The organism is Kitasatospora sp. CMC57, assembly GCF_045866025.2.
Lineage (GTDB): Bacteria > Actinomycetota > Actinomycetes > Streptomycetales > Streptomycetaceae > Kitasatospora.
Genome location: NZ_AP035881.2, coordinates 964,041 through 1,194,147, shown reverse-complemented (window position 1 = coordinate 1,194,147; position 230,107 = coordinate 964,041). Strand labels below are relative to the sequence as shown.

General features: G+C 72.3%; 193 protein-coding genes, 3 tRNA genes and 1 riboswitch (1 of these 197 running past the window's edge). Of the genes, 119 read left to right on the top strand and 77 right to left on the bottom strand.

The annotated features are described in order from the left end of the window. Window positions 1–15: 15 nt before the first annotated feature. Genes egtD through egtA form a run of 4 tightly spaced genes read right to left on the bottom strand, consistent with a single transcriptional unit; the run spans window position 16 to window position 4,477 of the window. Window positions 16–984 carry an L-histidine N(alpha)-methyltransferase gene (gene egtD, locus ACKUU6_RS05465; RefSeq protein ID WP_407987304.1) on the bottom strand — a complete coding sequence of 323 codons (969 nt, stop codon included), beginning with the start codon at window positions 982–984 and terminating at the stop codon, window positions 16–18. 24 nt (window positions 985–1,008) lie between these two features. Then, entirely contained in the window at window positions 1,009–1,746 is a 738-nt protein-coding gene (gene egtC / locus ACKUU6_RS05460) for an ergothioneine biosynthesis protein EgtC (protein ID WP_407987303.1), read from the bottom strand. After that, window positions 1,746–3,104, bottom strand: a complete 1,359-nt coding sequence (egtB, locus tag ACKUU6_RS05455; RefSeq protein WP_407987302.1) for an ergothioneine biosynthesis protein EgtB — start codon at window positions 3,102–3,104, stop codon at window positions 1,746–1,748. The genes egtC and egtB overlap by 1 nt, the downstream gene beginning before the upstream one ends. Then, a complete protein-coding gene (egtA, locus tag ACKUU6_RS05450; RefSeq protein ID WP_407987301.1) occupies window positions 3,098–4,477 on the bottom strand; it encodes an ergothioneine biosynthesis glutamate--cysteine ligase EgtA in 1,380 nt (459 codons plus the stop codon). Before egtA ends, egtB begins: the two co-directional genes overlap by 7 nt. A gap of 202 nt (window positions 4,478–4,679) precedes the next feature. Here egtA and ACKUU6_RS05445 point away from each other — a divergent pair, with 202 nt between their 5' ends. Then, window positions 4,680–5,237: an antibiotic biosynthesis monooxygenase gene (locus ACKUU6_RS05445; protein WP_407987300.1), complete on the top strand. Its 558-nt coding sequence runs from the start codon at window positions 4,680–4,682 to the stop codon at window positions 5,235–5,237. Window positions 5,238–5,365: 128 nt separating this feature from the next. Here ACKUU6_RS05445 and ACKUU6_RS05440 read toward each other — a convergent pair whose 3' ends face one another. Next, entirely contained in the window at window positions 5,366–5,911 is a 546-nt protein-coding gene (locus ACKUU6_RS05440) for a hypothetical protein (RefSeq protein WP_407987299.1), read from the bottom strand. 139 nt (window positions 5,912–6,050) lie between these two features. Then, window positions 6,051–7,214, bottom strand: coding sequence for a winged helix DNA-binding domain-containing protein (locus tag ACKUU6_RS05435; RefSeq protein WP_407987298.1), 1,164 nt, complete (start codon window positions 7,212–7,214; stop codon window positions 6,051–6,053). Between the two features lie 414 nt (window positions 7,215–7,628). Between ACKUU6_RS05435 and ACKUU6_RS05430 the strand changes: the two genes are divergently transcribed. Beyond that, window positions 7,629–9,806 (top strand): glycoside hydrolase family 6 protein, encoded by a 2,178-nt coding sequence (locus ACKUU6_RS05430; protein ID WP_407987297.1) that lies wholly within the window; start codon window positions 7,629–7,631, stop codon window positions 9,804–9,806. 7 nt (window positions 9,807–9,813) lie between these two features. On the opposite strand, the gene ACKUU6_RS05425 is transcribed toward ACKUU6_RS05430, so the two are convergent. Beyond that, the gene (locus ACKUU6_RS05425; protein WP_407987296.1) at window positions 9,814–11,622 is read right to left on the bottom strand and encodes a glycoside hydrolase family 15 protein; all 1,809 of its coding nucleotides are present in this window, start codon (window positions 11,620–11,622) and stop codon (window positions 9,814–9,816) included. A gap of 265 nt (window positions 11,623–11,887) precedes the next feature. Between ACKUU6_RS05425 and ACKUU6_RS05420 the strand changes: the two genes are divergently transcribed. From ACKUU6_RS05420 to ACKUU6_RS05395, 6 genes are all read left to right on the top strand, one after another. Next, window positions 11,888–12,694 (top strand): SAM-dependent methyltransferase, encoded by an 807-nt coding sequence (locus ACKUU6_RS05420; RefSeq protein WP_407987295.1) that lies wholly within the window; start codon window positions 11,888–11,890, stop codon window positions 12,692–12,694. Continuing rightward, window positions 12,691–14,808, top strand: coding sequence for a putative bifunctional diguanylate cyclase/phosphodiesterase (locus ACKUU6_RS05415; protein WP_407987294.1), 2,118 nt, complete (start codon window positions 12,691–12,693; stop codon window positions 14,806–14,808). The genes ACKUU6_RS05420 and ACKUU6_RS05415 overlap by 4 nt, the downstream gene beginning before the upstream one ends. A 292-nt stretch (window positions 14,809–15,100) precedes the next feature. Beyond that, complete coding sequence (locus ACKUU6_RS05410) at window positions 15,101–15,568, top strand: hypothetical protein (RefSeq protein WP_407987293.1); 468 nt, start codon at window positions 15,101–15,103, stop codon at window positions 15,566–15,568. Next, window positions 15,568–16,863 (top strand): glycosyltransferase family 2 protein, encoded by a 1,296-nt coding sequence (locus ACKUU6_RS05405; protein ID WP_407987292.1) that lies wholly within the window; start codon window positions 15,568–15,570, stop codon window positions 16,861–16,863. The genes ACKUU6_RS05410 and ACKUU6_RS05405 overlap by 1 nt, the downstream gene beginning before the upstream one ends. Before the next feature lie 337 nt (window positions 16,864–17,200). Next, the gene (locus ACKUU6_RS05400; RefSeq protein ID WP_407987291.1) at window positions 17,201–18,223 is read left to right on the top strand and encodes a glycosyltransferase family 2 protein; all 1,023 of its coding nucleotides are present in this window, start codon (window positions 17,201–17,203) and stop codon (window positions 18,221–18,223) included. Beyond that, entirely contained in the window at window positions 18,220–19,032 is an 813-nt protein-coding gene (locus ACKUU6_RS05395; RefSeq protein ID WP_407987290.1) for a polysaccharide deacetylase family protein, read from the top strand. Before ACKUU6_RS05400 ends, ACKUU6_RS05395 begins: the two co-directional genes overlap by 4 nt. 170 nt (window positions 19,033–19,202) lie before the next feature. Here the strand turns inward: ACKUU6_RS05395 and ACKUU6_RS05390 are convergent, their stop codons facing one another. Both ACKUU6_RS05390 and ACKUU6_RS05385 read right to left on the bottom strand, forming a co-directional pair. Further along, window positions 19,203–19,508, bottom strand: a complete 306-nt coding sequence (locus ACKUU6_RS05390; protein ID WP_407987289.1) for a hypothetical protein — start codon at window positions 19,506–19,508, stop codon at window positions 19,203–19,205. A 543-nt stretch (window positions 19,509–20,051) separates the two neighbouring features. After that, on the bottom strand, window positions 20,052–20,681 hold the full coding sequence (locus tag ACKUU6_RS05385; RefSeq protein ID WP_407987288.1) for a GTP cyclohydrolase II: 630 nt from the start codon (window positions 20,679–20,681) through the stop codon (window positions 20,052–20,054). A 157-nt stretch (window positions 20,682–20,838) separates the two neighbouring features. Between ACKUU6_RS05385 and ACKUU6_RS05380 the strand changes: the two genes are divergently transcribed. Both ACKUU6_RS05380 and ACKUU6_RS05375 read left to right on the top strand, forming a co-directional pair. Further along, a complete protein-coding gene (locus ACKUU6_RS05380; RefSeq protein ID WP_407987287.1) occupies window positions 20,839–21,747 on the top strand; it encodes an NADP-dependent oxidoreductase in 909 nt (302 codons plus the stop codon). Window positions 21,748–21,760: 13 nt separating this feature from the next. After that, on the top strand, window positions 21,761–22,525 hold the full coding sequence (locus ACKUU6_RS05375) for a VOC family protein (RefSeq protein WP_407987286.1): 765 nt from the start codon (window positions 21,761–21,763) through the stop codon (window positions 22,523–22,525). Here ACKUU6_RS05375 and lnt read toward each other — a convergent pair. Next, a complete protein-coding gene (gene lnt, locus ACKUU6_RS05370) occupies window positions 22,501–24,042 on the bottom strand; it encodes an apolipoprotein N-acyltransferase (RefSeq protein ID WP_407987285.1) in 1,542 nt (513 codons plus the stop codon). The two genes, ACKUU6_RS05375 and lnt, sit on opposite strands and share 25 nt — an antisense overlap. 171 nt (window positions 24,043–24,213) lie before the next feature. Between lnt and ACKUU6_RS05365 the strand changes: the two genes are divergently transcribed. Continuing rightward, complete coding sequence (locus ACKUU6_RS05365) at window positions 24,214–24,345, top strand: hypothetical protein (protein ID WP_407987284.1); 132 nt, start codon at window positions 24,214–24,216, stop codon at window positions 24,343–24,345. Between the two features lie 242 nt (window positions 24,346–24,587). On the opposite strand, the gene cobN is transcribed toward ACKUU6_RS05365, so the two are convergent. Next, the gene (cobN, locus tag ACKUU6_RS05360; protein ID WP_407987283.1) at window positions 24,588–28,199 is read right to left on the bottom strand and encodes a cobaltochelatase subunit CobN; all 3,612 of its coding nucleotides are present in this window, start codon (window positions 28,197–28,199) and stop codon (window positions 24,588–24,590) included. Between the two features lie 114 nt (window positions 28,200–28,313). Next, window positions 28,314–28,386: riboswitch (cobalamin riboswitch) on the bottom strand. A gap of 320 nt (window positions 28,387–28,706) precedes the next feature. Here cobN and ACKUU6_RS05355 point away from each other — a divergent pair. From ACKUU6_RS05355 to ACKUU6_RS05340, 4 genes are read left to right on the top strand one after another with little or no spacing between them, the layout of a single operon-like run. Beyond that, complete coding sequence (locus ACKUU6_RS05355; protein ID WP_407987282.1) at window positions 28,707–29,891, top strand: cobalamin biosynthesis protein CobG; 1,185 nt, start codon at window positions 28,707–28,709, stop codon at window positions 29,889–29,891. Further along, window positions 29,888–30,514 (top strand): precorrin-8X methylmutase, encoded by a 627-nt coding sequence (locus ACKUU6_RS05350; protein ID WP_407987281.1) that lies wholly within the window; start codon window positions 29,888–29,890, stop codon window positions 30,512–30,514. The genes ACKUU6_RS05355 and ACKUU6_RS05350 overlap by 4 nt, the downstream gene beginning before the upstream one ends. Then, window positions 30,511–32,019: a precorrin-2 C(20)-methyltransferase gene (locus ACKUU6_RS05345; RefSeq protein WP_407987280.1), complete on the top strand. Its 1,509-nt coding sequence runs from the start codon at window positions 30,511–30,513 to the stop codon at window positions 32,017–32,019. The genes ACKUU6_RS05350 and ACKUU6_RS05345 overlap by 4 nt, the downstream gene beginning before the upstream one ends. A gap of 42 nt (window positions 32,020–32,061) precedes the next feature. Further along, entirely contained in the window at window positions 32,062–32,958 is an 897-nt protein-coding gene (locus ACKUU6_RS05340) for a S41 family peptidase (protein ID WP_407987279.1), read from the top strand. On the opposite strand, the gene ACKUU6_RS05335 is transcribed toward ACKUU6_RS05340, so the two are convergent. Further along, window positions 32,929–33,702, bottom strand: coding sequence for a cobalt-precorrin-6A reductase (locus ACKUU6_RS05335; protein WP_407987278.1), 774 nt, complete (start codon window positions 33,700–33,702; stop codon window positions 32,929–32,931). The two genes, ACKUU6_RS05340 and ACKUU6_RS05335, sit on opposite strands and share 30 nt — an antisense overlap. Before the next feature lie 20 nt (window positions 33,703–33,722). Between ACKUU6_RS05335 and ACKUU6_RS05330 the strand changes: the two genes are divergently transcribed. From ACKUU6_RS05330 to ACKUU6_RS05320, 3 genes are all read left to right on the top strand, one after another. After that, window positions 33,723–34,832 (top strand): cobalt-precorrin-5B (C(1))-methyltransferase, encoded by a 1,110-nt coding sequence (locus tag ACKUU6_RS05330; RefSeq protein WP_407987277.1) that lies wholly within the window; start codon window positions 33,723–33,725, stop codon window positions 34,830–34,832. Between the two features lie 89 nt (window positions 34,833–34,921). Continuing rightward, window positions 34,922–35,632 (top strand): molybdopterin-dependent oxidoreductase, encoded by a 711-nt coding sequence (locus ACKUU6_RS05325; protein ID WP_407987276.1) that lies wholly within the window; start codon window positions 34,922–34,924, stop codon window positions 35,630–35,632. Continuing rightward, a complete protein-coding gene (locus ACKUU6_RS05320) occupies window positions 35,616–36,209 on the top strand; it encodes a cytochrome b/b6 domain-containing protein (RefSeq protein ID WP_407987275.1) in 594 nt (197 codons plus the stop codon). The genes ACKUU6_RS05325 and ACKUU6_RS05320 overlap by 17 nt, the downstream gene beginning before the upstream one ends. A 48-nt stretch (window positions 36,210–36,257) precedes the next feature. Here ACKUU6_RS05320 and cobM read toward each other — a convergent pair whose 3' ends face one another. The 19 genes from cobM to ACKUU6_RS05225 all read right to left on the bottom strand — a co-directional run bounded on the left by cobM (window position 36,258) and on the right by ACKUU6_RS05225 (window position 74,323). Continuing rightward, window positions 36,258–37,013 carry a precorrin-4 C(11)-methyltransferase gene (cobM, locus tag ACKUU6_RS05315; protein WP_407987274.1) on the bottom strand — a complete coding sequence of 252 codons (756 nt, stop codon included), beginning with the start codon at window positions 37,011–37,013 and terminating at the stop codon, window positions 36,258–36,260. Continuing rightward, entirely contained in the window at window positions 37,010–38,260 is a 1,251-nt protein-coding gene (cbiE, locus tag ACKUU6_RS05310) for a precorrin-6y C5,15-methyltransferase (decarboxylating) subunit CbiE (protein WP_407987273.1), read from the bottom strand. Before cbiE (ACKUU6_RS05310) ends, cobM begins: the two co-directional genes overlap by 4 nt. A 257-nt stretch (window positions 38,261–38,517) precedes the next feature. After that, entirely contained in the window at window positions 38,518–39,279 is a 762-nt protein-coding gene (locus tag ACKUU6_RS05305) for a hypothetical protein (RefSeq protein WP_407987272.1), read from the bottom strand. Between the two features lie 68 nt (window positions 39,280–39,347). Further along, complete coding sequence (locus ACKUU6_RS05300) at window positions 39,348–40,040, bottom strand: hypothetical protein (protein ID WP_407987271.1); 693 nt, start codon at window positions 40,038–40,040, stop codon at window positions 39,348–39,350. 184 nt (window positions 40,041–40,224) lie between these two features. Beyond that, window positions 40,225–42,468, bottom strand: coding sequence for a family 2 encapsulin nanocompartment cargo protein terpene cyclase (locus ACKUU6_RS05295; RefSeq protein ID WP_407987270.1), 2,244 nt, complete (start codon window positions 42,466–42,468; stop codon window positions 40,225–40,227). 87 nt (window positions 42,469–42,555) lie between these two features. Then, window positions 42,556–43,968, bottom strand: coding sequence for a family 2B encapsulin nanocompartment shell protein (locus ACKUU6_RS05290; protein WP_407987269.1), 1,413 nt, complete (start codon window positions 43,966–43,968; stop codon window positions 42,556–42,558). A gap of 305 nt (window positions 43,969–44,273) precedes the next feature. Next, entirely contained in the window at window positions 44,274–45,335 is a 1,062-nt protein-coding gene (locus ACKUU6_RS05285) for a branched-chain amino acid aminotransferase (RefSeq protein WP_407987268.1), read from the bottom strand. Between the two features lie 47 nt (window positions 45,336–45,382). Further along, window positions 45,383–45,766, bottom strand: coding sequence for a nuclear transport factor 2 family protein (locus tag ACKUU6_RS05280; protein ID WP_407987267.1), 384 nt, complete (start codon window positions 45,764–45,766; stop codon window positions 45,383–45,385). Further along, window positions 45,763–55,962 carry a non-ribosomal peptide synthetase gene (locus ACKUU6_RS05275; RefSeq protein ID WP_407987266.1) on the bottom strand — a complete coding sequence of 3,400 codons (10,200 nt, stop codon included), beginning with the start codon at window positions 55,960–55,962 and terminating at the stop codon, window positions 45,763–45,765. The genes ACKUU6_RS05280 and ACKUU6_RS05275 overlap by 4 nt, the downstream gene beginning before the upstream one ends. Further along, window positions 55,959–65,420: a non-ribosomal peptide synthetase gene (locus ACKUU6_RS05270; protein WP_407987265.1), complete on the bottom strand. Its 9,462-nt coding sequence runs from the start codon at window positions 65,418–65,420 to the stop codon at window positions 55,959–55,961. Before ACKUU6_RS05270 ends, ACKUU6_RS05275 begins: the two co-directional genes overlap by 4 nt. Before the next feature lie 64 nt (window positions 65,421–65,484). Next, window positions 65,485–65,706, bottom strand: a complete 222-nt coding sequence (locus ACKUU6_RS05265) for an MbtH family protein (RefSeq protein WP_407987264.1) — start codon at window positions 65,704–65,706, stop codon at window positions 65,485–65,487. Window positions 65,707–65,818: 112 nt separating this feature from the next. Continuing rightward, window positions 65,819–67,252, bottom strand: a complete 1,434-nt coding sequence (locus ACKUU6_RS05260) for an amidase family protein (RefSeq protein WP_407987263.1) — start codon at window positions 67,250–67,252, stop codon at window positions 65,819–65,821. Next, window positions 67,245–68,504, bottom strand: coding sequence for an MFS transporter (locus ACKUU6_RS05255; protein ID WP_407987262.1), 1,260 nt, complete (start codon window positions 68,502–68,504; stop codon window positions 67,245–67,247). The genes ACKUU6_RS05260 and ACKUU6_RS05255 overlap by 8 nt, the downstream gene beginning before the upstream one ends. Then, complete coding sequence (locus ACKUU6_RS05250) at window positions 68,497–69,777, bottom strand: glutamate synthase-related protein (RefSeq protein ID WP_407987261.1); 1,281 nt, start codon at window positions 69,775–69,777, stop codon at window positions 68,497–68,499. Before ACKUU6_RS05250 ends, ACKUU6_RS05255 begins: the two co-directional genes overlap by 8 nt. Then, complete coding sequence (locus ACKUU6_RS05245; RefSeq protein WP_407987260.1) at window positions 69,774–70,790, bottom strand: asparagine synthetase A; 1,017 nt, start codon at window positions 70,788–70,790, stop codon at window positions 69,774–69,776. The genes ACKUU6_RS05250 and ACKUU6_RS05245 overlap by 4 nt, the downstream gene beginning before the upstream one ends. After that, complete coding sequence (locus ACKUU6_RS05240; protein ID WP_407987259.1) at window positions 70,787–72,097, bottom strand: methylaspartate mutase; 1,311 nt, start codon at window positions 72,095–72,097, stop codon at window positions 70,787–70,789. Before ACKUU6_RS05240 ends, ACKUU6_RS05245 begins: the two co-directional genes overlap by 4 nt. After that, window positions 72,094–72,582: a cobalamin B12-binding domain-containing protein gene (locus ACKUU6_RS05235; protein ID WP_407987258.1), complete on the bottom strand. Its 489-nt coding sequence runs from the start codon at window positions 72,580–72,582 to the stop codon at window positions 72,094–72,096. Before ACKUU6_RS05235 ends, ACKUU6_RS05240 begins: the two co-directional genes overlap by 4 nt. A gap of 200 nt (window positions 72,583–72,782) precedes the next feature. Further along, window positions 72,783–73,946, bottom strand: coding sequence for a helix-turn-helix domain-containing protein (locus ACKUU6_RS05230; RefSeq protein ID WP_407987257.1), 1,164 nt, complete (start codon window positions 73,944–73,946; stop codon window positions 72,783–72,785). Window positions 73,947–74,140: 194 nt separating this feature from the next. Next, a complete protein-coding gene (locus tag ACKUU6_RS05225; protein WP_407987255.1) occupies window positions 74,141–74,323 on the bottom strand; it encodes a hypothetical protein in 183 nt (60 codons plus the stop codon). A gap of 283 nt (window positions 74,324–74,606) precedes the next feature. Between ACKUU6_RS05225 and ACKUU6_RS05220 the strand changes: the two genes are divergently transcribed. From ACKUU6_RS05220 to ACKUU6_RS05210, 3 genes are all read left to right on the top strand, one after another. Beyond that, the gene (locus ACKUU6_RS05220) at window positions 74,607–75,644 is read left to right on the top strand and encodes a helix-turn-helix transcriptional regulator (RefSeq protein ID WP_407987253.1); all 1,038 of its coding nucleotides are present in this window, start codon (window positions 74,607–74,609) and stop codon (window positions 75,642–75,644) included. Window positions 75,645–75,927: 283 nt separating this feature from the next. Beyond that, window positions 75,928–76,485 carry a CchlQ gene (locus ACKUU6_RS05215; RefSeq protein WP_407987252.1) on the top strand — a complete coding sequence of 186 codons (558 nt, stop codon included), beginning with the start codon at window positions 75,928–75,930 and terminating at the stop codon, window positions 76,483–76,485. A 47-nt stretch (window positions 76,486–76,532) separates the two neighbouring features. Beyond that, complete coding sequence (locus ACKUU6_RS05210) at window positions 76,533–77,063, top strand: GNAT family N-acetyltransferase (RefSeq protein ID WP_407987251.1); 531 nt, start codon at window positions 76,533–76,535, stop codon at window positions 77,061–77,063. Window positions 77,064–77,096: 33 nt separating this feature from the next. Here ACKUU6_RS05210 and ACKUU6_RS05205 read toward each other — a convergent pair whose 3' ends face one another. The 4 genes from ACKUU6_RS05205 to ACKUU6_RS05190 all read right to left on the bottom strand — a co-directional run bounded on the left by ACKUU6_RS05205 (window position 77,097) and on the right by ACKUU6_RS05190 (window position 82,201). Further along, a complete protein-coding gene (locus tag ACKUU6_RS05205; RefSeq protein WP_407987250.1) occupies window positions 77,097–79,154 on the bottom strand; it encodes a beta-galactosidase in 2,058 nt (685 codons plus the stop codon). A gap of 48 nt (window positions 79,155–79,202) precedes the next feature. Beyond that, the gene (locus tag ACKUU6_RS05200; protein ID WP_407987249.1) at window positions 79,203–80,138 is read right to left on the bottom strand and encodes a carbohydrate ABC transporter permease; all 936 of its coding nucleotides are present in this window, start codon (window positions 80,136–80,138) and stop codon (window positions 79,203–79,205) included. Window positions 80,139–80,143: 5 nt separating this feature from the next. After that, the gene (locus ACKUU6_RS05195) at window positions 80,144–81,043 is read right to left on the bottom strand and encodes a carbohydrate ABC transporter permease (RefSeq protein WP_407987248.1); all 900 of its coding nucleotides are present in this window, start codon (window positions 81,041–81,043) and stop codon (window positions 80,144–80,146) included. A 168-nt stretch (window positions 81,044–81,211) separates the two neighbouring features. Further along, window positions 81,212–82,201 (bottom strand): LacI family DNA-binding transcriptional regulator, encoded by a 990-nt coding sequence (locus ACKUU6_RS05190; RefSeq protein ID WP_407992045.1) that lies wholly within the window; start codon window positions 82,199–82,201, stop codon window positions 81,212–81,214. Window positions 82,202–82,526: 325 nt separating this feature from the next. Here ACKUU6_RS05190 and ACKUU6_RS05185 point away from each other — a divergent pair, with 325 nt between their 5' ends. Continuing rightward, window positions 82,527–83,870, top strand: a complete 1,344-nt coding sequence (locus tag ACKUU6_RS05185; protein ID WP_407987247.1) for an ABC transporter substrate-binding protein — start codon at window positions 82,527–82,529, stop codon at window positions 83,868–83,870. A 120-nt stretch (window positions 83,871–83,990) separates the two neighbouring features. Further along, window positions 83,991–85,433, top strand: a complete 1,443-nt coding sequence (locus ACKUU6_RS05180; RefSeq protein WP_407987246.1) for a ricin-type beta-trefoil lectin domain protein — start codon at window positions 83,991–83,993, stop codon at window positions 85,431–85,433. Between the two features lie 256 nt (window positions 85,434–85,689). Here ACKUU6_RS05180 and ACKUU6_RS05175 read toward each other — a convergent pair whose 3' ends face one another. Both ACKUU6_RS05175 and ACKUU6_RS05170 read right to left on the bottom strand, forming a co-directional pair. Continuing rightward, a complete protein-coding gene (locus tag ACKUU6_RS05175; RefSeq protein ID WP_407987244.1) occupies window positions 85,690–86,157 on the bottom strand; it encodes an STAS domain-containing protein in 468 nt (155 codons plus the stop codon). A gap of 508 nt (window positions 86,158–86,665) precedes the next feature. Then, window positions 86,666–87,562: a SigB/SigF/SigG family RNA polymerase sigma factor gene (locus tag ACKUU6_RS05170; protein ID WP_407987243.1), complete on the bottom strand. Its 897-nt coding sequence runs from the start codon at window positions 87,560–87,562 to the stop codon at window positions 86,666–86,668. Window positions 87,563–88,014: 452 nt separating this feature from the next. On the opposite strand from ACKUU6_RS05170, the gene ACKUU6_RS05165 reads away from it, so the two are divergent. Further along, window positions 88,015–88,461, top strand: coding sequence for an ATP-binding protein (locus ACKUU6_RS05165; RefSeq protein ID WP_407987242.1), 447 nt, complete (start codon window positions 88,015–88,017; stop codon window positions 88,459–88,461). Between the two features lie 8 nt (window positions 88,462–88,469). Here the strand turns inward: ACKUU6_RS05165 and ACKUU6_RS05160 are convergent, their stop codons facing one another. From ACKUU6_RS05160 to ACKUU6_RS05145, 4 genes are all read right to left on the bottom strand, one after another. Beyond that, on the bottom strand, window positions 88,470–89,300 hold the full coding sequence (locus ACKUU6_RS05160) for an ANTAR domain-containing protein (protein WP_407987240.1): 831 nt from the start codon (window positions 89,298–89,300) through the stop codon (window positions 88,470–88,472). A gap of 5 nt (window positions 89,301–89,305) precedes the next feature. Further along, window positions 89,306–90,010 carry an ANTAR domain-containing protein gene (locus ACKUU6_RS05155; protein WP_407987239.1) on the bottom strand — a complete coding sequence of 235 codons (705 nt, stop codon included), beginning with the start codon at window positions 90,008–90,010 and terminating at the stop codon, window positions 89,306–89,308. Window positions 90,011–90,021: 11 nt separating this feature from the next. Beyond that, window positions 90,022–90,564, bottom strand: a complete 543-nt coding sequence (locus ACKUU6_RS05150) for an STAS domain-containing protein (RefSeq protein ID WP_407987238.1) — start codon at window positions 90,562–90,564, stop codon at window positions 90,022–90,024. Window positions 90,565–91,498: 934 nt separating this feature from the next. Beyond that, window positions 91,499–91,819: a hypothetical protein gene (locus ACKUU6_RS05145; RefSeq protein ID WP_407987237.1), complete on the bottom strand. Its 321-nt coding sequence runs from the start codon at window positions 91,817–91,819 to the stop codon at window positions 91,499–91,501. 396 nt (window positions 91,820–92,215) lie between these two features. On the opposite strand from ACKUU6_RS05145, the gene ACKUU6_RS05140 reads away from it, so the two are divergent. Continuing rightward, a complete protein-coding gene (locus ACKUU6_RS05140) occupies window positions 92,216–92,569 on the top strand; it encodes a PRC-barrel domain containing protein (RefSeq protein ID WP_407987236.1) in 354 nt (117 codons plus the stop codon). An 814-nt stretch (window positions 92,570–93,383) separates the two neighbouring features. Continuing rightward, window positions 93,384–93,830, top strand: a complete 447-nt coding sequence (locus ACKUU6_RS05135) for a hypothetical protein (RefSeq protein ID WP_407987235.1) — start codon at window positions 93,384–93,386, stop codon at window positions 93,828–93,830. Between the two features lie 610 nt (window positions 93,831–94,440). Here the strand turns inward: ACKUU6_RS05135 and ACKUU6_RS05130 are convergent. Further along, a tRNA-Leu gene (locus tag ACKUU6_RS05130) sits at window positions 94,441–94,528 on the bottom strand. Window positions 94,529–94,764: 236 nt separating this feature from the next. On the opposite strand from ACKUU6_RS05130, the gene ACKUU6_RS05125 reads away from it, so the two are divergent. From ACKUU6_RS05125 to ACKUU6_RS05115, 3 genes are all read left to right on the top strand, one after another. Then, window positions 94,765–96,078, top strand: coding sequence for a M20/M25/M40 family metallo-hydrolase (locus ACKUU6_RS05125; RefSeq protein WP_407987234.1), 1,314 nt, complete (start codon window positions 94,765–94,767; stop codon window positions 96,076–96,078). A 299-nt stretch (window positions 96,079–96,377) separates the two neighbouring features. Continuing rightward, on the top strand, window positions 96,378–96,620 hold the full coding sequence (locus tag ACKUU6_RS05120) for a chaplin (RefSeq protein WP_407987232.1): 243 nt from the start codon (window positions 96,378–96,380) through the stop codon (window positions 96,618–96,620). A 246-nt stretch (window positions 96,621–96,866) separates the two neighbouring features. Next, entirely contained in the window at window positions 96,867–97,655 is a 789-nt protein-coding gene (locus ACKUU6_RS05115; protein WP_407987231.1) for a chaplin family protein, read from the top strand. A gap of 58 nt (window positions 97,656–97,713) precedes the next feature. On the opposite strand, the gene ACKUU6_RS05110 is transcribed toward ACKUU6_RS05115, so the two are convergent. Then, complete coding sequence (locus ACKUU6_RS05110) at window positions 97,714–97,923, bottom strand: DUF5703 family protein (protein ID WP_376775655.1); 210 nt, start codon at window positions 97,921–97,923, stop codon at window positions 97,714–97,716. 319 nt (window positions 97,924–98,242) lie between these two features. Here ACKUU6_RS05110 and ACKUU6_RS05105 point away from each other — a divergent pair, with 319 nt between their 5' ends. Further along, window positions 98,243–98,860, top strand: a complete 618-nt coding sequence (locus ACKUU6_RS05105; RefSeq protein ID WP_407987230.1) for a hypothetical protein — start codon at window positions 98,243–98,245, stop codon at window positions 98,858–98,860. Between the two features lie 73 nt (window positions 98,861–98,933). Here ACKUU6_RS05105 and ACKUU6_RS05100 read toward each other — a convergent pair whose 3' ends face one another. Together ACKUU6_RS05100 and ACKUU6_RS05095 are read right to left on the bottom strand one after the other, a co-directional pair. Beyond that, on the bottom strand, window positions 98,934–101,015 hold the full coding sequence (locus ACKUU6_RS05100; RefSeq protein ID WP_407987229.1) for a helix-hairpin-helix domain-containing protein: 2,082 nt from the start codon (window positions 101,013–101,015) through the stop codon (window positions 98,934–98,936). A 10-nt stretch (window positions 101,016–101,025) separates the two neighbouring features. Beyond that, window positions 101,026–102,006 (bottom strand): aldo/keto reductase, encoded by a 981-nt coding sequence (locus ACKUU6_RS05095; protein WP_407987228.1) that lies wholly within the window; start codon window positions 102,004–102,006, stop codon window positions 101,026–101,028. Window positions 102,007–102,262: 256 nt separating this feature from the next. On the opposite strand from ACKUU6_RS05095, the gene ACKUU6_RS05090 reads away from it, so the two are divergent. Further along, window positions 102,263–103,309, top strand: a complete 1,047-nt coding sequence (locus tag ACKUU6_RS05090; RefSeq protein WP_407987227.1) for an LLM class F420-dependent oxidoreductase — start codon at window positions 102,263–102,265, stop codon at window positions 103,307–103,309. A 177-nt stretch (window positions 103,310–103,486) separates the two neighbouring features. Here ACKUU6_RS05090 and ACKUU6_RS05085 read toward each other — a convergent pair whose 3' ends face one another. After that, window positions 103,487–104,476: a magnesium and cobalt transport protein CorA gene (locus tag ACKUU6_RS05085; protein WP_407987226.1), complete on the bottom strand. Its 990-nt coding sequence runs from the start codon at window positions 104,474–104,476 to the stop codon at window positions 103,487–103,489. Window positions 104,477–104,547: 71 nt separating this feature from the next. On the opposite strand from ACKUU6_RS05085, the gene ACKUU6_RS05080 reads away from it, so the two are divergent. From ACKUU6_RS05080 to mshC, 4 genes are all read left to right on the top strand, one after another. Continuing rightward, on the top strand, window positions 104,548–105,243 hold the full coding sequence (locus ACKUU6_RS05080) for a histidine phosphatase family protein (RefSeq protein WP_407987225.1): 696 nt from the start codon (window positions 104,548–104,550) through the stop codon (window positions 105,241–105,243). A 154-nt stretch (window positions 105,244–105,397) separates the two neighbouring features. Continuing rightward, entirely contained in the window at window positions 105,398–105,967 is a 570-nt protein-coding gene (locus tag ACKUU6_RS05075) for a DUF3090 family protein (protein ID WP_407987224.1), read from the top strand. 29 nt (window positions 105,968–105,996) lie between these two features. After that, window positions 105,997–106,809 carry an SCO1664 family protein gene (locus ACKUU6_RS05070; protein WP_407987222.1) on the top strand — a complete coding sequence of 271 codons (813 nt, stop codon included), beginning with the start codon at window positions 105,997–105,999 and terminating at the stop codon, window positions 106,807–106,809. Window positions 106,810–107,070: 261 nt separating this feature from the next. Continuing rightward, complete coding sequence (gene mshC / locus ACKUU6_RS05065) at window positions 107,071–108,300, top strand: cysteine--1-D-myo-inosityl 2-amino-2-deoxy-alpha-D-glucopyranoside ligase (protein ID WP_407987221.1); 1,230 nt, start codon at window positions 107,071–107,073, stop codon at window positions 108,298–108,300. A gap of 66 nt (window positions 108,301–108,366) precedes the next feature. Here the strand turns inward: mshC and ACKUU6_RS05060 are convergent, their stop codons facing one another. Continuing rightward, complete coding sequence (locus ACKUU6_RS05060) at window positions 108,367–109,374, bottom strand: PAC2 family protein (protein ID WP_407987220.1); 1,008 nt, start codon at window positions 109,372–109,374, stop codon at window positions 108,367–108,369. A gap of 227 nt (window positions 109,375–109,601) precedes the next feature. Here ACKUU6_RS05060 and ACKUU6_RS05055 point away from each other — a divergent pair, with 227 nt between their 5' ends. The 3 genes from ACKUU6_RS05055 to ACKUU6_RS05045 all read left to right on the top strand — a co-directional run bounded on the left by ACKUU6_RS05055 (window position 109,602) and on the right by ACKUU6_RS05045 (window position 111,154). Then, window positions 109,602–109,964: a DUF1304 domain-containing protein gene (locus ACKUU6_RS05055; protein WP_407987219.1), complete on the top strand. Its 363-nt coding sequence runs from the start codon at window positions 109,602–109,604 to the stop codon at window positions 109,962–109,964. Between the two features lie 23 nt (window positions 109,965–109,987). Beyond that, window positions 109,988–110,599, top strand: coding sequence for a TetR/AcrR family transcriptional regulator (locus ACKUU6_RS05050; RefSeq protein ID WP_407992044.1), 612 nt, complete (start codon window positions 109,988–109,990; stop codon window positions 110,597–110,599). 183 nt (window positions 110,600–110,782) lie between these two features. Further along, window positions 110,783–111,154 (top strand): hypothetical protein, encoded by a 372-nt coding sequence (locus ACKUU6_RS05045; RefSeq protein ID WP_407987218.1) that lies wholly within the window; start codon window positions 110,783–110,785, stop codon window positions 111,152–111,154. A 55-nt stretch (window positions 111,155–111,209) separates the two neighbouring features. Here the strand turns inward: ACKUU6_RS05045 and ACKUU6_RS05040 are convergent, their stop codons facing one another. Both ACKUU6_RS05040 and ACKUU6_RS05035 read right to left on the bottom strand, forming a co-directional pair. Then, window positions 111,210–112,700, bottom strand: coding sequence for a serine/threonine-protein kinase (locus ACKUU6_RS05040; protein ID WP_407987217.1), 1,491 nt, complete (start codon window positions 112,698–112,700; stop codon window positions 111,210–111,212). 12 nt (window positions 112,701–112,712) lie between these two features. Next, window positions 112,713–113,528, bottom strand: coding sequence for a serine/threonine protein kinase (locus ACKUU6_RS05035; protein WP_407987216.1), 816 nt, complete (start codon window positions 113,526–113,528; stop codon window positions 112,713–112,715). A 410-nt stretch (window positions 113,529–113,938) separates the two neighbouring features. On the opposite strand from ACKUU6_RS05035, the gene metH reads away from it, so the two are divergent. The 3 genes from metH to ACKUU6_RS05020 all read left to right on the top strand — a co-directional run bounded on the left by metH (window position 113,939) and on the right by ACKUU6_RS05020 (window position 120,274). Further along, the gene (gene metH, locus ACKUU6_RS05030; protein WP_407987215.1) at window positions 113,939–117,460 is read left to right on the top strand and encodes a methionine synthase; all 3,522 of its coding nucleotides are present in this window, start codon (window positions 113,939–113,941) and stop codon (window positions 117,458–117,460) included. Between the two features lie 175 nt (window positions 117,461–117,635). Further along, window positions 117,636–118,343 (top strand): HAD family hydrolase, encoded by a 708-nt coding sequence (locus tag ACKUU6_RS05025; RefSeq protein ID WP_407987214.1) that lies wholly within the window; start codon window positions 117,636–117,638, stop codon window positions 118,341–118,343. A 332-nt stretch (window positions 118,344–118,675) separates the two neighbouring features. Beyond that, window positions 118,676–120,274: an ABC transporter substrate-binding protein gene (locus ACKUU6_RS05020; protein ID WP_407987213.1), complete on the top strand. Its 1,599-nt coding sequence runs from the start codon at window positions 118,676–118,678 to the stop codon at window positions 120,272–120,274. Window positions 120,275–120,340: 66 nt separating this feature from the next. Here ACKUU6_RS05020 and ACKUU6_RS05015 read toward each other — a convergent pair whose 3' ends face one another. Further along, window positions 120,341–121,012, bottom strand: a complete 672-nt coding sequence (locus ACKUU6_RS05015) for a response regulator (RefSeq protein ID WP_407987212.1) — start codon at window positions 121,010–121,012, stop codon at window positions 120,341–120,343. Continuing rightward, window positions 121,009–121,998 carry a PD-(D/E)XK nuclease family protein gene (locus ACKUU6_RS05010; protein ID WP_407987211.1) on the bottom strand — a complete coding sequence of 330 codons (990 nt, stop codon included), beginning with the start codon at window positions 121,996–121,998 and terminating at the stop codon, window positions 121,009–121,011. Before ACKUU6_RS05010 ends, ACKUU6_RS05015 begins: the two co-directional genes overlap by 4 nt. Before the next feature lie 294 nt (window positions 121,999–122,292). On the opposite strand from ACKUU6_RS05010, the gene ACKUU6_RS05005 reads away from it, so the two are divergent. The 3 genes from ACKUU6_RS05005 to ACKUU6_RS04995 all read left to right on the top strand — a co-directional run bounded on the left by ACKUU6_RS05005 (window position 122,293) and on the right by ACKUU6_RS04995 (window position 125,247). Then, complete coding sequence (locus tag ACKUU6_RS05005; protein WP_407987210.1) at window positions 122,293–123,456, top strand: site-2 protease family protein; 1,164 nt, start codon at window positions 122,293–122,295, stop codon at window positions 123,454–123,456. Window positions 123,457–123,549: 93 nt separating this feature from the next. Continuing rightward, window positions 123,550–124,494, top strand: coding sequence for a tRNA (adenine-N1)-methyltransferase (locus tag ACKUU6_RS05000; RefSeq protein WP_407987209.1), 945 nt, complete (start codon window positions 123,550–123,552; stop codon window positions 124,492–124,494). 96 nt (window positions 124,495–124,590) lie between these two features. Continuing rightward, entirely contained in the window at window positions 124,591–125,247 is a 657-nt protein-coding gene (locus ACKUU6_RS04995) for a hypothetical protein (RefSeq protein WP_407987208.1), read from the top strand. 22 nt (window positions 125,248–125,269) lie between these two features. Here the strand turns inward: ACKUU6_RS04995 and ACKUU6_RS04990 are convergent, their stop codons facing one another. Further along, window positions 125,270–125,572 (bottom strand): ferredoxin, encoded by a 303-nt coding sequence (locus ACKUU6_RS04990; protein WP_407992043.1) that lies wholly within the window; start codon window positions 125,570–125,572, stop codon window positions 125,270–125,272. A 286-nt stretch (window positions 125,573–125,858) separates the two neighbouring features. Here ACKUU6_RS04990 and arc point away from each other — a divergent pair, with 286 nt between their 5' ends. From arc to ACKUU6_RS04865, 25 genes are all read left to right on the top strand, one after another. Next, complete coding sequence (gene arc / locus ACKUU6_RS04985) at window positions 125,859–127,625, top strand: proteasome ATPase (protein WP_407987207.1); 1,767 nt, start codon at window positions 125,859–125,861, stop codon at window positions 127,623–127,625. A gap of 102 nt (window positions 127,626–127,727) precedes the next feature. Continuing rightward, complete coding sequence (dop, locus tag ACKUU6_RS04980; protein ID WP_407987206.1) at window positions 127,728–129,239, top strand: depupylase/deamidase Dop; 1,512 nt, start codon at window positions 127,728–127,730, stop codon at window positions 129,237–129,239. 135 nt (window positions 129,240–129,374) lie between these two features. Beyond that, on the top strand, window positions 129,375–129,593 hold the full coding sequence (locus ACKUU6_RS04975) for a ubiquitin-like protein Pup (protein ID WP_407987205.1): 219 nt from the start codon (window positions 129,375–129,377) through the stop codon (window positions 129,591–129,593). A 153-nt stretch (window positions 129,594–129,746) separates the two neighbouring features. Then, the gene (gene prcB / locus ACKUU6_RS04970; RefSeq protein WP_407987204.1) at window positions 129,747–130,589 is read left to right on the top strand and encodes a proteasome subunit beta; all 843 of its coding nucleotides are present in this window, start codon (window positions 129,747–129,749) and stop codon (window positions 130,587–130,589) included. A 36-nt stretch (window positions 130,590–130,625) separates the two neighbouring features. Further along, the gene (gene prcA / locus ACKUU6_RS04965; RefSeq protein WP_407987203.1) at window positions 130,626–131,369 is read left to right on the top strand and encodes a proteasome subunit alpha; all 744 of its coding nucleotides are present in this window, start codon (window positions 130,626–130,628) and stop codon (window positions 131,367–131,369) included. A gap of 111 nt (window positions 131,370–131,480) precedes the next feature. Next, the gene (pafA, locus tag ACKUU6_RS04960) at window positions 131,481–132,842 is read left to right on the top strand and encodes a Pup--protein ligase (protein ID WP_407987202.1); all 1,362 of its coding nucleotides are present in this window, start codon (window positions 131,481–131,483) and stop codon (window positions 132,840–132,842) included. A 95-nt stretch (window positions 132,843–132,937) separates the two neighbouring features. Further along, window positions 132,938–133,924: an FKBP-type peptidyl-prolyl cis-trans isomerase gene (locus ACKUU6_RS04955; protein ID WP_407987201.1), complete on the top strand. Its 987-nt coding sequence runs from the start codon at window positions 132,938–132,940 to the stop codon at window positions 133,922–133,924. Between the two features lie 122 nt (window positions 133,925–134,046). Beyond that, a complete protein-coding gene (locus ACKUU6_RS04950) occupies window positions 134,047–135,336 on the top strand; it encodes an FKBP-type peptidyl-prolyl cis-trans isomerase (RefSeq protein WP_407987200.1) in 1,290 nt (429 codons plus the stop codon). A gap of 50 nt (window positions 135,337–135,386) precedes the next feature. Then, complete coding sequence (locus tag ACKUU6_RS04945; RefSeq protein ID WP_407987199.1) at window positions 135,387–135,758, top strand: FKBP-type peptidyl-prolyl cis-trans isomerase; 372 nt, start codon at window positions 135,387–135,389, stop codon at window positions 135,756–135,758. A gap of 142 nt (window positions 135,759–135,900) precedes the next feature. Then, window positions 135,901–136,878, top strand: coding sequence for a helix-turn-helix transcriptional regulator (locus ACKUU6_RS04940; protein ID WP_407987198.1), 978 nt, complete (start codon window positions 135,901–135,903; stop codon window positions 136,876–136,878). A gap of 26 nt (window positions 136,879–136,904) precedes the next feature. Further along, on the top strand, window positions 136,905–137,822 hold the full coding sequence (locus tag ACKUU6_RS04935; protein ID WP_407992042.1) for a helix-turn-helix transcriptional regulator: 918 nt from the start codon (window positions 136,905–136,907) through the stop codon (window positions 137,820–137,822). A 3-nt stretch (window positions 137,823–137,825) separates the two neighbouring features. Further along, window positions 137,826–138,056, top strand: coding sequence for a hypothetical protein (locus ACKUU6_RS04930; protein WP_407987197.1), 231 nt, complete (start codon window positions 137,826–137,828; stop codon window positions 138,054–138,056). 40 nt (window positions 138,057–138,096) lie between these two features. Next, on the top strand, window positions 138,097–138,246 hold the full coding sequence (locus tag ACKUU6_RS04925; RefSeq protein WP_407987196.1) for a hypothetical protein: 150 nt from the start codon (window positions 138,097–138,099) through the stop codon (window positions 138,244–138,246). Between the two features lie 83 nt (window positions 138,247–138,329). Further along, a complete protein-coding gene (gene tatA / locus ACKUU6_RS04920) occupies window positions 138,330–138,569 on the top strand; it encodes a Sec-independent protein translocase subunit TatA (protein ID WP_407987195.1) in 240 nt (79 codons plus the stop codon). A gap of 47 nt (window positions 138,570–138,616) precedes the next feature. Then, window positions 138,617–139,510, top strand: a complete 894-nt coding sequence (gene tatC, locus ACKUU6_RS04915) for a twin-arginine translocase subunit TatC (RefSeq protein ID WP_407992041.1) — start codon at window positions 138,617–138,619, stop codon at window positions 139,508–139,510. A gap of 113 nt (window positions 139,511–139,623) precedes the next feature. Further along, complete coding sequence (locus tag ACKUU6_RS04910; protein ID WP_407987194.1) at window positions 139,624–140,769, top strand: NAD(P)/FAD-dependent oxidoreductase; 1,146 nt, start codon at window positions 139,624–139,626, stop codon at window positions 140,767–140,769. Window positions 140,770–140,789: 20 nt separating this feature from the next. Then, a complete protein-coding gene (locus tag ACKUU6_RS04905; protein WP_407987193.1) occupies window positions 140,790–141,104 on the top strand; it encodes a (2Fe-2S)-binding protein in 315 nt (104 codons plus the stop codon). Next, window positions 141,085–142,458, top strand: coding sequence for an NAD(P)/FAD-dependent oxidoreductase (locus ACKUU6_RS04900; RefSeq protein ID WP_407987192.1), 1,374 nt, complete (start codon window positions 141,085–141,087; stop codon window positions 142,456–142,458). The genes ACKUU6_RS04905 and ACKUU6_RS04900 overlap by 20 nt, the downstream gene beginning before the upstream one ends. A 136-nt stretch (window positions 142,459–142,594) precedes the next feature. Next, window positions 142,595–143,458 (top strand): dihydrodipicolinate synthase family protein, encoded by an 864-nt coding sequence (locus ACKUU6_RS04895; RefSeq protein WP_407992040.1) that lies wholly within the window; start codon window positions 142,595–142,597, stop codon window positions 143,456–143,458. Window positions 143,459–143,531: 73 nt separating this feature from the next. Beyond that, window positions 143,532–144,533 carry a proline racemase family protein gene (locus tag ACKUU6_RS04890; protein ID WP_407987191.1) on the top strand — a complete coding sequence of 334 codons (1,002 nt, stop codon included), beginning with the start codon at window positions 143,532–143,534 and terminating at the stop codon, window positions 144,531–144,533. Between the two features lie 235 nt (window positions 144,534–144,768). After that, entirely contained in the window at window positions 144,769–146,142 is a 1,374-nt protein-coding gene (locus ACKUU6_RS04885) for an aldehyde dehydrogenase family protein (protein WP_407987190.1), read from the top strand. After that, window positions 146,139–147,173, top strand: a complete 1,035-nt coding sequence (locus ACKUU6_RS04880; RefSeq protein ID WP_407987189.1) for a proline racemase family protein — start codon at window positions 146,139–146,141, stop codon at window positions 147,171–147,173. Before ACKUU6_RS04885 ends, ACKUU6_RS04880 begins: the two co-directional genes overlap by 4 nt. Further along, entirely contained in the window at window positions 147,170–148,069 is a 900-nt protein-coding gene (locus tag ACKUU6_RS04875) for an ornithine cyclodeaminase family protein (protein ID WP_407987188.1), read from the top strand. The genes ACKUU6_RS04880 and ACKUU6_RS04875 overlap by 4 nt, the downstream gene beginning before the upstream one ends. Before the next feature lie 68 nt (window positions 148,070–148,137). Continuing rightward, window positions 148,138–148,848 (top strand): GntR family transcriptional regulator, encoded by a 711-nt coding sequence (locus ACKUU6_RS04870; RefSeq protein WP_407987187.1) that lies wholly within the window; start codon window positions 148,138–148,140, stop codon window positions 148,846–148,848. Window positions 148,849–148,944: 96 nt separating this feature from the next. Continuing rightward, window positions 148,945–149,532, top strand: a complete 588-nt coding sequence (locus tag ACKUU6_RS04865; RefSeq protein WP_407987186.1) for a Uma2 family endonuclease — start codon at window positions 148,945–148,947, stop codon at window positions 149,530–149,532. Here the strand turns inward: ACKUU6_RS04865 and ACKUU6_RS04860 are convergent. After that, window positions 149,529–150,224, bottom strand: a complete 696-nt coding sequence (locus tag ACKUU6_RS04860; RefSeq protein WP_407987185.1) for an ABC transporter ATP-binding protein — start codon at window positions 150,222–150,224, stop codon at window positions 149,529–149,531. The two genes, ACKUU6_RS04865 and ACKUU6_RS04860, sit on opposite strands and share 4 nt — an antisense overlap. Then, window positions 150,221–151,291 carry an FtsX-like permease family protein gene (locus ACKUU6_RS04855; protein WP_407987184.1) on the bottom strand — a complete coding sequence of 357 codons (1,071 nt, stop codon included), beginning with the start codon at window positions 151,289–151,291 and terminating at the stop codon, window positions 150,221–150,223. The genes ACKUU6_RS04860 and ACKUU6_RS04855 overlap by 4 nt, the downstream gene beginning before the upstream one ends. Before the next feature lie 178 nt (window positions 151,292–151,469). Here ACKUU6_RS04855 and ACKUU6_RS04850 point away from each other — a divergent pair, with 178 nt between their 5' ends. The 4 genes from ACKUU6_RS04850 (at window position 151,470) to ACKUU6_RS04835 (ending at window position 155,063) form a co-directional block, all read left to right on the top strand. Then, window positions 151,470–152,687 (top strand): sensor histidine kinase, encoded by a 1,218-nt coding sequence (locus ACKUU6_RS04850; protein WP_407987183.1) that lies wholly within the window; start codon window positions 151,470–151,472, stop codon window positions 152,685–152,687. Further along, window positions 152,684–153,316 (top strand): response regulator, encoded by a 633-nt coding sequence (locus ACKUU6_RS04845; RefSeq protein ID WP_407987182.1) that lies wholly within the window; start codon window positions 152,684–152,686, stop codon window positions 153,314–153,316. The genes ACKUU6_RS04850 and ACKUU6_RS04845 overlap by 4 nt, the downstream gene beginning before the upstream one ends. 65 nt (window positions 153,317–153,381) lie before the next feature. Further along, the gene (locus ACKUU6_RS04840) at window positions 153,382–154,053 is read left to right on the top strand and encodes a TetR/AcrR family transcriptional regulator (RefSeq protein ID WP_407987181.1); all 672 of its coding nucleotides are present in this window, start codon (window positions 153,382–153,384) and stop codon (window positions 154,051–154,053) included. Continuing rightward, a complete protein-coding gene (locus ACKUU6_RS04835; RefSeq protein ID WP_407987180.1) occupies window positions 154,050–155,063 on the top strand; it encodes an NAD(P)H-dependent flavin oxidoreductase in 1,014 nt (337 codons plus the stop codon). The genes ACKUU6_RS04840 and ACKUU6_RS04835 overlap by 4 nt, the downstream gene beginning before the upstream one ends. Here ACKUU6_RS04835 and ACKUU6_RS04830 read toward each other — a convergent pair. Both ACKUU6_RS04830 and ACKUU6_RS04825 read right to left on the bottom strand, forming a co-directional pair. Further along, window positions 155,042–155,413 (bottom strand): MerR family transcriptional regulator, encoded by a 372-nt coding sequence (locus ACKUU6_RS04830; protein ID WP_407987179.1) that lies wholly within the window; start codon window positions 155,411–155,413, stop codon window positions 155,042–155,044. The genes ACKUU6_RS04835 and ACKUU6_RS04830 overlap by 22 nt on opposite strands. Before the next feature lie 28 nt (window positions 155,414–155,441). Beyond that, on the bottom strand, window positions 155,442–156,884 hold the full coding sequence (locus tag ACKUU6_RS04825) for an aminopeptidase P family protein (RefSeq protein WP_407987178.1): 1,443 nt from the start codon (window positions 156,882–156,884) through the stop codon (window positions 155,442–155,444). 258 nt (window positions 156,885–157,142) lie between these two features. Here ACKUU6_RS04825 and ACKUU6_RS04820 point away from each other — a divergent pair, with 258 nt between their 5' ends. From ACKUU6_RS04820 to ACKUU6_RS04795, 6 genes are all read left to right on the top strand, one after another. Next, complete coding sequence (locus ACKUU6_RS04820; RefSeq protein WP_407987177.1) at window positions 157,143–158,876, top strand: ABC transporter substrate-binding protein; 1,734 nt, start codon at window positions 157,143–157,145, stop codon at window positions 158,874–158,876. A 13-nt stretch (window positions 158,877–158,889) separates the two neighbouring features. Further along, window positions 158,890–159,888, top strand: coding sequence for an ABC transporter permease (locus tag ACKUU6_RS04815; protein WP_407987176.1), 999 nt, complete (start codon window positions 158,890–158,892; stop codon window positions 159,886–159,888). Then, window positions 159,885–160,874, top strand: a complete 990-nt coding sequence (locus ACKUU6_RS04810) for an ABC transporter permease (RefSeq protein ID WP_407987175.1) — start codon at window positions 159,885–159,887, stop codon at window positions 160,872–160,874. Before ACKUU6_RS04815 ends, ACKUU6_RS04810 begins: the two co-directional genes overlap by 4 nt. A 91-nt stretch (window positions 160,875–160,965) precedes the next feature. Further along, a complete protein-coding gene (locus ACKUU6_RS04805) occupies window positions 160,966–161,952 on the top strand; it encodes an ABC transporter ATP-binding protein (protein ID WP_407987174.1) in 987 nt (328 codons plus the stop codon). Beyond that, the gene (locus ACKUU6_RS04800) at window positions 161,949–162,929 is read left to right on the top strand and encodes an ABC transporter ATP-binding protein (RefSeq protein WP_407987173.1); all 981 of its coding nucleotides are present in this window, start codon (window positions 161,949–161,951) and stop codon (window positions 162,927–162,929) included. Before ACKUU6_RS04805 ends, ACKUU6_RS04800 begins: the two co-directional genes overlap by 4 nt. 319 nt (window positions 162,930–163,248) lie before the next feature. After that, complete coding sequence (locus ACKUU6_RS04795; RefSeq protein WP_407987172.1) at window positions 163,249–165,054, top strand: glycoside hydrolase family 36 protein; 1,806 nt, start codon at window positions 163,249–163,251, stop codon at window positions 165,052–165,054. Between the two features lie 147 nt (window positions 165,055–165,201). On the opposite strand, the gene ACKUU6_RS04790 is transcribed toward ACKUU6_RS04795, so the two are convergent. Together ACKUU6_RS04790 and ACKUU6_RS04785 are read right to left on the bottom strand one after the other, a co-directional pair. Next, window positions 165,202–167,583: an immune inhibitor A domain-containing protein gene (locus ACKUU6_RS04790; protein WP_407987171.1), complete on the bottom strand. Its 2,382-nt coding sequence runs from the start codon at window positions 167,581–167,583 to the stop codon at window positions 165,202–165,204. Between the two features lie 64 nt (window positions 167,584–167,647). Further along, complete coding sequence (locus ACKUU6_RS04785; RefSeq protein WP_407987170.1) at window positions 167,648–169,717, bottom strand: S9 family peptidase; 2,070 nt, start codon at window positions 169,715–169,717, stop codon at window positions 167,648–167,650. A 53-nt stretch (window positions 169,718–169,770) separates the two neighbouring features. Between ACKUU6_RS04785 and ACKUU6_RS04780 the strand changes: the two genes are divergently transcribed. Continuing rightward, window positions 169,771–170,982, top strand: coding sequence for an aminotransferase class V-fold PLP-dependent enzyme (locus ACKUU6_RS04780; RefSeq protein WP_407987169.1), 1,212 nt, complete (start codon window positions 169,771–169,773; stop codon window positions 170,980–170,982). A 34-nt stretch (window positions 170,983–171,016) separates the two neighbouring features. Here the strand turns inward: ACKUU6_RS04780 and ACKUU6_RS04775 are convergent, their stop codons facing one another. Beyond that, window positions 171,017–171,346 (bottom strand): ArsR/SmtB family transcription factor, encoded by a 330-nt coding sequence (locus ACKUU6_RS04775; RefSeq protein WP_407987168.1) that lies wholly within the window; start codon window positions 171,344–171,346, stop codon window positions 171,017–171,019. A gap of 59 nt (window positions 171,347–171,405) precedes the next feature. After that, complete coding sequence (locus ACKUU6_RS04770; RefSeq protein ID WP_407987167.1) at window positions 171,406–171,780, bottom strand: hypothetical protein; 375 nt, start codon at window positions 171,778–171,780, stop codon at window positions 171,406–171,408. A 496-nt stretch (window positions 171,781–172,276) separates the two neighbouring features. Between ACKUU6_RS04770 and ACKUU6_RS04765 the strand changes: the two genes are divergently transcribed. Continuing rightward, window positions 172,277–175,159 (top strand): DEAD/DEAH box helicase, encoded by a 2,883-nt coding sequence (locus tag ACKUU6_RS04765; RefSeq protein ID WP_407987166.1) that lies wholly within the window; start codon window positions 172,277–172,279, stop codon window positions 175,157–175,159. A gap of 176 nt (window positions 175,160–175,335) precedes the next feature. Here ACKUU6_RS04765 and ACKUU6_RS04760 read toward each other — a convergent pair. Continuing rightward, window positions 175,336–175,409: transfer RNA gene (locus ACKUU6_RS04760), tRNA-Trp, on the bottom strand. A gap of 4 nt (window positions 175,410–175,413) precedes the next feature. Further along, window positions 175,414–175,485: transfer RNA gene (locus ACKUU6_RS04755), tRNA-OTHER, on the bottom strand. Window positions 175,486–175,575: 90 nt separating this feature from the next. On the opposite strand from ACKUU6_RS04755, the gene ACKUU6_RS04750 reads away from it, so the two are divergent. Together ACKUU6_RS04750 and ACKUU6_RS04745 are read left to right on the top strand one after the other, a co-directional pair. Beyond that, a complete protein-coding gene (locus ACKUU6_RS04750; RefSeq protein WP_407987165.1) occupies window positions 175,576–176,916 on the top strand; it encodes a radical SAM protein in 1,341 nt (446 codons plus the stop codon). Continuing rightward, window positions 176,913–177,929: an aminotransferase class I/II-fold pyridoxal phosphate-dependent enzyme gene (locus tag ACKUU6_RS04745; RefSeq protein ID WP_407987164.1), complete on the top strand. Its 1,017-nt coding sequence runs from the start codon at window positions 176,913–176,915 to the stop codon at window positions 177,927–177,929. Before ACKUU6_RS04750 ends, ACKUU6_RS04745 begins: the two co-directional genes overlap by 4 nt. Before the next feature lie 15 nt (window positions 177,930–177,944). Here ACKUU6_RS04745 and ACKUU6_RS04740 read toward each other — a convergent pair whose 3' ends face one another. The 3 genes from ACKUU6_RS04740 to ACKUU6_RS04730 are packed head-to-tail and all read right to left on the bottom strand — an operon-like array spanning window position 177,945 to window position 180,583. Next, window positions 177,945–178,472, bottom strand: coding sequence for a GNAT family N-acetyltransferase (locus ACKUU6_RS04740; protein WP_407987163.1), 528 nt, complete (start codon window positions 178,470–178,472; stop codon window positions 177,945–177,947). 53 nt (window positions 178,473–178,525) lie between these two features. Next, a complete protein-coding gene (locus tag ACKUU6_RS04735; RefSeq protein WP_407987162.1) occupies window positions 178,526–179,461 on the bottom strand; it encodes a 5'-3' exonuclease in 936 nt (311 codons plus the stop codon). Window positions 179,462–179,512: 51 nt separating this feature from the next. Further along, entirely contained in the window at window positions 179,513–180,583 is a 1,071-nt protein-coding gene (locus tag ACKUU6_RS04730) for a cation diffusion facilitator family transporter (protein WP_407987161.1), read from the bottom strand. Window positions 180,584–180,789: 206 nt separating this feature from the next. Here ACKUU6_RS04730 and chrA point away from each other — a divergent pair, with 206 nt between their 5' ends. Further along, entirely contained in the window at window positions 180,790–181,911 is a 1,122-nt protein-coding gene (gene chrA, locus ACKUU6_RS04725) for a chromate efflux transporter (RefSeq protein WP_407987160.1), read from the top strand. Window positions 181,912–181,963: 52 nt separating this feature from the next. Here the strand turns inward: chrA and ACKUU6_RS04720 are convergent, their stop codons facing one another. After that, on the bottom strand, window positions 181,964–182,668 hold the full coding sequence (locus tag ACKUU6_RS04720) for a gamma-glutamyl-gamma-aminobutyrate hydrolase family protein (RefSeq protein WP_407987159.1): 705 nt from the start codon (window positions 182,666–182,668) through the stop codon (window positions 181,964–181,966). Between the two features lie 177 nt (window positions 182,669–182,845). Here ACKUU6_RS04720 and ACKUU6_RS04715 point away from each other — a divergent pair, with 177 nt between their 5' ends. Continuing rightward, entirely contained in the window at window positions 182,846–183,805 is a 960-nt protein-coding gene (locus ACKUU6_RS04715) for a DUF2510 domain-containing protein (RefSeq protein WP_407987158.1), read from the top strand. A 45-nt stretch (window positions 183,806–183,850) separates the two neighbouring features. On the opposite strand, the gene ACKUU6_RS04710 is transcribed toward ACKUU6_RS04715, so the two are convergent. Together ACKUU6_RS04710 and ACKUU6_RS04705 are read right to left on the bottom strand one after the other, a co-directional pair. Continuing rightward, complete coding sequence (locus ACKUU6_RS04710; RefSeq protein WP_407987157.1) at window positions 183,851–184,204, bottom strand: hypothetical protein; 354 nt, start codon at window positions 184,202–184,204, stop codon at window positions 183,851–183,853. Window positions 184,205–184,277: 73 nt separating this feature from the next. Next, window positions 184,278–185,489 carry an amino acid deaminase/aldolase gene (locus ACKUU6_RS04705; protein WP_407987156.1) on the bottom strand — a complete coding sequence of 404 codons (1,212 nt, stop codon included), beginning with the start codon at window positions 185,487–185,489 and terminating at the stop codon, window positions 184,278–184,280. 115 nt (window positions 185,490–185,604) lie between these two features. On the opposite strand from ACKUU6_RS04705, the gene ACKUU6_RS04700 reads away from it, so the two are divergent. After that, the gene (locus tag ACKUU6_RS04700) at window positions 185,605–186,300 is read left to right on the top strand and encodes an SseB family protein (RefSeq protein ID WP_407987155.1); all 696 of its coding nucleotides are present in this window, start codon (window positions 185,605–185,607) and stop codon (window positions 186,298–186,300) included. Window positions 186,301–186,580: 280 nt separating this feature from the next. On the opposite strand, the gene ACKUU6_RS04695 is transcribed toward ACKUU6_RS04700, so the two are convergent. Then, window positions 186,581–186,940, bottom strand: coding sequence for a DUF1844 domain-containing protein (locus ACKUU6_RS04695; RefSeq protein WP_407987154.1), 360 nt, complete (start codon window positions 186,938–186,940; stop codon window positions 186,581–186,583). A gap of 482 nt (window positions 186,941–187,422) precedes the next feature. On the opposite strand from ACKUU6_RS04695, the gene infC reads away from it, so the two are divergent. The 8 genes from infC (at window position 187,423) to ACKUU6_RS04655 (ending at window position 196,040) form a co-directional block, all read left to right on the top strand. Next, window positions 187,423–188,184 carry a translation initiation factor IF-3 gene (infC, locus tag ACKUU6_RS04690; protein WP_407992039.1) on the top strand — a complete coding sequence of 254 codons (762 nt, stop codon included), beginning with the start codon at window positions 187,423–187,425 and terminating at the stop codon, window positions 188,182–188,184. A gap of 113 nt (window positions 188,185–188,297) precedes the next feature. Continuing rightward, window positions 188,298–188,492 (top strand): 50S ribosomal protein L35, encoded by a 195-nt coding sequence (gene rpmI / locus ACKUU6_RS04685; RefSeq protein WP_329486877.1) that lies wholly within the window; start codon window positions 188,298–188,300, stop codon window positions 188,490–188,492. Window positions 188,493–188,596: 104 nt separating this feature from the next. Then, on the top strand, window positions 188,597–188,983 hold the full coding sequence (gene rplT, locus ACKUU6_RS04680) for a 50S ribosomal protein L20 (RefSeq protein WP_184911856.1): 387 nt from the start codon (window positions 188,597–188,599) through the stop codon (window positions 188,981–188,983). Between the two features lie 137 nt (window positions 188,984–189,120). Further along, on the top strand, window positions 189,121–189,987 hold the full coding sequence (locus ACKUU6_RS04675) for a TrmH family RNA methyltransferase (RefSeq protein WP_407987153.1): 867 nt from the start codon (window positions 189,121–189,123) through the stop codon (window positions 189,985–189,987). A gap of 148 nt (window positions 189,988–190,135) precedes the next feature. Next, entirely contained in the window at window positions 190,136–191,221 is a 1,086-nt protein-coding gene (locus ACKUU6_RS04670; protein ID WP_407987152.1) for a sensor histidine kinase, read from the top strand. A gap of 190 nt (window positions 191,222–191,411) precedes the next feature. Beyond that, a complete protein-coding gene (gene pheS, locus ACKUU6_RS04665; protein ID WP_407987151.1) occupies window positions 191,412–192,533 on the top strand; it encodes a phenylalanine--tRNA ligase subunit alpha in 1,122 nt (373 codons plus the stop codon). After that, entirely contained in the window at window positions 192,533–195,046 is a 2,514-nt protein-coding gene (gene pheT, locus ACKUU6_RS04660) for a phenylalanine--tRNA ligase subunit beta (RefSeq protein WP_407987150.1), read from the top strand. Before pheS ends, pheT begins: the two co-directional genes overlap by 1 nt. A gap of 190 nt (window positions 195,047–195,236) precedes the next feature. After that, window positions 195,237–196,040, top strand: a complete 804-nt coding sequence (locus ACKUU6_RS04655) for a chitosanase (protein WP_407987149.1) — start codon at window positions 195,237–195,239, stop codon at window positions 196,038–196,040. A gap of 322 nt (window positions 196,041–196,362) precedes the next feature. Here ACKUU6_RS04655 and ACKUU6_RS04650 read toward each other — a convergent pair whose 3' ends face one another. Then, entirely contained in the window at window positions 196,363–196,998 is a 636-nt protein-coding gene (locus ACKUU6_RS04650) for an HNH endonuclease family protein (RefSeq protein ID WP_407987148.1), read from the bottom strand. A gap of 212 nt (window positions 196,999–197,210) precedes the next feature. On the opposite strand from ACKUU6_RS04650, the gene ACKUU6_RS04645 reads away from it, so the two are divergent. Continuing rightward, the gene (locus ACKUU6_RS04645) at window positions 197,211–197,393 is read left to right on the top strand and encodes an antitoxin (RefSeq protein WP_407987147.1); all 183 of its coding nucleotides are present in this window, start codon (window positions 197,211–197,213) and stop codon (window positions 197,391–197,393) included. Between the two features lie 62 nt (window positions 197,394–197,455). Here the strand turns inward: ACKUU6_RS04645 and ACKUU6_RS04640 are convergent, their stop codons facing one another. Then, window positions 197,456–198,325, bottom strand: a complete 870-nt coding sequence (locus tag ACKUU6_RS04640; protein ID WP_407987146.1) for a 3-hydroxybutyryl-CoA dehydrogenase — start codon at window positions 198,323–198,325, stop codon at window positions 197,456–197,458. A 376-nt stretch (window positions 198,326–198,701) separates the two neighbouring features. On the opposite strand from ACKUU6_RS04640, the gene ACKUU6_RS04635 reads away from it, so the two are divergent. From ACKUU6_RS04635 to ACKUU6_RS04625, 3 genes are all read left to right on the top strand, one after another. Then, on the top strand, window positions 198,702–199,520 hold the full coding sequence (locus ACKUU6_RS04635) for an SDR family NAD(P)-dependent oxidoreductase (protein ID WP_407987145.1): 819 nt from the start codon (window positions 198,702–198,704) through the stop codon (window positions 199,518–199,520). Window positions 199,521–199,606: 86 nt separating this feature from the next. Continuing rightward, window positions 199,607–200,638, top strand: a complete 1,032-nt coding sequence (locus ACKUU6_RS04630) for an SPFH domain-containing protein (RefSeq protein WP_407987144.1) — start codon at window positions 199,607–199,609, stop codon at window positions 200,636–200,638. Next, a complete protein-coding gene (locus ACKUU6_RS04625) occupies window positions 200,635–201,534 on the top strand; it encodes a hypothetical protein (protein ID WP_407987143.1) in 900 nt (299 codons plus the stop codon). The genes ACKUU6_RS04630 and ACKUU6_RS04625 overlap by 4 nt, the downstream gene beginning before the upstream one ends. A 53-nt stretch (window positions 201,535–201,587) precedes the next feature. Here the strand turns inward: ACKUU6_RS04625 and ACKUU6_RS04620 are convergent, their stop codons facing one another. After that, on the bottom strand, window positions 201,588–202,943 hold the full coding sequence (locus tag ACKUU6_RS04620; protein WP_407987142.1) for a helix-turn-helix domain-containing protein: 1,356 nt from the start codon (window positions 202,941–202,943) through the stop codon (window positions 201,588–201,590). Window positions 202,944–203,082: 139 nt separating this feature from the next. On the opposite strand from ACKUU6_RS04620, the gene ACKUU6_RS04615 reads away from it, so the two are divergent. Next, a complete protein-coding gene (locus tag ACKUU6_RS04615) occupies window positions 203,083–204,387 on the top strand; it encodes a M64 family metallopeptidase (protein ID WP_407987141.1) in 1,305 nt (434 codons plus the stop codon). Here ACKUU6_RS04615 and ACKUU6_RS04610 read toward each other — a convergent pair. Further along, window positions 204,377–205,246, bottom strand: coding sequence for an arylamine N-acetyltransferase family protein (locus ACKUU6_RS04610; RefSeq protein ID WP_407987140.1), 870 nt, complete (start codon window positions 205,244–205,246; stop codon window positions 204,377–204,379). The two genes, ACKUU6_RS04615 and ACKUU6_RS04610, sit on opposite strands and share 11 nt — an antisense overlap. Window positions 205,247–205,264: 18 nt before the next feature. Here ACKUU6_RS04610 and ACKUU6_RS04605 point away from each other — a divergent pair, with 18 nt between their 5' ends. Next, window positions 205,265–205,417, top strand: coding sequence for a hypothetical protein (locus tag ACKUU6_RS04605; RefSeq protein ID WP_407987139.1), 153 nt, complete (start codon window positions 205,265–205,267; stop codon window positions 205,415–205,417). Between the two features lie 35 nt (window positions 205,418–205,452). Continuing rightward, window positions 205,453–206,022, top strand: coding sequence for a chloramphenicol phosphotransferase CPT family protein (locus ACKUU6_RS04600; RefSeq protein WP_407987138.1), 570 nt, complete (start codon window positions 205,453–205,455; stop codon window positions 206,020–206,022). A 2-nt stretch (window positions 206,023–206,024) separates the two neighbouring features. Here the strand turns inward: ACKUU6_RS04600 and ACKUU6_RS04595 are convergent, their stop codons facing one another. Continuing rightward, window positions 206,025–206,537 carry a GNAT family N-acetyltransferase gene (locus ACKUU6_RS04595; protein ID WP_407987137.1) on the bottom strand — a complete coding sequence of 171 codons (513 nt, stop codon included), beginning with the start codon at window positions 206,535–206,537 and terminating at the stop codon, window positions 206,025–206,027. A gap of 91 nt (window positions 206,538–206,628) precedes the next feature. Between ACKUU6_RS04595 and ACKUU6_RS04590 the strand changes: the two genes are divergently transcribed. Both ACKUU6_RS04590 and ACKUU6_RS04585 read left to right on the top strand, forming a co-directional pair. Beyond that, window positions 206,629–207,528 carry an endonuclease/exonuclease/phosphatase family protein gene (locus ACKUU6_RS04590; protein ID WP_407992038.1) on the top strand — a complete coding sequence of 300 codons (900 nt, stop codon included), beginning with the start codon at window positions 206,629–206,631 and terminating at the stop codon, window positions 207,526–207,528. A gap of 12 nt (window positions 207,529–207,540) precedes the next feature. After that, on the top strand, window positions 207,541–208,698 hold the full coding sequence (locus tag ACKUU6_RS04585; RefSeq protein WP_407987136.1) for a methyltransferase: 1,158 nt from the start codon (window positions 207,541–207,543) through the stop codon (window positions 208,696–208,698). 5 nt (window positions 208,699–208,703) lie between these two features. Here the strand turns inward: ACKUU6_RS04585 and ACKUU6_RS04580 are convergent, their stop codons facing one another. From ACKUU6_RS04580 to ACKUU6_RS04570, 3 genes are all read right to left on the bottom strand, one after another. Further along, entirely contained in the window at window positions 208,704–209,219 is a 516-nt protein-coding gene (locus tag ACKUU6_RS04580) for a hypothetical protein (RefSeq protein ID WP_407987135.1), read from the bottom strand. 23 nt (window positions 209,220–209,242) lie between these two features. Continuing rightward, window positions 209,243–210,628: a M6 family metalloprotease domain-containing protein gene (locus ACKUU6_RS04575; RefSeq protein ID WP_407987134.1), complete on the bottom strand. Its 1,386-nt coding sequence runs from the start codon at window positions 210,626–210,628 to the stop codon at window positions 209,243–209,245. 99 nt (window positions 210,629–210,727) lie between these two features. Then, window positions 210,728–211,420, bottom strand: a complete 693-nt coding sequence (locus tag ACKUU6_RS04570; protein ID WP_407987133.1) for a Clp protease N-terminal domain-containing protein — start codon at window positions 211,418–211,420, stop codon at window positions 210,728–210,730. Window positions 211,421–211,657: 237 nt separating this feature from the next. Here ACKUU6_RS04570 and argC point away from each other — a divergent pair, with 237 nt between their 5' ends. From argC to cobA, 16 genes are all read left to right on the top strand, one after another. Then, window positions 211,658–212,686 (top strand): N-acetyl-gamma-glutamyl-phosphate reductase, encoded by a 1,029-nt coding sequence (gene argC / locus ACKUU6_RS04565; RefSeq protein ID WP_407987132.1) that lies wholly within the window; start codon window positions 211,658–211,660, stop codon window positions 212,684–212,686. Between the two features lie 20 nt (window positions 212,687–212,706). Next, window positions 212,707–213,867 (top strand): bifunctional glutamate N-acetyltransferase/amino-acid acetyltransferase ArgJ, encoded by a 1,161-nt coding sequence (gene argJ, locus ACKUU6_RS04560; RefSeq protein WP_407992037.1) that lies wholly within the window; start codon window positions 212,707–212,709, stop codon window positions 213,865–213,867. A 14-nt stretch (window positions 213,868–213,881) separates the two neighbouring features. After that, window positions 213,882–214,814, top strand: a complete 933-nt coding sequence (gene argB / locus ACKUU6_RS04555) for an acetylglutamate kinase (protein WP_407987131.1) — start codon at window positions 213,882–213,884, stop codon at window positions 214,812–214,814. After that, the gene (locus ACKUU6_RS04550; RefSeq protein ID WP_407987130.1) at window positions 214,811–216,004 is read left to right on the top strand and encodes an acetylornithine transaminase; all 1,194 of its coding nucleotides are present in this window, start codon (window positions 214,811–214,813) and stop codon (window positions 216,002–216,004) included. Before argB ends, ACKUU6_RS04550 begins: the two co-directional genes overlap by 4 nt. Before the next feature lie 24 nt (window positions 216,005–216,028). Then, window positions 216,029–216,577 (top strand): arginine repressor, encoded by a 549-nt coding sequence (locus tag ACKUU6_RS04545; RefSeq protein WP_407987129.1) that lies wholly within the window; start codon window positions 216,029–216,031, stop codon window positions 216,575–216,577. A gap of 186 nt (window positions 216,578–216,763) precedes the next feature. After that, entirely contained in the window at window positions 216,764–217,957 is a 1,194-nt protein-coding gene (locus tag ACKUU6_RS04540; protein ID WP_407987128.1) for an argininosuccinate synthase, read from the top strand. Window positions 217,958–218,037: 80 nt separating this feature from the next. Beyond that, the gene (argH, locus tag ACKUU6_RS04535; protein ID WP_407987127.1) at window positions 218,038–219,462 is read left to right on the top strand and encodes an argininosuccinate lyase; all 1,425 of its coding nucleotides are present in this window, start codon (window positions 218,038–218,040) and stop codon (window positions 219,460–219,462) included. Window positions 219,463–219,515: 53 nt separating this feature from the next. Then, complete coding sequence (locus ACKUU6_RS04530) at window positions 219,516–219,803, top strand: hypothetical protein (RefSeq protein ID WP_407987126.1); 288 nt, start codon at window positions 219,516–219,518, stop codon at window positions 219,801–219,803. A 251-nt stretch (window positions 219,804–220,054) separates the two neighbouring features. Then, the gene (locus ACKUU6_RS04525; protein WP_407987125.1) at window positions 220,055–220,549 is read left to right on the top strand and encodes a GNAT family N-acetyltransferase; all 495 of its coding nucleotides are present in this window, start codon (window positions 220,055–220,057) and stop codon (window positions 220,547–220,549) included. Between the two features lie 399 nt (window positions 220,550–220,948). Beyond that, a complete protein-coding gene (locus ACKUU6_RS04520; protein ID WP_407987124.1) occupies window positions 220,949–221,974 on the top strand; it encodes a methionine ABC transporter ATP-binding protein in 1,026 nt (341 codons plus the stop codon). Beyond that, a complete protein-coding gene (locus ACKUU6_RS04515; RefSeq protein WP_407987123.1) occupies window positions 221,971–222,708 on the top strand; it encodes a methionine ABC transporter permease in 738 nt (245 codons plus the stop codon). Before ACKUU6_RS04520 ends, ACKUU6_RS04515 begins: the two co-directional genes overlap by 4 nt. Window positions 222,709–222,753: 45 nt before the next feature. Beyond that, window positions 222,754–223,581, top strand: coding sequence for a MetQ/NlpA family ABC transporter substrate-binding protein (locus ACKUU6_RS04510; protein ID WP_407987121.1), 828 nt, complete (start codon window positions 222,754–222,756; stop codon window positions 223,579–223,581). Between the two features lie 135 nt (window positions 223,582–223,716). Continuing rightward, window positions 223,717–224,319 (top strand): GNAT family N-acetyltransferase, encoded by a 603-nt coding sequence (locus ACKUU6_RS04505; protein ID WP_407987120.1) that lies wholly within the window; start codon window positions 223,717–223,719, stop codon window positions 224,317–224,319. 127 nt (window positions 224,320–224,446) lie between these two features. Next, on the top strand, window positions 224,447–225,706 hold the full coding sequence (cbiE, locus tag ACKUU6_RS04500) for a precorrin-6y C5,15-methyltransferase (decarboxylating) subunit CbiE (protein ID WP_407987119.1): 1,260 nt from the start codon (window positions 224,447–224,449) through the stop codon (window positions 225,704–225,706). Between the two features lie 487 nt (window positions 225,707–226,193). Then, the gene (gene cobT / locus ACKUU6_RS04495) at window positions 226,194–229,442 is read left to right on the top strand and encodes a nicotinate-nucleotide--dimethylbenzimidazole phosphoribosyltransferase (RefSeq protein ID WP_407987118.1); all 3,249 of its coding nucleotides are present in this window, start codon (window positions 226,194–226,196) and stop codon (window positions 229,440–229,442) included. Between the two features lie 94 nt (window positions 229,443–229,536). Next, on the top strand, window positions 229,537–230,107 hold the start of the coding sequence (cobA, locus tag ACKUU6_RS04490; RefSeq protein WP_407987117.1) for a uroporphyrinogen-III C-methyltransferase. 662 nt of this gene lie beyond the right edge of the window; only the first 571 of its 1,233 coding nucleotides appear in the window; it begins with the start codon at window positions 229,537–229,539; its stop codon lies beyond the right edge, outside the window.

Genomic DNA, 230,107 nt, shown 5'->3' with positions numbered 1-230,107 from the left:
CCCCAGTGGCGCCGTTCAGCAGGTCGAGAGCGAGAGCCCGAACCGACCCTCCCGGTCCGTCCACCAGGCCGACATCCCCAGCCCGGCGGCGGCCAGCTCGGCCGCGACCCGCTCGCGGCGGAACTTCGCCGAGACCTCGGTCCGCAGCTCCTCACCGCGCTCGAAGTGCACCGCCAGACCCAGTTCGTGGATCTTGACGGTCTGGGCCACCCGGGAGCGCAGCCGCATCTCGATCCACTCCTGCTCCGTGTCCCAGAGCGCCACGTGGTCGAAGAGCTCCGGGTCGAAGTCGCCGCCCAGCTCCCGGTTCAGCACGCTGAGCACGTTCTTGTTGAAGGCCGCCGTCACCCCGGCCGCGTCGTCGTACGCGGCGACCAGGGTGTCCGGATCCTTCACCAGGTCGGTGCCGAGCAGCAGGGTGTCGCCCGGCTCCATCGCCTCGCGCAGCTCACGCAGGAACACGGCCCGCTCGGCCGGCAGCAGGTTGCCGAGCGTGCCACCCAGGAAGACCACCAGGCGGGGGCCCTGGCCCGGCGGCAGGCCGAGCCGCTGCGTGAAGTCGGAGACCACCGCGTGCGTGGTCAGCTCCGGGTAGTCGACGGTGAGCGCCTCGGCGGCGGCCGCCAGCGCGCTCTCGCTGACGTCCACCGGGACGTACGTCCGCAGCGTGCCCAGGTCGCGCAGCGCGTCCAGCAGCAGCCGGGTCTTCTCCGAGGAGCCCGAGCCCAGTTCGACCAGGGTGCGGGCCCCGGTCGCGGCCGCGATCTCGGCGGCCCGGTCGGTCAGGATCTCCCGCTCGGCCCGGGTCGGGTAGTACTCCGGCAGCCGGGTGATCTCCTCGAACAGCTCGCTGCCCCGGGCGTCGTAGAACCACTTCGGCGGCAGCGACTTCGGACTCGCCGTCAGACCGCTCCGGACGTCGTGCCGTAGCGCGTGGCTGAAGTGGTCGGCGGCCAGCAGGCGGGTCAGCTCGTAGGTCTTCACAGCGGTGTTCCCTTGCTCGGTCGGTCAGTTGAGGGTGGAGACGGTCACGCCGCCGGGGTCGGCGGACAGCAGCGACCGGTCCGGCAGGTGCTGCCAGCCGGGCAGGTCGTCGGAGGGCTCGGAGGCGACCAGCACCGAGCCGGGCTCCGTGCGGTAGCAGAGCGTGTCGCCCCAGCTGGTGGCGGCGATCGAGGTGCCGTCGGTGAGCAGCAGGTTGATCCGCCCGTCGGAGTGCTTCGCCGCCTCCTGCACGGTGGTGGACAGCGCCTCGCCCAGCCCGGCGCCGTCCCGCAGGTGGTGCAGGGTCAGCGCCCAGAGCAGGGCGGAGTCGGTGCGCGCGGTCAGCCGCAGCAACTCGGCGGGCGGCAGCAGGGCAGCCAGCTCCGCCAGCCCGTCCGGCCAGCCGGGCAGGGCGCCGTTGTGGCTGAACAGCCACCGGTCGGCGGCGAACGGCGCGGCCGCCGCCTCACCCGCCGCGCACCCGGCGGTCGCGGAGCGGACGGCCGCCAGCACCGCGCCCGAACGCACCACCCGCGCCAGGTCGGTGAAGCCCTCGTCGGCCCAGATCGGCCCGCTCCTGCGGTACCGGGCCGGGACGGGATCGCCCTCCGCGTACCAGCCGACTCCGAAACCGTCCGCGTTGACCGTGCCGTACTGCTGCGACCGGGGCGCCCAGGACTGCCGGTACAGCCCGGACGGCGGTGCCACCAGCAGCTCGTCCAGCAACAAGGGCGGTCCGAGGTACGCGAGATGACGGCACATCAGCTGACCTCGCCATCGCGGGCGGTCCGGAAGCCGGCGAAGATCTGCCGCCGGACCGGGTAGTCCCAGTTCCGGAAGGTACCCCGGCTGGCCACCGGCGCGGCGGCGAAGCAGCCGCCCCGCAGCACCTTGTACTCGGGGCCGAAGAAGACCTCCGAGTACTCCCTGTACGGCCAGGCCCGGAAGCCCGGGTAGGCGGTGAAGTCGCTCGCCGTCCACTCCCACACGTCACCCATCAACTGCCCTACCCCGTAAGCCGACCGGCCCTCGGGGTAGCTGCCGACCGGGGCGGGCCTTAGGTGCCGCTGACCCAGGTTGGCCCGCTCGGCGGTGGGCTCCTGGTCACCCCAGGGGTAGCGGCGGGAGCGGCCGGCCGCCGGGTCGTGGCGGGCCGCCTTCTCCCACTCGGCCTCGGTCGGCAGCCGCCGGCCGGCCCAGCGGGCGTACGCGTCCGCTTCGTACCAACTCACGTGCAGCACCGGCTCGTCCGTCGGAACGGGCTCCACCGTGCCGAACCGACGGCGCAGCCACTGCCCGCCGTCCCGGCTCCAGAACAGCGGCGCGAACAGGCCCGCCCGCTGCCGGTGCTCCCAGCCCTCGGCCGTCCACCAGCGCGGGTCGTCGTAGCCGCTGTCGGCGATGAACTGCTGGTACGCGCCATTGCTCACCGGCGCGGTGTCCAGGTGGAACGCGGGCACCTCGACCTGGTGGGCCGGGCGCTCGTTGTCCAGTGACCACGGCTCGGTGTCGGTGCCCATGGTGAACGGGCCGCCGGGGATCAGCACTTCGGCCGGCAGTGGTCCGGTCGCGGTGACCGGCGGCGGCGGGGCGGTCAGGACGCCGGGACCCTTGCGGAGCTGATGGGTGATCAGCATGGTCTCGTCGTGCTGCTGCTCGTGCTGGACGATCATTCCGAAGGCGAAACCGTCCCGGAGCAGCGGGAGTTCGTCGTCCAGCGGGGTCGCGGCGAGCAGGTCGAGCACCCGGCCGCGTACCTCGTGGGCGTACGCGCGGGCCTCGTCCGGCGGCAGCAGCGGCAGCTTGGGGCGCTCGGCGCGGGGGTGCTCGAAGGCGTCGTAGAGCGGATCGATCTCGGGCCGCATCGGCTCCCGGCCGCCGATGTTGCGGAGCAGCCAGAGCTCCTCCTGGTTGCCGATGTGGGCGAGGTCCCAGACCAGCGGCGACATCAGCGGGGAGTGCTGGGCGGTCAGGTCGTGGTCGTCCAGCGCGGTGAGCCCGGCGGTGCGCTCGCGGGCGCCGAGCAGCTCGGCGGCGATCCGCTCGCGGACCGCCTCCGCCTGCCGGTGGTCGGTGCCGGGTATCCCCGGGTCGGGCCGGGTGGGGTCGGCGTTCAGCATGCTGCGGCCTCCAGGGCACGGGGAAGGGCGCCGGCACGTACAGCGTCCAGCTGGTCGTCGGCGGGGCAGCGGCCACGGGCCGGGTAGCGGTCGGCGAAGTCGGCCAGCAGGGACCGCAGCCGGGACCGGCCGCCGCGCGCCTGCTCCCGGCGGCCGAGCGCCTGGTCGGCGGCGCCGAAGCAGGCCAGTGCGGCGCGGCGCAGCTGCGGGTCGGCGAGCGCCAGGGTGGCTGCCCGGTGCCACAGCTCGGTGCGCGGCGGGTGGCGGTCGCGGTATGCCGGGGTGCCCAGCGGTTCGAGCGCCTCCTCGGCGGCCTCGGCCGCCACCGGGTCGTCCAGCAGCGCGCCGACCAGGGCCAGCGGCACCTGCCAGCCCTCGCCCGGCTGGGCGTCGATCATGCGCAGCTCCAGGTGCCCGCGCGGCCGTACGGGTGGGAAGAGGGTGGTGCGGTGGTACTCCAGGTCGGCCAGGGTGGGCGGCCGCTCGCCGGCGCCGCGCAGCCAGCCACGGAAGGTCAGCCCGGCCGGAGAGGTCCACGGCAGGCCGTCCGGGCGGCGGACGCAGAGCACCTCGGCGTCGAGCACGTACTCGGCCCAGCGCTCGCGCGGATCACCGGCGAAGCCGGGGGCCAGGGTGCGGCTCGGGTCCATCCGGGACCACACCAGTTGACGGGTCGACCGGTAACCGGTCGGTCGGCCGTCCAGTAACGGCGAATTCGCGAAGGCCGCGACCAGGACCGGGCCGAGCCGGTGGGCCAGCTGCCAGCGCCGGGCGAAGCCGTACGCCCCGGTCGCGGTGCCCGCGTCCACGCAGACCTGGGCGGAGGCGGTGCCGGTCATCATCACCCGGCCCCAGGGGCCGATCCGGTCGAAGTGCTGTTCCATCGCCCGGTAGCGCGGGTGGTCGAGCCGCATCAGCCGTTCGCGGCCGAGCGGGTCGGTGCCGCTGCCGGTGAGCCGCAGACGGTCGGCGGCGAGGGCGGCGCGGAGGGCTGCCTGATCCCGCAGCATGGTGTCGGCACACTCTTCGGGGTCGGCGGCGGGCGGGGAGCTGAGCTCGACCTGTCCGCCCGGTTCGTACGTGAGCCCGGTGCCGGAGGGAAGCAGCGGGGCGGGGTCACCCGGGTCCTGGTTGGTGGGAAGTGCGGAGAGTGCGTCGGCGAGGCGACCCGGGTCGACCGGTTTCTCCGGACAGTCGCCGTCGTGGACGAACCACTCGGCCTCCACCCCGATCAGCCTGGGAGGCCCGATCTTGAAGCAGATTCCGGCCAGATGACTGAGCGCGGCCGATTCGGTCAGTGGGAGCGGAGTCTCCACCGCCTGCTGCTGCGGTGCGGACTGCGCGGGCGCGGGGTTGGGACGTAGGGGTATCACCGGACTCACCATTCCTTGGTCGAGATTCGAGGCCCGGAGTTTCCTGCTCAGTCTGCAATGGAACAAACCTCGGTGCCGAGCAGAACACGCCAAATCAGGTCATGATCCGGTCGACGGCGGTCGGCCGGGCGGGATCCGACCGGGGGTTCACCTTCGCGCCACCTCCGCCTAGGCTGCGGGTCGATCAAGGGGGCGGAGAACCATGAGCGCGGACGGACGCAGCGGGGAAGAGGTCACCCTCTTCGTGGCCCGACGGGTGGACCCGGGGCACGAGGAGCAGTTCGAGGGCTGGGCCGGGTCCATCCTGCGGGCCGCCGCCGACCACCCCGGCAACCTGGGCACCGGCCTGCTGCGCCCGGCGGGCCCGAACGACCCGTGGCACCTGCTGCTGTCGTTCCAGGACGCCGACGCCTTCCGTGCCTGGCAGGACTCCCCGGCCAGGGCCGCCTGCTTCGCCGAGGCCGACGGGCACCACGTCGAGGTGGCCCGGCGCGAGCTGCTCGGCATGGAGGGCTGGTTCGCCACCACAGCGGCCGGCGCCCGTCGCACCCCGGCCCCGCGCTGGAAGATGGCGGTCGCCTCCACCCTGGCGATCGCCCCGCTCACCACCACCGCCAACTTCTACCTCACCCCGCACCTGGCCGGCCTCCCGGTGCTGGCCCGCTCACTGATCCTGGCCCCGGTGATCAGCACCCTGATGACCTACCTCGCCCTCCCCGTCGCCACCCGGGTGCTGCGCCGCTGGCTCTTCCCGGGCTAGGGGCCGTCTGACCATTAGCGTCGGATCAGGGCGGGTCGGCCGTGCTGCGAGTGCGCGTGTCGAGGGACCCCGGCCGGCGGCTCGGCGAGGCCCGGACCCGGCTCCCTGCTCTGCCGACGCCGCTGCGCTCAGTCGGCGGCCCGGCCCGATCTGGCGATCCGTACGAGGCCGTCGGCGAGGCGGCGGACCAGGTCGGCGGCGACGGCGAGGAACTCCCTGCGCTCCGGCAGGCCCTCCTGGGCGTCGAAGGTCGGGGCGAAGTGGTAGCCGACCAGCGCGGAGGCGCAGGCGGCCGCGTCCCGGGCGGTGGCCAGCGTCTCGACGTCCGGGTGCTCCTCGTCGGGGCCGGCGGCCCGGCCGAGGTCGCTGACCAGCATGCTGCTGCGCAGCATCAGCACCAGCCGCTGGTGGTGGAGGGCGGTCGGTGCGGCGGCCGCCACCACCTCGTCCCGCACCGGGCCGTACGCCTGCCGCAGGGCCTCCAGGTCGTCACCGGCTCGCTCCGCCTCCGTCTCCGCGCTCACCAGGTGGGCCTCGGCCGCGCCCAGCAGTGCGGTGGCGAGCATCACCGCGCGCACTTCGTCACTGGCCACCTGGTCTGGGCGCCAGTCGATCCCGAGCACGGCGAGTGCCTCGTTCAGCTGGTCGGCGTGCTCGCGTGCGGGGTCGGCCATCCTGGTCCTCTCCTCGGTGGCAGTGTGGGGTGCAGTGACCAGAGTGCCGGGTGGGAGCACCCGGTGCTCACTCCTGACGCGGGACGTCACCCGTGTGCGGGGAGCAGTCGGCTTGCTGCGTACAGAACTTGACGACACGTCAGCTCCCGAGCCGGCGTTCCAGCGGGGTTCGGAAGCGCGGCGTGACGCGGGTCCCACCGAGCCAGCCGGTCAGGCGGTCGGCCTCGGCGTCGATGGCGGCGGCGGCTTCACCGGGGAGCGGTTCCAGAGCCTCCCAGCGGAGGTGGCCGTCGGGGTGCTGGGCCCAGCCGCCGACCACCCGGCCGTTCCACCAGACGGTCGGCCCGATGTTGCCTGAGCGGTCGACCAGCTCGGCGCGGTGAGCGGCGGGCAGGTACCAGTCGCGCTGCTGCCAGCCCATCGGGGTGGGGTCTAGGGAGGGGAGCAGCGCGGCCCACGGGGCCGGTTCGGGGAGCGGCGCGAGGTCGTCCGGGAGGGCGTGGCCCGGGCCGCAGTCGAGGTCGACGGCCACCGCCGCGCAGCCGGCGACGGCGGCCCTGACCTCGCGGACGCCCCAGCCCGTCCACCAGCGGATGTCCTCGGTGGTGGCGGGGCCGAAGGCGGTCAGCCAGCGGCGGACCAGCTCGGCCTGGGCCTCGGCCTGCGGGACGTCGGGCAGCGGGGCCCTGACCTCCCAGCGGTGCTGTCCGCTGGTCCAGCCGCCGACCGGCCGGCCCCGGACGATCTCGTTCTCCATCCCGAGCACTCGGAGCAGCCGCACCCCGACGGCTTGCCTGGCCTCGTACGGTTTGCCCACCGCGACCGTGATCGACTCGCGCAACTCGGGCACCAGGTTACCGAGTTGGCTGCCGGTGGCCTGGCCGGCCGTGGCCAGGGCGGCCAGCGTGCGGCGCTGCACCTCGGCCAGCCAGTCGGCGTCGAAGCCGCCCTCGGCGGCGAAGGCGAGCAGACCGCGCCGCTCCTTCTCGGCGACCTTGCGGGTGGTGGAGGCGTACAGCGCGGGCGCGAGTTCGGCCGGGACCACGAACAGGGTGTGCCGCATGCCGTGCATCCGCAGCAGGGTCCGGTCCTGGTACAACGCCCGGTCCAGCTCGGCCGGTTCGGGGCTGGCCAGCCGGGCGGTGGTGGACAGGAAGACGGTGGCGGGGTCGGTGGCGTGCAGGGCCACCAGGGCCTCGACGACCTGCTCGGGGGAGTCGGCCCGGTGGGCGGGCGCGAGCAGGTGGCGGGTGGCCAGGCGGGCGCGTCGCTGCTGGTCGTCGATCCTGGGACGGGCGGTCATCGGGCGGCCTCCGGGGGTGGTGAGAACCCGAGGTTCTCATGAGACACCGTCAACTCCGTTTCGGGAGCGCTCCCATGGGAAGCGCCGTGTTCAGTTACTGAAGTCGGTCAGAATGCTTGACGCCCCAGCGCCTTCATGGGTTGATATGCCGTGAGCTCAGGGGCCGCCCTGAGATGCGGGGAGTTATCCACCCGCCGAGTCGGCCAGGCACCACCGCACCCCACCTGTCCTTCCCTGTGATGTCAGCCGCATCACGCAAGGTGGGAGCGCTCCCACGGTTGACCAGCGTCCCCGCTACTCCGCCCCACCGGATTTCCCCCACCCGAAAGGAATCCGCACGTGTCAGGACAGCTCCTCCGTCGCCTCCGAACGGCCGTCTTCGCGACCGCTCTCGGCGCGGCAACCCTGCTTCCGATGGCGAGCACAGCGCACGCCGCCACCCCCAAGGTCGACAATCCCTATGCCGGTGCCGGCGTCTACGTGAACCCCGAGTGGGCCGCCAACGCCGCTGCCGAGCCGGGTGGTTCGGCCGTCGCCAACCAGCCGACCTACGTCTGGCTGGACCGGATCGCCGCGATCAACGGTTCGAGCAGCTCGATGGGCCTGCGGGCGCACCTGAACTCCGCCGTCAGCCAGGCCAACGCCGCAGGCAAGCCGTTCGTCTTCCAGGTGGTCATCTACGACCTGCCCGGCCGCGACTGCGCCGCCCTGTCGTCCAACGGTGAGCTCGGCCCGACCGAGATCGGCCGCTACAAGACCGAGTTCATCGACCCGATCGCCGCGATCCTGGCCGACCCGGCCTACGCCAACCTGCGGATCGTCACCACGATCGAGCTCGACTCGCTGCCGAACCTGATCACCAACGCGGGCGGAACGGCCACGGCCACCCCCACCTGTGACGTGATGAAGGCGAACGGCAACTACGTGACCGGCGTCGGCTACGCGCTGAACAAGCTGGGCGCGATCTCCAACGTCTACAACTACATCGACGCCGGGCACCACGGCTGGCTGGGCTGGGACTCCAACTTCGGCCCGACCGCGAACCTGCTCCTCCAGGCCGCCAACGCCTCCGGCTCGACCCCGGCGAACGTGCACGGCTTCGTCGTGAACACCGCCAACTACTCGGCGTTGAAGGAGCCTTACTTCACCATCAACGACACCGTCGGCGGCCAGTCGATCCGGGGCACCTCCAAGTGGGTGGACTGGAACCGCTACGTCGACGAGCTGTCGTACGCCCAGGCGTTCCGCGCCAAGGCGGTCGAGGTCGGCTTCCCGTCGAACGTCGGCATGCTGATCGACACCTCCCGCAACGGCTGGGGCGGCCCCAACCGTCCGACCGGTCCCGGCCCGCAGACCAGCGGTGACGCGTACGTGGACGGCGGCCGGATCGACCGCCGGTTCCAGACCGGCAACTGGTGCAACCAGGCCGGTGCCGGCCTCGGCGAGCGCCCGACCGCCGCGCCCGAGCCGGGCATCGACGCCTACGTCTGGGTGAAGCCTCCGGGCGAGTCGGACGGCGCCAGCAAGATGATCCCGAACGACCAGGGCAAGGGCTTCGACGGGATGTGCGACCCGACCTACACCGGGAACGCGCGCAACAACTTCCAGATGTCCGGCGCCCTGCCGGACTCGCCGCTGGCCGGTACCTGGTTCTCCGCGCAGTTCCGCCAGCTGCTCGCCAACGCCTACCCGCCGGTCGGTGGTGGCACCAGCGACACCGTCGCCCCGACCGCCCCGACCGCGCTCGCCGCGAGCGGCGTCACCGCCTCCGGCGCGACCCTGAGCTGGACCGCCTCGACCGACAACGTCGGCGTGACGGGCTACCAGGTCTTCCGCAACGGTGTGCAGGTCGGCACCTCGGCCACCACCTCGTACACCGACAGTGGCCTGACGGCGGCGACGGCGTACAGCTACACGGTCAAGGCCCGCGATGCGGCCGGTAACGTCTCGGCGGCCTCCGCCGCGCTGAGCGTCACCACCTCCGCCGGGACCGGCGACACCACCGCGCCGACCGTCCCGACCGGGCTGGTCGCGAGCGGCGTCACCACCACGGGTCTGACCCTGGGCTGGACCGCCTCCACCGACAACGTCGGCGTGACGGGCTACCAGGTCTTCCGCAACGGTGTGCAGGTCGGCACCTCGGCCACCACCTCGTACACCGACAGCGGCCTGACGGCGGCGACGGCGTACAGCTACACGGTCAAGGCCCGCGATGCGGCCGGTAACGTCTCGGCGGCCTCCGCCGCGCTGAGCGTCACCACCACGACCAGTGGTGGCAACGGCAACGCCGGCTGCGCCGCGACCTACAAGGTGAGCAACGACTGGGGCTCCGGCTTCAACGCCGACGTCACGGTCACCAACACCGGCACCGTGCCCACCAAGTCCTGGAAGGTCACCTGGACCTGGGGCGGCACCCAGCAGATCACCAACCTCTGGAACGGCAGCCTCGCCCAGAGCGGTACGTCGGTCGCGGTCACCAACCTCGGCTACAACGGCACCGTCGGGGCCGGTGGCAACACCAGCTTCGGCTTCGGCGCCAACTACTCGGGCAGCAACACCGCCCCGACCCTGACCTGCACCGCCACCAGCTGACGGCGGTTCAGTGAGCGGCGGCCGATCCCACGGCGGTGGGGTCGGCCGCTTCGTCGTCGGCCAGCCCGAACGCGGTGTTCACCAGCGCGACGTGCGTGAACGCCTGGGGGGAGTTCCCCAGTTGGCGGCCGGTGGCGGGGTCGTACTCCTCGGCCAGCAGGCCCAGGTCGTTGGCCACCGCCAGCGAACGTTCGAACAGCTCCCTGGCCTCGGGCCGCCGCCCGGTCAGCGCCAGCGCGTCGGCCAGCCAGAACGAGCAGGCCAGGAAAGCCCCTTCGGAGCCGGGCAGCCCGTCGGTGTCGGGAGCGGCCCGGTAGCGGCGGACGAAGCCGTCCTGGTCCAGCTCGGTCCGGACGGCGTCCACGGTGCGCACCACCCGGGGATCGTCGGGCGGCAGGAAGCCGGACTTGGCGATGAACAGCGTGGCGGCGTCCAACTCCTCGGTGTCGTAAGCCTGGACGAAGACGCCCCGGCGGGCGTGGTAGCCGTACTCGCAGACCTCGGCGTGCACGGTGTCGCGCAGGGTGCGCCAGCGCTCGACCGGTGCGGGCAGTCCGGTGGCCTCCGCGAGTCGGACGGCGCGGTCGGCGGCCACCCAGACCATCACCTTGGAGTGCACGAACTGCCGCCGGTGACCCCGGACTTCCCAGAGTCCCTCGTCCGGTTCGCGCCAGTGCAGGGCGAGGAAGTCCATCAGGCTGCGGAGCAGTCCCCAGACCTTGCGCTCCATCGGGATGCCCGCCCGGTAGGCCAGTTCGAGAGTGTCCAACACCTCGCCGTAGACGTCCAGTTGGAGCTGGTGGACGGCCGCGTTGCCGAACCTGACCGGGGTGGAGCCCTGGTAGCCGGGCAGCCAGTCGGCCGAGGTCTCCGGCAGGGTGCGCTCGCCGGCCACCCCGTACACCGCCTGGAGGTCGCCCGGATCGCCCGCGATCGCCCGCAGCAGCCACTTCCGCCAGGCCGCCGCCTCGTCCCGGAAGCCACCGCGCAGCAGGGCGGCCAGCGTCATGCTGGAGTCCCGCAGCCAACAGAACCGGTAGTCCCAGTTGCGCATCCCACCCGGGAGTTCGGGCAGCGAGGCGGTCGGGGCGGCGACGATCCCGCCGGTCGGGTCGTAGGTGAGCGCCTTGAGGGTGATCAGCGAGCGCAGCACCTGCTCCCGGTACGGGCCCTGGTAGCGCAGGCCGTCGGCCCAGGACTGCCAGCCGGTCAGGGTCCGGGCCAGCAGTTCGGCCGGATCGACCCGGGGGGTGTCGGAGCGGTGCGAGGGCTGCCAGGTGAGCACGAACGGGACCTGCTCACCCGCGGCGACGGTGAACTCGGAGACGGTCGCGCCGTCCTCGCCCCAGGTGTGCACGCCGGTGGGTACCCGGAGCCAGGCGGAGTCGGGGCCCGCCACCGCGATCCGGTGGTGGTCGGTGCGGCGCACCCAGGGCTCTATCCGGCCGTGGTTGAACCGCAGCCGCAGTTCGCCGCGCATCCGGACGGTGCCCGTGAGGCCCTCGACGATCCGCACCAGCCGGGGGAGCCGCTCCCGCCGGGGCATGAAGTCGGTGACCCGGACGGTGCCGGTGGCGGTCCGCCAGACCGACTCCAGCACCAGGCCCGCCGGGTGGTAGCGGCGTTCGGTGCACGGGCCGCCGGTGGCGGGGCCGAGTCGCCAGGCGCCGTGCCGGTCGGTGCCGAGCAGCCCGGCGAAGCAGCTGGGCGAGTCGAACCGGGGCAGGCAGAGCCAGTCGACCGATCCGTCCCGGCCGACCAGGGCGGCGGTCTGCAGGTCTCCGAGGAGGGCGTAGTCCTCGATGGGTCCGGCCATGACCGTCCCATTCTCGCCCGGCCGGTCCGGAACGGCGCCTCGTCCGCCAGGCTTGCCTTCCGGGTCACACCGGGTCAGCGGGCGGCATGGGGGGTACGTCCCTCGCTGATCCGGCATCGGCCGCCCGGCGTGATCCGAGAGGCAGGCCTGAGGACAGCCCCTTCAGCCACATCCGTCTCAGCGGTTTCACTGCTTGCAGGGGAGAGGCGATGATAGGAAGATCCTCATGTTTTGTCGTTCACTCCACCTCCGGTAGGGATGCCTCATGCAGCAAGCGAACTGGGTCCCCGCCGGCACCGACACCGAGAAGCCGAACGCCGCCCGGGTGTACGACTACTACCTCGGCGGCTCGCACAACTTCGAGGTGGACCGGGCGATGGCCCGCAAGGCGATCGAGTTCTGGCCTGAGCTGCCCGCCATCATGCGGGCCAACCGGGCATTCCTCCGCCGGGCCGTGGAGCACCTCGCCGAGCAGGGCGTCACCCGCTTCCTGGACATCGGCTCCGGCATACCCACCTTCGGCCCGGTGCACGAGATCGCCAGGGCGATCCAGCCGGACAGCCGGGTGGTGTACGTGGACCACGACCCGATCGCGGTCGCGCACAGCCGGCTGCTGCTCAAGGACGACCCGCAGAGTGTGGTGGTCGAGGCGGACCTGCGCCAGGTCGAGGACCTGCTCGCCCGGCCCGAGGTGGCCGAGCTGCTGGCGGCGGGCGAGCCGGTCGGGCTGCTGCTGGTCGCGGTGCTGCACTTCATCACCGACGAGGACGACCCGTACCGGCTGGTCCGGGTGCTCAGGGACGCGCTGCCGCCGGGCAGCGCGCTGGTCATCTGCCACGCCTCGCTGGAGGGCAGGCCGGACCAGGCCGGTGCGCACCAGGACCTGTACCGGCGCACGCCGACCCCCATCACGATGCGCAACCGGGCGGCGATCGAGGCTTTCTTCGACGGCTTCGAGCTGCTCGAACCCGGGCTGGTCTACCTGCCCGAGTGGCGCCCCGAGGACCCGGAGTCGGTCGGCCCGCACCCGGAGCGGATGACCGGCCTGTCGGGCGTCGGACTGCTGCCGTGACCGCAGGGTCGGACGGGCCGGACCGGGTGGACGCACCCACCTGGTTCCACCAGGAGTGGGAGCGGCTGCTCCGCAGTGGTCACGGCATGGCCGTGCACCCGGGCATCCTCCGCCGCCTGGTGTCCCGGACGGCCGTGCTGCTGCACCGGGCCCAGCACGAGGAGCCGTTCCAGCCCGCGCTGGCCGGGCAGGCCGGGGCCCAGCTGGTGGACGCGCACTTCACCGACCCCGCCGTGCTGGCCAGGGCGGTCGAGCTGCTCCAGCTCGGCCCGGTCGGCGACGGCCGCGGACCGGCGCTGAGCGGGGCCTTCGCGGCGGGCTGGGCGGAGGCGCTGCGGGAGCGGACCCTGCGCGAGCAGGAGGCGATCCGGCTGGCCGCCGACACCGCGCGGCGCGAGGTGGAGAAGGCGCTGCGGGAGTCGGAGAACAAGTTCCGCGCCCTGTTCGAGAGCGCCGCGATCGGTATCGGCATCGGCGACACCGACGGCAACATCATTTCGGTCAACCGCGCGCTCGGGGAGATCTTCGGCACCGGTTCGCTGGACATGACGGGCCGTCGGGTGGAGGAGCTGGTGCACCCCGAGGACACGCCGGGGGTCTGGGAGGCGTACGAGGACCTGATCTCCGGGCGCCGGGAGTACTTCCAGTTCGACAAGCCGTACTACCGGCAGGACGGCGAGGTGGTCTGGACCCATCTGACCGTCTCGCTGATCCGGGACGACGAGGGCCTGCCGCTCTACCAGGTGGCCATGCTGGAGGACATCACCGACCGTTACCGACTGCAGGAGCGGCTGCGGCACCAGGCCACCCACGACCCGCTGACCGGGCTGCCGAACCGGGTGGCCTTCTTCGAGCGGCTGGAGAAGCTGTTCGAGGAGCCGGAGCCCGGGGCCAGGTTCGGCCTCTGCTACGTGGACCTGGACGGCTTCAAGGTGGTCAACGACAGCCTCGGCCACGACACGGGGGACCAGCTGCTGGCCGCCGTTGCGCAGCGGCTGGAGACCGCGCTGACCCCGCTGGGCCACCTGGTGGCCAGGCTCGGCGGCGACGAGTTCGTGGTGCTGCTGGAGGACTGCCGGGGTGAGCAGGAGGCGGTGGCGGCCGCCAAGACCGTGCTGGCCGCGCTGGCCAGACCGGTGCAGGTCGGCGACCACTCGCTGGCGGTCGGGGCCAGCGTCGGCGTGCTGGAGCGTCGGGTGGCCACCACCACGCCGGGCGCGGCGGTCCGGGCGGCCGACCTCACGCTGTACCGGGCCAAGGAGGCGGGCCGCGGCCGCTGGACGCTGTTCGACCCGACCGAGAACGCCCGCGCGGTCAGCCGGTACGCGGTCTCGGTGCGGATGCCCGCCGCGCTGGACCGGGGCGAGTTCTTCATCGACTACCAGCCGCTCTGCTCGCTGGCCGACGGCTCGCTGGTCGCGGTGGAGGCCCTGGTGCGCTGGCGGCACCCGCAGCTCGGGGTGCTCGGCCCGGACGAGTTCATCGGGGTGGCCGAGGAGACCGGCCTGATCATGCCGCTCGGCCGCTGGGTGCTGGAGCAGGCCTGCCGCCAGGCGACCGACTGGGTACGGGAGTTCGGCGAGGACGCACCGCAGGTGAACGTCAACCTGGCGGTGCGGCAGGCCCGCAACGCCGGTCTGGTCACCGACGTCGAGCGGATCCTGCGCAAGACCGGGCTGCCGCCCGCCAAGCTCCAGTTGGAGATCACCGAGTCCACCGTGGTCGGCCCGGAGGACGAGGCGCTGAAGGCGCTGCACGGGGTGCGCGACCTGGGCGTCTCGCTGGCGGTGGACGACTTCGGCACCGGCTGGTCCAACCTGGCCTACCTGCGCGACCTGCCGGTCTCCTGCCTCAAGATCGCCGGCTCCTTCGTCGGCGACCTGCACGACCCGACCAAGGACGCGCACACCGGCTGGCGGATCGTCAGCGGGCTGGTCTCGCTCGCGCACACGCTCGGCCTGACCGTGACCGCCGAGGGCGTGGAGACCGGCGCGGACGCCGAGCGGCTGCGGCAGATGGGCTGTGACTGGGCGCAGGGCTGGCACTTCGGCCGTCCGGTCCGTCCGGACGAGATCTCCCGCCGGATCGCGGACGAGCGCCGCCGGGCGGAATGAATCGGGGCACAACCGCCCAAAGGGTTGACGCAGGACCTGCTCCGGGCGGACGATGAGGCCCTGGCACCAGTACATACCAGCTGCCAGCGATGGTCGGCGCTCAGCCGACCGGGAGCGCCGGCGCAGTCCGGAGGGGCTCCGGGGGAGTACGTGCCAGCCCGCCGCGCCGCAGTCCGCTCCCGTCCCAGCCGGGGTCCACCCCGCGCCCTTCGGCGTGGCGGTCCGCCCCGTGTCATCGGGTCACGCCGTGGGGGGTCCGCGTGCCCGCAGCTCTCGGAGAAGGCCGTGCGTGATGAGCACTCCGCTGCCCGCCAACGTCCTGCGCCACCCCACCCGTGACGGGGACCCGCCGCTGCGCCGGGCCACCGACCGGCCGACCGCCGCCCGGCCGAGGCGCCGGCTCGGTGACGGGACCAGGACCAGGCACTCGGTCAGCGTGGTCGTGCCGGCCAGGAGCGAGGCCAGGAACATCCCCTGGGGGTTCACGGAGATCCCGCACTGCGTCGACAAGGTCATCTGCCGCAGCTTCCTGGGCCAACTCGACCTGCGCTCGGCCGGGTTCGAGATCGAGGCCGAGATGATCGCGCACGCGCTGCGGTCCGGCCTGCGGATCGCCGAGGTGCCGAGCCTCGAACTTCCCCGCCGTGGTGGCCGTTCGCACCTGCACGCCGTCCCGGACGGCCGCCGGGTGCTCCGGACGTTGATCTCCGAACGTCCCGGCGGCAGCGGAACGGCCCGCCGCGTCACGGGGGAGTGGTGATGAACGGCATCGACCGGCGCACCGCAACGGCCTGCCCCTGCCCCGCCGCCCGGGACTCGCTCTACACCTCCGTCCACGTGGTCGAACTGGACCTGGCCGAACCCGGTGAGCTGCGCTCGCCCGGTGGCATCGGGTCGGCCGCTCCGGACGGCCGCGTGTTGGCGTTGGTGCGGCTGCACGGACACCCGCTCGGACTGGTCACCGCCACCGGCCGCGCCGACGACCAGGTCGGTCTGCGCCGGGCGCTGGTCGAAGCCGCCTTCACCGAAATCCCGATCACCGCAGCTCAGTTGACCACCGCGAGGATCGGGGTGCCGCGTCGGCGGGCCGGTGTTGGCTCGTCGGCGGCACCGCCCCTGATCAGCGTCGTGATCGGCACCCGGAACCGGCCGGAGCTGCTCCGCGGGTGCCTGGACTCGGTGCTGCGGATCGAGGGCCCGCAGTACGAGGTGCTGGTGGTCGACAACGCCCCGGCCGGCGACGAGGCGAGGAGGCTGATCCGCGAGCGGTACGCCGACCGGGTCCGCTACCTGCGGGAGCCGGTGCCGGGTCTGGCCCGGGCGCACAACCTCGGACTGGCAGCCGCCCGGGGCGAGTTGATCGCCTTCACCGACGACGACACCCTGGTCGACCGGCACTGGCTCGCCGCCCTGGCCACGGCCTTCGCCGACGACCCGGCCGTCGGCTGCGTGACCGGCCTGATCCTGCCCGCCGAGCTGGAGACCGCCGGCCAGGCCGCGCTGGAGCGGCACGGCGGCTCCCGGAAGGGCTTCACGCCACGCCGCTGGTCCCTCGACCTGCCGTCCGGCGACCCGCTGTTCCCTTTCACGGCAAGGCAGTTCGGCTCCGGGGCCAACATGGCCTTCAGGACCGGAGTGCTGCGCGCGTTCGGGGGCTTCGACCCGGCCACCGGCGTCGGCACCCCCGCCCACGGCGGCGACGACCTGCTGGCCTTCTTCCGGATCGTCACCGGCGGTCACGTGCTCAGCTACCAGCCCGACGCGCTGGTCTGGCACCGGCACCGCGGGGCCCCCGACGCGCTACCCGCCCGGCTCTACGGCTACGGCGCCGGCCTCGGCGCGTACCTGACCGCCGCCGTCACCGCCGAACCCCGCCTGTTGCCCGCGCTGTTGCGCCGAGTGCCCCGCGGGCTGCGGCACGCCGCCGCGCAGGCCGGGGGACGCACCACGCCGCCCGGCCGACGGTCCGCCCGGCTGGCCGCGTGGGAGCTGCGCGGGATGCTGTACGGGCCGCTCGGCTACCTCCGCTCGCTGCACCTGAGCCGGACGGGGTGAGGGCGATGGCCGCCACCGGGGCCGACACGGCCGGCTGCGGTTGTCCGGTGGCGCTGCCCTGCCAGTGCTCGTACCCGACGCTGCTCAGGGCCAGGCTCAGGGCCGCCGTCCCGACCGGGCCGCTGCTGCACAACGGCCCTGTACTGTCGGCCGGTTCACTGATGTCGGCCAAGCTCGGCGCGCTCTTCCGGCTGCTCGCGACCGCCTGGTACAGCCCGGCCGCTCGGGCTGACCGGGGTCGGCCTGACCTGGCTGATCGCGGAGTGCCTGCCGGCGGTGCCGCTGCTCATCACCCTGCCGCGCCGGGTGCCCCGGCGACGAAGGGAAGGCGAGAGAGATGACCGACCTACCCGGCCGGGCCCGGCAGGAGACCGGCGGCCGGCTGACGGAGCACCGGCTCACGCTGACCGTGGTGATCTGCTCCTACACGATGGCCCGCTGGCCCGATCTGGTCGCCGCGGTGGCCTCGCTGCAGCGTCAGTACAGCCCCGCCGACGAAGTGCTGCTGGTGGTCGACCACTGCCCCGAACTGGCCGTCCGGGCGGCCGGGGTGCTGGCCGGTGTCCGGGTGGTGGCGAACGAGGCACAGGCCGGACTGTCCGGCGCCCGGAACACCGGGGCGGCGCTGGCCGAGGGCGACGTCGTCGCCTTCCTGGACGACGACGCCACCGCCGACCCGGGCTGGACCGAGCGCCTGCTGGCCGGCTACCGGGACGACCGGGTGCTCGGAGTCGGCGGCCTGGTCCGGCCGCGCTGGGAGACCGGCCGCCCGGCCTGGTTCCCGCCCGAGTTCGACTGGGTGGTCGGCTGCTCCTACCTCGGCATGCCCGAACACACCGCCCGGGTAAGAAACTTCATCAGCGCGAACATGTCCTTCCGGCGGGCCGAACTGATCGCGGCGGGCGGCTTCCGCCCGGACCTCGGCCGGATCGGCAGCCGGCCGCTCGGCTGCGAGGAGACCGAGCTGTGCATCCGGCTGGCGGCCGGCCGGCCGGAGGCCGAACTGCGCTACGAGCCGACCGCCCGGGTCAGTCACCGGGTTCCCGAAGGGCGTACCAACTGGTCCTACTTCCAGTCGCGTTGCTATGCTGAGGGGCTGTCCAAGGCGATTGTCGCCCGGTGCGCCGGGCGCGGGCCCGCGCTGGCCAGTGAACGCCGCTACCTGCGCAGCACGGTGCCGCGCGGGATGGCCCGGGCGATCCGTCCCGGCGGGGGCGGGCCGCGCGAACTCGGCGCCCTGGCCGTGGGGGTGGTGGTCACGCTGACCGGCTACACCGTCGGACGGCTCCGGCGGCCCGGAGGCACCGGCCGGCTGGTCGGCCCGGCCCATCGGGCCCGGGCGCCGGGGGGTGCGCGATGACGGCCGTCCCGGTGTTCCTCTACCACTCGGTGTCGGACGACCCGCCGCCCTGGATCGCGCCGTACACCGTCACCCCGCGCACCTTCGCCGAACAGCTGGACCGGATCGCCGACGCCGGGCGCACCGTCATCCCGCTGCACCGCCTGGTGGCGGCGCTCCGCGGCGGCCCGGCGCTGCCCGCCGCCCCGGCGGTGCTCACCTTCGACGACGGCTTCGCCGACGCCTACTGGACGGTGGCCCAGCTGCTGACCGAACGCGGCCTGCCCGCCACGCTGTTCGTCACCACCGGTGCGGTCCACCCGCCGGGTGGCGAGGCGGCGGGCAGCCTGCTGCCGCCCGCTCGGATGCTGAACTGGCGTCAGGTCGTCACGCTGGACGCCTGCGGTGTGGAGATCGGCGCGCACACCCGGACCCACCCGCAGCTGGACACCCTGCCGAGCCGCTGGCTGGCCAGCGAGACCGTCGGCTGTCGGCAGGAGCTGGAGGACGTGCTCGGCCACCGGGTGACCTCGTTCGCCTACCCGCACGGCTACTCCAGCGCCGCCGTCCGCCGCCAGGTCGGCCTGGCCGGGTTCAGCTCCGCCTGCGCGGTGGTGAACGCCTTCAGCACGGCCGAGGACGAGCCGCTGCGGATCGCCAGGCTGATGGTGCGGGCCGACACCACGGCCGAGCGGTTCCGGAGCTGGACGCGGGGCGAGGGCGCACCCGTGGCGCCGCTGCCGGAGCGGATGCGGACCAAGGGCTGGCGGCTCTACCGCCGCGCCAGGGCGGCAGTCGGCAGTCCGGTCGGCGGGCCCCCGGAGCTGTGACGGTCCCTTCCACCCGCAGGTCGGCGGGTGGTTCGGTGCTGCCGGGGCCGTTCCAGTCGTAGCGAGGTGCCACCGGTGCACCTCGGCCAAGGCGCCCGGTTCACCGGCCGGCCTCGGCGACGGCGGCGCAGATCCGCCGGGTGGCGAAGCCGGTGCCGCAGACGAACGCATCAGGGGGCCGAAGGTGGCCGCCGCCGGGAGCCCGGTGAAGTAGAGGCCGGGCACCGAGGACTGGAAGGCTGCCGGGCGAGGTCGGCGAGGTCGGCGAGGTCGGCGAGGTCGGCGAGGTCGGCGACAGAGGAGGCCGAGGGCGTGGACCTGGGGTACTTCCCGGTCGGCATCCGGTTGCGCCAACTCTCCATCGGCTCGCCGAACACCCGCAGTGGCACCCGGTGTTCGCGCAGGTGGGCGGCGGTGGCCAGGCCGTACGGGCCCGCTCCGACCACGGTGACCGGGGTCGTCCCAGCGGCACTCACGGCGACCCGGTCAGGCAGGTGGTCAACAGACGGTTGGTCAACATCCGGCGCCCTCCTCGAACGGAGCACCCCTCAGCCAGGGGTGCGCCGTGCGGCCGACCGGCAACACCCCCATTCGGGTCACCGGAGGTGGCCGCTCCGTGCTCGGGTGGCCCGCTCCGGGCGCGGAGGCCGAGAGTCGCCCTGACCGGCGCGCGAAGCGGGGGCACCGCGTCCGGGGACCGGACCGCGCCCGCGATGAGGGTCTGACATGCCGCAAGCCCGGACCGAGCCGGACCGTGCGACCCACGCCCTGCTGCTTGCCGAGCGCGCCGGGCCTTCCTGCTCCCGCCAGTACGGCGTGCCGAGTCCGGCGGCCTGGGCGCCGCAGGGGTACCGGGAGCTGTCGGCGGTGGGTCGCGAGCACGGCGCAGGCCGAGGACGTCCTGCCCAGGTCCGCCACCGAACGGGGCCGGCTCTGTCGGGACGACCCGCTGCCCGCGCTCGGCGAGGTGGTCCGCTTCACCGGCAAGGTGGCGGAGCGGCTGCGCCGGGCGGTGGGGCTCAGCCGACCAGCTCGGTGAGGGCGATGGCGTGGTTGGTGTGCTCGACCTTGGCACGCAGGTAGCGGACGTTGCTGGCGGAGACGTGCACACCGGTGGGGACCCGCTCGGTCACCTCGATGCCGAGGGCGGCCAGTTGGGCGGCCTTGTCGGGGTTGTTGCTGAGCAGCCGGATGCCGGTGCTGCCGAGGGTGCGGAGCATCTGGGCGGCGGCGGTGTAGTCGCGGCCGTCCTCGGGGAGGCCGAGGGCGGTGTTGGCGGCGTAGGTGTCCAGGCCCTGGTCCTGCAGCATGTAGGCGTCGAGCTTGTTGTAGAGGCCGATGCCGCGGCCCTCCTGGCGGAGGTAGAGCAGGTAGCCGCCGGCCTCGGCGATCCGCTCGACGGCCTCGCGCAGCTGGGGGCCGCAGTCGCAGCGGGCCGAGCCGAACACGTCGCCGGTGAGGCATTCGGAGTGCAGTCGGACCAGCGGTGCTCCGGCCCCGGGGTCGCCCAGCCGGAGGGCCAGGTGTTCGGCGCCGTCGCTCAGGCCGTGGAAGGTGGAGACCTCGGCCACGACCCGGTAGCCGTCGGGGAATACCAGCGGGATCTGGACGTTCGACCGTACCGTCGCCGGGCTCAGCTGATCCGTCATGCCGGACCTCCTTCGGGCTGTTTCGGATGACCGTACACTGTTGTTCCAATTTGAACAACATGCTTCCCGGGAGGCTCGTTCGGCGCAGCATTCCCTCCCGTCCCGGGGCCGCCGCCCGCAAGCTGGTGGAGGCAGGAGCCCCGAGCGAAGGAAGAACATGTCCAAGGCATTCGGATTCGTGGCGTACGGCGGTCCTGACACCCAGGAGTTCCTGGACCGGCCGGTGCCCGTGCCGGGCCCGGGCCAGCTGCTGATCGCCGTGCACGCGGCCGGGGTCAACCCGGCCGACTGGAAGGTCCGGCAGGGGCTGCTCGGCACCGGGCAGCCGACGCCCCGGGTGCTCGGCCTGGAGGCGGCGGGCGTGGTCCAGGTGCTGGGGGAGGGGGTGACCGGGCTGGCGGTCGGCGACCCGGTCTTCGGGCCCACGCCGGGCGGGGCCTTCGCCGAGCACGCACTGCTGGAGTCGGACCAGACCGCCAAAGTGCCCGACGACGTCTCCTTCACCCAGGCCGCCACCCTCTCCGTCGCCACCGCCACGGCGTACGACGCGGTCACCCAGCTGGACCTGAAGCCCGGTCAGGTGCTGCTGGTGCTCGGCGTCGCGGGCGGGGTCGGCAGCGCGGCCGCGCAGATCGCGGCGGGCCGGGGCGTCCGGGTGCTCGGCACCGCGAGCGACCAGAACCGCGAGTACGTGGCCGGCCTCGGGGCGACCCAGGTCCCGTACGGCGAGGGAGTGGCCGACCGGGTGCGGGCGCTCGCGCCGGACGGTGTGGACGGCGTCCTCGACCTGGTGGGCGGCGAGGACGCCCGGGCCGCCTCGGCCGCGCTGCGCACCGGCGGCCGGCTGGTCTCCACGCTCGACCCGGGGACCGCCGCCGCGCTGGGAGGCGAGTTCGTCAGGCGCCGGCACAGCGGGGAGGTGCTGACCGCGCTGGCGGCCCTGGTCGCCAACGGCGGCCTGGACCCGCTCATCTCCGAGACGTTCACGCTGGACCGCGCCCCCGAGGCGATGGCCGCGGTCGAGTCGGGACACGCGCGCGGCAAGTGCGTCATCGAGATCCGCTGAGAGGACGACCGGGATGAGGATCAGCAAGAACACGCCGGGCGCCCCCTGCTGGGTCGAGCACGGCAGCACCGATCCGCAGGCGGCGCGGGCGTTCTACGGCGAGCTGTTCGGCTGGCGGGCCGCGCCGGACCCGGGGGTGGAGGCGGGCGGCTACACCCCGATGCTGCTGGGGGAGGATCCGGTGGCCGCGATCTCTCCGCCGGCCGACAGCGGGCGGCCCCCGGCCTGGACGGTGATGGTCGCCACCGCCGACGCCGATGCCACGGTGACCGCCGCCGCAGCCGCCGGCGGGCGGGCGCTGACCGGTCCTGACGACGTCTTCGAGCTGGGCCGGTTCGCGGTGCTGGCCGACCCGGCGGGCGCGGTCCTCTCCGTCTGGCAGGCCCGTGGTTTCCCGGGCACCGCGCTGTTCGACGAGCCGGGCGCGCTGGGCTGGATCGAACTGGCCACCCGGGACGTGCCCGGCGCACTGACCTTCTACCCGGCGCTGTTCGGATGGAGCGTCAGCCCCGGCGAGTCGTACAGCCAGTGGGGTCTGGACGGCCGGGACTTCGGCGGCGTGCTGGACATGGGCGAGCAGTTCCCGGCCGATCTGCCGCCGTACTGGATGCCGTACTTCGCGGTCGCCGACGTGGACCTGTCGGCGGAGCGCGCGGTGGCGCTGGGTGCCGAGGCGGTGCTGCCGCCCACCGACGTGCCGGACGGGCCACGGCTCGCGGTGCTCAGGGACCCGGTGGGCGCGGTGTTCGGGATCTACCTGGCCGGCACCTCGGGCTGACGCCCGGTCGGCTGCCCCTGCGGTGCCCGGCGGCGGCGCAGCTCCGCGACGGCGGCGGCCAGCGTGACGGCCGCCGCCGTGTACGGCACCCAGTCGCCGAGCCGCACGTACCAGGTCCGGGCGCCCGGATCGGCCAGCGGCAGCGCGACGGTCAGCGCCCCGCTGTCGCCGGTGCCGAGCGAGGCCAGCCGGCGGCCCTGCCGGTCGTACGCCACCGACTCGCCGGTCAGCGCCGCCTGCACCACCGGGCGGCCGGTCTCGGCGGCCCGCAGCGCGCCCAGCGAGGCGTGCTGCTGCGGCGCCCAGGAGGACTGGAAGGTCGAGGTCGCGGACTGGTAGACGATCATCCGGGCGCCGTCGGCCGCCGCGACCCTGGACATGTCGGGGAAGGTCGACTCGAAGCAGATCAGGGCGCCGAACGGCAGCGGGCGGCCCGCCCGGTCGGCGGTGTGCAGGAGGTGGAAGGCGGCGCCGGGCGCCCGGTTCTCGCCCGCGGCCTTGCTCACCCCGGTCAGCCAGCCGAGCACCGGCCTGAACGGCACGTACTCGCCGAACGGGACCAGCCTGATCTTGCGGTACCGCTCCGTCACGCCGTCCGGGGTGACCAGGACGGCGTCCTTGGAGATCTTGCCGTCGGCCTTGCGGGCGTCCTCGCCGACCAGCAGCGGGGAGCGGGTGGAGGCGGACAGCCGCCGCAGCCGGGCCAGCGTCTCCCGGTCGCGGTCCAGGTCGGCGGTGGTGCTGCTCTCGCCCCAGACGACCAGGTCGAGCGGACGCCCGGTGAGCGCGGTGGTGATCCGCTCGCCCGCGGCCAGCCGCTCCTCGGGCCCCGGGGTCTGGCCCGGCTGGACCAGCGCCACGGTCGCGATGTCGCCCGGGGCAGGGGCCCGCTGGGCGGCGAACAGCAGCGGTCCGGCCAGCAGCGTCGCGGTCACCGCGAAGGCGGCGAGCACCCGGAGCTGGAGCCGGCGCTCCGTCAGCAGGATCAGCACCCCCACGTTGGCGGTCACGACCGCGGCACTCACCAGCCACGCCCCGCCCACCGAGGCCAGGCCCAGGACCGCCGGGTGCTGCCACTGGCTGGCACCGAGCAGGGCCCAGGGGCCGCCCAGCGCGTGCCAGGACCGGACGAACTCGGTACTCACCCAGACGGACGGGATGACGAGAAGGGCCAGTACCGTCCTGCGGGTGGTGAGCGGCGGGTGCAGCAGCCGGTGGGTGGCCAGGCCGACCAACCCTTGGAGGGCGCCGAAGACCACCGCGAGCGCGAGCAGGCCGGGCCCGATCGACGGCACCAGCCAGTACATCGCCGTCAGGATGAAACCCGCCCCGAACCACCACCCTCGGACCGCGGCCTCCCGCCCGCCGGCCGCCCGCCGCATCAACTCGAGCCCGGGCACCAGCGCCACCCACGCCAGCCACCCCAACCCCGCCGCCGGAAAGGTCAGCACGGGCAGCGCCCCGGCGGCCGACGAGGCGTACCGGGCGGGTTGGCGGAGCGACGCGGGCAGGTGCATGGCTCAAAGCTAGCGCTCGACCGCCGACAGCCCAGCGCACATTTCTCGCGCGCGCCGGTGGATGCGCTCGTGCTCCAGGTCAGTGGGGCGAAACCGGCCGAAATCGGCTGAGGAGCGGAGGTGGTGGACAAGGCTCCAGGAGCACACTTGCACTCGACCCGAGGAACACCGATGGACGGCGTCACGGCCAAGCTGCTCATCTTCACCATCGAGTACCTGGCCGCGATCCGCGCCCACATCAGCGGCGAGGACTCCCCGATGGGCGAGGCCCTCTACAGCCCGGGTGCCGCCGAGGCGCACTGACCACCGGGACACCGTGCCCCCGCCCGGCAGCTGCCGGGCGGGGGCAGCCGTGACTAGGCCCTGTCCGGGCGCTTTTGCCGGGCGTGCGACGTCGGACCCGCCGCGTCGGCGGCTGATGTCACAGCCCGGCTGGACGCACGGCCGGAACGGCCAAGTACGACCCGGTACTTGGCCGTTCCGGCCGCACGCCCAGCCGGGCGCCCGACGCCGCACGCTGTCCGACAAGATCGCCCGGACCGGGCCTAGCTGTCGCCTTCGAGGTCACCCTCGGTCTCGAGGAAGGCGGTGCGGAGGGCGTCGATCAGGGCCGGGTCGGGCTCGGCCCAGAGGCCGCGGTCGGCGGCTTCGAGGAGGCGCTCGCTGATGCCGTGCAGGGCCCAGGGGTTGGCGCCGCTGAGGAACTCGCGGTTGGTCGGGTCGAGCACGTACTCCTGGGTGAGCTTCTCGTACATCCAGTCGGCGACCACGCCGGTGGTGGCGTCGTAGCCGAACAGGTAGTCCACCGTCGCGGCCATCTCGAAGGCGCCCTTGTAGCCGTGGCGGCGCATCGCCTCCATCCAGCGCGGGTTGACCACCCGGGCGCGGAAGACCCGGGCCGCCTCCTCGGTGAGGGTGCGGGTGCGGACCGTCTCCGGGCGGGTCGAGTCGCCGATGTAGGCGGTCGGGGCCTTGCCGGTGAGAGCGCGCACGGTGGCCACCATGCCGCCGTGGTACTGGAAGTAGTCGTCCGAGTCGGCGATGTCGTGCTCGCGGGTGTCGGTGTTCTTGGCCGCGATGGTGATCCGCTTGTACGCGGTCTCCATCTCAACCCGGGCCGGGCGGCCGTTCAGCTCGCGGCCGTAGGCGTAGCCGCCCCAGACGGTGTAGACCTCGGCCAGGTCGGCGTCGGTGCGCCAGTCCCGGCTGTCGATCAGCTGGAGCAGGCCCGCGCCGTAGGTGCCGGGGCGGGAGCCGAAGATCCGGGTGGTGGCGCGGCGTTCGTCGCCGTGCTCGGCCAGGTCGGCCTGGACGTGGGCGCGGACGAAGTTCTCGTCCTCGGCCTCCTCCTGGGCGGCCGCCAGCCGGACCGCGTCGTCGAGCAGCGCGACCACGTGCGGGAAGGCGTCCCGGAAGAAGCCGGAGATCCGCAGCGTCACGTCGATCCTGGGACGGCCCAACTCGGCCGGCGGGATGGCTTCCAGGCCGGTGACCCGGCGGGAGGCGTCGTCCCAGACCGGGCGGACGCCGAGCAGCGCGAACGCCTCGGCGATGTCGTCGCCGGCGGTCCGCATCGCGCTGGTGCCCCAGAGCGAGAGGCCGACCGAGGGCGGGAACTGGCCGTCGTTGTCGGCCTGGTAGCGGTCCACCAGGGACTGCGCCAGCGCCTGCCCGGTCTCCCAGGCGAGCTTGGAGGGGACGGCCTTCGGGTCGACCGAGTAGAAGTTGCGACCGGTGGGCAGCACGTTCACCAGACCGCGCAGCGGCGAACCGGAGGGCCCGGCCGGGACGAAGCCGCCGCCCAGCGCGTGCAGCACGGCGTCCAACTCGTCGGTGGTGGCGGCCAGTCGGGGCACCACCTCGTGGGCGGCGAAGTCCAGTACGTCGCGGACCGCGTCGGGCAGACCGGCCGAGACCTTCTCGACGGCGGACGGGGCCCAGTCCTCGGCCTCCATCGCCTCGACCAGCGACCGGGCCTGTGCCTCGGCCGCGTCGGTGGCGCCCAGCGCGAGCGCCGCCTCGTCCAGGCCGAGCGCCTCGCGCAGGCCGGGCAGCGCGCTGACGCCGCCCCAGATCTGCCGGGCGCGCAGGATGGCGAGCACGATGTTGACCCGGTCCACCCCGGCCGGGGCCTGGCCGAGCACGTGCAGGCCGTCCCTGATCTGGGCGTCCTTGATCTCGCACAGCCAGCCGTCGACGTGCAGCAGGAAGTCGTCGAAGCCGTCGTCCTCGGGGCGCTCCTCCAGACCGAGGTCGTGGTCCAGCTTGGCGGCCTGGATCAGGGTCCAGATCTGCGCCCGGATCGCGGGCAGCTTGGCCGGGTCCATCGCGGCGATGTTGGCGTGCTCGTCGAGCAGCTGCTCCAGGCGGGCGATGTCGCCGTACGACTCGGCGCGGGCCATCGGCGGCACCAGGTGGTCGACCAGGGTGGCGTGGGCGCGGCGCTTGGCCTGGGTGCCCTCGCCCGGGTCGTTCACCAGGAAGGGGTAGACCAGCGGGAGGTCACCGAGCACGGCGTCGGGGCCGCACTCGGCGGAGAGCGCGGCGGTCTTGCCGGGCAGCCACTCCAGGTTGCCGTGCTTGCCCAGGTGCACCACGGCGTGCGCGCCGAAGCCGCCGTCGGCCTGCGCGGCCTCGATCCAGCGGTAGGCGGCCAGGTAGTGGTGGCTCGGCGGGAGGTCGGGGTCGTGGTAGATCGCCACCGGGTTCTCGCCGAAGCCGCGCGGCGGCTGGATCAGGACCAGCAGGTTGCCCGAGCGGATGCCGGCCAGCACGATGTCGCCGTCCGGGTTCTGCGAGCGGTCCACGTACAGCTCGCCGGGGGCCGGGCCCCAGTGCTCCTCGACCTTGGTGCGCAGGCCCTCCGGGAGGTCCGCGTACCAGCGGCGGTAGTCGGCGGCCGGGATGCGGACCGGGTTGCGGGCGAGCTGGTCCTCCGTCAGCCAGTCCTGGTCGTAGCCACCGGCCGCGATCAGGGCGTGGATCAGCGCGTCGCCCTCGTGGCCGTCCTCGGTGTCGAGGTCCAGACCGGGCACGGCGGTGCCGATGTCCATGCCCTCGGCCCGCAGCCGGGCCAGCAGGCGCATCGCGCTGGCAGGGGTGTCCAGGCCGACCGCGTTGCCGACCCGGGCGTGCTTGGTCGGGTACGCGGACAGGACCAGGGCCAACCGCCTCTCGGCGGCCGGGACATGGCGCAGCCGGGCGTGCTTGACCGCGATGCCCGCGACCCGGGCGGCGCGCTCGGGGTCGGCGGCGTAGACCGTCAGGCCGTCCGCATCCAGCTCCTTGAAGGAGAACGGGACGGTGATCAGCCGGCCGTCGAACTCCGGCACCGCGATCTGGGTGGCGGTGTCCAGCGGGGAGAGGCCGTCGTCGCTGGCCTCCCACTGCGCGCGGGACCAGGTCAGGCAGAGCGCCTGGAGGATCGGGCGGTCCAGCGCGGCCAGCGCACCTGCGTCCCACGCCTCCTCGTCGCCGCCGGCCTGGGCGTCGGCCGGGCGGGTGCCGCCGGCCGCCAGCACGGTGGTGACCAGCGCGTCGGCCTGGCCCAGCTCGGCCAGCAGCTCGGGCTCGGCGCCGCGCAGCGAGGCGCAGTAGAAGGCGCGGGCCCGGGCGCCCTGGTCCTCGATCGCCCGGCAGAGCGTCTCGACGAAGGCGGTGTTCCCGCTCATGTGGTGGGCGCGGTAGTACAGCACCGTGACCAGCGGGCCGTCGTTCTCGGCGGCCTGACGCTCCAGCGGGCCCCAGGCCGGGGCGGAGGCGGGCGGCTCGAAGCCGTGGCCGGTGAGCAGCACGGTGTCGGAGAGGAAGGCGCCGAGCTCGGCCAGGTTGGCCGGGCCGCCGTGCGCGAGGTAGGCGTGCGCCTCGGCGGCCAATCCGGCCGGGACGGTTGAGAGCTCCATCAGCTGGGCGTCCGGGGCCTGTTCACCCGTCAGGACGATCACCGGGCGCGGGCCGGCCAGCAGCGCGTCCAGGCCCTCCTGCCAGGCTCGGCGGCCGCCGAGCAGGCGGACCACCACCAGGTCGGTGCCGTCCAGCAGTTCGGGCAGGTCCTCGACGCCGAGCCGGGCCGGGTTTCCCAGCCGGTACGGGACCGGACCGGCCGACGCGCGCGCGCTCAGCAGGTCGGTGTCGGAGGTGGAGAGGAGCAGGATCATGCGGAGGCCCTCCCGGCCGTGACGACGCCCCGGGACGGAGGCAGGAACCGCGAGGAACAGCGCATGGTGGGGCCTTCCTCGAGGTCCGCGCCCCGGGCAGTGTGAGGACGGCAGGAGTTCCTGGCTCCCACGGCTGAGCCGTGGTCACAGTGGCGGGACCGCACCGGGTTCGCACCGGTTTCCTCCTGGCGGGGGCCGCACGGGCCAGGCTGGGCCTGCGGCGTTGGGGCACGCACCTCGCCGGTTTGTCGTCGGGCGCCGATGCTCCGCATGGACTCCCTCCTCCGCACCGCCGAGGCACGCACCCCAACGCCGCAGGCTTATCCAGCCTGACCCGCGCGGCCCCCCTTATGCCGTCGCTGGCATGGCCGAGCCGCGAGGCCCGTCCGGTGAGCATCGTACGGGGTGGCGGTCCGGTGCGGACCATGGCCTGACATCGTCGGTAGCTGCGGGGACGTGATGCACCGGACACCGGCGAACCGGTTGATCGTCGGTATGCTCGCCGCCATGCCGCCCACGCCTGCCGCTGCCGAACCACGCCCCGGTCCGTCCGACCGGACGCGCGGTGACGCCTGCCCCGGAGCGCTCCGTCTGCATACGGCCGACGACGGCGCACTGGCCCGGGTCCGGCTTCCGGGCGGACTGCTGACGGACCGTCAGGCCGTGCTGCTGGCCGAGCTGGCCGAGCGGCTGGGCGACGGCGCGCTGGAGCTGACCTCGCGCGGCAACGTCCAACTGCGCGGTCTGCCCGCCGACTCGGGTGCCGAGCTGGGGGCCGTGCTGCGGGAGGCGGGACTGCTGCCCTCCGAGACCCACGAACGGGTCCGCAACATCGTCGCCTCGCCGCTGGCCGGGCTGGACGGGGCCCGGCGCGCCGACGTCCGGTCCTGGGTCGGGGAGTTGGACCGGCTGCTGTGCGCGAGCCCGGTGGCGGCGGGCCTGGCCGGCCTCTTCCTGTTCGCGCTGGACGACGGACGCGGTGACGTCGCGGCGCTGGACGCCGATGTGACATTGATCGCAACCCCCGGCGGCGGTGCCCTGCTGCGGCTCGGGCGGGCCGTCACCGCCCGCCGGGTGGCGCCGGGTGACGAGGCGTCGGCCGCACTCGCCGCCGCCGAGGAGTTCCTCGCCGCGGCCGGCGGCACGGCCTGGTTCGTACGGGACGCGCCCCACCTCCTCGATGCCGGCGCCGAGCCGCTCCCCGCCCTGACCGGCAGGCCGCCCGCGCCCGGACCGTTCCCCGGCGGGTTGGTGGTCGGCACCCGGTTCGGCCGGGTCACCGCCGACCAGTGGCGGGAGCTCGCCGCCGCCGCGTCCGAGCTGCGGATCACCCCCTGGCGCAGCGTGGTGCTCCCCGGCGCCACCGGCCCCGCCCCGGACGGGCTGCTCGCCACCCCGGGCACGGCCTGGGAGCGGGCCACCGCCTGCACCGGGGCGCCGGGCTGCGCCAAGTCGCTCGCCGACGTACGGGCGGACGCGGCGCGGGCGCTGACCCGCGGCGTACCCGGGCTGCCGGTGCACTGGTCCGGCTGCGAGCGGCGGTGCGGGCACCCGGCGGGCGAGTGGGTGGACGTGCTCGCCACCGGGCAGGGCTACCGGGTGACGGCGCACCGGAACGACGGACAGACCTCGCAGGACCTGACAACGGAGCAGATGGCCGAGGCGGTAGCCGAGGCCCGGAGGACCACGTGATCGAGTACGAGAAGGACGGTGCGGCCATCTACCGCGAGTCCTTTGCCACCATTCGGGCCGAGGCCGAGCTGGCCCACCTGCCGGCCGACGTCTCCCAGGTCGTGGTGCGGATGATCCACGCCTGCGGGATGACCGACCTGGTGCGGGACGTGCTGTACTCGCCCGGTGTGGTCGCCGACGCCCGGGCCGCGCTGCGGGCCGGGGCGCCGATCCTGTGCGACGTCTCGATGGTCGCCAGCGGCGTCACCCGCAAGCGGCTGCCCGCCGACAACCAGGTGATCTGCACGCTCTCCGACCCGTCCGTCCCCGGGCTGGCCAAGGAGCTGGGCAACACCCGCAGCGCCGCCGCGATGGAGCTCTGGCTGCCGCACCTGGAGGGTGCGGTGGTCGCCGTCGGCAACGCGCCGACCTCGCTGTTCCGGCTGCTGGAGATGATCGAGGCCGGGGCTCCCCGCCCGGCCGCCGTGATCGGCGTGCCGGTCGGCTTCATCGGCGCGGCCGAGTCCAAGGAGGCGCTGGCCGCGCACCCGTCCGGCCTGGAGCACCTGGTGGTCCGAGGCCGCCGTGGCGGCAGCGCGATAGCGGCTGCCGCGATCAACGCGATTGCGAGCGAAGTCGAATGACGGAACGTACGACCGGCCGGCTGTACGGCGTCGGGCTCGGCCCCGGCGACCCGGAGCTCGTGACCGTCAAGACCGCCCGGCTGATCGGCGAGGCGGACGTGGTGGCGTACCACAGCGCCCGGCACGGCCGGTCGATCGCCCGCTCGATCGCGGCGCCGTACTTCCGCGAGGGCGTGGTCGAGGAGAAGCTGGTCTACCCGATCACGGTCGAGACCACCGACCACCCCGGCGGCTACCGGGGCGCGCTGGACGAGTTCTACGAGCAGGCCGCCGACCGGCTGGCCGCGCACCTGGACGCGGGCCGCACCGTGGTGGTGCTGGCCGAGGGCGACCCGCTGTTCTACGGCTCGTACCAGCACATGCACAAGCGGCTGGCGCACCGCTACCCGACCGAGGTGGTGCCCGGCGTGACCTCGGTCAGCGCCGCCGCCGCCCGGCTCGGCAAGGCGCTGGTGGAGGCCGAGGAGGTGCTCACCATCCTGCCCGGCACGCTGCCGGAGGAGGAGCTGACGGCCCGGCTGGCCTCGGCCGACTCGGCCGTGGTGATGAAGCTCGGCCGGACCTTCCCCACCGTACGGCGGGCGCTGGAGCGGTCCGGACGCCTGGCGGAGGCGCAGTACGTCGAGCGGGCCACCATGCCCGGCGAGCGGACCCTGCCGCTGGCGGAGGTGGACCCCGCCTCCGTGCCGTACTTCTCGGTGGCCGTGCTGCCGAGCCGGGTCGCGGCCGGTGCCTCGGCGCCGGCGTACGACGGCCCCGGCGAGGTGGTCGTGATCGGCACCGGACCGGCCGGACCGCTCTGGCTCACCCCCGAGGCGCGCGGTGAACTCGCCGCCGCCACCGACCTGGTGGGCTACACCACGTACCTCGACCGGGTGCCGGTGCGGGCGGGGCAGCAGCGGCACGGTTCGGACAACAAGGTGGAGGCCGAACGCGCCGAGTTCGCCCTCGACCTGGCCCGGCGTGGCCGCCGGGTCGCGGTGGTCTCCTCCGGCGACCCGGGCGTCTTCGCGATGGCCACCGCCGTGCTGGAGGCGGCCTGCGCCGACCCGTACCGCTCGGTGCCGGTGCGGATCGTCCCCGGGATGACGGCCGCGCACGCCGCCGCCTCCCGGGCCGGTGCCCCGCTCGGCCACGACTACGCGGTGGTCTCGCTCTCCGACCGGCTCAAGCCCTGGGAGGTGGTGGCGGCCCGGCTGCGCGCCGCCGCCGAGGCCGACCTGGTGCTGGCGCTGTACAACCCGGGCTCGCAGTCCCGCACCACCCAGGTCGGCCTGGCCCGTGACCTGCTGCTCGAACACCGCGCCGCCGACACCCCGGTGGTGATGGCCCGTGACGTCGGCGGGCCGACCGAGCGGGTCCGGACCGTCCGGCTCGGCGAGCTGGACCCGGGGCAGGTGGACATGCGGACCATCCTGCTGATCGGCTCCTCGCAGACCCAGGCGGTGGTCAGGGACAACGGCACCGAGGTGGTCTGGACGCCCCGGCGGTACCCGGAGGTTTAACTGATGGTGGCTCAGGGGCGATGGCTCGTACCATCGCCCCTCGTGACCTCAAACCTCGAGATTCTCGACGCTGCCCTGGCCAAGATCAACGACCGGTACGTCTTTCCGGAACTGACCGCCGGGATCGACGCGGCGCTGCGCGGGCGCGCGGCCCGTGGTGAGTACGACGGGCTGGCCGGCCCCGAGCTGTGCGCGGCCGTGACCGGGCACCTCCAGGAGGTGCGACCGGACAAGCACCTGCGGCTGCTCTGGAGCGACGAGGCGGTACCGGTCGAGGAGGAGGACTCGCCGGAGGAGGAGAAGGAGCGCTGGGCGGAGTACTACCGCAGGGGCAACTTCGGTATCGCCAGGGCGGAGCACCTCGACGGCAACCTCGGCTACCTCGACCTGCGGTTCATCCCGGACGCCGATGCCGGGTACCAGGCGTTCGGCGCCGCCATGCAGCTGGTGGCGCACACCGACGGCCTGGTGATCGACCTGCGGAACTGCCGGGGCGGCTCGCCGAACGGCGTCGCGCTCTGGTGCAGTTTCCTCTTCGCCGACGACGAGGTGCACCTGAACGACATCTACGACCGGGAGACCGACTCCACCCGGCAGTTCTGGACCTACCCGCACCTGCCGGCGCCGCGCTATCTGGACCGCCCGGTGACCGTGCTGACCGCCGCGTTCACCTTCTCCGGCGGTGAGGAGCTGGCCTACAACCTGCAGGCGCTGAAGCGCGCCACGCTGATCGGCGAGACCACCCGGGGCGGCGCCCACCCGACCGACCGCTTCGCGCTCACCCCGCACATCGCGGTGACGGTGCCGACCGCCCGCTCGATCAACCCGGTCACCGGGACCAACTGGGAAGGCGTCGGCGTGGTCCCGGACATCGCGGTCAAGGCCGAGGACGCCCTGGAGACCGCGCTCTCACAGCTGCGCGAGCCAGCCCAGGGCTGACGGTACATTCGGGACCGTCGGTACACCCACCGGCGGTTCCGGACGGCGGACCACCACGACCGGCAGGCCGAGTTCGCGGGCTGCGGTGAGCTTGGGGGCGGTGGCCGCGCCGCCGCTGTCCTTGGTGACCAGCACGTCGATCCGGTGCTCGCGCAGCACCGCCCGCTCGCCGTCCAGGGTGAACGGGCCCCGGTCGAGCAGCACCTCGGTCTGCCGGGGCAGCGGCGGCTCGGGCGCGTCCACCGAGCGGGCCAGGAAGAAGAGCCCGTCCAGGACGGCGAAGGCGGCCAGCCCCTGGCGTCCCGTGGTCAGGAAGATCCGGCTGCCGAGCGTCGGGAGCAGCGCGGCCGCCGCGTCCAGGGAGCCGACCGGGTGCCAGCGGTCGCCGGGAACCGGCACCCAACTGGGACGACGCAGGGCCAGCAGGGGAACATGGACCTCGGCGGCCGCCTCGGCCGCGTTCCGACTGATGGTGCCGGCGAAGGGATGGGTGGCATCGATGACCGCGTCCACCGCCTCGTCCCGCAGCCACGCCGCCAGTCCGGCCGCCCCGCCGAAACCGCCGACCCGCACGTCGCCCTCGGGCAGCCGGGGCTGCGCCACCCGCCCGGCCAGCGAACTGGTCACCCGGAGCTGCGCCACCCGCCCGGCCGTCGCACCGGTCACCCGGGGCCCGGTACGGTCGGCGAGCGCGGCGGCCAGTTCGCGGGCTTCGGTGGTGCCGCCGAGGATCAGGATGTGCAACGGAACTCCAGGGGACGTACGTGGCTGGTGAGACTACGGGAGGCCGGGCCGGACAGCTGAAGAGCAGCGGCCTGCGGCCCGGCTGGACGACCGGGGCCTGCGCGACCGCCGCCACCACGGCGGCGTACACCGCCCTGCTGACCGGCGAGTTCCCCGACCCGGTGACCATCACCCTGCCCAAGGGCCAGCGGCCCGCCTTCGCGTTGGCTGCCGAACTGCTGGCCGACGGCCGGGCGATGGCCGCTGTGGTCAAGGATGCCGGGGACGATCCGGACGTCACGCACGGGGCCCTGATCCGCTCCACCGTACGGCTCGGCCCGCCCGGCAGCGGCGTGGTCTTCCGGGCCGGTCCCGGCGTCGGTACGGTCACCAAGGCGGGGCTCCCGATCCCGGTCGGCGAGCCCGCCATCAACCCGGTGCCCCGGCAGCTGATGCGGGATCACCTGGCGGAGGTCGCGTCCCGGCACGGCGGCGCCGGTGACGTCGAGGTGGAGATCTCGGTCGACCACGGCGAGGAGATCGCCCGCTCCACCTGGAACCCCCGGCTGGGCATCCTCGGGGGCCTCTCCATTCTGGGCACCACCGGCATCGTGGTGCCGTACTCCTGCTCGGCCTGGATCGACAGCATCCGGCGCGGGGTGGACGTGGCCAGGGCGGCGGGGCGTACGCACGTGGCCGGGTGCACCGGTTCCACCTCGGAGAAGGTCGCCGTCGCGGTGCACGGGCTGCCCGAGGACGCCCTGCTCGACATGGGCGACTTCGCGGGCGCCGTGCTCAAGTACGTCAAGCGCCACCCGGTCGACCGGCTCACCATCGCGGGCGGCTTCGCCAAGCTCTCCAAGCTCGCCGCCGGGCACCTCGACCTGCACTCGGCGCGCTCCCAGGTCGACAAGGGCTACCTCGCCTCGCTCGCCCGGCAGGGCGGCGCGTCCGTCGAGCTGACGGCGTCGGTGGCGGCGGCCAACACCGCGCTGGAGGCGATCCAGCTCTGCTCGGCCGCCGGTGTGCCGCTCGGCGACCTGGTCGCGGCGGGTGCCCGGGCCACCGCACTCGACGTGCTGCGCGGTGCGCCGGTCGCGGTGGACGTGATCTGCATCGACCGGGCGGGGACGATCGTCGGCCGGGCCTGAGGGCCGGGGACGGACGTCAAAGATGACGAGAGTCTGACGTCCGGCCGCAGGCACTGGCCAGGGGCGGCCCGGGCTGATCCAATCGGGGTGTGACGGAAGACGGTGGGACCTCGGGTGTGCCGGTCGGGCGGCGGGTGGTGCTCGCCATGCTCGGGCTGGGCGCGGCGGGCGTCGCGGCCGGGCCGTTCCTGCAGCGCGGCGTGGAGGCGGTCACCAGCAAGGACCCGACCGGGCTGACCGGTCTGCTGCCCGGGGGCGGCGGCTTCCGGTACTACTCCGTGGTCAGCTCGGTGACGCCCCGGACGGCCGCCGACTACACCCTGACCGTGGACGGCCTGGTCGACCGCCCGGCGAGCTACCGGCTGCCCGAGCTGGAGGCACTGCCGCAGCACCGGATCGTCCGCGACGTGCAGTGCGTCACCGGCTGGCGGGTGCCCGCCACCCCCTTCGAGGGCGTCCGGCTCGCGGACCTGCTGGATGCGGCCGGGGTCCGGGCCGGCGCCACGGCGGTGCGGCTGAGCTGCTTCGACGGCGCCTACACCGAGAGCCTGACGCTCGACCAGGCCAGGCGGGACGACGTCCTGGTGGCGCTCAAGATGCGGGACGCCCCGGTGAGCCACGAGCACGGCGGTCCGGTCCGGCTGTACGTGGCACCGATGTACTTCTACAAGTCCGCCAAGTGGCTCTCGGGCATCACCGTGACCTCCGCCGTCGAGCCCGGCTACTGGGAGCGGCTCGGCTACGACGTCGACGCCTGGGTCGGAAAGTCGAACGGACGTGACGATGTCCCCACTGCCTGAGCGGGTGCCGAGGTTCAGTCCTGCCGAGCGGTGGGTGCACCGGGCCACCGCCGCACTGATGCTGAGCTGCCTGGTCACGGCGGCTTTCCTGTACTACCCGCCGCTGTCCCAACTGGTCGGCCGGCGGCGGCTGGTGGTTCTGGTGCACGAGTGGTCCGGGCTGCTGCTGCCGGTGCCGCTGCTGCTCGGCCTGGTCTCCCGCGCGCTGCGCGCCGACCTGACCCGGCTGAACCGCTTCACCGCGGCCGACCGGGCCTGGCTCCGGGCGGTGCGGCAGCGCTCGTACCGTCGGCCTGCGGGCAAGTTCAACGCGGGCCAGAAGCTGTACGCGGCCTGGACGGCCGGCGCGGTCCTGGTGATGCTCGGGACCGGGCTGCTGATGTGGTTCACCCACCTCGCCCCGCTGATCTGGCGCACCGGCGCCACCTTCGTCCACGACTGGCTCGCGTTGGCCGTGGCGATCGCCGTGGTCGGCCACGTCTGGCTGGCCGTCAAGGACCCGGAGGCCCGGCGCGGCATGCGCACCGGCAGCGTGGACCGGGCCTGGGCCACGCGGGAGCACCCGGACTGGGAGTGAGCTCGGGCCTTTCGCAGGGCCCGAGCGCCGGTCGTCCGCGCTGTCCGGTCAGTCGCAGGCGTGGTCGCGGTCGCGGTCGGCCGAGTAGAGGTGGCTGTCGCGGAACTGGGAGGCGCCCAGGGTGCGGCCGACCAGGATGACGGCGGTGCGGAGGACGCCCGCCTCCTTGACCTGGGTGGCGATGTCGCCGAGGGTGCCGCGGAGGACCAGTTCGTCGGGGCGGCTGGCCATGGCGACCACGGCGGCGGGGCAGTCGGCGCCGTAGTGCGGGAGCAGCTCCTCGACCACGCTCTCCACGTAGCGGGTCGCCAGGTGCAGCACCAGCAGGGCGCCGCTGCGGCCCAGGGTGGCGAGGTCCTCGCCCTCGGGCATGGGGGTGGCCTGGCGGGAGACCCGGGTCAGGATGACGGTCTGACCCACCGTCGGGACGGTCAGCTCGCGCTTGAGGGCGGCCGCGGCGGCGGCGAAGGCGGGCACGCCGGGGACCACCTCGTACGGGACGCCCGCCGCGTCGAGGCGCCGCATCTGCTCGGCGACCGCGCTGAACACGGACGGGTCGCCGGAGTGCAGCCGGGCCACGTCCTGGCCGGCCTCGTGGGCGCGGACCAGTTCGGCGACGATCTGGTCGAGGTTCAGGTCGGCGGTGTCGATCAGCCGGGCGTCGGGCGGGCACTCGGCGAGCAACTCGCGCGGCACCAGGCTGCCCGCGTACAGGCAGACCGGGCTGGCGGCGATCCGGCGCTGGCCGCGCAGGGTGATCAGGTCGGCGGCGCCGGGGCCCGCGCCGATGAAGTAGACGGTCATGCCGTGTCCTCTCGTAGGTCCTTGACCACCGACCACTGGGTGACCGGCATGGCCTGGCGCCAGCCGGTGAAGCCGCCGACCGGGACGGCGTGGGCCACCGCCAGCCGGAGCAGTTCGCCGCCGTGCCGCCGGTACCACCCGGTGAGCAGCGCCTCGGACTCCAGCGTCACGGTGTTGGCGACCAGCCGTCCGCCGGGCGGCAGCGCCGCCCAGCAGGCGTCGAGCAGCCCCGGCGCGGTGAGGCCGCCGCCGACGAAGATCGCGTCGGGGGTCGGCATGCCCTCCAGGGCGGCGGGCGCGGGGCCGGTCACCACCCGCAGGCGGGGTACGCCGAGGGCGGCCGCGTTCCGGCCGATCCGCTCGGCCCGGACCGGGGAGCGTTCGACGCTGACGGCCTGGCAGTCGCGGTGCGCGCGGAGCCACTCGATCGCGATCGAGCCCGAGCCGCCACCGATGTCCCAGAGCAGTTCGCCGGGGTTGGGGGCGAGCGTGGCGAGGGTGGCGGCCCGGACGTGACGCTTGGTCAGCTGGCCGTCCGACTCGTACGCGTCGTCGGGCAGACCTGGGACCACCGAGCTGCGGGGGCCGTCCTCGGCGCAGTCGAGGGCGATCACGTTCAGCGGGTCGCCGGGCGGGTGCGGCCAGTCGGCAGCGGTGCCTTCCCGCCGCTGCTCGGCCGGGCCGCCGAGTTGTTCGAGTACGCGGAGCCTGGTGGCGCCCCAGCCCTGACGGGTCAGCAGGTCGGCCACGGCGGCGGGGGTGGTGGCGTCCGCACTCAGGACCAGCAGGCGACGGCCCGGGTGCAGTGCGAGGTTCAGCGTCTCCAGCGGCCGGCCGACCAGGCTGACCACCTCCGTCGACTCCAGCGGCCAGCCCAGCCGGGCGCAGGCGTACGACAGCGAGGAGGGGTGCGGCAGCACGTGCAGCCGCTCGGTCCCCGCCACCTCGGCGAGCGCCCGGCCGATCCCGAAGAACATCGGGTCTCCACTGGCCAGCACCGCCAGGCCCTGACCCGCGTACTCGGCCAGCAGGGCGGGGACGGCGGGCCGCAGCGGCGTCGGCCAGGCGATCCGGACCGCCGTCACCTCGGTGGGGAGCAGGTTCAGCTGCCGCGGTCCCCCGAGCACCACCGCGGCCGCCCGCAGCGCAGCCCTGGCCGACCCGCCGAGCCCGGCCCAGCCGTCGGCACCGATCCCGGCCACCACGATCTGCGGCCCGGGAGGCAGTACGGGCGGGACGCTGCTCAACACGGACTCCTCGGCACGGAACACGCAGGTCGGAAGGGGCACCCGGCAGCCTACCGGGGCGCTGCGGAGGCACCGGCAGCACCCGGCGGTGCCGTCGGGACCTGGCTCAGCGCCGTGGCGCAGTGGAGGATCCGCCGGGGCCACCGCGTCCGCGAACCCGTAGGCGTTGTTCACGAACCTGGCGGCAGCCCGCACCGTCGCACCGACAGCGAGGGCCCCGGCGGGATGATCCGCCGGGGCCCTCGCTGCCGGAGGGGTCAGCCGAGGCCGGGGAAGAGGTCGATGAAGGGCTGGGCGGTGACGGAGAGGCCGCGGCCGAAGGGATTGTCGAAGTCCCAGATCAGGAAGAGCAGGAAGCCGATCAGGGCGGAGAAGGCGGCGGCGAGCAGCAACTCGCGCGGGGAGCGGCGGATCTGGAGGGCGAAGAGCATGGCCACGGTGACCGCGGCGCCGACCACCAGGCCGAACCAGACCACGCCCGGCATGGTCGGACCGACGCTCTGGCCACGGGAGTTGCGGGCCTCGTCGGCGGTGGCGATGCGCTCGACCATGGGCTGGTAGGCCTGGTTCTCGAGCTCGCTCTGCGGGGTCCGCTCGCTCACCGTGCGGCGCAGCTGGTCGAGCAGCTCGGTGCCCTCGGGGGAGATCTCCTCCTTCTGCTCCATGTACGACCACTCGGTGTGGATCACGTACGAGACGTAGGCATCGACCTGGCTGCGGACCTTGTCGCGGGCGTCCGGCGGGAGCACCTCGGCGCGGGCGCTCACCTCGTGCAGCGCCTGGGCCTCGCGCAGGGTGTCGGCCTGGGCCGATCCCATGCCCTCCCAGACACCGGCGATGGCGAGGCCGAGGACGATCGCGTAGACCACGCCGATCATCATCGTCATGTACTCGATGACGTCCGGGGTCTCCGACGGGTCGTCGTCCTCACCGACCCGACGTTGCCGCAGTACGACGACCGCCAGCACCACGGCGCAGACGGCGCCCATGGCGATGAGGAGTGCCACCCACTCAGACATGAGAGAGCTCCAATTCGGTGTTCCGGGGAAGGTGGGGTTCGTTCAGGCGGCGTGCCGGGAACGGGGGTTCAGGAGCGGCCACGACCACCGCCGGAGGAACGGCCGCGGGGCCGCAGGGCCCCGGCCGCCAGGACCGCCGGGACGGTCACCAGCAGGATGGTCCTGGTCGGCGGCATCCCGGTCCGCTTGGGCGGCTCGGTGGCCGCCACGGGGGCGGGGCGGCGGAACGTTACGGCAGGGGCCGGAACGGGCGCGGGAGGCTGCGGCGCCACGGTGGGTGTCGGGGTGACGGCCGGCGGGGGAACCACCGCGCGGGGCGGCGTCGGCGTTGGGGTCGGACGCGGCGTCACCCTGGGCGTGGGGGAGGCCGGCGGCGGTGGGGTCGGCGACGGCGGTGCCGGGGTCGGCGAAGTCTTCGGGGTCGGTGTCGGGGAGGGGGACGGCTTGGGCGTCGGCGAGGGGGAAGGCGTGGGCGTGGGCTTCGGCGGGCACGGGTGGTGCGGCGGCGGCCAGGGCCACGGCGGCCAGTGGTCATGCCCCTGGCCGTTGCCGGCGTCGCTGCCGAACTCGAACTCGAACGAGGTCGTGACATCGACCGCGACCGGTGCGAGGCCCAACTCGACCCGCACGCACCAGCCGTAGCCGTTCCCACGGCCGGGGTTGCCGTGGTCCTGCGGTGCGCCGGGAGCGGCCCCCGCCAGGGCGGAGCAGAGCGCGGTCGCACCTGCGACCGTGACGGCTCGCCAGAGCCATCGGCGCACTGTCGAAGGGGAGTTGTCGCTCACATGGAAGATCACCGAGCGAACGGGTGGATAGGTTCTCCAGTTGGACACTGAATACCTCGAAAGGGCTAACGGATCGTCAGCCAGTCTGATTGTTCAGCGAATTGGACGGTGCGCCGAAGGGGCCCGGGTGCGCGCACACCCGGACCCCTCCTGCGCGGGATCAGCTCCCGCCGATCAGCTCCAGCACCCGGGCCGCCGACGTGCCCAGGCCGGTCGGGCCGCCGAGTGGCTGCCGGACCGGAGTGGTGGCCGGGGCGAAGTGCCGCAGCAGCGCGGCCTCGTTGTAGCGGTTGCAGCCGGCGTGCCAGACCAGGATTCCGTACATCCAGTGCCGGATCTCCTGGACGTAGCCCTCCAGCTCCCGGCGGGCCTCCGCCTCGAGCCCGAACTCGTCGAGCAGTGCCGGGAGTTCGATCTCGGTGAGGTGCTCGAACTGCTTCATCCTGCTGGTCATCAGGTCGCTCACGATGCCCAGCGCCTGGTGCCGGTCGCAGTCGAGGAAGTTCTGCACCACCAGCACGATGTTGTGCAGCTCGCCCTCGAACTGGATCTCCTTCTGGTAGGAGAACACGTCGTTCATCATGCAGGAGTAGTCGGCGGCGGCCGCCTCCAGCTCGACGACCGGGGTGGAGGTGAACACCTCCGCCGGGATGCTGTTGCCCCGGGCCAGCCGGGCCAGTGCCCGGGTGAGGTCCGAGCCGAAGGTCTGCCGCCGCATCTCGATGTAGTCCACCGGGTCCGGGATGTGGTTCTGGATCTGGTTCGCCAGCTCCCAGAGCCAGCTCTCCAGCATCCGTTCGACCGCGCCCCGGAAGGCCCGGCGGGACTCGACCGGCATCGGGCCCGCCGTACGTTGCCACAGGTCGGCCAGTGAGATCTCGATCGGGTGGACCGGCGTGATCGCGGAAGGCCCCTCGACCGGCATCAGTTCGAGCAGCCGGCTGTGCAGGTGCTTCGCTCCGAGCAGGTCGCCGGTGCGGCCGTAGACCAGCGGGTAGAGGTCGTCGCCCCAAGTGCCCCAGGTCAGCCAGGACGTGGTGAGGTCCAGCTGCTCCGCGGTGGCGTCCGGGTGGATGCCGGCCGAGCAGAGCGCGAAGTCGTACGCTCGCAGTTTCTCCTCGGTCCACAGCCCGGAGCCGGGCACGCCGGGGACCAGGTCCAGCAGGCCCATCCGGTGCGCCCACTCGACCACGTGCTCCCTGGCCTGGTCCAGGTGCGGGCTCAGGTCGTTGCTGAACGGCAGGTAGAAGTCCGGCAGTTCGAGCGGGCCGACCTGCTCGAACGGGGTCCGGGTGAAGCTGCGCAGCCGGGTGGGCATGGTCCGGGCGACCGAGCCGAACAGCCGCGCGGCCGAGGTGCCGAGCCCGGACGGGCCGGCCAGGAAGCCGGGAAGGGCGGAGCCGGTGTCCGCGGACGCGTTCATGTAGCGGCTGGAGCGCAGGTGCCACTCGTGGCCGCCGGACTGCCAGTCCTGCAGCCCCTTGACGTAGGCGAACACGTCGGCGGCGGCCTTGGCGTCCAGCCCGTGCTCGACCAGCAGCATCGGCACCTCGGTCAGCGCGGTGTGCTCGAACTGCTGGAGCCTGGAGGTCAGCAGGTCGTTGACCCGCTCGGCGGCCTCCTGGGTGGAGCAGTTCAGGAAGCGCTCCAACACCAGTACACCGTTGGAGAGTTCGCCCTCGCCCTCGACCTCGCGCTGGTAGGAGAACAGGTCGTTGCGCAGGTGCACCCCGTCCGAGAAGGTGTCCCGCAGCACCTCCATCGGACGGCTGGCGGCGATCACGGCCGGCACCTCGGCGCCCGCCGCGTGCTCCACAAGACCGGCCGACCACGGCGCGCCGCCGACCTTGCGGCGCATCGCGATGTACTCGATCGGATTGGAGACCCGGCCCTCGTTGATGTTGGCGAGCTCCCACATGGACTCGTCCAGCAGCGCCTTGGTGGCCACCGCGAACCGCGCCCGCCAGTCCATCGACATGGCCGGTACCGACCGGGCCCACAGGTCGGCCAGCCCGGCCTCGACCGCGTTGGTCGGCTCCGGGTAGCCCCGGCTGTCGTCCAGCGGCATGTAGGCGGGCAGTCGGTCCAGGTACGCCTTGCCGCCGACCAGGTCGCCGCTGCGTTTGAAGATGTCCAGGAAGTGGTCGTCGAAGAAGAACACCCAGACGTACCAGTCGGTGATCAGTGCCAACTCGGCGGCGTCACAGTCCGGATGGGTGTACGCACAGAGCAGCGCGTAGTCGTGCCGGTCGAAGTCGTCCTCGTCCCAGATCCCGGACCCCTCGATCATCACCATCTCGCGGGCCCATGCCTTGGAGTGTTCGCGGGCGCTCTCCAGATGGGGGTTCAGCCGGGCCGGGTACGGCATGTAGAAGTCCGGCAGTTGGAAGGGTTGCGGCGCCATCGGTGTGCCAAGCCTTTCGTGGGTCTCCCCTGACATGGCGTCGGGCGGCCCGGCCACGGACCGCCCGACGCAAGCCCAACCGGTGGACTAGTCGCGCCCGTTGGCGATCTGGACGTTCTCCAGCACACCCAGCGCGTCCGGCACCAGGACGGCGGCGGAGTAGTAGGCGGTGACCAGGTAGGAGATGATCGCCTTCTCGTCGATGCCCATGAAGCGGACCGACAGGCTCGGCTGGTACTCGTCCGGGATGCCGGTCTGGTGCAGACCGATCACGCCCTGGTTCTCCTCGCCGGTGCGCATGGCGATGATCGAGCTTGTGCGGTCCTTGCTGACCGGGATCTTGTTGCACGGCAGGATCGGAACGCCGCGCCAGGACGGCACCTTGGAGCCGTGCAGGTCCACGTGGTCCGGGTACAGGCCACGGGAGTTGAACTCACGGCCGATGGCGGCGATGGTGCGCGGGTGGGCCAGCAGGAAGTCGGTGTCCCGGCGGCGGCTGAGCAGCTCGTCCAGGTCGTCCGGGGTGGGCGGGCCGGAGTGGGTCTGCAGGCGCTGCTTGAAGTCGGTGTTGTTGAGCAGGCCGAACTCACTGTTGTTGATCAGCTCGAACTCCTGGCGCTCGCGCAGCGCCTCGATGGTCAGCCGGAGCTGGTGCTCGGTCTGGTTCATCGGCTGGTTGTACAGGTCGGCGACCCGGGTGTGCACCCGGAGCACGGTCTGCGCGACGCTCAGCTCGTACTCGCGCGGGGAGGCGTCGTAGTCGACGAAGGTACCGGGGAGCTCGACCTCACCCCAGTGGCCGGCCGAGAGGGCGATCTCTGCCTCGCCCAGCTCGTTCTGCCGCTGCTGGGGGAGGGTCAGGAACTCCTCGATGTGCGCCTGGAGCGCGGGGGAGGCGTCCAGGACGGCCTGGAAGTCGGCGCGGGAGAGCGAGAGAACGGTACCGCTGGTGACGGCCTTGACGGTGTAGTCCCACAACGCGGTGTCGTCGGTCAGGCTCTGCTCGCCGAACCGGTCGCCGTCGGCCAGCACGCCGAGCTGGGTGGGCGCGTCGTACGCGTCCAGGCCGGACCGGCTGACCTTGCCGTGCGCCAGCAGGTGCAGCTGGTCGATCGGCTCGCCGAGTTCGGCCAGCACCTCGCCGGCCCGGAACTCGCGCTGGACGCACCGGGCGGCCAGCGCCGTCAGCACGTCCTGGTCCTCGAAGCCGCGCAGCAGTGCGAGTTCACCGAGCTCGGCCGGGATGACCCGGACCTCGGAGCCGGTCTTGATGAAGTCGATCCGGCCGTCCCCGACCGTGTACGTCAGACGGCGGTTGACCCGGTAGGCCCCACCGGCGGTCTGCACCCAGGGGAGCACCTTGAGCAGCCAGCGGGAGGTGATCTCCTGCATCTGCGGGGCGGACTTGGTCGTGGTGGCGAGATTGCGCGCAGCGGCTGTGCCGAGGCTCAGCTGCTTCTCCTGTGCCTGCGTGGTCTCCAGGCTTGCGTCCACGGACATCTGCCGGGTCTCCTTCATATGGTTCACGGCGGACCGCCTATTGTGCTGACTGGCAGTCACATATGCCTAAGGAGACCGGGGTTGATATGGTCAGCGGCCGTGCCGATCCTTCTCCCCGGTCGTGACGACACTAGATCGTCGGTATGCCCGGCAGCACCGGACCACCCGTCCGCTCGCCCGATCAGGTGAAGAATGTGGATAAGTTGTTCAGAACTTGAGTTTTCTGCTCAAGGGCGTATCCGAACTAAAACGGGTGGGTCCCGGCGAGCCGGGACCCACCCGTTCGTGCCGTCAGCGGGATGCCGTCAGCGGGTGGGGTGCAGCCAGCCCTCGGGGTCGGCGGCGAGGCCGTGGTGCAGGTCGGTCAGCGCGGTGCGGAGGGAGTGGGTGACCGGGCCGGGCGCGCCGTTGCCTATGGTCCAGTCGCCGTCCCGGTCGCGGACCCGGCCCACCGGGGTGACGACGGCCGCGGTGCCGCAGGCGAAGACCTCGGAGATGGTGCCGTCGGCGCACTCCCGGCGCCACTGCTCCAGGGTGATCCGCTCCTCGCCGACCCGGTGACCGAGCCGCTCGGCCAGGGTGAGGATGGTGTTGCGGGTGACACCGGGCAGCAGGGTGCCGGTGAGCTGCGGGGTGATCACCTGGGCGTCCGCGCCCTGCCCGCGGACCAGGAACATGTTCATCCCGCCCATCTCCTCCAGGTAGCGCCGCTCCACCGCGTCCAGCCAGACCACCTGCTGGCAGCCGGCCGCCTCCGCCTCGCGCTGGGCCAGGAAGGACGGGGCGTAGTTGCCCGCGATCTTCACGTTGCCGGTACCGCCGGGGAAAGCCCGTACGTAGTCGTGGCTGACGAAGACCGAGACCGACTCGGTGTTCTCGCCGAAGAAGCCCCCCGCGACGAAGGCCATCAGCAGGAAGCGGTAGGTCCGGGACGGCCGCAGCATCAGCGAGGTGTCGGTGCCGAACATCATCGGCCGCAGGTAGATGCTGTGGGACGGGTCGTCGGAGAGGCTGCCCTGGTCGGCGTTGATCAGCTGGTCGACCACCGAGACGAAGACGTCCGCCGGGAGCTCCGGCATGGCGAGCCGGGCGCAGGAGCGCTGGAACCGCAGGGCGTGGTCGGCGGAGCGCCAGACGCCCATCGCGCCGTCGGCCCTGCGGTGCGCCTTGAGGCCCTCGAAGGCGACCTGGCCGTAGTGCAGGCCGATCATGCCGGGGTGGATGGAGAGGTTCTGCAGCGAGGTCAGCTCGGGGGCCGACCAGCCGTCCTGCTCGTTCCACTCCATGCTGATCATGTGCTCGGTGAAGGACTCGCCGTGGCCGGGGTTGGCGACGACCTGGGCGGTGGGCTCGAGGGTGGTGGTCATGTTCTGGCTCCTTGACGGGTGATCGGACGGATGATCGGGCGAGTGATTCAGACGAGGGGGGCGAAGAAGTAGGTGTCGCGGGTGGCGAACAGCCCGTCGGGACGGACGGTGAAGCTGTCGGCGAAGCGCAGGTCGACCGGCTCGCCGGAGTGCAGCACGCCGTGGAACTCGCCGAAGACGCCGACCGTCGGGCCGTCCGCGAGCACGGTGGTCAGGGTGTGGTTGCCCGCGCGGATCGTGCGGTCCCGCCCGTAGAAGCCGAGCAGACCCTCGGGGCCCGTCATCAGCCCGTAGCCGGGGCGGCGGTACTCGGCGTCCGGTGCGAACAGCGCGGCCAGGCCGGGGGCGTCGCCACGGTCGACCAACTCGTAGAAGCGGCGGACCACCCGGACGGCGAAGGCGCTCTCGGTGGTGGGCGGGGCGGTGGTCATCGGGGGTCTCCTAGGGCGGCGGTCAGGGTCGGACGGATCGCGGCGAGCGGCGCGGGGCCGGTCATCCGGGCGTGGGCGCAGTCGATCGGGTGCACGGTGAGTCCGCCGCCGACGTACGGCTGCCAGACGGCGGGGTCGGGAGCGTCGGCCGGGCGGTCGGCGGTGGCCAGATAGAACAGCAACTCGCCGTCGAAGTGGCCGGGTTGGTGGTCGGCCAGCAGGTTGAGGTTGCCCGCGAACACCCGGGGCAGGGCGGACAGCAGCTCGGGGGGGAGCCCGGCCAGCGGCCCGTCGGCCCGCTGCACCGCCGCCCGGTACTCGGCCGGGGTCGGCCGGCCGTCGCGGTAGCCGTCCAGCGGATAGCCGAGGGTGCTGAGCAGGGCGGCCAGCGTCTCGCCGTCCTCCGGGGCCCAGTCCCGGAGTTGGGCCGGGATCGGCGGGTAGCCGTCCAGCATCGCCAGCAGGGCCACCTCCTCACCCGCCGCCCGCAGCTGGACCGCCATCGAGTGCGCGACAGCGCCGCCGTACGACCAACCGAGCAGCTGGTACGGGCCGGTGGGCTGGACCTGGCGGATCTGCTCCAGGTAGTCCTTGGCCATCTCCTCGATGCTCGCGGGGGCCGCCTCCGGGTCGGCGAAGCCTTGGGACTGGAGCCCGTACACGGGCTGCTCGGGGTCGAGGGTGCTGAGCAGGCCGGAGAACACCCAGCTCAACCCGGCGGCGGGGTGGACGCAGAACAGCGGGGTCCGCGCACCGCGCGGGCGGAGCGGCAGCAGGACGGTCAGGGCGTCCGACTCCTCCCCGAAATCCAGACGTCCGGCCAGTTCGGCCACGGTCGGCGCCTCGAACAGGGCCCGCAGGCTGATTCGGACGCCGAGTGCGGAGCGGATCCGGCTGATCAGGCGGGTGGCCAGCAGGGAGTGGCCGCCGAGGTCGAAGAAGTCGTCGTCGATGCCCACCTCCGGTTGCCCGAGTACCTGGGCGAAGATCCCGCAGAGGGTCCGGTCCCGTTCGTCGCGAGGGGCCCGGCTCGGCCGGCGGACGGAAAGTTCGGGGGCGGGCAGGGCGCGGCGGTCGAGCTTGCCGTTCGGGGTCAGCGGCAGTGCGTCGAGCTGGACGAAGGCGGCCGGGACCATGTAGTCGGGCAACTGCTCGGCGGCGAAGGCGCGCAGCTCGGCCGGGTCGAGCGGGTGACCGGCGGTCAGGTAGGCGACCAGGCGCCGGCTGCCCGGCTGGTCCTCCCGGACGTCCAGGGCGACCTGGCCGACCTCCGGGTGACGGGCCAACTGCGCCTCGATCTCGCCGAGTTCGATCCGCAGGCCACGGATCTTGACCTGCTGGTCGGCCCGTCCGGCAAAGGCGAGCTGCCCGTCGGGGCGGCGGCGGACCAGGTCGCCGGTGCGGTACATCCGCTCGCCCGGCGTGCCGTACGGGTTGGCAGTGAAGCGCTCGGCGGTCAGCCCCGGCCGGTTCAGGTACCCCCGGGTCAGGCCCGCGCCGGCGAGGTAGAGCTCGCCGGTGGCGCCGACCGGGACGGGGGCCAGGTGCCGGTCGAGCACGTAGACCCGGGTGTTGTGGACCGGGCCGCCGATCGGCGGCAGGGCGCCGGGGCTCGGCTCGGGACCGAGGTCGGCGGCGGTGGCCGCGACGGTGAACTCGGTCGGACCGTACATGTTGACCATCCGGAACGGGACGCCCGCCGCAGGCCAGCGGTGCAGCGTGTCACCGCCCAGGTAGACCAGGCGGAGGACGCCAGGATCGGCCGTCAGGTCGTCAAGGGCCGCCTCCAGACGGGGAGTCGGCATGAAGCAGGCGGTGATGCCGGCTTCGGTCACCCAGCGGGTCAGCGCCTCGGCGTCGTCCAGCAGTGTGGTGTCCGGCAGGACAGCGGTACCCCCGGCGGTGAGCACCGGCCAGAGCTCCATCACCGAGGCGTCGAAGCCCGGAGCGGCGAGCTGGCTGGCGCGGTCCGTGGCGATCAGCCCGTACTCGCCGGTGATCCAGGCGCACAGGTCGGTCAGGCCCGCGTGTTCGCCGACCACGCCCTTGGGTCGGCCGGTGGAGCCGGAGGTGTGGATGACGTAGGCGGCGTCCCGGGGGTGGATCACGACCGGGGGTGCGGTGTCGGGCCCGGCCGGGTGACCGGGCAGAACGAGCGGCACGTCCGGCAGGCGGTCGGCCAGTTCGGGGCGGGTGATCACCAGGGTCAGGGCGGCGTCCTCGACCAGGAAGGCGAGCCGTTCGGCGGGGTGGGAGGCGTCCAGCGGGACGTACGCGGCGCCCGCCTTGAGGATCGCGAGCAGGGCGGTGATCAGCTCGGTGCCCCGGTCGAGGCAGACGCCCACCAGGGCGCCGGGGGTGACGCCGCGGTCGATCAGGTGGTGGGCCAACCGGTTGGCGTTGGAATCGAGTTCGCCGTACGTGATGCGCTGGTCCTGGTGTTCCAGGGCGATCGCCGTCGGGGTGCGCCGGGCGTGTTCGGCGATCCGTTCGGGCACCGGCCGGTCGGTGGCGGCCGGGACGGCGGTGTCGTTCCAGTCCACCAGCGCGGTCTGCCGTTCGGCCTCGGAGAGCAGGTCCAGCCGGCTGACCGGCAGCTCGGGGGCGGCCAAGGCGGAGTCCAGCAACCGGAGGAACTGGTCGAGCAACCGGGTCGCGGTCTCGTGGTCGAACAGGTCGGTGGCGTAGTCGGCGTTCAAGCGCAGCCCGGCCGGTGCGCCGTCCTGCTCGGTCTCGGCGACGGCCAGGGTGAGGTCGAACTTGGCGGCGCCGGTGCCGATCGCCAGTGGGCCGGTGGTCAGCCCGTGGAAGACCGGGCCGGTACCCTCGCCGGGCGGCTGGGCGAGAAGCATGATCTGGAACAGCGGGTGCCTGGAGAGGCTGCGGGTCGGGTTGAGTTCCTCGACGATCCGCTCGAACGGGATGTCCTGGTTGGCGTACGCGGCCAGATCCGACTCCCGCACCCGGTCGACCAGTTCGCGGAAGGTCGGGTCGCCCGAGACGTCGGTGCGCAGGACCAGCGTGTTGACGAAGAAGCCGACCAGGTCGTCCAGCGCTTCGTCGGTGCGGCCCGCCGTTGCGGAGCCGACCGGGATGTCCGTGCCCGCCCCGAGCCGGGCCAGCAGCGCGCCGAGAGCGGCCTGCGCGACCATGTAGAGGGTGGCGTGCTGCTCGCGGGTGAAGGCCAGCAGCCGAGCGTGCAACTCGGGGCTGCTGGTGACGGTGGCGGCCGCGCCCCGGAAGGACGGCTTGGCCGGGCGGGGGCGGTCCAGCGGCAGCGGGACCTCCTCCGGGAGCCCGGCCAGTGCCTGGCGCCAGTGGGCGAGTTGACGGCTCAGCAGGCTCTCCGGGTCGTCGTCGGTGCCGAGCAGTTCGTGCTGCCAGAGCCGGTAGTCGGCGTACTGCACCGGCAGCGGGCGCCAGTCGGGGGTGCCGCCCGTGCAGCGGGCCCGGTAGGCGGTGGCCAGGTCGCGGACCAGTGGGCCGAGCGACCAGCCGTCGGTGGCGATGTGGTGCATCACCAGCAGGAGCACGTGCTCCTGGTCGCCGAGCCGGTACAGGAACGGTTGGATCGGCAGATCGGTGGTCAGGTCGAAGACGTGGCCGCAGGCAGCGGCCAGTACGGCGTTCAGCTCCGACTCGGTGCAGTCCGCGTGGCTCCAGTCCGGGACGGCCCCGACGGGCTGCACCAACTGCTGTGGCTCGCCGTCGAGTTCGCCGTAGGTGGTGCGCAGCGCCTCGTGCCGCTCCAGTACGTCGGCCAGCGCGAGGCGCAGCGCCGCGGTGTCCAACTCCCCGGTCAGCCGTAGGGCGTGCGGCAGGTTGTAGGCCGGGCCCGGCCCCTGGATCTGCTCGTGGAACCAGAGCCGTAGCTGCGCGTGCGACAGCGGGACGACCGCGCCGCGTTCGGTCGGGCGCAGGGCCGGCCGGGTCTCGCCGGTCAGCCGGGCGGCCAGTTCGGCGATGGTGGGTGCCTCGAAGACGGCCTGGATGGTGAGTTCGGCGCCCAGCGCGGTCCGCACCCGGCTGATGAGGCGGGTGACCAGCAGGGAGTGGCCGCCGAGGTCGAAGAAGCTGTCGTCGATCGTGACGGCGGGCTGCCTCAGCACCTCGGCGAAGATCGCGCAGAGCACCCGTTCCCGCTCGTCCCGGGGCGCCCGGCCGGTCTCACCGCTTGGAAGTTCGGGGGCAGGCAGGGCGCGGCGGTCGAGTTTGCCGTTCGGGGTGAGCGGCAACCGGTCGAGCTGCACGAAGGCGGACGGGACCATGTACTGGGGCAGCCACCGCGCGGCGTACCGGCTCAGCTCGGCCGGGTCGAGCCGCCGGTTGCCGGTCAGGTAGGCGACCAGTCGCCGGTCGCCGGGGCGGTCCTCGCGGACCAGTAGGGCGACCTGGGTGACCTCGGGGTGGCGGGTGAGCAGGGCCTCGATCTCGCCGAGTTCGATCCGCAGGCCACGGATCTTGACCTGCTGGTCGGCCCTTCCACCGAAGGCGAGTTGACCGTCGGACCGGAGCCGGACCAGGTCGCCGGTGCGGTACATCCGCTCGCCCGGCGCGCCGTACGGGCAGGCGACGAACCGCTCGGCGGTCAGGCCGGGCCGGTTGAGGTAGCCCCGGGTCAGGCCCGTCCCGGCGAGGTAGAGCTCGCCGACCGCACCGACCGGAACGGGGTTGAGGCGGTCGTCCAGCACGTAGACCCGGGTGTTCGCGGCCGGGCGGCCGATCGGCGGCAGCGCCCCCGGGCTGGGTTCGGGTCCGAGGTCGGCCGCGGTGGTGGTGACGGTGAACTCGGTCGGCCCGTACTGGTTCGACATCCGGAACGGGACGCCGGGGGCGGGCCAGCGCCGGAGCGTGTCGCCGCCGAGGTAGATCAGGCGCAGCGCACCGGGGTTGGCGGTCAGGTCGTCGAGCGCGGCCTCCATCCGGGGGGTCGGCATGTAGCAGGCGGTGATCCCGCTGTCGGCCACCCACTGGGTCAACGCCTCGGCGTCGTCCAGCAGATGAGGTGTCGGCAGGCAGGCCGTACCACCCGCGCAGAGGATCGACCAGAGCTCCATCACCGAGGAGTCGAAGCCCGGGGTGGCCAGCTGGCTGGAGCGGTCGGCGGCGGTGAGCCCGTACTCGTGGATCATCCAGTCGGCCAGGTTGCTCAGTCCTGCGTGTTCGCAGACCACGCCCTTGGGGCGGCCGGTGGAACCCGAGGTGTAGATGACGTACGCGGCGTCCCTGGGGTGGACGGGCACCTGCGGTGCGGTGTCCGGGCCGCTCTGGGCGCCGAACAGGACGGCCGTCGTGGTGGGCAGCCGGTCGGCCAGTTCGGCCTGGGTGACCACCAGGGTCAGGCCGGCGTCCTCGGCGATGAAGGCGAGCCGCTCGGCGGGGTAGGAGGCGTCCAGCGGGACGTACGCCGCACCGGCCTTGAGGATCGCCAGCATGGTGACCACCTGGGCGGTGCCACGCTCCAGGCAGACCCCTACCAGCGCGCCGGGCGTCACGCGCCGGTCGATCAGGTGATGGGCCAACCGGTTCGCGGCGGCGTCGAGTTCTGCGTAGCTGAGCCGCTCGGTACCGCACTCCAGGGCGGTGGCGGTCGGCGTCAGCCGGGCGTGCCGGGCGATCACCTCGTGCACCCGGCGGTCGGTGGGGAAGGCCACGGCGGTGTCGTTCCACTCCACCAGCACGGTCTGCCGCTCGGCCTCGGAGAGCAGGTCGAGGGCGCTCACCGGCAGGGTCGGGGCGTCGAGCCCGGACTCCAGAAGTCGGAGGAACTGGCCGAGCAGTCTGGTGACGCTGTCCTGGTCGAGCAGCTCGGTGGCGTAGTCGGCGTTCAGCCGCAGGCCGGCCGGGGCGCCGTCCTGCCGGGTCTCGGTCACCGCCAGGGTGAGGTCGAACTTGACCGCGTCGGTGCCCACCGGGACGGGCTCGGTGGTGAGACCGGTGAACTCCGGGCCCTGGCCATCGCTGCCGGGCGGCTGGGCGAGCAGCATGATCTGGAACAGCGGATGTCTGGCCAGGCTGCGGGCGGGGTTGAGCTCCTCCACCAGGCGTTCGAAGGGGACGTCCTGGTTGGCGAGGGCGGCGAGGTCGGACTCCCTCACCCGGCCCACCAGTTCGCCGAAGCCGGGATCGCCGGAGATGTCGGTGCGCAGGACCAGGGTGTTGACGAAGAAGCCGACCAGGTCGTCAAGCGCTTCGTCGGTGCGGCCCGCCGTGGCGGAGCCCAGCGGGATGTCGGTCCCCGCGCCGAGGCGGGAGAGCAGGGCGGCCAGCGCTGCCTGCGCGACCATGTAGAGGGTGGCGTGCTGTTCACGGGTGAAGGCCAGCAGCCGGGCGTGCAGCTCGGGTGAGCTGGTCAGGGTGACCGCCGCGCCCTGGTGGGTCGGCGTGGCGGGGCGGGGGCGGTCGAGCGGCAGTGTGACCTCGTCCGGCAGCCCGGCCAGGGCCTCGCGCCAGTGCGCGAGTTGGCGGGAGAGCAGGGTCCCGGGGTCCTCGTCGGTGCCGAGCAGTTCGTGCTGCCAGCGGGTGTAGTCGGCGTACTGGACGGGCAGGGGCTGCCAGTCCGGCGCGGCCCCGTCCCGGCGGGCCCGGTAGGCGGTGGCCAGGTCCCGGGTGAACGGGCCGAGGGACCAGCCGTCGGTGGCGATGTGGTGCAGGACCAGCAGCAGCACGTGCTGATCGTCGGCCAGTTGGAGCAGGTACGGCCGGATCGGCAGGTCGGTGGCGAGGTCGAAGGGCACGTTGCAGGCCCGGGCCAGCTCGGCGCTCAGATCCGGTTCGGCGCAGCGGCCGAAGGTCCAGCCGGGGTGTGCCGCCTCGGCGGGTACGATCCGCTGGCGTGGCTCGCCGTCGACCTCCTGGTAGGTGGTGCGCAGCGTCTCGTGCCGGGCGATCACGTCGTCCAGCGCCAACTGGAGTGCGGAGATGTCCAGTTCACCCCGGAGGCGAATGGCGTACGGGAAGTTGTACGCGGTGCTGTCGGCACCGCGCTGGGCCTGCTCGTAGAACCAGAGCCTGGCCTGCGCGGGTGACAGCGGAATGGCCGCGTCCCGGTCGGTGCGGCGCAGCCCGGGGCGACGATCGCCCTCGGTGACCAGCTGGTTGACCAGATCGGCGATGGTGGGCGCCTCGAAGACGGCCTTGACGGTGAGTTCGGCCCCGATCACCGCGCGGACTCGGCTGATCAGGCGCGTGACCAGCAGGGAGTGGCCGCCGAGGTCGAAGAAGCTCTCGTCGATGCCGACCGACTCCAGGCCGAGCAGGTCCGCGAAGATGCCGCAGAGCAGCTCCTCCCGCGCGTTCCGGGGCCCCCGGCCGGCCTGGCGGGCCGGGAGTTCGGGGGTGGGCAGGGCGCGGCGGTCGAGTTTGCCGTTCGGGGTCAGCGGCAGCGCGTCGAGCTGCACGAACACGGTCGGGACCATGTAATCGGGCAGCCACTGCGCCGCGTGGCGGCGCAGCTCCGCCGGATCGAGCCGCCGGTTGCCGGTCAGGTAGGCGACCAGATCCTTGCGGTCACCGGGGCCCTGGTGGAGGTCCAGAGCGACCTGGGTGACGTCGGGGTGGCGGGTGAGCAGGGCCTCGATCTCGCCGAGTTCGATCCGCAGGCCACGGATCTTGACCTGCTGGTCGGCCCGTCCGGCGAAGGCGAGTTGGCCGTCGGGCCGGAGCCGGACCAGGTCGCCGGTGCGGTACATCCGCTCGCCCGGCGCGCCGTACGGGCAGGCCACGAAGCGCTCGGCGGTGAGACCCGGCCGGTCGAGGTAGCCCCGGGCCAGCCCGGCCCCGGCGAGGTAGAGCTCGCCCGTGGCGCCGACCGGGACGGGTGCGAGGTGGCGGTCCAGGACGTAGAGGCGGGTGTTGTCGTTGGGACGGCCGATCGGCGGCAGGGCGCCCGGAACCGGCTCGGGGCCGAGGTCCGCGGCGGTGGCGGCGACGGTGAACTCGGTCGGTCCGTACTGGTTGTTGAGGCGGAACGGCGAGTCCGGGGCGGGCCAGCGGCGCAGGGTGTCGCCGCCGACGTAGATCAGGCGGAGGGCGCCCGGCCGTTCCGTCAGATCGTCAAGTACGGCCTCCAGGCGGGGAGTCGGCATGAAGCAGACCGTGATGCCGGAGTCGGCGATCCACTGGGTGAGCGCCTCGGCGTCCTCCAGCAGACGGCTGTCGGGCAGGCAGGCGGTGCCGCCCGCGGCGAGCAGCGGCCAGAGCTCGACCACCGAGGAGTCGAAGCCCGGGGTGGAGAGCTGGCTCGCTCGGTCGCCGGTGCCGAGGTCGAACTCCCGGACCTTCCAGGCGCACAGGTCGGTCAGCCCGGCGTGCGTGCAGACCACGCCCTTGGGACGGCCGGTGGAGCCCGAGGTGTAGATGACGTACGCGGCGTCCGCCGGGCGCACGGTGACCACGGGGGCGGTGTCGGGTCCGTCGGGCACGCCGTCGAGCAGCACCAGGGCGGCGGAGGTGGCGGGCAGCCGGTCGAGCAGGCCGGGCTCGGTGACCAGCAGGGGGAGCGCGGCGTCCTCGGCGATGAAGGCCAGGCGGTCGGCGGGGTAGGAGGCGTCCAGCGTGACGTACGCGGCGCCGGTCCGCAGGATCGCCAGCAGGGTGACGATCCGGTCGATCCCACGCTCCAGGCAGACCCCGACCAGGACTCCGGAGGCGGCGCCCAGCCCGATCAGGTGGTGGGCCAGGCGGTTGGCCCGGGTGTCGAGTTCGGCGTACGTGAGCTGCTGCGGCCCGTGCTCGACGGCGACCGCCGTTGGGGTGCGGCGGGCGTGTCCGGCGATCAGCTCGGGGAGCAGCCGGCCGTCCGGGAGCGGGACGGTGGTGTCGTTCCACTCCACCAGGAGGGTGTGCCGTTCGGCCTCGGAGAGCAGGTCGAGTCGGCTGACCGGCAGTTCGGGGGTGGCGAGGGCGGAGTCCAGCAGCCGGAGCAGCTGGTTCAGCAGCCGACGGACCGAGTCGCCGTCCAGCACCTCGGTGGCGTAGTCGGCGTTCAGGCGCAGGCCGGCCGGGTTGCCGTCGCGGTGGGATTCGCCGATGGCGAGGGTGAGGTCGAACTTGACCGCGTCGGTGCCCACGGGCAGCGGGGCGGTGCCGAGTTCGGCGAAGTCCGGTCCCGAGCCGGTATCGTCGCCCGCCTGCTGGGCGAGCAGCATGATCTGGAACAGCGGGTGACGGGCCAGGCTGCGGACCGGGTTGAGTTCCTCCACCAGGCGTTCGAAGGGGACGTCCTGGTTGGCGAAGGCGGCGAGGTCGGACTCCCTCACCCGGCCGACCAGTTCGCGGAACCCCGGGTCGCCGGAGACGTCGGTGCGCAGCACCAGCGTGTTGACGAAGAAGCCGACCAGGTCGTCCAGCGCCTCGTCGCTTCGGCCCGCCGTGGCGGTTCCGAGCGGGATGTCGGTGCCGGCTCCGAGGCGGGACATCAGGGTGGCGAGTGCCGCCTGCACCACCATGAAGACGGTGGCGTTCTGCTCCCGGGCGAAGGCAAGCAGCCGACCGTGCAGCTCGGGCGTGCTGACGGCGGAGACGGCGGTGCCCTTGTGCGAGGGGGCGGCCGGGCGGGGGCGGTCCAGCGGTAGCGCGACCTCGTCCGGGAGGCCGGCCAACGCATCGCACCAGTGCGCGAGTTGCTGGCTGAGCAGGCTCTCGGGGTCCGCGTCGGTTCCGAGCAGTTCGTGCTGCCAGAGGGTGTAGTCGGCGTACTGGACCGGCAGCGGCTCCCAGTCGGGTGCGGCACCCTTGCGCCGGGCCCGGTAGGCCGCCGCCAGGTCACGCGTCAGCGGGCCGAGTGACCAGCCGTCGGTGGCGATGTGGTGCATCACCAGCAGAAGCACGTGCTCGTGCTCGGCGAGCCGGAACAGGAACGGCCGGATCGGCAGTTCGGCGGTCAGGTCGAAGGCGAGGTTGCAGGCCGCGGCCAGCTCGGTTTCGAGGGACTGCTCGCTGCACGGGGCGACCGTCCAGACCGGGGCGACCTCCTCGATCGGCAGGACCCGCTGGAACGGCTGTCCGTCGAGCTCGCCGTAGGTGGTGCGCAGCGCCTCGTGCCGGTCGAGCACGTCGGTCAGTGCCAGGCGGAGCGCCTCGGTGTCCAACTCGCCGGTCAGGCGTAGCGCGTAGGGCAGGTTGTAGGCCGAGCTGGTGCCCGCGATCTGCTCGTAGAACCAGAGCCGGGTCTGCGCGTAGGAGAGCGGGATCACGAGGAGACCTCCTTGGTGCGGGCCCGCAGGGCCGGCCGGGCCCGGGTGGCGGTGGTCAGCCGGCCGACCAGGTCGGCGACGGTGGGCGCCTCGAAGACGGCCTTGATGGTGAGTTCGGCGCTCATCACCGAGCGGACCCGGCTGATCAGGCGGGTGACCAGCAGGGAGTGGCCGCCGAGGTCGAAGAAGTTGTCGTCGATGCCGACGGTCTCCAGGCAGAGGATCTCGGCGTACAGGCCGCAGAGCTTCTCCTCCCGCTCGTCCCGGGGTCCCCGGCCGACGGCTCGCCCGGTGTGGTCGGGGGCGGGCAGGGCCCGGCGGTCCAGCTTGCCGGTCGGGGTCATCGGCAGCGCGTCCAGCAGGACGACGGCCGAGGGGACCATGTACTCCGGAAGTCGCTCCGCCACGAAGGCGCGGACGGCGGCCGGGTCGACCGGGCGGTCCGTGACCACGTACGCGACCAGGCGCTTGTCGCCGGGGTTGTCCTCCCGGACCACCACGGCCGACTGGCTGATGCCGGGGAACCGGCCGATGGCGGTGCGGACTTCGCCGGGCTCGACGCGGAAGCCGCGGATCTTGACCTGGTCGTCGGCGCGGCCGAGGAACTCGAGGGTTCCGTCGGGGAGCCAGCGGACGAGGTCGCCGGTGCGGTACATCCGTTCGCCGGGTTCGCCGTGGGGGTTGGCGACGAAGCGTTCGGCGGTGAGGGCGGGTTGGGCGGTGTAGCCGTGGGCGAGGCCGAGGCCGGACATGTAGAGCTCGCCGGTGACGCCGGGGGCGACGAGTTGGAGGTGGGTGTCGAGGACCCAGAGCTGCTTGCCGTGGAGGGCCCGGCCGACGGGGATGCTGGTGCGCCCGGTGTCGTCCGCGGTGATGTGGTGGGCGACGGTGAAGATCATGGATTCGGCGGGGGAGTAGCCGTTGACCAGGTGGATCTGCGGGTAGTCGGTGATCAGACGGGTCACGTGCGGGACGGAGGCGGCCTCACCACCGGTCATCACGTACCGGAGGTCGGTGAAGACCTGCGGGTACTCGTCGAGCAGGAAGTTGAGCAGGCTGGCGGAGACGTGCAGGGTGGTGACAGCGTGCTCGCGGACCAGGCCGGCGATCACGGTCGGTTCCGGTCGCTGGCCGGGCTGGAGGACACAGGTGCCGCCGGAGAGCAGGGGGCTGAACAGTTCCAGGGCGAAGGCGTCCCAGGAGATCGGGGAACACTGCAGCCAGACCTGCTCGGGGTCGAGGGCGGCGAAGTCCTGGCCGAGCAGGGTGCCGACGATCGCCCGGTGCGGGGAGACCACGCCCTTGGGGGTGCCGGTGGAGCCGGAGGTGAACATCAGGCAGGCGGCGTCCAGCGGCCCCGCGATCGGCGCCGGTGGAGTGCTGGGAAGGTGGGGCAGCCGGTCCGTCAGCACCTCGGGTGCTTCGAGCTTCCCGGCCAGGGTGGAGCGGGTGACCACGGTCCGGGCCCCGGTGTGGGCCAGCACCGCGTTGAGGCGTTCGACCGGGAACTCGGGGTCGAGCATGGTGTAGGTGCCACCCGCCTTGAGGACGGCCAGCACGGCGGTGACGAGTTCGACGGAGCGCTCCAGGTAGACCCCGGCGACGTCGCCGCGTCGTAGTCCTCCGGCGACCAGGTGGTGGGCGAGCCGGTTGGAGCTTTCGTCCAACTCCCGGTAGGAGACGCGCTCGTCACCGAAGACCAGCGCGGTGGCGTCCGGCGTCCGCCCGGCCTGCTCGGCGAACAGCTCGTGCACCGTCCGCTCCGCCGACACCCGCGAGGGCGCACCGGCCCAGTCGAGCGCCAGCGTCCGCCGCTCCGCCGCCGACAGGACGTCGACCAGCCCGACCGGCAGCTCCGGAGCGGCCAGCACACCTTCCAGCAGGCGGACCAGCCGGGCCGCCAACTCCTCGACGGTGTCCCGGTCGTAGAGGTCGGAGGCGTAGTCCACGTTGATCCGCAGCCCGGCCGGCACGCCGTCCTCGCGGCGCTCGGTGACGGCCACCGTGAGGTCGAACTTCACCGTGTCCACCCCGGCCGGGAGGATCTCGGCGGCCAGTCCGGGGATCACCAGCTCGGCGGCGCTGTTGTTCTGCACCACCAGCATGATCTGGAACAGCGGGTGCCTGGCCAGCGTACGGACCGGGTTGAGCTCCTCGACCAGGCGCTCGAACGGGACGTCCTGGTTGGCGTACGCGTCGAGGTCGGACTCCCGGACCCGGGCCACCAGTTCGCGGAAGCCGGGGTCGCCGGAGACGTCGGTGCGCAGCAGCAGGGTGTTGACGAAGAAGCCCACCAGGTCGTCGGCGGCCTCGTCCACCCGGCCCGCGACCGGCGTGCCGAGGGGGATGTCGGTCCCGCCGCCGAGCCGGGAGAGCAGGGCGGCCAGCCCGGCCTGGAGCACCATGAACAGCGTGGCCTGGTTCTCCCGGGCGAAGGCGAGCAGCCGGCCGTGCAGTTCGGCGCCGACGGTGAGGCCGACCGCGTCGCCCCGGTTCGTCGGGGCGGCCGGGCGGGGGCGGTCCAGCGGGACGGTCAGCTCCTCCGGCAGGTCGGCCAGGGCCGAGCGCCAGAACGCGAGTTGCTGGGAGACCAGACTGCCCGGATCGCCGGCGGCACCGAGCAGCTCCTGCTGCCAGATGGTGTAGTCGGCGTACTGGACCGGCAGCGGCTGCCAGTCGGGCGCCTCGCCGGTGGTGCTCCGGGCCGCGTAGGCCGCGCCCAGGTCACGGACCAGCGGGCCCATCGACCAGCCGTCGCTGGCGATGTGGTGCATCACCAGCAGCAGCACGTGCTGCTCCGGGTCGAGCTCGAACAGGTGCACCCGGAGCGGCGGTCGGGCCGACAGGTCGAAGCCCTGGTTGGCGGCCGTGGCGATCAGGGCGGACAGCCCGGCCTCGTCGGCGGACGCCTCGCTCCACGGGATCTCGGCCTCTTCCGGGGCCAGCACCCGCTGGTACGGCTCGCCGGCCCACTCCTGGAAGACCGTGCGCAGCACCTCGTGCCTGGCCACCACGTCCGAGACGGCGGCCCGCAGCGCCCGGGTGTCCAGCGCACCGCGCAGCCGGATGGTGACCGGGACGTTGTACGCCGAGCCCTGCTCTTCCAACTGGCCGAGGAACCACAGCCGTTGCTGGGCGAACGAGAGCGGCAGCCGCTCCGGCCTGACCACCGCGCGGAGCGCCGGGCGGGCGTGCTGGGCGCGGTCCACCCGCTTGCCGAGCCGGGCCACGGTCGGGGCCTGGAACAGGTCGCGGATGCCGATCTCGACGCCGAGCACCGAGCGGAGCCGGCTGACCAGGCGGGTGACCAGCAGGGAGTGGCCGCCGAGGTCGAAGAAGTCGTCGTCGATGCCGACCGACTCCAGGCCGAGGATCTCGGCGAACAGGCCGCAGAGCAGCTCCTCCTGGCCGTTGCGGGCTTCACGGCCCTGCGGCCGGTGGGTGTGGTCGGGAGCGGGCAGCGCCCGGCGGTCCAGCTTGCCGGTCGGGGTCATCGGCAGCGCGTCCAGGAAGACCACCGCCGAGGGCACCATGTACTCGGGCAGCAGACCGGCGACGTGACCGCGCAGGGCGGTGGCGTCGACCGCCAGGGCCTCGGGCGAGCCGTCGGTGACCACGTACGCGACCAGCCGCTTGTCGCCGGGCCGGTCCTCGCGAACCAGTACGGCGGCCTGGCCGACCCCGGGGAAGGCGGCCAGGGCGGCCCGGACCTCGCCCGGCTCGACCCGGAAGCCGCGGATCTTCACCTGGTCGTCGGCCCGGCCGAGGAACTCCAGGATGCCGTCGCCGCGCCAGCGCACCAGGTCGCCGGTACGGTACATCCGCTCGCCGGGATCGCCGTACGGGCAGGCGACGAACCGCTCGGCGGTCAGCGCCGCCTGGCCCGCGTAGCCGTGGGCGAGGCCGACGCCGGACATGTAGAGCTCGCCGATGACGCCGGGGGCGACCAGGCCGAGGCCCTCGTCCAGGACGTACAGCCGCTTGTTGCCGAGCGGGCGGCCGACCGGGATGGACGGGCGGGTGCCGTCGGCCGGGGTGATCTCGTGCGAGACCGTGAAGATCATCGACTCGGCGGGGGAGTAGCCGTTCACCAGGCGGAGCTCGGGGAAGCCGTGCACCAGGCGCATCACGTGCGGGATGGAGGCCGCCTCGCCGCCGGTCATCACCTGCTGGAGCCCGGTGAAGGTCTGCGGGTACTCGTCCAGCAGGAAGTTGAGCAGGCTGGCGGAGACGTGCAGCGAGGTGACCTGATGCTCAGTCACCAGCTTGGCGATCACGGCCGGTTCGGGGCGCTGGCCGGGCTGGAGGACGCAGATGCCGCCCGACATCAGCGGGCCGAACAGCTCCAGCGCGAATGCGTCCCAGGAGACCGGGGCGCACTGCAGCCAGACCTGGGCCCGGTCGAAGTCCACGAAGCCCTGGCCGACCAGGGTGCCGACGATCGCGCGGTGCGGGGAGACCACGCCCTTGGGCACGCCGGTGGAGCCGGAGGTGAACATCACGCAGGCCGCGTCGCCCGGGTCGGCCAGGCCGTGCACACCGGTGACGGGGTGCCCGGCGATCTGTCCGGCCTCGGCGTCCAGGCAGAGTTCGCGGTGCGGGCCCGGCAGTCGTCCGGCCAACTCCTCTACCGTGAGCAGGAGTCGGGCGTCGGTGTGGGCCAGTACGGTGCTGATCCGCTCGACCGGGAAGTCCGGGTCGAGCATGGTGTAGGTGCCGGCGGCCTTGAGCACCGCGAGCACCGCGACCACCAGTTCGACCCCGCGCTCCAGGTACACCCCGGCGACGTTGCCGCGCTCGAAGCCGCCGGCGATCAGGTGGTGCGCCAGCTGGGTGGAACGCTCGTCCAACTCGCGGTAGCTGACGCGCTGTTCGCCGAAGATGAGGGCGGTGGCGGCCGGCTGCCTGGCGGCCTGCTGCTCGAACAGCTCGTGCACGGTCCGGTCGGCCGGGAACTCCACCGCGGTGTCGTTCCAGTCCACCAGCAGGGTCTGCCGCTCGTCGCCGGAGAGGATCTCCAGTCGCCCCACCGGCACGTCCGGTTCGGCGAGCTGGCCCTCCAGCAGGCGGACCAGGCGGGTCAGGATGACCTCCACCGTGGCCCGGTCGAACAGGTCGGTGGCGTACTCCGCCATCGCCCGGATGCCGGTCGGTTCGCGGTCCGGGCCGAAGGTCTCGGTGAAGCCGAGGGTCAGGTCGAACTTGGCGGTGTCGGTGGGGACCGGCTCCATCCGGGCGTCCAGACCGGGCAGCCGGAGCTTGGCCTCGGCGTTGTTCTGCACCACCAGCATCACCTGGAACAGCGGGTGCCGGGAGAGCGTGCGGACCGGGTTGAGCTCCTCGACCAGGCGCTCGAACGGCACGTCCTGGTGGGCGTAGGCGTCGAGGTCGGTCTCCTTGACCCGGGCCACCAGCTGGCGGAAGGTCGGGTCGCCGGAGAGGTCGGTGCGCAGCACCAGGGTGTTGACGAAGAAGCCGACCAACTCCTCCAGCGCGTCGTCGGTGCGGCCGGCCGTCGGGGTGCCGAGGGGGATGTCGGTGCCCGCGCCGAGCCGGGTGAGCAGCCCGGCCAGAGCGGCCTGCATCACCATGAAGAGGGTGGCGTTGTTCTCCCGGGCGAAGCCGAGCAGTCGGCGGTGCAGCTCCTCGCCGAGCAGTGCGGTGGTGACCTGTCCCTGGTTGGTCGGCAGCGCGGGACGGCTGCGGTCGGCGGGGAGCGCGATCTCCTCGGGCAGGTCGGCCAGGGCCTGGCGCCAGAAGGCGAGCTGCTGGGACAGCAGGCTGTCCGGGTCGTCGGCCGAGCCGAGCAGGTCCTGCTGCCAGAGCGTGTAGTCGACGTACTGGACCGGCAGTGGCTCCCAGTGCGGGGCGGCGCCGTCGCAGCGCGCGCCGTAGGCGGTGGCCAGGTCGCGCATCACCGGGCCGAGCGACCAGCCGTCGCTGGCGATGTGGTGCATCACCAGCAGCAGGACGTGTTCCTCGGGACCGACCTCGAAGATGTGTGCGCGGATGGGCAGTTCGACCATCAGGTCGAAGGAGTGCCGGGAGGCCATGTCGAGTTCGAGCGGCAGCTCGTCCGGGTCGGTGTCCAGCACCGTCACCATCGGCCGGGCCACGCCGGGCGCCACCACGCGCTGGTACGGCTCGCCGTCCACCTCCAGGAAGACGGTGCGCAGCGCCTCGTGCCGGCCAACCACGTCGGAGACCGCGCTGTGCAGCGCGTCCACGTCGAGCGGACCGCGCAGCCGGATGGTGTGGGCCACGTTGTACGTGCTGTTCGGCCCCTCCAGCTTGTTCAGGAACCAGAGCCTGCGCTGTGCGTAGGACAGCGGGATCTCTTCGGGACGCTCCATGACGTAGGACCCCTTTCGCGCCCTGTGGGCGCCACGGATTCGCTCGGCGAGGCGCGACACGGTGGGCGCCTCGAACAGGTCTCGGACGGTCAGCTCGACGCCTGCGGCGGAGCGGATTCGGGCGATCAGGCGGGCGGCCAGCAGGGAGTGGCCGCCGAGTTCGAAGAAGTCGTCCTCGATCCCGGCCCGGTCGAAGCCCAGGATCTCGGCGAACAGGTCGCAGAGCTGGGCCTCCTGCGGAGTCCGGGGCGGGCGGCCGGTCTCGCGCGGGGTGTGCTCGGGGGCCGGCAGGGCCCGGCGGTCGAGCTTGCCGGTCGGGGTGAGCGGAAGGGCGTCCAGGACGACCACGGCGGACGGGACCAGGTGCTCGGGCAGCCGGGCGGCGACGAAGGCGCGCAGGGCGGTCGGGTCCACCGGGTGGTCGGCGGCCACGTAGGCGACCAGCCGCTTGTCGCCCGGGGTGTCCTCGCGGACCAGGACGGCGGCCTGCCCGACACCCTGATGGGCCGTCAGTACGGCCTGCACCTCCGCGGGTTCGACCCGGAAACCGCGGATCTTGACCTGGTCGTCGGCCCGGCCCAGGTACTCCAGGTTTCCGTCCGGCAGCCAGCGGACCAGGTCCCCGGTGCGGTACATCCGCTCGCCGGGTTCGCCGTAGGGGTTGGCGACGAACCACTCCGCGGTGACGGCGGGTTGGGCGGTGTAGCCGTGGGCCAGGCCGAGACCGGAGAGGTAGAGCTCGCCGGCCACGCCGGCCGGTACCGGTGACAGCCGGTCGTCCAGGACCCGGACCTGCCGGCCGTTCAGCGGGCGGCCGATCGGGATGCTGGTCCGGCCGTTGTCCGCCGCGGTGATCGGGTGGGTGGCCGTGAAGATCATCGCCTCGACCGGCCCGTAGCCGTTCACCAGCCGCACGTGGGGGAAGTCGGCGACCAGACGGAGGACGTGGGTGACCGAGGCGGCCTCGCCTCCGGTCAGCACCTGCCGTAGACCGCCGAAGACCTGGGGGTACTCGTCGAGCAGGAAGTTCAGCAGGCTGGCCGAGAGGAACAGTGACGTCACCCGGTGGCGGGGCACGAGCTCGGCGATCAGCGCCGGTTCGGGGCGCTGGCCGGGCTGGAGGACGCAGGTGCCGCCGGAGAGCAGGGGGCTGAACAGCTCCAGGGCGAAGGCGTCCCAGGAGACCGGGGCGGACTGGAGCCAGACGTGCTCGGGGCCGAGGTCCGCGAAGTCCTGGCCGAGCACGGTGCCCACGATCGACCGGTGCGGGGAGAGGGTGCCTTTCGGCAGGCCGGTGGAGCCCGAGGTGAACATCAGGCAGGCGGCGTCCAGTGGTCCGGCGATCGGTGGCAGCGCGGTTGCCGGCAGCTCGGGCAGCCGGTCGGTCAGCACCTCGTCGGCGGCCAGGCGGCCGGCCAGGGCGGAGCGGGTGACGACCAGTCGGGCCCCGGTACGGGCCAGCAGCGCGTTGAGCCGTTCGGCCGGAAACTCGGGGTCGAGCATGGTGTAGGCGGCGCCCGCCTTGAGGACGGCGAGGATGCCGGTGACCAGCTCGATGCCGCGCTCCAGATGGATGCCCGCCACGTCGCCGCGCCGCAGCCCGGCGGCGACCAGGTGGTGGGCGAGCCGGTTCGAGCTCTCCTCCAACTCCCGGTAGGTGAGCCGCTCCTCGCCGAGGACGAGAGCGGTGGAGTCCGGAGTGCGGCCGGCCTGCTCGGCGAAGAGCCCGTGCACCGTCCGCTCCGCCGAGATCCGGGAGGGCGCACCGGCCCAGTCCAGCGTCAGGGTCCGCCGCTCCGCCGCCGAGAGCAGGTCCAGGCGGCCCACCGGCAGGTCGGGAGCGGCCAGCGCCGCTTCGAGCAGGCGCAGCAGCCGGTCGGTCAGGGCGATCACCGAGTCCCGGTCCAGCAGGTCGGTGGCGTACTTCATCAGGACGCCGATGCCCTCGCCCGCCGGGCCTTCGGCCAGCTCCACGATCAGGTCGAACTTGGCCACGTCCAGCTCGACCACCTCGGCCTCGGCGGTCAGGCCGGGGAAGTCGGCGGGGAGCGACGGACTGTTCTGCAGGACCAGCATCACCTGGAAGAGCGGGTGCCTGCCCAGGACGCGGGTCGGGTTGAGCTCCTCCACGATCCGCTCGAACGGCAGGTCCTGGTTGGCGAAGGCGTCCAGGTCCGCGGCGCGGACCCGGCCGACCAGCTCGCGAAAGGTCGGGTCGCCGGAGAGGTCGGTGCGCAGCACCAGGGTGTTGACGAAGAACCCGACCAGGTCCTCCAGTTCCTGGTCGGTCCGCCCGGCCACCGGCGTGCCCATCGGCACGTCGGTGCTGCCGGTCAACCGGGAGAGCAGGGTCGCCAGCGCGGCCTGCACCACCATGAACAGGGTCGCCTCGCTGCCCCGGGCGAACTCGGTCAGCCGGGCACTGAGCTCGGGGCCGATCCGGGTGGCCAGCACCTCGCCCCGGTAGGACGGTGTGGCGGGCCTGGCCCGGTCTCCCGGGACGGTCAGCTCCTCCGGCAGCTCGGCCAGCGCCGAGCGCCAGTGGTCGAGTTGCCGGGAGAGCAGGCTGTCCTGGTCGTCGGCGGAGCCGAGCAGGTCCTGCTGCCAGAGGGTGTAGTCGGAGTACTGCACCGGCAGCGGCAGCCAGCCCGGGGCACTTCCCGCGCGGCGGGCGCCGTACGCCGTCGCCAGGTCCCGCAGCAGCGGGCCCACCGACCAGCCGTCGCTGGCGATGTGGTGCAGCACCAGCAGCAGCGTATGGTCCTCCGGGGCGGACCGGAACAGGTGGGCCCGGAGCGGCAGTTCGGTCGCGAGGTCGAAGCCGTGCGAGGCGGCCTCGACGACGGCAGCCGGCGTGTGCCCGGCGGTCTCCCACGGCACCTCGGGCCGGTCCAGCACCAGCTGCCACGGGGTGCCGTCCTGCTCCCGGTACACGGTGCGCAGGGCCTCGTGCCGTTCGGTCAGGTCGGTGACCGCGGCCCGCAGGGCCTCCTGGTCGAGCGGGCCGCGGAGCCGGACGGCGAGCGGGACGTTGTAGCTCGGGCTGGGGCCTTCGACCTGGTTGAGGAACCAGAGCCGGGCCTGGGCAAAGGACAGCGGAATCATCGGGTCTCCCGGAGCCAGGGCATTCGACCTCTCGCGGTCCCGCCCTCGTGCGGATGAATGACGGTCAGGAGCTCTGGGTGGTCGGGCCGGCCGCGATCAGGCTGGCGGGCCGCAGGTCCGTCCAGTGCTCCTCGATGTGGGCCAGGGCGGCGGCCCGGGGGGCGGCCTCCAGCACGGTGGTCCAGCCGGCCGGGACCTCGATGGTGGCGGGCCACAGCGAGTGCTGGTTCTCGTGGTTGACCAGGACCAGGAACTGGCCGTCCTCGTTCTCGAAGGGGTTGCTCATCTCGTCCTCCTGGGACTTGTCGGATTCGCTGACGGGGAAAACGCTAGGGGCGGGTCCGGGCCGTTCGGGGAAGTAAGCCGGGGCAGTTGCCCGGCAGTTCCGCTGCCCGTTCTCAGCGAAGCGCGGGGGTGCGCCGGACGGCGCAGGCCTCGGCCAGCCGGAGTGCCACCGGCAGCAGCCGCTCCAGCGTGGGCGGCCCGAACACCGAGAGGCCGATCGGGAGTTCACGGAAGTGGCCGACCGGTAGCGAGATGTTCGGATAGCCGGCCAGGGCGGCGGGCGTGGAGCTGCCCGGGGTGCCGGGGTCGCCGAGTTCGTAGTCGATGACGGGTGCGGGCTCATTGGTGGCCGCAAGCACGGCCTGGACGCCGTACCTGCGCATGGTGCGGTCGAGCAGGGTGCGGGCCTGTTCGCGCGAACTGTGCCGGGCCGGCCCGGCCTTCTCGCGCTCGGCCTCGCCGATCAACTGGGCCTGCTCGAACAGGTCCTGGTCGAAGAGCGAGAGCTCCACCGGGTCGGCCCGGTTGCCCTCGATCAGCTCGGCCAGGGTCTGCGGGCCGCCGGGACGCCCGCGCAGGTACGTCTCCAGGCCGGGGCGGAACTCCGCGTACATGGCCAGCAGCCCGTCCTCGACGGTCTGCCGGTCCAGCGCCAGGTCGACCGGCACCACCGCCACCCCGGCCGCGCGGAGTGCCTGCACCGCGGCGTCGAGCACCGCGTCCACCGCGCCCGGCATCCGGGGGACCCGCCAGAGGCCGACCCGCAGCATCGCCGGGTCGGGTTCGGCCGGGGGCCGTCCGGTCAGCGCCGCCATCGCGAGGGCGGCGTCGCCGAGCCGGGCCGCCAGCACCCCGACGGTGTCCTGGACCGGTGAGATGGGCACGATGCCGTCCAGCGGCAGCAGCCCGGTCTCCGGTTTCACCCCGACCACCCCGCACAGCCCGGCCGGGCCGACGATCGACCCGTCCGTCTCGGTGCCGAGGGCCAGCGGCGCCATCCCGGTGGCGACCGCCACCGCCGAGCCGGCCGAGGAGCCGCCGGGGCTGCGGTCCAGCCGGTACGGGTTGCGGGTCTGGCCGCCCGCTCCGGACCAGCCCTCGGTAGCCTGGGTGGAGCGGAAGTTGGACCACTCGGAGAGGTTGGTCTTGCCGAGCACCACCGCGCCCGCCGCCCGCAGCCGCCGGACGATCCCGGCGTCCCGGCGGGGCGGGTTCGCGGTCAGCAGGCGGGAGCCCGCCGTACCGCCCAGCCCGGCGGTGTCGATGTTGTCCTTGACCAGGACGGGGATGCCGTCCAGCGGGCCGCGCTCGGCCCCGGCGGCGTACCTGCGGTCGGACCGGGCGGCCTGCTCCAGCGCACTGTCGTCCACCGCGAGCACCGCCCCGACCAGCGGGTCGACCAGCTCGATCCGGTCCAGGCAGCGTCGGGTGAGCGACACGCTGGTCAGTCGTCCGTCGCGCAACTGGCGCTGCAGTTCCGGGAGTTCGGGGAAGGTCGAGGTGCTGCGGTCGCGGTGCCCGGTCTCCGGGTGCCCGGTGTCAGTCAAGGCGGACACCCCGCAGGCTCGGGGTGCCGACCGTGATCAGGGCGGCGACCACGGCGAAGGCGGCGAAGACCGTCATCGCGGTGGAGAAGCCGAGCAGCGTCACCATGGTGCCGACCGCCACGTTGGCCACCGGGGCACAGGCGAAGATGGCCAGTGAGAGCACCGACATCACCCGGCCGCGCATCGCGGGTTCGGTCCAGCGCTGCGCCATCGAGACCAGCACCAGGCCGAACTGACCGGCCACCAGGCCGAGTACGCCGTACAGCACCATGCCGAGCGGGAGCGAGTCGATGAAGGCCATCGCGGTCAGGCAGACCGCCGAGGCGGTGACCCCGAGCGACAGCACGAGACCGCCGCGCCGGCCGGGCGGCCAGGCCATGGTGACCACGGAGCTGGCCACCGCGCCGACCGTGTAGCCGGTGAGCAGCAGGCCCGCGCCGGTGGCGCCCGCGTGGAGCCGGTTGGAGAGCAGCACCAGGCCGATGTTGACCGGTGGGGCGCAGGCCAGTTCGGTCAGCGCGATCACCAGGATCACCAGCCGGATCCGGCGCTCCCGGCCCAGGTAGCGCAGGCCGTCCAGCAGCATCTCCTTGAACGGCGGCTTCTCGGCGGCCGGGGCGGGCGGTGCGACCGGCTCCCGGGTGTAGCGCACCCGGGCGGAGGCGAAGGCGGAGAGCAGGAAGCTGACCGCGTTGGCGACCGCCACCAGCGGGACGCCGCCGAGGGCGATCAGCCAGGCGCCGATCGGACCGCCGACCGCCTGTCCGCCCCGGAGACCGAAGACGAACAGCGCGTTGCCCCGGACCAGGTCCTTGTCGGCCAGGATGAGCGGCTTCACCGAGCCCGAGGCGGGGATGAAGAAGGCGCTGACGAAGGCCAGCAGCAGCGCCGCGCCGAGCAGGATCGGCACCGACGGGGTGCTCACACTCACCGCCAGCGCGGCGCCCAGCATCACGGCGCCCCGCAGCACGTCGGTGATCACCATCACCCGGCGCGGTCCGTGGCGGTCGGCGATCACTCCGCCGCCGAGCAGTCCGATCAGCCGGGGCAGGCCGGCCAGCATCAGGACGGTGCCGGTCATCGCCGGGCTGACGTCCCGGATCAGGGTCCAGGTGAGCGCCACGTACCAGGCGGAGTCGCCGAGTTGGGACAGGCTCATGGCGCCGGTGAAGGACAGGTAGTTCAGTCCGAGCGGCCCGTCGGCGCGCTTGGGCACCGGTTCGTTCTCGGTGCGCGGGAGCGTGTCAGCCATGACGGACGACCTCCGGGAGTCGGTGGAGCGGCGGTACGGTCTCGGGCGTCGGCCAGACGTCCTCGGGACCGAGGACGGCGGGGCTGTACTTGCCGAGCGAGCTGACCAGCAGCCGCAGTTCGAGGGCCAGGCACTCCACCAGCCTGGTCAGGCCCGCCTCCGGGTCCTCGTCGGTGGCCAGCAGGGCGGCCCGGCCCAGACCGGCGGCGGTGGCGCCCAGGGACAGCGCCTTCACCACCCGGCTGCCCTCCCAGAACCGCCCGGAGGCGAGCAGGCAGTCGGCGCGCGGGCCGATCCGGGCCAGGCACTCGCCGAGCGGCAGTCCGGAGTGCGCGATGGTGGCGACGGGCGCCCAGCCGGTGCCGCCCTCGGCGCCGTCCACGGTGACCGCGTCGGCCCCCGCGGTCCAGGCGATGTCGGCGGCGAGCGCCACGTCCCGGCCGGGGTGCAGCTTCACCCAGACCTTGACCCGGGGGTAGTTGTTGCGCATCAGCCGGATCTGCTGGCGCAGGATCTCCTCGGTGAAGGTGCCGGGGCTGCTGCACCGCAGCACCCGGTCCGCGTCCGGGCCGAACACCTCGTCCAGCGCGTACTGTTCGTCCACCCGGGCGGCGGCGGCCCGGTCCAGTACGGTCATCCCGCCCAGGCCCGGCTTCGCCCCCTGACCCACCTTCAGCTCGAAGGCCAGCCGGCCGCTCTCCAGCAGCGGCTGGGCGGCGGGGTCGCTGTAGACCAGGTTCCACACCTCGGCGTCGGCGTCCTCGGTGCTCTGCTGCACCGCCACCCCGCCCAGCCCGTCCGGGAGTTCGTCCAGGTAGGCGGTGATCCGGCCGAGCGCGGTGCGACGGGTCCGCTCGCCGCCGCGGCCGTAGCCGCTCATCGGCACGATGTTCTCGCCGATCACCATCGGGATGCCCAGCCGCCCGGCCTGCCGGCTGGCGGCCAGCACCTGGTCGGTACCGGCCGCCCGGGTGGAGCCGAAGGCGGAGAGGTAGAGCGGCAGGGTGGAGCGCAGGCCGCCGATCACGGTGTCCAGCGCGACGTCGGTGTGCAGCGGTTCGCGGCCCAGCTCGATCAGCTTCTCCAGCCGCTGCGGCATGAACACCGGCGGGGTGATCCGCAGTCGGTCCAGCTGGTCGGCGCCGGTGACGGCCTCCGCGCCGAACAGGGTCTGCCCGTAGTGCGCGTCGGCGGGGAAGGCGGCCGCCGCGCCGAGCCTGGCCCGCTCGCGGATCGCCTGCTCCGGGAGGCCGCGGGTGCGCAGCCCGGTCACGGGGACACCACACCGGGCAGCTTCGGGAAGGCGTTGGCCTGCCAGGCACCGTCCAGTCCGGCCAGGTAGCGGGTGAACCGCTCGACTCCGATGCCGAAGCCCGCACTGGCCGGGATGCCCTCGCGGACCAGCTTGAGGTACCAACCGTACTTGGCCGGGTTCTCGCCGGTCTCCCGCATCCGGGTGACGATCCGGGCGTAGTCGTACTCCCGCTCGCTCCCGCTGCACAGCTCGCCGTAGCCCTCGGGCGCCAGCAGGTCGAAGTTCCGCAGCACGCCCGGGTCCTGGGCACTCTCCCGGTCGTAGAAGCCGCGCGAGCCCTTCGGGTAGTCGGTGACGAAGAACGGCTGGGCGGAGCGGCCGGAGAGCAGTGCCTCGCCCTCCCAGTCGATCTCGGCGTCCGGGTTCTGCGGGTGGCCGAGGCCGATCAGCTCGGCCACCGCCTCCGCGTGGGTACGGCGGCCGAAGGCCTGCTTCAGCAGGGCGGTGAAGACCGAGGTGTCCCGGCCCAGCGCGGCGAACTCGGCGGGCAGGTCGGTGACCACCCGGGAGACGATGTGCCGGACCAGCTCCTCCAGTACGGCGGTGATCTGGTCCCGGGAGGCCCCGGCCATCTCCACGTCGATCTGGTGGAACTCGGCCAGGTGGCGGCTGGTGTTGGCGGTCTCCAGCGGCTCCAGGCGGACGTTCGGCGCGATGCAGAAGATCTTCGGGAAGGCCAGCAGGGAGGCCTGCTTGTAGAGGATCGCACTGGTCATCAGCTTGTACTTGTGGCCGTAGAAGTCGACGTCCACCTGCTTGGAGCCGCGCCCGCCGGGGTCGGTGACCGGGCCGATGATCGGCGGCAGCATCTCGGCGAACCCGGCGCCGGTCAGGTACTCCCGGGCCGCAGCCAGCATGTGCTGCTGGAGCCTGAGCACCGTACGGGTGGTCGGTGAGGTGAGGTGCTGCCGGGGGTCGGTCGGCGGGAGCAGCAGCTCCCGGGTGGTCGGGGCGTCGGCGGTGGTGGTCATCGGGCGTACTCCTTCTGCGGGGCGGGGGTGGTGAGTTGGCGTATTCCCGCGGTCTCGACCGCGAGCCGGTCGAACCGCTGCTGGACGTATGAGAGCGAGCCGAGCAGGCCGGCCGAGGTCATCCGGCCGATGCCGCGCCCGGTGCCGCGCACCGGCATCGCTCCGGTGTCGGACCAGTGCAGCCGTCCGGCCGAGTCGAGGTAGCTGCGGGCCCGGCCCGCGTTGTCGGGGTGCAGGCAGTACGGGACGTCCAGGATCCCGAGCGCGAACGCCTTGGTGAGGGCGCGGCCGAGGTCCTGGTCCAGGTCCAGCACCGCCTGCACCAGCGCCAGCGCCTCCTGGTGGATGCCGGTGTCCTGGACGCTCGCGGTGGGCCTGACCTGCTCGGAGGCGCGGGCGGCGGCCTCCAGGGCAGTGACGTTCTCGGCGATGGTCGGGATCCGGTGCGCCTCGGCGGAGGTCTTCACGATCAGCCTGGCCGCGCCGGTGCGCACGGCGAGCCTGGCCGCCTCCTCCAGCAGCAGCCGGGCGCCGCCGGGGGTGCGTGGGTAGACGCCCATGTAGGCGTAGATGACGATGTGCCAGTCCAGGTCGCCGAGCAGCGAGGCGGCGATCCGGCCGAGGGCGGTGACCGCCTCCTCGTCCTGGGCCGGGTGGGTCTGCTGCGCGTAGCTCAGCGAGACGCTGCGCAGGCCGTGCTGGCGGAAGAACAGCGCCTCCAGCACGCTGATCGCCACCAGCAGCCCGGGCGGCGCGAGTTGGCCCATCATGCAGCCGCCGAAGGTCTCCAGGTGCGGTTCGGCCCCGTGCTCGCGCAGTCGGGCCAGGATGGCGCAGCTGGCCTCCCAGTTGGCCACCGACTGCTCGATCGGCGTCCGGCTGTACGGCAGGCAGTACGAGATCGGACCGCCCTCACTGGCCGTCAGCCCGGCCGCCACCACGGCTTCCAGGATGTCCTGGGGGGCGGCCGAACCGTGCCGGACCTGGACCGGGAAGCCGGTGCCCGCGATGCCGTCGGTGACGGCCCGGGTGGTGGCGGTGCTGTACGCCACGATCGGGTAGCCGTTCAGCGGCACGCCGTCGGCCAGCGCACGCCGGGCCGCCTCGTGGTCGCCGACCCGGGTGTAGCTGTCCAGCGTGATAGTGCCGACGGTGCTGGCGTCGGCCCGCCGGGTGGCGAGCAGCCCCTCGCGCATCAGGTAGGGGTCGCTCATCCCCATCCGGGGCTGCACCACCAGGTGGCCGGAGCGGCGGGCGGCCTGCACAAAGCCGCCGAACGAACCTGCGGGCAGTACGGGCGGGGTCATCGGACACTCCCGGTCGGCAGCGCCCGACGGCCGGCCGGCAGGGCCCGGACGAAGTCGTGGAAGCCGACGATGCCCGCGCTGTCCTCGAACACCGCGTCGAAGCCCGCGTCGACCAACTCGCTGACGGGCGATCCCTGTTCGGCGCCGGAGATGCCGAGCTTGCCGCCGATGACGATCGGGGTGGTGTGCAGCTCGGGGCAGTCCCGCAGCTGTCCGATCACCCGGCGGCCGTCGTTCAGGCCGTGGCCGTTGACGGTGGAGAGGACGATCAGGTCGGGGCGGCGGGTCCGGCACTCGTCGACCATCAGCTGGTCCGGCACGCAGGAGCCGAGGTTGGTCACCCGGTGGCCGAGCTCCTCCAGCAGGAGCTGGAGGTAGATCAGGTTCCAGGTGTGCGCGTCGGAGGCCACACTGGTGACCACGACGTCCAGGCCAGGGGCGCCCGGCCCGAGGGCGGGTGGGCAGGGGTGATTGTCCAGCTCCATGATCGACTCTCACAGGGGTGGTGGTGGGCTCGCCGAGACGCGGGTGCGGTTGCGGGGGTGCGGGCACCGGCCCGGTCGGCGGAGGCGCTCCGGTGGTGGCGCCAGCAGCAGAGGCTAGGCAGCCGAGCCGGGCGGGCCAGGCAGTTGGGACCGGCAGCAGAGCGGCGGTTCGGAGTCTGCCGCTCCCTCGCCGCCCGGCGTCAGACGGCGGCGAGCAACCGGACGGCAGGTGACGGCAGTTCGGCGAGGGTTCGGCGGACCAGGCCGGGCACGGTGAAGCACTCGACGCCACCGGCGGCGCTGCGGATCAGGCCGCGCAGCAGCAGGGCGTGCACACCCCTGGCCACCTCGGCGGCCGGCCTGCCGACGTAGCCGACGATCTCCTCGAAGGTCCGGGGACGGCCGCTGGCGGCCAGCAACCGGAGCAACTGGCTCGGACCCGGACCGAGTTCGTCGGTCGCCGTGTGCACGGCGGTACGCAGGTCGGGCCCGGTGCCGTCGGAGACCGGGGAGCAGGCCACCGCCAGCGGATCCTCCCTGGCCCAGGCGAGCAGCCGGTGCGGCGGGTGGATCAGGCACCAGTCGGCGGCGTGCTCGATCGCGGCCGGCAGCCCGTCGAGCCGTCGGCAGAGCTCGGCCACCACGGCCACCTCACCCGGAGCGAGCTGGTAGCCGGGCCGGACCCGGCGGACGTGCGAGAGGAAGAGCTGTACGGCGTCCTGCCGGAGCAGCGCGGCCGGGTCGGCGCCAGGTGCGGGCGGGGGAGCGGCCAGCGGGGCCAGCGGCATGACCCGTTCGCCCGGCACTCCGAGCGGTCCGGTGGCGGTCGCCAGGACTCGTAGGCCCGGGTGCCTGCGGAGGAGTTCGCCGATGCCGGGATCGCTCGGCGCGGCGCCGTCCAGCACCAGCAGGGCGTCGCCGGCGAACGGGCGGGCACTCGGGTGCCAGCAGATCTGCCAGCCGCCCGCCCGGAGTTGTTCGGCGACCTCGGTGGCGAGCCGGGTCTTGCCGACGCCGGGAAGGCCGGTGAGCGAGATCAGCCGCTGGCCGCCGGAGCGCAGCAGTTCCAGCAGGGCCCGCACCTCGTCGGCCCGGCCGAGCATGGTGAACGGGCCCACGGGGGTGGCCGGTTCGGTGTGCTCAGCCGCTGCGGCGTCCTCGAACGCGGCCCGTCGGGCGCCCTCCAGGCGCAGGGTGGAGGCCAGCAGCCGGACGGTCTCCCGGCGCGGCCGGTGCACCCGGCCCGACTCCAGGTCCCGTACCGCCCGCACGCTCAGCGCGGAGAGGTCGGCCAGCTCCTGCTGGGTGAGCCCCGACTTCCTGCGGAATTCCCGGAGCAGCCCGGAGAATCGGACGGAAATCATCGCTTCGTCCACGGTTTCCGTTCACCACGTCTCTCTGTCCGGAAATGATTGTTTCCTGCGGGTCCGGCGGTAATAGTGGGGTTCCAGGGGTGTACCCCTACTCCCGCTCGGCCGGGTGTGCCGAGCCGTCCGCCGGCGCCAGGGCCGCCCGGGTGGGGTGGCCGTCCGGCGTGGTCCGAGTCCGACCGGACGGATCAGCCCCAGCCCAGGTCAGCGGCGGTCGGGCTGGGCGACGGCAGGCTCGTGACGGCGGGGGTCTGGGTGCCACCGTCGGCGACCGACCCGGCGACGGCCGAGCCTGCCGACAGGGTGGCGGTCAGCGCGGTGACGGTGGCGGCGACGAATACGGCGGCGGTGGTGAGAATCTTGCGGTCCATGGTTTCCCCTCCAGAATCCGGGTGCTCTCCGGGTTTTCCCGACAGGCCGAGTCTGCCGCCCGGGGGAATGGCGGGTAAGGCCCCCCAAGGGGTCGTGAGTACGCCATGACGCAGACACGAGGGGTCCATACCTGACATAGTCGGACAGAGGGATCCCGATGTGCTTGCGAAGTGAAGGATCTGGGGGGTGGATCAGGTGCTGGTGTGCCCGCCGCGCGTTACGATTGCGGACGCTTTCCTCGCATACACATTCGACCTGGATGGGACTGTGGACTTGGGCGCCGTGGCACCTGGCATCTCCTCGTTATTGGGCCAACTCGGCCAGGAGGAGCTGGAGTTGTTCCAGTACGTGGTCGAGCGGCAGCAGGTGGACGGCGACGAGCTGCGGGCCGGTCCGGCCGGTCCGGCCCGGGTCGACCGGCTGCTGGAGCTCCGGCTGCTCAAGCGCTCGGCCACCCGCCTCGGCATGGTGGTGGCGGGGGTGCCGGAGGCGGCGGCGATCGAGCTGCTGGCGCCGGTGCTCCAGGAGATCGAGGAGCGCCGCCGCGAGGTCGAGGCGACCAGGGAGCGGCTGACGGTCTTTCAGAACATTTACGAGCAGGCCCGCTTCACCCCGGGCGACTCCGGTGGCGTCCAGCGACTGACCGACCTGGACAGCGTTCGCGCGGTCATCACCGAACTGGCCGACCGGGCCGAGCACGAGATCCTCACCTCCCAGCCGGGCGGCGCCCGCAGGGACGACGTACTGAAGGAGTCGCTGGAGAAGACCGAGCGGGTACTGAGACGGGGGGTCCGGATGCGGACCCTGTACCAGCACACCGCCCAGTTCAGCACGGTGACGGTGGAGTACGTCGACCACGTGTCCCGGATCGGTGCCGAGATCCGCACGCTCGGCGACGGCTTCATGCGGATGCTGGCCTTCGACCAGTCGGCCGCCGTGATCGCGATGCGCGACAGCGACACCGGCTGCCTGCTGCTCCGCGACCCCAGCCTGGTCGACTTCGCCATCGGCGCCTTCGAGCGCGCCTGGACCAGCGCCACGCCCTTCCCGGAGAACTACAGCCAGGAGCGGGTGCTGGCGATCTCCGAGGACATGAAGCTCTCCATCGTCCGACTGCTGGTCCAGGGCCTGGAGGACCGGGCGATCGCCCGCCGGATGGGGATGTCGCTGCGCACCTGCCAGCGCCACGTCTCCGACATCATGGACAAGCTCGGCGCCCGCAGCAGGCTCCACGCGGGCTTCCTGATAAGCGAGTTGGGCGTCGACCTCAACCCGACGGGCACCCTGGGTGCTCCCGGGGCCCCGCGCGCGGCCGACTAGGCCCTGTCCGGGCGATCTTGTCGGGCGTGCGACGTCGGACCCGCCGCGCCGGCGGCTGATGTCACAGCCCGGCCGGACGCGCGGCCGAAATGCCCAAGTACGAACCAGTACGAGGCCGTTCCGGCCGCACACCCAGCCGGGCGCCCGACACCGCACGCTGATCCGACAAGATCGCCCGGACAGGGCCTAGCGGCGACGCAGCCCGCGATCGGCTTGCCCGCACCGCCCCCGGAGTCGGGTGCTACGGTGCCAGCACCGTCGGCCGGCAGGGGGAGCAGTACAGGTGGAGTGGGGGACTCTGGTCGCGACGCTGGGCGGCGCCGTGATCGCGATATCCGGCACGGTGCTGGCCGATCGACTGCGCAACCGGCACGAGGACGACCGTGGTCTCGGCGCCCGCCGGCGGGAGGTGTACACCGCCTTCATCGCCGCCGCGAGCACCGCGCACGCCGAGCTGGTCCGGCTCGCCCGGAACTCGGCCGACCCGGGCCTGGCCGGACAGGCGGAGGAGGCCAGCCGGGCCGTCCTGGTCGACGCCGGGCTCTACGACGTGCGCGAGCGGCTGTACATCGACGCCAGCGAACCGGTGGCCGGTGCGGGCCAGCGGATGTTCGAGCAGCTGCGGGCCCTGCGCCGAGTGGTGGCCGACGGCGCACCCCAGTCCTCCACCGCCTTCCACGACGCCTATCACCCGTACATCGAGGCGGTCTGGGCCTACCGGGTCGCGGTCCGGGCGGAGCTGGAGGGCAGGGCGCTCACCCCGGCCGTCTTCGGTTGGTCGGCCTGGGACGGCCGGGAGCGTTGCCCGGTCTGCCGGGTCGCCCCCGCCCCGGCCGGCTGACCCGCCACCGATTACCGGATCGGCCCCGGGTTCGACAGGATGGGGGTATGACCGAGATTCGCACGCCCCGACTCCTGCTCCGTCGCTGGACCGAGTACGACCTCGCGCCGATGGCCGAGATCAACGCCGACCCGGTGGTCATGGAGTGGATCGGCGACGGCTCCGTGCTCGACCTGGAGCAGACTGCGGAGGCTATCGAGCGCTGGGAGGACGGCTGGGACGACGAGGGCTTCGGCCTGTTCGCCGTCGAGCTGCTCGGCTCGGGCGAGCTGGCGGGCTTCGCGGGGCTCTCGATGCCGTGGCACCTGCCCGAGGTGCTGCCCGCCGTGGAGATCAGCTGGCGGCTCGGTCGGCACTTCTGGGGACAGGGCTATGCCTCCGAAGCCGCCCACGCGGCACTGGAGTTCGCGGTCGAGGACCGCGCCCTCGACCGCGTGATCAGCATCGCCCGGGTCGGCCACGAAGCCTCCGAGAACGTCATGCGCAAGCTCGGCATGGAGCTCGACCACGAGACCACCGACCCGGTTACCGGCCACCGCCTGAGCATCCACGCGATCGACCTGACCCAGTACGCCTGACCCACTGTGCCTGACCCCCGACGGCGGGCCGTCTCAGCTCGACGGTGCCCGCGTCGACGGCGCGCGCAGCACGGCCACCTCGCGCGGACCGAGCAGCAGCCCGTCCGGTTCGAGGTGATGGCCGGTGAGCGGGTCGCCGGTGAGGCCGGGGACGGGCACCGCCTCGTCGGTGCGGTTGACCAGGAACAGGTAGCGGTGTCCGGCGTCGGCCCGGACGGCCAACTCCACGCGGCCGCAGGCGGTTTCGGGGAGTTCGCTGCGTACGCCGGCGTGGTCGAGCAGGCCGGGCAGCACCCGGGCGAGCCCGTCGGGGCCGAGCCTCGTGGAGACGTAGGCGGCCGATCCCTCGCCGGCCGCCCGGCGGGTGAGGGCCGGCCTGCCGGTGTACTCGCCGGAGCGGTAGTGGGCCAGGACCTCGGTGGCGGGGTCGGTCACGGTGACGCGGTCGGTCCACAGGGTGCCGGTCAGGCCGTCGTCCAGGAGCACGCTGTCGCCCTCCAGCAGTGGTCCGAACTCCTCGATCCGGATGCCGAGCAGGTCGCGCAGCGCGCCGGGGTAGCCGCCCAGCCAGATGTGGTCGTGCTGGTCCACGATGCCGGAGAAGTACGTGGTGACCAGGTGGCCGCCCCGGTCGGCGTACCGGGCCAGGCGGTCGGCCAGCTCCGCCGGGACGACGTGCAGGACGGGTGCGACCAGCAGCCGGTAGCGCTCCAGGTCACTGTGCTGGGTGACGACGTCGGCGCGGATGCCGAGGGCGAGCAGGGCGGAGTACCAGTCGAGGGCCTCGCGGCGGTAGTCCAGCAGCGAGGTGGGATGGGAGTCGAGTTCGCTCGCCCACCAGGACTCCCAGTCGAAGAGGACCGCCACCTTCGCGGGCTCCCGGTGGGTGCCGGTCAGAGGTGACAACTCACCCAGCACTCGGCCGAGTTCGGTGACGGATCGGAACAACTCGCTGTCGGCACCGGCGTGCGGGACCATCGCCGAGTGGTACTTCTCGGCGCCGGCCACCGACTGGCGCCATTGGAAGAAGCAGACCGCGTCGGCGCCGTGGGCGACGTGCAGCAGCGAGTCGCGGGCCAGTTCGCGCTGGCGCTTGGCCAGGTTGACGGGTTGCCAGTTGACGGCGCTGGTCGAGTGCTCCATCAGGTACCAGGGGCGGCCGTCGGCGAGGTTGCCGGTGAGGTTGGCCGAGAAGGAGAGTTCGTCGCGGCTCTGCGGTCCGGGGCGGACGTAGTGGTCGTTGGAGACGAAGTCGACCTCCGCCGCCCAGTCGGCGTAGTTCATGCCCTTGGTGTCGCCCATCACCATGAAGTTGGTGGTGACGGGCACGTCCGGGGTGGCCGCGCGCAGGATCGCCCGCTCCGCCCGCAGGTGCTCCTTGAGCGCGTCGGAGGAGAACCGCTTGAAGTCCAGCTGCTGGGTCGGGTTGGGGTGGGAGGCGGCCAGCCGGGGCGGCAGGATCTGCGCCCAATCGCTGTAGCGCTGGGACCAGAAGGCCGTGCCCCAGGCGTGGTTGAGCGCGTCCAGGTCGCGGTAGCGGGTGCGCAGCCAGTCCCGGAAGGCGCGCGCGGCGTCGTCGGAGTAGTCGTAGATGTTGTGGCAGCCCAGTTCGTTGCTGATGTGCCAGGCCACCAGGGCGGGGTGGCTCGCGTACCGTTCGGCCAGGGCGGCCACCAGCCGGAGGGCGTGCTCGCGGAAGACCGGCGAGGTGGGACGCCAGTGCTGCCTGGCCCCCGGCCAGAGGGTCTCGCCCGAGGCGGTGACCGGCAGGATCTCCGGGTGCGCGGTGGTCAGCCACGGTGGTGGTGAGGCGGTGGCGGTGGCGAGGTCGACGGCGACGCCGTGGGTGTGCAGCAGGTCCATGATCTCGTCGAGCCAGCCGAAGTCCCAGGTGTCGGGTTCGGGTTGAATGCGGGCCCAGGAGAAGATCGCGAGCGAGACGATGTTGACCCCGGCCTGCCGCATCAGCCGGATGTCCTCCTCCCAGACCTCTCTGGGCCACTGCTCGGGGTTGTAGTCGGCGCCGAAGCCGAGCCGGGGGAGGGCGCCGTCGGCCGTCGCGAGCAGCTGGAACAGGGGCGTGCGGGTCATCAACTACCTTGTCTCGGTCGGAGCGTGGGGTCATGAACGGATGGGCGGCTACTCCTTGACGCTGCCCGCCGCCAGGCCGGACTGCCAGTGCTTCTGCAGCAGCAGGAAGGCTGCGACCAGCGGGACGATGGTGAGCAGCGAACCGGTGATCACCAGGTGGAAGACGGGCTCGCCACCGGCGGTGCGGGCCTGGGCGTTCCAATGGTTGAGGCCCAGGGTCAGCGGGTACCAGTCCGCGTTCTTGAGCATGATCAGTGGCAGGAAGTAGTTGTTCCAGGTCTGCACCATCGTGAACAGCAGCACCGTCACCATGCCGGGCGCCAGCAGCGGCAGGCAGACCTGGACGAAGGTGCGCAGCTCACCGGCGCCGTCGACGCGGGCCGCCTCCATCAGCTCGGCGGGGATGGCCTCGGTCGCGAAGACCCACATCAGGTAGAGGCCGAACGGTGAGACCAGCGAGGGGATGATCACGGCCCAGGGGGTGTCGGTCAGTCCCATCGAGCTGAACATCAGGAAGGTCGGGACCGCCAGCGCGGTGCCGGGTACAGCGACCGCGCCGATCACGACGGCGAAGACCGCGCGCCTGCCGGGGAAGTCGAACTTGGCCAGGGCGTAGCCACCGAGGACGGCCAGCAGGGTCGCGCCGCCCGCGCCCAGCACGACGTACAGCAGGGTGTTCAGCAGCCAGCGGCCGAAGACCCCGCCGTCGTAGCTGAAGGTCTGGACGATGTTGTCCCAGAGCGCGAAGTCGTCGCCGAACCAGAGGCCGAACGAACTGGCCAGTCCCGCCTGGGTCTTGGTGGCACTGATGACCAGCCAGGCCAGCGGCAGCAGCGCGTACAGCACCACCAGCCAGGTGAGCACGGTCAGCAGGACACTGCGGCGGGGCCGGGCCGGGCCGTGCCGCCGCCGGGGTGGGCGCAGCCCGGCGGGCGAGGGCGTCCGCGGCCGGCTGCGGGCGGGGGCGGTCGTGGAGCTGGTCATGCGCGTCACGCTGCCTTTCGCATGCCGCGCAGCTGGACGACGTAGGCGATCACCATGGTGATCAGGCCCATGACGATGGCGACGGTCGCGGCGTAGTCGTGCTGCTGTCCGGTGAACGACAGCGAGTACGTGTAGAGGTTGGGGGTGTACGAGGTGGTGATCGCGTTCGGCGCCAGGCTCTGCAGGATGCTCGGCTCGTTGAAGAGCTGGAAGCTGCCGATGATCGAGAAGATGGTGGCGATGACCAGGGCGCCCCGGATCGCCGGGAGTTTGATGGCGGCGACGATCCGCCACTGCCCGGCGCCGTCGATCTCGGCGGCCTCGTACAGCGAGTGCGGGATGACCCGCAGCGCGGAGTAGAAGATGAGCATGTTGTAGCCCACGAACTCCCAGGTGACCACGTTGCCGATGGCGGCCAGCACCAGCTGCGGTGAGAGCGGGTCGGGCAGCGTGACGCCCAGGGCCTCGTTGAGGTCGCCGACCAGGCCGAAGCGGGTGCCGTACAGGAAGCCCCACATCAGGGCGGCGACCACGGCGGGTACGGCGTAGGGCAGGAAGACCGAGACCCGCAGGAAGCCGGTGCCGTACAGCCGGCCGCTGTCCAGGGCCAGCGCCACGAACAGGGCGATGCCCAGCATCACCGGGACCTGGACGGCCAGGAAGAGCGCCACCCGCCCCAGGCCCTCCCAGAACTGCGGGTCCTGCAAAGCGCGTTGGTAGTTGTCCAGGCCCACGAAGGTGGTGCCGCCGATCAGCCGGTCCTGGAAGAGGCTCAGCTGGATCGAGTAGACGATCGGGGCGAGGAAGACCAGGGCGAAGACGAGGGCGAACGGTGCCATGAACCCCCAGCCCGCCCAGGAACGTCGGCCCCGTCGGGCCGGGGCCGTCGATTGCTGTGCTGCCATGGCGTTCCCTCGCTCGTGCTCGCCTCGCGGGCGGCTCCCGGGTGGAGACCGTGACGCGGCCGTCCCGGCTGGTCACGACGCCCCGCCCGGAGGATGTTTACGTAAACACGGTGTGCGAGATGTTTACCCCGCACGGCGAATCCGGTCAATAGCCGGGGCACCGACCCGTCAGCGCGGCGGCGGCGCTGTGCTGTTGCGGACCACCAGCTCGGTGGGCACCAGATCCGTCCCGGGCTGCGCGGCCGCACCCTCGCGGATCTGCCGCAGCGCCTCAAGGACGCTCCGGCGGCCCACCTCGCGGAAGTCCTGGTGAACCGTGGTCAGCGGCGGCAGGAAGTGCGCGGCCTCCGGCACGCCGTCGAAGCCGACCACGCTGATGTCGCCGGGCACGGACCTGCCCCGCTCGTGGAAGGCCCGCAACAGCCCCAGCGCCATCTGGTCGTTGGCCGCGAACACGGCGGTGCAGCCCGGCACTTCGGCGAGCACCAGACCCGCCTCGTACCCGGAGGTGGCCGACCAGTCGCCCCGGAGCGGCTCGGGCACCGGCCGCCCGGCCTCCTCCAGGGTGGCCCGCCAGGACCGGGCCCGGCTCTGACTGGCGTACGACTGGTCGGGGCCGGCCAGGTGCCAGACGGTCTCGTGGCCGAGGTCGAGCAGATGACGCACCGCCAGGCGGGCGCCGCCCGCCTGGTCGTTGTCCACCACCTGGTAGCGGTCCCCGGCATCGGAGTCCACCACCACGACCGGGACGCCGCGCGGCAGCGTGACGGTGCCCGCGTCGAGCAGGTGGACCTCTATGAAGACGATCACCGCGTCGACGGCGAGCTCGCCCATCCTGGTGAACGCGCCCAGCACGTTGTCCTGGGTGGGCACGTCGATCGGCATCACGGTGACCGCGTACCCCTCGGTGGCGGCCTGGGTGGCGATCGCGTCGACCGTGGCACTGTGGCCGACGGTGTTCAGCGTGAGCAGGATGACCCCGATGGTGTTGAATCGGCCGTACCGCAGGGCACGCGCGGCGCTGTTGGGGCGGTAGCCCAGCTCGTCCATGGCCGCGAGCACCTGTTCGCGGGTGGTGCCGATCACGCCGGAGTGGCCGTTGGCCACCCGGGAGACCGTCTGCGAGGACACGCCCGCCAGCTTGGCCACGTCCGCCATCGAGACGCGCTGCTTGCGGCGGCCGCCCGGTATCCCCGAGCCGCCCCGCTGCGCGCCGCCGACGGGCGGAACCGCCTGCTCGCTCAACCTCGTCACCACCTCTCCTGTCCTGCTCCGCGACTCCGCGGTGCGGAAGTTTCTGCGCCGGACGCCTTGACTGGCCGCCGGAGCGGGTGCCACGGTATCGCAACGTAAGTTTACGTAAACATCACAGCGACGAAACCCGTGCAAGGGCCTTCTGTGAGGCTGATGTTTACGTAACCATCACGATGCCCCCCAGGCACCGCAAGGCACCACGCAACATCCCCGAGAAAGGGAACCCTCCATGGCGATATCCCGGCGTCAAGCCCTCCTCTGCGGCGTCGCCCTGTCGCTGTCGCTCACCGTCGGCGCCTGCGGGTCCTCCGGTTCGGCCGACTCCGGCACCGCCAAGGTCCTGTCCGAGGCGGACCTCGAAGCCGCGCTGAACGCCGGTGGCAGCATCACGGTCTGGTCCTGGGACGGCCTGGTGAAGAAGGCCGCCGCCGGCTTCGAGGCCAAGTACCCGAAGGTCAAGGTCAACGTCGTCAACGCGGGGACCAACAACGACGAGTACACCGCGCTGCAGAACGCGGTCAAGGCGGGCAAGGGCGTCCCGGACATCGCCCAGCTCGAGTACTACGCCCTGCCGCAGTTCGCCCTCGGCAAGTCCCTCACCGACCTGCGCGAGCTGGGCGTGGACAAGCTGGACGGCAGCTTCACCCCCGGGCCCTCGAACGCCGTGAAGGCCGGGACCGACAAGGTGTACGGCATGCCGCTGGACTCCGGTCCGATGGCCCTCTTCTACAACAAGGACGTCTTCGACAAGTACCAGATCAAGGTGCCGACGACCTGGGAGGAGTACGCGGCGGCGGCCAGGAAGCTGCACGCGGCCGACCCGAAGGCGTACATCACCAACGACACCGGCGACGCGGGCTTCACCACCAGCATGATCTGGCAGGCGGGTGGCAAGCCCTACACGGTCGACGGCACGAAGGTGGGCGTGGACTTCTCCGAGCCGGGCAGCAAGAAGTTCGCCGACACCTGGCAGCCGCTGGTCAGCGACAAGCTCCTCGCCCCGGTCACCTCCTGGAGCGACGAGTGGTACAAGGGCCTCGGTGACGGCAGCATCGCCACCCTGGTGATCGGAGCCTGGATGCCCTCCAACCTCGAGTCGGGGGTCAAGGCCGGAGCGGGCAAGTGGCGGGTGGCGCCCATGCCGCAGTGGGAGGGCGGCGGGATGCCCAGGACCTCCGAGAACGGCGGCAGCTCGATGGCCATCACCAAGGCCAGCGGCAACAAGACCCTGGCCTACGCCTTCCTCAAGTACGCGGCGGTGGACGAGGGCGCGCAGATCCGGATCGACGGCGGCGCGTTCCCCGCCACCACCAAGCACCTCAACTCGCCGGAGTTCAAGAACAAGGAGTTCCCCTACTTCGGCGGCCAGAAGATCAACGAGGTGCTCGCCGACTCGGCCACCCAGGTCGTCAACGGCTGGTCCTACCTGCCCTACCAGGCCTACGCCAACAGCATCTACAAGGACACCGTCGGCCAGGCGTACGTCAGCGGCACGACGCTCCAGGACGGTCTGAAGTCCTGGCAGGAAGCCTCCCTCAAGTACGGCAAGGAGCAGGGCTTCACGACCAAGTAGCCCTGGCCGCACAGCTTTCCCCCTGTTCGCTCCTGTCCCCTCGTGCTCAACTCCGCCGTCCCGGCCCCGACGTGATCCGGGCCGGGACGGCGGCTCCGCCATGCCCGAAAAGGAGAAGCAGTGACCTTGACCCCCGCCCTCCGCCGTCTCCCGGCCTGCCTGCTCGCCGCAGCGCTCGCCGCACCGCTGGCCGTACTCACCACCGCGGCACCTGCCGAGGCCGCCGACAACTCCCAGTTGAACGCCGCCCAGTTCAAGGGCGTCAACTGGGCCCGTCCAGGCGACAACTTCGTCAACGGCCCGGTCGTCCCCGAGGGCCTGACCGCGACCGACAGCTACGCGACCGTCAAGGCCAAGGCCGACGTCGTCTACGACCAGCTGCGCAACGCGGCCGGCCCCACCACCGTGCGGCTGCCGATCAACACCTTCACCTACCCCGGCACCTCCTGGGGCAACGCGTACGTCGCAGCCGTCGACTCCGCCACCGCCAAGGGACTCAAGGTGATCCTCTCCTTCTGGGAGGACGGCGCGGCCACCAACGGCGGCAAGGTCACCAACAAGGCCGCCTTCGACGCGATGTGGAACGCCTACACCGCCAAGTACGCGTCAAACAGCAACGTCCACTACGAGATCATGAACGAGCCGATCGGCTACAACGCCACCGACTGGGCCAACTTCGCCGCCGGCTGGATCGCCGAACGCCCCTCCGTCCCGCGCGAGCGGATCGTCGTCAGCGGCGTCGGCTACAACGACTACACCGCTCCGCTGTGCACCGACAGCCGCTTCGACGGCACCTACCTCTCGGCCCACCTGTACGCCTTCGGCAGCCTCGACCACGACTACCAGGGCTGGATCGACGAGCTGAAGGGCCGGATCGGCGGCTGCGCCACCCGCACCATCCTGGACGAATGGGGCGCCCCGCAGGACGACGGCCTCAACTACCACGACGCCAACAGCACCAACGACTTCGTCCGGTACGTCCGCGCCATGACCGACAGCATCCACAACCTCGGCCTGGGCTCCGCCTACTGGCCCGCCCTCGGCGGCAAGCACCTCGAGCGGCCCACCTACGACTACTACTCCCTCTTCAACCTGGAGGGCAGCGGCACCAACCTGTTGTTGCGCACCCGCAACACCACCATGATCGACCGGCTCGAGTACGCCTGGGGCCTCGGCGCCGGCTCACCCACCAGCACTCTCAAGAACACCGGCGCCCAGCGCTGCCTCGACATCCCCGGTGCCACCCACGCCAACCTCACCCAGGTGGAGGGGTACACCTGCAACACCGGCGCCAACCAGCAGTGGACCCGGACCGCCAACGGACAGATCACCGCCTACAACGGCACGAAGTGCCTGGACGCCTTCAGCCAGGGCACGGCCGACGGCACCGTGGTCGACATCTACGACTGCAACACCGGCACCAACCAGAAGTGGGCCTTCTACTCCGACGGCACGATCCGCGGCATCCAGTCCGGCAAGTGCCTGGACCTCGACCTGACCACGTCGAAGGTGATCCTCTACACCTGTCACACCGGGACCAACCAGAAGTGGCAGACCGTCTAGCCAAGTGCCTCTTCCGGTAGCTGACTTCGGGGTGAGCACCGGCCTCCGGTCGGGCTGCGGCTCGTCAGGCCGCAGGGCAGGGCGGACCTCCCGCGACCACGCGCGCCATCTCCCGGGACGTCGCGGGAGGACCGCACGTCCTGAAGCTCATCGAGACGCCGCGCCCGGTCCCGGGCCGGGGTGAGAGACGCAAACCATTTCCCCGCGTGATCGCGCCGATGGAGGAGCCCGAGAACTGTGGCCATTTGATCGCTGATCACCAGTTCACGCCGCCCGTCCGGGCAGTGCGGGAAGGAGCTGCGGCCGGGCCGACGCGAAGGCGGGTGCGGGGCAGGCAGTGGATGCTCTCGTCGGTCACTATGCTCACCAGGTGGTGGGTTCCGGTCAGGGTGAGCAGACGTCTCAGCATCGGGGGCGGGCTCTCCAGGCACAGGCGCCCTCCGGCGGTAACGGTGAGCCGGGTCGCGTCGATGAAGGCGTACAGGCCCCGGAGGTCGCAGAAGCCGAGGGGTGCCAGGTCAAGGTCGATGCTGCGCACACTCGCGTGCAGGCAATCCCGGACCGCCCGCTCCAGTTGCGGCGCGCTGGCGAAGTCGATCTCACCGCTCAGGGTGAGCGTTGTGCCGAGGCTGTGGTCGCGCCGGTGGATACTCAAGCCCTGATCGGCGGACAAGGGGATCGACGTCGTCAACAGGGAGGGTGTGGCCTTCTGCGTGGGGATCACGTGGACTCCTTGGCCGTCTCGTGCGTGACGCGGCCGGGGTCCGGGGCAGCTGGAACAACACCCGCCGAAGCGGGCACTCCATCATCTGATGCGCTGGGAGCAGGAGCGCCCTGGCGCCTGGTCAAGTCCCGGGCACTGCATGGCGACTGAGCCCAAAGAGCGAAAGACATCCTCTGTCCTCCGTACAGTAGCGTGGTGGACGCCGCCGTGGTGACGATCGCCGGATGTTCCGTCGGCAGGGCCCGTGCGGTCACCGGTGCAACTCCCTGTCACGGTGGGGCGAGCTCGTGTCACGTGCGTAGCATCGCCGAGCAGGACCGGGTCTCGGAGCCCAACCCACCGTGCTCGGCGCTCCGAAACACGCGCACGTTGGCATGGAGCAGACCCGTGCCCGATCAGGATCGAGTGCGCGTGTGCGGCCCGCGTCCGCGGTCATCGGCCGGAGGCGGCGCAGGACTTGGTCGGGCCCGGCGCGTGGATGCTGTGGGCCGCAGCCGGCCGGATCAGCTCAGTCCTTGATGAGCAGCTGGGTGCGCAGCAGCGCCACGGTTCGCGAAAGCAGTCGGGAGACGTGCATCTGGGACAGGCCCAGCCGGGTGCCGATCTGGGATTGGGTGAGTTCGTCGCTGAAACGCATCGAGAGGATCTGCCGGTCGCGTCGGGGCAGTGCAGCGATCAACGGGTTGAGGGCGTGGAGGTTCTCGACGTGATCGAAGCCTCGTTCGATGAACCCGGTGTGGGCGGCGAACGAGCCGTCGCCTGCGTCCAGGTCGATCTGGGTGTCCATGGACGAGGTGCTGTAGCCGTTGGCGGCCAGCATGCCCTCGATGATCTCCTCGGTGGGCAGGTCGAGATAGGCGGCGAGTTCGGCGGGGGTCGGAGCGCGGCCGAGCTTGTTGGCAAGGATGTCGGCGGCCTTGGCCAGCTCCAGGCGCAGGTCCTTCAATCGGCGCGGGACGTGGACCGCCCAGGTGGTGTCGCGGAAGAAGCGCTTGATCTCACCCCTGATGGTCGGCAACGCGAAGGTGCTGAACATTGGGCCACGCTCGACGTCGAAACGGTCGATGGCCTTGATCAGGCCGATGGTGCCGGCCTGGATGATGTCTTCCATCGGCTCGGGATTGCTGCGGAAACGGCCGGCCGCGAACTTCACCAGGGTCATGTTCAGTTCGACGAGGGTGTTACGGACGTAGGCGTGCTCGGGGGTGCCCTCTTCCAGCTCTGCCAACCGCCGCAGGAGCACCGTGGACATCGCTCGAGCGTCGGCCGTGCTGATGCGGTCCGTGGTCCGGGCTTCCGTCAGGTGCTCGCGTCGCCGATTGGGCACGATCCGCGCCGTTGTGGCGGTGCGGACCAGAGTCGGAGGATCCGCGACGATCCGCTCGACCGCGATGTGGGCTGCCATGGATGGTCCCTTCCACTGTTGCCGGTAGGCTCTCGACGCCCCAGCGCTGCGCCTGCCCCCTTCTCGTCCGTCCATACGAGGGTTCGGAGTCCGATGAATGCGCCGGGCCGGTGCCCTCCCTGCTGGGCGTCCCGCGCGAACACGGGCCGCAGCACTCAGGTGGGCTGTGGTGGCCCAACGAATGGGTCCACCGTGTTCCGTACCTCGCCGTGCTGCCCACCGGTCCTCATCGGCAGGCTCAGCGCAGCTGCGAGTGGCGGGCGATACTCAGATCCCTCACCGTTCCGCTTGTCCCGACAGTGTCCGGGTGTCAGGTGTTTGGCCGCGCCGTCGTGGGTAGACGCGCCCAGGAGCGGCAGGGTTGCGGGCACCAGGTTCTCGGCCCGGGACGGTTCGCGTGGGGTTCAGCAGGTGCGCGGGTGTGGCCGCGTGGTTTCTCGGGATGAGGCGAGATGAGCACGAGTCAGCCGGGGCCGCCCCAGGGCGGCCAGCTCCGCGGCCTCGTCCTCTTCGGGACCAGAGGTGTGGTCGGCCGATGCCGGGACTTCACCCGGATGGCCCTGCTCGAGTGGGGTTGGCTCCCCGCCGCCGACGAAGAAGGGCAGGCTGCCGCCGACGACGTTCTGCTTCTCGTCGGCGAACTGGTGACGAACGCCTGCCTCCACGCAGGCGGCCCTGAACGGCTGCTCCTGCACTGCACCGAGAGTGCCCTGCGCGTCGAGGTGGCCGACGCCAGTCCTGAGAGTCCTCGGCCGCGCCTCCCTCACCAGCCCGGGCGCTCCGGCGGGCACGGCCTGCACATCGTGGCGCGGCTGTCGACACGCTGGGGCGTCACCGTGCGGGAGGATTTGACAGGTAAGTCCGTCTGGCTGGAGATCGCCGCCCCGTCGGCCCCCTGAAATCCACCTCAAGGCGCGCCCGTGGAGGGGAAGCCATCCGTAGGGGAGAGGCCGTCACCTTCGGCGCCCGTCCGGGGCGGTTCGGTGGCCAGGCCCCGGTACGTGGTGATGGGGGAGTGGGGGATCAGGTCGGTGTCGAAGGCGTCGGCGGCGATCTCGCGAGCCAGCTGGGCGAGTTGGCGGTGGTTGCTGCGGGCGTAGGCGCGGAAGGCGGTGAACGCGTCGTCGACGGAGATCTGCCAGCGTTCCGCGAGGATGCCCTTGGCCTGTTCCAGAACGATTCGGCTGGTGAGCGCGGACTGGAGCTGGCCGCGCTCGACCTCACTGTGGTCCAGGGTGCGCTGCTGCTGGATGGCGATGGTCGCGATGTCGGCCAGCGCCTGGGCCAGGGTGACGTCCGCGGCGCCGAGCGGGGCCGAGTCGGTCTGGAACAGCCCGAGTGTGCCGATCACCCGGCGGCGCAGGCGCAGCGGGATGGCATTCGTGACGACGAAGCCGGTCTGGCGCGCGCGGGTGGCGAACTGCGGCCATTCTTCAGTGACTTGGGGGTCAGTCAGATCGATGTTGAGCCGGGGGCTTCCGGTGCGGTAGCAGTCGACGCAGGGGCCCTGGTCGTGCTGCAGTGCGAAGAGCTCCAGTAGGCGGGTGTGCTCGTCGGAGGCCGCGATGGTCTGCAGTTCGTCGTGCTGGTCGGCGAGCAGGATGCCGGCGGCCGCCACGTCGAGGAGCTCCACGCAGCGTTCGGAGAGTCGCTGTAGGAAGTCGATGACATCGAAGTCGTCGATGAGGGAGTCGGCGACCTCCACGAAGACCTCGGTGAGTCGTTGCTCGCGGGTCATGTCGATCAGTCCTTCTCTGCGTGGGGCGGGGGCGTTCCGTTGTCGTCGTGCTCGAGGCGTAGCCGGCGCTCCACGACGTCATGGCACACGTCTGCGATGGGGCGCCCGCTGCTGAAGGCGTGGGCGCGCAGCCGTAGGAGGGCCTGCGGCAGGGAAACGGCGAGCTGGACACTGAGCATGCCGGTCGCCTGGTGGACGACTGCACGATGCAGGGTGTGGGGTGGATCGAGGGAGGCGGCGGTGGCCTCGGGTTCGCCGTTGCCCAGGAGGCGGGCGGTGAGGGCGGCGGCGAGTACCAGCGCGTCGCCCACCTGGGATGTGGTGAGGGCACCTGGAGTGCGGCGCACGGCGGTGAGCACACCGACGCTGATGGCGCCGATCCCCATCGGAAAGCAGAACACCGCCCGCACCGGCGTGGCCTCCTCGGCCAGGGCGGCCCAGCGGTCGGACCGTACCTGGGCCAGGTCCGGCACCAGCACCATCGCACCGCTGCGCAGCGTGTCGGGCCCCGGCCCCTCACCGAGGGTGAACTGCAGGTCCTCGAAGCGCCGGGAGGTCTCATCGGAACACCAGAGCGGTTCGGTGCCGTCCCCGGCCCGCAGGGAGACCGCCAGGGCATCCACGCCCAGCGCGCTGGCGCCCGCTGCGGTGACATCGGCGACCTGGGGGGTGCCGTCCCGGCGCTCGAGTCCACGCAGGACCTCGGCCATGCGGTCACTGATCACAAGGAACCCCCGGGCGGGGCTGGTGGAGAGAGTGAGTGGACCCGCGTGGTGCCGTGATCCCTCCGTGCGCGTGGCGGGCACGGCTGACTACCGCCCACCCCGGTTCCACCGGGCAGTCTCGGCGGCTGTCCGGTGCCACGGCTCCCCGGCACGACACCAGAGATGGAAGAAGGGCGCCCGGTACGGGGCAGAGGGGGCAGGGCAGCGGCTGGAAGGCCCGGGAGGTCTCGGAGGAGAAAGCCGGTGCCGCTGAGATCCAGCAGCCGGGCCAGTGCCCGGCCGGGATGGTGCAGGCGCAGCGAACCGCCGGCCACCTCAGCGGCCCGCGCGGCTGTGAGGAAGACATTGAGGCCGCTCACGTCACAGAAGGTGAGCGCCCCCACGTCGACGTGGATGGTCTGAATCCCCTCGCGTGCGCAGCCCTCCAATGCCGCGCAGACGAGCGGGGCCGTCGCCAGGTCGAGCTCACCGGCCAGGACGATCAACGCCCGACTCCCTCGGTCGTGCCGGTAGACGTTCAGGCTCTGCAGAACAGGCATGATGCCTCGCTTCACGCGACCGACCGACGCAACGCCCCAGCGGCGGAACCGGTGTGAGGCTCCTGCCCGGAACGCTTTCCATGCGGTCAGACCTTGGCAGGGCACGGAGCCCTCGGAAGACGCACACAGGCGGTCGGATTGTATTCATCCGTCCCCCGCAGGCACCTCTACTACTGCCAGCACTGGCCACGTCGGGGTCTGGGACGCTCCCCGTGGCATAGCCCGCAACCCACACCCGGCGTAACCACTCCGCCGTCAACCGCTGCCCGGCTGACGGCGATCGCGCCGCCGCTCGCAGGAGACCGCCCCCGGCTCGTCACTGCGGGCACAGGACTGGTCGCCTGGAGGGCTCGGGGGCAGATGGCGTTTTGAGGCAGGGAGAAGTTCGGCGCTCGCCGCGATGTGGAGCGTGCGCTGCCCAGGAGCGGGGCGGCAGGAATTTCGTCTTCTGGTCAAGGTCGATCATGACCCCGTAGTTGCCGGTTGCCGAGGGGTAACGGCTCATGTTCTGAACGGACTTGAGGAGTACCGCCTGACTCCGTTCCACCTGCCGCTCGGCGAAGGGGTCATGCAGGCCGGGCAGCAAGCCGATCCTCGCAGCGCCAGGGAAACTGCACGCCGACTGTCGCCGGCTCGACAACGGGTCCCCTTGGGTGGGCGAACGCGGCAAGGTCCGCGACGAGGGGAGGAGAAGGAGATCTGGTGCCGCTGCCCCGTCCGCGAGAGACGCCTGGGGTAGGCGCCGACCGGCTGGGATCGTCCTACGGAGCGTGGGGTGGACTGACCGAGGACGAGGCGGCGCCTTCCTGTGTCGCGCACGGTATCCGTGCCGCGCCGTAGCCGGAAGAATTTGACATCCGAGGCGGCCGCGAAGTCAACCACCCGGAGGCCGGCGGTCTTTCGCCGAGTCGGCCCCGCCGGATGCGGTGTCGGCCTACTCGCGAAGCTGCGCCTGCGAGCCGTCGTTGAGGTCGTCCGGATGCACCGCGGCCACGGCCCAGGGCTTCCCGATCCCGGCCAGGGAGGTCGCCGCCAGTGTGAGCGTCTCTCCGAGCACGCCCGCGATCCGGCCCGCCTCGCCGAGCTGGTCGCGGGTGTCCCGGGCCATCCGGACCAGATCCATCTCCGAGATATCGGAGGCGACGGAGGTCAGCCGCCCGGATGCCTGCTCGCTGCTGAGGACCGTGCCAAGGCGATCGAGCAGCTCGGGGAGATGGGACGCCAGTGTCTGCAGCGCATGGATCGTCTCACTCACCTGGCCGGTGTCCAACAATGCCGAGTGTTCGGAAAGTTGAGCGACCTGCCTCGCTACTCGGATCAACTCGGCTGCTTCGGAGGCGAGTTCTCCGATCGGACGGTGCGCTGGCGTAGGACGGCTCACTGGCATACCCCTCGTCGCGTCAATGGAGTCCTGCCTCTGACCGCGCAGTCTGTGCGACAGAGACTCGGACGGGCGGCGGACCGTCCTGCCCTGGAGCCTGCCCCGGACCTCGGGGTCGAACCTGAATCCGCGCCTTCACGCCCGACCATGTGCATGGGAGGTCGAAAGGGGGGCAGCCGACCTTCCGACAGCCTCCCGCACTCGTGGCCTGGCGTGACGTCAGGTCTGGTGAATGCGGGAGGAAGCGGCTCGACAAGGAGGACCACGTTGATGACCGAGAATGTATGGACCCATGGCACCGAGAGCGGCTACGCGACCGGAACGGACCTGACGGGCTACCGAGTGGAGGCGATCGACGGCCACATCGGCAAGATCGACAAGCACACGGCCGAGGCGGGCGCGTCCTTCATCGTCGTCGACACGGGCGTGTGGATCTTCGGTAAGGAGATCCTGCTGCCGGCCGGGACGATCTCCAGCGTCGATATCCCGAACGAGACGGTCTTTCTGAACCGGACCAAGGACGACGTCAAGGGCGCCCCGGAGTTCCACCGGGAGACTCACCTCGACGACTCCGACTACCGGGAGACCGTGGGCACTTACTACGCCGGCCTGGTGATCCGGTAACGGACGTCGACCATCAACGCGGAGGGGAAGGCCCTGTGAACCACAAGGACTCGATACGGATAGCCGCGACGAGGACCGGTAGAGCCATGGCCAGACAAGTCGCCGTCAAGCAGCGGTCGATCGCGCAGACCGGAGAGCAGGTTCGGAGTGGGCTCCCGCTCCATATCCACTCGGTGGCCTCGGAGTTGAAGAGTGCTACTGGTCGGACACTACGCCGCTACGACCGCCACCTGGCACTGAGGCCGGTCGCGCTGCCTCCGCATGCCGGGCCCTCGGCGGGGCAGATCACCCGGACCCACAGACGCCGCGCGGCAGGGGTCATCTCCCTCGGCCTGCTCGGGTTGGCCGGGGTGCTGGCACTGCGGCGGTGGCGTGGGCGCAGCGACGCGACGGAGCTGTTCACCCTGCCGGACGACGAGGAGCGATCGCGTCCGTCCGAAGTAGTAGCCGCCGTGTCGGACAGTGGTGTTACGGCTGCCGAAGCCGTTGCCGCCGGCATTCCGCCGGCGGGGCCGGCCCGTGAGCCAGGACCGCGCCTCTAGCATGTGCGCGGTCCCGTCCTCAAGGGCGGGGCGCCCGGACCCGGGCTCTGACCGGTGCGCCGAGCGGGGGCGACCCACAGACGAGGGTTCGCGGGGGAGCGGGGCGCGTGAGGGAGGCGGCGCACCACCCGGCCCGCGCTGTCGTGGTCGATCGCCCGGTGTGCCGCCTGGAATCCTCAAAGGGAACGGAGACTTTGCCGCCCCTGTCCGTGCTCGCTTCCTCGGCCACACGGTTCTACCGTGGACCTGCATCGTAAACTTCGGAGCACGCCATGATCATCATCGGGCTCATCATCCTGGTCGCCGCCGTAGTCGTGGGCGTGGCGGGCGTCCTCTCCAACGCCGGCAGCATGCACGCGCTCACCGACGGGTTCGAGGTGTTCGGCTACCACGTCACCGGCTCCAGCGGCACTCTCTTCCTCTATGGCATGGTCGTCGGGGCGGTGGCTCTGTTCGGGCTGAGCCTGCTCTTGACCGGTGCGCGCCGCACCTCGCGCCGCGGCCGCGCCGCTCGCCAGGGACTCAAGCAGTCGCGCCGCGAGACAGCCGCCGTCAGCAAGGACCGCGACGACCTGATCGACCAACGCGACACCGCTCGCGCGGAGACGCCGAGTGCGCGAGAAGACGACGGTTCATCTCACGACGACCTCATCCCCGACCCGGAGGAGGGGCACCGCAAGCGGCTGCGCCTGTTCGGGCACTGGCCTGTCCGCCGATAGACCGTCACCAACGCGCAGATCACGGGCCCAGCCGGTGGTCCCGTCGGTCCGCCATCAGCAGACGACTCACGAGGGCAGCCATTTATGAGCATCGCCAGGAAGATGGTGCACAAGGCGGAAGGCCAAAGGCGCCGCCACGATGGCCGTCGGCCGTATCACCGGCAGCCGGGGCCTGTGGGCCGACGACCGTGGAGGGACCTGGCCCCCGTCATCGAGGGACTCGTCGTTCAGCCCCGCCGGGTCGTCGAACGCACCCTCGGCCGGCTGATGAACCACCGCCGCCGGCTCGCGAGTACGAGGCGCTCCCGGCCCGCTCCCAAGCCATGGTTCAACCCTGGAATGGCGCGGCACCTGACCCCAAGTGCCAGGGACGGAGCGCCCAGTGAGAAGGTCTCGGCTCGTTGGCGGACCGTCCGCCAGCGGCTGTACTGCCGGAGGACTTCGGTACAGCAGGCGGGACGGGGCCGAGAAGCAGGTGGTCAGCACGTCCAGTCGTACGGGTCCGGCTCTCTGATCCAGAGCAAGACATTCCTGTCGGTCGCGCGGTGGGTCACACAACCACCGGCCGGACTGCAACGCAGAAAAACCCCACGTGAAGTGGGGTCTTAGCTGGTGTCCGAGGGGGGACTTGAACCCCCACGCCCGATAAAGGGCACTAGCACCTCAAGCTAGCGCGTCTGCCATTCCGCCACCCGGACCGGGTGTCGTCTTCGCGGCCTGTTGCCCGCGTCGACATGTGTAACTGTAGCAAGGAACGGCACCAGGACCCAAAACCGTCCCTGGCGGGGGCCGTGCGGCTTGGATCCGGGGGAATGCCCTTGGGGTGGGGCGGGTCCTGGGGGAGGATGGCGGGACCGTGCCCGCAGGGCTCCGGCCGTTGGGTGCCGGGGTGGCGTGGAGGTGCGCCGGGTGGGCGAGACGACGAGGAGTGACCGTGAGCGAGTCGAAGGTGACGGCTGAGTCGGAGGTCGCCGAGATCTGTCGTGACCTGATCCGGATCGATACCAGTAACTACGGTGACGGTTCGGGTCCCGGCGAGCGCAAGGCGGCGGAGTACGTCGCGGAGCAGCTCGCGGAGTTCGGCCTGGAGCCGAAGGTCTACGAGTCGGCCAAGGGCCGGGCCTCGACCGTGGTGCGGATCGAGGGCGAGGACCGTTCGCGGCCCGGGCTGCTGATCCACGGCCACACCGACGTGGTGCCGGCCAACGCGGCGGACTGGACGTACGACCCGTTCGCCGGTGAGATCGCGGACGGTTGCGTCTGGGGTCGCGGAGCGGTGGACATGAAGGACATGGACGCGATGACGCTGGCCGTCGTGCGCGACCGGCTGCGGACCGGGCGGAAGCCCCCGCGTGACCTGGTGCTGGCGTTCGTGGCGGACGAGGAGGCGGGCGGCACGTACGGTGCCCGGTACCTGGTGGACAAGCACCCCGAGTTGTTCGAGGGCGTCACCGAGGGCATCGGCGAGGTCGGCGGCTTCTCCTTCACCGTCAACGACCAGGTGCGGTTGTATCTGGTGGAGACGGCGCAGAAGGGCATGCACTGGATGCGGCTCACCGTCGAGGGCCGGGCCGGGCACGGCTCGATGGCGAACGACGACAACGCGATCACCGAGCTGTGCGAGGCGGTGGCCCGGCTCGGGAAGCACACCTTCCCGCTCCGGATCACCAAGACCGTGCAGGCGTTCCTGAACGAGCTGTCGGACGCGCTGGGCGTGAAGCTCGACCCGAACGACATGGACGAGACGCTCCGGGTGCTCGGCGGCATCGCCAAGATGATCGGCACCACGCTGCGCAACACCGCCCAGCCGACCATGCTCGGTGCCGGGTACAAGGTGAACGTGATCCCCGGCCAGGCCACCGCGCACGTGGACGGCCGCTTTCTGCCGGGCCACGAGGAGGAGTTCCTGGCCGAGCTGGACAGCGTGCTCGGCCCCCGGGTGAAGCGGGAGAGCCTGCACTACGACAAGGCTCTGGAGACCGACTTCGACGGTGCGCTGGTGGAGGCGATGCAGTCTGCGCTCCAGGCCGAGGACCCGATCGCCCGGGCGGTGCCGTACTGCCTGTCCGGTGGCACGGACGCGAAGTCCTTCCAGGACCTGGGCATCCGGTGCTTCGGCTTCGCGCCGCTGCAGCTACCGCCGGAGCTGGACTTCGCCGGGATGTTCCACGGTGTGGACGAGCGGGTGCCGGTGGACGGCCTGAAGTTCGGCGTGCGGGTGCTTGACCGGTTCATCGACGCCTGCTGAGTCACGATCGGGCCGGTTCATCGACGTCAGCCGAGTCGGAACCGGAACGACGGCCCGCCCCCGGGGTTCCCCGGAGGCGGGCCGTCCGCTTGTCGGAGCTAATGACGAGCAGAGCGGTGAAACGCCGAGTGCAGAAAGGATTCCTCCAGTATTCAAGAGGCCGACCGTCTGTGCGAGTTGTCACCGTTGAGAGTGAATGGGTGATCCACTCCGTACCCCGTTCGGCCCAGTGTCGTTCATCCCTGTGCAGGCCGGAACAACGGCCTGTGGGATACAGGAATCGACCAGGAGGAATACCCATGAAGGTCAAGAAGATCGTTGCTGTCGCCGCTGCCACCGGTGGTCTGGTGCTCGTCGGCGCGGGTGCCGCGGCCGCCCACGGCGGCGCGGCCGCGAACGGTTTCGCGACCAACTCGCCCGGTGTGCTGTCCGGCAACAGCGTCCAGGTTCCGGTGCACGTGCCGGTGAACCTGTGCGGCAACACGGTCAGCGTGATCGGCCTGCTGAACCCGGCGTTCGGCAACAACTGCGCCAACTTCTGAGCAGTCCCCGGCCGTTCCGGCCGGACCGACCGCTGAGTGAGTGAGACCGATGGACCCCTGGCAGCTGCCGGGGGTCCATCGGGCTTTCCGAGGGCGGGCTTTTCGCAGGAGGGATTCCCGTCGGCGTCACTCGATGGGGTGAAAACGCCCGTTCGGCTCAACCGGAGAACGCGCCAGCTCGTTGTTCGATGTATCGGGGAAGACCACGCCAGGAATTCCGACAATCACAACTCATCAGGGGAGTACATGCGTCAGGTCGCAAAGAGGGGCATCCTCACCGCAGTCGCCACCGGCAGCGTGCTGGCCTCGGCCTCGGGCTACGCCTACGCGAGCTCGGACGCGCAGGGCAGCGCCACCAACTCGCCGGGCGTCGGCTCGGGGAACAACATCCAGGCGCCGGTGGACATCCCCGTCAACGCGTGCGGCAACACGGTGAGCGTGGTCGGTCTGCTCAACCCCGCGATGGGCAACGACTGCGCGAACACCTCGGCCTCGGGGAAGGGTGCCGAGACCCGGGATGCCGGGGCGCACGGTGGCGCCGCCCACTCGCCGGGCGTCGCGTCCGGCAACAACATCCAGGCCCCGGTCTCGGTGCCGATCAACGCCTGCGGCGACTCGGTCAACGTGGTCGGCGTCGGCAACCCCGCCTTCGGGAACCACTGCGGCAACGTCGCCACCCCGCCGCCGCCCGCTCAGGACGAGGACTGCCACCCCGGCACGCACAACCCGCCGCCGCCGGCGAGCACCCAGCCCCCCGGCACCACCCCGCCGTCGAGCGAAACCGGTGGCCACGGCGCGGGCCGCGGCGGCCTGCCCGGCGCGGACGAGATCGGTACCCCGGCGGCGGGCGTGGCCAAGCCCGTCTCGTACACCGAGACCCCGCCGCCGGCTCCGGCCGTGATGGCGCCCGCCGCGGTGAGCCGGCCCCAGCTGGCGCAGACCGGTTCGGAGGGGCTGCAGCTGATCACCGCAGCCGGCGCCGCGCTGCTGATCGGCGGCGGCGTGCTCTACCGCCGCTCCCGGGCCGGGGTCTGAGACCCGGCGTGCCCGGCCGCGCGTAAGGGGGCGGGCCCGGTGGGCCCGCCCCCTCCAGTCACCAGCTGCGGACCTGCCGGATGATGCGGCGGCGCAGCAGGACCGTCCGACGGCCGTCCGGGAAGAGCTTGAGCCTGTCCAGCTCCCAGTGCCCGTACTCGGCGTGCTCGGTGAGCAGCTGCCGGGCCGCGTTGCGGCTGGTGCCGCGCGGGATGCTGAGCGACTGGTACTCGTACTCCGGCTGCCGAACCAGCTTGGGTGGGGTCAAGACTCTTCCTCCTGCGGGACGCTTGCAGGCAAGGGTACGACCTGCCTACGACAACCGGGCCTGCTCGGCCCACCGGGCCCGCCTGCCTGGTCCGTCGAGCCTGGTCCGGGCAGGGCTGACAGTCAATCAGTTTTCGTACCATGACGAGATACCCCGGCCCGGCGCCCGCGACGCGCCCGGTCGGGCCGCCGGATGTACCGGTCCGGACGCGGTACAGATCCGTCCGGACCGGACATCCGGGCGGAAGTTGCGGTGAATTCGCGGAAGTAGACGACAACCCCTGTGCGTGTCGTGCCCGGGGGGAGATAGCGTCAGCACCATGCCTGATGCCGCGCAGCACTCCATCATCGACGTACGGGCCGCCGCCGAGGCGGTCAAGTCCGCCATCGACCGCCACCTGGCAGCGGTCTCCGGCCCCACCACGGCGGACGATCCCGCCGTGGCCGGTGCCTACGAGGAGCTCGCTGCGGCGGCCATCGCCTACGACCAGATCCTGTACGAGGTCTACGACGAGGTCACCCCGTTCGAGGTGCCGGGCGACGAGGGCCCGGGCGGGTACTCCGGTCCCGACCAGCCCGAGGCGATCAGCGTGCTGATCCGCCGCGACTACCTGGTGACCGACCCGAAGCGGCTGCGCGAGCAGGCCGAGCGGGTGGACGACTCGCTGACCCCGGGCGGCGACCCGGCGGCCGGTGCGGTGAACGCGGCAATCGGCGTGCTGTTCGGCGAGTACGAGCCGGACGAGATCGCGGCCCGCTGCGAGGAGTTCGGCCTGGAGGAGGGCGACTCCACGCTCTGGGTGGCGGCGGCCGAGCCGTCGGACCCGGGGGAGTGGCTGCCGGAGCCGTTCGACGGGGCCGACCCGGAGCTGCTGATCTGCCGGTTCGACGTCAGCGAGGTCTACGACGACGAGCTGGACGCGCTCGACGAGGAGTAGCCGACCCGGCGTACGGCGGAGGGGGCGGGGCCACTGCGGCCCCGCCCCCTTTCGCGCCGGACGGTCGGCCGGGTCAGTACGACTGCTCGGCCTGCTCCGCCAGGATGGCCCGGAGCCGGGTGGTGCGCGGCTGCGCGGTGCGCTCGGCGACCGCCTGCGGCAGGGCCTGGCCCGCCGCGTGCACCACGGACAGGTGGCGCTCGGCCCGGCCGAAGGCGGTGTACACCCACTGCCTGGTCAGCCCGGCGGCCGCGTCCTCCGGCAGCACGGCGACCACGCCGGGCCAGCGCCGGCCGACCGCCTGGTGGCCGGTCAGTGCCCAGCCGTGCCGCAGACCGGCGGCCTGGGCGGGGGAGAGGGTGAGCCGGGAGCCGTCGGTCAGCTCCAGGTGCAGCCCGGCGGCGTCGCCGTCCACCACCCGGCCGAGGCGGACCACGCCGGGGGCGGGCGAATGCACCACCCGGTCGCCCGGGTCGAAGCCGCCGAACCGGCCGGGGCCGGGGTTGAGCCGGGCTTTGGCCGCCGCGTTCAGCGCCCGGGTGCCCGCGCCGCCCCCGTGCCCGGGCGTCAGCAGCACGACCTGCTCGGCGGGGATGCCCAGGGCGCGCGGGATCGAGTCGGTGAGCAGCTGCACCGCGCGGTGCACCGCCTCGGCGCCGTCCTTGGCGGTGAGGATCACCACCTCCTTGTCCGGTGCCTCGACCGGCTGCAGCTCGCCGACCCCGATGCCGGAGACCAGCTCGCCGATCGGGCCGAAGTCGGGTGTCCTGGAGGCGACGGCGGGGCAGACCTTGGCGGCCAGCAGGTCGGCGAAGAATCGGCCGGGTCCGGCGGACCAGAGCTGACCGGGGTCACCGCTGAGCACCAGGCGGGTGCCGTCGGCAAGGGCCTCCAGCAGGGTGGCGGCGAGCTCGACGTCGAGCAGTGGGGCGTCCAGCACGATCAGCAGATCGAGGGCGAGCGTGCCGTCGGGGGCCCGGCCGGGCCCGGCCGTACCGGCCAACAAATCCGCCAGGACGGCCACTTCAGCGGCGTCGGTGGCCGCGCGCAGGCTGTCCCGGCCCTCGGCCGTCCAGGTCGCGGCCCAGGCGCGCAGCCCGAGGCCGCGGGCGGCGGTGAGCAGCGCGGCGGGCTCCGCACGGGCCGCCTCGCCGCCGGTGTGCAGCACCACGGCGCTCTCGGCCACGGCCCGGACCAGTGCGGTCGCGGAGGAGGAGGGCGCGGCCACGGCGGCCGCCTCCCAGGCGGCCGGGCCGGGCGGGTGACCCTCTTCGCTCTCCGCACTCTCGACGGCCTCGGCCTCGTCGTCCGTGCCGGGCACGAAGGTGGACATCACCCGGACCAGGCCGTCGGCGAGGCTCTCCTCCGCCAGCGCCAGGCGTTCGAGGGCGAGCAGCGTACGCATGGGGGGCTCGTCCTCCTCGTCGTCCGAGGGACGGTGACCGGGGAGCTCCTCCTGGAAGGCCATCACCCGGCCGTCGACGACGACCTCCTGGAGCGCGGCGGCGGCGTCCGGCAGTCCGAGCTTCTCCAGCCCGGCCGCCACCTCGCCGATCTCCACCGCGGAGTGCCCGCGCAGCGCGGCCTGCTCCAGCACCCACGGCACCAGGGCCTGCGCCCGGCGCGGATCGCCAGGACCGGCCTCGCCGCCGAGCAGGCCCCGGGCGAAGCCGTCCGCCTGGTCGGGCCGGACGCCGGGCAGGGCGAGCACGGCCCACGGGTCCTCGCGGAGGGCGGCGGCCGCACCGTCACCGAGCAGGGCCACCGCGGCGGCGGCGAACTCGGCCGGCGCACCACCGGCGGCGAGCACCTCGGCGGTGTCGACCAGGGCCTGCTCGCGCCGCCCGTCCAGCGCGACCCCGGCGGGGGCGGCGGCACCGGCGGTACGGATCGCCTCGGCCAAGGCGGCCACCGCGTCGGGGCGCTGAGCCGGTGTCACCGCGCTGCCGTCCGCGTCCTGAGCCGGTGTCACCGCGCTGCCGTCCGCGTCCTGAGCCGGTGTCACCGCGATGCCGTCCGCGTCCTGAGCCGGTGTCACCGCGCTGCCGTCCGCGTCCTGAGCCGGTGTCACCGCGCTGCCGTCCGTATCCTGAGCCGGGGTCACGACCTCCGGAGCGCCCTCGGCCACGTCCTGTACTTCCTCCACGTCGCCCACCACTTCGCTCCTACAGCTCCGTCCAGCCTTGGTCCGGGTAGCGGTGCACCGGGGCCGAGACGTCGTCCAGCGCACCGCGGATCTCATCCGGAAGCGTAAGCGTCTCCACCGACAGCGCCGACCGCAGCTGACCGGCCGTCCGGGCGCCGAGCAGCGCGCTCGCCACGCCGGGCCGGTCCCGGACCCAGGCCAGCGCGACCGCGAGCGGGCTGCTGGCCAGTCCGTCGGCGGCGGTGGCGAGGGCGTCCACGATCCGGCGGGACCGGTCGCCGAGATAGGGCTGCACGAAGCCGGAGAGGTACGGCGAGGCGCCGCGCGACTCGGGGGGCACGGCGTGCCGGTACTTGCCGGTGAGCACGCCCCGGCCGAGCGGCGAGGAAGCGATCAGGCCGACCCCGGCGTCGAGCGCTGCGGGCAGCACCTCGCGTTCGATGCCGCGCTGGAGCAGCGAGTACTCCATCTGCGTCCCCGCCAGCGGCACCCGCCCGGGGTGCGCGCGCTGCCAGGCGGCGGCCTTGGCGAGCTGCCAGCCCGAGTAGTTGGAGACGCCGACGTACCGGGCCCGGCCGCTGTTCACCGCCAGGTCGAGCGCGTACAGGGTCTCCTCGTCGGGGGTGGCCGGGTCGAAGGCGTGCACCTGCCAGAGGTCCACGTAGTCGGTGCCGAGCCGGCGCAGCGAGGCGTCCAGGGCTGAGAGCAGTCTGCCGCGCGAGGTGTCGAAGCGGCGGTCGGAGTCGGGAACGCTGCCCGCCTTGGTAGCGATGACCAGCTCGGAGCGGGGGATCAGACTGTCCGTCAGGCGGGAGATCAGGTACTCCGCGCCGCCGTCGGCGTAGACGTCGGCGGTGTCGAGCAGGGTGCCGCCCGCGTCGACGAAGGTCTTGAGCTGCTCGGCGGCGTCGTGCTCGTCGGTGTCCCGCCCCCAGGTCATGGTGCCGAGACCGAGTCTGGAGACCCGCAGTCCCGTCCGTCCCAGGTGACGCTTCTCCATCGGGCAGAACCTCCGTCGGCCGGGCAGACACGCAGGTGGGGGAGGTTCCTCCCCCTGCGGCAGAGCGTAGCGGCCCGGACCCGGAGCGCCACGCCGACCCGCAGAACGGTCGGGAAAGGCCGCCTCGCCGTGTGACGCAGCGCACACCTACCGGCCGGTAGCATGGCCGCGCGGCCGCCGATACGCTCGCGGAGAAGCGGCAACCACGTGCGGTGACCACGACTGTCGCGGTGACCCCGAACCGGAAGGCTTCCACATGCGACTCGGCATCAACCTCGGCTACTGGGGACTCGGCATGGACGCCGACAACATCGCCGTCGCCCAGGAGGCCGACCGGCTCGGCTACTCCGTCTGCTGGGCCGCCGAGGCGTACGGCTCCGACGCCGCCACCGTGCTCGCGTACGTCGCGGCCAAGACCGAGCGGATCGACGTCGGTTCGGCCATCTTCCAGATCCCGGCCCGCACCCCGGCGATGACCGCGATGACCGCCGCCACCCTGGACACCCTCTCCGGCGGCCGGTTCCGGCTCGGCCTCGGCGTCTCGGGGCCGCAGGTCTCCGAGGGCTGGTACGGCGTCAAGTTCGACAAGCCGCTGGCCCGCACGCGCGAGTACGTGGAGATCATCCGCAAGGCGATGTCCCGGGAGCGCCTGGTGCACGAGGGTGCGCACTGGACGCTGCCGCTGCCGGACGGCCCGGGCAAGCCGATCAAGCTGACGGTGCATCCGGTCCGCGAGCAGATCCCGCTCTACATCGCCGCGATCGGCCCGAAGAACCTGGAGCAGACCGGCGAGATCGCCGACGGCTGGCTCGGCATCTTCTTCGCGCCCGAGCACGCCGCGCTGTCCGTCGACCCGCTCCGGGCCGGCCGGGCCAAGGCGGGGCAGACCCTGGACGGCTTCGACCTCTGCCCGACCGTCAACATCTCGGTCGGCGAGGACGTCAAGGCCGCCGCCGACGTTCAACGGCCGTACGCCGCGCTGTACATCGGTGGGATGGGCAGCAAGGACAAGAACTTCTACAACCAGCTCGCCCGCCGGATGGGCTACGAGCAGGCCGCCGACGAGATCCAGGAGAAGTACCTCGCCAAGGACTACGCGGGTGCCGCCGCCGCCGTCCCGCACGACCTGATCGACGCCACCGCGCTGCTCGGCACCACCGAGCGGATCGCCGACCGGATGCAGGCGTACGCCGACGCGGGCGTCACGACCCTGACGCTCGCCCCGACGGGCTTCACCCTGGAGGAGCGGATCACCGCCCTGCGCACGGGCGTCGAGGCCCTGGAGCGCGCCGGGCTCGCCTAGGCCCTGTCCGGGCGATCTTGCCGGGCGTGCGACGCCGGACCCGCCGCGCCGGCGGCTGATGCCACATCCCGGCCGCACGCCCAGCCGGGCGCCCGACGCCGCACGCTGATCCGACAAGATCGCCCGGACCGGGCCCAGGCCCGGTCCGGCCGGGCAGCGAGCGCAGCGGCAGGCGCCTCAGAGCCAGCCGCTGCGCTTGAAGACCCGGTGCAGGACCAGACAGAGCGTCACCATCAGGCCGAGCACCGCCGGGTAGCCCCACGGCTGGCGCAGCTCCCACATGTGCTGGAAGTTCATCCCGTACACGCCCGCGATCATCGTCGGTACGGCGGCCAGCGCCGCCCAGGCCGAGATCTTCCGCATGTCGTTGTTCTGCTGCACGCTCACCTGGGCCAGGTTGGCGTTCAGTATGTCCGAGAGCAGCCGGTCCAGCGCCTCCACCTGCTCGGTGACCCGGGCCAGGTGGTCGGCGACGTCGCGCAGGTACGGGCGGAGCTTCTCCGGCAGCGCCGGGACGGACCCGCTCACCAGCCGGAACAACGGTTCCTGGAGCGGCCCGGTGCACTTGCGGACCGCCGTCACCTGGCGTTTGAAGGCGTAGATCCGCTCCGCCAGGCCGCGGGGCGGGCGGCCGGGGGCGAACACCTCCGCCTCCAGGTCGTCCAGGTCGGCCTGGAGCGCCGCGGCCACCTCCAGGTACTGGTCCACCACCAGGTCGGCGACCGCGTAGAGGACCGCGGCCGGGCCCTGGGAGAGCAGGTCCGGCTGCTGCTCCAGGGAGGCCCGAAGCCCGGCCAGCGGGCTCTCGGCGCCGTGTCTGACCGTCATCGCGTAGCTGTCGCCGAGGAAGAGCATCAGCTCCCCGGTGCTCACCACCTGCCCCTCGGAGCGGTAGCTGAGCGTCTTGAGTGCGACGAACAGCGAGTCGGGGAAGCGCTCCATCTTGGGCCGCTGGTGCGCCGACACGGCGTCCTCGACGGCCAGCGGGTGCAGGCCGAACTCCTCGCTGACCAGATCGAGTTCCTCGGTGGTCGGCTCGACCACGCCGAGCCAGACGAAGGCGTCGCCCTCCTCGCGGGCGACCGCCAGGGCGTCCGACAGGTCCTTGGGGCCCTCGGTGCGGTGGCCGCCACGGTATATGGCGCTGTCGACGATCATGCGGTCCATTCTGCTGCCCGGCGGCCTGAAAGGGCACCATATCCACCGGCCGCGCCAGGCGGAGGTCGTACGCTGGCCCCATGCCGACCCTGCTGCTCGTCCGCCACGGCCGCTCCACCGCCAACACGGCCGGGGTGCTCGCCGGTTGGACACCGGACATCCACCTCGACGACACCGGCCGCGCACAGGCGGCCGGTCTGGCCGAACGGCTGGCCGACATCCCGCTGGTACAGGCGGTGAGCAGCCCGCTGGAGCGCTGCGCCGAGACGCTGGCGCCCCTGCTGGCGGCCCGGCCCGAGCTCGGCCCGGCGGCGAGTGACGAGCGGCTCGGTGAGTGCCGCTACGGGGAGTGGACCGGTCGGCCGCTGGCCGAGCTGGCCAAGGAACCGCTCTGGCGGACCGTGCAGGACCACGCGGCGGCCGCGGCCTTCCCCGGCGGTGAGTCGCTGCGGGAGCTGAGCCACCGGACGGTCACCGCCGTCCGGGAGTGGAACGAGAAGATCGCCGTCGAGCACGGGTCCGACGCGGTCTGGGTGGCCTGCTCGCACGGTGACGTGATCAAGGCGGTGGTGGCGGACGCGCTCGGCCTGCACCTGGACCACTTCCAGCGGATCTCGGTCGAGCCCTGCTCGGTCACCGCGATCCGCTACACCCCCCACCGGCCGTTCGTCCTGCGGGTCGGCGACACCGGCAGCCTGGCCTCGCTGGCGCCCCGGCCGTCCCCGGCGGAGGCCGAGGGGGACGCGGTGGTCGGGGGCGACACCGGTACGCGCTGAGCCGGCCGCCCAGGCGGACCCGGCAGCCGTAGAACCGGCGCCCCGAGCCGGCCGTCCACGCAGATCCGGCACCAAGGCCGACGCTCCAACTGGGCCGCGCAGGCCGTAGGGTGGCCGGTGAGACCACGATCGATTCAGAACCCGGAGCGAGAGAGTGCCCCGTCAGGTCCACTTCTATGACCAGCCCGAGCGATTCGTCGCCGGTACCGTCGGCCAGCCCGGCGCCCGGGCGTTCTTCCTGCAGGCCAGCGCGCGGGGTCGGATCACCTCGGTGCTGTTGGAGAAGGCCCAGGTGGCGGCCCTCGCCGAGCGGGTCGAACAGGTGCTGGACGAGGCCCTGCGGCGCAGCGACGGCGAGGCGGACATCCCGGCCGTGGCGCCGGCCGAGCTGATCGACACCGCGCCGCTGGACCTCCCGCTGGAGCAGGAGTTCCGGGTCGGCACGATGGCGCTGGCCTGGGACGGCACCGACGAGTGCCTGGTGGTCGAGGCCCAGGCCGTGACCGAGGCCGAGGAGGAGGGCGAGGAGGCCGCCGCCGCCTTCGAGGACGACGAGAACGGCCCCGACCTGCTCCGGGTGCGGCTGAGCGGCGCGATGGCCCGGGTCTTCGCCAAGCGAGCCCTCGACCTGGTGGCGGCCGGCCGCAAGCCCTGCCCGTTCTGCAACCTGCCGCTCGACCCGGAGGGCCACCTCTGCCCCCGCGCGAACGGGTACCGGCGCTGAACGCGGAGACCGTACCCGTCGCGGACCCGGTGGCGAGCGCCGCGCTGGCCGCCGATCCGGCCACCGCGCTGGACCTGCTGCGCGGCGGCGCACTGGCCGTGTACGGCCGGATCACCACCGCCTCCAACGGGGTGCTCTACTGCACCGTCACGCTGGACGGCCGGACCGCGCCGTGCGTCTACAAGCCGGTGGCCGGCGAGCGCCCGCTCTGGGACTACCCCGACGGCACGCTGGCCGGGCGCGAGGTGGCCTCGTACCTGGTGTCGGCCGCCACCGGGTGGGCGCTGATCCCGCCCACCGTGCTCAGGGACGGCCCGCACGGGCCCGGCATGGTGCAGCTCTGGGTGGAGCCGGACGAGGCCGCCGAGGACCTGATCGACCTCCAGGACCCGGCAGGGCCCGAGCCGGGCTGGCTGCCGATCGTCCGGGCCGACGTCGGCGGCGGGCGGACCGCGCTGCTGGTGCACCGGGACGACGAGCGGCTGCGCCGACTGGCCGTACTCGACGCGGTGCTGAACAACTCGGACCGCAAGGGCGGCCACTGGATCGCCGCGGCGGACGGTCGGCTCTACGGCATCGACCACGGCGTCACCTTCGCGGAGCCCGCCAAGCTCCGTACGCTGCTCTGGGGTTGGGCCGACGAACCGCTGCCGGCCGAGGCGCTCGGCGTACTGGCCGAGCTGGCCGAGGATCTCGGGGGCGCGTTGGGGGAGAGCCTGCGCCCCCATCTCACCCCCGCCGAACTGGCCGCCCTCCGCGCCCGCGTCGAAGAGCTCCGCCGGACGGGCCGACACCCGCTGCCCGCTCCTGACTGGCCGTCGATTCCCTGGCCGCCGGTCTAGGGCCTGTCCGGCGGATCTTGCCGGGCGCCCGACGCCGGATCATCCCGTCTGGACGCACGCCCGAATCGCCCAAGTACGTCCAGTACGAGGCCGACTCGGGCGCACGCCCAGACGGGCGCCCGACGCCGCGCGCTGATCCGGCAAAATCCGCCGGACAGGCCCCAGTGGCTGCTCTTCGGTCAAGAGTGGTCCGAGACTCATTCCAGCCGATCTCGGCTACTGGTTAGCCTTTCAAATGATCGCAAGGTTAGAGTCGGAGCCATGCATTCCTGGCCCGCCTCCGAGGTACCCGCCCTGCCTGGTCAGGGGCTTCCCCTCCGAATCCACGACACCGCCACGGGCAGCGTCCGGGAGGTCGTGCCGCAGGGCCCGACCGCCCGCCTGTACGTCTGCGGGATCACCCCCTACGACGCCACCCACCTGGGGCACGCCGCCACCTACAACGCCTTCGACCTGGTGCAGCGGGTCTGGAAGGACGCCGGTCACGACGTCCTGTACGTCCAGAACGTGACCGACGTGGACGACCCGCTGCTCGAGCGCGCGGTCGCCACCGGCCAGGACTGGACGGTGCTGGCCGAGCGCGAGACCGCGCTGTTCCGCGAGGACATGACCGCGCTGCGGATGCTGCCCCCCGCGCACTACATCGGCGCCGTCGAGTCGATCCCGTGGATCGTCCCCCTGGTGAAGAAGCTGCTGGCCAGTGGTGCCGCCTACGAGCTGGACGGCGACATCTACTTCTCCGTCGACTCCGACCCGCACTTCGGCGAGGTCTCCGGGCTGACCCGGGACGCGATGCTGCCGGTGTTCGGCGAGCGCGGCGGCGACCCCGACCGGCCGGGCAAGAAGCACCCGCTGGACGCCCTGCTCTGGCTCTCCGCCCGCCCCAACGAGCCCGCCTGGGACACCGAGCTCGGCCACGGCCGGCCCGGCTGGCACATCGAGTGCGTGGCGATCGCGCTGGAGTACCTGGGCATGGAGTTCGACATCCAGGGCGGCGGCAGCGACCTGTCCTTCCCGCACCACGAGATGGGCGCCTCGCACGCCCAGGTGGCCAGCGGCACCCACCCGTACGCGCGGACCTACGTGCACGCCGGGATGGTCGGGCTGGACGGGCAGAAGATGTCCAAGTCGCGCGGCAACCTGGTCTTCGTCTCGGCGCTGCGCCGGGAGGGCGTCGACCCGGCGGCGATCCGGCTGGCCCTGCTCGGCCACCACTACCGCAGCGACTGGGAGTGGACCAAGGACGACCTGGACCGGGCGCTGGAGCGGCTGGCCCGCTGGCGCGCGGCGGTCTCCCGGCCTGACGGCCCGTCGGCGGACGCCGTGCTGACCGAGGTCCGGGCCGCGCTGGCGAACGACCTGGACGCCCCGGCCGCGCTCGCCGCGGTGGACCGCTGGGCCGAGCGGCAGTCCGCGGAGGGCGGCACCGACATCGGCGCTCCCGGCCTGGTGTCGCGTACGGTCGACGCCCTGCTGGGTGTCGCGCTGTAGGCATCCGCGCACGGGTGAAGGGGCGTCAGCGACTGCTGACGCCCCTTCACCCTTTCAGGCCTGTCGCTAGCTCTCCGGCTCGTCCGGCGAGTCGTCGGAACGCGACTCGGGGTCGGTCGGACGCTCGGTGGTGTCGGTCGGCCGGTCGGTGGTCTCCGCCGGGCGGTCGCTCGTCTCGGCCGGCCGCTCGGCGGTGGCGTGGCCGGTGACCGGCTTCTCGCCCGTCGGGCCCAGGTTGTCCCGGCGGCGCAGGTAGCGCTCGAACTCGCGGGCGATCGCGTCGCCGGAGGCCTCCGGCAGCTCGGCGGTGTCCTGCGCCTCCTCCAGCTGCTGGACGTACTCGGCGACCTCGCTGTCCTCGGCGGCCAGCTGGTCCACCCCGATCTGCCAGGCCCGGGCGTCCTCGGTCAGCTCGCCCGGCGGGATGCGCAGGTCGAGCAGGTCCTCCAGTTTGTTGATCAGTGCCAGCGAGGCCTTCGGGTTCGGCGGCTGGGCCACGTAGTGCGGCACGGCCGCCCAGAGCGTCACGGCCGGCACCCCGGCGTGCGCGCACGCCTCCTGGAGTACCCCGACGATCCCGGTCGGGCCCTCGTACCTGCTCTCCTCCAGGTCGAGCGTCCTGGCCAGGTCGGCGTCCGAGGTGACGCCGCTGACCGGCACCGGCCTGCTGTGCGGGGCGTCGCCCAGCAGGGCGCCCAGGATGACTACCAGCTCGACGCCCAACTCATGGGCGAAGCCGAGCAGTTCGTTGCAGTACGAGCGCCAGCGCATGCTCGGCTCGATACCCCGGACCAGCACCAGGTCGCGCGGCTTGGGCTCGGTCACCCGGACCACCGACAGCCGGGTGGTCGGCCAGGTGATCCGGCGCACCCCGCCGTCCAGCCAGACCGTGGGCCGATTGACCTGGAAGTCGTAGTAGTCCTCGGCGTCGAGGGCGGCGAACACCTTGCCACCCCAGGTCTCGTCCAGATGCCCCACGGCCGCCGAGGCGGCGTCCCCTGCGTCGTTCCAGCCCTCGAACGCGCAGACCATCACCGGGTCGATCAACTCGGGAACATCTTCCAGCTCGATCACCCAGCGTCTCCCTCCGGACCTGACTCCGCATGGAACGGTCCGTTCCATGGTCCCTACCTGCCCAGCCTACGAGCTTTGATGCCTCGGCCGGGGAGGGGCAGGAAGCGTCGAGCCTATCCCGCCGGAGGGGCCCCGACACAGCTGGCTATCGGCGCCTACTGGACAGCTGTCCACAAATGATGGACAGTTGTCCAGGAAGCTGTCGGGGTCGTGAGAAGGAGAAGCACATGGAGATCGTCGCGAACGTCCTGGTCGGCCTGGTGGCCGCACTGCACGCCTGGATCCTGGTGCTGGAGATGTTCCTCTGGGAGGGAGCGCCGGGGCGGAAGCTCTCCGGCTTCGACCCCGCGATGGCCAAGGCGACGGCCGGGCTCGCGGCCAACCAGGGCCTGTACAACGGCTTCCTGGCCGCCGGTCTGGTCTGGGGCCTGATCGCGGGCGACCCCACGGGGTACCGGGTGCAGGTCTTCTTCCTGAGCTGCGTGGTGGTCGCAGGGCTGTACGGCGCGGCCACCGCCAACCGGCGGATCCTGTTCGCCCAGGCGCTGCCCGGTGCGATCGCGCTGGCGGCGGTCCTGGTGGCCGGATGAGTGATGGAGTGGGCGGTGGTGTGATGGGCGGTCCGGGAAGCGGTCCGGCGGGGAGTCCAGCAGGCGGCTCGACAGGCGCCGATCCCCGAACGGAGCGTACGCGGGCCCGGCTGCGGGCGGCGCTGTTGGCCGAGTGCGCCGAACGGCCGCTGGCCGAGCTCGGGGTGGCGGCCCTGACCCGGCGGGCCGGAGTCGGCCGGGCCACCTTCTACGTGCACTACCCCGACCTCCAGGCGCTCGCGGTGGACGCCTGCGGGGAGGTGGTCCGGGACGGGGTGGCGGCGCTGCACGCCTGGCGCGGGGTGCCCGATCCCGCCGCGCCGCCGCCCGCGCTGGCCGAGTTCCTCACCGTGCTGGGCGGCCACGAGGCGCTCTACCGGGCGCTGCTCACGGCTGAAGGCGGCGGTCCGCTGGGCGAGCTGATGCACCGTGAGCTGCGCGAGTACAGTCGGCGGGAGCGTGAGCTGGCCGGTGCGCCGCACGCCGCGCTGGTGGCCACGGCGGTGGCCGCGACCTTCACCGGACTGCTCGCTGACTGGCTGCACGGCGGAATCAGCGCGACCCCGGAGGAGTTGGCCGCCCGGAGCTGGCGGCTGCTGATAGCCCTGCACCGCACGCCGCTCGGGCCGGCCTGACAACGCGGCCCGGCCTGAGGAACGGTTTGAGGGACGGCCTGGGGGCTCGGCCCGGGCCGGGAAACGGCATGCCGGGCGGTGTGGGGGACCCTGACAGATGTCAGGTACCGGTGAGTTCTGGCCGGTGGTTCGCTGGGTCTCGGCGCGGGGGAGTCCGCGCCGCGACCAGCAAGGAGAACCATCATGTTCGGTGTGCGCAGGCTGGCCATGGCCGGTGCCGTGATCGCGCTCGGTGTCGCCTCCCTCGGGGCCACCGCCGTCAGTGCGGATGCTGCGAGCGGTTGCTACGGGATCGGCGGCGGCAAGTACAACTGCCACGTCTGGAAGACCGCCCCGACGTTCTGGGAGCACAACGTCCGGGCCGGCACGCTGAATGCCGGCACCAACTACTTCTACTGCCAGGCGGTCGGCACCCCGATGTCCGACGGCCCGTACTACAACAAGTGGTACGCCAAGACCGACGACGACAGCGGCAACAAGGGCGTCTGGGTCAACGTCATCTACCTCTCCGGCGGTGGCAATGACGAGCCCGTGCCCGGGCTGCCCACCTGCTGAGACCCCTGGAGCCCCTGGGGCCCCGCCTGCCGGACCCCGACCGCTGACGCCCCCGTCAGCCGCCGTACTGCGTCAGATAGCGCAGCACCAGGTCGACGTACGGTCGGACGCGGTCGGGGACACCCCCGGCATCGGCCACCGTCTTGTCACTGGTCCGGTACCCGGCGGCGACCAGCTCGCGCAGGTCGCCGCCGGTGCCCCGGTGCTTGAGCTGCTGGTCGAGCCAGCAGACGTAGTTGCCCATGGTGATGATGGCGTCCGGGGCGGACATGTAGTCCTTCCGGCCGTCGTCGTCGCCGTCCTGCGCCCAGGCCTTGAAAACCGAGGGCGTCCACATCGCGATGCCGTACTCCTGGGTCGCCGGGCGGGTCGCCGACGGGTCGAAGCCGCTCTCCGCCTTGAGCATGGCAGCGATCAGTGCCGGGCTGATCTCCCGCTCCGGGCAGGCCCGGGCTGCTCGCTCGATCGGCTCGCGCAGGGCGGCGGGCACGTCGGCCTCCGGCCGCAGAGCGCCGGCGACGGCACCGGCAGCGGTGCCGACGCGGGCCGAAGGGGGAGGGGGCGGCAGGGCGGCCTGCCCGGGGAGGCCGGCCCAGCCGGCCGCCGGGGCCGCTGCCAGCAGGGCGAGTGCCGTCAGCCGGGCGATCCGGTTCCGTCGTCGACGGGGCGGAGTGTGCAGAGCCCGCAGCCGAGCCGTCAGCCGCCCGGCGTCCGGCCGTACGGCCTGGTCGACCGCCAGGCAGTCGGCGATCAGCGCCCGCCATCCGGCCGGCAGCCGTTCGTCCAGCCGCAGTGGCGTCAGGCCGCGCGCGTACGCCTGGGCGGCCAGGCCGCGCGCCCGTGCGGTCGCACCGAGGAAGGGGTGCAGCCCACCGCTGAGCACCTGGTGGGCCAGCACGCCGAACGCCCAGATGTCGGCGCCCGGCCGGAGCTGGACACCCCGTGGCCCCGAGCGCTGCGACCACCACTCCGGCGGTACGTGATCGAGCGAGCCCAGCGGGGGGATGTAGGCGTGCGTGCCCTCCAACTCCGTGGTCAGCCCGAAGTCCGCGAGGCGGACACTGCCGTCCGCCATCAGCAGCACGTTGCCGGGTTTCAGGTCACCGTGCACCCAGCCCCTGCCGTGCATGTGTGCCAACCCGGTGCACAGTTCGATCAGCAGCGGTCCGGCGCCGAGCAGCGGACGGCCGGGCTCGGCGTCCTGGAGCAGCTGCTGGAGGCTGCGCTCGGCCCGCTCCATCACCAGCGCGACGGCGCCGTCCAGCGCCTGCCGGTCCGGGTCCCGTACGGTGACCACCGCCAGGGTCCGGATCAGCTGCGGGTGGTCGGCCCGGCGGCTGAAGCGGATCTCACGCCGGGTCAGTTCGGCCAGCGTCCGGCGCTGCCCGGGGGCGAGACGCCCGGGCGGCAGGAACTTCACCGCCACCGGTGTCCCGTCCGCTTCGCTGCACCCGGAGTAAACCCGCCCCCAGGCCCCGGCCCCGATCGGTCCGGTGATCCGGTACCCGGCCACCAGGTACCCGGTCGGGACGTCGGTCGGCTCCATCGGCGCCGGGGCTCAGTCGCGCCGGGCGGTGACGGCCGACGATCGCGGCGCAGCGACCGCACCGGCGACCGGGCCGGTCGCGGGCGCCTTCGGTGCGGTCAGCAGCGCGAGGTGTTCCTCCCGCACCAGGTCGAAGCGGAGCGCCAGCGAGACCAGCTCCTCCCGCTTGCGGCCCGTCCGCCCGCCGTCCTCGCACTCCCGGAGCCTGAGCTTGGTGTCGGCCAGGTAGTCGATGTGGTAGTTGACGGCGGACCGGGTCAGCGTGCGGCAGTCCGGGTGCTGCCCCAGCCGTTGCAGCACGTCGCTGACCCCCGGTACGGCGGCGGCCGAGGGGTCGCGCAGCCGTGGCTCGCAGAGCGCCAGCAGGACGAGGAAGTACTTGGCGGTCGGGTCCAGGGCGAACGGGCTGACGGTGTGGTCTCCGCCCCCGAGGTCCGGCGGCCCGTCCAGGTAGGCGTGCTGCGGGGCGAAGACCTTGAAGTCGCTCGACCCGTCGACCGAAGGCAGCACCACCCGGGCGAACTCGAACGGCACCGGTGCGCCCAGCCGCCCGGGCGCCACCTTGACGTGCTCGCCCGCGCCCTCCAGGTTCTCGACCACGTAGGTCGCGCTGGAGCTGAAGTTGGACAGCCGCCAGTAGTCCTCGGCCGCCGTCACCTCGCCCGCCCGCCGGGAGACCCCCTGGTCGGCCAGCTCGATGGCGACCGGGCAGTCCGGCGCGCCCCGGCCGAAGTCCGCCTGCTCGCCGGGCCCCATCCGCAGCAGCCGAGGCCGGTCCGAGGGCGCCTCACCCCGGCGCGGCGGCAGTTGGACGATGACCGTGTCCATCGTGGCTCCTCCTGCCGACGGCGGTCGTGCGCGAACCATGCTAGACGTTTCGCTGTCGGGCAGTCACCATCCGTACGAGTGGCGGCCGTTCAGCTCAACTTGCCCGGTCGGCGGCTGGGGCGGCGCGGCGCTGCGCGCTGCCCCTCCCGTCCGGCCGACCGGGTGCGCGCCGGCCGGTGAGTGGCAGTGCGGGGCCCCGCAGCCCGCTGATCCCGGCCTGCCGCCACCCCGGCCGGCTCCGCCCGGCCCGGCCCGCTGTTCTTGATCATCTGCGCTCCCCGAGGGAGGGCGACGCTCAGGATGCGAAACGGGTTCCCGCCCTGAGCGTGTGGCCCGATACCCTGACCGCGTGCGTCCCGTACACGGACGGGCCGCAAAGCCGACAGCCGTCGCACCCAGGGAGTAGCCCCATGGCCACCGCCGCCGTCCCCTCGTCCGCTCTCACCGCATCCGCCGCGCAGGACCGCGCGGACGCACTGCGCGAAGCCCTTGCCACCCGGGTGGTGGTGGCCGACGGCGCGATGGGCACGATGTTGCAGGCGCAGGACCCCACCATGGAGGACTTCGAGCAGCTCGAGGGCTGCAACGAGGTGCTGAACCTGACCCGGCCGGACATCGTGCGTGCGGTGCACGACGCCTACTTCTCGGTGGGTGTGGACTGCGTGGAGACCAACACCTTCGGTGCCAACCACGCGGCGCTGGCCGAGTACGACATCCCCGAGCGGGTGTTCGAGCTGTCGGAGGCGGGGGCCCGGGTGGCCCGCGAGGCCGCCGACACCTTCACCGCCCAGGACGGCCGCACCCGCTGGGTGCTCGGCTCGATCGGCCCCGGCACCAAGCTGCCGACCCTCGGCCACGCCCCGTACGAGCTGCTCCGGGACGGGTTCCAGCAGAACGCCGCCGGTCTGATCGCGGGCGGCGCCGACGCGCTGCTGGTGGAGACCAGCCAGGACCTGCTGCAGACCAAGGCGGCCATCCTCGGTTCCAAGCGTGCGCTGGCCGAGGCCGGTCTCGACCTGCCGGTGCTGGTCCAGGTGACCGTGGAGACCACTGGCACGATGCTGCTGGGCTCGGAGATCGGCGCGGCGCTCACCGCGCTGGAGCCGCTGGGCGTCGACTACATCGGGCTGAACTGCGCGACCGGTCCGGCCGAGATGAGTGAGCACCTGCGCTACCTGGCGAAGAACGCCAGGATCGGCCTGTCCTGCATGCCCAACGCGGGCCTGCCGGTGCTGGGCAAGGACGGCGCCCACTACCCCCTCAGCCCGGCCGAGCTGGCCGAGGCGCACGACACGTTCACCCGCGAGTACGGCCTCTCGCTGGTCGGCGGCTGCTGCGGCACCACGCCCGAGCACCTGCGCGCGGTGGTCGAGCGGGTGCAGGGCCGCCCGGTGGTCGCCCGCGACCCGCGTCCGGAGCCGGCCGCGGCGTCGTTGTACCAGCCGGTGCCGTTCCGGCAGGACACCTCCTACCTGGCGATCGGTGAGCGCACCAACGCCAACGGCTCGAAGAAGTTCCGCGAGTCGATGCTGGCGGGTGACTGGCAGGCGTGCGTGGAGATCGCCCGCGAGCAGATCCGCGACGGCTCCCACCTGCTCGACCTGTGCGTGGACTACGTCGGCCGCGACGGCGTGGCGGATATGAAGGAGATCGCGGGCCGCCTGGCCACCGCCTCGACCCTGCCGATCGTGCTGGACTCCACCGAGCCGGACGTGCTGCGCGCGGGCCTGGAGGCGCTCGGCGGCCGCGCGGTGCTCAACTCCGTCAACTACGAGGACGGCGACGGCCCGGACACCCGCTTCGGCCGGATCGCCGCCCTGGCCCGCGAGCACGGCGCCGGTCTGATCGCGCTGACCATCGACGAGGAGGGGCAGGCCCGCACGGCGGAGACCAAGGTGGCGATCGCCGAGCGCCTGATCACCCAGCTCACCACCGAGTACGGCGTGGACGAGGGCTCGATCCTGGTCGACTGCCTCGCCTTCACCCTCGGTACCGGCCAGGAGGAGTCCCGCCGCGACGGCATCGAGACCATCGAGGCGATCCGGGAGCTGAAGCGCCGCCACCCCGACGTGCAGACCACGCTCGGCCTGTCCAACATCTCCTTCGGCCTGAGCCCGGCCGCCCGCCAGGTCATCAACTCGGTGTTCCTGCACGAGTGCGTCGAGGCCGGTCTGGATTCGGCGATCGTGCACGCCTCCAAGATCCTCCCGATGGCCCGCATCCCCGAGGAGCAGCGCGAGGTCGCCCTCGACCTGGTCTACGACCGCCGCTCGGAGGGCTACGACCCGCTGCAGAAGCTGCTGCAGCTCTTCGAGGGGGTCAGCATGGCCTCCTCGGCGGAGTCGAAGGCGCAGGAGCTGGCGGCGCTGCCGCTGGAGGAGCGGCTGCAGCGGCGGATCATCGACGGTGAGCGCAAGGGCCTGGAAGCGGATCTCGACGAGGCGCTGACGGAGCGTCCGGCGCTGGAGATCGTCAACTCCACGCTGCTGGCGGGGATGAAAGTCGTCGGCGAGCTGTTCGGCTCGGGGCAGATGCAGCTGCCGTTCGTGCTGCAGTCCGCCGAGGTGATGAAGACGGCGGTGGCGCACCTGGAGCCGCACATGGAGAAGTCCGACGACGAGGGCAAGGGCACCATCGTGCTGGCCACCGTCAAGGGCGACGTCCACGACATCGGCAAGAACCTGGTCGACATCATCCTCTCCAACAACGGCTACACGGTCGTCAACCTGGGCATCAAGCAGCCCGTCTCGGCGATCCTGGACGCCGCCCAGGAGCACCGCGCCGACGTGATCGGCATGTCCGGTCTCCTGGTGAAGTCGACCGTCATCATGAAGGAGAACCTCCAGGAGCTGAACCAGCGTCAGCTGGCCGCCGACTACCCGGTCATCCTCGGCGGCGCCGCCCTGACCCGCGCCTACGTCGAGCAGGACCTCCACGAGATCTACGAGGGCGAGGTCCGCTACGCCCGGGACGCCTTCGAGGGTCTCCGCCTGATGGACGCCCTGATCGCGGTCAAGCGCGGCGTCCCCGGCGCCGCACTGCCCGAGCTGCGCCAGCGCCGGCACGCCAGGCTCGAGGTGGAGGAGGTCGAGGAGGTCAACCTCGGCCAGATCCGGTCCGACGTCTCGGTGGACAACCGGGTGCCCACCCCGCCGTTCTGGGGCGACCGGATCGTCAAGGGCATCCCGTTCGCGGACTACTCCGCCTGGCTGGACGAGGACGCGCTGTTCAAGGGCCAGTGGGGCCTGAAGGCGGCGCGCTCCGGCGGCCCCTCGTACGAGGAGCTGGTGGAGACCGAGGGCCGTCCCCGCCTGCGGATGTGGCTGGACCGCCTGCAGACCGAGGGCTGGCTGGAGGCCGCCGTGGTCTACGGCTACTATCCGGCCGCCTCCAAGGGCGACGACCTGCTGGTCTTCAACCAGGACAGTTCCGAGCGGACCAGGTTCACCTTCCCTCGCCAGCGCCGAGGCCGCCGGCTCTGCCTGGCCGACTTCTTCCGTCCTGAGGAGAGCGGCGAGAAGGACGTGCTGGGCCTCCAGGTGGTCACCATGGGCAACCGGATCTCGGAGGCGGCCAACGAGCTGTTCGCCGCCGACGCGTACCGGGACTACCTGGAGCTGCACGGCCTCTCGGTCCAACTCGCCGAGGCGCTGGCCGAGTTCTGGCACGCCCGGGTCCGGTTCGAGCTGGGCTTCGGCGACGAGGACCCGCAGGACGTCAAGGACATGTTCGCGCTGAAGTACCGCGGCGCCCGCTTCTCGCTCGGCTACGGGGCGTGCCCCGAGCTGGAGGACCGAGCCAAGATCGCGGAGCTGCTGCAGCCGGAGCGGATCGGCGTGGTGCTCTCCGAGGAGTTCCAGCTGCACCCGGAGCAGTCCACCGACGCCATCGTGATCCACCACCCGGAGGCGAAGTACTTCAACGCGCGGTGACGGACGGGCGGGCCCGTCGGCGCTCCTTCAACAGGGGGTAACCGACTGGCCGCGCTCCGTTCGCTCCGAACCGGCGAGCCGGGCGTATCCTGGATCACCCTGAACGGGCCGGTCCGCTCACCAGCGGGCCGGCCTGTGCCATCCCCGGGGACGGCCGGACGGAAGGACGCCCACCATGACCACCATCTCCACTGCCACCACCCAGAGGCTCGACCACGGGGACGGCGACGGCCTCCAGGCAGTGCTGCTGGACATGGACGGCACCCTGGTCGACACCGAGGACTTCTGGTGGCAGTCGGAGGCCTCGCTCTTCGCCGAGCTGGGCTACGAGCTGAACGAGGCGGACCGGGCGCACGTGGTCGGTGGCCCGATGAGCCGGGTGCTGGACTACCTGATCGCCACCACCGGCGTCGGGCTCGGCAAGGCCGAGCTGACCGGGCTGATCAACCAGCGCTTCGTCGACCTGCTGGCCGGTGGCGTCCCGCTGATGCCCGGGGCCGAGCGGCTGCTCAACACCCTTGCGGCGCACGGCATCCCGGCCGCCCTGGTGTCGGCCTCGCACCGGCACGTCATCGACATCGTGCTGGACGGTCTGGGCCGGCACCACTTCGCCTTCTCGCTCGCGGGGGACGAGGTCGCCCGCACCAAGCCGCACCCCGATCCGTACCTCGCGGCGGTCGCCCGGTTCGGCGCCGAGCCGGGCCGCTGCGTGGTGGTCGAGGACGCCCCGACCGGGGTGCAGGCCGGTCTGGCGGCCGGCTGCCCGGTGATCGCGGTGCCCTCGGTGGCGCCGATCGAGCCCGGCCCCGGCCGCACCGTGCTGCGCTCGCTGGAGCAGCTCGACCTGGAGCTGCTGCGCGCGGTGGTGGCCGCCCGGGTCTGAGGCCCTCCGGGGCCGGCGCCCGGCGCGCCACAGGTCACGATTCGATGTGAACTTGCTCTCGCGACCGCTGCCCGCCGTCTCCGACCGGTGACGGCGGGCAGCGGCCGTTGTGGGAGAAATCGGGCATTGGCTGACAACTCGTCACCATAGGATCACCTGACGCTCCGTCACCTCGCAGGAGGGCGTCTCCGTCGGCGATTTTCGGGTGTGCTCCATATGGCACGCTGAATCCGATCAGATCCGACCACAGACGTCCGCCACACCCGCGCGGGCGCCCGACGGCAGCCACCGGCCCACCAGCCGGTCAGCCCGCAGAAGGAACGTGTTTGCGCATGACTTCAGCCAACCGACTGGCCGTGCTGGCATGCGCCACCCTGGTCGCCACCACGGTCGGGGGCTGCGCATCGGCCAAGAAGGTGGTCACCGGCGGTGACGACAAGGGCGCCATCACGATGGGGACGGCCAGCGGCACCAAGGTGCTGGACCCGGCCGGAGCGTACGACGCCGGCTCGTGGCTGGTGCTCAACAACACCTTCCAGTCGCTGCTGAAGTTCCCCGCCGGAGCGACCAGCCCGCTGCCCGACGCCGCCGAGTCCTGTGCCTTCACCGGGGCCGACACGCTGGTCTACAAGTGCACCATGCGCAGCGGCCTGAAGTTCTCCAACGGGAACCCGCTGACCGCCGAGGACGTGGTCTTCTCGATCCGGCGGATGCAGAAGATCAACGACCAGAACGGCCCGTCCAACCTGCTGTCGACCATCAAGTCGGCCGAGGCCAGCGGCAGCGAGGTGACCCTCCAGCTGACCACGCCGGACGCGGTGCTCCCGGCCAAGCTCGCCTCGGCGGCGGGCTCGATCGTCGACCACCAGGTCTTCCCGGCCGACAAGCTGCTCGGCAACGACAAGCTGGTGGGCTCGGGCCCGTACAAGATCGACTCGATCGAGGCGAAGGGCGACGGCGCGCTGCGCAAGATCTCGCTCGCCGCCAACGGCGAGTACCACGGCGATGCCAAGCTGCAGAACAGCAAGTTCGTGCTGCGCTACTTCGAGGACCCGGCCGGCCTCAAGAACGCGCTGGAGCAGGGCGACATCGACCTGGCCGACAGCGGTCTGGACCCGGTCACCGCCGCCAAGCTGAAGGACGACCAGCTGGCCGGCACCGGCAAGCTCAAGGTGGCCGAGGGTGACAGCGCGGAGGCCCGCTACCTGGTCTTCAACACCAAGGACGCGGTGGCCGGCAACCCCGCCGTCCGGCAGGCGGTGGCGCAGCTGGTGGACCGCAAGGTGCTGGCCCGCGACGTGTACGCGCGCACCGTGCAGCCGCTCTACTCGGTCGTCCCGGCCGGTATCAACGGGCACAACACCGCGTACTTCGACCGCTACGGCGAGCCGGACGTGGCCAAGGCCAGGAAGCTGCTCGCCGCCGGCAAGGTGGCCACCCCGGTCAAGCTCAGCCTGACCTGGTCCAGGGCCCGGGCCGGTGAGGCGGAGGCGAACGAGCTGAAGAAGCAGCTGGACGCCAGCGGCCTGTTCCAGGTGACGGTCCAGCAGGAGGCGGACTGGACCGCCTACCAGCAGGGCTGGATCGACGGCAAGTACCAGGCTTACGTGGTCGGTTGGACCCCGGACTACGCGGACGCGGACAACTTCGTCACCCCGCTGGTGGTTGAGGGCGGCGCCTTCCACAGCGGCTGGGACGACCCGCGGATCAGCCAGAAGATGGTGCCGGACGCCATCAAGCAGACCGACCGCACCGCGGGCGGCGGGTACGCGCAGATGCAGAATTTGGTCGCCGAGGCCGCCCCGCTGGTGCCGCTGTTCCAGAACAAGGCGTTCTACGCCTCGGGCACCGACATCACCGGGGTGGACGGCACGGTGGACACCACCGGCGTGTTCCGGTTCTGGGAGATCGGCCGCGCCGCCAAGAAGTGACGTTCCATCACGGACGAGGGCCCCACTCCCGCACGGAGTGGGGCCCTCGGCGTTCCGCAGGCGGGGCTACTGCGCGCCCGGCCGGACCAGACCGCTCTCGTAGGCGTAGACCGCCGCCTGCACCCGGTCCCGCAGCTGGAGCTTGGTCAGCACGTGCCCGACGTGCGTCTTCACGGTCGTCTCGCTGACGTACAGCTCCCCGGCGATCTCCGCGTTGGAGAGCCCCCGGGCGACCAGCTTGAGGACCTCGAGCTCACGCTCCGTCAGCGCGGTGAGCGCCTGCGGCGGCGTCTCGTCGCCGGAGGGGAGCCGGGTGGCGTACATGTCCAGCAGCCGGCGGGTGATGGACGGGGCCAGCATCGCCGCGCCGTCCGCGACCACCCGGATCGCCTGGACCAGCTCCTCGGCCGGCACGTCCTTGAGTAGGAAGCCGCTGGCCCCCGCCCGGAGCGCCTCGACCACGTACTCGTCCAGGTCGAAGGTGGTCAGCACCAGCACCTTGGCCGGGCCGTCCCGGCCGGGGCCGGCGATCCGCCGGGTGGCCTCGACGCCGTCCATCCGGGGCATCCGGATGTCCATCAGCACCACGTCCGGCTGGAGCGCCCGGACCTGCTCAAGCGCCTGCTGCCCGTCCCCGGCCTCGCCCACCACCACCAGGTCGGCCTCGGCCTCCAGGATCATCCGGAAACCGGTACGCAGCAGCGGCTGGTCGTCGACCAGCAGCACTCGGATCGTCACTCGGACTCCTTGCTCGTCTGTCCCGTCAGGGGACCATCGTCCGCGCGTTCGTCGCCGCGCTCGTCTTCCTGCCCGTCGTCGCGCCGCCGCACCGGCAGCGGGTACGGCGGGGGAGTGCCCCCGAACTCCGGACAGCTGCTCTGATGGTCGCACCAGTCGCACAGCCGGTTGCGGGTGGCCGGGAAGTCGCCGGTGGCGACCGCCTGGCTGATGGTCTCCCAGAGGGCGGTCAGCTTCCGCTCCACCGCGAGCAGGTCGGCCTCGTCCGGGTCGTACGTGACCACGTCCCCGCCGCCGCCCAGGTAGACCAGCTGGAGGCGCTTGGGCAGCACGCCCTTCCACCGCCAGACCACCAGCGCGTAGAACTTCATCTGGAACATCGCCTTGCCCTCGAAGTCGCGCGAGGGCGCCCGGCCGGTCTTGTAGTCGACCAGCCGGACCTCACCGCTCGGCGCGACGTCGACCCGGTCGATGTAGCCGCGCAGCAGCAGGCCGGAGCCGAGCACCGTCTCCACGTAGAGCTCGCGCTCCGCCGGGTGCAGCCTGGTCGGGTCCTCCAGCCGGAACCAACGGTCGATCAGCTTCTCCGCGTCGCCCAGCCAGCGGGTCAGCGCCGCGCCGTCCGGGTCGTCGGGGAAGAGCCCGGAGAGCTCGGGCCGCTCGCCGAGCAGCCGCTCCCACTGCGGCCGGAGCAGGCCAAGCGCCCGCTCCGGGGTGCGCTCGGCGGCCGGGCTGTCGAACAGCCGCTCAAGGACCGCGTGCACCACGGTGCCACGGGTCGCGGCCGCGCTCGGCGGCTCGGGCAGCCGGTCGATCACCCGCAGCCGGTAGAGCAGCGGGCAGGTCATGAAGTCGCCCGCCCGGCTCGGCGACAGGCCGGTCGGCGGCCTGGGCGTTCTGGGGGCGGGGACCCCCACGGGGGCCGGAACCCCGGCCTCGGCGTCGGCCGGGACGGCCTCGGCGGGGGCGCTGTCGGTCTGGTGCATGCCCCCGACCCTATTGCCCCCGGCGGTCATCCCGCCGTCAGTCCGCTGTCACGCCGGACACAGCCCCGCCCACGCAGGCCGCAGGCCGACGGCACGCGCCGGACGCAGCCCCGCCCACGCACGCCGGACACCCCCCGCGCCATGCACCCAGGACACGCCTCGGCAACGACGGCGCTCGTCCGGACGTTGGACGGGTACAGAACCACGGACGGGGCGGTCGGCCGATCCCCGAGGAGATCACGTAGCGTGGCGGGCACGGCAGCGACGGACCGAAGCAACGGACAAGGGGTCACGGTGAGTGAGACCAGCGGGCAGCGGGAACGGCCCGGCGGGATCCTGATGGGTCGTCCGTTCGGCGTGCCGGTCTACGTCACGCCGTCCTGGTTCGTGATCGCGGCGCTGATCACCTGGATCTTCGGCGGTCAGCTCACCGAGGTGCTGCCCGAGCTCGGCGGCACCCGCTACCTGGTCTCGTTCTCCTTCGCGGTGGCGTTCTACGCCTCGGTGCTGGTGCACGAGCTGGCGCACACCCTGGTGGCGCTGCGGCTCGACCTCAACCCGCGCCGGATCCAGCTGCAGTTCTTCGGCGGCGTCTCCGAGATCGAGAAGGAGGCGGACACCCCGGCCCGGGAGTTCTGGCTGGCCTTCGTCGGCCCGCTGCTCTCGCTGGTCCTCGGCGGGGCCTTCTACCTCGCCTTCCAGGCGGTCGAGCCGTCCAGCGTCCCCGGCGTGCTGCTGGCCGGACTCTTCGTCAGCAACCTGGTGGTGGCCGCTTTCAACCTGCTGCCCGGCCTGCCGCTGGACGGCGGCCGGATCCTGCGTGCACTGGTCTGGGGCCTCACCGGCCGCCCGATGACCGGCACCCTGGCCGCCGCCTGGACCGGCCGGGCGCTGGCCCTGGTGGTGCTGTTCGGCCTGCCGATGTACACCGCCTCCCGCAGCGGCCTGGACCGCTCCACCACGGACGGCCTGATCGACAGCGTGCTGGCCGCCGTGCTGGCCGTGATCATCTGGAACGGGGCCGGCGGCGCCCTGCGCAACGCCCGGCTCAAGGAGGCGCTGCCCGCGCTGCGGCTGACCGAACTGGCCCGGCGCAGCGTGACGGTGACCGCCGACACCCCGCTCGGCGAGGCGCTCAGGCAGGCCAGGGAGGCCAGGGCCGGCGCCGTGGTGGTGGTGGACGGCAACGGCGAACCGACCGGCCTGGTGAAGGAGGCGGCCGTGAACGCCGTCCCCGAGCAGCGCCGCCCCTGGGTCGCGGTCGGCGCCCTGGCGAGGGACCTGGAGCCGGGCCTGCGGCTCGGCGTGGGGCTGACCGGCGAGCAGCTGCTCACCGCGATGCGCGCCACCCCGGCCACCGAGTACCTGGTGCTCCGGCCGGACGGCACCGTGTACGGCGTGCTGAGCCTGGCCGACCTGGAGCGGCGGCTGAACGCGGCGGTCCGCGGCCGGAGCTAGTCGCGGCACCGAGGTCGGCCAGCGCGAGCCCCGCAGGGCGCGGTAGTGGATCACCTGGTCGGCGGAGCGTTCCGTTTCCCTTAGGATTGCCGCATGTCCGAACCGACCGGTGCCACCCGCCGACGCGGGCCCTTCCAGGTCGGGGACCAGGTCCAGCTGACCGACCCCAAGGGCCGCCACTACACGTTCACGCTCCAGGCCGGGAACCAGTTCCACACCCACAAGGGTGCGTTCCCGCACGACGAGCTGATCGGCGCCCCCGAGGGCACGGTCGTGCGCACCACGGGGAACGTCCCGTACCTCGCGCTGCGCCCCCTGCTCCCCGACTACGTGCTCTCCATGCCCCGCGGCGCCGCCGTGATCTACCCCAAGGACGCGGGGCAGATCCTGGCGATGGCCGACATCTTCGCGGGCGCCCGCGTGGTCGAGGCGGGTGTCGGCTCCGGCGCGCTCTCCACGTACCTGCTGCGCGCCGTCGGTGACACCGGCCTGCTCGCTTCGTACGAGCGTCGCCAGGACTTCGCCGACATCGCCAAGGCCAACGTCGAGCGCTACTTCGGCAGCCCGCACCCGGCCTGGAAGCTGACGGTCGGTGACCTCCAGGACAACCTGGTGGAGACCGAGGTCGACCGGATGATCCTGGATATGCTGGCCCCCTGGGAGTGCCTGGACGTCGCCTCCAAGGCGCTCGTCCCCGGCGGTCTGCTCTGCTGCTACGTGGCCACCACCACGCAGCTGTCGCGGACCGTCGAGGCGCTCCGCGAGCACGGCACCTTCACCGAGCCGCAGTCCTGGGAGACCATGGTCCGCACCTGGCACGTCGAGGGTCTCGCCGTCCGCCCGGACCACCGCATGATCGGCCACACCGGCTTCCTGCTGACCTCCCGCCGGCTGGCCGACGGGGTCGAGCCGCCGCTGCGCCGCCGCCGTCCCGCCAAGGGCTCGTACGGCGAGGACTACGAGAGCGGTGCCGCTACGCCGGAGAAGTCGCTCGCCGAGCGCGCGGCCGAGCGGGCCGCGGCCAAGGAAGCCGAGTAGCACCAGCGGCGGCACAGCCGCCACCGACGGCACGAGAGGGGCGCGGAGCTGCAAAGTTCCGCGCCCCTGTGTGCTCCGTCCGGCGGGTGGCGTGAAATGATGCACCCTCGATGCCACCCCACCCCGGAGGGGACTGTCCTGGTGGAACTCGCGGTCGAGACGGTGCAGATGACAGAGCAGCAGGCCGGGCCCCCCGTACCCGCCGGCCCCCGGACGGGGACGAGGGTGCGGCACTGGGTGCTGGTGGCGGTGGCCACCGCCACGGTGATCGCCGGAGCCCTGGCGGTGAACCCGGCCCAGGGCGTGGTGACACCGACCCGGCCGGCCGCGCCGAGCGCCCTGCCCGCCGCCGCGGCCCCCGATCCGGCCAAGGTCCGACTGCCGCTCGACTGCGGCCCGTTCCCCACCACCGTGGCGCTGAGCTTCGGCGCGGTGCTGGACGGCCGCCCGACCACCGTGGTGGCGGCGCACTGCGCGGCCGAGAACGGCACCCCGCCGGACGGCGTGTACGTGCTGACGCCGGGTCAGGACGGCCGGCCGCAGGTCTCGGCGACCCTGGTCGATCCCCATGAGGGTCTGACCGTCACCGAACTGAAGCTGCGCAGCGACGCCACCGTCACGGCCCGGGCCCGCGGCTACTCCAGCGACGAGATCCCGCGGTACGCCCCCGACCTGACGGTGCTGCTCTCCTGGCACCGGCAGGGCGGCGACTGGCTCCGCACCAGGACCACGGAGCCGGCCGCCAAGGTGTGAGGGGGCGGGATCTGACGCCCGCTCAGTCGGCGTCGGGGCCGTACACCTCGACCCGGTCGCTCACCCGGCGGACGTGGATGCAGTCCCCGGGGCACTCCTTGGCCGAGTCGACCACGTCCTGAAGCAGGGTCAGCGGCACCGGTGCGGAGTCGCCGGGCCGCTGGCGCAGCTCGTCGTCCTCGCCCTTCACGTAGGCCAGGCCGTCGATGTCCAACTCGAAGACCTCGGGCGCGTACTGCACACAGATGCCGTCCCCCGTGCAGAGGTCCTGGTCGATCCAGACCTCGAGCGCTTCGCTTGTGGTGGCCTCGCCGGTCGCCGACATGTCCCCTGCCGTTTCCTGCCCGGTCCGGTCTATCCCGTCCTGGGGCATTCCTGCCATTCGTACACTGATCCGACCGGTTCCCCGGGTCACGATCGGATATTGACCCGACCGACGATACATCCGGTCGGCTTTGACCGGTGCGCGGTGGGTATCTCCTCTGCAGAGGGGAAGCATCCGAGGGCGAAGATCGGACACGCCCGTTCCAACTTTCTGATCTAGGGGTTTACACCCCCCTGGTCCCAGGTAGGTTTGGGTCGTCCAGCTCCCCCAGGAGGAGGTGAGGACCGTGGCATCCCACGATGACGACTACAACCGCAGCGCCGGCCGGCCCGTTCGGGGTTCCGACGAGGCTGCTCAGGTCTCGTACCTTGAGCAGGAGGTCGCCGCCCTGCGCCGCAAGCTCGCCGACTCACCGCGTGGTTCTCGGATTCTCGAGGACCGCATCGTCGAGCTCCAGACCAACCTGGCCGGTGTCACCGCCCAGAACGAACGGCTCGCCTCCACGCTCCGCGAGGCCCGCGACCAGATCGTGGCCCTCAAGGAGGAAGTCGACCGGCTCGCCCAGCCCCCGGCCGGATTCGGCACCTTCCTCAGCCAGAACGAGGACGGCACCGCCGACATCTTCACCGGTGGCCGGAAGCTGCGGGTGAACGTCAGCCCGAGCATCGACCTCGACGAACTCCGCCGTGGTCAGGAGGTCATGCTCAACGAGGCGCTCAACGTCGTGGAGGCCATGGCCTTCGAGAGCATCGGCGACATCGTCACCCTCAAGGAGGTGCTGGAGGACGGCGAACGCGCCCTGGTCACCGGTCACACCGACGAGGAGCGGGTGGTGCGGCTCGCCGAGCCGCTGCACGGCGTCACGCTCCGCTCCGGTGACGCCCTGCTGCTGGAGCCCCGCTCCGGCTACGTCTACGAGGTCGTCCCCAAGTCGGAGGTCGAGGACCTGGTCCTCGAGGAGGTGCCGGACATCGACTACCGGCAGATCGGCGGTCTGGGCAACCAGATCGAGCAGATCCGCGACGCGGTCGAACTCCCGTACCTGCACGCCGACCTGTTCAAGGAGTACGAGCTGCGCCCGCCCAAGGGCGTGCTGCTCTACGGCCCGCCCGGCTGCGGCAAGACGCTGATCGCCAAGGCGGTCGCGAACTCGCTGGCCAAGAAGGTCGCCGAGGTGACCGGGCGCCCGCAGGGCAAGAGCTACTTCCTGAACATCAAGGGTCCGGAGCTGCTGAACAAGTACGTCGGCGAGACCGAGCGGCAGATCCGCCTGGTCTTCCAGCGGGCCAGGGAGAAGGCCAGCGAGGGCACGCCGGTCATCGTCTTCTTCGACGAGATGGAGTCGCTGTTCCGCACCCGTGGGTCGGGCGTCAGCTCGGACGTGGAGAACACCATCGTCCCCCAGCTGCTCGCCGAGATCGACGGTGTGGAGGGCCTGGAGAACGTCATCGTGATCGGCGCCTCGAACCGCGAGGACATGATCGACCCGGCGATCCTGCGGCCGGGCCGCCTGGACGTCAAGATCAAGATCGAGCGCCCCGACGCCGAGGCCGCGAAGGACATCTTCTCCAAGTACCTCAAGGACTCGCTGCCGTTCCACCCGGACGACCTCAAGGAGCACGACGGCTCCGTCGAGGCGACGGTGTCCGGGATGATCCAGGCCGTGGTCGAGCGGATGTACACCGAGACCGAGGAGAACCGCTTCCTGGAGGTCACCTACGCCAACGGTGACAAGGAGGTCCTGTACTTCAAGGACTTCAACTCCGGCGCGATGATCCAGAACATCGTCGACCGGGCGAAGAAGATGGCCATCAAGGCCTTCCTCGACACCGGCCAGCACGGCCTGCGGGTGGCCCACCTGCTCGCCGCCTGCGTGGACGAGTTCAAGGAGAACGAGGACCTGCCGAACACCACCAACCCGGACGACTGGGCCCGGATCTCGGGCAAGAAGGGCGAGCGGATCGTCTTCATCCGCACGCTGGTCACCGGCAAGCAGGGCGCCGAGTCCGGCCGGTCGATCGACACGGTGGCCAACACGGGGCAGTACCTGTGACACCGCTCCACCTGTAGGACCGCTCAACTCACCGTCCGGCTGCGGCGCCCACCCGCCCCGCAGCCGGACGGCGCGTCTCGGGATATTCCAGAGGAGGGCCGCATGACCGTACGGCGCGTGATGGGGATCGAGACCGAGTACGGGATCTCCGTGCCGGGCCACCCGAACGCCAACGCCATGCTCACCTCGTCCCAGATCGTGAACGCCTACGCGGCCGCGATGCACCGGGCGCGGCGGGCTCGCTGGGACTTCGAGGAGGAGAACCCGCTGCGGGACGCGCGCGGCTTCGACCTCGCGCGCGACGTGGCCGACTCCAGCCAGCTGACCGACGAGGACATCGGTCTGGCCAACATCATCCTCACCAACGGCGCCCGGTTCTACGTCGACCACGCGCACCCCGAGTACAGCTCGCCGGAGATCACCAACCCCCGCGACGCGGTGCTCTGGGACAAGGCGGGGGAGCGGATCATGGCCCAGGCGGCCGCCCGCGCCCTGGAGCTGCCGAACGGTCAGCGGATCAACCTCTACAAGAACAACACCGACAACAAGGGCGCCTCCTACGGCACCCACGAGAACTACCTGATGCAGCGGGCGACACCGTTCGCCGACATCGTCCGCCACCTCACCCCGTTCTTCGTCTCCCGGCAGGTGATCACCGGCGCGGGCCGGGTCGGTCTCGGCCAGGAGGGCAACGCGGACGGCTTCCAGATCAGCCAGCGGGCCGACTACTTCGAGGTCGAGGTCGGTCTGGAGACCACCCTCAAGCGGCCCATCATCAACACCAGGGACGAACCGCACGCCGACGCCGAGAAGTACCGCCGGCTGCACGTGATCATCGGGGACGCCAACCTCTCGGAGATCTCCACCTACCTCAAGCTGGGCACCACCGCGCTGGTCCTGACGATGATCGAGGACGGCTTCATCACCGCCGACCTCGCCGTCGACCAGCCGGTCAGGACCCTGCACCGGGTCTCGCACGACCCCTCGCTCAAGTACCAGCTGCAGCTGCGCAGCGGCCGCCGGCTGACCGCCGTCCAGCTCCAGTTGGAGTACTACGAGCTCGCCCGGAAGTACGTCGAGGACCGCTACGGCCAAGACGCCGACGAGCAGACCCTGGACGTGCTGGCCCGCTGGGAGGACGTGCTCGGCCGGCTGGAGAACGACCCGATGAGCCTCTCCAGGCAGCTCGACTGGATCGCCAAGAAGGAGATACTGGAGGGTTACCGCCAGCGCGACGGCCTGGAGTGGGACAGCCCACGGCTCCAGCTGGTCGACCTCCAGTACAGCGACGTCCGCCCCGACAAGGGCCTCTACAACCGCCTGGTGGCCCGCGGCCGGTTCGAGCGGCTGCTGACCGAGGAGGAGGTCACCAGGGCGGTCACCAAGCCGCCGGAGGACACCAGGGCGTACTTCCGCGGCCGCTGTCTGGAGCAGTACGCCGACCACGTTGCGGCGGCCTCCTGGGACTCGGTCATCTTCGACCTGCCGGGGCGCGACTCGCTCCAGCGGGTGCCCACGCTGGAGCCGCTGCGCGGCACCAGGGAGCACGTGGAGGCCCTGCTGGACCGCTGCCGCACGGCCGAGGACCTGGTCCGGGTACTCTCCGGCGGGTAACTTTTCGATCACCACGGGTGAACATCCCGCGACGGGGAATCATCCTGACGAACGACGAACGTTGTACAGGAACCGGACGCGGATGTCGTAGCCGGTGGATAGGGTCGGACCAACCGAGTGAGCGGGGTGAGGGAAATGGCCAGCAAGGACACCGGCGGTGGTCAGCAGCGGGCGAACCGTTCCTCCGAGGAGGTCGAGGAGCAGGCCGCGGAGGCACAGGCTTCGGACGACCTCAAGGAGCGCCAGGAAAAGCTCGACGACGACGTGGACGCGGTCCTGGACGAAATCGACGACGTGCTCGAGTCGAATGCGGAGGATTTCGTCCGGCAGTTCGTCCAGAAGGGCGGCCAGTAGCCGCTCGCCAGTTCTTCCGTCACGCGCGGCAATCCCGTCAGAAATGCACGGGGTTGCCGCGCGCGAACTTCGGACGACCTGTCAGGTGGATCACCGCCCGGGAACGGGTAGTGTCCCGGGCAGCGTCTAGTTGATCTACCTGGAAGGAATCGTGTGGAAGCCAACACTGGTGGCACCGGGCGTCTACCGGCTGCCTTCCTGACTCCGGGGTCCTCGTCGTTCTACGACTTCCTCGGCCAGCACTCGCCGCAGCTGCTGCCCGGCGGCCGCACGCTGCCCGAGGGTCTGACGATCGAGGCGCCGCACGGCACCACCATCGTCTCCGCGGTCTTCGACGGCGGCGTGGTGATCGCCGGCGACCGCCGCGCGACGATGGGGAACGTGATCGCCCAGCGGGACATCGAGAAGGTGTTCCCGGCGGACGAGTACAGCGCCGTCGGCATCGCCGGCACGGCCGGCCTCGCGGTCGAGATGGTCCGGCTGTTCCAGCTGGAGCTGGAGCACTACGAGAAGATCGAGGGCACCGTGCTCTCCCTGGAGGGCAAGGCCAACCGGCTGACCACGATGATCCGGGGCAACCTCGGGATGGCCATGCAGGGCCTCGCCGTGGTGCCGCTGTTCGCCGGGTACGACCTCCGGCTCGGTCGCGGCCGGATCTTCACCTACGACGTCACCGGCGGCCGGTCCGAGGAGCGCGGCTTCGCGGCCACCGGCTCGGGCTCGGTGTTCGCCCGGGGCTCGCTGAAGAAGCTCTACCGCGCCGACCTGACGGCCGATCAGGCCGCCACCGCGGTGGTGCAGGCGCTGTACGACGCCGCGGACGACGACTCCGCCACCGGCGGCCCGGACATGGCCCGGAAGATCTTCCCGATCGTCTCGCTGATCACCGAGGACGGCTTCCGCCGCCTCACCGACACCGAGGTCTCCGCGATCGCGCGGTCGATCACCGAGGGCCGCCTCGAACACCCCAACGGCCCGCAGGCCCCACTCCTCTAGCCCGCCGGCTCCCAACCAGGAAGGGGACGATCGCCGGTGTCCACACCGTTCTACGTCTCGCCCCAGCAGGCCATGGCGGACCGCGCGGAGTACGCCCGCAAGGGCATCGCGCGCGGCCGCAGCGTGGTCGTGCTCACCTATGACCACGGCATCCTCTTCGTCGCCGAGAACACCTCCCGGGCGCTGCACAAGGTGTCCGAGATCTACGACCAGATCGCCTTCGCCGCGGTCGGCCGCTACAACGAGTTCGAGAACCTGCGGATCGGTGGCGTCCGCTACGCCGACCTGCGGGGGTACTCGTACGACCGGGCCGACGTGACGGCCCGTGGGCTGGCCAACGTGTACGCCCAGACGCTCGGCACCATCTTCTCCTCGGTCGGCGAGAAGCCGTACGAGGTGGAGCTGATCGTGGCCGAGGTCGGCGCCACGGTCGAGGACGACCAGATCTACCGGCTCACACCCGACGGCTCGGTGGTGGACGAGAAGAACGCGGTCGTGGTCGGTGGCAACGCCGACTCGATCGGCAACTACCTGGGCCAGCAGCACCGGGCCGGGCTGACCCTGGCCGAGGCGCTCAGGCTCGCCGTGGACGGCCTCGCCAGGGACCCGAACGGCGGCTCGCCCCGAGCCCTGACCCCCGATCAGCTGGAGGTCGCGGTCCTCGACCGCACTCGCTTCCAGCAGCGGAAGTTCAAGCGCATCCTGGGCGGCCAGCTCGGCCGCCTCCTGGGCGGCGACGCCTCCGCCGCCGCGGAGGAGGAGTCGGACGCCTCCGAGTAGCCGGTAGCAGCGGGAGCCCACGGGCGGGCTCCCGCTCCGCCGCGGTGAGCTGGTGCACGGTCGGGTTCACCGAGGGTTTCGCAAGGCCTCGCGCAGAGAAGAGGAGCCTTCATGGACCGCCGAATTTTCGGGATCGAGAACGAGTACGGCGTCACCTGTACGTTCCGCGGGCAGCGTCGGCTGTCCCCGGACGAGGTGGCCAGGTACCTCTTCCGCCGCGTGGTCTCCTGGGGCCGCAGCAGCAACGTCTTCCTGCGCAACGGAGCCCGGCTCTACCTCGACGTGGGCTCGCACCCCGAGTACGCCACCCCCGAGTGCGACGACGTCACCGAGCTGGTGACGCACGACAAGGCGGGCGAGCGGATCCTCGAGGGCCTCCTGGTGGACGCCGAGCGGCGGCTGCACGAGGAGGGCATCGCGGGCGACGTCTACCTGTTCAAGAACAACACCGACTCGGCGGGCAACTCCTACGGCTGCCACGAGAACTACCTGGTGGCCCGGCACGGCGAGTTCTCCCGGCTGGCCGACGTGCTGATCCCGTTCCTGGTGACCCGTCAGCTGATCTGCGGCGCGGGCAAGGTGCTGCAGACCCCGCGCGGCGCGGTCTACTGCGTCAGCCAGCGGGCCGAGCACATCTGGGAGGGCGTCAGCTCGGCGACCACCAGGTCCCGCCCGATCATCAACACCAGGGACGAGCCGCACGCGGACGCCGAGCGGTACCGCCGGCTGCACGTGATCGTCGGCGACTCCAACATGTCCGAGACCACCACCCTGCTCAAGGTCGGGGCGACCGACCTGGTGCTGCGGCTGATCGAGGCCGGGGTGGTGATGCGCGACCTGACCCTGGAGAACCCGATCCGGGCGATCCGCGAGGTCAGCCACGACCTGACCGGCACCCACCAGGTCCGGCTGGCCAACGGCCGGGAGGCCAGCGCGCTGGACATCCAGGAGGAGTACTACTCCAAGGCACTGGAGTTCGCCGACCGCAAGGGCATCAACACCGGCACCATCGCCCGGGTGCTGGACCTCTGGGGCCGCACCCTGGAGGCCGTCCGCACCGAGAACCTGGGCAGCGTGGCCACCGAGATCGACTGGATCATGAAGCACCAGCTGATCGAGCGGTACCGCGAGAAGCACCAGATGAGCATGTCCAACCCCCGGGTCGCCCAGATCGACCTGGCGTACCACGACATCCACCGCCGGCGCGGCCTGTTCTACCTGCTGCAGAACAAGGGCCAGGCCGAGCGGGTGACCACCGACCTGAAGACCTTCGAGGCCAAGTCGGTGCCCCCGCAGACCACCCGGGCCCGGCTGCGCGGCGACTTCATCCGGCGGGCGCAGGAGCAGCGCCGGGACTTCACGGTCGACTGGGTGCACCTCAAGCTGAACGACCAGGCGCAGCGCACGGTGCTCTGCAAGGACCCGTTCCGTTCGGTGGACGAGCGGGTGGAGAAGCTGATCGCCGGGATGTAGTCCCGGGTCGTGGTGCCTCCGGGGAGGGAGGCGGCCGGAGCCGTACGCTGTCGGGCGTTGTAGCGCCTCGTACTTGACCGACAGTTAGGAACACCGTGCGTCGTATCGCCGGTCTGCTCGCCGTCCTGCCACTCGTCCTGCTCACCGCGTGCAGCAGCGACGGGTCACCCTCCTCGGGGGCCTCCGCGACCTCCTCGGCCTCCGCCACGGCGGTGCCCACGCCGGTGGCCTCGGCCTCGCCGATGCCCACCGTAGCGGGGAACTTCGGCAGCAAGGCCACCATCACCGTCCCGGCCGAGCAGCCGAGCGGCCAGTTCGTGGTGAGCACGGTGAGCGAGGGCGACGGTCGCACGGTCGCCAAGAACGACTGGGTGACGGTCAACTACACCGCCAAGGACTGGACCACCGGCAAGGACGTGACCAGCTCGTACGACTCCGGCAGCAAGCCGCAGCTCTACCAGGCGGGCAGCGGCCAGCTGGTGCCCGCCTTCGACCAGAGCGTGCTGGGCAAGAAGGTCGGCAGCCGGCTGCTGGTGGTGGCCCCGCCGGCCGCCGCCTTCGGCAGCCAGGGCAAGGCCGACCTCGGGGTGGGCGCGGGGGACACGGTGGTCTTCGTGCTCGACATCATGGGGAGCCTGCCGCCGGACTCCACCATCGGGGGCGCGATCACCCAGCCGCCGGCCGACATGCCGCAGGTCAAGGACAACGGCAAGGCCGCGCCGACCATCACCGTCCCGGCCGGGCCGCCCGCGCCGCCGACCGACCTGAAGACCTTCGTGCTGGTGAAGGGCGACGGCAAGCCGGTGCAGTCGGGCCAGACCCTGGTGGTCCAGTACACCGGGGTGCTCTGGGCCGACGGCAAGCAGTTCGACTCCTCCTGGAGCCACGGCGGGGCGCAGGCCCTCCAGGTCGGCACCGGCAGCCTGATCAAGGGCTGGGACCAGGGCCTGGTCGGCCAGCCGGTGGGAAGCCGGGTGGAGCTGGTGGTCCCGCCGGCGCTCGGCTACGGGGACAAGGCGCAGTCCTCCGTCCCGGCGAACTCGACCCTGGTCTTCGTGATCGACATCCTCGAGGCCGTCTGAGGGATCCGGGGCGTCCCGCCTCTTACCGCGCCCTCACCTTCACCTGACATACTGTCGCGCACTGTGGCAGGTGTCCGTCAGGACCCGGTGAGGGCGCGGCGCGGCGAGATGGATGGGGAGTCATGACTGACAAGAGTGCCGGTGGCGCGAACGACGGAGCGGTGGCCGACCCGGCAGCCGCACGGCCCGGTGGGCCGCTGCCCGGAGACGGCGAGTCGATCGTCGTCCCGCCCGCCATCTTGAAGCAGTCGGCGGGCTGGGGCCAGGCCGAGGCCCTGCGGGCCGAGAGCACCGCCGCCAAGGACGAGGCCCCGCAGGTCTTCGCCTCCAACGTGCGCAAGAAGGACCTCTCGGAGGCCGGGTACGACGAGAACCCCGGCTCGGTGGGCCGGCTCGGCGTGATCCTCGGCACGGTGCTCGCGGTGCTGCTGGTCGGCAGCGGCGTGACGCTGTACGTGGTGAACAAGCCGGACAGCAAGAAGCCGGCCGCCGACGCCGCGCCGACCACTCCGGCCGCGCCGACCCAGGACCCGGTGCCGCCGATCAAGACGGACGCCAAGGTGCTGCCGACGGTCACCGGCGAGCTGGGGAAGAAGGCCGTCATCGAGCTGCCCAAGGAGGCGGCCGACGGCAACTTCGTGGTCAAGACACTGATCGAGGGCACCGGACCGAAGGTCGGCAAGGGCAACTGGGTCACCGCCGACTTCACCAGCAAGGACTGGACCACCGGCAAGGACCTGGCCAGCTCCTTCGACCAGAACAAGCCGCAGCTCTTCCAGGCCGGCGGCGGCAAGCTGATCCCGGCCCTGGACGACGCGGTGACCGGTCACGCGGCGGGCAGCCGGGTGCTGGTGGTCGCTCCGCCGGCCGCCGCCTTCGGCCCCCAGGGCAACACCCAGATGGGTGTCGGGCCCAAGGACAACCTGGTCTTCGTGATCGACATCAAGCAGGCCACCGCGCCGGACGCCACCGTCAGCGGTGACGTGACCGAGCCCGCCGAGGGCATGCCCAAGGTGAAGGACAACGGCAAGAAGCCGGCCACCATCACTCCGGTGCCCGGGGTCGCCGCGCCGACCGAGCTGAAGACCTCGGTGCTGATCGCGGGCAAGGGCCGCAAGATCGAGTCCGGCGAGAAGGTCGTCGTCCAGTACACGGGCGCGCTTTACGCCGACGGCAAGCAGTTCGACTCCTCGCTGGAGCGCGGCCAGGCGTTCAGCTTCGCCACCGGTGGCGGCGGAGTCATCGAGGGCTGGGACAAGGCGGTCACCGGCCAGACCATCGGCAGCCGGATCGAGGTCGTCATCCCGCCCGCCCTCGGCTACGGCGACAAGGCCTCGGAGAAGATCCCGGCCAACTCGACGCTGGTCTTCGTGATCGACATCCTGGACGCGGGCGTCGGCGCGGCCGACTAGTCGTCGCGTAACGTAGCCCTGTTACATCACCGAACGAGAAGAGCGTTGTTGTGAGCCTTAGCAAGCCGGAGATCGACTTCCCGATCGGCGACGCCCCCGCCGACCTGGTCATCGAGGACATCGTCGTCGGCGACGGTGCCGAGGCCAAGGCCGGCGCGACGGTCGAGGTCCACTACGTGGGTGTCACCTTCGAGACCGGCGAGGAGTTCGACGCCTCCTGGAACCGCGGCCAGACCTTCCGCTTCCCGCTGGGCGGCGGCCGGGTCATCAAGGGCTGGGACGAGGGCGTGCAGGGCATGAAGGTCGGCGGCCGGCGCAAGCTGACCATCCCGGCCCACAAGGCGTACGGGAACCAGTCGCCGAGCCCGCTCATCCCGGCCGGCTCGACGCTGATCTTCGTGGTCGACCTGATCAACGTCTGACACCGCGTCACCCCGAGGCCCCACCCCGCCGTGTGCGGGGTGGGGCCCTCGGCTTTCCCCGGCCGGGTCGCTACCGGTACGGTCATCGGCGGATCACGAAGCAGCACAGCACGATGCACCCCAGTTACCGGAAAGGTCCGCGATGGCGATCGCCAAGGCAGAGCGGCTGATGAACCTCGCCCTGTGCCTGATGAACACCAGACGTCCGCTCTCCAAGAAGGAGCTCCGGGAGTCCGTCGAGGCGTACCGCGAGGCCTGGCAGCAGGGCAGCGAAGAGGCCTTCAACCGGATGTTCGAGCGCGACAAGGACGACCTGCGCGAACTCGGCCTGGTCATCGACGTCGACGAGAACGCGCTGGACGGTGAGGTCGGCTACCTGGCCCGCCGGGACCGCAACCGGCTGCCGGAGATCGCCCTGGACGCCGAGGAGGCGGCCGCGCTGACGCTGGCCGCCCGGGTCTGGCAGCAGGCCAAGATGTCCGGCGCCGCCAGCGGTGCGCTGCAGAAGCTCCGGGCCGGCGGGATGCCGATCACCGAGGAGAGCGGGAACAGCGCGCTGGAGCCGCGCATCCCGGCGCGCGAGGCGGCCTTCGAGCCGCTGCTGACCGCCGCCAGGGACCGACGGCCCGTCACCTTCGAGTACCGCAAGGCCGGTGCGTCCGCCGCCGAGCAGCGCGCGGTGGAGCCGTGGGCGCTGGAGTGCTGGCGCGGCCACTGGTACCTGGCCGGCTGGGACCGCGACCGGGAGGCCGCCCGGGTGTTCCGGCTCAGCCGGATCACCGGCAAGGTGCGCTCCCGGGCCGGGCAGTTCACCGGCACCGTCCCCGAGCACGTGGACGTGCGGGCCGTGGTGGCCCGGTTCGCCGGCGAGGGCGCGACCGCCAGCGCCACCGTCCGGCTGCGCCAGGGCGCGGGCTTCCCGCTCCGTACCAAGGCGCTCAAGGTCCGGGCGTTGGACGGCGGCTGGGACGAGCTGGAGATCCCGTACGGCAACGGGCTGGCCGCCGATCTGGCCGAGTTCGGTCCGGACCTGGTGGTGCTGGGGCCCGAGGAGCTGCGGGCAGACGTCATCGACCGGCTGCGCGCGGTGGCCGGCCTCGCACCGGAGGGGCAGCAGTGAGCAACGCGATCGACCAGACCCGGCGGATGCTCTCGCTGGTCACGTACCTGCGCGAGCGCCCGGGCGCCGAGGTGGCCGAGGTGGCCAGGGCGTTCGGGATCACCGAGCGGGAGCTGATCAACGACCTGAACGTGCTGCCGATGTGCGGAACCAGCTTCCGCGGCGGCGACCTGCTGGACATCGACACCGACGGCGAGCGGATCTGGTGGCACAACGTCGACGACGTGGCCCAGCCGCTGCGCCTGGCCGCCGACGAGGCGACCGCGCTCCTGGTGGCCGCCCGCGCCGTGGCGGGGCTGCCCGGGCTGCGCGAGCGGGACCGGCAGGCGCTCACCCGGGCGGTCGCCAAGATCGAGGACGCGGCCGGCGAGAGCGCCGAGTCCAGCGCCCGGGTCGGGGTGACCTTCGAGGCCGAGGGCCAGGTCTTCGCCGACATCGACCGCGCGCTGAGCGAGGGCCGGCTGATCTGGCTGCGCTACTGGTCGCACGGGCGCGGCGGTATGACGGAGCGTCTGGTGGACCCGATCCGGCTGGTCACCGAGGGCCACACCTACCTGGAGGGCTGGTGCCGGACCTCCGAGGACCGGCGAGTCTTCCGGCTGGACCGGGTGGCCGAGATCAAGGTGCTGGACGAGCCCGCCGCGCCGCCCCGGCTGGAGCCGCGCGACCTGTCCGCCGGGCTGGTCTCACCGGCCGCGGACGACCCCGAGGTCGTGGTCGAGGTCGGCGCCGCAGGCCGCTGGGTGGCCGAGTACTACACCCACGACGCGGCCGAGGAGCTCCCGGACGGCGGCCTGCGGATCACGCTGCGCAGCGCCGACCCGGCCGGGCTGCGCCCGCTGGCGCTGCGGCTGGGCCGGGACGGCCGGATCGTCTCGCCGGCCGAGCTGGCCGACTCGGCCCGGGCCGCCGCCCTGGCCGCGCTCGACGGGTACCGGGACTGATCCGTGGCCGAGGGCACCAGATTCAAGGTCTACTGCTCGGAGTGCCGGGCGAAGGTGGAGCTGGCGGCGGACGGCTTCCGGCTGGCGCTCGGCGCCACCCGGGAGCGGACCTTCTACAGCTTCACCTGCCCGGAGTGCGGCGCCCCCGTGCGCAAGCCCGCGGGTGAGAACATCGTGGCGGCGCTGACCAGGGCCGGGGTCAGCACCATGCGCCTGCTGCCGGTCGAAGGCTGAGACATTGAAAGACGTGGGAGCCGATACCGTGCCATGGACCATGACCGCCGCCGTCCTGCTGGCCACCGCCGGGCTGCTGGTCCTCGGCGCGCTGTCCTGCCGCCTCTGGCTGGACGTCAGATCCCTCGCCCGCGAGGTCGACGGCGCGTCCCGCGCCCTGGCCGAGGCGGCCGGCCAACTCAAGCCATAGGCCGGTTTCCCGTTCGGTCACCCGCAGGGGCTACCATCGCCCGGAGTGGGGGAGTGCTGCCCCTCGGAGAAAGGCGGTCGCACATGCGGATCGGCACGATTCTGATCATCGTCGTCCTGGCCCTGCTGCTGTTCGGCGCGAAGCGACTGCCCGATCTGGCCCGTTCGCTGGGGAAGTCGGCGCGTATCCTCAAGGCCGAGACGAAGGCGCTGAAGGACGAGACGGTGGCCGCCGCCAAGGAGGGGGCCGCCGATCCGATCGAGGCCCCCCGGGTCATCAAGGGCGCCCCCGGCGAGACCGCACGAGTTGAGGACCGAGGTTGAGCAAGTCCGAGAAGGCAGTGAAGCCGGCCAAGGACCCCGAAGGCCGGATGGCGCTCGCCGAACACCTGCGGGAACTCCGCAACCGGCTGGTCAAGTCGCTGCTGGCGATCATCGCGATCACGATCGTCGCCTTCTTCTACCACCGGCAGATCACCGACTTCCTGATCGCACCGCTGCCGACCTGCGGTCCCGACGGCAAGCCGCTGCCGGGCGACGTCAACTGCGCGCTGGTCTCCAACATCGGTCTGCTGAGCCCGTTCACGGTGCTGCTCAAGGTGGCCCTGACGACCGGTGTGGTGGTCTCCACCCCGGTCTGGCTCTACCAGCTGTGGAAGTTCGTCGCGCCGGGCCTGCACCAGAACGAGCGCCGGTACACGCTCTCGTTCCTGGCGCTGGGCACCCCGCTGTTCCTGGCGGGTGCCGCGCTGGCCTACGTGATCATGCCGGTGACGGCACAGATGCTGATCTCGCTGACCGCCAGCGGGGTCACGTCGATCCTGCCGGTGGAGAACTACCTCGACATCATCACCAGGATGGTGCTGGTCTTCGGGCTCGGCTTCGAGTTCCCGCTGCTGCTGGTGATGCTCAACCTGGTCGGAGTGGTCAGCGGCAAGCGGCTGCTCGGCTGGTGGCGCGGCATGGTGATGGCGATCACCGTCTTCGCGGCCTTCGCGACCCCGAGCGCGGACCCGCTCTCGATGCTGGGGCTGGCGGCGCCGATCATCGCGCTGTACTTCGTCGCGGTCGGTGTGGCGCTGCTGAACGACCGCCGCCGCGCCCGCCGCAACCCGGACGCCGGGCTGGACGAGGACGAGGCCTCGCACCTGGACCTCTCGGTGGACTCGGTCGGAGCGGCGGAGAGCATCGAGGCGTCACCCGCCCCCGAGCTGCCGACGGCCGTTCCGGCGGCGCGTCGTGAGCAGCTGGACGACATCACCTGACCTACCGTCGGTTCATGACTGAGGCCCTGGCCTGCTGGTCTTTCCAGCGGGGCCCGGGCCTCTGTCGTGTCCACAGTCTTGGCAACACTATCGCCATGTGACATATTACTGACGTGTCCCAGAGATCCCCTCACGATGTCCTGGTGGTCGGCGCCGGTGTGGTCGGCGCCGCCTGCGCCTACTACGCCGCCCGGGCCGGCCTCGCCGTCACCGTGGTCGACCGCGGCCCGGTGGCCGGCGGCACCACGGGCGCGGGGGAGGGGAACCTGCTGGTCTCCGACAAGGAGCCAGGCCCCGAGCTGGATCTCGCGCTCCTCTCCACCGGCCTCTGGCGCACCCTAGCCGAGGAGCTGGGACCGCGGATCGAGTACGAGCCCAAGGGTGGTCTGGTGGTCGCCTCCGCCGAGGCCGGGATGGCCGCGCTGCGCGCCTTCGCGGCCGGGCAGGCCAAGGCCGGGGTGGTCTCCGCCGAGATCCCCGGCGACCGGCTGGCCGAGCTGGAGCCGCACCTCGCCCCCGGCCTGGCCGGCGGGTTCCACTACCTCCAGGACGCCCAGGTCCAGCCCGCGCTGGCAGCCGCTCACCTGCTGCGGGCCTCCGGAGCGTCGATCCGGCTCGGTGAGACCGTCACCGCGATCCGCACCGGCCCGTCCGGTGAGGTGCTCGGTGTCAGCACCGACCGGGGCCGGATCGACGCCCCCGCCGTGATCAACGCGGCCGGCACCTGGGGCGGTGAACTCGCCGCGCTGGCCGGGGTGGCACTGCCGGTGCTGCCGCGCCGGGGCTTCGTGCTGGTCACCGAACCGCTGCCGAGGATCGTCCGGCACAAGGTCTACGCCGCCGACTACGTGGCCGACGTGGCCAGCGGCTCGGCCGCCCTGCAGACCTCCGCCGTGGTCGAGGGCACCCCGGCGGGGCCGGTGCTGATCGGCGCCAGCCGGGAGCGGGTCGGCTTCGACCGCACCCTCTCGGTGGAGGTGCTCCGGCGGCTGGCCGCCAACGCCGCCGCGCTCTTCCCGGTGCTGCGGACCGTCGCGGTCCAGCGTGCCTACCGGGGCTTCCGCCCCTACCTGCCGGACCACCTGCCCGCGATCGGCGCCGACCCCCGGGTGTCCGGCCTCTACCACGCCTGCGGCCACGAGGGCGCGGGCATCGGTCTGGCGCCCGCCACCGGCCTGCTGATCGCCCGTCAGCTCACCGGGGAGCGGCCCGAGCTCGACCTCACCCCGTTCCGCGCCGACCGTTTCGACCGGTCCTGACCCCCAGGAGAGGACGCACCATGCGCCGAACCCCCGCCGAACTGGTCGGCGCACGGCCCCAGTCCGGGCACACCATCGACTTCGACGGCCGCCCGGTCCCCGCCCTGCCCGGCCAGAGCATCGCCGCCGCGCTGTGGGCCGACGGCATCCTGGCCTGGCGCACCACCCGGGTGAACGGCCGCCCGCGCGGCGCCTTCTGCGGGATCGGCGCCTGCTACGACTGCCTCGCCACCGTCGACGGCCGGGCCAACCAGCGCACCTGCCTGCTGCCCGCCGAGCCCGGCACCACTGTCACCACCCAGGAGGGCCACGGCCGTGCCGACCTCGCCGTCTGACCCCTCCGCCCGGTACGACCTGGCAGTGATCGGGGCCGGCCCCGCCGGTCTGGCCGCCGCCGTCACCGCCGCCGAACTCGGCCTGCGCTGCGTCCTGCTGGACGCGGGCCCGCGCCCCGGCGGACAGTACTACCGCCACCCCGCGCCGGGTCTGGGCGCCGCCCACCCGGAGCGGCTGCACCACGGCTGGTCCACGTTCACCGGCCTGCGCGACCGGCTGGCCGCCAGTTCGGTCACCCACCTGACCGAGCACCAGGTCTGGACCGCCGAACACTCCGAGGTCTGGCGCCTGCACGCGGTGGCCGGCGAGGCCGCCGTGGTGGTCGAGGCGAAGTCCGTGCTGCTGGCCACCGGTGCGTACGAGCGCCAACTCCCCTTCCCTGGTTGGACCCTGCCCGGCGTGGTCACCGCAGGCGGCGCCCAGGCGATGCTGAAGGCGGGTCTGGTGCTGCCCGGCCGGCGGATCGTGGTCGCGGGCTCGGGCCCGCTGCTGCTGGCCGCCGCCTCCTCGCTGGTCTCCGCCGGGGCGAGCGTGCCCGCCGTGGTCGAGGCGGGCAGCTACCTCGGCTACGCCCGGGGGCTCGGCACGCTCGCGGCCAACCCCGCCAAACTGGTCGAGGGCGCCGGGCACGGCGCCAGGCTGCTGAGCGGCCGGGTCCGGCTGCGGCGCTCCAGTGCGGTGGTCGAGGCGCACGGCACCGACCGGGTGACCGGGGTGACGGTGGCCCGGCTGGACGCCGAGTGGCGCCCGGTGCCGGGCACCGAGCGGCGGATCGACTGCGACGCGGTGGCGGTCGGCCACGGCCTGCTGCCGCAGATCGAGCTGGCTACCGAGCTCGGCGCGGAGACCGTGCTGACGGCCGACCGGACCGTCGCGCTCAAGGTCGACGACGGTCTGCGCACCAGCCTGCCCGGACTCTGGGCGGCCGGGGAGACCTGCGGTGTCGGCGGGGCCGACCTGGCGATCGCCGAGGGCGAGCTGGCTGCCCGGGTGATCGCCGGTGCGCCGGTGCCCGCCGGGCTGCGCCGCCGCCGGGACCGGCGCAGGGCCTTCGCCGGGCTGATGGCCGCCGCCCACCGCTCCGGGCCCGGCTGGACGGACTGGCTCCGCCCCGACACCGACGTATGCCGCTGCGAGGAAGTCCCGGTGGCCGCCGTCCGCGAGGCGGTCGAGGAGCTCGGCGCCACCGATCCGAGGACCGTCAAACTCCTCACCCGGGCCGGGATGGGCTGGTGCCAGGGGCGAATGTGCGGCCCCGCCGTCACCTGCCTGGCCGGCAGCACCGAACTCCGCCCGGACTCCCGTCCGCTCTCCTGCCCCGTACCGTTGGCCCGGTTGGCCGACGGCTCCTGACACAAGGGGATGCAGCCCGTCCGCTGTGCCCCCTTGTGTCCGCTCATCCCATCTAATAAAATGTCACACCTCACCTTTCCAAGGAGTACCCCACGTGTCCGCAACGCACGAGCCCACCCGTCCCTGGCGCGGCATCATGGTCGCCACCACGCTCCCCCTGCGGGCCGACCTCTCCGTCGACTACGACGCGTACGGCGAGCACGTCCAGTGGCTGATCGCCAACGGCTGCGACGGCGTCGTACCGAACGGCTCGCTCGGCGAGTACCAGACCCTCACCGCCGAGGAGCGGGCCCGGGTCGTCACCACGGCGGTCGAGGCCGCCGGTGACGGATCCAGGGTGATGCCCGGCGTCGCGGCCTACGGCAGCGCCGAGTCCCGTCGCTGGGCCGAGCAGGCGGCCGAGGCCGGGGCTGGCTCGGTCCTGCTGCTCCCGCCGAACGCCTACCGCGCCGACCACGCCGCCGTCCGCGCGCACTACGCCGACGTCGCCCGGGCCGGGCTGCCGATCGTCGCGTACAACAACCCGATCGACACCAAGGTCGACCTGGTCCCCGAGCTGCTCGCCGAGCTGCACACCGACGGCTCGATCGTGGCCGTCAAGGAGTTCAGCGGCGACGTCCGCCGGGCCTACCAGATCGCCGAACTGGCCCCGGACCTCGACCTGCTGATCGGCGCCGACGACGTGCTGCTGGAGCTGGCGCTCGCCGGCGCCGTGGGCTGGATCGCCGGGTACCCGAACGCGCTGCCGCAGGCCAGCGCCAAGCTGTTCCGGGCTGCCGTCTCCGGCGACCTGGACACCGCCGTGCCGCTGTACCGCTCACTGCACTCGCTGCTGCGCTGGGACTCCAAGACCGAGTTCGTCCAGGCCATCAAGCTCTCGATGGACATCGCGGGGCGCCCCGGCGGCCCGGTCCGCCCGCCGCGCTTCCCGCTCACCCCGGAGATCGAGGCGGCCGTCCGCGCCGCGACCGAGAAGGCCCTCGCCGACGGTCTGGTCTGACCGTCCGTCGACCGAGGACATGCCAGTGGCCGGCTGCGGGGGCAGCCGGCCCTCCACCGAGGGGACCGAATCCATGCGCAGCCGCCACGTCTTCCACGCCGTCGACTCGCACACCGAGGGCATGCCGACCCGGGTCGTCACCGGCGGCTTCGGGGTCATCCCCGGCGCCACCATGGCCGAGCGCCGGGTGCACTTCCAGGAGCACCTGGACCACTTCCGCACCCTGCTGATGTACGAGCCGCGCGGGCACGCGGCGATGAGCGGCGCGATCCTCCAGCCGCCGACCCGTCCCGACGCCGACTTCGGCGTGCTCTACATCGAGGTCTCCGGGCTGCTGCCGATGTGCGGCCACGGCACCATCGGCGTCGCCACCGTCCTGGTGGAGACCGGCATGGTCGACGTGGTGGAGCCCGTCACCACCGTCCGGCTGGACACCCCCGCCGGGCTGGTGATCGCGGACGTGCACGTCGAGGACGGTGCGGCCAAGGCCGTGACCATCCGCAACGTGCCCTCCTACTCGGTGGCGCTGGACCAGAAGATAGACGTGCCGGGCCACGGAACGGTCAGCTACGACCTGGCGTACGGCGGCAACTTCTACGCGATCCTGCCGCTGGCCGAGTTCGGGCTGCCGTTCGAGCGGGAGCGCAAGCAGGAGATCCTGGACGCCGGTCTGGCCCTGATGGACGCCATCAACGCGGCCGACCGCCCGGTCCACCCGGAGAACCCTTCCATCCACAGCTGCCACCACGTCCAGCTGCTCGCCCCCGGCTCCACCGCCGCCCACTCCCGGCACGCGATGGCCATCCACCCCGGCTGGTTCGACCGCTCCCCGTGCGGCACCGGCACCTCCGCCCGGATGGCCCAGCTGCACGCCCGGGGCGAACTCCCGCTCCACCAGGACTTCCGGAACGACTCCTTCATCGGTACCTCCTTCACCGGCCGCCTGATCGAGGAGACCACCGTCGCGGGCCACCCCGCCGTCGTCCCCACCGTCACCGGCCGCGCCTGGATCACCGGGACGGCGCAGTACTTCCTCGACCCGACCGACCCGTTCCCGGCGGGGTTCCTACTCTGAACGCGCTGCACCGCCTTTGGCAGGTGCTCAAGCATCTACGGTCAGGGGCCCGGGGCTCTGCTGACGTGCGGCCCCGCCGCGTGGGCGGAGCCGACCTCAGGAGCGTCCAACGTGCGTGCGGGGCACGGCACTTTCGCAGTCTGCCCCGCCAGCCACGAACCCTCGCCGTTCCCCGAGCCCCTGGGTAGTGCAACCTCGGGCCCCGCAAAAAGCTGATCCCCTGAAAGGTTTCCCCGTGAGCGTCAGCTCGTACAACCCCGCCGACCCGAGCGACCTCGTGATCGAGGTCGAAGCCGCCGGAGCCGAAAGCACCCAAGCCGCCGTCGACCAGGCCCGTACGGCGCAGCGCAGTTGGCTGGCGATCGGTGCAGCGGGCCGCTCCGCCGCACTGGGCCGCGCCGCCGACGCCGTGGAGGCGAACGCCGACGAGCTCGCCGCGCTGATCGTCCGTGAGGTCGGCAAGCCGCTCGTGGAGGCCCGCGGCGAGGTGGCCCGTACGGTGGCGATCTGGCGCTACTACGCGCAGGCGCCCTACGCCCCGTCAGGTGCCGTGCACGAGCCCGCCGTCGGCGGGGGACTGCTGCTGACCCGCCGTCGCCCGTACGGGGTGGCCGGGCTGGTCACGCCGTGGAACTTCCCGCTCGCCATCCCGACCTGGAAGGCCGCACCGGCCCTCGCGGTCGGCAACACCGTGGTGCTCAAGCCCGCCCCCGAGGGCACTGCCTGCGCCCTGCGGCTGGCCGAACTCGCGGGCCTGCCGGAGGGCGTGCTGACCGTCGTCCCGGGCGGTGCCGAGGAGGGGACGGCGCTGGTCGCGGCCGCCGACGTGGTCTCGTTCACCGGCTCGACCGCCGTTGGCCGGGCCGTGGTCGCCGCCGCCACCGGGCGCGGCGTCCCGGTGCAGGCGGAGATGGGCGGCCTGAACGCCGCGATCGTGCTCCCGGACGCCGACATCGCCCAGGCCGCTGCCCATCTGGCCGCCGCGATCTCCGGGTACGCGGGGCAGAAGTGCACCGCCACCAGTCGGGTGATCGCCGTCGGCGACGCGTACGAGCCGCTGGCCGCCGCGCTCGCCAAGGCCCTCGCCGCGATCGCCGATCCGGCCGCGCTGACCGAGGTCTGCGGCCCTGTGATCAACGAGGCCGCCCTGGAGCGCCTGACCGGCGCCGTGGACAGCGCCGTGGCCGCCGGGGGCACCGCCCTCGCGGGTGGCGGCCGGGTCGAGCGAAACGGCTGGTTCATCGAGCCGACCCTGCTGGCCGAGGTCCCGGCCGGGCACCCGCTGCGCAGCGAGGAGTTCTTCGGCCCGGTGGCCGTGCTGCTGCGCGCCGCCGACCTGGACGAGGCGATCGCGGCCGCCAACGACACTCCGCACAGCCTCTCCACCTCGGTGCACACCAGGGACCTGGACGTCGCGCTGGCCGCCGCCGACCGGCTCGACGCGGGCATGGTCCGGGTGAACGCGCCGTCCAGCGGCGTGGACTTCCACGTCCCGTTCAGCGGTGCCAAGGGCGCCGGCTTCGGGCCGCGCGAGCAGGGGCAGGCGGTGCTCGACTTCTACACCGCCGAGCGCACCGTCACCCTGCTGCCCGCCGGTTCGCCGCAGTGAGCGCGCTGACGCCCGTGCACACGGTCGACTACCACACGGCGGGTGAGCCGTTCCGGATCGTCACCGCCGGCCTGCCGCCGATCCCCGGCGACACCGTCGCCGAGCGCCGCGCCATCGCGCTCGGCGCGGGCGGCAGCGCGACCGCCCCGCGTCGCAGCGCGCTGGACGACATCCGCCGGCTGCTCACCCACGAGCCGCGCGGGCACGCCGGGATGTACGGCGGCTTCCTGGTCCCGGCCGACGACAGCGAGGCGCACTTCGGGGTGCTGTTCTGGCACAAGGACGGCTACTCCACCGCCTGCGGCCACGGCACCATCGCGCTCGGCGCCTGGGCGGTCGACTCGGGCCTGGTCGCCGCCCCGGCGGACGGCACCGCCCGGGTCCGGATCGACGTACCGTCAGGGCGGGTCAGTGCCGCCGTGCACCGCAGCGGCGGCCGGACCACCGCCGTCACCTTCCGGAACGTGCCCACCGCCGTCACCGCCCGCAAGCTCCCCGTACCCACTTCGCGCGGGACGGTCGCGGTCGACCTGGCCCACTCCGGCGCCTGCTACGCCTCGGTCCGGGCCGCCGACCTCGGGCTGACCGTCGACACCGCCTCGCTGCCCGAACTCACCGCCGTGGCCCGGGAGATCAGGTCCGCGCTGGCCGACGAACCCGCCACCCGGCACCCCGGCGACCCGCTGCTCTCCGGCGTCTACGGCGTGATCCTGTACGAGGAACGGCCGGACACCCCGTCAGGCCCCAGCCAGCGCAATGTCACGGTCTTCGCGGACGGCCAGATCGACCGCTCCCCGTGCGGCTCCGGCAGCTCGGCCCGGCTGGCGCTGCTGGCCGCCGACGGGCGGCTGACGGCCGGTGAGGAACTGCGGCACGAGTCGGTCATCGGTACCGTGTTCACCGGACGGCTCGCCGGGCAGCACCCCGACGGATGGATCACCGAGGTCACCGGCACCGCCCACCGCACCGGCGAGCACCACTTCCTGCTCGACCCGGCCGACTCCCTCGGGACGGGGTTCCTGCTCTCATGACCATCCCTCAGCTGCCGCTCACGCTCACCCCGGGCCAGGCCGTCGACGCGCTGGCCGCCGTACTGCTCAAGGGCCTCGACCCGGAGGAGTGCCCGGCCCGCAGCAACATCCCCGTCCCGGCGGGCGAACTGCTGCTGATGCCGGCCGCCGACACCGCCTACGCGGGGGTGAAGATCGCGGGCGTGGTCCCGGCCAACGCGGTCCGGGGCCTGCCCCGGATCACCGGCAGCTACCTGCTGCTGGACGGGCCGACCCTGCAGCCGCTCGCGCTGCTCGACGGCATCGAGCTCACCTCGCTGCGCACCCCGGCCGTCACCGCGCTGGCGCTGCGCCAGCTGGCCGTACCGGAGGCGGCGCACCTGGTGCTGTTCGGCTCGGGGCCGCAGGCGTACGCGCACCTGGACGCGCTGCTGGCGATCCGGCCGCTGACCCGGGTCACCGTGGTGGGGCGGTCGGCGGAGCCGGTCGCCGCCCTGGTGGCGTACGCCCGGGGGCTCGGCCTGGACGCGGTGGCGGGCGAGGCGGGGGCGGTGGCGGGAGCCGATCTGGTGGTCTGCTGCACCACGGCCCGGGAGCCGCTCTTCGACGGGACGCTGGTGCCGGACCACGCGGTGGTGGCGGCGGTGGGTTCGCATGAGCCGACCGCCCGCGAGGTCGACGCCGCGCTGGTCGACCGGGCGGCGCTCTACGTGGAGGCGCGTTCGGTGGCGCTCAGGGAGGCGGGCGACCTGTTGATTCCCGGGGTGGCCGGATCCAGGCTTGCTAACCTGTCAGAACTGGTCAACGGCAAGGCAGTTGTGCCCACGGACCGTCCGCGCTTCTTCAAGAGCGTCGGGATGGCCTGGCAGGACCTCGCGGTGGCGGCGGCCCAGTACGAATCGGACACTTTCGCCTGAATTGTTTTACAAATCAACGTTACATGACATTGTACAATGGTGTCCTGCTAAGCCACCGGAGGAACACCATGGCGGACCTCAAGCCCCGCGCCCTCATCTCCGTCCAGGAGCGCCTGCGCGACCAGGTCGCCCACGCCCTTCGAGCCGCTCTGATCTCCGGTGAGCTCCGCCCCGGCGTCGTGTACTCGGCGCCCGCGCTGGCCGCCGACTTCGGTGTCTCGGCCACCCCCGTCCGGGAGGCGATGCTCGACCTGGCCCGCGAGGGCCTGGTCGAGGCAGTCCGCAACAAGGGCTTCCGGGTCACCGAGCTGACCGAGCGCGACCTCGACGACTACACCGAGATCCGCGCCCTGATCGAGGTCCCCACCATCGGCCGGGTCACCCGCACCGCCTCCCGGGAGCAGCTCGAAGCGCTCCGCCCCGAGGCGCACGCCATCGTCGCGGCCGCCCGCAAGCACGACCTGATCGGCTATCTGGAGGCGGACCGTCAGTTCCATCTCTCCCTGCTCGGCCTGGCCGGCAACGCCCGACTGGTCGACGTGGTCGGTGACCTCCGCAAGCGCTCCCGCCTCTACGGCCTCAACCGCCTCGACCAGCGCGGCGAGCTGACGTCCTCCGCCGAGGAACACCTCACCCTCCTCGACCTCATGATCTCCGGCGACGCCGAAGCGGCCGAGACCTGCATGGCCGAACACCTCGGCCACGTCCGCTCCCTCTGGGCGGCCGGCGTCGAGGCCGCCGCGGCCGAGCAGCCGGCCCTGCGCCTGGGCGCGCGCTGACGCTCTACTCGTTCGGATGAACCGCCCGGCGCGAGACCGCGCCGGGCGGTGGCGTCCTACGATGATGCTCTCGACACCGGCCAGCCGGAGGAAAGCATGTCCGCAGCAGCGGTTGAGCAGCACCCGACGTTGCTCGAGGTCGCCGACAGGATGTCCGACCAGCTGATCGGTCACCGGGTCGAGATCATCGGGGGCCAGATCACCGTGACGCCACCTGCTGACGCCTCGCACGGGCGCTCGCTCACCAACGTGATGATTCCGCTCCTCGCTGCGGGCCTGCAGAGCGATGAGACGGACGTCCTGCAGGCGGTGGGCAGCTGGTTGCCGGACGGTCCGTCGGACTACGCCATCCCCGACCTCGCCGTGGTCGATGCGGACGTGGAGGACCACCGAGTCGAGTTCAACTGCTACGACCCGGCGGTCTTCCGGTTGCTCCTGGAGGTCACGTCCTCCAACTACAACCTCGACCTGAAGCTCAAGCCCGGCGCGTACGCCACCGCCGGCGTCCCGGTCTACGTGATTCTGGACCGGAAGGCCCAGAAGGTCAGGGTCCTCACCGATCCGTCCGGTGGTGAGTACCGAGTCCACGCCGTCCACCACCGGGGCCAGAGCTTCACGCTCCCCCAGTCGATCGGGGCGGCCGTGACGCTGTCCGTCGACAGCGTCCTCGGCCCCGAGGGCTAGACCAGCCGCCCGTCGTGCATCTCCAGCACCCGGTCGACCCGGCCCAGGAGGTCGCGGTCGTGGGTGACCATCACCGTGGCGGTGCCGTGCTCGCGGGTGATGGTGGCGAGCAGGTCGACGATCTGGGCGCCGCGTTCGTGGTCGAGGGCCGAGGTGGGCTCGTCGATCAGTAGGACGGACGGGGAGCCGAAGAGCGCCCGCGCGATGTTGACGCGCTGGCGTTCGCCGCCGGAGAGCTGGTGCGGACGGCGGCGCTGTTTGGCGGTGTCCAGGCCGACCGAGGCGAGCAGGGCCTCGGCCCGTTCGCGGGCGGCGCGGGGCTTGCCGCCACGGACCGACTCCAGGACCAGGAGCTGTTCCACCGCCGTCAGCGAGGCGAGCAGGTTGGACTGCTGGAAGACGATGCCCAGCCGGTCCCGGCGCAGCGCCGAGCGGGCCTTCTCGCTCAGCGCGCCGACCTCCTGACCGTCGATCAGCACCGAGCCGCTGTCCGGCCGGAGCAGTGTGGCGGCCACCGCGAGCAGCGAGGACTTGCCGGAGCCCGAGGGCCCGGCCACGGCGGTGAACTCGCCGGGGGCGACCGCCAGGGAGACCCGGTCGAGGGCGGTCAGCCGGGCCTCGCCGTCGGGGTAGGTGAGGGTGACGTCCGACAGGGCGAGCCCGGTGCGGGTGGACTGGACGGTGGTGGTCATCGGTTGGCTCCAAGCGCGGCAAGCGGGTCGACGGAGGTGATGCGGCGGACGGCGAGCGCGGCGCCGAGCAGACCGAGCAGGACCATCACCGCGACCGGGACGCCCACACTCGCCGGGCTGACGTCGAACGGGACGGTGGCGGCGGCGAGCAGCCCGCCCGCCCCGCCGATCGCGCCGCCCAGCAGCGCCCCGCCCAGCAGTACGGCGGCGGCCTGCGCCAGCGCGTCCCGCACCAGGTAGCCGCTGCCGGCGCCGACCGCCTTGAGTACCGCGATGTCAGGCTTGCGCTGGACCGTCCAGACCGTGAAGAAGGCCCCGACCACCAGCGCGCTGACCGCGAACAGGAAGCCCTGGATCATCTGCAGGCTGCCCTGCTCGGCGGAGAAGCCGTTGATCCCGGCCAGCGCGTCGTCGAGCGTGACGGTCTCGGTGCCCTGCGCCGCGTCCAGCGCGTCGAGGTCCGCGCCCGAGCCGGTCAGCGCGAGGGCGGTCGGTTGGCCCTGGCCGCTGACCTGCTCCCAGGTGGCCACCGTGGTCCAGACCGTCGGGGCGTGCCCGTACGAGCGCTCGGCGGTCAGGCCGGAGACGGTGACGGTGCGGGAGCCGACCTTGACCTGCTCACCCACGGTCAGGTGGTACTCGGCGGCGGTGTCGGCGCCGACCGCGATCTGGCCGTCCGCCGGGGCGGCGCCGGACTTCAGCGGGGGCAGCAGCCCGGCCGACGCCCCGACCACGCTGACCGAGGCGGCCGAGTCGGTGGCGGTCAGCCGGGTCATCGAGATGCCGAGCGGCTGCGCCGACTCGACGCCCGGTGCGGCGGCGAACGCGGCGGCCTGGGCGGGCGAGACGGTGCTGCTGCTGAACGAGACCGTCGGGGCAGCCCCGGCGGGGGCACCGAAGACGATCCGGTCGGCGGGCAGTTCGGCGACGGTGGAGGAGGCGGCGGAGGCGAGGCCGCCGGTCAGTCCGTAGAGGAAGACCACCAGGGTGGTTATCAAGGTGACCACCGCCCCCATGAGGGCGAATCGCCCCTTGGCGAAGCGGATGTCACGGAGTGCGACGAACACGATGGCCTTCCCGGTGGAGAGTTTCTGACGACTCCTCCACCCTGTCGGCGCGGAGGCCCCGTGCCATCAGGGAGAGGAGGGGGACATCACTCGTGCGGGCGATGCAGCCCGGAATCCATCGAACGGTTGATGCCGTGTCCGACGGCGGCGGCCCGCGCACCCCGTACCCTCGGAAGGCATGACCAGTACCGAACCGCCCGGCCATGCCGGGAACACGCCAGCGCTGCGGCTGATGAACCTTGCCCTGCACGGGCTGTTCCTGGCACTGCTGGCGGTGCTGGTCGGCCGGGGGGTCGCCGACGGCGGTCTCGGGCCCGGTGCGCTGGTGACCGCCATCCTGCTGTCGGCGGTCTACCTGAGCGGCGGCGCCTTCGCGCCGGTGCGCACCAGCCGGCTGTGGGCCGGGCTCTGGCTCGGCGCGGTGCTGCTGCTCTGGATCGGTCTGACGCTCCGGCACCCCGAGTTCTGCTACCTCGCCTTCCCGCTGTACTTCGTCTGCCTGCACCTGATGCCGGTGCGCTGGGCCGTCGCGGCCGTGGGTGGGCTGACCGTGGTGGTGGTGGCCGCGCAGGCGGGCACCGAGGGCGGGCTGACCACGGCGAAGGTTCTCGGCCCGGTGGCGGGCGCGGTGGTCGCGCTGCTCACCGCGTACGGCTACGCCGCGCTGTACCGGGAGGGCCGGGAGCGGCAGCGCCTGATCGACGACCTGGTTCGGGCCAGGGACGAGCTGGCCGCCACCCAGCGCGAGGCGGGCCGGCTGGCGGAGCGTCAGCGGCTGGCCAGGGAGATCCACGACACCCTGGCGCAGGGGCTCTCCAGCATCGTGCTGCTGGCCCGGTCGGCGGAGTCGGCGCTGCCGGCCGACCCGGGCGCCGCCCGGGAGCGGATCGCCGAGGTGGGGCGGACGGCCTCGGCCAACCTGGCGGAGGCCCGCCGGTTCGTCCAGGCGCTCACCCCGCCCGCGCTGGACGGGGTGACGCTGACCGAGGCGTTGCGGCGGCTGGCGGACGGCCAGGGCGTGGCGTTCCACTTGGACGGCGAGCCGTACCCGCTGCCGGTGGAGGCGGAGGTCGCGCTGCTCCGGCTGACCCAGGAGGCGCTGGCGAACGCGGCCAGGCACGCACAGGCCGAGGCGGTGGCGGTGACGCTGACCTATCTGGACGACGAGGTGACACTGGACGTCTTCGACGACGGGGTGGGCTTCGACCCGCACGCGCTGCCCTCCGGCGACGGGCCGAGGTTCGGCCTGCACGGGATGCGGGAGCGGATCGCGGCGCTGGGCGGCCGGCTGACCGTGGAGTCGGCGCCGGGCGAGGGGACGGTGGTGGCGGTCTCGCTGCCGCTGCGGACGATCGAGACGGCCGAGGCCGTGCTGACGGAGGCGGGTGCTCAGTGATCCGGGTGCTGTTGGTGGACGACCACCCGGTGGTGCGGCGCGGGCTGCGGGCGATGGTGGACGACCTGCCGGAGCTGGAGGCGGTGGGCGAGGCGGCCGACGGCGCAGAGGCGCTGCGGGTGCTGGCGGAGCTGGAGCAGCGGCCCGACGTGGTGCTGATGGACCTCCAGATGGGCGCGGGCATGCACGGGGTGGAGGCCACCCGCCGGATCACCGCGCTGCCGGACCCGCCCGCCGTGCTGATCCTGACCACCTACAGCACCGACGCCGACATCCTGGCGGCGGTCGAGGCGGGCGCGACGGGTTACCTGCTCAAGGACGCCCCGCCGGAGGAGGTGGCGGCGGCGGTCCGGGCCGCCGCCCGGGGCGAGACGGTGCTGGCGCCGCCGGTCGCGGCCCGGTTGCTGGGGCGGGTGCGGGCCGGGCGGCCGACGCTGTCGCCGCGTGAGGCGGAGATCCTCCAGCTGCTGGCCCTCGGCCTGGCCAACAAGCAGATCTCCAAGCGGCTGTTCATCAGCGAGGCGACGGTCAAGACCCACCTGGTGCACATCTACGACAAGCTCGGCGTGGACAGCCGTACGGCGGCGATCGCCTCGGGTCTGACGAGTGGTCTGATCCGGCCGGCCTGAACTCCGCAGGAAGTTGTTCGACCAAGGACGGCCCGTGCGGGGGTGCGTTGTGCGATGATCACGAGGTGTCAGGTACCGCGTTCCCGAGGCCCCGGGTGGGGCGGCCGCGTGCCGCCGGGCCGTCGAGCAGCGAACTGTCGGCCCGCGAGCAGCTGCTGGCCGCGGCCGCCGCGCTGTTCACCCGGAACGGGTACGCGGCCACCACCACCCGGGCGGTGGCCGAGCTGGCCGGGCTGCGGCAGGCGTCGATGTACCACTACTTCGCCCGCAAGGAGGACCTGCTCGCCACCCTGCTGGAGGGGACGGTCGAACCCTCGCTGGCCCTCGGCCGGACCCTGCTCGCGGACGCCGGGCTCGATCCGGCCGCCGCACTCTGGCGGCTCGCCAGGTACGACTCCGAGCTGCTGTTCGGCGGGCTGTACAACCTGGGCGCGCTCTACCAGCTGCCGGAGGTTCGGGGTGACCGGTTCGCGGAATTCCGCCGGAGCAGGGCGGAGCTGCGGGAGGTGTACGGGGAGCTGCTGGCCCGGCTCGGGCCGGAGACCGACGTGGAGCTGCGCACCGACCTGCTGCTCGGCCTGGTCGAGGGCGGCGTGGCCGTGGCCCGGGAGGACCCGGCCCGTACGGTCTCCGAGGTGGCCCCCGCGCTCGCCGACGCCGCGCTCCGGCTGGCGGGCTGCGGCGCCGGACGGATCGCCCTGGCCCGCACCACCGACCTGACGGGAGCGTCCCGATGAAGCTGCCCCTGGTGACGGCCGCGCCGATGGCCGGCGGTGGCTCGACCCCCGCGCTGGTCGCGGCGGTGAACGAGGGCGGCGGGCTCGGCTTCCTGCCCGCCGGGTACCTGGCCTCGGCCGCGCTGGCCGAAGCGATCCGCGAGACCAGGGAACTGACGGACCGTCCGTTCGGGGTCAACCTGTTCGTCCCGGACGCACCCGCCGATCCGGCGGCGGTCGCCGCGTATCGGGAGCGGCTGCGCCCGGAGGCCGCCCGGTACGGGGTCGAACTGCCCGAGCGGATCGGCCCGGATCGGGACGACTGGGAGGCCAAGCTGGAGCTGCTGCTCGCCGACCCGGTGCCGGTGGTCTCGTACACCTTCGGGCTGCCCACGGCCGCCGAGGCCGCCGCCCTCCGCGCGGTGGGCAGCCGGCAGGTCGGCACCGTCACCACCCCGGCGGAGGCCAGGGCCGCCACGCGGCTCGGCCTGGACGCGCTCTGCGTGCAGGGTCCGGAGGCGGGCGGCCACCGGGGCACCCACCGGCAGGCGGCGGTGCCGGACGGGCGGCCGCTGCTCGAACTCCTCGCCGCCGTCCGGGCGGTGACCGCGCTGCCGCTGATCGCGGCCGGCGGGCTGACGGACGGTGCCGGGATCTCCGCCGCCCTGCACGCGGGCGCGAGCGCCGTCCAACTCGGCACGGCGTACCTGCGCACCGACGAGTCCGGCGCCGATCCGAACCACCAGGCCGCGCTGGTCACCCACCAGGGCGGCACCACGGTGACCCGGGCCTTCACCGGCCGGCCCGCCCGGGGGCTGCGGAACGCCTTCATCGACCGGTACGAGCCGTACGCCCCGGTCGGCTACCCCGAAGTGCACCACCTGACCCGGCCGCTGCGGGCCGCCGCCGCCCGCCGGGGCGACCTGACGGCGATGCACCTCTGGGCGGGCACCGGCCACCTGCGGGCCAGGCCAGGTCCGGCCGCCGAGCTGACGGCCGGACTGCTCGCTCAGGCCAGCGCCGCGCGGTAGTAGGCGATCTTGTCCCGGATCACTTGCTGCCGCCGCCGGAGGGTGGCGATCTGCTCCTCCACCTGGTCGTCGTGCGCGGCCAGCAGCGCCAGCCGGTCTGCGAAGGTCCCGTCCCCCGAGCGCACGAGCTCGGCGAAGTGTCGCATCTCGGAGATCGGCATCCCGGTGTCCCGCAGGCACCGCAGCACCCCCAGCCAGGCCAGGTCCTCCTGGCTGAACCGCCGGTGGCCGCTGGCTGACCGCCGGACGTCCCCGAGCAGTCCGATCTTCTCGTAGTACCTCAGGGTGTCCAGGCTGAACCCGGACTCCTCGACCGCCTGAGCGGGCGTCAGAAATGGCACCGTGGTCATGCCGTCATCATCGCCCGGGACGGAGCGGTCAGCCCAGCAGGGTGCCCATCCACTCCTCGATGCCCGCGACGGTGCGGGGGAGGGCGCCGGACATCAACCGGGCCCCGTCGGCGGTGATGACGAGGTCGTCCTCGATCCGGACGCCGATGCCGCGCAGTTCGGCGGGCAGGGTCTCGTCGTCGGGCTGGAGGTAGAGGCCGGGCTCGACGGTGAGTACCTGGCCCTCCTCCAGGACGCCGTCGAGGTAGGTCTCGGCCCGGGCCTTGGAGCAGTCGTGCACGTCGAGGCCGAGCATGTGGCCGCTGGAGCAGAGGGTGTAGCGGCGGAACAGGCCGCTGTCCTCGCGGAGGGCCTCCTCGGCGGAGATCTTGAGCACGCCCCAGTCGGCCAGGCCCTCGGCGATCACCCGCATGCCGGCCCGGTGGAAGTCGCGGAAGCTGGCGCCGGGCCGCAGGGTGGCGATGCCCGCGTCCTGGGCGGCCAGCACGAGTTCGTAGACCTGGCGCTGGACCGGGGAGAAGGTGCCGCTGAGCGGGAGGGTGCGGGTGATGTCGGCGGTGTAGAGGGAGTCGACCTCGACACCGGCGTCCAGCAGCAGCAGCTTCGAGGGGTCGAGGGCGCCGTCGTTGCGGATCCAGTGCAGCACGCAGGCGTGCGCGCCGGAGGCGACGATGGTGTCGTAGCCGGTGCCGTTGCCCTCGGCGCGGGCCCGGAGGTTGAAGGTGCCCTCCAGCCAGCGTTCGCCCCGGCCGTGCCGGAAGGCGGTGGGCAGCGCGCGGACCACGTCCTCGAAGCCGGTGGTGGTGGCGTCCACGGAGAGCTGGAGCTGCTCGACCTCCCAGGCGTCCTTCACCAGCCGCAGCTCGGAGAGGGTGGTGGCGAGCGCCGCGTCGGCCGCGGTCGGCAGCAGCGCGTCGAGCACCGGGTCGGTGCCGCCGAGCAGCCGGGTGACGGGCTGAGCACCCGTCAGCAGCTTCTCCAGGTCGTCCAGGTGGGCGGTGCGGAGGCCGGTGAGCTGCTCGGCCTCGGCCAGGTCGGGGCGGCGGCCGACCCAGAACTCGCCGTACCGGCGGTCCCGGTAGAACTCGGAGCCGTACGGGCTGCCGCCGCCGCGCGGTGAGCGCGGGCGCAGGTAGAGCACCGGCTCCCCGTTCGGCTCGACCACCAGCACGTGGCCGACCTGCTCCTCGCCGGTCAGTCCGGTGAGCCAGGCGTACGCGCTGTGCGGGCGGAACCGGTGGTCGCAGTCGTTGCTGCGCACCTTCAGCTGCCCCGCCGGAACGATCAGCCGCTCGCCGGGGAAGGCCGCGGCGAGCCGGGCCCGGCGGGCGGGCATCGCGGCGTAGCCGGGCACCCGGTCCGCGGCCGGCAGCCGGGTGGGGGCCCAGCCGGTGCCCATGAAGGCGTCCAGGGCGGCGGAGACCGGCAGGTCGTGGCTGCCGGTGTTGAGCGGACGGGGAGCTGTGGTCACGGCTGCGACTCCTTGGGCGGGGCGGTCTGTCCGGTTTCAGTGGTGTTGATGTCGTTGCGCGGGGCGGGAGTTGGGGCTGTTGCCGGACACAGCTCGGTAACGGGCCGCACGATCCCTTGCCAGTGCAATTTCACATTACTATGTTACGGGTCACACCTTTGAAGCGGCTAGACCCAGCGGTCGCCCTCTCGGTGGCCCCGGATCAGCCCCGGGGCGAACCAAGGCCGCAACTGTGGCCTCCCACTGCGGAGTTGCACTATGACCAGGCGTACTCACACCGCCCTCGCGGCGGCGATCGCGGCAGCACTCACCCTCGGACTCGGGGCCTGTTCGAGCACCGGCGGGAGCAAGGACGACAACCAGGGCGGTGTCACCACCGAGGGCAACGGCATCATCGGCGGGACGCCCGTCAAGGGCGGCACCCTGAACCTGTTGTCGAACGTCGACTTCGACCAGCTGGACCCGACCCGCAACTGGACCATGCCGGTGATGGACTTCGGCGTCCGCACCCTCTACCGCACCCTGACCACCTTCAAGGCGGCCCCGGGCGCCGAGGGCCTGAAGATCGAGCCCGACCTGGCCACCGACCTCGGCCAGTCGAGCGACGGCGGGAAGACCTGGACCTTCAAGCTGAAGGACGGTCTGAAGTACGAGGACGGCACGCCGATCGTCGCCGACGACATCAAGTACAACGTCGAGCGCTCCTACTCGCCCGAGCTGCCCGGCGGCCCGGACTACGCCCGGAGCTACCTGGTCGCCCCGGCCGACTACAAGGGCCCGCTGGCCGGCCAGCGCCTGGGCAAGGAGTCGATCGAGGTCCCGGACGAGAAGACCATCGTCTTCCACCTCCAGCGCCCGGTCGCGGAGTTCGGCTACACCGTCACGCTGCCGACCTTCGCCCCCGTCCCGAAGGCGAAGGAGGCCGGTGCCAACTACAGCAACCACCCGGTCTCCTCCGGCCCGTACAAGATCGAGTCGTACGACCGCGGCAAGCGCATGGTGCTGGTCCGCAACACGTACTGGGACCAGAAGACCGACCCGGTCCGCAAGGCCTACCCGGACAAGATCGTGGTGGACCAGACCCTCAAGGGCACCGGGGTGGCCGAGCGGCTGATCGCCGATCAGGGCGACGACCAGAGCGCCATTTCGTACGTCGACCTGGTGCCCTCCAAGATCAGCGAGGTGCTCACCAACCCGGAGGTCAAGAAGCGGCTGATCTCGGAGAACGCGGGCTGCACCACCAAGCTCGACATGAACAACACCAAGGCGCCGTTCGACAACGCCAAGGTCCGCCTCGCGATGCAGTACGCGGTGGACAAGGAGGCCTTCGCGGCCGCGCTCGGCGGCCCGGCCTTCACCGATGTGGCCACCACCTACCTGCCGCCGGTGCTCACCCAGGGCGCGCCCATCGACCACTTCCTGATCAAGCCCGGCGGCGACACCGCGAAGGCCAAGGCGCTGCTGGCGGAGGCCGGCTTCGCGAACGGCTTCGCCACCGAGCTGGTCACCTCCACCGGTGGCAAGCAGCAGGCGGAGTCGATCCAGGCCGCGCTGAAGAAGGTCGGCGTCGAGATCACCATCACCACCGTCGACCCGACCGCGGTCAACTCGATCACCGGTGACAAGGCCAAGCAGCCCGGCCTGTCGATCGGTGGCTGGTGCCCCGACTACCCGTCGGCCGCCACCTTCCTGCCGATGATCTTCGACGGCCGCACCATCAAGGACAAGGGGAACCAGGGCAACATCACCCGGTTCAACGACCCGGAGACCATCGCAGAACTCGACCGGATCGCCGCGATGAGCGACGTCCAGCAGGCCAACAAGGCGTGGCTGGAGCTGGACGGCAAGATCATGGACAAGTCCCCGGCCGTGCCGTTGGTCTGGGCCAAGAAGCCGCTGTTGGTCGGCTCCAACATCGCCGGCGCCTTCGCCCACCCGGTGTGGGCCGGTCAGATCGACTACGCCGTCATCGGCCTGAAGACCGCGAAGTAGTCGGGAGTACCGCATGACCGCCCAGCTCTCCCCGGCCGAGGCCGGGGGAGCGGGGGCGGCGGTCAGCCCCGCCGCCCCCGCCGCACCCGCCTCCACCGCCGACCGCGCTCAAGTACCCGCCTCCCCCTGGCGGCTGGCCTGGCACCGGCTGCGCCGCCAGAGGGCGGCGCTGACCGGCCTCGGCATCATCGCCTTCTTCGTCCTGGCCGCCGTACTGGCCCCGGTGCTCACCGCGATCAGCGGGACGGGCCCGGCGGACACCGACAAGCGAGCCGTCAACTCCTACCTCGGCGGCCTGCCCAAGGGCAGCTTCGGCGGGATGAGCCCCGAGCACTGGCTCGGCGTCGAGCCGATGCTCGGCCGGGACATCTTCGCCCGGCTGCTGTACGGCGCCCAGATCAGCCTGCTGGTCGCCTTCTCCGCCGCGATCATGATCACCCTGATCGGGGTGACCCTGGGCATCCTGGCCGGTTACTTCGGCGGCCGGATCGACACCGCGATCTCCCGGTTCATGGACGTCATGATGTCCTTCCCCAGCCTGATCTTCATGATCGCGCTGCTCTCGGTGGCCCGGGACGTCAACCGGGTGCTGCTGCTGATCGTCGTGATGGGCGTCTTCAGCTGGCCGTACGTCGCCCGGGTGATCCGGGCCCAGACGCTCTCGCTCAAGCACCGCGAGTACGTCGAGGCGGCCCGCGCCAGCGGCACCAGGAGCAGCCGCATCCTGCTCACCGAGATCCTGCCCAACCTGTCCGGCACGATCATCGTCTACGTCACGCTGGCGATCCCGGGCCTGATCGGCACCGAGGCCGCGCTGACCTTCTTGGGCGTCGGTGTCCGCCCCCCGACGCCGTCCTGGGGGCAGATGATCGCCGATTCGGTGCTCTACTACAAGGTCGATCCGATGTTCTTCATCCTGCCGAGCGCCTGCCTGTTCCTGGTGGTGCTGGGATTCACCCTGCTCGGTGACGCGCTGCGCGACGCCCTCGACCCGAAGGGCGGCAGGTCGTGATCGGGTTCCTGATCCGCCGTCTGCTCGGCATCGCGGCCACCCTGGTGGTGGTCTGCGCGCTGACCTTCGCGGTGTTCTACCTCTTCCCCGCCGACCCGGCGGCCCAGTTCTGCGGCAAGGACTGCTCCACCGACCGGATCGAGATGGTCCGTCAGCAGCTCGGCCTGGACGACTCGCTGCCGGTCCAGTTCGGCCGCTACCTGGTCGGCATCTTCGCCGGCCAGACGCTCGGCAGCGGCCAGTACGCGGTCGAGTGCGGCTTCCCGTGCTTCGGCTACTCGTTCCAGAGCGCCCAGCCGGTCTGGGACCTGATGATGGACCGGTTCCCGGTCAGTGCCTCGCTCGCGCTCGGTGCGGCGGTCTGCTGGCTCGCGCTCGGCCTCTCCGCCGGAGTGGTCTCCGCGTTGAAGCGGAACACCTGGGTGGACCGCACCGTGATGATCGGCACCATCGGCATCGCCGCGCTGCCGGTCTACTTCACCGCGATGATCCTGCTCTACCTGGTGGTCACGGTGCTCGGCCTGATGCCGCTGCCCCGGTACATCGCCTTCGGTGAGGACCCGGTCGGCTGGCTGCGCAACCTGATCCTGCCGTGGATCACGCTCTCCCTGCTGTTCGCCGCGCTGTACGCCCGGATGACCCGCAACTCGGTGATCGAGACCATGGAGGAACCGTTCGTCCGGACCGCCAGGGCCAAGGGCCTGCGCGAACGCCGGGTGGTCGCCAAACACGGCCTGCGGCCCGCGCTGACGCCGGTCGCCACCATGCTCGGGATGGACCTCGGCGGGCTGCTCGCGGGCGCGCTGATCACCGAGTCGCTGTTCAGCCTGCCGGGCGTCGGCAAGCTGTTCGCCGACTCGCTGAACAAGTCCGACCAGCCGGTGATCATGGGCATCACACTGCTGGCCTCCTTCTTCATCGTGACCTCCAACCTGGTGGTGGACCTGGTCTACGCCTGGATCGACCCGAGGGCGAGGCTGTCGTGAGGCGGCGGATTTCGGCCTGTCGGCCGGGGGCTGGGCAGGGGGCGGGCGTGGATCGTGCGTACCGCCGGATCGACCCGAGGGCGAGGCTTTCATGAGTACGTTGCTTGAAGTCACCGACCTTCAGGTCGAGTTCAACACCGCCGAAGGCGTCGTCCAGGCCGTCAAGGGCGTCGGCTTCAGTGTCGAGCGCGGGCGGACGCTGGGGATCGTCGGTGAATCGGGATCCGGTAAGTCGGTCACCTCGCTGGCCGTGATGGGTCTGCACCGGGGTGCCAAGGTGACCGGGTCGGTCAGGTTCGACGGCACCGAACTGCTCGGTGCGCCGGACGAGACCGTCCGGAAGCTGCGCGGGCGCCGGATGGCGATGGTCTTCCAGGACGCGCTGACCGCGCTGCACCCGTACTTCACCATCGGCGACCAGATCGCCGAGGCGTACCGGGAGCACCACGGCGGCACCAGGAAGGCCGCGCTGGCCCGGGCGGTCGAGGTGCTGGGCGACGTCGGCATCCCCGAACCGGCCCGGCGGGCGGGCGAGCACCCGCACCAGTTCTCCGGTGGCATGCGCCAGCGGGCGATGATCGCGCTCGCGCTCTCCTGCGAGCCGGACCTGATCATCGCGGACGAACCCACCACCGCCCTGGACGTCACCGTGCAGGCCCAGGTGCTGGAGCTGCTGATGAAGCTCCAGCAGGACCGCGGCCTCGGCATCGTGATGATCACCCACGACCTCGGCGTGATCGCCCGGGTGGCCGACGAGGTGCTGGTGATGTACGGCGGCGCCGCTGCCGAACAGGCGTCTGCCGAGGCCCTGTTCACCACCCCCAGGCACCCGTACACCCGCGGACTGCTGGACTCGCTGCCCCGGGTGGACGCCGTCGAGGGGGAGAGCCTGCGCTCGATCCCCGGCAGCCCGCCCTCGCTGCTCGCCCCGCCGGCCGGCTGCGCCTTCCACCCGCGCTGCCCGGTCTACGCCGCGAAGCCCAGTGAACTCTGCACCGGGGAGCGCCCGTTGCTCCGCCTGGTGACGGAGGGGCACCGCAACGCCTGTGCGCTCGACCTCGACGGAGTGACCTCATGACCACCGAACCGCTGCTCACCGTCGAGGGCCTGGGCATGACCTTCCCCGGTCCGCGCGCCGGGCTCGGCCGCCGCGCCGGGGTCAGGGCGGTGGACGACGTCAGCTTCGAGGTCAACCCGGGGGAGACCCTCGGGCTGGTCGGCGAGTCCGGCTGCGGCAAGTCCACCACCGGGCGGATGCTGGTCCGGTTGCTCGACCCGACGGCCGGTCAGGTGGCCTTCCGGGGCCAGGACATCACCCGCACCGGGCAGCGCGAACTGCGGCCGCTGCGCAGCAGGTTCCAGATGATCTTCCAGGACCCGTTCGCCTCGCTCAACCCCCGGCAGACCGTCCAGCAGATCATCGCCGCCCCGCTGCGCGCCCAGGACACCCCGGCCGCCGAGATCAGCCGCGAGGTCCGCGACCTGGTCCGGCTGGTCGGCCTCGCCCCGGAGCACCTGGAGCGCTACCCGCACCAGTTCTCCGGCGGCCAGGCCCAGCGGATCGGCATCGCCCGCGCGCTGGCCACCCGCCCCGACCTGGTGGTCGCGGACGAACCGGTCTCCGCCCTCGACGTCTCCATCCAGGCCCAGATCGTCGGGCTGATGGAGCGGCTGCAACGCGAACTCGGCGTGGCGTACGTCTTCATCGCCCACGACCTGGCCGTGGTGAAGCACATCAGCCACCGGGTCGCGGTGATGTACCTGGGCCGGATCGTCGAGATCGGCGACAAGCAGGCCGTGTACGCCAACCCGGCGCACCCGTACACCAAGGCGCTGCTCTCGGCCGTCCCGCTGCCCGACCCGGCCGCCGAACGCGCCCGGGAGCGGATCGTGCTGCTCGGCGACCCGCCGAGCCCGGCCAACCCGCCGAGCGGCTGCACCTTCCACCCCCGGTGCCCGAAGGCCCAGCAGATCTGCCGCACCGAGCGGCCGCTGCTCCGGATCACCCCCGCGGGCGGCAGTCGGCAGGCCGCCTGCCACTTCCCCGAGGCCTGACGGGCCACCCGAAACCCCTGGTCGGGCGCGGCGGGGAACCGTAACGGCGGGCCGCGTCCGACCAGGCTCCACAACTCCCGTGCGGGGTGACCGTCCTACCGCTTCCGCGGTTGTCCCGCACGGGTTGGGGGCCGTCTGACGATTCCCGTCTGGGCCGGCCCTCACCCAGCCTTCGGCCGGGGGGACCCCCTCGGCGCACGGCATCGGGCAGGAGGGGCCCTGAACGACCCGGCCTGATCCGACGGGAATCGTCGGACAGCCCCCACCACCCGGCCGCTTCCCCGCGGCCGGGCTCTTTCACGTGAAAGGCCACACCCTCGTGACCACGCAGACACCCCCGCCGCTCAGCTGGGACGGCAGCGCCCGCCCCTCCGGCCGGACCGAGACCGACTGCCCGGTGGAGACCGGCCTCGACCTGCCGGGACTGCGGATCAGAGCCACCGCCGTCGGCGCCGCCGAGCTCGCGGTGCGGGTCACCCCGCAGGACGCCCCCGGGGTGCTGATGATCGAGGTCGTCCCGGCGCGGCCGGCCGACGGTGAGCCGGTCCGGGCCCGGGTGGAGTGGCGGCTGCCGTGCACCGGCGCCACCGGCTACTGGACGCCCGGCACCGGCACCTGCTGGATCCCGCCGTCCTGGGCACAGCCCCGGGTCGCCGCGCTGCCCAAGGGCGCGCCGGTCGGCAGCCTGGTGGGCACCGGCGACGCCGCGATCTGCACCTTCGCGGTCGGCGAGACGGTGCTGCCGGTCACGATCGGCGAGGGCGCGGTCGAGGAGAGCGGCGAGTTCAGCTGGTGGGTCGAGCACGAGGGCGGCCCGCTGCGGCTGCTGCTGGACCTGAGCGGGCGTCACTTCGCGGACACCGTCCGGGGCGCGGCCTCCTGGTGGGGCACCGCATCGCCGGTCCCGGTGGTGCCGGACGCCGCCTTCGAGCCGGTGTTCTGCACCTGGTACGCCCTGCACCTGGCCATGACCTCGGCCGACGTGGAGCGGCTCGCCGCGCTGGCCGCCCCGCTCGGCTTCGGCTCGCTGATCGTCGACGACGGCTGGCAGACCGACGAGCGGGACCGCTCCTACGCCACCACCGGCGACTGGCAACCGGCCCCCGTCGGCTTCCCCGACTTCGCCGGCCATGTCGCCCGGGTCCGCGCGCTGGGCCTCAACTACCTGCTCTGGCACGCCCTCCCGTTCGCGGGTGACCGCAGCGCGGCGATCGGCACCCTCGCCGACCACGCGCTCGCCCACCTGCCGGCCCTGGAGACGTACGTCCTCGACCCGCGCAGCCCGGTGGTCCGGGCGCACCAGGTCGAGCGGCTCGCGGCGGCGGTGGAGCGGTTCGGGGTGGACGGCCTGAAGATCGACTTCATCGACACCTTCCTGCGCGAGCCGACCACCGCCTCCCCCGACCCGGACTGCACCGAGGTGGCCGAGGGCGTCCGTCGGCTGCTGGCCGAGCTCGACGCCCGGCTGCGGGCGGTCCGGCCCGAGGTGCTGGTCGAGCACCGGCAGCAGTACACGGGCCCCGGTCTGTGGCCTTACGCGACGATGGTCCGGGCCACCGACTGCCCGCACAACGCCACCGAGAACCGCGTCCGCACCGCCGACCTGCGGCTCACCGCAGGGCCGCTGGCCGTGCACGCCGACCCGCTCACCTGGCACCCCGACGAGACGCCCGAGCAGATCGCGGTGCTGCTGCTCGCGGTGCTGTTCGCCACCCCGCAGGTCTCCGTCGACCTGGCCGCGCAGGGTCCCGCCCAGCTGGCCGCGTTGCGGTTCTGGCTCTCCGTCACGGCCGAGCACCGGGACCTGCTACAGCGCTCCTGGTTCCGCCCGCACCGGCCCGAGCTCGGCTACCCGCTGATCGAGTCCCGCCGGGACCGGGCCCGCGCGTTCGGCCGCTACGCGCCGCTGCCGGTGGCGGTGCCGGGCGAGTGGGACCTGCTGCTGCTCGGCAACGCCGACCCGGACACCCTGGTCCGGCTGGTCTTCGACCGGGCGCCGGGCACGGTGGCGGTCCTGGTCCAGGACGCCATGGGAGGCACGGTCGCCGAGGTGACCGTGACGGTCGACAGCCTGGAACTCGGGCTGCACGTCCCGCTCGGCGGACTCCTGACGCTCCGCCGCTGACTCTCGCGCCGCCCACCGGGCGGGGGCCGTCGGTCCCCGCCCGGTGGGCATTCTCCTGCCCGGAGCGCCCCCGTGCCACTCCCCGCACACGCCGGAGCCCCGGCCCGCAGGGGTGCGCGGGCCGGGGCTCGGGGTGGTGACGGTGGATCAGGAGGCGGGGCCGACCTTGATGGTGGTCAGCTTGCCGCCCTGGGTCTCCCGAACGACCTCGATCTTGGTGTTGGTGTTCGGGACGGCCACGCCCAGCTGCGGGATGGCCGGGTCCGAGTAGACCCCGGTGCGGTCGTTGAAGACCGGGATGCCGGGCTTCGCCGGGTACTTGGTCGCCACACCCGCGCTGTGCAGGGTGAAGGCGGAGGTGGGGCTGAGCGAGAAGGTCGCGTCGTAGCTCTGCGCCCGGCCGTTGACCAGGACGCCGCCCTTGAACTTCATCGCCTGCGGACGGGAGTCGATCGGCAGGATCAGACCGCCGCCCAGGTGGTCCTTGGTGTTGTTGTCGAGGAAACTGGTGTCCCAGAGCCAGATCAACACACCTTCCTGGTAAGGGTAGTTGTCGATCACGCCGGCCTTGCCCTCGACGCCGCTCCAACCGAAGTTGTACGGACCGGTCTTCAGGTAGGCGCCGTAGCCGACGTAGCGGCGGTTCTCCACCAGGTACGCCCGCGGGTGCTCCTTGACCGAGTCCTTGCCCTTGAGCGGGGAGAAGCCGTTCAGCACCCAGCCCTGGTTGCCGTTCTCCGCACCGTCCTGGAGCAGGACGGCACCGTCGGCGGTGATCTTCACCGCGTCGACCAGCACGCCCTTACCGTGGGTGTTGTTGTCCGAGGTGACGTGGAAGCGCAGCTGCACGGTCCGGCCGAGGTAGGCGTCCAGCGGGATGTTCAGTTGCCGCCAGGCATTCGAAGTGCCGCTCAGGCCAGGGGTGTTGGCGGTGGTGTTGCCGATCGGCGCACCGTCCACCGTGCCGCCCAGGGCCTTCCAGGTCTTGCCGTTGTCGGCGCTGGCCTCGACCGAGAGGAAGTCGTAGTCCTGCTCGATGTCGTACCAGGTGGCCGCCGAAACCGCCGCCGAGGAGGTGCGACCGGTCAGGTCCACCGTCCGGGTCAGCGAGTTGTCGATGGAGTCACCGGTGCCGCTGTACCACTGCGAGGCGCCCTCGAACGGGTCGGCCAGCGTGGTGGTCTTCGTGGTCGGCGGCAGGTGCACCAGCACGGCCTGGGCCTGGTCGGTGTTGTAGCCGCTGACGCCGAGTGCGTGGCTGGACCGGGTCGCGGCCTGGGCCTCGTCGTAGTTGAGCCAGCCGAACTGGAGCTTGCTCCAGGCGTCCAGGTCGCCCGGGTACTCGCCGGTGGTGTTCTTGCCCCGGCCCAGGTACGAGGCGGAGGACATCAGCGACCAGAAGCTGACGCTGTTGTCGCCGCCGGTGGTCGGGTAGAGGTCCGGCAGTCCGAGGTTGTGGCCGAACTCGTGGGAGAACAGGCCGACGCCGCTGTTCTCGCCGCCCTGCACGTAGTCGTAGGCGTAGATGCCGGTGTCGCCGACCGGCGCACCGCCGATCTTGTTGCCCTGCGGACCGACCTGGCCCGTCGGGTCCGGGAGGGCCCAACTCCGGTGCGCCCACAGGGCGTCCGCGCCCTGGGCGCCGCCGCCCCAGGTCTCGTCCACGCCCGCGTGCACCACGACCAGGTTGTCGATGTAGCCGTCCGGCTCGTCGAAGTTCCCGTCCTTGTCGTAGTCGTAGCGGTCGTGCACGTCGTACTGCCGGATCTCGGCCTTCACGTCCTCGGCGCTCCGGCCCTTGGCCAGCTCACCGTCGTACCAGGCCTTGGTGGCGTCCCGGATGAACTCCTGCGCCTGGGTCCAGGCGCCGTTGCCCTGCGGGCCCTTGTTGCTGCCGTAGCGCGCCTCGTTGTACGGCAGGGTCACCCAGTCGGTGACGGTGCCGTCGAGGTCGTACCGGCCGGAGGACTGGGTGCGGTAGAAGTTCCGCATCGAGTTGGCGCCGGCCCGGTCGTCGAAGAACATCTGCTGGTAGTAGTCGCGGCTGAAGTCGCTCTTCCAGAAGGTGTGCGTGTCGCTGCCGTCGGGCTGGGGTATCGCGTTGTGCTGCGGCCCGGGGGTGCCCGCGTAGCGCGGAACGCCGTTGTACAGCGTCGAGTTGTCGACCTGGTCGCCGAACTGCGCCAGGATCACGAAGACCTTGTCCTTGCGCTCCTGGGCGAGCTGGACGTAGTCGTTGCCGATCTTGACCTTCTTGGGGGCGGTGCCCGCCGAAGTCTTCGCCAGCGAACCCTGGTTGAGTTGTTCCAGCGCCTTGGTGCGGAGCGCCTGCCGGGTCTTCTCCTGCGGCGCGAGCGGTCCCTCGGGAGCCTCCCTGCCCTCCGGGCCCACCTGGGCCTCGGCCGGCGCGTCCTGGGACTGCGGGGCGGGGGTCGGCGTGGGGGCGGCGTAGGCGTGGCCACCCAGGAGGGTGGCGGCTATCGCACTGGTGGTCAGCGCAGCCGTGACGGCTGCGGACAGTCTGCGCAACTGACCGGTCCTTTCCGGACGGGGGTGGTCGGGTGAGCGAGGGTAATATTTCACATGTCATCCATCACATGGAAGTCCTGAGGAAGGCCAGTTCGGCCTCGGCGACCAGTTCGTTGACGCCGTTCGGAGTCATGTGGCTGACGCCGGGCAGCGGCAGCACCGAGTGCGGGCGGCGGGCCCGGGTGAGTGCCTGCGAGAGCAGCAGGGTGTGCGAGGGGTGGACGTTGTCGTCGGCCAGGCCGTGGATGAGCAGCAGCGGCCGGGTCAGGGACGGCGCGTCGGGGATCAGGCAGTCCGCCGCGTACCCCTCCGGGTTGTCCTGCGGCAGGCCGAGGTAGCGCTCGGTGTAGGCGGTGTCGTACAGCCGGAAGTCGGTGGGCGGGGCGCCCGCGCAGGCGGCGTGGAAGACGTCGGGGCGGCGGAGCACCGCGAGCGCGGCGAAGTAGCCGCCGTAGGACCAGCCCCGGACGCCGACCCGGGTCAGGTCGAGGTCGGGGTGGGTGTCGGCCAGCGCGTGCAGGGCGGCGATCTGGTCGTCCAGGGCGACGGCGGAGAACCGGCGGAAGATCTCCCGGGTGAAGGAGGGCGAGACGAACGGGGTGCCCCGGTTGTCGGTGGTGACCACGGCGAAGCCCTGGTCGGCCCACCACTGACGGGTCTGCCAGCGGCGCGGCTCGTTGGCGACGGCCTGGTGGCCGGGGCCGCCGTACACGTCGAGCAGCACCGGCAGCCGACGGCCTGGGACATGGGCGCGCGGGTAGACCACGGCGGTCGGCAGGCCGAGTTCGGTGACCCGGGCGAGCTGCGGGACGATCCGGTGGGGGAGCGGGGCGGCGCGGTCCGGCAGGGCGAACTCGGTTCCCTGGTAGTGGAGTCGGCGCCGGACGCCGTCTGGAGTGGCCGAGGTCAGCAGCAGGGTGTCCCCGGCTGCGACGGCGGAGTGCACGCCGGGGCCCTCGCTGAGCCGGGTGAGCGCACCGCCGTCCGGGTCGAGCAGGAAGACGTGCTGGTCGAACGGGTCGTCCTGGCCGGCCTCGATCAGCAGCTGGCCGCGCAGCCGGCCGACCACCCGGCGGACCTGGGTCCGCTCGTCGGTGAGGATCCTGCCGTCCAGGGCGACACCCCGGGCGTCGCCGCCCGGGGTGTCGGCGGCGGTGAGCAGCCGGCCGTCGTCCAGCCTGGCCGGGGTGCCGGGCAGGTCGTCCACCCAGAACTCGTCCACGGTGCGCGAGAGTTCACGGGTCCGGCCGGTGGCCGGGTCGGCGCTGAGCAGCAGCACGGTCTGCTGCAGCCGGTCGGCGACGGTGAGCAGCAGCTCCCCGTCGCCCTCCCAGCCGGCCGCGCAGACGTACGGGAACGCGGCGGTGTCCCAGTCCAGCCGGACGCGGCGGCCGTCCAGGCCGAGCACCCAGAGCTGGAGGTCCACGTTGGGGCCGCCGGCCTGCGGGTACGCGAAGCTCTCGGGGGCCAGCTCGGGACGGGCCGGGTCGGCGAAGTGGCGCAGCGGCAGGGCGGATTCGTCGATCCGCGCCGCCAGCACCGCATGGCCGTCGGGGGACCACCAGTGGCCCCGGGTGCGGCCGAGCTCCTCGGCGGCGGCGAACTCGGCCACCCCCCAGACCGCGCCGTCGGCGGGGCTGAGCGGCTCGGCCCGGTCGGTCAGGTGCAGCGCACCGCCGGTGACGTACGCGACCACGCTGCCGTCGGCGTTCGGGCGGGGGTCGAACGCGGGTCCGGCGACCCGGAGTTCGGTGCTGGAGCCGATCGCCACGGCGGTCCGGAACAGCCGGCCGTCGAGCGCGAAGACGGCGACCGCGAGGTCGGCGGTGGCGGCGAAGGAACCGATGCCCGGGGCCCAGAGCCGGATCCGCTCGCGCAGGCGGCGCTCCAGTGCGGGCAGGTCGGCGGGGTCGCCGGTGCGGTGCGGTGCCAGGACGGCGGGGTCGGCGACCAGGTGCTCCTGCCGGGTGGCCAGGTCGAGCAGCCAGAGCCGCTCGACCGGGTCCTCGGGACCGGTGGAGCGCAGGAGGAGCAGCCGGGAACCGTCGGCGGCGAGCGTCACGGCGCGCGGTGCACCGTAGCTGAAGCGGCCGGTCCGGGCGCTCAGGGCGAGGAAGGGGTCGGTGTGGGTCACGGGCCGATGGTTGCCGTGAGCAGGGGATGTCGGCTAGAAGTATGCAGTGTGAAATGTCACACATCATCAGCTGTACCGGGGAGCGGGAGACCAGCATGAGCGCCGAACCACCACGCCAACTGCCGGGGGCCAGTGCCCTGTTCACGCTGGATCCGGCCGTGATGCACCTCAACAACGGCAGTTACGGCGCGGTGCCGCTCCCGGTCCAGCGCGTCCAGGGCCGGCTGCGGGCGGAGCAGGAGCAGGACCCGGACGGCTTCTTCTTCGAGCTGCCGGACCGGATCGCCAAGGCCAGGGCCCGGATCGCCAGCGCCCTGGGCGGCCGCCCCGACCGGCTCGCCCTGGTCACCAACGTCACCGAGGGGATCGCCGTTGTCCTGGACTCGCTGCCGCTGGCGGCGGGCGAGGAGATCCTGGTCACCGACCACGGGTACGGCGTGGTGACCAGGGCGGCCGAGCGGCGGGCGGCGGAGAGCGGCGCCCGGGTGCGGACCGTCCGGCTCTCGGTGCACGCGCCCGACCAGGAGGTGGTCCGGGCCCGGATCCTGGCGGCGGTGGATGAGCGGACCAAGGTCGCCGTACTCGACCTGGTCAGCTCGCCGACCGCCCGGCAGATCGCCGACCCGGTGCTGCTGGCCGCACTGGCCGAGCGCGGCGTGACCACGGTGGTGGACGCCGCCCACGCCCCCGGCATGCTGCCGGTGGACCTCGGCGACCAGGCCGGCGGCGCCGACTTCTGGATCGGCAACCTGCACAAGTGGGCCTTCGCCCCGAGGGCCTCGGCGGTGCTCGCGGTGCACGGCGCGTGGCGTTCCCGGATCCGGCCGCTGATGTTCTCCTGGGAGCACGACCGGGGTTTCCCCGGCCGGGTCGAGTGGCGCGGCACCTGCGACTACACGCCCTGGCTGGCCGCCCCGGCCGGATTCGGCCTGCTGGAGCAGCTCGGGACCGACCGGGTCAGGGCGCACAACGAGGCCCTGGCGGCGTACGGGCAGCAGCAGTTGGTGGAGCGGGCCGGGCTGCGGGCACTGCCCGCGATGCCGGGGCTGGCGATGCGGGCGGTCCGGCTGCCGCCGGGGTGCGCGGAGAGCGAGCACACCGCGAAGGCCCTGATGGTCGGCATCCGGCGGCGGTTGGCCACCCGGGTGGCGATCCGGCCGTGGTCCGGCGGTGGGGTGCTGCGGATCAGCGCGCAGGTCTACAACCGGCCGGAGGAGTACCGGGCACTGGCCGCCGGGATCGGTGAGCTGCTGGACGGGCGCTGAGCTGCACGGGGAGGAACTCGCTCTTGACGCCCCGTCAGTCGGCGGCGGCACGGAGCTCGGCAAGCAGCTCCCCCCGGTCGGCGATCAGTTCGGTGAGGATCCGCCGGGCGGCCCGCATCAGGTCGGCCACGTCGCCGCCGGCCAGCGCGTAGACCACGGTCGAGCCCTCGCGGGAGGCGGTGACCAGACCGGCCCGGCGGAGCTGTGCGAGTTGCTGGGAGAGGCTGGACGGTTCGATGTCCAGCGCGACCACCAGGTCACGGACCGGCGTGGGCCCGGCCTGGAGCAGCTCCAGCACCCGGATCCGCACCGGGTGCCCGAGCATCCGGAACAGCTCCGCCTTGGCCTGGTACAGCTGGGGCACCGCAGCCCTCCCCTCTTCCGGATGCCCGTCTTCTTCCTCGGTCGGCGGCCGACCGCCGGTCAGAGTTCAAGGGTGGTCTCCAGCCGCCGGAGCTGGTGGCGGGCCATCGCCATGTTGGCCCGGGCCCGGTTGAGCGCGAGGTAGAGGAAGAGGCCGCGCCCGTTCGGCATGGTGAGCGGGCGGATCAGGTGGTACTGCGTGGTGAGGGTGATCAGCATGTCCTCGATCTCGTTGTCGTGCAGGTTGAGCATCTGCATGGTGCGCATCTTGGCCCGCACCAGGTCCGTGTTGCCCGCCGCGGCGACGTTGAGGTCCAGCTCGGCGCTGTCGCCGAGGGTCCCGAGCGCCATCCCGCTGTCGTAGTCGACCAGGGCGACGCCGATCGCGCCGTCGATGGCCATGGCTTCCTTCAGCGCGCTCTCCAGATTGGACATCGGGATCCTCCAGTCAGCGAGGCCCGCACCGGAAAGGCGGGCTCGGTGGGGACGACTGTAGGAAGCGGGACCGCGCCGCAGGCGATCCGTTCGGAATCGACCGAAGACGAGCGGTGGATGATCGTCCGTCATCGATTTGAAGACTTCTGCAACTGAGAAGCTGACCCGAAACGCGAGCTGTCGACTACACCCCGCACCCGACCCGCTGCCCGGAGTCGTCGCCTCCGGGCCGGCCGAGCGCCCCGACGGCCCGGCGCGACCGGGCGACCCGGCCGGTCGGCAACCGGGGCGAAAACGGTGCTGTTGATGTCGGTCCAGACGGGTAATGTCAGGCTGAGATGCTCGATCACCACACCAACCACAGCCGCTGCGCCCCCGGACCGGCCACCGCCGTCCGCGCCCCGCAGCCGCAGGCGTCGCCGTCTGCGCCCCCGTCCCGCCCGGCCGGTCCCCGGCACGGCAGCCAGCAGTCCCACGGGAAGAAGAGGTGACGCCGATGAACAGCGCCATGCCCGAAAACCCGGAGACCTTCGGCGCCCCCAGCGCCTCCGGCACCGAGGAGCTCAGCCCCGCCGAGGCGTACGCGGCCTTTCGCCGCCGGGCCAAGGAGCAGGCGAGCACGCTCTACGGCTTCCAGCAGCTGTACGACTTCGAGCTGGACGAGTTCCAGCTGGAGGCGTGCCGCGCCCTGGAGGCCGGTGAAGGCGTGCTGGTCGCCGCTCCGACCGGCTCCGGCAAGACCATCGTCGGCGAGTTCGCCGTCCACCTGGCCCTGCAGTCCGGCCGCAAGTGCTTCTACACCACGCCGATCAAGGCGCTCTCCAACCAGAAGTTCGGCGACCTGGTGAAGCGCTACGGCGCCGACAAGGTCGGCCTGCTCACCGGGGACAACAGCGTCAACGGTGACGCCCCGGTGGTCGTGATGACCACCGAGGTGCTGCGCAACATGCTCTACGCGGGCTCCTCCGCGCTGAATGGCCTCGGCTACGTGGTGATGGACGAGGTGCACTACCTGGCCGACCGGTTCCGCGGCGCGGTCTGGGAAGAGGTGATCATCCACCTGCCGGAGTCGGTGGTGCTGGCCTCGCTGTCGGCCACCGTCTCCAACGCCGAGGAGTTCGGCGACTGGCTGGACACCGTGCGCGGCGGCACCAAGGTGATCGTCTCCGAGCACCGCCCCGTGCCGCTCTGGCAGCACGTGATGGCGGGCAACCGGATGTACGACCTGTTCGCCAACCCCGACCGGGACGGCCGCCCCAAGGACGCGCCGCGCAACCCGGCCAAGGCGGTCAACCCCGAGCTGGTCCGGCTGGCCCGCTCCGAGGGCGACCGCGGCGGGCGCGACGACCGGTTCGGCCGGGGCCGGGGCCGCTCGATGCCCAACGGGCGTCCGAACCGGGTCTGGACGCCCGGCCGGGTCGACGTGATCGAGCGCCTGGACGCCGAGGGCCTGCTGCCCGCGATCACCTTCATCTTCAGCCGGGCCGGCTGCGAGGCCGCCGTCCAGCAGTGCCTGACCTCGGGGCTGCGGCTGAACCGCGACACCGACCGCGCCCTGGTGCGCTCGATCGTCGAGGAGCGCTGCGCCGACATCCCGGACGAGGACCTGCACGTCCTCGGCTACTTCGAGTGGCTCGACGGGCTGGAGCGCGGCATCGCCGCCCACCACGCCGGGATGCTGCCCCGGTTCAAGGAGGTGGTCGAGGAGCTCTTCGTGAAGGGGCTGGTCAAGGCCGTCTTCGCGACCGAGACCCTGGCGCTCGGCATCAACATGCCCGCCCGCTCGGTGGTGATGGAGAAGCTGGTCAAGTGGAACGGCGAGACCCACGCCGACATCACCCCCGGCGAGTACACCCAGCTCACCGGCCGGGCCGGGCGACGCGGCATCGACATCGAGGGCCACGCGGTGGTGCTCTGGCAGCGCGGTCTGGACCCGGAGGGCCTGGCCGGCCTGGCGGGCACCCGTACGTACCCGCTGCGCTCCTCGTTCCGCCCCTCGTACAACATGGCGGTCAACCTGGTCGGCCAGTTCGGGCGGCACCGCTCGCGCGAGCTGCTGGAGACCTCGTTCGCCCAGTTCCAGGCCGACCGCGCGGTGGTCGGTATCGCCCGCCAGGTGCAGAAGAACGAGGACGGCCTCGCGGGCTACCGCGAGTCGATGACCTGTCATCTCGGCGACTTCGAGGAGTACATGGGCCTCCGTCGGACGCTCAAGGAGCGGGAGAACGAGCTCGCCCGCGAGGGCACCGGCCAGCGCAGGGCCGCCGCGATCGAGGCGATCGAGGCGCTCAAGCCGGGAGACGTGATCCACGTGCCGACGGGCAAGTTCGCCGGGCTCGCCCTGGTGCTCGACCCCGGCCTGCCGCCGGTCAGCCGCTCGCCCCGGACGGTCCGTCACCCGGACTACCAGGACGGCCCGCGCCCGGTGGTGCTCACCGCCGAGCGGCAGGTCAAGCGGCTCGCGATGATCGACTTCCCGTACCCGGTGACGGCGGTCGACCGGATGAAGATCCCCAAGTCCTTCAACCCCCGCAGCCCGCAGTCCCGGCGGGACCTGGCCTCGGCGCTGCGCACCAAGGCCGGTCACCTGGAGCCCGAGCGGTTCCGCAAGGGCCGGGCGGCCGCCGCCGACGACCCGGAGATCGCCCGGCTGCGCGCGGAGCTGCGGCAGCACCCCTGCCACGGCTGCGACGAGCGCGAGGACCACGCCCGCTGGTCCGAGCGCTACCACCGCCTGCACCGGGACACCGAGCTGCTGGAGCGCCGGATGCGCTCCCGCACCCACACCATCGCCCGCACCTTCGACCGGGTCTGCGGCCTGCTCACCGACCTCGGCTACCTCAGCGGGGACACCGTCACCGAGGACGGCAAGCGCCTCGGCCGGCTGTACGGCGAACTCGACCTGCTCGCTTCGGAGTGCATCCGCGAGGGCGTCTGGGCCGAGCTCAGCGCACCCGAACTCGCGGCCTGTGCCTCGGCGTTGGTCTTCGAGTCCCGGCAGTCCGACGACGCGGCCGCCCCCCGCGTGCCCGAGGGCGCGAGCAAGGAGGCGCTCGGCCGGATGATCCGGATCTGGGGTCACCTGGACGCCCTGGAGGAGCAGCACAAGATCAACACGGCCGAGGGCGTCGGCCAGCGCGAACCCGACCTCGGCTTCGCCTGGGTCGCCTATCGCTGGGCCCTCGGTCACAACCTCGACCAGGTCCTCCGCGACGCCGACCTCCCGGCCGGCGACTTCGTCCGCTGGACCAAGCAGCTGATCGACGTGCTCGGCCAGATCCAGGACGCGGCGGGCGACGACACCAAGCTGCGGTCCACCGCACGGAAGGCGGTGGACGCGCTACGGCGCGGCATCATCGCGTACAGCTCGGTCGGCTGACGGGTTCGTTCTCGCATCTTCCCGTTCCCCAACGCCAGGGCCCCGCCCGGATTCGACTCCGGGCGGGGCCCTGGCGCTGCCACCTCGCGCACGGCCGGATCGCCGGACCCCGACAAGCGAGAGGCCCGCCCCGAAACGGGACGGGCCTGTCTGCGGCCACCGGGCCGCAAGTAGTGCACGGGCGGGAGGACTTGAACCCCCAGCCTGCCGTTTTGGAGACGGCTGCTCTGGCCAATTGAGCTACACCCGCACGATCCACCCGGCCGGACTTGAACCGGCGTCCCCCGCCTTGTAGGACGGTGCTCTGGCATCTGAGCTACGGGTGGTCGTTGGTCTTGATTCTGTGGCACGGCCCGCACCCGGTCCACAGGTTTTCCGATCGGGGCAGGGCAGGACCGTTCATGGATGATGACGGCATGAATCGTAGCGAGCAGCGCTTCCACGTCATCGTGCTGTCGAACTTCGCGAAGGGCTTCGACAAGTACGCCTTCGCCTACGGCAAGCAGGGGATTCCGGAGAGCACCTATCCCGACCGGTTCCACCTGCTGACCCGTGCGGAGTTGGGGATCGGCACCGCGAAGGCGGGACGGCTGCTGGAGCGGCTGGCCATCCCGGGCGACCGGCTGCTGGTGCTGGAAACCACGGCGGACCCCGGCGAGTTGGTGCCCAACGTGACGACCGGCCTCGGTACGGAACTGCACCAGGCTCGGATCCGGCTGTCAGCCGTGCACGAAGTCGGCCAGGCGGGCGAGGAGTTGACGCTGCACCCGACCACCGTCGAGGACGCGATGGCGGCCTCCCTGCAACTGCAGGAGTCGGCGCGGCGTCGCTACGCCGACCTGCGACCGCGTACGGTCTCGGTGCTGCCGGTCGCCTCCGCCTGCCAGGCCCGGTGCTCATTCTGCTTCTCGGCGGCTTCGATCTCCAGCGACCAGGCGCCGGCCCGGGTCCCGTGGGATGCGGTGGGCCACTGGCTGGAGCGGGCCCGTGCGGCGGGTGCCGAGCGGGCGGTGATCACCGGCGGAGGGGAGCCCACGCTCATACCTTTCGATCAGCAGCTGCGGCTGGTGGCGGCCTGCTCGGCGGCCTTCTCGAAGGTCGTCCTGATCACCAACGCGCACACCCTGGCGAAGGGCGGCCCCGCCGACCGGGCCGGCCGGCTGGCAGACCTGAGCGACGCGGGCCTGACCGTCCTGGCGGTCTCCCGGCACCACCAGGACGAGGCCGTCAGCGAGCGGCTGATGATGCTGCACACGCCGGTGAGTTCCGTGGTCGACACCTGGCGGGCGGAGCGGGACCGCTGGCCGGGGCTGCGGATGAGACTGATCTGCGTGCTCCAGCACGGCGGCGTGGCCGACGTGACCGGCGTCGCCGACTACCTCTCGTGGGCGACGGCCCTCGGCGTCGAGGAGGTCTGCTTCAAGGAGCTCTACGTCTCCACCAGCACCGAGTCGCTCTACTTCGACCGCGCCGCCAACCTATGGAGCCGGGAGCGCCAGGTCCCGCTGTCGATCGTCACCCGGTTCGCCGAGCAGCACGGCTTCGAACTGGCGAGCCGCCTGCCCTGGGGTGCGCCCGTCTACCACGGCAGGTGGGACGGCCGGCCGATACGGATCGCCGCCTACACCGAGCCCAGCCCGCTCTGGGAACGCACCCACGGCATCGCACGCAGCTGGAACGTGATGGCCGACGGACGCTGCTACGCCTCCCTGGAGGACCGGGCCAGCGAGATCGTGCCCGAGGGTGCAGCGGTATGAGGTTCGACGAGTTCCAGGACTTCCGGCAGCGGCAACTCAGTGCCTTCCCCACCGTGGTGGACGCCGCCGAGACCAACGTGTACCGGGCCCTCGCTCCGCTGCGCCCGGAACCGCCGGCCGACCTGGGTACGGTGCACCGGTGCGATCTCGCCCGGTCCTGGCTACGGCGGTTCGAGCTGCCGGAGGAGTGGTCCCGCCACACCATGGTCTGCCGAGGCGTCCGGCACGGGCTCGGTGTGGTGTTCCACTGGCTGCGCACCGAGCAGGCGCGGTTGTGGCTGCCCGGCGACGTCTACCCGGTCTACTTCGAGCTGGCTCGCGCTGCGGGCCTGGCGCCCGGGTCCTACCCGACCCTGCCGACGCCGGTCCTCCCCGGAGCGCCGGCGGACGACCGGCCCGAGTACCTGCTGCTCGCCAACCCCAGCAAGCCGCTCGGCCGGTACCTCTCCGATGCCGAATGCGACGCGCTGGTCTCGTGGTTGGTGGAGTCCCCGCGCCGCCGGCTGCTGATCGACAGCGTCTACGACCTGGGAGCCCCGTTCGCCGCCGGCACGCGGCGACTACTCGACACCGGCCGCGCGGTCCTGCTGCACTCGGTCACCAAGGGATGGCTGTGGCCCCGTACGTTCGGCGTGGTCCTGCTCGGCCCGGCGCAAGCCGAACTGGCCGAAGCGTTCCGGGCCGATCCGCCGACGCCCACTCAACTGAGGCTCGCCGACCGCCTGTTGACCGAGCACGGTGACCTGCCCCGGCAGGTCACCGACGAACTGGCCGCCCGGGCCGAGCGGCTGTTCGAACAGTTGCCGGACGAGGTGCTCGGGGCGGTCCCCGCAGCGAGCAGGACGTGTCCCGGCAACTACTTCTTCCCGGTCGGCATCCGGGCGGAGACGCTCCAGCGCGAGTACGGCGTGCTCGCGCTGCCGGTCGGCGTGTTCGGGGAGAGCCGCTGGCCGGGCTCCGTCCTGACCAGTCTCGCCGACGCTTTCGGCTCGACCGGCGGGGAAGCGCGGTGACACCGGGCGCCGGAATCAGCGCGAGCGGACCATGGCGGTGAGCCGGGGTGAGTCGGCCGAGGGAGGCTGGCTGTTGAAAGCCCGGTAGCCCCAGGTCCCGTACAGGGCCTGGACCTTGCCGTCCCCGGCGAGCGGGTTGACCATGAGGGTGGCCCGGCCTTCGGGGCGGTGGGCGAGGAGTTCGTCGTGGATGAGGCGGGCGGTACCGGTGCCGCGCCAGGCGGTGCGGACGCCGATCTCCCTGATGGCCAGCACGGAGCTGTTGGTGAAGCCGTCCGGTAGTGGTTCGGCCATCCGCGTCCAGTACCGGTCGGTGGCGTCGACGGTGGTGCCGTAGGCGTACCCGACCGGTACTTCGGCGTCGTAGCCGAGGACGAGTTCGAAGCCGAGCTCACCGAGGTGCTGGTCGAGGCGGTGGACGAACGCCTCGACGCCGTAGTTCGCCAGGTGCAGCAGGGGCGCCCGGACGTCCGCGTAGACGGCCAGCAGGTCGCGACGGGCCTGCACGGTGAGGTCGGTGTGGTGGCGGAGCTCGATGGTCACGCGGTCTTCCCCTGGTGTCGTCGGCGCAGCTGCGGGCCGGTGAGAGCGGCCCCTCAGCCCTGCTTGCCGGCCTGGGCGAGGGTGTCGAGGAGCCGGGTGAGTGGGGTGCCGAGGCCCCAGCGGGTGGCGAGGGCTTCCAGTGTCATTGGGTCGAGGGGCTCGCGGGGGAGGGCGGGGTCGAAGGCAGGGAGGGCGACGTCGGTGGCGACACGGACCACGGTGGGGGCGACGTCCAGGTAGGCGGCGCCTCCGAGGAGGTTCTTGCGCCGGGCCGGGGTGAGCTTGGAGAACGGGTCGGCGGCGGCGGCCCGGATGCCGGCCAGGTCGCCGTACTCGTGGATGAGCTGGGCGGCGGTCTTCTCGCCGATGCCCTTCACACCCGGCAGGCCGTCGCTCGGGTCACCGCGCAGGGCGGCCATGTCGGCGTACTGGGAGCCGGTCACGCCGTACTTCTCGCGCAGGGCGGCCTCGTCGATGACCTGGGCCTGGCCGACGCCCTTGACGGGGTACAGCACGGTGATCTCCCGGGCGTCGTCGACCAGTTGGAACAGGTCACGGTCGCCGGTGACGATCTGCACCGGGCCGGTGGCCCGTGCGGTCAGGGTGCCGATCACGTCGTCCGCCTCGTAGCCGGGGGCACCGATCCGGGCCAGGCCGAGCGCGTCCAGCACCTGTTCGATCACGGGGACCTGCGGCGCCAGGGTGTCCGGGATCTCCTCCTCGCCCTCGACCGTGGGCGCCACGGCCAGCCGGTGGGTCTTGTAGGTGGGGATCAGGTCCACCCGCCACTGCGGCCGCCAGTCGGCATCCATGCAGGCCACCAGCTGGTCCGGGCGGTGGTCCTGGACCAGCCGGGCGATGAAGTCCAGCAGGCCGCGCACGGCGTTCACCGGCTGCCCGTCGGGGGACTTCACGGAATCCGGCACGCCGAAGTAGGCGCGGAAGTAGAGACTCGCCGAGTCGAGCAGCATCAGCCTGGGTGCGGTCATGGCCCCGATCATGCCGCACCCGGCTGACGGAGTCTCAGTGGCACGGCGCGTTCAGTGCCGGTGCGGCCCGCTCCGGTGCACCGGACCGTGCGAGTCGCCGCAGTGCTCCGCCCCGGCCGCCGCTGTCGCCTCGCCAGCCTCCACCGCCGAACGCCCTATCGCCAGCAGCTCCTGCCCCAGCTCCTCACCGACGTGGTCGACCTGGAGGGTGGCGTGGGTGATCCGGTACTCGTCCCGCAGGGTGCGCTGCAGATCGCGCCTGACGGCGTGGCAGTCGCCGCCGGGGGCCACCAGGATGTGCGCGGAGAGGGCGGGCTGGCCGGAGGTGATCTCCCAGATGTGCAGGTCGTGGATCTCCTCCACCTGCGAGGAGTCGATCAGGCGGTCGGCCACGGTGTCCGGGTCGATTCCGGCCGGTGCGGCCTCAAGGAAGATCCGTCCGGAGTCCCGGACCAACCCTGTGCCCGCCTTGAGCATCAGCGCCACCACGATCAGCGAGGCGATCGCGTCCGCCTGGGCGAAGCCGGTGGTCACGATCACCAGACCGGCCACCGCAGTGGCGATGAACGCGTACAGGTCGGTCAGCACGTGCTGGAAGGCACCCTCGACGTTCAGCGAACTGCGGTTGGCCTTCGACATGCACCAGGCCGCCGCGATGTTCACCACGATCCCGACCAGCGCGGTGACCAGCACGAGGGAACCCGTCACCTCCGGCGGCTCGAACAGCCGGGTGACCGCCTCGTAGGCGAGCCAGGCGGCGAGCAGCAGCAGGGTGATCCCGTTCGCCTGCGCGGAGAGGATCTCGGCCCGCTTGAGCCCGTACGTGTACCCGCCGCGCGCCGGACGCTGGGAGAGCCGCATCGCGATGAGCGCCAGGACGAGCGAGGCCGCGTCGGTCAGCATGTGCGCGGCGTCCGAGATCAGCGCGAGCGACCGGGCGGCGAGGCCGACCATCACCTCCCCGGCCATGAACACCACGATCAGGGTCAGCGCGCTGAGCAGCCACTTGCGGTCGGCGTCGGCGGAGATGGCGTGTGAGTGGCCGCCGTGGCCACCGTGTCCGCCTGATCCTGATCCTGATCCGTCGTGGTCGTGGTCGTGGTCGTGCTCGTCGTTCGACATCGAGATCCTCTCCCCGAACGCGCAGGAACCAGGGCGTAGCCGCCCACCGGAAGTGAACCGCAGATCGGAGGAAGATCCAAAGGCTGCACTGGTGACCGTTGTCGTTCCCGTCGGCCACCCTCCGCTACGCCTCCCCGGACGTTCATCAACCGGTCGGCCGTCTCCGCTAGGGTCACGCCGGGCCATCGGTGAACAAAGGAGCGGACGTGTCGGACCATCAGGAGCGGGTCACGCTGCTCACCATCGCCCGCGAGTGGGGCCGGATCGGCTGCACCGGCTTCGGTGGTCCGCCCGCCCACATCCTGCTGCTCCGGCGGCTCTGCGTGGAACGGCGCGGCTGGCTGCGCCCGGACGAGTTCGAGGACGGCATCGCCGCCACCAACCTGCTGCCGGGACCGGCCTCCACCCAGCTGGCGATCTTCACCGCCTGGCGGCTGCGCGGCGCCGCCGGGGCACTGGTCGGCGGCGCCTGCTTCATCCTGCCCGGCCTCGCCCTGATCCTGGCGCTGGCCGCGCTCTTCCTGGCGGGCGACCCACCGTCCTGGGTGCTCGGCGCAGCCGCCGGAGCCGGGGCGGCGGTGCCGGCCGTGGCGGTCCAGGCCGCCGCCGCCCTGGCGCCCGGCAGTCTGACCAGGGCGGGTACGACCCGGGCGGGCCGGGCGCGCTGGGCCGGGTACGCGCTGAGCGGCGCGGCCGCCGCGATGCTGGCCGGCCCCTGGCTGGTCCTGGTGCTGCTGGCCGCCGGTCTGGCCGAAGTCGCCGTCCGGGGAGGGCGGTTGACGCTCCCTCTGCTGCTCGGTGCGCTGCCCGCGGCCGGCGGCCTCGGCGCACTGTCCTGGGTCGCCCTCAAGGTGGGGGCGCTCTCGTACGGCGGCGGCTTCGTGATCATCCCGCTGATGCGGTACGACGCGGTCGAGCGGTACCACTGGATGACGGACGGTCAGTTCCTGAACGCCGTCGCCCTCGGCCAGATCACCCCAGGACCGGTCGTGCAGACCATTGCCGTGGTCGGCTACGCGGCCGCCGGGCTGACGGGCGGCCTGCTGGCGGCGCTGATCGCCTTCGCCCCGTCGTTCCTGTTCGTGCTGCTCGGGGCCTCCCACTTCGACCGCCTGCGGGCCGACCGGCGCGTCCAGAACTTCATGACCGGGGCCGGCCCCGCCGTCACGGGAGCCATCGCGGGCTCGGCCGTCCCCCTCGCCCTCGGTCTGCAGCTGCCCTGGCAGTACGTCCTCCTGGGCCTGGCCCTGCTCTGGCTCCTGGCCGCCCGCCGCTCGGTTGTGTCCTGCCTCCTGCTCGCCGCCCTGGCCGGAGCCCTGCTGTTCTGACGGCCGGCCGCACCACCCCGGAGCCCTGGGTGGTGCATCCCGGCCCCAGGGCCTAGACGACCGCAGGTACCCGCGCCGCCTCGACCAGGGCCTGCATCACGCGGAGGTCCGTCCCCTGCTCCGGGTGCCACTGGACGCCTAGGACGAAGCCGGTGCCCTCGATCGCCTCGACGGTGCCGTCCTCCGCGAGCGCGCTGACCACCAGCCCCTCGCCGAGGACGTGGACCGCCTGGTGGTGCGCGGTCGGGACCTCGATCTCCGGCTCGGGCAGCAGCTCCGCGAGCCGGGTGCCCGGCAGCGGCCGGACCGGGTGGGAGCCGTAGCGGTGCGCGCTGGGCAGGTGGCGCTGGCCGTCCTCCAGGTGCTGGACCAGGGTGCCCCCGCAGACCACGTTGAGCAGCTGCATCCCCCGGCAGACGCCGAGCAGCGGCAGGCCGGCGGCCAGTGCGGCCCGCAGCAGCGCGGCCTCCCAGAGGTCCCGCTCGGGCGCGGTGGCCCGGGTCTTCGGGTGCGGCAGGGCGCCGTACAGGGCCGGGTTGACGTCGGGGCCGCCGGAGATCACCAGGCCGTCGAGCCGGGCCAGCAGGCCGGGTGCGGTCTCGGGCGCGTCCGGCGGCAGCAGGACGGCGGTGCCACCGGCGCTCTGCACCTGCTGCGGGTACCGCTCGGGGAGCAGCACGGCCTGTTGGGGGTCCCAGGGCCCCCACGTCGCCTCGTTGAGGTAGGTGCTGACTCCGATCAGGGGTCTGTTGGTCATGGGCGGGATTCTGCACCGTGGGAGCCCGTGGCGGCGGCCGATTCGCCGTCAGGTCGCCCGGTCGCCGAGGGTACGTCAGGTCGCCGTCAGGTTTCTTACCGGAATCTCATCGGAAAACGGCCGGAACAGGGGTCGAACTGATACCGCGTTTATCTTCCGGCGCTTAGATTCGGTGCCGTGAGCGAGCAGATTCCCGCCGGGTGGTACCCGGACCCGCAGGACACCAGCACCGACCCCCGGCCGCAGCGCTGGTGGGACGGCCAGGGCTGGACGGCCGGCACCCGGCCGGCCCCGGCCGACAGCCCCGAGGGGCCGAAGGTGCTGGAGGGCGAGGTGCTGGAGAACGGACCGACGGTCCGCTACCCGGAGCCGCCCCCGTTCGCAGCGGCCACCGCCCCGGTCCCGGTCCGTCGGAAGCCTGCCAAGCCGGTACTGGTGGCGGTCGCGGCGGCCGCCCTGGTGGGCCTGCTGGTCGGTTCCGGCGTCACCTACCTGGCGATGGACGGCAAGTCCGAGCGGCGGTCGGCGCATCAGATGCGCCCGGAGGCGAGGCCCGGTGGCGGTGACCGCGCCGAGGGTGACGGCGGCGCCTCGAAGGCGCCGGGGACCCCCGGCGGCAAGAGCCGGAACCCGGGTCTCGCGGTGGACGCGGTCAACCGCATCAGCCTGTCGATCCCGACCGGCTGGACCGGCGGCACCACCAAGGCGGGCTTCGCCGGCCTGACCATCGGCTCGTACGACTGTGCCTCCGGCAGCGGGGAGTGCTCGCTCGGCGGTGTGGCGACCGGCCAGCTCAAGGGGACCGACGCCAAGCAGGCCGCCGAGCAGGACATCACCACGGCGGCCGAGGAGTCGTACGGCAAGATCAAGTCGCACGAGCAGCTGAAGTCCGAGCCGATCGCGGTCGACGGCCGGGACGGCTACCTGATCCGCTGGAAGGTGGACGCGCCCGAGGGCAACGACGGCTACGTGGAGACCGTGGTCTTCCCGACCGCCGACGGCAAGGCGCTGGCCTCGGTGCACCTGGGCTTCGACATCGACGACAAGGCGCCCAAGCTGACCGAGATGGACCGGATCGTGGAGAGCGTCAAGGCCTTCACCGGCCGCCCCGGCGAGGGCGGCGGCACCGGCGCCTGACGGACCGGCAGACCGGCCCCCGCCCACCGGGCGGGGGCCGGTGCGTCAGTTGACCGATTCGATGGTGATGTTCTCGCCCTGGAACACCTTGCCGGTGAAGCTGCCGCCGCTGATGTGGTTGACCACCCGGGCGCCCTGCTGGGGCAGGTCGGCGGAGCCGAGCAGCAGCTCCCGCAGCTCGGCGGCGAACTCCGGGTTGGCCCGCAGCGTCCTTCGCAGCCAGGCGAGGGCCGCGACCTCGTCGCCGTCCGCGGTGGCCTCCTCCCGGACCACCTCCAGCTCGGCGGTGACCTCGTCCTCCCGGCCGCCCCGTCCGAGCAGCGCGGCCACCTGCCCGCGGACGGCCCGCCAGGCGTCCGTCGTCATTGCCTGAACCAGCGCGCCCGTCGCCGCAGCCATCAGCTCAGCGTCCATGAACCTGCCCCCAACCCTTGGTGATGGGCCATCAGCCTATTGAGGGGGCGGACGGTTGTCAGAGGAACGTCCGCCCCTCGCCCCGGTACGTCGGCACGGTGTCCACCACCGCGTCACCCTGGATCAGGTGCAGCGCCGCGAAGCGCTCGCAGAGCTCGCCCGCCTTGGCGTGCCGGAACCAGACCCGGTCGCCGATCCGCAGGTCGTCCGCCGCCGAGCCGAGCAGCGGGGTCTGCACCTCGCCCGCCCCCTCCTGCGGGTCGTACTTCAGACCGGGCGGCAGGTAGGGCACCGGTGAGCGGTCAGGACCGGCCGCGCCCGAGGCGGGGTAGCCGCCGCCGAGTACGGTGACCACGCCGAGCCCCGGCCTGCGGACCACCGGCTGGGCGAACAGCGCGGCCGGACGCCCTTGGAACGAACGGTAGTTGTCGAACAGCCGGGGCACATACAGACCCGACCCCGCCGCCACCTCGGTCACCGCGCGCTCCGCCACCGTGCTCTCCACGCTGCCGGTGCCGCCGCCGTTCACGAACTCCAGGTCGGCCACCTCGCGCAGCCGCCGCACCACGGCCGCCCGCCGTACGGCCAGCTCCCGGCGGGCCTTGGTCTGCATCACCTGGATCACCCGGGAGCGCACCGGCCGACCCGCGATCAGGTCGCCGACGCCCGCGATGTGCCCCTCGTACGCCATCAGCCCGACCACCCTGAACCCCGGCCGCTGCTGCACCAGTTCGGCGAACGCGCCGAGTGCCTCGGGGGTCCGCAGCGGCGCCCGGCGGGCCCCGACCCGGAGCCGGCCGCCGAGCAGTTGGAGCGAGGTGTCCAGCTCCAGGCAGACCCGGACCTCCTCGCTGCCGGTACGGGCCGCGTCGATCAGGTCGAGCTGCGCGGGGTCGTCCAGCAGCACCGTGACGGTGGCGGCCAGCTTGGGGTCGCCGGTCAGCTCGGCGTAGCCGGACCGGTCGGCCGACGGGTAGGCGAGCAGGATGTCCTCGAAGCCCTCCCGGGCCAGCCAGATCGACTCGGCCAGCGTGAAGCTCATCACCCCGGCGAAGCCGTCCATCGCCAACACCCGTTCCAGCAGCGCCCGGCAGCGCACGGACTTGCTGGCCACCCGGACCGGCTTCCCGTTCGCCCGGCGGGCCAGATCCGCGGCGTTGGCGTCGAAGGCGTCCAGGTCCACGACCGCCAGCGGCGCGTCGAGGTGCGCGGTGGCCCGGTCATAGCGGGCTCGGTCGGCGGCGAGGCCGGGAACGGCATGGTTGACCATGGCCGCAGACTGCCACACGCCCGTACCGATGGGTAGGGGTGTCAGCCCGCCGGCTCGGCCGGGGTGGGCGGTCCTGGCCGAGAACCGGCCGGTCCGGTTGGCATACGCTCACCCGGTGGACCAGAAGAACATCCCGAACCCCGGATTCGCCGACGACGACGGCACCGCCGATCCGCGCCTGAGCACCGCCCTGACCGCCTGGGCAGCCGACCGCGGCGCCGAGCCGGAGCTGCTGGCCGCGCTGACGGCCAGTCGGCTGATGGTCCCGATCGTGGCCCTGCTCGGTGAGGTGGAGACCGATGCCGCCGGGCTCAGGCACGAGAAGACCAGCGACATGGCCGTCCCGCTGATCGAGGCCGCGGACGGGCGCCGGGCGCTTCCCGCCTTCACCTCGCTGGAGAGCCTGGCCCGCTGGCGGGCCGACGCCCGGCCGGCGCCGGTGGCCGGGCCGCAGGCCGCGATGGTCGCGTACTCCGAGCGCGCCGACACCCTGCTGGTCGACCCCGCAGGTCCGGTCGCCTACCCGGTCGCCGGGGCCCGGCTGCGGGCACTCGCCGAGAACCGGCCGTACCTGCCGCCGGTCGAGGACCCCGAGGTGCGGGCCGCCGTCGCGGCGCTGGTCGCGGCCGAGCCGGCCGTGCTCCGCTCCGAGCTCCGTCCCGGCACCGAGACCGACGCCGTCCTCGCCATCGCCGTGGCGGAAGGGGCGCCGGTGCAGGAGCTCGCGCAACGGCTGGCAGGGGCTCTGGCGGCTGACCCCGTTCTCCGAGTGCGCCTCGACCGAGGGCTTGACCTGGCACTCCTGCGTTAGGGCCTGTCCGGCGGATCCTGCCGTGCGCCCGACGCCGGATCATCCCGTCTGGACGCACGCCCGAATCGCCCAAGTGCGTCCAGTACGAGGCCGACTCGGGCGCACGCCCAGACAGGCGCCCGACGCCGCGCTGATCCGGCAAGATCCGCCGGACAGGCCCTAGCCGCTCAGGGTCCAGGGGCTGGGGCGAACGGCGACGCCACGTGGCCGGCGGGTCACGAGGCGGCCGCCGCCCACGCGGCGGAGCCGCACCTCGGCAGGGCCCCGAGCCCCTGCCGACTCAGCTGTAGACAGGGCCCGTGAACTTCTCGCCCGGCCCCGAGCCCGGGGCGTCCGGGACGAGCGAGGCCTCGCGGAAGGCGAGCTGGAGCGAGCGCAGGCCGTCGCGGAGCGGGGCGGCGTGGAAGTTGCTGACCTCGGGGGCTCCGGCGGTGACCAGGCCGGCCAGCGCGGTGATCAGCTTGCGGGCCTCGTCGAGGTCCTTGTCCTTCTCGCCGCCCTCGGCGAGCCCGCACTTGACGGCGGCCGCGCTCATCAGGTGCACCGCCACGGTGGTGATCACCTCGACCGCCGGGACCTCGGCGATGTCACGGGTGAGGTCGTCGAAACCGATCTCGTCGTTGGAGGTGCTGTCGCTCACGGAGGGCTCACTTCTCAGGGGAAACGGGTACACCTGGGAGCGTACAGAGGAGCGGCGGGCCCTCCGGCCACCGGCTCGGAGGGGCGGAATACCACCCCGGGCGGAAACGCTGTATGCTTCGAGACTGACCGGCCAGGAGACCGCAAGGTAGCCCGGCCAGCAAGTGGAGGCTCCACTCACAGGAGGCCCGAGAGGGCAACCGCGAAAGTCTCCCACCCGATCGTCCTCGCGGTCGACGGGTCCGGTCCGCGACACCTGAGCCGCAAGGTTCCAGCGAGTCGCCGAGCAGCGTCCTTCGAGAGAAGGCGCCGTCCCCGGTTGTGTGGAGCCCCGCTTGTGTACCGAGCGGGGCTTTTTTCGTGTCGCGGTGCGTACGCCAGTGGGCAGCGCCGCACGAATGAAGCCCCGCCCAGTGGTCGAGTCCACTACGTGCGACCGCCTTCCGACGGCCGCATCGCAGAAGGTGCAACCTAGGAGGCCCCATCAGCACCGAGCCCCGCATCAACGACCGGATTCGCGTCCCCGAGGTGCGACTCGTCGGTCCCAGCGGCGAGCAGGTCGGCATCGTGCCGCTTGCCAAGGCGCTGGAGCTCGCGCAGGAGTACGACCTCGACCTGGTCGAGGTCGCGGCGACCGCCCGGCCGCCGGTGTGCAAGCTCATGGACTACGGCAAGTTCAAGTACGAGTCGGCCATGAAGGCCCGTGAGGCGCGCAAGAACCAGGCGCACACGGTCATCAAGGAGATGAAGCTCCGGCCGAAGATCGACCCGCACGACTATGACACCAAGAAGGGTCACGTCGTCCGGTTCCTCAAGCAGGGTGACAAGGTCAAGATCACGATCATGTTCCGCGGTCGTGAGCAGTCCCGCCCCGAGCTGGGCTTCCGACTGCTGCAGCGGCTGGCGAACGACGTCCAGGACTTGGGCTTCGTGGAGTCCTCGGCCAAGCAGGACGGCCGAAACATGATCATGGTTCTTGGCCCGCACAAGAAGAAGACCGAGGCGATGGCCGAGGCCCGTGCGATCGCCGACGCCCGCAAGGCGGAGCGTCAGGGTCGCACCGGTGGCCCGGACGACGCTCTGGACGACGCCGACGACGCCGCACTCGAGGCCGAGAACGCGGCGCTCGAGGCGGAGGCGGACGAGGACGACGACACCGATGAGGTGGACGTCGACGAGACCGCCGAGGTCGAGGCCGAGACCACCGAGGTCGAGAAGCCGGCCGAGACCACTCAGGACGCCTGAGCGGTCCGGTCAACGAGGTAGTGGGGCGTCCCGCCCCACCCACCAGATCCATCCAGTCCCCGCCCGCGCGGCAACGCGCGGGCGGGGGCGGACCGACGAGGAGATACGGCGACATGCCGAAGCAAAAGACCCACAGCGGCGCCAGCAAGCGCTTCAAGATCAGCGGCTCCGGCAAGGTGCTGCGCGAGCGTGCCGGCCGTCGCCACCTGCTCGAGCACAAGCCCTCGACGCTGACCCGCAAGCTGGCCGGCACCGTCGTCGTCGCCCCGGCCGACGCGAAGAAGATCAAGAAGCTTCTCGGCAAGTGATCGCCCCCCACGGCCCTGGCCGTGGGAATCCGCTGATCCTTCCCGACCCATTCGTTTAACGGACCGCGTGAAGTAGTCCGTGGTCCAACCCAAGGAGTAATGAAGTGGCACGCGTCAAGCGGGCAGTAAACGCCCACAAGAAGCGCCGGGTCATCCTCGAGCGGGCCAGCGGTTACCGCGGCCAGCGGTCGCGCCTGTACCGCAAGGCCAAGGAGCAGGTCACCCACTCGCTCGTCTACAACTACAACGACCGCAAGAAGCGCAAGGGTGACTTCCGCCAGCTCTGGATCCAGCGCATCAACGCTGCGGCCCGTGCCAACGGCATCACCTACAACCGCTTCGTGCAGGGTCTGAAGATCGCGAACGTCGAGATCGACCGCAAGATGCTGGCCGAGCTCGCCGTCAACGACCCGGGCGCGTTCGCCACGCTCGTCGAGGTCGCCCAGAAGGCGCTGCCCGAGGACGTCAACGCCCCGCGCGTCGCCGCCTGAGCCTGATCCTTCCGAGGACCGGCAGCACAGCTGACCCACCCAGACCCGCAGGTTCGCCTGCGGGTCTGCGTGCTTTCGCCGTTCTTGACACACCGTCACCGCGACACACCGTCACCGCGTCACCCAGAGACGAGACCATGCAGAGCACCGAACCCCCCCTGCTCACCTCCCTGCGCTCCCCCCGCGTGATCGCCGCCCGCAAGCTGGCAAAGCGCAACCACCGGAGCAAGGAGCGGCGCTTCCTGGCCGAGGGCCCGCAGGCGGTGCGCGAGGCGGTCGCGTACGGGCGGCTGGCGGGCTCGGGGGAGCACGCGGTGGTGGAGGTCTACCTCACCCAGGAGGCGGCCGGGCGGCACGCCGACATCGTGGACGCGGCGCTGGCCGAGGGCCTGCCGGTGCTGACCGCGACGGACGAGGTGATCGGGGAGATCTGCGACACCGTCACCCCGCAGGGCATCGTGGCGCTCTGCCGGTTCCTGGACACCCCCTTCGAGGAGGTGCTCGCGATGGAGCCGCAGCTGGTCGCCGTGCTGGCGCACGTGCGCGACCCCGGCAACGCGGGCACGGTGCTGCGCACCGCCGACGCGGCCGGGGCGGACGCGGTGATCCTCACCGACGCCTCGGTGGACCCGTACAACCCGAAGGCGGTCCGGGCCTCGGTGGGCAGCCTGTTCCACCTGCCGTTCGCGGTCGGGGTGCCGGTCGAGGAGGCGGTGGCGCGGCTGCGGGAGGCCGGCGTCCGGGTGCTGGCCGCCGACGGCGCGGGCGACCGTGACCTGGACCAGGAGCTGGACGAGGGGACACTCGGCGCGCCCGGCGCCTGGGTCTTCGGCAACGAGGCCTGGGGCCTGCCGGAGGAGACCCGCGCACTCGCGGACGAGGTGGTGCGCGTGCCCATCCACGGGCACGCGGAGAGCCTCAACCTCGCCACGGCCGCCGCCGTGTGCCTCTACGCCTCCGCGCGCGCCCAGCGGTCTGCCGGAGGGTGTCGCGCGAAGGGGTAGGAGCGCTAGGGTCGGACAGTGGGGGCACGTGCACGGTGGGTAAGGCCCTCCGGCGGTCGGTGAGTGGGTGAAGAGTGGCGTCGAGGTGCGTGTACCGGCGTCGCGACGCCGCTCGCCGAGCGCCGGAGGGACTGAGGGGAGGGCACCCATGGCCGGTGACGGCGCCGAACTTGACCTGGACGACCTGCCGGACGGGCTGGTGGTCGCCGACGCGTCCGGTGCGGTGGTGCGTTTCAACCGGGCCGCCGCCCGGCTGACCGGCGTCCGGCCGGAGGCGGTGCTCGGCGTGCCGCTGGAGCAGGCGCTCCCGCTGGAGGACCTGGACGGCCGCCGCTGGTGGCCGCTGACCGACCCGTACGGCGGGCTGCCGATCCGGACCGGGCAGCCGGAACGGAACCTCTTACTGCCCGGCAGTCGTGAGGTGCTGGTCTCCGCCCGATACGTCCGGGAGGGGCCGCGCGGTCCGGTCCGGCAGGTGGTGGTCGCGCTGCGCGGCACCGAGGCCCGTCGCAGGACCGAACGCAGCCACGCCGAGCTGATCGCCACCGTCGCGCACGAGCTGCGGTCGCCGCTGACCAGCGTGAAGGGCTTCACCAAGACGCTGCTGGCGAAGTGGGAGCGCTTCACCGACGGTCAGAAGCGGGTGATGCTGGAGACCGTGGACGCGGACGCCGACCGGGTCACCCGGCTGATCGCCGAGCTGCTGGACATCTCCCGGATCGACGCCGGGCGGCTGGAGCTGCACAAGCAGGTGGTAGACCTGCCCGCCGCGGTCCGGCGGCACGTCGAGGGCAAGCTCGCGTCGGGCATCGCGACCGACCGTTTCGACATCCGGATCGAGCAGCCGCTCACCCAGCTCTGGGCCGATCCGGACAAGCTCGACCAGGTGCTGGCCAACCTGCTGGAAAATGCCGTGCGGCACGGTGAGGGAACTGTCACGATCGAGGTCGCGCCCACCAAGGAAGTGGTGGAGAGCGCCGGTCGAGAACGAGTCCTGGAAGGCACGGCGGTGACGGTGAGCGACGAGGGCAGCGGGATTCCGGAGGAGTCCATGCCGCGCGTCTTCACCCGCTTCTGGCGCGGCTCCAAGCGCGGCGGCACCGGCCTCGGCCTCTACATCGTCAAGGGCATCGTGGAGGCCCACGGCGGCACCATCCGGATCAGCCGGGCGCCCTCGGGCGGTGCCTGCTTCCGATTTATCCTGCCCGCCGGAGTGCCCGACTTCATGCTGTAGAGGTCCAGGCCCGGCGGGCGGTTCGCAGGCTGCGACTACACTCGACCTTTGCGTTGTGTGACGCCCTGCGCGGCTGTGCCGCGGACACCCTCCTGATCACCTCGGGACCGGCTGCCCGTGCCCCGGCCACGCAGTGCGTGGCGCACGGGCGAGGCACCCCTTCACGAGCAGGAGCACGGGAAAGATAGAGATGTCGGCACCCAATAAGTCCTACGACCCGGTCGAGGTCGAGGCACTCAAGCCCGAAGAGGTCGAGCGCGCCCGGGACGAGGCCCTCGCGGCCTTCGCCGCGGCCGGCACCCTCGATGAGCTCAAGCAGGCCAAGGTCGCGCACACCGGCGACCGCTCGGCCCTGTCGCTCGCCAACCGCGAGATCGGCGCGCTGCCCCCGCAGGCCAAGGCGGCGGCCGGCAAGCTGATCGGCCAGGCCCGTGGCGCGGTCAACCAGGCGCTGGCGAAGCGTCAGGTCGAGCTGGAGGCGGAGCGCGACGCCCGCGTGCTGGTCGAGGAGGCGGTGGACGTCACACTGCCGTACGACCGCACCCCGCGCGGCGCCCGGCACCCGCTCACCACGCTGGCCGAGCGGATCGAGGACACCTTCGTCGCGATGGGCTACGAGGTCGCCTCGGGCCCCGAGGTCGAGGCCGAGTGGCTCAACTTCGACGCGCTCAACCTGCACGAGGACCACCCGGCCCGGTCGATGCAGGACACCTTCTTCGTGCAGGCCCCGGACGGCTCGGCCGACTCCGGTGTGGTGCTGCGCACCCAGACCTCGCCGGTGCAGATCCGCACCATGCTCGACCGCGAGCCGCCGCTGTACGCGGTGAGCCCCGGCCGGGTGTACCGGACCGACGAGCTGGACGCGACCCACACCCCGGTGTTCCGCCAGGTCGAGGCCATCGCGGTGGACGAGGGCATCACCTTCGCCGACCTCAAGGGCACCATCGAGCTGCTGGTCGAGAAGCTGATCGGCGGCGGCCTGGAGCTGCGCTGGCGGCCCTCGTACTTCCCGTTCACCGAGCCCAGCGCCGAGATCGACCTGCAGTGCTTCGTCTGCCGGGGCGAGAGCGTCGGCAACCCGGACCGCCCCTGCCGGACCTGCTCCTCCGAGGGCTGGATCGAGCTCGGCGGCTGCGGCGTGGTCAACCCGCGCGTGCTGGTCGCCTGCGGGGTGGACCCGCAGCGCTACAGCGGCTTCGCGTTCGGCCTCGGCCTGGAACGCATTCTGATGAACCGCCACAACGTCGCCGACATGCGCGACATGGTCGAGGGTGACGTCCGCTTCACCCTCCCGTTCGGGATGGAGATCTGATGCGCGTCCCGCTTTCCTGGCTGCGCGAGTACGTCGACCTTCCGGCGGGTGAGAGCGGCCGCGACGTCGCCGCCCGCCTGGTCCGCGCCGGTCTCGAGGTGGAGACCGTCGAGCAGCTCGGCGCCGACCTCAAGGGCCCGCTGGTGGTCGGTCAGGTGCTCTCGATCGAGGAGCTGTCCGGCTTCAAGAAGCCGATCCGGCACTGCTTCGTCAACGTCGGCGACGCCAACGGCACCGGCGAACCGCAGGAGATCGTCTGCGGCGCCACCAACTTCGCCGTCGGCGACAAGGTCGTGGTGGTGCTCCCCGGCGCCGTCCTCCCCGGCCCGTTCCCGATCGCCGCCCGGCAGACCTACGGCCACACCTCGGCCGGCATGATCTGCTCGGCCCGCGAGCTGGGCATGGGTGACGACCACAACGGCATCATCGTGCTCCCGCCGGAGTACGAGCCCGGCACCGACGCGATCGAGCTGCTCCAGTTGGTCGACGAGGTGCTGGACATCGCCGTCACCCCCGACCGCGGCTACTGCCTCTCGATGCGCGGCGTGGCCCGGGAGGCCGCCGCCGCGTACGGGCTGCCGCTGGCCGACCCGGCGCTGCTCGACGTGCCGCCGGCCAACAGCTACGGCTACCTGGTCAAGGTGGCCGACCCGGCCGGCTGCGACCGTTTCGTGGCCCGGACGGTGACCGGCGTCGACCCGGCCGCGCAGTCGCCGATCTGGCTCCAGCGCCGGTTGCAGAAGTCGGGCATCCGCCCGATCTCGCTGACCGTCGACATCACCAACTACGTGATGCTGGAGGTCGGTCAGCCGCTGCACGCGTACGACCGCAGCCGGGTGGACGGGCCGATCCAGGTCCGCCGCGCCAACGAGGGCGAGACCCTCACTACGCTGGACGGCACCGTGCGCAAGCTGTCCACCGAGGACCTGCTGATCTGCGACAACTCCGGCCCGATCGGGCTCGCGGGTGTCATGGGCGGCGCCTCGACCGAGATCACCGACCCGGTGACCGATCCGGAGACCGGTGTCACCACCGGCTCGACCGAGATCATCATCGAGGCGGCGCACTTCGAGCCGGTCACCATCGCCCGTACGGCGAAGCGGCACAAGCTGCCCTCCGAGGCGTCCAAGCGCTTCGAGCGCGGCGTCGACCCGGAGGCCGCCCGGGCCGCCGCGCAGCGTGCGGTGGACCTGCTGGTCCTGATCGCCGGCGGCACCGCCGAGGCGGGCGTCACCGACATCGCCGCGCCGCACCCGGTGCGCACCATCGCCATCGACGCGGACCTGCCGGACCGGGTCGCGGGCACCGAGTACGGCCGAGAGACCGTCACCCGGCGCCTGCAGGAGATCGGTGCCACCGTCGCGGGCGCCGACATCCTCGAGGTCACCCCGCCGAGCTGGCGGCCCGACCTGACCGACCCGTACGACCTCGCGGAGGAGGTCATCCGGCTGGAGGGCTACGACAACGTCCCGGCGAGGATGCCGATGGTGCCGCCGGGCCGTGGTCTGACCGAGGCCCAGCGCTTCCACCGCAGGACCGGCGTGGCGCTCGCCGCGGCGGGCTTCGTCGAGGTGAACAACTACCCGTTCATCGGTGAGGCCGCGCTGGACGCGCTCGGCCTGGACGCCGCCGACACCCGTCGACGGACCGTCAAGCTGGTCAACCCGCTGAACGACGAGGAGCCCTCGCTCCGCACCTCGCTGCTGCCGGGCCTGCTCGGCGCGCTGCGGCGGAACGTCGGCCGGGGCAACACCGATCTGGCGATCTTCGAGATGGGCACGGTCTTCCTGCCCAAGGCGGAGCTGTCGGTGGCTCCGCGCCTGCCGGTCGACCGCCGTCCGAGCGCCGAGCAGCTGGCCGAGCTGGACGCGGCCCTGCCGCACCAGCCGCGCCGGGTCGCCGTCGCGCTGGCCGGCGAGCGGCTGCCGTCCGGCTGGTGGGGCAAGGGCGCCGCGGCCTCCTGGGCGGACGCCGTCGAGGCGGCCCGCACGGTGGCCCGCGCCGCCGGGGTCGAGCTGACGGTCCGCCAGGCGCAGTACGCGCCGTGGCACCCGGGCCGGTGCGCCGAGCTCTCGGTGGCCGGCATCGTGGTCGGCCACGCCGGTGAGCTGCACCCGCGGGTCATCAAGGCGCTGCACCTGCCGGAGCGCACCTGCGCGATGGAGCTCGACCTGGACCTGCTGGGCGCCGACCTGTCCGGCCGGGTCTCCGGCCCGCCGGTCTCCGGCTACCCGGTGGCCACCCAGGACGTGGCGCTGATCGTCGACACCGCCGTCCCCGCCGTAGAGGTGGAGACCGCGCTGCGCGACGGGGCGGGTGAACTGCTGGAGTCGCTCCGGCTGTTCGACGTCTTCACCGGCGAGCAGGCGGGCGAGGGCAAGAAGTCGCTGGCGTACACGCTGCGGTTCCGCGCCCTCGACCGGACGCTGACGGCGGACGAGGCCACGGCCGCCCGCGAGTCGGCGGTGGCGGCCGCCGCAGCCCGTACGGGTGCGGTGCTGCGCGGCGCCTGACGGTCGTTCTTGCAGGTCAGCAGGGCCCTGTCCCCGGTTCGCCGGGGGCGGGGCCCTGCTGCTGTTGCGGGCTCAACTACGGGATTTTGGTGCAAGTTGTGGTCGGGCTCTTGCGGCGTGGGCGGTCGGCACGCTTCAATCTCTGTCAGTTAGGAAAGTTTCCTAATCCCCCCGGCTTACGGAGCGCCCCATGCACGCGCTGAACCGTCGTACCGCCATCACCGGCCTGCTGGCCGCCACCGTCTCGCTGACCCTGCTCGGCGGCACCTCGCAGGCCGCCGCCGTCGGGCTCGACGACTCCGCGAAGAAGGAGATCGCGATGAAGCTGGTCTCCAGCGCGGAGAACTCCTCGCTGGACTGGAAGGCGCAGTACAAGTACATCGAGGACATCGGCGACGGCCGCGGCTACACCGCCGGCATCATCGGCTTCTGTTCCGGCACCGGCGACATGCTCGACCTGGTCGAGTACTACACCCAGGTCAAGCCCGGCAATGTCCTGGCCAAGTACCTGCCCGCGCTGCGCAAGGTGAACGGCACCGAGTCGCACAGCGGCCTCGGCTCCGCCTTCGAGCGCGACTGGGCCACCGCGGCCAAGGACACCGCCTTCCAGCAGGCCCAGAACCACGAGCGCGACCGGGTCTACTTCGACCCGGCCGTCAGCCGCGGCAAGTCCGACGGCCTGCGCGCGCTGGGCCAGTTCATGTACTACGACGCCATCGTGATGCACGGCAACGGCGGCGACTCCACCAGCTTCGGTTCGATCCGCAAGCGCGCCCTCGCCAAGGCCAAGACCCCCGCCCAGGGCGGCGACGAGACCACCTACCTGAACGCCTTCCTGGATGCTCGGAAGTGGGCCATGCAGCAGGAGGAGGCCCACAGCGACACCAGCAGGGTGGACACCGCTCAGCGGGTCTTCCTGAAGGCCAAGAACTTCGACCTCAACCCGCCGCTCAAGTGGAAGGTCTACGGGGACAGCTACAGCATCAACAGCTGATAGGAATGGGCCTTCCACAATTCCTGTCGCGACGAAGGGAATTCACCGAAGGCTTTCCAGTCATGTGCCCCATATGTGAAGTCAACCCCGCCGCCGGTCCGGACGGCCGGTGTGCGAACTGCCCGTCGGTACGGCTCGACTCGTACCGAGCGCCGGGATGGCCGGCCCTCGCGGCCTCGGCCCTGCTCGGGTCGGTGATCCTGCTCGACCTGGTGGACGCGGCCGTCTCGTGGGCGGCCCGGCGGTGCCTGTGGGGGCACTGCAGGGCTGACGAGCGCGGGGGTACGGGTTTGAGGGAACCCGTGCCCCCGCCTCGCCGCTGTCAGCAGCCGTTGAGGACCGAGGTCAGGGCGGACTTCTCGGCGGTGTCCACGGTGAGGTGGTAGTAGTACTTCACCTGCACCCAGGCGCGCACGTAGGTGCACTGGTAGGCGGCCCGCGGCAGCCACGTGGACGGGTCCTGGTCGCTCTTGGTCTGGTTGCTGTTGTCGGTCACCGCGATGAGCTGGGGACGGGTCAGGTCGTTGGCGAAGGCCTGGCGCTGGGCGGTGGTCCAGGCCCAGGCGCCGGAGCGCCAGGCCTCGGCGAGCGGGACCATGTGGTCGATGTCGATGTCGCTGGAGGCGGTCTCGGTGATGTCGTCGTACGGGCTGTACCAGGAGCCCGAGACGGCGGCGCAGGAGGAGTCGACGACCACGTTGACGCCGTCCCGCTTGAGTACCGTCTCGCGGGTGTTGCAGGTGCCGGAGACGGTCGTCCAGTGCGGGAAGAGGGTGCGGTCGTAGGTCGAGGCGTGCGAGTCGGCGGCGACGGTCAGCGCGGCCAGGTAGGTCCGGGCGGTGGCGGCGGAGACCGGCGTCGGCAGGGCGGCCTGGGCGGGGGCGGCGAGGCCGACCAGGGCAGCTGCGGCCAGTACGGCGGCACCGGCCGCAGCGGCGGCGCGACGAACTCGGGACATGGCGAACTCCATTACTCGACGGGGGAGTTGGACCACCCGAGCAGCTCGGGTGGATGCGCCCCGCCATCATGGAGGGCCCCTGGTTTACGCGGGTAGACCCGGGAGGTAAATTTTCTGGCCGGGAGTCTTCACCGGAACCGCCTGCGGATGCGGTCGGCCGGGGTAGCGGTGATCCTTGGAGGGACCGATCGCCGCACAGGAAGGACCGAGCCGTGTTCGAAAAGCTGAAGAGCATGATCAAGGGCCATGAGGACACCGTGCGCACGGGAGTCGACAAGGCCGGGGACAAGGTCGACGACAGGACCGGCGGCAAGTACAGCGGCCACGTCGACACCGCCCAGCAGAAGCTCAACGAACAGCTCGGCACCCAGGAGCCGCCCAACCAGCAGCCGTAGCGCACAGACGGCAGGGCCCCGTACCGGTCGCGGTACGGGGCCCTGCCGTCTGTGCGCGGGTGTCAGGCGCTCGCGGTGTAGTCGTAGAAGCCGCGGCCGGACTTGCGGCCGAGCAGGCGGGCGTCGACCATCCGGGAGAGCAGCGGGGGAGCGGCGTAGAGCTGCTCCTTGTACTCGTGGTACATGCTGTCCGCGATGGACAGGATGGTGTCCAGGCCGATCAGGTCGCAGAGGCGCAGCGGCCCCATCGGGTGGGCGCAGCCGGCCTCCATGCCCTTGTCGATGTCGGCGGCGGTGGCGACGCCCGACTCGAACATCCGGACCGCCGAGAGCAGGTACGGCACCAGCAGGGCGTTGACCACGAAACCGGCCCGGTCGCGGGCCCGGATCGGCTCCTTGCCCAGCACCTGGACGGCGAAGTTCTCGGTCCTGGCGGTGGTCTCGGCGGAGGTGGTGAGGGTCGGGATGACCTCGACCAGGCGCTGGACCGGGGCCGGGTTGAAGAAGTGCAGGCCGATCACCTGCTCCGGACGGGAGGTGGCGGCGGCCAGCTTCACGATCGGGATGGAGGAGGTGTTCGAGGCCAGGATGGCGTCCCGGCGCTCGATCACCTGGTCCAGGGTCTGGAAGATCTTGTTCTTGATCTCCTCCTGCTCCGCCACCGCCTCGACCACCAGGTCGCGGTCGGCGAAGTCGCCCAGGTCGGTGGTGAAGGCGATCCGGGAGAGGGTCTCGGCGCGCTGCTCCTCCGTCAGCTTCCCGCGCTGGACGGCGGTGGCGAGCGAGTTGCCGAGCCGGGTCCGGCCGAGCTCCAGGGCCTCCCCACTGGCCTCCGAGACCAGCACATCCAGGCCCGAGCGGGCGAAGACCTCAGCGATGCCCGACCCCATGAGGCCGCAGCCGACTACTCCGACGCGCGCGATGTCACTCACTCAGTTGCCCTCTTCACGGTGGAGCTGGGGGTGCCCAGCATGCGTTACGACGGGGCGCGCCGGTGTCGTGGCCGTACGTGCCGCCCGGACGACGGTACTACCCGGCTACCGGCGAGTTCATCTCCGGTCCGGGATGTGATCTTCGTCGGGCGGTACGGGGCGACTGCGTCGGCAGGTCCGGGGCGGATGCGTCGGGCGGTACGGGGCGACTGCGTCGGCAGGTCCGGGGCGGATGCGTCGGGCGGTACGGGGTGGCCGCTGAGCCGATCGGATGACAGGTGGCCCGGTCGGCCCCGGTGGTCCGCTCCGGGCGGCCGGCGGGACCGAAGAATCGGGACCGGACAACACGGAGCAGGCGAGGAGGGAGCAGGTACGCATGCCTACGGGATCACTCGCAGGGCAGGTCGCGCTGGTCACCGGGGCGGGCCGCGGGATCGGGCGGGAGATCGCCATCGGGCTGGCCGCCGAGGGGATGGCGGTGGGGCTGGTCGGCCGCAACCACGCGACGCTGGTGGACACCCTCCGGCAGTGCGTGCGGCACGGCGCGCGCGGGGTCGCGGTGTCGGCGGACGTGACCAGGCCGGGTGCGGTGCGGGAGGCGGTCCGGGCGGTCCAGCGGGATCTCGGGCCGGTCGACCTGCTGGTCAACAACGCGGGTCAGGTGGACCGGGAGGAGGTGCCGGTCTGGGAGACCGATCCGAACCAGTGGTGGCAGGTGGTGGAGACCAACCTGCGCGGCCCGTACAACCTGCTGCGCAGCGTGCTGCCGGGGATGGTCGAGCGCGGCGGGGGCAGGGTGGTGAACCTCAACTCCGGGTTCGCGCTGCGGCCGGACGGCCGGTACACCGCGTACGCCACCTCCAAGGGGGCGCTGCTCCAGCTCTCCGACAACATCGCCGACTCGCTGGCCGCGCACCACGTGGTGGTGCTCGACATCAGCCCGGGGGCGGTGCAGACCGAGATGACGGCCGGCATGCCGATGTTCCGGGACATGAAGGCGTGGGGCAGCATCCCGTACATGGTGGCGGTCACCGTGGACGCGGCGCGGGGGCGGTTCGACGCGCTGCACGGCCGGTTCATCCACGCGGGGCGGGACAACCTGGAGGAGCTGGTGGACCGGGCCGAGCAGATCCGCGAGTCCGATGCCAGGACGCTGCGGCTGCGCCCCTACGGCGAGGACGACCCGATGGACTAAGTCCGCCTTTCTCGTCCTATTGACGATAACGGAGGGGAGCCATTATCGTCAGGGGGACGATTAAGGCTGTTCCAGAGGGGGACCCCATGGCCGACATCACCAGGCGCTTCGGCTTCCGGCATCTGCGGGCCGCGCCGACCTCGCACGTACGGCACCTGAGCGGGGGGAAGCTCGCGCACGACGGGACCGGGCTGGCGTTCTGGTTCCGGCCGCGTACCGCAGCGATCTCCGAAGTGCCCGCCGACGACCGCGAATTGGCGATGCTGTTCCACGCCAGGACGGCCGACTTCCAGGACCTCACCGTGCAGGCCACCGTGACCTACCGGATCGTGGACGCCTCGGTGGCCGCGACCCGGGTGGACTTCGGTATCGACCCCGACACCGGACGCTGGCGGGCCGAACCGCTCGACCAGCTCGGCACCCTGCTGACGGACATCGCCCAGCAGTACGCGCTGGAACTGATCGCCCGCACCTCGCTCGCCGAGGCACTGGCCGACGGAATCACCGCACTCCGGCACCGGATCGGTGAGGGTCTGGCCGACGAGCGGCGGCTCTCCGAGACCGGGCTCTCGGTGGTGGCGGTCCGGATCACGGCGCTGCGGCCGGAGGCGGAGATGGAGCGCGCGCTGCGCACCCCGACCCGCGAGCAGGTCCAGCAGGACGCCGACCGGGCCACCTATGAGCGGCGTGCCGTGGCGGTCGAGCGGGAGCGCGCGATCGCCGAGAACGAGCTCGCCAGCCAGATCGAACTGGCCCGCCGCGAGGAGCAGTTGGTCGAGCAGCAGGGCGCGAACGCCCGCCGGCTGGCCGAGCAGAACGCGGCCGCCGACGGCATCAGGGCCGAGGCCGAGGCGGTCCGCCGTACCCGGCTCGCCGCCGCCGAGGCGGAGGCCGCCCGGATCCTGGCCGCTGCCCAGGCCGACTCCGACCGGGATCTGGGCGCGGCGAAGGCCGAGGCGGAGGGCGCCTGGCTGGCGGCGCACCAACAGGCCGGTCCGGAGGTGCTGCGGGCGCTCGCGCTCATCAGGCTGGCCGAGCACCTGCCGAACATCGACAGCATCACGCTCACCCCCGACGTGCTGACCGGCCTGCTGACCAGGCTCGGCGCGGACCGGTGAGCCTGGCACCCCGGGTGGTGCTGGTGCACCGCCGCAGCGAGTACGAGGAGTTGCTCGCCCGGCACGGCTCGCGCGGTCAGGCGTCCTTCTTCACCGGCTCGCGCGGCCGCTCGCTCGCGGAGGTGGAGGAGCGCCACCACCGTTCGCTGGCCGCGCTCGCCGAGGTGGCGGGTGCGGTGCCGCTGGACTGGCGGCGCAGCCGGGTGGAGCGCGCCGACCTGGACCGCTTCCTGTTCACCCCCGAGGACCTGGTGGTCGTGGTCGGCCAGGACGGCCTGGTGGCCAACGCGGCCAAGTACCTCACCGGCCAGCCGGTGATCGGCATCGACACCGAGCCGGGACGCAACCCCGGCGTCCTGGTCAGGCACCGGCCCGAGCAGGCGGGTCGCCTGCTGCGGGCCGCCGTCGGACCGAGCGGGGAGCGGGAGTTGGAGGAGCGCACGATGGTGGAGGCGGTTGCCGACGACACCCAGCGGCTGCTCGCGCTGAACGAGATCTACCTCGGTCAGAGCGGCCACCAGACCTCCCGCTACCGGCTCGCCGCCGGGGACGGCCCCGAGGAGGCGCAGGCGTCCTCGGGCGTGCTGGTCGGCACGGGTACGGGGGCGACCGGCTGGTGCCGCTCGGCCGCGCTGGAGCGGCGCAGCGCGCTGCCGCTGCCCGGGCCGACCGCGCCCGCGGTGGCCTGGTTCGTCCGGGAGGCCTGGCCCTCGCCCGCCACCGGCACCTCGCAGGTGGAGGGGGTGCTGTCGCTCGGCGAGGGGCTGACCCTGACCGTGGAGTCGGACCGGCTGATCGCCTTCGGGGACGGGGTGGAGTCGGACGCGCTGCAGCTGAGTTGGGGCCAGACCGTCCGGGTGGGGGTGGCGGAGCAGCGGCTGCGGCTGTTCGCCTGACGGCGGTCTGCCGTGAGGGGGAGGCCGCTCACGTTGTGCCGGACCGTCGTGCGCTACTCGGGGAAACCGGTGGGGGGTTGGGCGGGGCCGGGCCCGAGGGTCGTGGTGCCGGGGGCGGCGCGGTGGCCGAGGCCGGTGCGGTAGACGTCGAGGGCCAGGGCGGTCCGGCCGGTGCGACGGTACAGGTCGCCGAGCAGGCGGCAGAGGTCGGCCAGATCGCCTGCCGCTCCGGTCTGTTCGAGCAGGGAGAGCGCGCGGACGTAGTGCTCCTCGGCGTCCTCGGAGGTGCCGTGCTCCTCGGCGATCAGGCCGAGCAGACGGTGCGCCCCGGCGGCGTGCACGGCCCCACGGTGCGGGCCGAGCCGGTCGAGCAGGGCGTGCAGCAGACGGCCGGCCTCCTGGTGGCGTCCCCGGCGGCGGAGCACGTCGGCGAGTTCAACGTCCACCTGGTGGGTGAAGAGTTCGGCCTGCTGGACGGCGAGCATCTCGCGGGCGGTGCGCAGTTCGTGCTCGGCCTGCTCCAACTGGCCCGCCTGGGAGTGCACGTAGCCGCGCATCCAGTGGCACTTGGCCAGATCGGAGCTGAGCCGGAGGCGCTGGTAGAGCTGCTGGGCGCGGGCCAGCGAGGCGTCCGCCTCGGTGATCCGCCCGGCGGCGATCAGGGTGCGGGCGACGCTGCGGTGCAGGCCCGCGACCAGCGCAGGGTCGGTGGCGGTGGGGGCCAGCGCGAGGGCCAGTTCGGCGGCCTGGGCGGCGCGGGTGTGCGCGCCCATGTCCATGTACGGGCCGATCACGGCGGCGTAGAGCAGCAGCAGGGCGTCCGGGTCGGGTAGTCCGGCGGCGTTCAGCTGGTCGATCGCGGTCTCCAGCAGGTAGCAGGAGTAACGGAGTTCGCCGGAGAGCAGGTACGCCACGGCGCGGCCCCGGACGGCGGCGGCACGCTGCGGCAGCGGCTGGTCGGCGAGCAGGAGTTCGGCGGCCTCGAAGTGCTCCCTGGCCTGCTCCAGCCGCCCGCTCTCGAGGGCGCACTCGCCGAGCCCGAGCAGAGCGGCGGGGCGGACGGCGGTGACCTCCTCGCGTTCGGCCCGCTCCAGCACGGCGGCGAACCCCTCACCCGCCGGTCCCGGCTGTCCGGCCGCGAGCAGGGCCTGTGCCTCGGTCAGGGCCAGCCGCAGTTCGGTGGCCAGCTGGGCCGGGCGGCCGGTGGAGAGCTCGTCCGGGGTGACGCCGAGCCGCTCGGCGAGGTAGCGCAGGGCGGTCTCGGAGGGGCGGACCTTGCCCGCCTCCAGGGTGGAGACGTACGCGGCGGTGTACCCGTCGCCGGCCAGCGCGCGCTGGGTCAATCCGCGTTCCCGGCGCAGCTGTTGCAACCGCTGTCCGATCGCGGCGGCGTCGGTCCGCACCGTCATGCCCACGTCCTCCCAGGTCGTCCGCCGGTGGTGGCTGCCAGCGGCGTCCGACCCATTGTCGGGGCCCCGGTGGGTGCCCTACATTAACTCACCACTTAAGTCTGATTAATCGTCAACTTATCTCCCGAGGGGGACCCTCGTGCATCGCAGCAGAACCAGCACCCTCGCCTTGGCCGGCGCCCTCGCCCTGGCCGCGCTCGGCAGCACGCCCGTCGCGGCGGCCCCCGCCCCGGTGACCCGGCCCGGGTACCAGGTCGAGAGCTTCGCGGAGGACGGCACCATCTCCCGCGCCGAGGCCCCGGCGGCCTCCCCGTTCACCGCCGCACCCGCGTTCTCGGCGGCGGCGGGAGTGGCCGCGGACGGCACCGTGACCCCGATCGTGCAGAGCGGTCCCACCGCCGCCAAGCTCGACATCGTGATGATCGGCGACGGCTACACCGCCGACCAGCAGGCGAAGTTCCGTACCGACGCCGCCACCAAGTGGCAGGAGATCTCGGCCGTCGAGCCGTACAAGTCGTACCGGGGACTCTTCAACGTCTGGGCGGTGGAAGCCGTTTCGGCCCAGTCCGGGGTGAGCGGCGACCCGGACAAGGCCACCGTGCGGCAGACCGCGCTCGGCTCGTACTTCTGGTGCGACGATGTCGAGCGACTGCTCTGCGTGGACACCGACGCGGTGGAGCGGTACGCGGCCAAGGCCCCGCAGGCCGATCTCGTGGTCGTGGTGGCCAACAGCACCAAGTACGGCGGCGCGGGTTACAACGACGTGGTCTCGCCGCTCGGTTACTCGGGGATCGCCACGGTGGCGGGCGGCAACGCCCAGTCCGGACAGATAGCCGTGCACGAGACCGGGCACTCGCTCGGCAAGCTCGCCGACGAGTACTTCTACCAGGGCCAGGGCACCTACCAGGGCAAGGAGCCCAACGAGTCCAACATCACCAAGCAGACGGCGGACCAGCTGCGACGCAGCCGCACCAAGTGGTACCGCTGGCTCGGCCAGACCTCGCCGGACGGCGGCGCCGTCGGCGCCTACCTGGGGGGTGGCTACTATCCGGAGGGGCTGTACCGGCCGACCGACAACTCGATCATGCGGTCGCTCGGCCGGGAGTTCAACCTTCCCGGCCGAGAGGCGATGATCGCCGGGTTCTACCGCTACGCCAACACCCTGGCCAGCGCCACTCCCACCTCGGCCCGGCTCAGCCCCGTCGACCGGCTCAGCATCGAACTGCCGGTGGCGGGAACGCAGTTGCGCTGGTACCTGGACGGCCGTGAACTGACCGGTCTGCGCGATCGCAGCGCGCTCGCCCTCACCGAACTCAAGCTGACCGGTCCCAAGGGCCGCTCGCACCGGCTCACCGCCGTGGCCACCGACCCCACCACGGCCGTCCGCGATCCCGAACTGCGGGCAAGCCTCACCGACTCGCTCAGCTGGGAGGTCACCCGCTGATCGTCCTGGCCGCGACCGCCTGCTCCGCGACCCACCCCAGGTGGGCGGAGTGCACCTTGCGCCACAGGCGGTCGCGGTCGGCCCGGCCCAGCTCGGGGAGGGTGAGACCGAAGACGTCCGCGAGAGCGGCGAACCAGTCGGCGGGCTCCAGGAGTTCGGTCTCCGTACGACCGGCCGAGCCGGTGCGGGCCAGCACCAGGCCGCGCAGCGTGTCCGTCCCCCCGGCGTCCCGGCGCAGCGCGCAGGACGGGCCTGCGAAGGGGGAGTCGGGGGAAGTCGAGAGCCACGTGTGCCGCTCTACGAAGTCCGCCTGCGTGGCGGGTTCCTGCCGGAAGTCCATGCCGGGGAACGAGCCGCGCGGGTCGTGGCTGAAACGCCAGCCGCCCGGCGCGACCACCGAGGGCCCCAGCCCGAAGGTGAACGGTCCCTGCCGGTACGTCCCCTCGCCCAGCGGCAGCGGCTCGTGCAACGCATCCCCGAGCCCGGTGTCCGCGAACCAGCGCCTGCCCTCACACTCCACCGTAAGCGCCAGATGGTTGGCGTCCGCCCCGGCCGGCCTGGCCGGGTCGGCCTGGACCCCGCCGACGTGCCACGTCACCCGGTATCCGAGCGCGGTCAGCAGCGCGGCGAACGCCCCGTTGAGGTGGAAGCAGTACCCGCCCCGCCCGGCCAGGATCCGCCGCACCGAGTCAGCCGGCTCGATCGTGGTCGGCCGGCCGAGCTGAATCTCCAGGGTCTCGTACGGCACCCGCTCGACGTGCGCCCGGTGCAGCACGAACAACCCCTCCACCGTCGGCCGCCCAGGCCGGGCCACGCCCAGCCGCCGCAGGTACAGATCGACCACCGAGTCAGTCAGCATCCCTGCACACTAACCCGTATGACCATCAGCCGATCCATGCTCCCTGAGGTCCCACCCGGGCTCGAGAACCTGTACGCCGAACTGGCCTCCCCACCCCGGCTGGTGGCCCACCTGTGGCTGGTGCACGACGTGCCTCACGCGGTGGTCGGTGACGTCGGCCGAAGGGGGTAGGCGAAGGTGGCCGTCTGCCGGGTACGGTCGGTGTCATGACCATGGATCAAGGCCCGGTGGGGCGGATCATCTTCCTGAACGGGACCTCCAGCTCCGGCAAGTCGAGTCTCGCGGCCGCCCTGCTGCGCGTGCTCGAACCGCTGCACTTCCATCTCGCGGTGGACGCGTTCAACGCGATGTCCGGCAGCAAGGAGCTACCGCCCGACGAGCTCGAGCTCGCGCTGAGGCGGATGCGCGGCGGATTCCACCGGGCGATAGCCGGGATGGCCGCAGCGGGGAACCACCTCGTGGTCGACCACGTGCTGAGCGAACCGTGGCGGTTGCGGGACTGTCTGGAGGTGCTCGCCCCGTACGAGGTGGTGCTGGTCGGCGTCCGCTGTCCGTTGCCCGAACTGGAGCGCCGCGAGCTGGCAAGGGGCGACCGTCCGGCTGGGCTGGCGGCGGCCCAGTACGAGCGGGTGCACGCGCACGGCGTGTACGACTTCGAGGTCGACACCGGCGCGTACGGCGTCGAGGAGTGCGCGGCGCAGATCGTCGCCCACCTGGCGACCGGGGCCGCGCCGACGGCCTTCAGGACCTTGCGGGCGGCGTTGGCCACCGGGTGACGTCACGTCAGCTCGTCGGCCAGCAGGTCCATCAGCAGGCCGTCGTGCCAGGTGCCGTCGCTACCGCGTTCGTACGCCCGCATCACACCGACCGGGCGGAAGCCGACCTTGGTGTAGCAGCGGATCGCGGCGGTGTTGTCGGCGGCCGGATCGATCACCAGGCGGTGGAAGCCGAGGGTGGTGGTGAGGTGCCTGGCCAGGACGCGGACGGCGACGGTGCCGAGGCCCTGACCATGGACGGCGGGGTCGAGGAAGATGTCGATGCCTGCGTGCCGGTAGTCCGGGTCGTTCTCCGCGTACCACTGGACGGCGCCGACCACCCGGCCCGCGTGCTCGATCGCGAACACCTCGGTCCCGGGGTCGGCCAGGTCCTCGGCCACCTCGGCGGCCAGGTCGGCCGTGCCGCGCCAGCGGGCGAACACCTCCGGGGTGGCCCGGATCGCGGCCAGCGGGGCGACGTCCTGGACGGTTGCGGGGCGCAGCGTGACGGCGGTTCCGTGCAGCGTGGTCGACATGGACCGGAGGTTACCCGCCCTGCCCGGAACCGGCCCGGCCGTTCCTGACCTCCTGTCAGTCGTGGACACGGGAGCCTGGCGACGGGGACGGTTGGTGGCCGGAACGGCCCTGCTGGTGGCGGTGCTGCTGTGGCCAGGGATGGTACCCAACCGGTCGGGGCGGATGGGCAGCCTGCTGGAGACCTTCCTGCCCTGGCTCGGGCTCGCGCTGCCGGTCCTGCTGGTGCTCGCGCTGCTCCGCCGGTCCGCCACGGCGGGGCTGGCAGTGGCGGTCGCGGCGGTGGTCTGGGCGGCGCTGTTCCTCCCGCCGGCCGAGGCCGGCGGCAGCGGCGGGCTGACGGTGGTTCAGCACAACGTGGACGACGCCAACCCCGACCCGACCGGCACCGCCCGGACGCTCGCCGACAGCGGCGCCGATCTGATCGCGCTGGAGGAGCTGCTCCCGGAGCGGCTCGCCGACTACCAGGCCGTGCTCGGCGCGGGCCACCCCTACCGCGCGGTCGAGGGCACCGTCGGCCTCTGGTCCAGGTACCCGCTTACCGACGTCCGGCCGGTCGACCTCAGGCCCCGTACTCTCACCGCCGACTGGCGCCGGGCCCTGCGGGCGACCCTGCACACCGCGCAGGGCGAGACGGCGGTCTACGTGGTCCACCTCCCTTCCGTCCGGCTCGGCCCCGGAGGCTACGGCACCGACCGCCGGGACGAGAGCGCCCGGCTGCTGGCCGCCGCGCTCGCGGCCGAACCGCTGCCCCGGCTGATCGTCCTCGGCGACTTCAACGGAACCCTGGACGACCGGGGCCTGGCCCCGCTCACCGACCTGCTCGGCGAAGGTGGGCGCCGGGAGCTCAGTTGGCCGCGGAGCTTCCCGCTGGCCAGGATCGACCACGTACTCACCCGGAGCGCGAAGGTGTCCGACGGCTGGACGCTGCCACCCACACCCAGCGACCACCTGCCGGTGGCGGCGCGGATCGACCCGGGCCGGCTCGGATAGCCTGGGCGCACGATGGAAAGTTTCACGACGTCATGGGGCGAGTTCGAGCTGAGCCGCTTCCCCGAGGACCCGCGCGACCGCCTCCGGGCCTGGGACGCCGCCGACGAGTACCTGCTCCGGCAGCTGCACGGGACCGACGGAGCGCCGCCGGTCGACCTGAGCGGGCGGGTGGTGGTGCTCGGCGACCGCTGGGGCGCGCTGGTCACCGCGCTGGCCGCGCACCGGCCGACCCAGATCTCCGACTCCTGGCTCGGCCGCCGGGCCACCGCCGAGAACCTGGCTCGCAACGGCGTAGAGCCGGGGACGGTCGAGCTGCTCACCACCCAGGATCCGCCGCCGGAGCGGATCGACGTGCTGGTGGTGCGGGTGCCGAAGAGCCTGGCGCTGCTGGAGGACCAGCTGCACCGGCTGGCCCCCGCCGTGCACGCGGGCACGGTGGTGATCGGGGCCGGCATGGTGACCGAGATCCACACCTCCACACTGCACCTGTTCGAGCGGATCCTCGGCCCGACCAGGACCTCACTGGCCGTCAGGAAGGCCCGGCTGATCCACTGCACGCCCGACCCGGCGCTGCCCAGGACCGCCAACCCCTGGCCCGTCAGCTATACCCTCCCGGACGGCGTCGGCCCGGTCTCCGGACGGACCGTCACCAACCACGCGGGCATCTTCTGCGCCGAACGCCTCGACATCGGCACCCGCTTCCTGCTCACCCACCTCCCGGCGACGACCGGGCCGAAGCGGATCGCCGACCTCGGCTGCGGCAACGGCGTGGTGGGCACCGCCGCCGCGCTGGCCAACCCGGAGGCCGAACTGCTCTTCGTGGACGAGTCGCACCAGGCGGTGGCCTCGGCCGAGGCCACCTTCCGGAGCGCGCTCGGGCCGGCCGCGAAGGCCGAGTTCGTGGTCGGCGACGCACTGGCGGGCGCCGAGCCCGGCTCGCTCGACGTGGTGCTCAACAACCCGCCGTTCCACACCCACCAGGCCACCACCGACGCCACCGCCTGGCGGATGTTCACCACGGCGAAGAGCGCGCTGCGCCCCGGCGGCGAGCTCTGGGTGATCGGCAACCGGCACCTCGGCTACCACGTCAAGCTGCGCCGCCTGTTCGGCAACTCGCAGGTGGTCAGCAGCGACCCGAAGTTCGTCCTGCTCCGGGCCGTCAGGAACTGACGCCGTCAGAGACCGGGCTCGACGCCGAAGTCGCCGGGTGCCGGGGCCTGTTCGGCCAGCACCTCGCCGACGGCCAGCCGGGCCCGGAGGCGGAGCACCGAGCCGGTCGGCAGGCCCGCCAGCTGCTCCTGCCGGACCGCCAGGTCGAGGGACTCGCCGACCCGCTGGGAGAGCAGGTCGGCCCGGCCCGGGACGGGGGTGGCGGACAGCACCTCCACGGTTGCCGCCTCCCAGCCGGGCAGCCGGGGGTGCGGGGTGGCCGCGAGCAGGCGGACCCGCAGGGCGGTGAGGTTCTCCACCGGGGCGACCACAGTTCCTACCTCCAGAGCGGCCGGGGCACCGGCCAACAGGTCGACGATCGCCGCGGCGCTCGGCTGACCGGTGTGCGATTCGTAGTAGCTGTACGCGGGCATCGGGTTCACCTCGAAGCAGACCCAGGCGCCGTCCGGGCGCTCGCGCAGGTCGATCCCGGCCGGTGGGAGCCCGAGCTCGGTGGCCGGCCGGACCGAGCGCCGCTCCACCTCAGACGGTAGCTCGTACGCGGTCAGCTCGGCGTGCCGCCCGTCCCGCAGGAGACCGAGACGGTGGCGGTCATGGTGGCGGCCGGGGCCGGGATGGAGCTGATGGACACACAGGTGGCCGCGCCCGCGTAGGACCTGGTGCTCGGTGAGCTGGAGCCGTTCAGGGTGACGTTGCCGGTGCTGCCCGGGTACGGGTCGCCGGCGTCGCCTCGGTTGTGGGCGAGCTCCAGGTCGCGTTTGGCGTCGGCCTGGAGCAGGCCGACCTTGTAGTGGTTCTCGTCGGTGTTGCCGGGCTTGCTCTCGTCGATGTGCCAGACCAGCAGGCCCGAGCCGGGGAGCGAGACGTCGTAGCCGCTCTGCTGGCGGTTCTCCGCCAGGAAGTACTCGCTGCCGCCGGTGCCGTCCTTCCAGAGCCGGTGCACGGTGTGGCTGGACTTCACGTCCTCGAAGGCGACCGGGCCGCCAGTGGTGACCACGGTGGCGCTCGCCCAGCCCTGGTTCACCTTGCACCAGGCCGACGGGTGCACCGGGATGTCACCGCCGCCGCCCCAGGAGCCGCCACCCATCAGGCACCAGTTGCCGACGCCTTCGGAGGTGCTGTCGGTGTCGTACAGGTCGGGGAAGCCGAACAGCAGGTGGCCGAGCTCGTGGGCGCAGACGCCGATCTTCGCGTCCTCGGGAATGGTCAGGTAGGCGAAGATCTTGGTGCCGTCGGCGTTCTGCGCGGCGGGCAGCGTCCACTTGTGGGACCAGAGGTCGCCGGGCCGGCCGGTGGCCTCGCCGCCGGACCCGGCGTGCACCACGATGAACGCGTCCACGAAGCCGTTGCCGTCGTTGTCGTACGGGGCGAAGTCGATCAGCGGGTCGGCGGCCAGCGCGGTGTCCCGGGCCATCAGGTGGGCGCGTGGCTCGCCGCTGGGGCGGCCGATGCCGAAGTTGCCGTTGGCGTACCAGGCGAGGGTCTGCGGCAGCCGGATCGGGCCCATCACCTCGCCCACGATGTCGATCAGACCGTGCGTGACCTCGCGGTAGTACTCCCGCACGCTGCCGTGCGGGAGCTCACCGAGCGAGAAGAACAGCTGCTCGAAGTGGGACTTGGTGGCCGTCATGGCGTGGTCGGAGAAGTCGGCCAGCACCACCGCCACCCGGACCGCACCGCGCAGCGGGGCGCGGTCCGCGGCGGCCGACTGGATGGTGTCGTAGGGGGTGCCGAGCGGGAACTCGTCCGGCGGGAAGATCGCGCCGTCGTCGAAGCCGAGCCGCTTGGGGGTGCGCCCGACCGCCAGCTGGCCGGCGATCTCGTCGGGGCCGGAACGGACCCGGGCCAGCTCCGCCCGGAGGCGTTCGCGCAGCTCCGGGCTGGGGGCGACGGCGCAGAAGTCGGACCAGACGGCACGGGTTCCGGACAAGGCGACTCCCTCGGCGGCGGACTGCGATCTCGTGGCGACTCATGGTAGTCGCGCGAGCGCCCGTTGGATACCGCCGTTCGAGGGAGAAGCCTTGGTGGGTCAGCTCTGTTCGAGAACGAAGGTTTCGGTGGCAGCCTTGCCCGCGCCGAGCCGTCCGAGCACGCCGTCCGCCCCTTCCAGCTCCAGCAGGGCGAGCAGGATGTGCTCGGTGCCCACGTGGTTGTGGCCGAGCCGGAGCGCCTCACGGAAGGTCAGCTCCAACGCCTTCTTGCCGCCGGCGTCGTACGGGATCAGTCCCGGCACGTCCGCCACCGGCGCGGGCAGCACGGCGCCGACGGCCGCGCGGAGCGCCTCGGCCGTGACGCCCTGCGCGAGCAGGGCCCGGGTGCCGGTTGACTCGGGGGTGGCGAGCAGGCCGAGCGCCAGGTGCTCCGCGCGGATCTCGGGGTTGCCAGCGGTGCGGGCCTCCTCCTGCGAGGCCATCACCACCTGGCGGGCCCGATCGGTGAAACGGCCGAAACCCTGGCTCGGGTCGAGGTCACCGGGCTCGCCCGGGTCCTTGGCCACGAAGCGCTTCTGGGCGGCCTGCCTGGTTACGCCCATGCTCTTGCCGATGTCGGTCCAGGAGGCGCCGGAGCGCCGGGCCTGGTCCACGAAGTGTCCGATCAGGTGGTCGGCGAGGTCGCCGAGGTGGTCGGCGGCGATGACGGCTCCGGAGAGCTGGTCCAGCGCGTCGGGGTGCACCTTCTTGATGGCGTCGATCAGGTCGTCGAGCCGTACGGGGATCGTCATGCGTCAACGATAGGTTGACACTTTTGAATATGTCAACCATAAGTTGACAGCTGTCGGCGAGGAGTCAGGGTGGCCTGTCCTTCTCGCGACCTGACGGAGACGTGCTCGTTCACGGGTGCGGTTCGACTGGGCCGTGGCACGCTGCCGACGGATTTGCCGCGCCGGTGGGCCATGGGGGCTCCTTGCATGAATGTTCGGTGATGCGTATATTCATGCCAAGTCCTAGGAGGGATCATCATGGCATTGCGAGTCGCCGTCGCCGGCGCCAGTGGATACGCGGGCGGGGAGGTGCTGCGCCTGTTGCTCGGGCACCCGGAGATCGAGATCGGGGCGCTGACCGGCGGTTCCAATGCCGGGACCACCTTCGGCGAGCTCCAGCCGCACCTGCTGCCGCTGGCCGGCCGGGTGTTGGAGCCGACCACCCCCGAGGTGCTGGCCGGGCACGACATCGTCTTCCTCGGGCTGCCGCACGGGCAGTCGGCCGCCGTCGCCGAGGCGCTCGGCGACGACGTGCTGGTGGTGGACTGCGGGGCCGACTTCCGGCTCAAGGACCCGGCGGTCTGGGAGAAGTTCTACGGCTCTCCGCACGCCGGCACCTGGCCGTACGGCCTGCCCGAGCTGCCCGGCCACCGGGCCGCGCTCAAGGGCACCAAGCGGATCGCCGTCCCCGGCTGCTACCCGACCGCCGTCTCGCTCGCGCTGTTCCCGGCGTACACCGCGAAGCTGGCCGAGCCGGAGGCCGTGGTTGTGGCCGCCTCGGGCACGTCCGGAGCGGGCAAGGCCGTCAAGGCGCACCTGCTCGGCAGCGAGGTGATGGGCTCGATGAGCCCGTACGGCGTCGGCGGCGGGCACCGGCACACGCCCGAGATGGCGCAGAACCTCGGCCCGGTCGCGGGTGAGGACATCACCGTCTCGTTCACCCCCACCCTGGCGCCGATGCCGCGCGGCATCCTGGCCACGTGCAGCGCCAAGGCGAAGCCCGGCGTGACCGCCGCGAGCCTGCGCGCCGCGTACGAGGAGGCCTTCGCGGGCGAGCCGTTCGTCCGGCTGCTGCCGGAGGGCCAGTGGCCCCGGACCAGCTCGGTCTACGGCTCGAACGCCGCGCTGGTCCAGGTCGCACTGGACGAGCACGCCGGCCGGATCATCGCGATCAGCGCGATCGACAACCTGGTCAAGGGCACCGCCGGTGGCGCGGTGCAGAGCATGAACATCGCCCTCGGACTCCCCGAGGAGCTCGGCCTTCCGCTGAACGGAGTTGCACCGTGACGACCAGTCAGGCTGTGAACATTGAAGGCGTCGGAGTGACGGCGGCCAAGGGTTTCCGCGCCGCCGGCGTCACCGCGGGCATCAAGGCCAGCGGCACCCCCGATCTGGCCCTGGTGGTCAACGACGGACCGTCCAACGCCGCCGCCGGCGTCTTCACCTCCAACCGGGTCAAGGCCGCCCCCGTGCTCTGGTCGGAGCAGGTGGTGAAGGGCGGCAGGATCTCCGCGGTGGTCCTCAACTCCGGTGGCGCCAACGCCTGTACCGGCCCGCTGGGCTTCCAGGACACCCACGCCACCGCCGAGAAGGTGGCCGCCGAGCTGGCCCTGAGCGCGGGCGAGGTGGCGGTCGCCTCCACCGGCCTGATCGGTGTCCGGCTGCCGATGGACATCCTGCTGCCCGGCGTCGAGCAGGCCGCCAAGGCGCTCGCCGCCGACGGTGGCGAGGCCGCCGCGATCGCCATCAAGACCACTGACACCGTGCACAAGACCGCGCAGGTGACGAAGAACGGCTGGACGGTCGGCGGGATGGCCAAGGGCGCGGGCATGCTCGCTCCCGGTCTGGCCACCATGCTGGTGGTGCTGACCACCGACGCCGACGTCACCGCCGGGGGGCTGGATGTCGCGCTGCGCAGCGCGACGAACACCACCTTCGACCGGATCGACTCGGACGGCTGCATGTCCACCAACGACACGGTGCTGCTGCTGGCCTCGGCCGCCTCCGGGGTCGTCCCGGAGCAGGACGAGTTCGCCGCCGCGGTGGCCACCGTCTGCGCCGACCTGGCCCGCCAGCTGATCGGCGACGCCGAGGGCGCGAGCAAGGACATCCGGATCGACGTGACGGGCGCCGCCACCGAGCAGGAGGCCGTCCAGGTGGCCCGGGTGATCTCCCGCAACAACCTGCTCAAGTGCGCCCTGCACGGCGAGGACCCGAACTGGGGCCGGGTGCTGGCCGCGATCGGCACCACCGACGCGGCCTTCGACCCCGACCAGCTGAACGTGGCGATCAACGGCGTCTGGGTCTGCAAGGACGGCAGCGTCGGCGAGGACCGCAACCTGGTGGACATGACCGGCCGCGAGGTGGTCATCACCGCCGACCTGCGGGCCGGCGAGGCGGCGGCCACGGTGTGGACCAACGACCTCACCGCCGACTACGTGCACGAGAACAGCGCCTACTCCAGCTGATCCGGGGGACCACCGTGAAGATCGCACCCAAGGGCGAACAGGCCCGTAACAACACCGCGTTGCCCAAGGCCCTGACTCTGATCGAGGCGCTGCCCTGGCTGGAGCGTTTCCACGGCAAGACCGTGGTGATCAAGTTCGGCGGCAACGCCATGGTCGACGAGTCGCTGAAGGCGGCCTTCGCCCAGGACGTGGTCTTCCTCCGCTACGCCGGTCTGCACCCGGTGGTGGTGCACGGCGGTGGCCCGCAGATCAACGCCCAGCTGGGCAAGCTCGGTCTGGAGTCCTCGTTCACCAACGGCCTGCGGGTCACCACCCCCGAGACCATGGACGTGGTCCGGATGGTGCTGGCCGGCCAGGTCCAGCGCGAGCTGGTCGGGCTGCTGAACGAGCACGGCCCGTTCGCGGTCGGCATGACCGGCGAGGACGCGCACACCATGACCGCCGTGAAGCGGTACGCGGTGGTGGACGGCGAGCAGGTCGACATCGGCCTGGTCGGAGACATCGTCAACATCGAGGCGGGCGCGGTCAAGGCGCTGATCGGGGACGGCCGGATCCCGGTCATCTCCTCGATCGCGCGCGGCACCGACGGCCACGTCTACAACATCAACGCGGACACCGCGGCCGCCGCGCTGGCCGTCGCGCTGGGCGCCGAGATGCTGGTGGTGCTGACCGACGTCGAGGGGCTGTACGCGGACTGGCCCAACTCGGACGACGTGATCAGCCAGCTCGGCACCACCGAGCTGGAGGAGCTGCTGCCGACGCTGGCCAGCGGCATGCTGCCGAAGATGGAGGGCTGCCTCAACGCGGTCCGCTCGGGCGTCGGCACCGCGCGCGTCCTGGACGGGCGGGTGCAGCACAGCCTGCTGCTGGAGATCTTCACCGACGAGGGCATCGGCACCATGGTGGTGCCGGACGACGAAGCAACGGTCCTGGGGGGCCTGGCATGACGAACACCCAGCTCACGCAGCGGTGGCAGCACTCGCTGATGGACAACTACGGCACCCCCCGGATCCCGCTGGTACGGGGCGCGGGCTCAACCTTCTGGGACGCCGACGGCAAGGAGTACCTCGACCTGGTCGGCGGGATCGCGGTGAACGCCCTCGGCACCGCCCACCCGGCGATCGTCGAGGCGGTCACCGCGCAGATCGGGCAGCTCGGCCACGTCTCCAACCTGTTCATCGCCGAGCCGACCGTCCGGCTGGCCGAGCGGCTGCTGGAGCTGTTCGGCCGCGAGGGCGGCCGGGTCTTTTTCTGCAACTCCGGCACCGAGGCCAACGAGGCCGCCTTCAAGATCAGCCGACTGACCGGCCGGACCCACCTGGTCTCGCTCGAGGGCAGCTTCCACGGCCGGACCATGGGCGCCCTGTCGCTCACCGCCCAGCCCGCCAAGCAGACCCCGTTCGTCCCGCTGCCCGGTGACGTCACCTACGTCCCGTTCGGCGACATCGAAGCACTGCGGGCAGCCGTCACCACCGAGACCGCCGCCGTCTTCCTGGAGCCGATCCAGGGCGAGAACGGCGCGATCCCGCTGCCCGAGGGCTATCTGACGGCGGCCCGGGAGATCACCCGGGCGACCGGCACCCTGCTGGTGCTGGACGAGATCCAGACCGGTATCGGCCGGACCGGCCACTGGTTCGCCCACCAGGCGTACGAGGGCGTCGAGCCGGACGTCGTCACGCTGGCCAAGGGCCTCGGCGGGGGACTGCCCATCGGGGTGACGGTGGCGTTCGGACCGGCCGCCGAGCTGTTCCACGCGGGTCACCACGGCACCACCTTCGGCGGGAACCCGGTGGTGGCGGCGGCGGGTCTGGCGGTGCTCGACACGATCGTCGCGGACGGGCTGCTGGCGCACGTGCAGAAGGTCGGTGAGCAGCTGCGTACCGGTATCGAGGCGATCGGTTCCCCGCTGGTGGACCACGTCCGGGGCACGGGCCTGCTGCTGGGCATCGTGCTCACCGCGCCGGTCGCCGGCCAGGTCCAGGCCGCCGCCCAGCAGGCCGGGTTCCTGGTCAACGCCGCCGTGCCGGACGCCGTCCGGCTGGTGCCCCCGCTGGTCCTCACCGAGCAGGAGGCGGACCGCTTCCTGGCCGCGCTCCCGGAGATCCTGAACAGCGTCGCCCCCGACGCGAACGCCTGAGCGAACTCCGGGAGAATCCTCGACATGACCGAACCCAATCCCGACCAGCCCGCCGCCGGGCCGACATCGCAGGTCCCGCAGACCCGCACCGCACGGCACCGGCGGATCGTGGACCTGTTGACCCGTCAGCCCGTCCGCTCGCAGAGCCAGCTGGCCAAGCTGCTCGCCGACGACGGCCTCGTGGTCACCCAGGCCACCCTCTCCCGGGACCTGGACGAACTGGGCGCGGTGAAGATCCGGAACCGGGACGGCGCACTCATCTACGCCGTCCCGGCCGAGGGTGGCGACCGGACGCCGCGCGCCCCGATGGGGGAGTCCGCCACCGAGGGCCGGATGGCCAGGCTGGCGGGCGAGCTGATGGTGTCCGCCACCGCCTCCGGCAACCTGGTGGTGCTCCGGACCCCTCCGGGCGCCGCCCAGTTCCTCGCCTCGGCGATCGACCAGGCCGAGGTCTTCGAGATCATCGGCACCATCGCCGGTGACGACACCGTCCTCCTGATCAGCCGCGACCCGTCCGGCGGCCAGGCCCTCGCCGACCACCTGATGCAACTGGCCCAGGCCAAGGCCCAGTGACCGACCCCGGACCCGTCCAAGCCCGAGGCTCCCGCCGTCCCATCCCTCGCTGAGCCCAGCGGGCGGCCCGTCCCGCCACCCCCGGGGCCCGCCCCAGGCGTCCCCGCGTTTTGAATTTCATACGGCGTAGTGCATACTTATGCCTGTCGTCGTAACCCTGTTCGCACTGTTGTGAAGGAGAAAGCCGTGACCGAGCGCGTCGTACTCGCCTACTCGGGCGGTCTGGACACGTCCGTCTGCATCGGCTGGATCGCCGAGGAGACGGGCGCCGAGGTCATCGCCGTCGCCGTCGACGTCGGCCAGGGCGGCGAGGACCTGGACGCGATCCGCCAGCGCGCGCTGGACTGCGGCGCCGTCGCGGCCGAGGTCGCCGACGCCCGCGACGAGTTCGCGAACGAGTACTGCCTGCCGGCCCTCAAGGCGAACGCCCTCTACCAGGGCCAGTACCCGCTGGTCTCGGCGCTGTCCCGGCCGGCCATCGTCAAGCACCTGGTCGCCGCCGCCAAGAAGCACGGCGCCACCACGGTCGCCCACGGCTGCACCGGCAAGGGCAACGACCAGGTCCGGTTCGAGGTCGGCATCCAGTCGCTCGCCCCCGAGCTGAAGTGCATCGCCCCGGTCCGCGACTACGCGATGACCCGGGACAAGGCGATCGCCTTCGCCGAGGCGAAGAACCTCCCGATCGTCACCACCAAGAAGAACCCGTACTCGATCGACCAGAACGTCTTCGGTCGTGCCGTCGAGACCGGCTTCCTCGAGGACATCTGGAACGCCCCGATCGAGGACGTCTACGAGTACACCCAGGACCCGGCCACCCCGCGTGCGGCGGACGAGGTCGTCATCACCTTCGAGGCCGGTGTCCCGGTGGCCATCGACGGCCGCAAGGTGTCGGTGCTCCAGGCGATCGAAGAGCTCAACAAGCGCGCCGGCGCCCAGGGCGTCGGCCGGCTCGACATGGTCGAGGACCGCCTGGTCGGCATCAAGTCCCGGGAGATCTACGAGGCCCCCGGCGCGATCGCGCTGATCACCGCGCACCAGGCGCTGGAGAACGTCACCGTCGAGCGCGAGCTGGCCCGCTACAAGCGGCAGGTCGAGCAGCGCTGGGCCGAGCTGGTCTACGACGGCCTGTGGTTCTCCCCGCTCAAGCGCGCGCTGGACGGCTTCCTGAACGAGGCCAACCAGGTCGTCTCCGGCGAGATCCGGATGGTCCTGCACGGCGGCCGCGCCGTGGTGAACGGCCGCAAGTCGGACCAGTCGCTGTACGACTTCAACCTCGCCACCTACGACACCGGCGACACCTTCGACCAGTCGATGTCCAAGGGCTTCATCGAGATCTTCGGCATGTCCTCGAAGATCGCCGCCCGTCGCGACCTGGCCTGAGCCACGCCCTGACGCCCCGGCTGCGCTCAGGCAGCCGGGGCGCTGCCCTACCCCCGTAACGACCAGAAGGAGCCCACGCGATGACCGCCGATCAGAACGCCGACGTCCGCCTCTGGGGCGCGCGCTTCGCCGACGGCCCCTCCGAGGCGCTGGCCAAGCTCTCCGCCTCGGTGCACTTCGACTGGCGGCTGGCCCCGTACGACATCGCGGGCTCCAAAGCGCACGCCCGGGTGCTGCACCAGGCCGGGCTGCTCACCGACGAGGAACTGGCCGGCATGCTCGGCGGCCTCGACGCGCTGCTGGCGGACGTGGCGTCAGGCGCCTTCACCGGCACGGTCGCCGACGAGGACGTGCACACCGCGCTGGAGCGCGGCCTCCTGGAGCGGCTCGGCCCGGACCTGGGCGGCAAGCTCCGGGCCGGCCGGTCGCGGAACGACCAGATCGCCACCCTGTTCCGGATGTACCTGCGGGACCACGCGAAGATCATCGGCGGCCTGCTGCTCGACCTCCAGCACGCCCTGGTCGGCCTGGCCGAGGCGCACCCGGACACCGCGATGCCGGGCCGCACCCACCTCCAGCACGCCCAGCCGGTGCTGTTCGCCCACCACGTCCTCGCCCACGTCCAGGCCCTCGGCCGGGACGCCGAGCGGCTGCGGCAGTGGGACACCAGGACCGCCGTCTCCCCGTACGGCTCCGGTGCGCTGGCCGGTTCCTCGCTCGGCCTGGACCCGGAGGCGGTCGCCGCCGAGCTGGGCTTCGAGCGCGGCTCGGTGGGCAACTCGATCGACGGCACCGCCTCGCGGGACTTCGTGGCCGAGTTCGCCTTCGTCACCGCGATGATCGGGATCAACCTCTCGCGGATCGCGGAGGAGGTGATCATCTGGAACACCAAGGAGTTCGGCTTCATCACGCTGCACGACGCCTTCTCCACCGGCTCCTCGATCATGCCGCAGAAGAAGAACCCGGACATCGCCGAGCTGGCCCGGGGCAAGTCCGGCCGCCTGATCGGCAACCTGACCGGCCTGCTGGCCACCCTCAAGGCGCTCCCGCTGGCGTACAACCGGGACCTCCAGGAGGACAAGGAGCCGGTCTTCGACTCCTGCGACACGCTCGAGGTCCTGCTGCCCGCCTTCACCGGCATGATGGCCACCCTGACGGTCCACCGGGAGCGGCTGGAGGAGCTGGCCCCGGCCGGCTTCTCGCTGGCCACCGACATCGCCGAGTGGCTGGTCAGGCAGGGCGTCCCGTTCCGGGTCGCGCACGAGGTGGCCGGCGCCTGCGTCAAGGTCTGCGAAGGCCTGGGCATCGAGCTCTCCGACCTGACGGACCAGCAGTTCGCCGAGATCTCCGAGCACCTGACGCCCGAGGTCCGCTCGGTGCTCAGCGTGCACGGTTCGATCGCCTCCCGGACCGGCCGGGGCGGCACCGCCCCGTCCGCCGTCGCGGCCCAGCTGGCCGAGCTCAAGGCCGACCTGGCGGTCCAGCAGGAGTGGGTCCAGGGCTGATCACCACCTGAACGAGGGGGCGCCTCCGGGCGCCCCCTCGTCGTTTGCCGGGTGTGATCCGTTACGCCGAACTGCGCCCCGTCCTCACCCGAACGGAGTGGGTGGTCCCCTCCGCCGAGGAGCAGGTGCTCACCGCCGCCCGGGAGCGCGCGGTGCGCCGCGCGCTGGCCCGCCTGCCCGGCCGCTGCCCCGAACTGATGACCGCGCTGGCCGAGGCGCCCGAGTTGACGTACCACCAACTCGCCGAGCGGCTCGGCCTGCCGCGCGGCAGTATCGGACCCACCCGCTCACGCTGCCTCGCCTGCCTGCGCGCCCTCCTGCACAACGAACGGTCGGAGTGATGCTCACCACGTCCGGCGGCCGGAAGGTTGCCGGAGGCCGGACGGTGGGTAGAGCGGTGGCGAACGTGTCCTTGACGGTGTGTCGAGCGGCCGGATACTGGGCCTGCGCGCAGATCCGACTCCGGAGACAGCCAGGGCACGACTGCGCCACCCCCGGTCAGGGCCGATCCCCGGCCGGGAATCCTTCGCAGGGCAACCGGTGCACACCCTCACCCCGGGCACCGGGAACTAACGACGGGAGGCCCCAGCACATGGGCATGAGTGTGAACATCTCGGTGGCGAACGCAGAGGACGCGGAGCAGATCCTCAAGCTCCAGTACCTCGGCTACCAGTCCGAGGCCGAGCTGTACGGCGACTGGGCGATCGAGCCCCTGACCCAGACCCTGGAGAGCCTGCGCGCCGAACTGGCCGAGCGCCACGTGCTGGTCGCCCGGCTCGGCGAGGAGATCGTCGGCACCGTCCGCGGCTCGGTGGACCGGGACGGCACCGCCCACGTGGACCGCCTGGTGGTGCACCCCCGGATGCAGCGCCACGGCCTCGGCGGCCGGCTGCTGGAGGCGGTGGAGCGTCGGCTCGTCGCCGAGGCCCCGGTCGCTTCCTTCGAGCTGTTCACCGGCCACCGCAGCCTGGGCAACCTGCGGCTGTACGCCCGGCACGGCTACCGGCAGACCGGCGTCCGCGAGGTCAGCCGGAGCCTGAGCATCGTCACTCTGACGAAGCGGGTGGCGGTCGCGGCCGCTGCCTGAACGGACGACCCGAACGGCCGAGGAGCACCCGACCTGATGACCGGTCGGGTGCTCTTTCCGTTGGTACGCCTGTGTCGTGTCCGCATTTCGGACCGGCGTTCCTGATAATTGGGACTGTGTCCATATGTCTGATTTACTTTGATCCATGACCACGACGACGACCTGCACCCCCACCGGCAGCACGCCGGCCGGAGAGCGCGGCATGTGTTGTTGTCGAATGTGTCGCTTCTGAGGGCTTCCGCCCCTCTTCCCGCGCACCCCGTGCCGTGACTCGTAAGGGTCATGCCCACGCGCGCCCCCGCCGCTCAGCGGCAACGATCGAAGCATGGCCGGACCTGATCCTCACTCAGAGGTGTGCCTCCGCATGCCGTCGTCCGCCCCCGACCAACGGAAGCAGCCGTGATCACCACCAAGGACCTGACCAAGGTCTACCGAACCCGAGGCCGCGAGGTCACCGCCCTGGCCGGGGTGGACCTGCACGTGCGCGAGGGTGAGGTCTACGGAGTCGTCGGCACCAGCGGCGCCGGCAAGTCCACCCTGATCCGCTGCGTCAACATGCTGGAGCGCCCCAGCTCCGGCTCGGTCACCGTGAACGGCGTCGAGCTCACCGCGCTGCCCGGCACCGAGCAGCGCGCCGGAGCGGAACTGCGGGCCGCCCGCCGCCGGATCGGCATGGTCTTCCAGCACTTCAACCTGCTCGCCTCGCGCACCGTGCAGCAGAACGTCGAACTCCCGCTGGAGATCGTCGGCCTGGACCGCACCGAACGCCGCCGCAAGGCCGGCGAGCTGCTGGAACTGGTCGGCCTGGCCGACAAGGCTCGCGCCTACCCCGGCCAGCTCTCCGGCGGCCAGAAGCAGCGGGTCGGCATCGCCAGGGCGCTGGCCGGCGACCCCAAGGTGCTGCTCTCCGACGAGGCCACCTCGGCGCTGGACCCGGAGACCACCCGCTCGATCCTCGCCCTGCTGCGCGACCTCAACCAACAGCTCGGTCTGACCGTCCTGCTGATCACCCATGAGATGGACGTCATCAAGTCCGTCTGCGACTCCGCCGCCCTGATGCGCGGGGGCCGGGTGGTCGAGGCCGGGAGGCTGACCGACCTGCTCGCCACCGGGAACTCCGAGCTGGCCCGCGAGCTCTTCCCGCTCGGCGAGTTCGGCTCCGGCCACCCCGGTCACACGGTGCTGGAGATCACCTTCCAGGGCGACACCTCGGCCCGGCCGTTCGTCTCCCTGCTGGCCCGCACCTACCAGATCGACATCAACATCCTCGGCGCCGCCGTCGAGACCATCGGTGGCCGGATGGTCGGCCGGATGCGGGTCGAACTGCCCGGCGGTCACCGGGACAACGTGGTGCCGATCGGCTTCCTGCGTGAGCAGGGCCTGCAGGTGGACGTGCTCGACGAGAAGGGCGGGGCAGCGGCATGACCTGGGACGAGATGCTGGAACTCATGCGGCCCGCCACCGTGGAGACCTTCCAGATGGTCGGCGTCGCGTCGGTCACCACCGTGCTGCTCGGCCTCCCGCTGGGCCTGCTGCTGGTGCTCACCGACCGGGGCGGAGCGCTGCAGAACGTCCCGGTCAACCGGGTCCTGGGCACCGTGGTGAACATCGGCCGCTCGCTGCCGTTCATCATCCTGATGGTCGCCCTGCAGGGCTTCACCAAGAACCTGGTGGGCACCACCATCGGCTGGGAGGCGGCCACCGTGCCGCTGACCATCGGGGCCATCCCGTTCTTCGCCCGGCTGGTGGAGACCGCCGTCCGCGAGGTGGACGGCGGTCTGCTGGAAGCCGTGCACGCGATGGGCGGGGGCACCTGGACCACCGTCCGCAAGGTACTGGTCCCCGAGTCGCTGCCCGCGCTGGTCTCCTCGGCCACCACCACGGTCATCGCGCTGATCGGCTTCTCCGCGATGGCGGGAACGGTCGGCGGCGGCGGCCTGGGCACCCTGGCCGTCAACTACGGCTACCAGCGCTTCGAGACCGCCTTCATGTGGGTGATCGTCGCCGAGCTGGTGGTCATCGTGATGGCCGTCCAGCTGATCGGCGACCTGATCGTCCGTCGGCTCGCCAATCGCGGCCGGTCCGGCGGGCGGACCCGCCTGCTGCGCTCCCGCGCCGACACCCCGGAGAAGGACGAGGAGCTCGTCCTCCCGCACTGACCACACCCGCACCACCCGAAACACCCATGGAGAAAGGCACTTTTCGTGCGTAACGTCCTGAAGTTCACCAGCGTCATCGCCACCGCCGGGCTCGCCCTCTCGCTCACCGCCTGCGGCAGCGACGGCTCCTCGTCGGGCTCCGGCTCGGACGCCGCGCTCAAGGTGATCGCGAGCCCGACCCCGCATGCGCAGATCCTGGACTACGTCAAGAAGAACCTGGCCGACGCGGCCGGGCTCAAGCTCGACGTCAAGGTGGTCACCGACTACGTGACCCCGAACACCGCCGTCCAGGACGGCTCGGCCGACGCCAACTACTTCCAGCACGTCCCGTACCTCGAGGACTTCAACAAGAAGCACGGCACCACGATCGTCTCGGTCGGGACCGTGCACCTGGAGCCGCTCGGCCTGTACTCCAAGAAGGTGAAGTCGGCCGGTGAGCTCGCCACCGGCGCCACCGTCGGCCTGCCCAACGACGCCACCAACGAGGGCCGGGCGCTCAAGCTGCTCGCCGACAACGACGTCATCAAGCTGAAGGACGGCGTCGGCACCGCCGCCACCCCGGCCGACGTGGTGGCCAACCCGAAGAACCTCAAGTGGAAGGAGCTGGACGCCGCCCAGCTCCCGCGCTCGCTCGCCGACCTGGACGCCGCCGTCATCAACGGCAACTACGCGCTCGACTCGGGTCTCAAGCCCGCCTCCGACGCGATCCTGCTGGAGAAGGCCACCGGCAACCCGTACGCCAACATCCTGGCCGTCAAGAAGGGCAAGGAGAACGACCCCCGGGTGAAGAAGCTCACCGAGCTGCTGCACTCCGACAAGGTCAAGGAGTACATCAACACCACCTTCAACGGTTCGGTCATCCCGGCCTTCTGAACGGTCTTCTGACGACGTGTGACAGCACCCCTGCCGGTCGGGCGGGGGTGCTGTCGTGCTGTTTGCGGGTACCGTGTCACGGCCCGGACAGGGCGGGGCGTACCGTAAGTCCACGACCGGCGAGGAGAGAGACGGATGGCAGCGAGCTTCCCCGAGACCGCGATCAGCACCGAGCGGCTGCTGCTGCGCCCCCTCGCGGAGACGGACGCGCCGAGTCTGGTCGCCATGATGGCCGACGAGCAGGTGCACGCCTGGACCGCCATCCCCCAGCCGTTCACCGACGGCCACGCCCTGGAGTGGATCAGGGAGTTGGCCCCCGCTCGCCGCGCGGACGGGCGAGGAATCGTTTTCGCCGTCACCGAGAATCTGACGCACCGTGTGGTCGGCGTGGTCGAACTGCGCTGCACCGACTGGCGGTTGCGCTCCACCGAGGTGACGTACGTGACCGCCGCCTGGGCGCGCGGCGAGGGCTACGCGCCGGAGGCCGTGAACGGCGTCGCGCAGTGGCTGTTCGAGGACCGCGACTTCCTTCGGCTCGAACTGCGCACCGCCGCCGGCAACACCGCCGGGCAGCAGGTCGCCCAGAAGCTCGGCTGCATCAGTGAGGGGGTGCTGCGGAGCGCCTGGATAGTGCGGGACGGTGAGGAGAGCCGCAGCGACCTGATCCTGTGGAGCCTGCTCCCGGAGGACCTCGAACCGGTGAGCGTCCGGGAGCCGCAATACGCCGCCGGGCGCTGAGTCGTCAGGTCGCTGAGGCGTCCCGTCCTGCGGCTCGCGCGAGTGCGACGCCGTACGGCAGTGCGAGCGGGTAGCCTCGGGCACCGGGGGCCGTCCGGCCGTCTGGGGACTGAGGGAGCAGCGGTAGATGGCGGACCGGATCACGGTCATCGGGTGGGACGGCACACCACTGACCGAGGCGGCCGCCTCGGCGCTCGCGGGCGCGACCCTGGTCGCGGGGGCGCCCTACCAACTGGCCGCGCTGCCGGTCCCGTCCGGCGCCGAGCGCCTCACGCTCGGGAACGTACAGCAGGCCGCCCGCCGGATCACCGAACACCGGGGCGCCGCCGTGGTGGTGGCCGAGGGTGATCCGGGGTACTTCGGGGTGGTCCGCGAGCTGCGCCGCCCCGAGTACGGCCTCGAACTGGAGGTGCTGCCGGGTGTCTCCTCGGTGGCCGCCGCCTTCGCCCGGGCGGGCATGCCGTGGGAGGACGCCCAGGTGGTGAGCGCGCACGGCGGACGGCTGCGCCGGGCGGCGAACGTCTGCCGCGCTTATCCGAAGGTCGCGGTGCTCACCACGGCCGGCGCCGGGCCGAGCGAACTCGCGCTGATGCTCCGCGGGGTGCACCGCACCTTCGTGGTCTGCGAGGCGCTGGGCACCGCCGACGAGGACATCACCGTGCTCACCTCGGACCGGGTGCCGGACCACGACTGGCGCGACCCGGCGGTGGTCCTGGTGATCGGCGGCACGGGTGCCAACCACGCGCCCACCGAGACCTCCGGCTGGCTGGCCGGCCGCCCGCTCGGCTTCCCCGGACCCGACCGGGGCTGGGCGCTGGACGCCGAGGCGTACGCGGGTGCCGAGCGGAGCACGGGAGCGGCGGGTGGAATCGGCTCCGCGCTGCCTCCGCACGTCCGCGCGCTGGCGCTGGCCAGGCTCGGTCCGGTGCCCGGCGAGCTGCTCTGGGCTGTCGGCGCGGGCAGCGGCGCGCTGGCCGTCGAGATCGGACGTTTCGGTGCGGCGGTGGTGGCGGTGGAGGCCTCCCGTTCGGCGTGCGCGCAGATCACCGTGAACGCCCGCCGGTACGGCGTCGAGCTCGAGGTGGTGCACGGGATCGGCCCGGAGGTGCTCGGTGGGCTGCCCGAACCGGACGCGGTGGTGGTCGAGTCCGGCGGTGCCGAGGTCGTCCGGGCGGTGCTGGACCGCAGACCTGAGCGGCTGGTCGCGGTGGCGCACTCGCTGGGCGACGCCGAGGAGATCCGGGCCGCCATCGCGGGCGCGGGGTACCGGGTGGACGGCGCACTGCTGCAGTCCGCGCCCCTCGGGCCCGGGCACGGGAGTGCAGCCGGACTGGGCCTCGGGCCGGGGGAGCAGAGCCTGGTGCTCTGGGGCGAGCAGAGCTCCTGACAGGCTTTCGACAAGTGCTCGGCACGCGCACGGCACGCGCTCGACCGGTGCCCGCCAGCCGCTCGGCAGGCGGTGCGAATCGGACACCGGTTCGGGAGTCGATCGGGGATGGCCGGTAGGGTGAGGCGTTCGAGCGCGCATGCGATCGACGGTTCGTGTCCAGTTCGTCCTGTCTGCCACCTTTCTGACGTGGCGGAACCCACAGGCCGGACCGGTCGCGGACATTCGACGTGGAGCAGGTCGGCCCGGAAGAATGCCATCGGGTCCGGTGCGGTCGTGCCGGTTGTCCCGGGCTGTCGTTGTTTCTGATGGTGTGCCACCCCTCCCACGGGCGGCCCACCGGTCCGGAGCACGGCATGGCGGACGCCGGTCCCGAGGACGGACGGACGAACGGGCGGGAGCACGGCCCGCCCCGAGCGGAGAATTGGGTGCGGCGGTCGGCGATCACCGCGCCCAGGGTGCGGCAGCGCCCGGAAGGAGCTTTGAGATGACCGATGGCGGCCACGTCCTCAGCGAGGGCCTGCCCGAGCACCTGCTCGGCGGCGCCGAACCGCTCGGCCGCCCGGAGGGCGTCCCGACGCCGGGTGCCGAACCCCACTCCGCCTACACCTTCCTGGACCAGCCCGACGGGCTGGACGAGGACGAGGACGTGCTGCTGATGCCAGGACCGCAGGTGTCCTGGGGCGACGCGGCCGTGCACGGGGCGGTCGAGACGGTCGTGGTGAACGACCCCGCCGCCGCGCCTCAGCCGGGCGAGACCATGACCCTGCGGACGGTCGAGGAACCGCAGGCGGCTCCGGCCGCTTCGGCCGGCCAGCCGGTGGAGCCCTCCTGGCCGCCGCTCAACCCGCCGCTTGCGGGCCCGCCCGTGGCGGCTGCAGAACCGGTTGCTCAGCCTGCTCCCGACGCGCTCGGCCAGCAGGTCGGGGGTCAGCCGGTCGCCCAGCCCACCGCGCAGGTGACGGCCCCTCAGCCGCCGCGCCGCCCGCTGCACGCCGGCCCGCCGATCCCGGACCCCTCGCTGATGACCGGCCACGTGCCGGTCCGCTCGCTCGCCGACCGTGGCCCTTCGGGGAGCACTCCGGCGTACGGCGTGCCGATCGTGCCCGCTCCAGTGGTGGTCCCGCCGGTACCGGCGCCCGCTCCGGTGGCGGCTCCGGTGCAGCCCGAGCCGGTCGCGGCCGTCGAGGTCCCGGTGGCGCCGGTCGAGGCCGTCGTGGCTGCCGAGCCCGTGCTGACGGAGCCCGTGGTGGTGGAGGCGCCGATCGCCGAGGTGCCCGTCGAGCCGGTCGCGGTGGCGCCGGTCGTGGCCGAGCCGATTGCGGTCGAGGTGCCGGTCGAGCCGGTGGCCGCCGAGCCTGTGTCCGTCGAGGTGCCGACCGAGGCGCCGGTGGTGACCGAGGTGCCGGTCGAGCCGATCGCGGTGGAGCCGGTCGTGGCCGAGGCACCCGTCGAGGCGGTGGCCCAAGTGGTCGCCGAGCCCGTGGTCGCGGAGCCCGTCACCGCCGAGTCCGTGGTCGTGGAGCCCGCGACTGCGGCGGAACCCGTCGCCGTGGAGCCCGTGGTCGCCGAGCCGAGCGCCGTCGAGGTGCCGGCCGAGCCGGTCGCGATCCCGGCTCAGGCCGCCGCGCCCGTCCGCCAGCCCGGCCGGATCTCGGCGTTCCTGGCCGCCCCGGCCCCGCACGGTCTGCCGACCGTCGAGGCCGAGCCCCGGCCCGAGACCGCCCCGTCCGCCGAGACCGTCAGCGGCGAGATGACGCCCGCGGCCTTCCCGACCCAGCCCCAGGAGCCGTCCGCCCCCGAGCTGACGGTCGTTCAGCCCGAGCCGGTGTCCGAGGCCGTGGACGAGGTCGCGGACCCGGTGGCAGAGGCCGTGGAGCCCGCGCCCGCCGCTCCCGAAGCGCCCCAGCTCCAGCCTGAGGCTGCGACCGAGCCCCAGCCCCAGCCCGAGGCAGTCGTGGAGCAGCCCGAGACCGAGCGCCCGCCCGCCGCCCCCGGTTACGACGAGGCCGGCCGCGACGCCGTCCACCAGGTGATCCGCGAGCGCCGCGACATCCGCAACGGCTTCCGCCCCGACCCGATCCCGCACGAGGTGCTGATCCGGGTCCTGGAGGCCGCCCACACCGCGCCCAGCGTCGGCTACTCGCAGCCGTGGGACTTCGTGGTGATCCGTTCGGCCAAGACCCGCCGTCGGATGCACGAACTGGCGGAGCGTCAGCGTGAGGCGTACGCCGACTCGCTGCCCAAGGCGCGGGCCAAGCAGTTCAAGGAAATGAAGATCGAGGCCATCCTCGACACCCCGGTGAACATCGTGGTCACCGCCGACCGCACCCGGGGCGGCCGGCACACCCTGGGCCGCCACACGCAGCCGCAGATGGCCCCGTACTCGGCCGCCCTGGCGGTGGAGAACCTCTGGCTGGCCGCCCGCGCCGAGGGCCTGGGCGTCGGCTGGGTGAGCTTCTTCGACGAGGAGGAGATGGTCCGCGAGCTGGGCCTGCCCGACCACCTGGACGTGGTCGCGTACCTCTGCGTCGGGTACGTGGACTCGTTCCCCGAGGAGCCCGAGCTCCAGCAGCAGGGCTGGGCCAAGAAGCGGCCGCTGTCCTGGGTGGTGCACGAGGAGCAGTACGGCAACCGCGCGCTACCCGGCGAGGAGCCGTCCAGCCTGCTCACCGACACCCTGCGCGGTATCCGTCCGCTGGACGCCAAGGCGCTCGGCGAGGCGTGGGACCGGTTGAAGCGGATGACCAAGCCGGCCGGTTCGCTCGGCATGCTGGAGATCATCGCCGCCCAGCTGAGCGGCCTGTCCCGGAAGTGCCCGCCGCCGATCCCTGAGCCCGGCTGCGTGGCGATCTTCGCGGGCGACCACGGCGTGCACGCCCAGGGCGTCACTCCGTGGCCGCAGGAGGTCACCGCCCAGATGGTGGCGAACTTCCTGGCCGGGGGGGCGGTGGTCAACGCCTTCGCCGCCCAGGTCGGCGCCGAGGTCTGCGTGGTCGACGTCGGCGTCGCCGCCGAACTGCCCGAGCCGATCCAGCAGGGCAGGACCACCGGCCTGCTGCCGCGCAAGGTCAAGTCCGGCACGGACGACATGACCCAGGGTCCGGCGATGAGCCGGGACGAGGCGCTCAAGGCGATCGAGGTCGGCATCGAGACCGCCCGCGACCTGGTCGCGGCCGGGAACAAGGTGCTGATCACCGGCGACATGGGCATCGCCAACACCACGGCCTCCGCCGCCCTGACCGCGGTCTTCGCGGGTGTGGACCCGGCCGAGGTGACCGGTCGCGGCACGGGTATCGACGACGAGACGCACGCCCGGAAGATCGAGGTCGTCCGCCGCGCCCTGACCCTGCACCAGCCGGACCCGTCCGACCCGATCGGCGTACTGGCTGCGGTCGGCGGTCTGGAGCACGCCGCGATCGCGGGCTTCCTGCTGGGCGCCGCCTCGCTGCGCACCCCGGTGATCCTGGACGGCGTGATCGCCGGTTCGGCCGCACTGGTCGCCAAGGCCATCGCCCCCGAGGTGCTGGCCGCCTGCATCGCCGGCCACCGCTCGGCCGAGCCGGGCCACCAGGCCGCGCTGGCCAAGCTCGGCCTGCGCCCCCTGATCGAGCTGGACCTGCGGCTCGGCGAGGGCACCGGCGCACTGCTGGCCCTCCCGCTGGTGCAGAGTGCGGCCCGGGCGATGCACGATGTAGCCACCTTCGACTCCGCCGGCGTCACCGAAAAGAACTGACGCAGCCGCCACCCCGCACCGGCCCGAGGGCGCGCCGGTGCGGGGCGCGCTGCCGTACGTCCGTAAGACTCTCCCGCCCCCAGGAGCACCGCCGATGAGCACCGCGCCCAACCCCCACCCCAGCACCGAGGGCCTCACTCCCTACCCCGTCGGCCTGCTGCTCGCCGGCCGCCGGGTCGTCGTGGTCGGCGGCGGTCAGGTCGCGCAGCGCCGACTGCCGGCCCTGATCGCGGCCGGTGCGGACATCCAGCTGATATCGCCCGGCACCACCCCCGCCGTGCAGGCGATGGCCGACGCGGGCGAGCTCACCTGGCACCGGCGGGGCTACGCCGAGGGCGACCTCGCCGACACCTGGTACGTGCTGGTCGCCACCGACGATCCGGCCGTCAACTCCGCCGTCTCCGCCGAGGCCGAGCGCCTGCGGGTGTTCTGCGCCCGCAGCGACGACGCCTCCGCCGCCACCGCCTGGACCCCTGCCACCGGCCGGGACGGCGGCGCCACCGTCTCCGTGCTGACCGGCGACCCCCGGCACTCCGCCGCGCTGCGCAACACCATCGTCGAGGGGCTGCGCGACGGATCGCTGGCGGCCCGTCAGTTCCGCGCCCACACGGCAGGCGTCGCGCTGGTCGGCGGCGGGCCCGGCGACCCCGACCTGATCACCGTCC

Bases quoted from the DNA above. Each gene is read 5' to 3' on its own strand.
- egtC (WP_407987303.1), bottom strand. From the start codon at position 1,746: ATGTGCCGTCATCTCGCGTACCTCGGACCGCCCTTGTTGCTGGACGAG.
- egtB (WP_407987302.1), bottom strand. From the start codon at position 3,104: ATGCTGAACGCCGACCCCACCCGGCCCGACCCGGGGATACCCGGCACC.
- ACKUU6_RS05445 (WP_407987300.1), top strand. From the start codon at position 4,680: ATGAGCGCGGACGGACGCAGCGGGGAAGAGGTCACCCTCTTCGTGGCC.
- ACKUU6_RS05440 (WP_407987299.1), bottom strand. From the start codon at position 5,911: ATGGCCGACCCCGCACGCGAGCACGCCGACCAGCTGAACGAGGCACTC.
- ACKUU6_RS05435 (WP_407987298.1), bottom strand. From the start codon at position 7,214: ATGACCGCCCGTCCCAGGATCGACGACCAGCAGCGACGCGCCCGCCTG.
- ACKUU6_RS05430 (WP_407987297.1), top strand. From the start codon at position 7,629: ATGGCGAGCACAGCGCACGCCGCCACCCCCAAGGTCGACAATCCCTAT.
- ACKUU6_RS05425 (WP_407987296.1), bottom strand. From the start codon at position 11,622: ATGGCCGGACCCATCGAGGACTACGCCCTCCTCGGAGACCTGCAGACC.
- ACKUU6_RS05420 (WP_407987295.1), top strand. From the start codon at position 11,888: ATGCAGCAAGCGAACTGGGTCCCCGCCGGCACCGACACCGAGAAGCCG.
- ACKUU6_RS05410 (WP_407987293.1), top strand. From the start codon at position 15,101: ATGAGCACTCCGCTGCCCGCCAACGTCCTGCGCCACCCCACCCGTGAC.
- ACKUU6_RS05405 (WP_407987292.1), top strand. From the start codon at position 15,568: ATGAACGGCATCGACCGGCGCACCGCAACGGCCTGCCCCTGCCCCGCC.
- ACKUU6_RS05400 (WP_407987291.1), top strand. From the start codon at position 17,201: ATGACCGACCTACCCGGCCGGGCCCGGCAGGAGACCGGCGGCCGGCTG.
- ACKUU6_RS05395 (WP_407987290.1), top strand. From the start codon at position 18,220: ATGACGGCCGTCCCGGTGTTCCTCTACCACTCGGTGTCGGACGACCCG.
- ACKUU6_RS05385 (WP_407987288.1), bottom strand. From the start codon at position 20,681: ATGACGGATCAGCTGAGCCCGGCGACGGTACGGTCGAACGTCCAGATC.
- ACKUU6_RS05380 (WP_407987287.1), top strand. From the start codon at position 20,839: ATGTCCAAGGCATTCGGATTCGTGGCGTACGGCGGTCCTGACACCCAG.
- ACKUU6_RS05375 (WP_407987286.1), top strand. From the start codon at position 21,761: ATGAGGATCAGCAAGAACACGCCGGGCGCCCCCTGCTGGGTCGAGCAC.
- lnt (WP_407987285.1), bottom strand. From the start codon at position 24,042: ATGCACCTGCCCGCGTCGCTCCGCCAACCCGCCCGGTACGCCTCGTCG.
- ACKUU6_RS05365 (WP_407987284.1), top strand. From the start codon at position 24,214: ATGGACGGCGTCACGGCCAAGCTGCTCATCTTCACCATCGAGTACCTG.
- cobN (WP_407987283.1), bottom strand. From the start codon at position 28,199: ATGATCCTGCTCCTCTCCACCTCCGACACCGACCTGCTGAGCGCGCGC.
- ACKUU6_RS05355 (WP_407987282.1), top strand. From the start codon at position 28,707: ATGCCGCCCACGCCTGCCGCTGCCGAACCACGCCCCGGTCCGTCCGAC.
- ACKUU6_RS05345 (WP_407987280.1), top strand. From the start codon at position 30,511: ATGACGGAACGTACGACCGGCCGGCTGTACGGCGTCGGGCTCGGCCCC.
- ACKUU6_RS05320 (WP_407987275.1), top strand. From the start codon at position 35,616: ATGTCCCCACTGCCTGAGCGGGTGCCGAGGTTCAGTCCTGCCGAGCGG.
- cobM (WP_407987274.1), bottom strand. From the start codon at position 37,013: ATGACCGTCTACTTCATCGGCGCGGGCCCCGGCGCCGCCGACCTGATC.
- ACKUU6_RS05305 (WP_407987272.1), bottom strand. From the start codon at position 39,279: ATGTCTGAGTGGGTGGCACTCCTCATCGCCATGGGCGCCGTCTGCGCC.
- ACKUU6_RS05295 (WP_407987270.1), bottom strand. From the start codon at position 42,468: ATGGCGCCGCAACCCTTCCAACTGCCGGACTTCTACATGCCGTACCCG.
- ACKUU6_RS05290 (WP_407987269.1), bottom strand. From the start codon at position 43,968: ATGTCCGTGGACGCAAGCCTGGAGACCACGCAGGCACAGGAGAAGCAG.
- ACKUU6_RS05285 (WP_407987268.1), bottom strand. From the start codon at position 45,335: ATGACCACCACCCTCGAGCCCACCGCCCAGGTCGTCGCCAACCCCGGC.
- ACKUU6_RS05280 (WP_407987267.1), bottom strand. From the start codon at position 45,766: ATGACCACCGCCCCGCCCACCACCGAGAGCGCCTTCGCCGTCCGGGTG.
- ACKUU6_RS05270 (WP_407987265.1), bottom strand. From the start codon at position 65,420: ATGATTCCGCTGTCCTTTGCCCAGGCCCGGCTCTGGTTCCTCAACCAG.
- ACKUU6_RS05265 (WP_407987264.1), bottom strand. From the start codon at position 65,706: ATGAGCAACCCCTTCGAGAACGAGGACGGCCAGTTCCTGGTCCTGGTC.
- ACKUU6_RS05255 (WP_407987262.1), bottom strand. From the start codon at position 68,504: ATGGCTGACACGCTCCCGCGCACCGAGAACGAACCGGTGCCCAAGCGC.
- ACKUU6_RS05245 (WP_407987260.1), bottom strand. From the start codon at position 70,790: ATGACCACCACCGCCGACGCCCCGACCACCCGGGAGCTGCTGCTCCCG.
- ACKUU6_RS05240 (WP_407987259.1), bottom strand. From the start codon at position 72,097: ATGACCCCGCCCGTACTGCCCGCAGGTTCGTTCGGCGGCTTTGTGCAG.
- ACKUU6_RS05235 (WP_407987258.1), bottom strand. From the start codon at position 72,582: ATGGAGCTGGACAATCACCCCTGCCCACCCGCCCTCGGGCCGGGCGCC.
- ACKUU6_RS05230 (WP_407987257.1), bottom strand. From the start codon at position 73,946: ATGATTTCCGTCCGATTCTCCGGGCTGCTCCGGGAATTCCGCAGGAAG.
- ACKUU6_RS05225 (WP_407987255.1), bottom strand. From the start codon at position 74,323: ATGGACCGCAAGATTCTCACCACCGCCGCCGTATTCGTCGCCGCCACC.
- ACKUU6_RS05210 (WP_407987251.1), top strand. From the start codon at position 76,533: ATGACCGAGATTCGCACGCCCCGACTCCTGCTCCGTCGCTGGACCGAG.
- ACKUU6_RS05205 (WP_407987250.1), bottom strand. From the start codon at position 79,154: ATGACCCGCACGCCCCTGTTCCAGCTGCTCGCGACGGCCGACGGCGCC.
- ACKUU6_RS05200 (WP_407987249.1), bottom strand. From the start codon at position 80,138: ATGACCAGCTCCACGACCGCCCCCGCCCGCAGCCGGCCGCGGACGCCC.
- ACKUU6_RS05195 (WP_407987248.1), bottom strand. From the start codon at position 81,043: ATGGCAGCACAGCAATCGACGGCCCCGGCCCGACGGGGCCGACGTTCC.
- ACKUU6_RS05190 (WP_407992045.1), bottom strand. From the start codon at position 82,201: ATGGCGGACGTGGCCAAGCTGGCGGGCGTGTCCTCGCAGACGGTCTCC.
- ACKUU6_RS05185 (WP_407987247.1), top strand. From the start codon at position 82,527: ATGGCGATATCCCGGCGTCAAGCCCTCCTCTGCGGCGTCGCCCTGTCG.
- ACKUU6_RS05170 (WP_407987243.1), bottom strand. From the start codon at position 87,562: ATGGCAGCCCACATCGCGGTCGAGCGGATCGTCGCGGATCCTCCGACT.
- ACKUU6_RS05165 (WP_407987242.1), top strand. From the start codon at position 88,015: ATGAGCACGAGTCAGCCGGGGCCGCCCCAGGGCGGCCAGCTCCGCGGC.
- ACKUU6_RS05160 (WP_407987240.1), bottom strand. From the start codon at position 89,300: ATGACCCGCGAGCAACGACTCACCGAGGTCTTCGTGGAGGTCGCCGAC.
- ACKUU6_RS05155 (WP_407987239.1), bottom strand. From the start codon at position 90,010: ATGGCCGAGGTCCTGCGTGGACTCGAGCGCCGGGACGGCACCCCCCAG.
- ACKUU6_RS05150 (WP_407987238.1), bottom strand. From the start codon at position 90,564: ATGCCTGTTCTGCAGAGCCTGAACGTCTACCGGCACGACCGAGGGAGT.
- ACKUU6_RS05140 (WP_407987236.1), top strand. From the start codon at position 92,216: ATGACCGAGAATGTATGGACCCATGGCACCGAGAGCGGCTACGCGACC.
- ACKUU6_RS05135 (WP_407987235.1), top strand. From the start codon at position 93,384: ATGATCATCATCGGGCTCATCATCCTGGTCGCCGCCGTAGTCGTGGGC.
- ACKUU6_RS05120 (WP_407987232.1), top strand. From the start codon at position 96,378: ATGAAGGTCAAGAAGATCGTTGCTGTCGCCGCTGCCACCGGTGGTCTG.
- ACKUU6_RS05115 (WP_407987231.1), top strand. From the start codon at position 96,867: ATGCGTCAGGTCGCAAAGAGGGGCATCCTCACCGCAGTCGCCACCGGC.
- ACKUU6_RS05105 (WP_407987230.1), top strand. From the start codon at position 98,243: ATGCCTGATGCCGCGCAGCACTCCATCATCGACGTACGGGCCGCCGCC.
- ACKUU6_RS05095 (WP_407987228.1), bottom strand. From the start codon at position 102,006: ATGGAGAAGCGTCACCTGGGACGGACGGGACTGCGGGTCTCCAGACTC.
- ACKUU6_RS05090 (WP_407987227.1), top strand. From the start codon at position 102,263: ATGCGACTCGGCATCAACCTCGGCTACTGGGGACTCGGCATGGACGCC.
- ACKUU6_RS05085 (WP_407987226.1), bottom strand. From the start codon at position 104,476: ATGGACCGCATGATCGTCGACAGCGCCATATACCGTGGCGGCCACCGC.
- ACKUU6_RS05080 (WP_407987225.1), top strand. From the start codon at position 104,548: ATGCCGACCCTGCTGCTCGTCCGCCACGGCCGCTCCACCGCCAACACG.
- mshC (WP_407987221.1), top strand. From the start codon at position 107,071: ATGCATTCCTGGCCCGCCTCCGAGGTACCCGCCCTGCCTGGTCAGGGG.
- ACKUU6_RS05055 (WP_407987219.1), top strand. From the start codon at position 109,602: ATGGAGATCGTCGCGAACGTCCTGGTCGGCCTGGTGGCCGCACTGCAC.
- ACKUU6_RS05050 (WP_407992044.1), top strand. From the start codon at position 109,988: ATGGGCGGTCCGGGAAGCGGTCCGGCGGGGAGTCCAGCAGGCGGCTCG.
- ACKUU6_RS05045 (WP_407987218.1), top strand. From the start codon at position 110,783: ATGTTCGGTGTGCGCAGGCTGGCCATGGCCGGTGCCGTGATCGCGCTC.
- ACKUU6_RS05040 (WP_407987217.1), bottom strand. From the start codon at position 112,700: ATGGAGCCGACCGACGTCCCGACCGGGTACCTGGTGGCCGGGTACCGG.
- ACKUU6_RS05035 (WP_407987216.1), bottom strand. From the start codon at position 113,528: ATGGACACGGTCATCGTCCAACTGCCGCCGCGCCGGGGTGAGGCGCCC.
- metH (WP_407987215.1), top strand. From the start codon at position 113,939: ATGGCCACCGCCGCCGTCCCCTCGTCCGCTCTCACCGCATCCGCCGCG.
- ACKUU6_RS05025 (WP_407987214.1), top strand. From the start codon at position 117,636: ATGACCACCATCTCCACTGCCACCACCCAGAGGCTCGACCACGGGGAC.
- ACKUU6_RS05020 (WP_407987213.1), top strand. From the start codon at position 118,676: ATGACTTCAGCCAACCGACTGGCCGTGCTGGCATGCGCCACCCTGGTC.
- ACKUU6_RS05010 (WP_407987211.1), bottom strand. From the start codon at position 121,998: ATGCACCAGACCGACAGCGCCCCCGCCGAGGCCGTCCCGGCCGACGCC.
- ACKUU6_RS05000 (WP_407987209.1), top strand. From the start codon at position 123,550: ATGTCCGAACCGACCGGTGCCACCCGCCGACGCGGGCCCTTCCAGGTC.
- ACKUU6_RS04995 (WP_407987208.1), top strand. From the start codon at position 124,591: ATGATGCACCCTCGATGCCACCCCACCCCGGAGGGGACTGTCCTGGTG.
- ACKUU6_RS04990 (WP_407992043.1), bottom strand. From the start codon at position 125,572: ATGTCGGCGACCGGCGAGGCCACCACAAGCGAAGCGCTCGAGGTCTGG.
- dop (WP_407987206.1), top strand. From the start codon at position 127,728: ATGACCGTACGGCGCGTGATGGGGATCGAGACCGAGTACGGGATCTCC.
- ACKUU6_RS04975 (WP_407987205.1), top strand. From the start codon at position 129,375: ATGGCCAGCAAGGACACCGGCGGTGGTCAGCAGCGGGCGAACCGTTCC.
- pafA (WP_407987202.1), top strand. From the start codon at position 131,481: ATGGACCGCCGAATTTTCGGGATCGAGAACGAGTACGGCGTCACCTGT.
- ACKUU6_RS04950 (WP_407987200.1), top strand. From the start codon at position 134,047: ATGACTGACAAGAGTGCCGGTGGCGCGAACGACGGAGCGGTGGCCGAC.
- ACKUU6_RS04940 (WP_407987198.1), top strand. From the start codon at position 135,901: ATGGCGATCGCCAAGGCAGAGCGGCTGATGAACCTCGCCCTGTGCCTG.
- ACKUU6_RS04935 (WP_407992042.1), top strand. From the start codon at position 136,905: ATGCTCTCGCTGGTCACGTACCTGCGCGAGCGCCCGGGCGCCGAGGTG.
- ACKUU6_RS04925 (WP_407987196.1), top strand. From the start codon at position 138,097: ATGACCGCCGCCGTCCTGCTGGCCACCGCCGGGCTGCTGGTCCTCGGC.
- tatA (WP_407987195.1), top strand. From the start codon at position 138,330: ATGCGGATCGGCACGATTCTGATCATCGTCGTCCTGGCCCTGCTGCTG.
- tatC (WP_407992041.1), top strand. From the start codon at position 138,617: ATGGCGCTCGCCGAACACCTGCGGGAACTCCGCAACCGGCTGGTCAAG.
- ACKUU6_RS04905 (WP_407987193.1), top strand. From the start codon at position 140,790: ATGCGCCGAACCCCCGCCGAACTGGTCGGCGCACGGCCCCAGTCCGGG.
- ACKUU6_RS04895 (WP_407992040.1), top strand. From the start codon at position 142,595: ATGGTCGCCACCACGCTCCCCCTGCGGGCCGACCTCTCCGTCGACTAC.
- ACKUU6_RS04890 (WP_407987191.1), top strand. From the start codon at position 143,532: ATGCGCAGCCGCCACGTCTTCCACGCCGTCGACTCGCACACCGAGGGC.
- ACKUU6_RS04875 (WP_407987188.1), top strand. From the start codon at position 147,170: ATGACCATCCCTCAGCTGCCGCTCACGCTCACCCCGGGCCAGGCCGTC.
- ACKUU6_RS04870 (WP_407987187.1), top strand. From the start codon at position 148,138: ATGGCGGACCTCAAGCCCCGCGCCCTCATCTCCGTCCAGGAGCGCCTG.
- ACKUU6_RS04865 (WP_407987186.1), top strand. From the start codon at position 148,945: ATGTCCGCAGCAGCGGTTGAGCAGCACCCGACGTTGCTCGAGGTCGCC.
- ACKUU6_RS04860 (WP_407987185.1), bottom strand. From the start codon at position 150,224: ATGACCACCACCGTCCAGTCCACCCGCACCGGGCTCGCCCTGTCGGAC.
- ACKUU6_RS04850 (WP_407987183.1), top strand. From the start codon at position 151,470: ATGACCAGTACCGAACCGCCCGGCCATGCCGGGAACACGCCAGCGCTG.
- ACKUU6_RS04835 (WP_407987180.1), top strand. From the start codon at position 154,050: ATGAAGCTGCCCCTGGTGACGGCCGCGCCGATGGCCGGCGGTGGCTCG.
- ACKUU6_RS04830 (WP_407987179.1), bottom strand. From the start codon at position 155,413: ATGACCACGGTGCCATTTCTGACGCCCGCTCAGGCGGTCGAGGAGTCC.
- ACKUU6_RS04820 (WP_407987177.1), top strand. From the start codon at position 157,143: ATGACCAGGCGTACTCACACCGCCCTCGCGGCGGCGATCGCGGCAGCA.
- ACKUU6_RS04815 (WP_407987176.1), top strand. From the start codon at position 158,890: ATGACCGCCCAGCTCTCCCCGGCCGAGGCCGGGGGAGCGGGGGCGGCG.
- ACKUU6_RS04805 (WP_407987174.1), top strand. From the start codon at position 160,966: ATGAGTACGTTGCTTGAAGTCACCGACCTTCAGGTCGAGTTCAACACC.
- ACKUU6_RS04800 (WP_407987173.1), top strand. From the start codon at position 161,949: ATGACCACCGAACCGCTGCTCACCGTCGAGGGCCTGGGCATGACCTTC.
- ACKUU6_RS04780 (WP_407987169.1), top strand. From the start codon at position 169,771: ATGTCACACATCATCAGCTGTACCGGGGAGCGGGAGACCAGCATGAGC.
- ACKUU6_RS04770 (WP_407987167.1), bottom strand. From the start codon at position 171,780: ATGTCCAATCTGGAGAGCGCGCTGAAGGAAGCCATGGCCATCGACGGC.
- ACKUU6_RS04765 (WP_407987166.1), top strand. From the start codon at position 172,277: ATGAACAGCGCCATGCCCGAAAACCCGGAGACCTTCGGCGCCCCCAGC.
- ACKUU6_RS04750 (WP_407987165.1), top strand. From the start codon at position 175,576: ATGAATCGTAGCGAGCAGCGCTTCCACGTCATCGTGCTGTCGAACTTC.
- ACKUU6_RS04745 (WP_407987164.1), top strand. From the start codon at position 176,913: ATGAGGTTCGACGAGTTCCAGGACTTCCGGCAGCGGCAACTCAGTGCC.
- ACKUU6_RS04735 (WP_407987162.1), bottom strand. From the start codon at position 179,461: ATGACCGCACCCAGGCTGATGCTGCTCGACTCGGCGAGTCTCTACTTC.
- ACKUU6_RS04730 (WP_407987161.1), bottom strand. From the start codon at position 180,583: ATGTCGAACGACGAGCACGACCACGACCACGACCACGACGGATCAGGA.
- ACKUU6_RS04720 (WP_407987159.1), bottom strand. From the start codon at position 182,668: ATGACCAACAGACCCCTGATCGGAGTCAGCACCTACCTCAACGAGGCG.
- ACKUU6_RS04710 (WP_407987157.1), bottom strand. From the start codon at position 184,204: ATGGCTGCGGCGACGGGCGCGCTGGTTCAGGCAATGACGACGGACGCC.
- ACKUU6_RS04705 (WP_407987156.1), bottom strand. From the start codon at position 185,489: ATGGTCAACCATGCCGTTCCCGGCCTCGCCGCCGACCGAGCCCGCTAT.
- rpmI (WP_329486877.1), top strand. From the start codon at position 188,298: ATGCCGAAGCAAAAGACCCACAGCGGCGCCAGCAAGCGCTTCAAGATC.
- ACKUU6_RS04675 (WP_407987153.1), top strand. From the start codon at position 189,121: ATGCAGAGCACCGAACCCCCCCTGCTCACCTCCCTGCGCTCCCCCCGC.
- ACKUU6_RS04670 (WP_407987152.1), top strand. From the start codon at position 190,136: ATGGCCGGTGACGGCGCCGAACTTGACCTGGACGACCTGCCGGACGGG.
- pheS (WP_407987151.1), top strand. From the start codon at position 191,412: ATGTCGGCACCCAATAAGTCCTACGACCCGGTCGAGGTCGAGGCACTC.
- pheT (WP_407987150.1), top strand. From the start codon at position 192,533: ATGCGCGTCCCGCTTTCCTGGCTGCGCGAGTACGTCGACCTTCCGGCG.
- ACKUU6_RS04655 (WP_407987149.1), top strand. From the start codon at position 195,237: ATGCACGCGCTGAACCGTCGTACCGCCATCACCGGCCTGCTGGCCGCC.
- ACKUU6_RS04650 (WP_407987148.1), bottom strand. From the start codon at position 196,998: ATGTCCCGAGTTCGTCGCGCCGCCGCTGCGGCCGGTGCCGCCGTACTG.
- ACKUU6_RS04635 (WP_407987145.1), top strand. From the start codon at position 198,702: ATGCCTACGGGATCACTCGCAGGGCAGGTCGCGCTGGTCACCGGGGCG.
- ACKUU6_RS04630 (WP_407987144.1), top strand. From the start codon at position 199,607: ATGGCCGACATCACCAGGCGCTTCGGCTTCCGGCATCTGCGGGCCGCG.
- ACKUU6_RS04620 (WP_407987142.1), bottom strand. From the start codon at position 202,943: ATGACGGTGCGGACCGACGCCGCCGCGATCGGACAGCGGTTGCAACAG.
- ACKUU6_RS04610 (WP_407987140.1), bottom strand. From the start codon at position 205,246: ATGCTGACTGACTCGGTGGTCGATCTGTACCTGCGGCGGCTGGGCGTG.
- ACKUU6_RS04605 (WP_407987139.1), top strand. From the start codon at position 205,265: ATGACCATCAGCCGATCCATGCTCCCTGAGGTCCCACCCGGGCTCGAG.
- ACKUU6_RS04600 (WP_407987138.1), top strand. From the start codon at position 205,453: ATGACCATGGATCAAGGCCCGGTGGGGCGGATCATCTTCCTGAACGGG.
- ACKUU6_RS04595 (WP_407987137.1), bottom strand. From the start codon at position 206,537: ATGTCGACCACGCTGCACGGAACCGCCGTCACGCTGCGCCCCGCAACC.
- ACKUU6_RS04585 (WP_407987136.1), top strand. From the start codon at position 207,541: ATGGAAAGTTTCACGACGTCATGGGGCGAGTTCGAGCTGAGCCGCTTC.
- ACKUU6_RS04570 (WP_407987133.1), bottom strand. From the start codon at position 211,420: ATGACGATCCCCGTACGGCTCGACGACCTGATCGACGCCATCAAGAAG.
- argC (WP_407987132.1), top strand. From the start codon at position 211,658: ATGGCATTGCGAGTCGCCGTCGCCGGCGCCAGTGGATACGCGGGCGGG.
- ACKUU6_RS04550 (WP_407987130.1), top strand. From the start codon at position 214,811: ATGACGAACACCCAGCTCACGCAGCGGTGGCAGCACTCGCTGATGGAC.
- ACKUU6_RS04545 (WP_407987129.1), top strand. From the start codon at position 216,029: ATGACCGAACCCAATCCCGACCAGCCCGCCGCCGGGCCGACATCGCAG.
- argH (WP_407987127.1), top strand. From the start codon at position 218,038: ATGACCGCCGATCAGAACGCCGACGTCCGCCTCTGGGGCGCGCGCTTC.
- ACKUU6_RS04525 (WP_407987125.1), top strand. From the start codon at position 220,055: ATGGGCATGAGTGTGAACATCTCGGTGGCGAACGCAGAGGACGCGGAG.
- ACKUU6_RS04515 (WP_407987123.1), top strand. From the start codon at position 221,971: ATGACCTGGGACGAGATGCTGGAACTCATGCGGCCCGCCACCGTGGAG.
- ACKUU6_RS04505 (WP_407987120.1), top strand. From the start codon at position 223,717: ATGGCAGCGAGCTTCCCCGAGACCGCGATCAGCACCGAGCGGCTGCTG.
- cbiE (WP_407987119.1), top strand. From the start codon at position 224,447: ATGGCGGACCGGATCACGGTCATCGGGTGGGACGGCACACCACTGACC.
- cobT (WP_407987118.1), top strand. From the start codon at position 226,194: ATGACCGATGGCGGCCACGTCCTCAGCGAGGGCCTGCCCGAGCACCTG.